Genomic DNA, 210,337 nt, shown 5'->3' on the forward strand with positions numbered 1-210,337 from the left:
CCGCGACGACATCCACGAGGCCTTCATGACCCTCGCCGCCGCGATCATCTGCTGGCGACGCCTCAACCGCTGATCATTCTGTTAGGACTTCTTAGGGAGAGCAGTCAGAGCCTGTTACCGGCGCGCCCATGAGCGTCACCTGCACCGGATGAGTGTCTAACCGTCCTCCCCGCCGGAAGGCTTGTGGTCGGGCGATTCCTCCCGGGTGCCGTACATCGTGTCGTGCTGGATGCGGGGTGAACACACCGACGCCGAAGGGCACGCGCAGCGCCTTCCGCCGTCGTCCAGGCGCACCGTCACCGTGTCGGCGGGGACGTTGTGCCCGGTGACGACCCCGTCGCCCTGAGGCGTGCTCACCCTGCTGCCCGCGCGAGGCATTCTGTACCGGCTCTCGACGTACAACGGGTGCTCGTACTTCAGGCAGCACATGAGCCGCCCGCAAGCCCCCGCGATGCGCAGCGGGTTGACCGGCAGGTCCTGGTCTTTGGCCATGCGCACGGACACGGGCTCGAAGTCCTTCAGGAACGTGGCGCAGCACAGGTCACGGCCACAGGGGCCGATGCCGCCCTGCAGCCGTGCCTCGTCCCTGGGGCCGATCTGCCGTAGCTCGACCCTGGCCCGCAGGTTACGGGCCAGGTCGCGGACCAAGGCCCGGAAGTCGACCCGGTGAGGGGCCGAGAAGTAGACGGTGTAGACGTTGTCCTGGTCGAGATAGTCGATGCCGACGACCTTCATCGGCAGCGTGTGCCGTTTGATCAGCTTCTTGGACACGCTGCGGGCCTCGGCCCTGCGGCGTTTGTTGGACTCGTCACGCGAGAGGTGTTCCTCGCCCGCCGGCCCCTCGCACACGGGCAGACCGTCGATGTCCTCGCTCGTGTACTGCGGCGCCCACACACACTCCGCCACCTCGGGCCCCGAGTCGGTCGGCACCAGCACCTTGTCGCCGACCTTGAAGGTGTGCCCGCCCGGATCGAGGTAGTAGAGCCTCCCGTAGCGTGTGAAGCTCACGGCCATGATCATTCCCATGGGCTAGAGCTCGCCTCCCTGACGGCCTCGGGGGTTGTTAGGGCCTTCCGTTGCCACACTACGTGTGTCCGCCCGGTGAGCGTGAGGGGCACCGGCCCCGATCTTGATTCAGCCGCCCGTCCGGCAGTCCTGGCCCTTCGGCAGCGAGACCCGGTAGCGGGCCATGGCCAGAGCCGCGTCGACCGCGCAACGGTGGTCGAGGACGGACGCGACACCTCCCTGCCGTCTCAGGGCCTTGAGCAGCGGACCCCAGTCGTCGCGCTCCGATCTCATCTGCAACCGGTACGACTCCGGCATGTCCTCCACCCTGGTGGCCGCGAGCAGTGCCTCGTTGTCCTTGTAGCTGCGTTTGAAGTTCTCGTACGCCGTCGACCGGTCCTCGAAGCGGATGGACTTGACCTGCTTGGACGCCCGCAGGAGTGCGGAGATCTCGTTCTTCTGCCTGGTCGTGGCTCCCTTGCCGTCCTTCATGACCTTGTCGTCGTCCGGTGCGCGTACGGCACCGCAGGCGGGCAGCCCCGAACCGTCCTGGCAGAGGAAGACGCTGACCTGGGTGTCGGACGACGGAAGGGAAGCGGCGGAGGGCACCAGGTCGATGTCCTCGACCCCCGGGAGCGGGCTGAGTGCCTGCTTCACCCGCGCCGGATCCGTGCCGGGCGCAAGCTGCACCCGGAACGAGGCCCGCAGGTCGTCGACCGTCACCGCGTCGAGCAGCCGCTGGTTGTGCGCGAAATCGCGCCGAAAGCTCTCAAAGGCTTCGGCCTGGTCCACATACAGGCCCGAGGTGAAGCCGGGGACCTTCTCCGCCGCCTCCTGGATCGCCTTCTTCTGCTCAATCGTGACGCCCTGCCCCTGACAGGACGGCGCCTTCCCGCTGGCCGACCTCGAACAGAGGAAGATCGTCAACTCCTGCGCATCGGCCTGACCGCCGGTGGGGCCGGCCAGCGTCGCCACGTGCTCGTCACCCCGCACGCCCAGCCAGACGGCGGTCGTCGCCCCCGCGAGCACCACCGCCACGGCCGCGCTCACCAGCCGGAGATCCACCTGGCTCCGGCGCCGCTCGGGCGTGCGCAACGGCTTGAGCGCGCCGGTGTCGACGGTCGCGCCGGCCTCGACGAGCGCGGCACGAAGCCGGTCTTCCATCGGGCTGTTCATGATTCCTCCCCAAGCGCCCGGCCGAGGGCGGCGAGCCCTCGCGCGATCGTGGACCTGGCCGTGCTCGCGTTGACGCCCATGGTCGCGGCGACCTCCTGGTCGGACAGGTCGAAGTAGTAGCGCAGGGTCAGCGCCTCACGCTGCCTGCGCGGCAGCTCCCGCAGGGCGAGCAGCACCTCCCGCCGTTCCTCGCCCAGCAGCGCGGCGCTCTCCGCCGACCAGACCGGCGGCTCGTAGGGCACCGGCCGCCGGAACACCGTCGCCCGCCTGCGCAGGACGGACCGGCACCCGTTGAGCACGGCGGAACGCACATAGGCCAGCGCCTTGTCGGCATCCCGCAGCCGGGCCCGGCCGGCGTGCGTACGTGCGAACGCCTCCTGTACGACGTCTTCGGCGGTGGCCTGATCGCCGACCATGATCAGGGCGAGCCGCACGAGGCCCACATGATGCTCGGCGAAGATCGATGCCACATCGACCCGTTGCCGCGCCAGGGCCTGTTGTTGGGAGAGCAGTTCGACTTCCACGCTACAGAGACGCTTGGCGGGCTCACTTGCTGCTCCGGTCACCCAGCTATCTTTTCGCTCTCCCGACAAGCGAGAAGGCGGAAACCGCAGGTCACCGCAGCCGGACCCCCAAGGAAAGCCACCGCAGGCGAAGCCTCGAACAACCGGCGCAGCCGCCACAGGCGGCGGCCGGGATCAGCTCAGGCCGCCCCGCGCAGCGACAACATCATCGCCTCCACCGCGATCTGCGGATTGACGTTGGCCCCCAGCCGCTCCCGGCACCGCATGATCGCGTCGATCCGCCGCAGCGTCTCCTCCGGCGTGGACGACCTGGCGAGCTGGTCGAGATCGAACCGGATGTCGTCGTTGGCCAGCTCCACCCCCGCCCCGAACTGCATGGCCAGCACGTCGCGGTAGAACGACACCAGCTCCAGCAGCGCGGCGTCGAGAGAGTCCCGTTTGATGCGGGTGGCCCGGGACTTCTGCCGGTCCTCCAGCTCCTTGAGGGCGCCCGCCCCGCCGCGCACCAGCCCCCGGTTGAGCCCCTTGCCCGTGGAGCCCTCGCCGTAGATCTTGCGCAGCTCGGCCGTCTCGTTCTCGTTGAGCGCCGCCGTGGCCGCCGCGGCCTCTTCCTCGGCCGTCTTGACCAGGCGTTCGGCGGCGGATACGCACTCACCCACCCCGGTCAGCGAGCGCGGGATGCCGAGCACGGCCTCCCGCCGGTGGCGGGCGCCCTCGTCGAGGGCCAGTGACCGCGCCCTGCTGATGTGCCCCTGCGCGGCCCGCGCGGCGAACGCGGCGGTCTCCCACGGCACGCTGTCGCGGGTGGCCAGCACGTGCGCGACGGCCTCGGTGGACGGCGTGGTCAGCGTGACCTGGCGGCAGCGCGACCTGATAGTGATCATGAGGTCGTCGGGAGCGGGCGCGCACAGCAGCCAGACCGTGCGCGGCGGCGGCTCCTCGATGGCCTTGAGCAGGGCGTTGGCCGCCGACTCCGTGGCGCGGTCGGCGTCCTCGAACAGGATGACCCGCCAGCGGCCCTGGGTGGGGGCGCCCGCGGCCCGCAGGATGAGCTCGCGGGTCTGCTTGACGCTGTAGGACAGGCCCTCAGGACGTACGGACTCCAGGTCGGGGTGGGAGCCGATGAGCACCTGGTGGCACTGGTCGCAGTGGCCGCAACCGGCGTCGGGGCACAGCAGCGCGGCGGCGAAGGCCCGCGCGGCCTCCTCCCGGCCCGAGCCGGGCGGGCCGGTGAACAGCCAGGCGTGCGTCATGCCGGCGCCGCGACCACCCTTGACGGCCTCGCCGGCCGCCGCAGCGGCCCGCGACAGCACGGAGATCGCCTGGTCCTGCCCGACGAGGTCATCGAAAACTGTCACGGCGTAAGGCTAGTCGCGGATCGCAGGCATCGTGCCCGTGGCGTCTTCGGACTCCCGGGGCACCGGGTCGGGCAGGATCTCGCGGATGCGGTCCTGGATCTGGCGGGTCAGCACCTCGGGCGGCATCGTGCCGTCGACCACGAGGTAGCGGCCGGGGTCGGCGGCGGCCAGCGCGCGGAACTCCTTGCGCACCCGCTGGTGGAACTCCAGAGGCTCGGACTCGATACGGTCGGCCGCCCCGCCCAGCCGGGTCAGCCCCACCTCGGGCGGCGTGTCGATGAGCACGGTCAGATGCGGTACGAGCCCGCCCGTCGCCCACGCGTTGACCCTGGACACGTCTTCGGGGTCGAGCGCCCGGCCGGCGCCCTGGTAGGCCAGGGACGAGTCGACGTAGCGGTCACTGATCACCAGCGAGCCCCGGTGGAGCGCCGGGCGGATCACCTTCTCGACGTGCTCGGCCCGGTCGGCCGCGTAGAGCAGGGCCTCGGACCGGGCCGACAGACCTCGCTCGGCCGCGTCGAGCAGGATGGCCCGCAACCGCATGCCGATCTTGGTGGAGCCGGGCTCCCGCGTCTGGACCACGTCGTAGCCCTGGTCGCGCAGCCAGATGGCGATCAGCCGCGACTGGGTGGTCTTGCCCGAGCCCTCGCCGCCCTCGAACGCGATGAACAGCCCCGGCACGTGCTCGGCCGGCTCGGCGGGGTAACGCTCGCCGCGCACCGCCGCGAGCAGGTCGGCCGACAGCGAGACGCCCTGCCTGTCGTCCATGTGGCGCAGCGCCAGGATCCCGACGGCCATCGCGAGCCCGCCGCCGATGACCAGCACCAGGTTGGTGCCGTCGAAGCGGTAGGCGACGGCGCCGAGGCCGAACTCGTGAGCGCCGAAGAGCGCCGCCAGCGGGTTGGCCACCGCCACCACGAGCAGCAGGGTGACCCGCGCCGTGGACTGCAGGAACGAGAACGTGCGCCCGCGCAGCGCGTCTTCGACCTCCAGCCCGATCAGGGTGTAGCCGATGATCCACGCGATGCCCGCGCACGCCCCGAGCAGGACGGTCAGCATGACGACGATCGGCAGGTTGTGGATCAGCGCGATGGCCACGAGCACCACCCCGGCCACGGTGATGGCCAGGCCGAACAGCCGCCGCCGCGACAGCCCGCGCAGCAGCCTGAGGCCGGCGAACATGCCCAGCGCCATGCCGACGAAGACCGCGCCGAACACGACGCCGTAGGCCGCGTCGCCGCCGCCGAGGGCCACCACGTAGATCTTCGCCACGCCCACCACGGCGCCGCCCGCGGCGAACGCGCCGAGCATGCCGATGATCAGGCCGCGCACGAGCCGGTTGCTGCCCACGAAGCGCCAGCCCTCGACGACCTGCTTGAGCACCGAGGGCGTCGAGATCGCGCCGTCGCGCTTGGGGATGCCGCGCAACGTGAAGATCAGGAAGGCCGACACCAGGTAGGCCAGGGCGTTGACGATCAGCGCAGGAGCGGTCGGGTCCATGCCGTTCAGCAGGGGCAGGACGCTGCGTCCCATGTCGCCGGCGAGGGACAGCGCGGCGAACAGCAGGGCCGCGATCGGCGCGCTGCCGTAGGTGACCAGCAGGTTGAGCCGGTTGGCGGATTCGAGCTGGTCCTTGGGCACCAGGTTGGGCACCGTGGCGTCCTTGGCCGGGACCCAGAACAGGTTGACGCACTCGACCAGGACGGTCGCGACGATCACCCACTGGTAGGTGCCGATGACCGGGATCGACAACACGACCGCGAACCTGGCCAGGTCCGCGGTGAACATGGTCAGCCGCCGGTCGAACCGGTCGGCGAACACCCCGGCCAGCGGCCCGAGCAGCACGGCGGGCAACATCTTGGCGATGAACACGCCGCCCACCGCCAGCGACTGCATGCGGTAGTCGCCCTGGTTGAGGTTTCCGGCGAGGGCGGTCAGGGCCAGGATGTTGAGCCAGTCGCCCAGACTGCACACCGACATGGCCGTCCAGAGCCGGCGGAACGGCGCATGGGCCAGCACATGTGCGGCGCGCCTAGGGGCAGTCATGATTTCAGCGTATCCAGGTGTCGGCCGGACAAGGGAAGGCAGGAGACAACGCGGAATTACCCGCTTGTCCGTGGCTGAGGGTATTACGTTCGCGGGTCGGCGTGCAGGTTACCCGGATGGAACAGGCCGTCGAAAACATCGTCAATTCATTACTCCGGCCTCTTGCCTGTTCTCCTCCACCAGAGGCGACCAGGCGGCGCGAACTGCGGCCGGCAGGGCCAGCTCGCCCCAGAGCTCGACGAGCAGCGCGCCGTCGACGTGGTCGAGCAGGTCGGCGGGGCCGCCCTCGCTCAGCAGCGCCGAGTAGGCCGCCCGGCGCTGGTCGCGATCGGCCAGGTCGTAGACCCGGCCGCCGAACCGCAGGACGCCGAGGGCCGCGGCCACCGGCAGCCGCCGCAGGCGGCTCGGGACGTGGAAGCTGCGCCCGCCCGCCGACCTCACGGCGAACTCGACCTTGGGCTCAAGAGCCAGCCGGAACCCGGCCGCGTCGAGGATGCGCCCGGCCGTCTCCAGCGTGGGCGACTTCCTGCCGTGCTCGTAGGCCGACAGCGTGGTGCGCGAGGTGCCGCTCCTGCTGGCCAGCGCCTTCTGGTTCATGCTCGCCGCGTGGCGCGCCTGCCTGAACAGCAGCCCGCCGCGCCGGGCCCAGAAGGCGACGTCGGGCGCGAGCGAAGCCGCCTGGCGCAGCGCCCCTTCGGCCGGGGAGGAAACCATGCTCACCTCCTGCGAGTATCCGCTCGGATACTACGCCAAGATGACGCCACGTGGCGACCGCGTCGCGCAAAGTCAGGAGCGCAGCTCCAGCATAGTGATCTCCGGCGGCGCGCCGACCCGCACCGGCGGCCCCCAGAACCCGGCGCCCCTGGTGACGTACACCTGCACGCCGTCGACCGTGGCCAGCCCCGACACGACGGGCTGCTGCAGGCCCACCACCAGGTTGAACGGCGCGATCTGGCCGCCGTGCGTGTGCCCCGACAGCTGCAGGTCGACGCCGTAGCCGGCCGCCTGGTCCACCTGGACGGGCTGGTGCGCGAGCAGCACGGTGGAGCGCCCGGGCGTCCGTCCGCCGAGCGCCTTGGCGAAGTCGGGCCCGTCGCCGACGGCCGCGCCGTTGAGGTCGTTGACCCCGGCCAGGTCGAGCACGGCGCCCTGGTGGCTGATCTCCACGCGCTCGTTACGCAGCGAGCGAACGCCGAGCTGGTCGAGCTCCTCGATCCATTCCTGGGGGCCGTTCTGGGTGTAGTACTCGTGGTTACCGGTCACGAAATATGCCCCGTAGCGGGACTCAAGGCTTTTGAGCGGCTTGGCGAGGGCGCCCAACTGGGCCACGGACCCGTCCACCAGGTCGCCGACGATGGCCACCACGTCGGGACGCAGGCCGTTGATCATCCTGACGATGCGCTCGGTGTGGCCGACGCCCGTGAGCGGGCCCAGGTGGATGTCGCTCACCACGGCGAAGCGCAGGCCGTTCAGCCTCGGGTCGAGCTTGGGCAACCGGACCCGCACCGGTTCCAGCACCGGGTCGCCCAGGGCGCTGGTCATGCCGTAACCGACCGTGCCGAGCGCGCCGGCCCCGGCCACCACCGCGGTGGTGCGCCCCAAAAAGAGCCGCCTGCTCATGGGCGGCGCGGTCGCGGGAGCGGGCTCAGCGGGGGGCTCAGCGGTCACCTCGGACGGCGAGGCGGCGGACGGCACCGCCGCGACCGGGACCGGCTCCTTGACCGCCACCGACCCGCGCTCGCCCCTGCGGATGATCATCGACGCGACGGCCCGCGGCACCTCCAGCACGAGCAGGAACACCACGAGGTAGAACATCAGCGCCACCCAGAGGTAGCCCGGCCAGGCCAGCCAGTTGCCCAGCTCCATCCGCGTGCCGGCGAACGCGGCCACCACGAGCAGGACCAGCCCGACCAGCCCCCAGGTCAGCGCCTTGCGGACGCGCCCGGGGCGGGTCGCGGAGCGCACCATCCGATGCCACAGATAAAGGTGCGCCACCACGACGAGAGCGACGAAGACCAGCACGATCACACGTCGATGCTACTTACGATTTGGCCGCCGGCTTCTTCGCGGTCGTCTTCTTCGCCGGGGCCTTCCGGGTGGTCTTCTTCGGCGCGGGCGCCCGCTCGCGGCGCTCGGCCAGCAGCTCGGCGGCCCGTTCGATGGTGATGTCCTCGACCGTGTCGCCCTTGCGCAGCGACGCGTTCGTCTCGCCGTCGGTCACGTAAGGGCCGAAACGCCCTTCCTTGACCACGACCGGCTTCTTCGACGCCGGATCGTCGCCCAGCTCCCGCAGCGGCGCCGCCGCCGCGGCCCGCCGGCCGCGCTGCTTGGGCTGCGCGAACAGCTCCTTGGCCTGCTCGATCGTGACCGTCAGCAGGTCCTCTTCCGAGGTGAGCGAGCGGGAGTCGGTGCCCTTCTTGATGTACGGCCCGAACTTCCCGTTGTGCGCCACGACCTCCTCGCCGTCGAGCTCGCCCACCACCCGGGGGATGGCCAGCAGCTTGAGCGCGTCGTCGAGGGTGATCGTGTCCAGCGACATCGTCTTGAACAGGGAGCTGGTGCGGGGCTTGGGGGCGTCTGCCTTCTTCGTCCGCTTCTTCGGCGTCTCGTCCTCGGCCGGCTCGGGCAGGATCTCCGTCACGTACGGCCCGTAACGCCCGTCCTTGGCCACGACCATGTGCCCGCTCACGGGGTCGCGCCCCAGCTCGCGGTCGCCGGTCGGCCGCGAGAACAGCTCCTCGGCCTTCTCCGCCGTCAGCTCGTCGGGCGTGGTGTCCTCGGGCACGTTGACCCGAGCGCCGTCTCTGTCCAGGTACGGCCCGTAACGCCCGACCCGCAGGACGATGTCCGTCCCCCTGATCGGGAACGAGCTGATCTCCTTGGCGTCGATGTCACCGAGGTCGGTGACCATCTCCTTCAGGCCCTCGTCGCCGTCGCCCGCGCCGTAGTAGAACCGCTGCAGCTCCGGCACCCGCTCGGCGCGGTCGTTGGCGATGTCGTCGAGCACCTTCTCCATCTCGGCCGTGAAGTCGTAGTCGACCAGGTTGCCGAAATGCTGCTCAAGCAGGTTGACCACGGCGAAGGCCAGGAAGGACGGCACCAGCGCGGTGCCCTTCTTGAACACGTAACCGCGGTCGAGGATCGTGCCGATGATCGACGCGTACGTCGAGGGCCGCCCGATCTCGCGGTCCTCCAGCTCCTTGACCAGCGAGGCCTCGGTGTAGCGGGCCGGCGGCTTGGTGGAGTGGGCGGCCACGTCGAGCCGCGACACGGTCAGCGCGTCGCCCTCGGCCAGGTTGGGCAGCCGCTTCTCGGAGTCGTCGCGGTCGGTCGAGGGGTCGTCGGCCCCCTCCACGTACGCCTTGAGGAAGCCGTAGAAGGTGATCGTCCGGCCCGAGGCGCTGAACTCGACGTCTTCACCGGAAGCCGAACGGCCGCCGACCTTGACGCTGATCGACTCGCCGACCGCGTCCTTCATCTGCGAGGAGACGGTGCGCTGCCAGATCAGCTCGTAGAGGCGGAACATGTCGCCGGACAGCCCGGTCTCGCCCGGCGTGCGGAACTCCTCGCCGGAGGGCCGGATCGCCTCGTGGGCCTCCTGCGCGCTCTTGACCTTGCTGGTGTAGACGCGCGGCTTGTCGGGCACGTACGCGGCGCCGTAGAGCTTGATGGCCTGCGAGCGGGCGGCGGCGATCGCGGTCTCCGACAGCGTGATGCTGTCGGTACGCATGTAGGTGATGAAACCCTGCTCGTACAGCCGCTGGGCGACCTGCATCGTGTACTTGGCGGAGAAGCCCAGCTTCCGGCTGGCCTCCTGCTGCAATGTGGTCGTCCGGAACGGCGCGTACGGCTTGCGCGTGTACGGCTTGCGCTCGACGGACCTGACCGCGAACGACGTGCCCTGGAGCCGGCCGGCCAGCTCACCGGCGGCGGCCTCGGACAGGTGCAGCACGTCGGCCGTCTTGAGCTGCCCGGTGCTGGCGAAGTCGCGCCCCTGGGCCACCCTCCTGCCGTCGACCGAGGTCAGCGTCGCGGTGAAGTCACGCGGCCGCTCCTCGGGCTTGCCCGAGTCGAACAGCGCCTGCAGGTCCCAGTAGTGGGCGGAGGTGAACGCCATGCGCTCCCGCTCGCGCTCCACCACCAGCCGCGTCGCCACCGACTGCACCCGGCCGGCCGACAGCCGCGGCTTGACCTTCTTCCACAGGACCGGGCTGACCTCGTAGCCGTAGAGCCGGTCGAGGATGCGGCGGGTCTCCTGGGCGTCGACCAGGCGGAGGTTGAGGTCGCGCGGGTTCGCGACGGCGTCGCGGATGGCCTGCGGCGTGATCTCGTGGAACACCATGCGGTGGACGGGCACGGTCGGCTTGAGCACCTCGCGCAGGTGCCAGGCGATCGCCTCGCCCTCCCGGTCCTCGTCAGTGGCCAGGTAGAGTTCGTCAGCACCCTTCAACAGCTGACGCAGCTTGCTGACCTGCGCCTTCTTGTCGGGGTTGACGACGTACAGCGGCTCGAACTCGTGCTCGACGTTCACGCCAAGGCGTGCCCACGACTCCTTCTTGAAGGCCTCGGGGATGTCATCGGCCCGCTCCGGCAGGTCACGGATGTGGCCGATGCTGGACTCGACCGTGTAGCCGGCGCCGAGGTATTTCTCGATCGTCTTCGCCTTGGCGGGCGACTCGACGATCACCAGGCGTGTTCCGCCGGAGCTGCCGTTCTTGGCTGGCACGCTGCTTCCTACCTCACTGTTCGCTTGCAATCCCCCTGCCGGGAGTCGGCATAGATCTGAAAGGTAACCCGACTCGCGGAAATTTCCTTCCCCCGGGCTACCCACTAGCTTCCGGGTCCACCCACAAGCACGCAGAATAAGCCCCATCGAGCGGCATGGCGCCCTGACTCACCCTGGAGACTAATCGTTGTGCTCGACTACTCCTACATGGATATCTTCATTCCGCGCGACCTCACTCGCGAAGCCGCACGTCAACTGCTGACCGAACACGCAGAGTACGGCCAGTGGGAGCTCGCGCGGGTGCGGGTGCACCCCGACGGGAGCCGGCACGTACGGCTGCGACGCAAGGTCATCCGTGTGCGCAGCACCCTCTGAGCCTGGACATGGCTTTGCCCGCTCCGGGCCGCGCCCCCGGAACGGGCAAAGCATCTATCGCCTACCGCTCCCAGGCGGTGGAGCGGTAGCGGTATCTGTGGTTACCGATCTAGGCCGTATATCTACTTACGGCCGAACCGGAACCGGCGGGCGGTCGCGAACAGCGTGGCCGATGCGGCGAACATCGAGCCGAGCAGCAGCGCGAGCAGCGAGCTGGAGTTCATCCCGGTGAGACCGGCGGGCTGGGCGGCGCTCATCAGGCCCAGGTTGCCGACCGGCAGGCCGCCGGTGGCGGAGGTCACGGCGCCGCCGACCGGGGTGGAGGAGAGCAGGTCGGTGGCCGGGGCGAGCGGCGACGAGGGACGGGCCGGCGCCCGGCGCCCGTGGTCGGTCCTGTCGGCCATGTGACGCTTGCCGGGCCGGACGGGCACCCGCTTCTCCCAGGACTTGGCCGGCATGTCCACCGCGCCGGGCCTGGCCTGCGCCGGACCCTGCACCGGAGCCTGCGCCTGGCCGGGGAGGCCGGGCAGCTCGGGGAGGGCGGGCAGGCCGAGGGTCTTGGACGCGTCGTCCACGAGCGGCAGCGAGGACAGGCCGCCGCCGACCGGCAGGCCCGAACCCTGGAGCTGCTGCGTCACGTTGCCCGGAACCGGCAGGCCCGAGCCCTGGAGCTGCTGCGTCACGTTGCCGGGGACCGGCAGGCCGCCCGCCTTCGACAGGCCGCCGACGTCGGGCAGCCCGGGAACGCCGCCGGTGCCGTTGACGCCGTTGAGCGCCGGGACGGCGGGCACCGCGGGCAGCAGCCCGCTCTTGGCCGCGGCCTGGTGGCCGGTGGAGCGCAGGAACTGGCTGTAGCCGCCGCCCGGGTAGCCCGGCTTGCCGACGTGCGCGCCGCCCAGGCAGCCCGCCGCGGCGTCGCCCAGCACGGCCACGGCGTTGCCGCAGACGTTGACCGGGGCCGTGATCGGCGCGATCACCTGGTTGCCGCTCAGCACGCCCGAACGCCCGGAGGTCGTGTTGCCGCCGCCGCCCACACCGTTGTGCGGCCAGACGGCCGCGCCGCCCTTGCAGTGGGCGGTGGAGGCGCCGAGCACCGCGGCCGCGTTGCCGCAGACGTTGAGCGGCGCGGTGATCGGAGCCACGGCCTGGTTGCCCGCCCCGACGCCCGACTGCCCGGAGGTGTGGTTGCCGCCGGCGCCCCGGCCGCCGTTCTTGACCGAGACGACGCCCCGGCACCCGGCGAACGCCTTGCCGAACGCGGCCACCGCGTTGCCGCAGACGTTGAGCGGAGCCGTGATCGGCGCGATCACCTGGTTGCCGCTCAGCACGCCCGAACGGCCGGAGGTCGTGTTGCCGCCCGCCCCCGAGCCGGCGCGGGTGTTCAGCACCGTCGCGCCGCCCCGGCAGTTGGCCACCGCGTTGCCGACGGCGTTGCCGCAGGCCGTGATGGGCAGGTTGGCGGGGGCGATCACCTGGTTGCCGCTGCCCGCGCCGTAACGCCCGTCGGTGTCGTTGCCCGTGGAGCCCGGCGCGGCCATGTGGTGCAGCCAGCCGCCGCCGCCCGAGTTGGTGACGCTGGCGCCGCCCTGGCAGCCCGCGAACGCCCGCCCGAACACCGCCACCGCGTTCCCGCAGATGTTGATCGGCCCGTTGACCGGCGCGATCACCTGATTGCCGCCCAGCGCGGACGAGCGCCCGGACGTACGGTTGCCGCCCGCGTTGCCGACGCCGCTGTTGTGCACGGAGGCGCCGCCCTTGCAGCCCGCGGTCGCGTCGCCGAAGATGGCCAGCGCGTTGCCGCAGGCGTTGATCGGAGCCGTGATCGGCGCCGTGAGCTGGTTCCCGCCGATGAGGCTGGAGTCGCCCGAGGTCTGGTTGCCCCCGGCGCCGCCCTTGCCCTTGTTGTGGACGGTCGCGCCGCCCCGGCAGCCCGCGTCGGACTTGCCGAACAGGGAGACCGCGTTGCCGCAGGCGTTCAGCGGCGCGGTGATCGGCGCGTTGACCTGGTTGCCGCCCAGCACGCTGGAGTTTCCTGAGGTGCGGTTGGGGATGTCGCTCGGGCCGGCGTTCTCGACCGAGGCGCCGCCCTGGGACCCGGCGGACGACTGGCCGGCCGCGCCGACGGCGTTGCCGCTGATGTCGATGGGCAGGTTGATCGGCAGGTTGACCTGGTTGCCCCCGCCGACGGAGGAGTTGCCCGAGGTGTCGGCGAAGGCGGCGCCGCTGCCGAACGACATGACCGCGACCGCCAGAAGGGCCGCAGGAGTAGATGCTCTAGCCCACGTACGCATGGTGAATGCTCCTAGTGGTTCTTGGGGGGATACCTGAAACGGTTCGCGGGCAGCCGAGGCCGTGCGAGGTCGCACACAACGGTGGCCTCGGATTCGCGAACAGGTTGACTGACGTCTCACCCGCCGGCGGAGGGGATCAGACCACGCTCCGCCGTCGCTCTCCGGACGGGACGTCCGGGGCGTGTCGAATGGCGGGATCAGTCAGGTGAGAAGGAAGGGTCGTCCGCCGCTGTGCGGACGACGGGGGGCAGCACACGCGCCATGACGGCGGACTGGTACTGCAGCCGCGGGTCGACACCGGACCTCGCGACATCCCCCATACCGGGCCCGAACGGGCCGCTGCCACCACCGTTGGGCACCAGTCCATCGGTGTCCAAGATCTTTCCGGCGGAGGATGGTGGTGGCAGACCAGGATCCTGCTGGCTGTTGAGACCGTCCACGGTGCGGCCCGCCATCGCCTCGGCGTTGTCCGACGCCGAGAGGTAGCCGGGGGCCGAAAGGGGAGCGGGGGCCGCGTCGGCGGCTCCTGTGGTGGCCGCGGTGGCATCCGCGGCCGCCGGAGCGGCGGACATGGCTCCGAACACGACGGCGAGCAGCCATCCGGCCGCCACGAGGGCGCCCATCGTGACTGCCCGCACGACAACCCTGCGGGCACCGGCCGCGAACCGCGCCATCCGGTCGGCCCGCTCGGCGGTCGTGTCCTGCTCCGGGAGCGTCGTGGGCACGCGGCGCGCAGCGAGGGACGACGCCCTCGACTGCCCGACCTTCGTGCGTGCCACGTGACCTCCCAGCTTCCGGAACCGGCCTCACGTCGTGAGACCGGCCCGTGGACTCACCCCTCAACGATCCGTAACCGTAGCAGCACCCAAAGTTGCCGCAAGGGCTTTTCAGCAGAGACCCCGAAAAAGGCCAAGGACACGCTGGTCCGCTTCACGTAAGACACCTGGGAGGGTCATCGGGACGGTCCGGCGGGACCGCCGGGGGGCCGTCCTGGAGGCGGCGCCTCTCCCCTGTGCCGATACTTGGTATGACTCACCCCCCAGAGTTTGCTAACCTTACGGAGCCGACGCGAGATGACGGTCCCGCGTGCAGGCACCAAGTCCGGGTGGCGGAATAGGCAGACGCGCTAGCTTGAGGTGCTAGTGCCCAGTGATGGGCATGGGGGTTCAAGTCCCCCCTCGGACACCGCACACATGTGGAGGCACCGGTTCAACCGGGCCTCCACATTCTGCTTTCTGGGGGCAGTACGTAACCCAGCCCAGGTTGCGGGGACTCCAAGCCCGCAGACTCCCCTCTCCATGACGGTGATGCGCTGCGCCGTCGTGAGCGCGTTCAGCTTCCGCCACGGATGGGCCGCGCGCGCGAGCTCGGCGGCAACGCGAAGGAGGGTGCGGTCTTCGGGGGTACGGCGATGAGTTTCGTCGGTGGGGGTGGTCAGTATGGGGGTGACGAGGACTGCTGACGAGACCCACAACCGCAAGGCCGGCCGTGACGAGGTCAGGCCCGAGACCGATAGAGGTACCGTGTCCAGCCCACAGCTCGAATCATCCGCCAAGGGCGTGTCCGCCGGTGCGGGCCGTACGCCCGCCGTGATCCGGTTGCTGGTGCTGGCGACGTTCGTGGTCGTGCTCAACGAGACGATCATGATCAACGCGATCCCCCGGCTGATGGACGCCATGCACATCACCGAGCAGACCGCCCAGTGGCTCTCCACGGCGTTCATGCTGACCATGGCCGGGGTCATCCCGATCACCGGCTGGTTCCTGCAGCGGGTCACCACCCGCACGGCGTACACCACCGCCATGGGGCTGTTCCTGCTGGGCACGGCGCTGGCCGCGGTCGCGCCGGTGTTCGGGGTGCTGCTGGGGGCCCGGATCGTCCAGGCGTCGGGCACGGCCGTGATGATGCCGCTGCTGATGACCACGCTCATGCAGGTCGTGCCGGAGAAGGACCGGGGGCGGGTGATGGGCAACGTGACGCTGGCGATCTCCGTCGCCCCGGCCATGGGTCCGGCGATCTCCGGGGTGATCCTGCACTTCGGGTCGTGGCGGCTGCTGTTCGCGGTGGTGCTGCCGATCGCCGGGCTGATCACGTGGAGCGGCCTGCGGCAGCTCAGGAACACCGGCGAGCCCGAGGTCAGCACCATCGACTGGTTCAGCGTGGTGACGGCGGCGGCCGGGTTCGGCGGGCTGGTCTACGGGCTGAGCCGGTTCGAGGGCGGCGACGTGCGCGTCGCCGCCGCGATCACGGCGGCCGGGCTGGTCACCATCGCCGTCTTCGTGGTGCGCCAGCTCGTGCTGCAGAGGCGCGGCGCGCCGCTGATGGACCTGCGCACGTTGCGCCACCGCACGTACACGGTGGCGCTGGTGCTGATGTCGGTGGCCTTCATGGCGATGCTCGGGTCGATGATCCTGCTGCCTCTCTACCTGCAGAACGTCCGGGCGCTCAGTCCGCTGGAGACGGGGCTGCTGGTGATGCCGGGCGGGCTGGCGATGGGGCTGCTCGGCCCGGCCGTCGGGCGCGTGTTCGACAACCACGGCGGCCGGGTGCTGGTCATCCCCGGCGCGATCGGGATCATGCTCGCGCTGGCCGGGTTCACCCAGGTCACGATGACGATGCCGTACTGGCAGCTGCTCGGCCTGCACGCGCTGCTCATGGTGAGCCTGGCCGCGACCTTCACCCCGGTCTTCACGCTCGGACTCGGGGCGGTCCCGCCGCACCTGTACCCGCACGGCAGCTCGATCCTGAGCACGCTCCAGCAGGTCGCGGCGGCGATCGGCACCGCGCTGGTGGTCACCGTGATGAGCGCGCGGGCCGACACCCTGCGGGCCGAGGGCCTCACGCAGGCCCTGGCGACCCTCGGCGGCATGCGGCTGGCGTTCGTGGTGGGCGCGGTCCTGTCGGTGGCGGTGGTGGTGACCGCGCTGCTGCTGCCGGCCAGGGCGGAGCGCGCCGTCGAGCACTAGGGGGCGGTGGCGCCCAGGTAGGTGAGGACGGCGCGCACCCGGCGGTTGGTGTCGTCGTCGGCGGCGAGGCCGAGCTTGGCGAAGATCGTGGTCGTGTACTTGCTGATGGCGCCCTCGCTGAGGAACAGCCGGGCCGCGATCGCCGCGTTCGACAGGCCCTCGGCCATGAGTTCGAGCACCGAGCGTTCGCGTTCGGTGAGGGTGGCGAGGGGGTCGGCGTGGGCGGGGCGGCCGAGCAGCTTGGCGACCACCGTCGGGTCGAGGGCCGTGCCGCCGTCGGCGACGCGGGCGAGGGCGTCCATGAACTGGCCGGCGTCGAGCACGCGGTCCTTGAGCTGGTAGCCGACGCCGCCCTGGCCGTCGGCCAGCAGTTCGCGGGCGTAGAGCTGCTCCACGTGCTGGGAGAGGATCAGCACCGGCAGGCCCGGCACCTCGCGGCGGGCGGCGAGCGCGGCCTGGAGCCCCTCGTCGGAGAAGGTCGGCGGCAGCCGCACGTCCACGATGGCCACGTCGGGACGGTGGCCGACCAGCGCTTCGAGCGCCGCGGGCCCGGAGTCGACGGCCGCGACGACGGTGTGCCCGTACGCCTGGACGAGCCGGACGAGCCCGTCGCGGAGCAGGAAGAGATCCTCGGCTATGACAATTCGCACGGCACCGCCACTGAGACGCGGGTGGGACCCCCGAGGGGGCTGTCGATGTCCAGACGTCCGCCGAAGGCGGCCATCCGGCGTCTGACGCCGTCGAGCCCGGAGCCGGCGGACGCGCTCGCCCCGCCGGCGCCGTCGTCGGCGACGGTCGCGGTGAGGGTCCGCGCCTGCGGCTCGTAGTCGAGCTCGACGGTCGCCCGGGTGGCGCGGGCGTGTTTGGCCACGTTCGCCAGCAGTTCGGCGACGGCGAAGTAGACCGCGGACTCGACCGGGCGCTCGGGCCGCGCGGGCACGGAACTGCGTACGGCGACCTCGACGGGCGCGTCGAGCGCCAGGGCCCGGACGGCGTCGACCAGGCCGCGCTCGGTGAGCACCGGCGGGTTGATGCCGCGGACCAGCGAGCGCAGCTCGGCCAGCGCCGCGATCGACGAGGCGCGGGCGTCGGCCAGGATGGCGCGGGCGGCGGCGGGGTCGGTCTCCAGGAGGTGTTCGGCGGCCTGCATCGACATGCCCATGCCGACCAGCCGCGCCTGGGCCCCGTCGTGCAGGCCGCGCTCGATGCGTTCGAGCTCGGCGGCCTGGGTCTGGGTGAGGTCGGCGCGCACGGCCTCCAGCTCCGCCACCCGCCGGCCGAGCCGCGAGTCCGGGATCGGGCCGAGGAAGCGGCGGGCCAGGGGGCCGAGGACGCGCCAGGCGAACGGCGCGGCGGCCAGCCCGGCGACGATCAGGGCGAGTCCGAGGCCGCGGAAGCCCGGGACGAGCGTCAGGTAGCCGCCGCCGGCCATGCCGACCAGCGGCAGGGCCGCGACCGGCAGCACGGTCAGCCCGGCGAGCAGGCACCACAGCCCGTCCCAGTGCAGTTGGGGGTCGTGGAAGCGGGCGTTCATCCGGGCGCGGCGGCGGGCCTCCCGTTCGGACTTGTGGTACTCCTCGCCGTCCCACCAGTGGCCGGTGGCCATGCGGGTGACCGGGGAGGGGGTGCGGTAGGCGACCTCGATGCGCAGGCCGAGCCAGCGCGCGGCGAGCCGGCGGGCGGCCTGGCTGAAGGTGCGGCTGGTCAGCGGGTGCACGACCCACAGGGCCACGGCGATCCACACGATCACCACCAGCGTCTCGCCCAGCAGCGCCAGGGCCACGACGAACGGGGGCGCGGTCAGGTTCGCCGACCAGGAGTAGGCCAGCTCGGCGCCGAAACGGCCGACGACGACGCCGACGATCGGCATCAGGCAGGTCAGCAGGACCAGGACGGCCGAGCGGCAGAGTCCGAGCACGATCTCGGCGCCCCAGCGCAGGGGCCCGCCCCTCGCGGGCGGTCTCACCTGCCAGCGTCCTTCGGCACGGCGCCAATTGTGCCAGGCTGCCCTTTTCGGCGATGTCCGGGCACCCCTCTGATCGTCCCGAGTGGGCGGGCTGTCACGTCTGTCGTCTCCGGTTCCCGGGCGCTCCCGCCCGACCTGGGAGAACATACGGCCGAAGCCCCCTCCCCCGGTATCCCGCTACGCCCCCGTACGAAGTGGGCCCAGACCCACCGCGACGGCGACGGCGGCGCGGACGAACGCGGCCACGGCCGGCGAGCGCGACCCCTGCGGCCACCCCACGGCCAGCTCGGACGGCGTCAGGTCGGCGACCTCCCGGTAGGCGATGCCCGGCCGGGGGTGCCGCCGCGCCACCGAGACGGGGACGAACCAGACGGCGCTGCCCAGTTCCACCAGGTTGCAGACCTGGGCCAGGTCCAGGCCGGTGCGGCGCGGCCGGTGGCCGGGGAGGGGTTCGGCGCCGTCCCGCTCGGCGGGGGTGCCGTCGGGCAGCGGCCGGCCGGCCAGGTCGGCCATGGTCAGGACGGGCCGGGCGGCCAGCGGGTCGGCGGCCGACAGCGCGACCAGGCGGGGCTCGCTCAGCAGCGGCTCGGTGTCGAGGTCGCGGTGGTCGAAGGGGGTGGCCAGCAGCGCGACGTCGGCCCGGCCGTCGCGCAGGGCGGGGGCCTGCTCGTTGCGCCCGCCCAGCAGCAGCTCGACCGGGAGCGCGCCCTCCTCGTCGCGGTAGGCGGCGAGGATCCGCGGCAGCAGCCCGGCGTCGTAGTCGGCCTTGAGCGCCACCCGGAGCTCCGGCTCGGGACGGGCCGCGTGCCGGACCCGGCGGGCCGCCGCGGCGACCGCGTCGAGGGCGGCCCTGGCGTCGCGCAGGAAGACCTCGCCCGGCGGGGTGAGCGTGACCTGCCGCGTGGTGCGCTCCAGCAGGCGCACGCCCAGCCGGCGTTCCAGCTCGCGGATCGCCCGGGACAGCGGGGGCTGCGCCATGCCCAGCCGCTCGGCGGCCCGCCCGAAGTGCAGTTCCTCGGCCACGGCCACGAAGTAGCGGAGCTCGCGCACCTCCAGGTCATTCATATCCGCAGGGTATCAATGGTGATCGGATCGGTCCTTCAGGTTCGCCGCCGCGCTCGGTTGACTGGCCGTGCCCCCCAGACCGACATTCCCGATTCCCCTTGGAGTTCTCCTTGATCGTCATCACCACGCCCACCGGCCGGATCGGCCGGCGGGTTCTCGACCTCGTCCTGGCCGCGGGCGAGCCGGTCCGCGTCGTCGTCCGGGACCCGGACCGCCTGCCTGCGTCCGTGCGGGAGCGGGTGGAGGTCGTGCCGGGTTCGCACGGCGACGCCCGCGTCGTCGAGGAGGCGTTCGCGGGCGCCGACGCCGTGTTCTGGGTCGTGCCGCCGAATCCGCGGGCCGCCGGCCTCGACGCCGCCTACCTGGACTTCAGCCGCCCGGCCTGCGAGGCGTTCGTGCGGAGCGGGGTGGGCCGGGTGGTCGGGGTCTCGGCCCTGGGCCGCGGCCTGCCGCTGAACGCCGGTCTCGTGACGGCCTCGCTGGCCATGGATGACCTGATCGCCGCCACGGGCGTGCACTACCGGGCCCTGACGCTGCCCTCGTTCATGGACAACCTGCTCGACCAGGCGGCGGTGATCAGGGACCAGGGCGTGTTCTTCTCGCCGATCCACGGCGACCTGAAGGCCCCCGCCTGCGCCACCCGCGACATCGCGGCGGCGGCCGCCGGGCTGCTGCTCGACCGCGGCTGGACCGGGCGGGCCGACGTCCCGGTGCTCGGCCCGGAGGACCTGTCGGGCGAGGACATGGCCCGGATCATGGCCGAGGTGCTGGGACGGCCGGTCGGCCTGCGGCACGTGCCGATGGCGGCGTTCCGGGCCAGGCTGGCCGAGCAGGGCTGGTCGGAGGCGATGGCCCAGGGGATGGCCGACATGATGGAGGCCAAGAACCAGGGGCTGGACAACGCCGAGCCGCGCACCCCGCAGGCCACCACGCCCACCGGTTTCCGCCAGTGGTGCGAGGAGGAACTGCGGCCGGCCGTCCTGGGCTGAGCGGTCCCTTGTGCGGGGCTCCGGCGCGGCGTAGCGTGACTGATGACCAGATTTCATATCTAGTCACGAGGGGTGGCCCATGACGGAGAGGGCGGACCGGATCCTCGACGCCGCGGGCGAGCTGCTCCTGCGTCACGGCTACCGCAGGGTCACCGTCGACGACATCGCGGGCCGCGCCGGGGTCGGCAAGGGCACCGTCTACCTGCACTGGCGGACCAAGAACGAGCTGTTCGAGGCGCTGCTGCTGCGGGAGTCCATCGAGGTCGTGGAGGAGTTCGCGGCGCTGTTGCGGCACGACCCCGCCCAGGTGCTGCCGCATCGGTTCTCGCGGGCGGCCTTCGTCTCCATGAGCCGCAGGCCGCTGCTGCGGGCGCTGTTCACCACCGACATCGAGCTGCTGGGCAAACTGGCCAAACACCCACTGCGCAGCCACGACCTGCTCGCGGCCGAGCGGTTCCAGCGGGTGGCCGACCGGTACGGCCTGCTCAGGCCCGACATGCCACACCCCCGGTACACGCTGAGCGCCGCGTCCACGGGTTTCTACCTGCTCGGCGGCATCGACACCGTCGGGACGGAGCTGAGCGTCGAGGAGCAGGCGGACGCGCTCGCCTTCACCGTGCGTCACGCCTTCGAGCCTGCCGTGGAGCCGTCCGCCGAGGTGCTGGCGGCGGCCGCGGCGGAGTACGTCGCAATTCTCGAGGAACTGATCCCGCCCTACCGAAAGTGGATCTACGACTAAGGAGAGGCGATGTCCGACATCGTCGAACGGTACAACATCTCCAAACAGCACTTCTGGCTGCACGGGCCGCGATCGGGCCCGTCCGTCGAGTACGACGCCGCCGCCGGGATGTACAACGTTCACGGCTACCAGGAAGTGCACGACGTGCTCGCCGACCCCGGCACGTTCTCCTCCGACACCATGCGGCTGGTCCCCAAGGGGCTGCTGCCGGAGGGCGAGGACTTCTCGATGAAGGGGTTCATCACCCAGATCGACCCGCCGGACCACGGCAAGCTGCGCAAGCTGGTCAGCAGCGCGTTCACCCGCAAGGTCGTCGCGGACCTCGAACCGCGGATCGCCGAGCTCACCCACGAGCTGCTCGACGCGGCCGACGGCCGCGACCGCCTGGAGCTGGTGTCCGACCTGGCCTACCCGCTCCCCGTCATCGTCATCGCCGAGCTGCTGGGCGTGCCGAGCAGCGACCGGGCCCTGTTCAGGAAGTGGGCCGACGGGCTGTTCCAGCGCGACGCCAAGGTCTCGCTCGCCGAGCCGGCGGAGGACCAGAGCGCGAGCGTGGCGAACACCCTCAAACCATGGCGGGAGATGACGCGGTACCTCGCCGGGCACGCCGCCGAGCGCCGCGCGCGGCCCCGCGCCGACCTGCTCACCAAGCTGGTCGAGGCCGAGGTGGACGGCGAGCGCCTGCCCGACGACCAGGTCGTCAACTTCGCGATCCTGCTGCTGCTGGCCGGGCACATCACCACGACGATGCTGCTCGGCAACACGGTGGTGTGCCTGGACGCCTTCCCCGGCGAGCAGGACAAGGTACGGGCCGACCGCTCCACCGTCCCGGCCGTGATCGAGGAGTCGTTGCGGCTGTTCACCCCGTTCGCCGCGCTGGGCCGGTCGACCACCCGCGAGGTCGAGCTGGGCGGGGTGACGATCCCGGCCGACAAGGTGGTCATGCTCTGGCTCGGCTCGGCCAACCGGGACCCGGCGCAGTTCCCCCACCCCGACGTCTTCGACGCCGGCCGCGACCCCAACCCGCATCTCGCCTTCGGCCGGGGCATCCACTTCTGCCTGGGCGCCCCGCTGGCCCGGCTGGAGGGGCGGGTGGCGCTGAACATCCTGCTCGACCGGGTCGGCGTCCTGCGCACCGATCCCGGTGACCCGGTCGTCTTCATGCCCACGCCGACCATGACGGGGGTGAACCGGCTGCCGCTCGTGCGGTGAGCCGCCGCTGCGCGGGGGCCGGTTCCCGCCCTCGTCAAGCGCGGGTCCAGGACGCGGCAAAGTGCCGCGCGTCGCCGTGGGCGGCCCGTCCTGTGGGGGCCAAGGTGGCTTGTTCACCTTCGTCGCACCACAAGAGGGGACGATCCTGGCTATGAGCGGCAAGCAGCGGAGACTGGAGCTGAGCGTGCCGCAGATCGTGGGAAGCGCCCTGGCCGCGGTCACCGCCGCGGTCGCGGCCTCCTACCTCGGGACGGCGGGGACGGTGATCGGCGCCGCGATGATGAGCGTGGCCAGCACCGTCATCGCCGACGTCTACACGCATTACCTCAAGCGCACCGGCGACAGGGTGAAGCGGCGCACGGCCGTCGCCCTGCGCGGGCGGAGGCCGCGGTGGGCCAGGGTGGGCGGGGCCGCGGCCCTGGTGTTCACCGTCAGCATGGGCAGCATCGTGATCTACGAGGTCATCGCCGACCGCACGGTGGCCGACCAGGTCGCCGGACGGGCCCCGGGCGAGGCCGGCAGAGCCCCCGGCCGCAAGGACCGCCGGGACGGGCGGGCCGCCGGGGAGCCGCGGCACGAACGTCCCGCGACCCGGCCGCCGAGCCCGACGCCGTCACCCGGGCCGTCCACCGGCCCGTCCGCGACGCCGACGCCGTCCGTGCCGGTCACGGTCACGCCGACGCCCACGCCGGGCGGGACGGGCTCGGCCGGGCCGTCCCCCACGGCCACGCCGGACGCCACCCCCTCGGACCCCGTCCCCACCGCCCTGCCCTCGCCGACCGAGAGGGACCCGGGCGAGCCGGCCGACCCCAACTTCGGCGACCTCCTCTTCCGCTGACCCGACTGCCGTGAGGGCCCTACGTCGAGCAGTGGATCCCAAGTGGCCTCCAAGTAGGCGTTCCTAGGCTGGCCGCACTTGAGCTGAGAGGCGGGTGAGCCATGGGGGTGGCGGGTGACGGTTCCAGGCGGGGGGCGCCGGCCGTGAAGGATCCGTACGGCACGCCGCGCCCGGCCCCGCGCCACGCGGCGCCCGGGACGCCGGACCGGCGGGAAGGGCAGGGCATCTACCGGGAGGAGGCGCTGCGGCACCGGGCGATGTCGCGGGTCACCCGGATGCCGCCGGTGATCAGCACCCCGTCGTTCCTCGCGCTGTGGCTGCTGGTGGCCGCGCTCCTCGCCACCGGCCTCCTGCTGACCATGGCCGCGGTCGAGGCGGTCGCCTGATGTTGCGCCGCATGCCCGTCCTGCTCCAGAACACCGACACCGAGTGCGGCGCGGCCTGCCTGGCCATGGTGCTGTGCCACCACGGGCACCGCACCACGCTCCAGCAGGTCGCCGAGCGCCTCCAGGTCGGCAGGGACGGCCTGAGCGCCAAGGCCGTCGTGGACGGCGCCCGCGACCACGGCCTGAAGGCCCGCGCCTTCTCCCTGGCCCCCGAGGACCTGGCCCGCGTGCCGCTGCCCGCCGTCGCGCACTGGGAGTTCAACCACTTCATCGTGGTCGAGCGCTGGTCCCCCGACCGCGTGGACGTCGTCGACCCCGGGCACGGCCGCCGCAGGCTGACGCCGGAGGAGTTCGGGGCCGGGTTCACCGGCGTGCTGCTGGTGTTCGAGCCGGGCGAGGGGTTCCGGCGCGGCACGACGTCGGCGGCGGGCGCCTGGCGCAGGGAGTTCGTCCGGACGCTGTTCCGGCGGCGCAGGGGGCTGCTCGCGCAGCTCATCGCGGCCTCGCTGCTGCTGCAGGTGCTCGGGCTCGCGTTGCCGATGTTCTCCCAGCTCCTCCTGGACTCCATCATGCCCAGGCGGGCGGTGGACGTGCTGCCCCTGCTGGGCGTCTGCGTGCTGCTCGCGGGGGCGGCCCAGCTGGTGATCGGGTACCTGCGGGCGGCCCTGCTGGTCGCCGTACGGGCCCGGGCCGACCAGGAGCTCACCGAGAGCCTGGTCGGCCATCTGGTGGCGCTGCCGTACCGGTACTTCCAGCAGCGCGGAAAGGGCGACCTGGTGACCAGGGCGGGCAGCGTCTCGACGCTCGGCGACATCCTCACCGGGCAGGTCGTGGCGGCGCTGCTGGACGGCCCGCTGGCCGTGGGCTACCTGGTGCTGGTCTACCTCTGGGACCCGGTGTTCGGGCTGGCGCTGACCGGGCTGGCCGTGCTGCAGACGGTCCTGCTGCTGGCCACCACCAGCCGGATCGCCACGCTCACCCGGCAGGAGCTGACGGCGCTGTCGGCGTCCCAGACCAGCCTGATCCAGACGATCACCGGCATCGAGACGCTGAAGGCGTCGGGCGCCGAGAAGCGGGCCGTGGACCAGTGGTCGTCCCACTTCGCCAGGCAGCTCGACGCGGACGTGCGGGCCGGGCTGACCAGGGGGCTGCTGGAGTCGGCGCTGGCCGCCATCCGGGTGACGGCGCCGCTCGGGCTGCTGTGGCTGGGCGCCTGGCGGGTGCTCGACGGGCAGCTCACGGTGGGCGCGCTGGTGGCGCTGAACGCCATCGCGCTCGGCGCGCTGACCCCGCTCGGCTCGCTGATGACCGGGCTGCAGAGCCTCCAGCAGGCGGGCGCGCACTTCGACCGGCTGTCCGACATCCTGGCCTCGGAGCCGGAGCCGAGCAACGGCATCGAGGTGCTGCGGCTGCGCGGCGCGGTCGAGCTGCGCGGGGTGAGCTTCCGCCACGAGCCGCGCGCCCCCTGGACCGTGCGCGACGTCTCCGTCTCCATCCGCCCCGGCCAGAAGGTCGCCCTGGTGGGCGCGTCCGGGTCGGGCAAGAGCACGCTGGCCCGGCTGCTGCTGGCGCTGCACACGCCGGTGCACGGCGAGATCCGTTACGACGGCGTCCCGGCCGCCGAGCTGAACCTGCGCACGCTGCGCCGCCAGTTCGGCGTGGTCACCCAGGACCCGTCCCTGTTCAGCGGCTCGATCAGGGAGAACATCGCGCTGAACGAGCCGGGCGCGTCGCTGGAGCGGGTGGTCGCCGCGGCCCGGCTGGCGGCGCTGCACGACGAGATCATGGACATGCCCATGGGGTACGAGACGATGCTCACCGACGGCGGCGGCCTGTCGGGCGGGCAGCGGCAGCGGCTCGCCCTGGCCCGCGCCGTCCTGTCGCGCCCGAAGGTGCTGCTGCTGGACGAGGCCACCAGCAACCTCGACAGCGCCACGGAGGCGGCCATCGAGGCGAACCTGAGCCGGCTCGTCCAGACCAGGATCGTGATCGCCCACCGGCTCAGCACGGTCAGGGACGCCGACCTGATCCTGGTGATCGACGCGGGCCGGGTGGTGCAGCGCGGCACCCACGACGAGCTGACGGCCATGGGCGGCAAGTACGCCGAGCTGGTCGCCGCCCAGGCCGTGCTGTCCTGACCCGTCACGCCAGCCGGACGGTCACCGTCACCGAAGCGCCCTCCAGCGCGGCCGTCGGCCCGAAGGCGAGCCTCAGCCGGTCGCCGGTCGCCGCCCCGGCGAGCAGCGGGTCGCCGCGCAGCACGCCGGCGACCGGCCGGTCCCAGGTCACGGTCAGCCCGTCCAGGTCGCGCCGGGGGTCGGCCACGGTCACGGTGGCCGTGCCCGCGGCGTGCTCCCTGACCAGCACGGCGCAGGGACCGGAGGCGGCCAGCGGACCGGCGGCGCCCTCGGTCCAGAAGGCGGCCGCGGTGACGCCCAGCGCGTCCACCCGGACGGCCTGCCGCCGCGCGGTGTTGGCGAGCACGCGGGCCCACCCGGGATCGGCGGCCCTGGCGGCCGTGCCCGCGCGGCTCGCGCCCGGCAGGAGCAGGTAGACGTAGCCGGCCCGGTCCGGGTCGACGCCGTGGTCGAGCCAGAGCGTGACGTAGTCGCGGTCGCCGCGCCGTTCGCGCAGGGTGCGCAGGCCGTCCGGCACCACGTAGCCGCCGTGGCCGTCCAGGTGCGCCCACCCCGCCCGGAGATCGGCGGTCAGGGGGGCGGCGGTCCTGCGGTTGTCCACGATCGTCTCGACCGGCACGCCGTCCGCGCCGCTGATCCCCGCGCCGAGGCAGACCACCGCGTCGTCGAGGAAGAACCACGACTTGAACGCCTCCATCGTGCTGTCGAGACCGTTCAGGTGCTGGCCGACGACGGCGTACGTGCCGTCCGTGGCGCCGCCGACCCAGCGGCCGGGCGGGCAGGTGTCGCCCCAGGCCGGGCCCGCGCCGTCGGGCAGCCGCCGGGTGGAGACGGTCGTGCCGGGCAGCCGGTAGGGGTCGACGGTCGTCCAGAACGAGTCGGCGTACTGGTCGGCGTGGCCGTCGGCCCACCAGTAGAGCATGCCGGAGCCGGTGTGCCAGCCCCGCAGGTTCTCGCCGTTGCCGTGCTCGTAGTGGCCGATCGTGGCGGAGGCCATGCTGAGCGCGGCGCACCAGCCCGGCCTTCGGTGCACGGCCCGCGCGCTCATCGGGAACAGCCGGTGGCCGGCGGGCTCCGGCGCGGCGGGCACGGCGTCGTCGGCCAGGACGGCGGTCAGGCGGGCGAGGAAGGCGGGGTCGGCCTCGTCCGGCATGGGCCGGCACGTCTGGCGTACCGCCCAGCCCTTGACCATCGCCTGCCAGCGGGCCCGGTCGGCGGCCGGGGCCACCTCGCCGAGCAGCAGGATCGCCGCGGCCAGCTCGCGGCCCCTGTCGTGGTCGCCGAACGGCTTCCTGCCGATCCCCCTGCCGCGCACCAGGTCCATGCAGAACCCGTCGTGCACGAACGGCGCGAACGACCGCTCCACCATGGCGAACACGGTCGGGTCCACGATCTCCCACGGCGTGCCGCGCAGCGCCGCGAACAAGGTCGCGAGCCCGGTGAGCAGCGTCACCCCGTAGGCGCCCTGGTAGGGCACGGTCGAGTGCTGGACGAACGACCCGTCCCGGTAGAAACCGTCGCCCTCGGCGACCAGGCGGAACACCGGGGCGAGCGCCGAGACGGCCAGCGCCGCCTTGCCGGGGTCGGCCCTGAGCATGGCACGCAGCAACATCACCACGCACAGGTCCACCCGGTTGGCGGCGGTGCTGGTGCCGCTGTAGTCGCCGAGACGGCTCTCGGGGACGAAGTGGTCGACCGCGTCCCGCAGCGCGGCGCTGCGCCGCTCGCCCAGGTGCGGCCCGACCAGCACGGCCGCGTCGAGCAGCGCCCTCGGCACGCCGATCTCCCAGTGCCACCAGTTGCCCACCGGGTCGGCGCCGGCGGCGTACACGTGGCGGCGGTAGTGGTCGATCCCGGCGGCGACGGCGGCGGCCAGGGTCGCGTCGCCGGTCAGCCCCGTCCCCGGCAGCGCGTACGCGCGGGCCATCGCCAGCAGCCGTCCCGGCGTCGCGGCGAACGACGGGAACGGCTGGTCGGCCCAGAGCGACGTGCCCGTGAACGCCATGGCCGCGCGGTGCCGGGCCGCCCGCCGCCCCGTCTCGGCCAGCCGCGTCCGGTACGGCTCCGCGCCCGCGTCGAACCCCGACCCCGCCGTCACCTCGCGCCACTGGCGGCGCAGCCTGACGAAGGAGTCGTCCGGCGTGTGGGCGGGCTCGGGCCGGGCCAGCGCCCCCGCCACGGCGGCCACGGCGACCGCGCCCGCCTGGAGGAGGAGTCGCCTGGACGGCCGGTGCACGCCTCGATTATGACCCGGCGCCCCGGCGGGCGGTCAGACCTCCAGCAGGGTCTTGCCGGTCACCGCGCGGGCCTCGATCGCCGCGTGCGCCTCGGCCGCCCGCTCCAGCGGGAAGGTGCGCCCGACGACCGCCCTGAGCCGCCCGGCCGCCGCCTCGGCGAGCGCGTGGACGGTCCGCTCGTTCCCGTCCTGGCCCAGGGCGGCCAGTTGCTCCAGGCCGATCACGGTGACGCCCCGGCGCTCGGCCTCCGCCGGATCGACGGTCGTGACGCCGCCGCTGGACGCGCCGTGCACGGAGAACCGCCCGCCGCGCGCGGTCACCTCGAACGCCTGGCGGCCGAGCTCGCCGCCCACGCCGTCGAAGACCACGTCGGGGCCATGCCCGCCGGTCGCGTCGAGGACCTCCTTGGTCCAGCCGGGACGCGAGTAGTCGACGGCGGCCTCCGCGCCGAGCCCGGCGACCACCGCCAGCTTGGCCGCGCCGCCCGCCGCCCCGACCACCCGCGCACCGGCCCCGCGCGCGAGCTGCACGAGCAGGCTGCCGAGCCCGCCGGCGGCGGCCTGGACGAGCACCCGTTCGCCGGGCCGGATCGCGGCGTTCGCGAACAGGCCCACGGCCGTGTTGCCGTCGATGAGCAGCGCCGTGGCGTCGGCCAGCGCGAGCCCGTCCGGCACCTCGATCAGGTCGGCGGCCCTGGCCACGACCAGTTCGGCGTTCCCGCCGCCGAAGCCCGGCGTACGGGTCACCACCCGCCGCCCCACCAGCCCGGCATCGACGTCATCACCCACGGACAGCACGAGCCCGCCGACGCCCCCGCCCGGCACGTACGGCGGCTCCGGCAGCGGCGGCCCCGGCGTGAACCCCCGCCTGAGCTGCGTCTCGATGAAATTGATCTCGGCGAAGCGGACCTTCACCACGACCTCGCCCGGCCCGGCCACCGGGTCCGGGACGGTCCGCGTCTCCAGCACCTCGGGCCCGCCGAACCGCGTCACCTGCACCACTCTCATGACCACTCCTCATCCGGGACGACTTCCACCGCCAGCGTGCAACCTCAAGACGACTTGAGGTCAACTCGTCAGCCCGGCGCCCGCCCGCTTGATGGTCCTGATGATCGGCGCGGTCTCGATGTGCCGGATGGCGGGCAGCGCGCCCAGGCTGTCGGTGAGGTAGCGGTAGAAGGCGGCGTCGTCGCGGCACACCACGCTGGCCGCCAGGTTCGTCGGGCCCGTGGTCGCCCCGGCGAAGGCGATCTCCGGGTGCTCGGCCAGCGCCCGGCCGGTCGCGTCGAGGTCGGCGGGCGGCACCGACATCCACAGCTGGGCCTCGACCCGGTAGTCGAGGAGCCGGGGCAGCACGTCCATGTCGAAGAACAGGGCGCCGGTCGCGCAGAGCTGTTCCATCCGCCGCCTGACCGTGGACTCCGACCAGCCGGTCGCCGCCGCCAGGTCGGCGTGGCTGGTGCGGCCGTCGCGGGACAGCTCGGCCAGCAGCGCGTCGTCGCCGGGGCCGAGCGTCACGTCCTCGCCGGTGTGGCGGGGACCGTACGGGCGGCCGGCCCGGAGATGGGCGACCTGGTCGGGGGAGAGCGCGGCGAGCCCGGCCCAGCCGATGCGGCCGCCGACGAACATGTGCAGGGTCCGGTGCGCCGACACCGCGAGCACCCGGTTGGTCCTGGCCAGCTTGGTCAGCAGCAGCGGTTCGCGTTCCCGGTCGAGGCGCTGGATGGCGCCGCAGGAGATCTCGGTGCCGCCGGACAGCAGGTGCACCCAGAACGTGTCGGGCCGCCGGCCGAGCGCCTCGGCGATCGAGGCGCCGGCATCGGGCGTGCAGCGCAGCCGGATCGCCCACGACTGGTGGCCGAGCCGCTGCCGGTCCACCACGCCGACGACCCGGACCGCGCCGCTGGAGCGCAGCCGCCGGTAGCGGCGGGCCACCCGCTGGTCGGACACCCCCAGCACCTCGGCGATCCGGCTGAACGAGGCCCGCCCGTCCACCTGCAACGCGTGCAGGAGCCCGCGGTCGACCTCGTCGAGCGTGACGTTTTCCACCAGATAAGGCTATCGAGCGAGGAAAACCGGCAGAACGGCCTCGGCGGCTGGGGTCATCCCCCGTCCGGGCCGGATTCTTGCCGCCATGACCACGACATTGACCCGTACGAGCTGGTGGCCGCTGGCCGCCGCCTGCCTGGGCGCCTTCATGCTCCTGGTGGACGTGACCATCGTCATGGTGGCCCTGCCCGGCATCACCGCCGACCTGAGGATGTCCTTCACCGACGCCCAATGGCTCCTGGACGGCTACGCCCTGGCCCTGGCCGCGCTGCTGCTGGCGGCCGGCTCGGTGGCCGACCACGCCGGGCGGCGCAAGGTGTACCTGATCGCACTCGGCGTGTTCGCGCTCGCCTCCCTGGCCTGCGGCCTCGCGCCCACCGGGGGCCTGCTGCTGGCCGCCCGCGTGCTCCAGGGGGCGGGCGGCGCCGCCATGATGGCCACGACGCTGGCCCTGATCAGCGCCACCTACCACGGCCGGGAGCGCGGCATCGCGTTCGGCGTGTGGGGCGGCGTGAACGGCGCCGCCGCGGCGCTCGCCCCCGTGCTCGGCGGGCTGCTCACCGAGCACCTGCACTGGCGGGCCGTCTTCCTGGTGAACCTGCCCATCAGCCTGGCCGCCGCCTGGATGACCTGGCGCACGGTCGGCGAGTCCCGCCTGCCGGGCGGCGGCCGGCTGGACCTGGCCGGGATGGGCACGTTCACCCTGGCGGCGGGCGCGCTCACGTACGGGCTGATCGAGGCCGGGCCGTACGGCTGGACGTCGGCGCGCACGCTGGCGCCGCTCGCCGTGGCGGTGGTCGCGTTCGCCGCGTTCGTGCTGGTGGAGTCGCGCGGCGCGCATCCCATGGTGGACCTGCGGCTGTTCGCGAACAGGGCGTTCAGCGGGATCATGGCGGGGGCCGGGCTGCTCATGCCGGCCGCGTTCGCCTGCCTGGCCTTCACCTCGCTGTGGTTGCAGCAGGCCGGCGGGCTGGGGCTCGGGCCGGTCCAGGCGGGGCTGGCGCTGACGCCGATGGCCGGCACCTCGCTGGTCGTCTCAGTCGCCGCCGCCCGCCTGCTCCCCCGGCTGACGGCGCGCGCCGCGCTCGGCGGCGGCCTGCTGCTGATCGCCGCGGGCGCGCTCCTGCAGGGCATGCTCGACGAGCACTCCACGTGGACGGCGCTCGCGCCGGGCCTGGTGGTGACCGGGATCGGCGTCGGCCTGGCCATCCCGGCCCTCAGCTCGGCGGCCATGGCGCACGTCCCGCCGCACCGGGCCGGGATGGCGGCGGGCGCGGTCAACACCGTCAGGCAGCTCGGGTACGCCCTCGGCGTCGCCGGGTTCGGCATCCTGTTCCAGGACGGCATGACCGGGCCGGGCGCGTTCCCCTCGGCGCTGAACGCCGTCTACCTGGCCGCCGCGGTCACCGGGCTGTTCGCCGGGCTGCTGGTGCTGGCCGCCGTCCGGCCCGCGCGGCCGGCGTGAGCGGGGCGGCCGGCGCGGTCGGCGTGAGCGGGGGCGGCCGGCGCGGTCGGCGTGAGCGGGGGCGGCCGGCGCGGTCAGTGTGAGCGGGGCGGCGGCTCGCGGGCCAGCCAGGTGAGGGCGGTCAGCAGGTGCACCCGCCACCAGTAGCCGTCGTGGCCGCCGACCCACGCCGCGCACCGGTGGGCCACGCCCGCCCCGGCCAGGCGCGCGGCCAGCGAGCGCGCGCAGTCGAGCGAGGCCGGTTCGAGCGTGCCCGCCGCGAGGTAGCGCGGCGCCCGTACGGAGGTGTCGAGGAGCTGCGGCAGCAGGTCGGGGCTGAGGGCGACGGCCGCGGCGATCCTGCCGGGGCACCGGTCGGCGGCGGTCAGCGCGAAGGCGGCGCCGTCGGAGAACCCGGCGCTGATGACGTGGCTCGCCTCGGGGAAGCCGGGCAGGACCTCGCCGACGACGAAGGCCAGGTGCGCCGCGAAGCGCCGCGGGTCGGCGTAGGGCAGGTACTCCCTGGCCCGCCCGTCCGGGTACGGCCCCGGCGCGTCGGCGGCGTGCGGACCGGCCAGGATGAGCGGCGGCAGCGCCCCGGCCAGGATCGCCGGCTCCAGCACCCGGGCGTGCGACTCGGCGGCCCGCCCGTCGGCCAGCAGGCACAGGGGCATCCGCCGGATCGGGCCGGGCGGCCGGTAGACGGTGATCGCGCGGCGCTCGCCCAGGTGGACGCTGCTGATCTCGCGGGTGACGAGCGTGCCGGCGAGCCGGGCGGCCGTCGCGGGGGCGGGGGCGGCGCGGGAGCCGCGCCAGATCCGCTCCACCGGCCGGCCGCCGGGAGGGATCGCGGTGACGCCGATCACGGCCCGGTCCAGGTGCCGTACGCGCAGGGACAGCTCCCACAGGTCGGCCGCCCCCTTGACCGGCCACATCGGGAACCGCACGCCCCCGACGAGCTGGGCGTTGGGCCCCTGCCAGAGCACGTGCAGCACGTCGTCGTCCTCGCCCCAGACGGCCAGCGGCCCGCCGGTCAGCATGGGCCGCAGCTCGGCCAGGGCACGCCGCCGCCACACGCGGGCGAAGTGCACGCCGTCGGGCAGCTCGTGGGCGTAGCGGCGCCTGGCCCGGCGGCGGTTGCCCCGCAGCAGCGCCTGGTTGCGCTGGGCGAGCGTCTCGCGCCCGGCGGCGGCGCGTTCCTCGTCCGTCACGCCGGCCTCGCCGAAGGCGACCTTGTCACCGTGGAACTCGATGGTCTGCACGGCGAGCCGATCACCTGGGGGCATACCTGTACCAAAGCCTGCCGGCCCGCCCGGCGCAAGAATCCCAGGTCAGTGGACGCGGCTCCGGATCAGCCGGTCGAGCAGGGCGTGCACCTGGGCGGGCGACAGGGCGGCGCCCTCGCGCAGGCACTCGGCCAGCTCGGCGGCGGGCAGCGCGTGCCGGATCAGCCGCTCCCGCTCGGCGCCGTCGGCCGGGTCCAGCTCCGGCGGCGAGAAGCCGACCCGGGCCCCGACCGCCTCGACCGCGCCGAGCAGGCGGGCGCCGTCCCGCGGCAGCCCGCCCGCGGTGAGCACCCCGGCCAGCGTGTGCGCCATGACCAGCCAGGACGTGACGTCCTTGTCCTCGTCGAGCATGCGCAGGATCGGCAGCCCGGACGCCAGCGGCCGGTCGGTACGGCCGCCCAGCAGGTCGATCTTCATCAGCAGCCAGGTCGAGGAGGCGGTGACGAAGCGGTGTCCGGTCCTGGTGGCCACCTCGATCGACCGGGTCAGCCAGCCGGCCGCCTCGCCCGTCTCCCGGGCGAAGACCAGCAGCATGCCGAGCACCATCAGCGCCTCGGCGTGCAGCCACGCCATGCCGGCCACCTCGGCCAGGTCGAGCGCGGCGCGGGCGTCGGCCAGGGCGTTCGGCGCCCCGCACAGGCCGCCGAACAGCGCGCGGTAGGTCAGGGCGCGCCCCTCGGCGACCAGGTCGTCGGCCAGCCGGGCCATCTCGGCGGCCTCCCTGGCCCGCCGGCTCGCGGCGACGAAGTCGCCGGCCAGGTAGTGCAGGCCGGCCATGCCGATCAGCGCCTGGGAGCGCACGCCGGGCTCGGCGTCGGGGTAGAGCTCCATGGCCGCCGACAGGCTGGCCAGCCCCTCGGCGACGTGGCCCCTGCGGTACCAGAACCACGACAGCAGGCCGGTGAGCCGCAGCGCGTACCCGCCGTCGCCGGCCAGCATCGCCGAGGTGAACGCGGCCCGGTGCTCGGCCTGGTCGGCGAGGAGCACCTCCATCGCGGCGGCGGCCCCCTCGCCGCGGATCCTGGCGTCGGCGGCCTCGGCGCGGGCCAGCACCCAGGCGCGGTGCGCGGCCTGGGCCTCGGCCAGCTCGGCCGGGTCCTGCCGGGCGCGGGCGAACTCCTTGATCGTCTCCAGCAGCCGGTAGCGGCGAGGGGAGGTGCCGGGTTCGACGGCGACCAGCGACTTGCGCACCAGCGCGCCCAGGCCGCCCAGGACCGGCCGCCCGCACACCGCGGCCGCGGCGTCCAGGTCGAAGCCGGAGGCGAACGCGCCGAGCCGGTGGAACAGCTCGCGCTCGGCGGGTTCCAGCAGGTCGTAGCTCCACTCCACGGTACGGGCGAGCGTGCGGTGCCGCCGGGGGCCGGCGCCGTCGGTGAGCACGCTGAACCGGTCGTCCATCGAGGTGAGGATCTGCTCGACCGACAACATGCGGCACTGCCCGGCGGCCAGCTCGACCGCCAGGGGCAGCCCGTCGAGCCCCAGGCAGAGGCGTTCGGCGTTGGCCAGTTCGGCGGGCGTCGGCTCCCAGCCGGGGGCGGCGGCCCTGGCCCGGCTCAGGAACAGGTCGCGGGCGTCCGCCGTGGACAGCGGCGGCACGTCGTACAGGGCCTCGCCCGGCACGCCGAGCGTCTCCCGGCTGGTGGCCAGCACGCGTACGCCGCCCGCCCCGGCCAGCAGCTCCGACACCGTGTCGCGGACGGCCGCCACGAGGTGCTCGCAGTTGTCGATCACCAGCAGCGGGCTCCGGCCGCGCAGCGCGTACGCCAGGCGTTGCCCGGTGACCGGCCCGGTGAGCCCGAGCACCTGGGCGATGGCCCCGGCCACCAGCGAAGGGTCGGCCAGCCCGGCCAGCTCGACCAGCCACGGCCCGTCGGCGTCGTCCCTGGCCCGCGCGGTCTCCAGCGCCAGCCGGGTCTTGCCGATGCCGCCCGGCCCGCTGAGGGTGACCAGCCGGTGCTCGGCGAGCAGCGCGGCCACCTGCTCGACCTCGGCCGCCCGGCCGACCAGCGCGGTCACGGGGAAGGGCAGGTTGCCGCCGCGTTCGGGCAGCGGCGCGGCGACGCCGGGACGCAGCGCGTCGTCCTGGGCCAGCACCGCCGCCTCCAGCTCGCGCAGCCCCGGCCCCGGATCGATGCCCAGCTCCTCGGCCAGCACGCGGCGGGCTGAGCGCAGCGCGGCCAGCGCGTCGCCCTGGCGGCCCGACCGGTACAGGGCCAGCACCAGCAGCTCCCAGCCGCGCTCGCTCATGGGCTGCTCGGCGGTGAGCTTCTCCAGCTCCGGCACCACGGCCGCGTGCCGGCCGAGCGCGAGCTGCGCGGCGTACAGGCTCTCCCGCGCCGACAGGAACAACCCTTGGAGCCGCGCGATCTCCGGCACGGCGAAGGCGGCGCCCGCGAACTCCCCGTACGGCTGCCCGCCCCACAGCTCCACGGCTTCGCTCAGCACGGCCAGCGCCGAGCCGTGGTCGCCCGACTCCAGCAGGAGCTGCCCTTCGGCGACCTTGCGGGCGAACCGCTCGGCGTCCACGGCGTCGGGCTTGACGCGCAGCGTGTAGCCGTTGCCGACGCGGGCCAGCACGCTCCCCGGCGACCGGCTGGTCCGGCCGGGTTCGAGGGCCTTGCGCAGCCTGGTGATGTAGGAGTGCAGGGTCGGCATCGAGGCGGGCTCGCCCTCGTCCCAGGCGGCGTCGAGCACGCGTTCGGCAGAGACCACCTGCCCGCGCGCCGCGACCAGCACGGCCAGCACTGCGCGCTGTCTCGGGCCGCCGAGCGCGACCTCCACCCCGTCGATCTCGGCCACGATGGGCCCCAGCACCTTGACGCGCAGCGCCACTTTCCACCTCGGTTCCGCGGCCCGGGCCGCCCCGGGTCAAGGAAGCTTAAATGAGGTTCAGCACTGATCGCTGCTTTGTTACGACTTGACTTATTCGTCATCTTCCCAGTTCGGAGCCAGGTTCCGGGCGATCCGGATGTCGTCGTTGCTCGTGCCGGCGGGCACCATGGGCCACACCATCGCGTCCCGGTGCACGACGAAGTCCACCACCACCGGCCGGTCGTCGATCGCCATGGCCTTCTCGACGACCGCGTCCACCTCCTCGGGGCGTTCGCAGCGCAGGCCGTGGCAGCCGTACGCCTCGGCCAGCGCGACGAAGTCGGGGATGCGGCGGGCGGCGCGCAGGTCGGTGTTGGAGTGGCGGCCGTCGTACATGAGGGTCTGCCACTGGCGGACCATGCCGAGGCTGCCGTTGTTGATCACGGCCACCTTGATCGGCACGCCCTCCAGCGCGCACACGGCCAGCTCCTGGTTGGTCATCTGGAAGCAGCCGTCGCCGTCGATCGCCCACACCGTGCGCCCGGGGCAGCCGATCTTGGCCCCCATCGCGGCGGGGATCGCGAAGCCCATCGTGCCCGCGCCGCCGGAGTTGATGAACGAGCCCGGCCGCTCGTGGGCGATGAATTGGGCGGCCCACATCTGGTGCTGGCCCACGCCGGAGGTGTAGACGGCCTCCGGCCCGGCCAGGGCGCTCAGCCGCTGCATGACGTACTGCGGGGCGAGTGTGCCCTCGACCGTCTCGTAGCCCAGCGGGTACGTGCGCCGGTAGCCCTCCAGCGTGCCCGTGCGGGACGTCCGGGGGGCGTGGCGCGGCCACCAGCGCCGGGGTGTCGTCCATCGGCGCGAGCGAGCCGGCCTGGCGCAGGATGTCCGACTCCAGCGACCGCCGCTCGACCGCGACCAGGCGCAGCTCGCGCAGGCGGCTCACCTCGATGATCGCCCACGGCTCGTCCCGGAACTCCTCGTACGGCGAGCCGCGCCACAGCCCGAGCGCCTCCTCCAGGCAGGCCAGCGCCTCCTCGGCCGACCGGAACTCGGCCCGGTTCACCAGCTCGGCGAACCGGAGCGCGTCCACGTCGGCGGCGGCCAGCAGGTAGCCGGGCGGGCGGGCGATCAGCGTCCTGGGGCGGGCGCGCGGCCCGCGGTCCGGCTCGATCGCGCGGCGCAGGTTGGAGACGTAGGAGTGCAGGGTGGGCAGGGCGCTGGGCGGGGCGGCGTCGCCGTACAGGTCGTCGATCAGCGTCTCGGCGGGGACCACGGCTCCCTGCGCGACCAGCAGCCGGGCCAGCACGGCCCGCGGACGGGGGCCGCCGAGACCGACCGCGTTGCCGTCGGCGTCGCGGACCTCCAGCGGCCCCAGAACTCGGAATTCCACGTTGTCCCACTCATCGGCTTCGTCCAGATCGATCACAGTATGGTCGGGCCGACTTGCAGGAGACTGGAACCCCTTACGTGCCCGCCCTGATCGGCACGACGTTGCCCGGCCCGCCGCGGCGTGGCAGCGCGAACCAGGTGGCCTTGCCGACCAGGTCGGGGTGGGTCAGGTAACGCTGGGGATGGCAGCCGTAGAAGCCGTCGGAGAGCCGGGCGACGATGCGCAGCCCCCGTCCGTGCTCGGCGGACGGGTCGGGGACCGAAGGGGCGGGCAGGGGCGGGCCGGCGTCCACGACGACGCACATGACCTCCTTGGCGTCCACGTGGAGGAGCAGCTCGTAGGGGCCCTCGCCGTACATGAACGCGTTGGTGACCAGCTCGCTCACCATGAGGACGGCGTCGTCCACGACGTCGTCGTGGAGGTCGAGCCCGGACAGCTCCTCGCGGATGATCGACCGGGCGTGGCCGACGGTCCGGGCGTCCGGGCGCAACGGCCATACGTACTGCATCCGGCTCCGCCGGGCCGACCGCAGCCTGGACATGGCCTCTCCATCCTGGGAAGGGCGGCGACGAATGCTCGTTTCAGTCAACACGAGACCTGCCTCCGAATTTGTCGGACATGCGGCTGTCCAAACCTGTACGCACGGAAGGGCCGTCCGGGTCGAACGTTTTCCGAGAAATCCTGACTTTCTTCGCAGCCCGACATGTCTTCCCAGGTCAGCGGGTACGGACAGGGCCATGAGCAGTCCTGACGAGAACACCCCCGCGACCGGCGCCGAACCGCTCCCCGACGCGGCCGGGCGTCCGGCGGAACCACCGGGTGAGCGGCCGGGCGCGGCGCGGAAGATGCCGGCGGGACACAAGCCCGCCGGGCAGGCGGCGCTGGAGCAGGCCCTGTCGCAGTCGGGCAAGCACCTGGAGGACCTGACCGGCGAGCCGCCCGACCGGCCGCGCGGCTAGCACGGGACGAACCCGCGGCCCCGCAACCGGCCGGGCCCGCGGCTACGGCCGGCCGATGCCGGCGCCCACCTCCTCGATGAGGTCGTCGACCCGCCTGGCCAGCTCCACGTCGAGGGCCGTCACCGCGCCCACGGAGGCCGTCCTGACCACGATGGCCAGGCCGTCGGCGGTGTCCTGGAGCTGGGGCTGCCGGCCGAAGGTGGCCTTGAGCCGGTCGAGCGCGCGGCGGACGGCACGCAGGTTCTCCCGCGGCAGGGAGATCTCCCGGCGCAGCGACGAGCGGTCGCCGGTCCACAGCGGCAGGGCGGCCAGGGCCGCGGCGATCTCGTCGGCGGTGAGCGGGGCGGTGTGCCCCTTGGGGCCGGTGATGCCGCCGCCGCTGTCCGGCGGGTCGAACAGGGGGCGTACCTGCTCGGGGATGTGCAGCCGGGCGATCAGCTCGGGATCCTGCTCGGCGACGGCGGCCAGCACGGCCTGGGCCCTGATCCTGGCCTGCTCGGGCGGACGGCGGCCGAGCAGCGCCGCCTGCCGGACGAAACCCTCCTCGGTGCCGTCGTTGCGCGGATGGTCCATGGGGAAGTCGTCGGTCAGCTCGGGCGGCAGGGCGTCGATGAGCTCGCGCCGGTCGTCGTCGTCGAGCGTGCGGGCGAGCGTGGTCAGCGTGGCCTCCGCCGCCGCTCTGGCCGGGCCGGCGCCCAGGCCCGTCATGCGGCCGATGGACGCCAAGAGTGCACGATATTCCATGATTCGTCCCCCGATCCGAACCTTCAGGCTCCTCGTGCCCAGGTCAGGGCCGCCGACACCTCCACACGACCTGGGGGGTGAGGGGCACGTCGGTGACGCGTCCGGCCAGCTCGGGCATGGCGGCGGCGACCGCGTTGCCGATGGCGGCGGGCGGGCCGATCGTGCCCGCCTCGCCCGCCCCCTTCATGCCGCCCGGGGTGAGCGGTGAGGGGGTCTCCAGCAGCACGACCTCGATGTCGGGCACCTCGCGGGTGGTCGGCAGCAGGTACTCGGCCAGCGGCTGCCCCTCCTCGGTGTGGACGATCTCCTCGGTCAGCGCCATGCCGATGCTCTGCGCGACCCCGCCGCGGATCTGGCCCTCGACCACGGACGGGTTGACCAGCGTCCCGGCGTCGTTGACCACCCAGTAGCGCTCCACCTCGACCGCGCCGGTCTCGGGGTCCACCGCGACGGCGGCGGCGTGCGCGCCGTAGGCGAAGGTGTAGGCGGCCGGGTCGTAGCTGACCCGCTCCTCCAGACCCGGCGTGACGCCTTCCGGCAGGTCCCAGGCCCGCCATGCGGACGTGGCCAGCTCCCGCAGCGGCACCGACGCCCGCGGGTCGCCCTTGACGCGCACGCACTCCTCGGCGATCTCCAGGTCGCCGGGCGCCGCCTCCAGCCGGTGGGCGGCGATGGCCAGCAGCTTGTCCCGCAGCCGGGCGGCGGCCTGGACGAGCGCCCCGCCGCCGACCGCGAGCGACCGGCTGGCGATCGACCCGATCGACGAGTACGGCGTCGCCGCCGTGTCCCCCAGCACCACCCGCACCCGCTCGATCGGCACCCCCATCCGGTCGGCCGCGACCTGGGCCAGCGCCGTCTCGATGCCCTGCCCGATCGAGACCACCCCGGACGACACCACCACCGACGCGTCCGGCTCCATCCGCAGCACCGCCGTCTCGTAGCCGCCCGCCTGGATGCCCGACGCCTTCATCTCCATCGACGGGCCCAGGCCGGTGGTCTCGACGTGGCAGGAGTAGCCGATGCCGCGCCGTCGGCCGTCGTCCACGCCGGTGACCGGGGTGACCAGGTCGCGCAGGGTGCGCAGGGCCCGGGGGTAGTCGCCGGAGTCGTACTGCTGGTAAACCCGGCTCGTGCACGGCAGCTCGTCCGGCGTCAGCATGTTGCGCAGCCGCAGCTCGACCGGGTCGAGGCCGAGCCGCCGGGCCGCCTCGTCGATCAGGCGCTCCCTGGTCCAGGTGCACTCGGGCTGCCCGAAGCCGCGGTAGGAGCCGGTCGGGGTGGTGTTGGTGACCACCCCGCGCACCCGTACGCCGACCCGCTCGAACCGGTACGGCCCCGGCAGCAGGGTGGCCGAGACCGCGAAGGGCGAGATGCCCACGTTCGAGGGATGGGCGCCGAGGTCGCCGAGGATGTCGGCGTGCAGGGCGACGAACCGGCCCTGGCCGTCGAGCGCCAGCCTGGCCCGGTGGACGGCGGCCCGCGCGGGCAGGGTCGCCGTCAGCCGGTCGCCGGGCGACTCGGTCCAGCTCACCGGGCGGCCCGTCCGCATCGCGGCCAGGCAGACGAGCGCCTCGTCGGGGTAGACGTGCTCCTTGCCGCCGAACCCGCCGCCGACGTCCCGGCTGATCACGCGTACCCGGTCGTGGGCGAGCCCGAACGCGTCGGCCAGGTGCTCGCGGACGTGGTGCGGGGCCTGGGACGAGAGGTGCACGGTCAGCTCGTCGTCGGCGTAGGAGGCCACGACGCCGCGCGGCTCGACGGGATGCGGCGAGATCCGGCCCATCCTGAACGTCATCTCGACGACGTGCTCGGCGGACTCGGCGAACTCCGCGCAGTCGGCGTCGCCGAGCAGGAAGTCGGTGACCAGGTTCGTGCCCCACTCGGGGTAGAGCAGCGGCGCGTCCTCGTCGAGTGCGCGTTCCGCGCCGACGGCCGCGGGCGACTGGTCGAGCTCCAGGTCCAGCAGGTCCGCGGCGTCGCGGGCGGCGGCGGGGGTGCCTGCCACGACGACGGCGAGCGGCTGGCCGGCGTACCTGATCGTGTCGTCGAGCACCCGGTAGGAGGTGAGCCGCTGGCCGGGGGCCAGGGTGACGCAGGGCAGCAGCAGCCCCGCGGCGTCGGCGGGGGTGATGACGTCGAGCACGCCCTCGACCGTCCAGGCCGCCTTGGCGTCGCAGCCGAGGAGCCGTCCGTGCGCGACGGGGCTGCGCACCACCACCGCGTACGCCATGCCAGGCAGGCGTACGTTGCCGACGTATCTCCCCTTTCCGGTCAGCAGTCTGGCGTCTTCCCTGCGAGGCGTCCGCGCGCCGACATAGCCCATGGGCCGATTGTGCGCGCCGCGAGGCGTGCGGTCCATATACGATCTCGCCGGGCGGCAGGCGAGAAAGACCAGGTCAGCGGGGGTATCGATGCAGACATTTCTTCCGTATCCGGATTTCGCGGCCAGTGCCGGGGTCCTGGATGCGCTGCGGCTGGGCAAGCAGCGCGTGGAGGCCCTGCAGGTGCTGCGCGCCCTGATCGTCCCCGGCTACGGCTGGCGCCACCACCCCGCCGTCAAGATGTGGGCCGGCTACGAGGAGGCCCTGGTCCGCTACGGGCTCGACGTCTGCGACCGCTGGTGCTCGACCGGCCGGGCCGACACCTGCGCGGCCACGATGTCCGTCGAGCTGGGCCGCGCCTGCGGCACCCCCGTCATCCGCACCCAGCACGAGCTGGCGGCGGCCGGCGAGCTGCCGCCCTGGCTCGGCGACGACGCCTTCCACCTCAGCCACCGCTCCGCCCTCCTGCGCAAGAACCCCGACCACTACCGCCCCCTCTTCGGCGACGAGCCCGACGACCTCGCATACGTCTGGCCCACCTCGGGCCGCCCGCCCACCTGCCTACCGGCCTGACCTCCCACCGGCGCCCACGCCTGCCTACCCGCCTGAACCCCCTTCGGCGCCCACGCCTGCCCCGGTGAGGACGCCCTCCACGTGCCGCGTCGCCGTGGCGGCGCCGAAGGCGACGAGCCGCACCAGATCCTCGTCCGTCGTCGCGGCGCCGCGCCAGGCGGTGACGTCCGCGTCGGTGACCCGGTAGGGCGCGAGGGCGGCGAGCAGCGCGAGCCTGGCTGCCGGCCGTTCTTCGCCGGGCACGCCCGTCAGCGGGCCCGACAGCCGGTCGCCCATCGGCGGGTGCTCGCCGTCCCAGGCCGCGACCGCCTCGGTGACGGCCGTCCGCGCCGCCTCGCCGAGCAGCTCACCACCCGCCCCCGCGACGGCCATGAGGGTGGCGTACGCCGTGCCGACCGGCGTCCCGGCCGCCCAGGCGGGCTCGGGGGACGTGGGCAGGCCGGCCAGCACGTCCAGGCCCGCGCCGGGCGGCAGCTCCCTGCGTACCGTCCGGGACATGGCCCGGCCGCCCACGCTGCGCACCAGGCGCGACTTCTGCAGGTTGCCCGGCAGCAGGTTCTCCGTGAGCAGGGACGAGGCGATCCGGTTGACGAAGTGGAAGGTCAGCGCGGTGCCGACGTACGCGGGCGCCTCGTCCGCGGGGAAGGGCGCGGGCACGCGCCGGTCCTTGGCCCACCGCAGCAGCGCGGCGTGCCCGGGATCCGCCGGCACGCCCCCGGCCGCGACGGTCTCGGCCAGCCTGTGGTCGCCGGTGGCGTGCAGCAGCGTGGTGTGCGCGGCCACGCAGAACGGGCACCGGTTGGCCAGCGACACTCCCAGCGCCACCACCTCCCTGCCGGTCCTGGAGCCCGGCCCGGCCAGCAGCGACTCCCGCAGCAGCGCCCACGTCCCGGCCAGTACGGCGGGAGCGGGCGACAAGGTCAGGAAGACCGCCATGCGGGCCATGCCGAAGTCGTCGGCGAGGCGCGCGTAGACCTGGGCCACCCGGCCGGTGGCGTCCTGCGGCCGGACGGGCGTGACGTAGCGGAACTGGCCCGCGGGCGTCGGCGTCGTGTTCATGGCCGCCATGGTGGGGCCCGGGACGGGCCGGAGTCGTCCTGCCCGGGATGACTTCCGCGGCTACGGCGCGGGGCGCAGAGGCGGGCGGCGTACGACGGCGGGAGTAGTGTCCCATTCCGCCCAGGTGAGGACGATTATCGACACATCAGGCTCTACTGTGCTTGGCATGAGCTTGCGATGGCACCCCGCCGTCATGGACGCGGCGCTCGCGGCGGTGGTGGCCGCGCTGCTGACGGCGACCGTGGTGGCCACGCCGGAGGCGGGGCCCGCGGACTACGCCGCCGTGCTGGCCGGGTCGCTCGCGCTCGTCGCCTGGCGGCGGGCGCCGGTCCCGGCGCTGCTGGTCACCACGCTGTGCATGCTGGTCTACTCCGCGCACGCGCAGCCCGGCCCGCCGGCCGCCTTCCCCGTGATGGTGACCGTGTTCGCCACGGTCAGGGCGGGCCACCGGGCGCTCGCGGCGGCGGCCGGCGCGGTGTTCCTGGGCGGGACCCTGGCGGTCAATCTGGCCGCCCCCGGCGGGCAGACCGCGCAGGAGATCGTGCAGAAGACGACGCTGCTGCTCGGCTGGTTCCTGGCGGCCGGGGTGACCGCGACCGTGACCCGGCACCGGCAGGCCTACCTCGCGCAGGTCGAACAGCGGGCCGCCGAGGCCGAGCGGACCCGCGAGGAGGCGGCGCTGCGCCGGGCGGGCGAGGAGCGGCTGCGCATCGCCAGGGAGCTGCACGACTCGCTCACCCACACCATCTCGGTCATCAAGGTGCAGGCGGGCGTGGCCGTGCACCTCGCGCGCAAGCGCGGCGAGGAGGTGCCGGCGGCGCTGCTGGCCATCCAGGAGGCCAGCGGCGAGGCCATGCGCGAGCTGCGCGCCACGCTGGAGGTGCTGCGCGAGGACGACGACGCCCCTGCGGCCAGCGGCCTCGACCGGCTCACCCACCTGGTCGAACGGGCCCGCTCGACCGGCGTCCCGGCCACGGTGACGGTCACCGGCGACCGCCGCGACCTGCCGGCCGAGGTCGACCGGGCGGCCTACCGGATCGTCCAGGAGGCGCTGACCAACGTCTCCAAGCACGCCGGGCCCGCCACCGCCTCGGTACGCGTCGACTACGGCAAGGAGGAGCTGATCGTGCAGGTGGACGACGACGGCCGCGCGAACGGCGGCCCCTGCGACCCCGGCGTGGGCCTGCTGGGCATGCGCGAGCGCGTCACGGCGCTCGGCGGGCGGCTGGCGACCGGGCCGCGTCCCGAGGGCGGGTTCACCGTACGCGCCGAGCTGCCGCTGCAGGAGGCCCGGTGATCCGCGTGCTCCTGGTGGACGACCAGGCCCTCATCCGCGGCGGCTTCCGCGCCCTGCTGGAGGCCGAGGACGACATCGAGGTCGTCGCCGAGGCCGCCAACGGGGAGCAGGCGGTCGCCCTCGCCCTGGAACACCGCCCCGACGTGGCGCTCGTGGACGTGCAGATGCCCGTCATGGACGGCATCGAGGCCACCAGGCGGATCGCCGCCGACGACCGCCTGACCGGGGTCCACGTGGTGATCCTGACCAACTACGGCCTGGACGAGTACGTCTTCCAGGCCCTGCGCGCCGGCGCGAGCGGCTTCCTGGTCAAGGACACCGAGCCCGCGGACCTGCTCCAGGGCGTCAGGGTGGCCGCCCGCGGCGACGCCCTGCTCTCCCCCGCCATCACCCGCCGCCTGATCGGCGAGTACGTCGCCCGCCGCCCCGAACCCGAGCCCCAGGGCCTGGACGTGCTCACCAACCGCGAACGCGAGGTGACCGCCCTGGTCGCCCGCGGCATGTCCAACGACGAGATCGCCGCCCAGATGGTGATCAGCCCGACCACCGCCAAGACGCACGTCAGCCGGGCGATGACCAAGCTGCACGCCCGCGACCGCGCCCAGCTCGTGGTCTTCGCCTACGAGTCCGGCCTGGTGACCCCGCGCGAGCGTTGAGGCTTGACGGTCAAGGATCGCGGTCGCTCCGCACACCCGTCCCCGCCCGGAGTACACTCGGGCACGTTCAACGGCCGAGACTTGTACGGCGAGGCTCTTGGCCCGGGGCGGTGGCCCCTCGGCCCCCGTCCCTCTGGAGTCACGTGAGCAGCGGGCTTGTCGATGCTCCGCCCTCCAGCGACCCCGGCGCCCCCAAGAGGCGCCGCCGGCGCTGGCTACGCTGGGTGATCGCGATCGCGGTCGCCGTCGTCCTCCTGGTCGCCGGCGTGGCCGTCGGCGTCACCGCCAAGCTCAGCGGCAACATCAAGCGCTCGGCGGTCACCAAGGAGGACCTCGGCGAGACGCGGCCCCCCAAGGTCGCCACCTCGGCGATGAACGTGCTGATCGTGGGCTCCGACCAGCGCGACGGCAAGAACGCCAGGTACGGCCGCCGCATCGCGGGCGAGCGCACCGACACGATCATGCTGGCGCACGTGTCGTCCAAGCGGGACAACGCCATGGTGATCAGCTTCCCGCGCGACTCGCTGGTCCAGCTCCCCGCCTGCCGGGCCACGGGCGGCCTGCCCGGCCAGCAGCCGCACCTCGGCATGATCAACGAGTCGTTCAACTCCGGGGGCATCGCCTGCACCTGGAAGACGATCGAGTCGCTCACCCGCATCCACATCGACCACTTCGTGAAGGTCGACTTCACCGGCTTCAAGAGCATGGTCAACGCCGTGGGCGGCGTCGAGGTCTGCCTGCCCTCGCCGGTGAACGACAAGAAGGCCCTGCTCCACCTGCCCGCCGGGCGGCAGACGCTCAACGGCGAGCAGGCGCTCGGCTACGTCCGCGCCCGCTACAGCCTCGGCGACGGCTCCGACATCGGGCGCATCCAGCGGCAGCAGATGTTCATCGCCTCGATGCTCAAGAAGGTGATGAGCGGCGACACGCTCACCGACCCGTCCAAGCTGTTCGGCTTCCTCAACGCCGGCACCCGGTCGGTGACCGTCGACGACGACCTGTCGCTGGGCGTCATGCGGGACCTGGCCACCAGCCTCCAGGGCCTCAACGCCGGGCAGATCCGGTTCATCACCACCCCCTGGCACTACTCGCTGACCCAGCCGGGCCGGGTCGAGTGGGTGCAGCCGCAGGCCGGCCGGCTGTTCCAGATCGTCGCCAGGGACCAGAGCGTCCAGGGCGTCAAGGGCGGCCAGGCCAAGGTGGGGCGGTCGAAGATCCAGATCGAGCTGCGCAACGGCACCTACCGCGGCGGCCTCGGCACGCAGGTGGCCGCCTTCCTGGAACAGCGCGGCTACCACATCAGCAAGATCGGCGACACGGCCAGGAAGCCCCAGGCGAAGACCACGCTGCTCTACGGCCCCAACGCCGAGACCCGGGTGCCCACGCTCACCAACGACCTGCTCGCCGCCACGCCCAAGCTGGTCGCCGGCGCCCGCACGAACCACCTGGTGCTGGTGATCGGCGACGACTGGAAGGGGCTCAAGCCGCTACGCGCCGACGACACCGAGGCGATCAAGGGCTTCGACGCCACCCACGACACCTGCGCGGCCTGACCCGGCGCGGCTCGGCCCGGCGCGGCTCGGCCCGGCGCGGCTCGGCCCGGCGCGGCCCGGCGCGGCTCGGCTCGGCCCGGCGCGCGGCTCGGTCCGGCTCACAGGGCGTCGGCCAGGCCGCCCCCGTCGATGGCGGTGAACCCGGCGTCCTCGATGAGCGGCACCACGGCCTTCTTGGCGGCCTCGTCGTCGCCCCAGTAGGGCATGTCGGCCCGCGGGCCGCCCCGCTGCCCGGCCGTGCCCAGGTCCAGCAGCTCGTTGGGGTACTTGGTGTTGAACGTGCGCACCAGCCGCACCTCGCGGCCGAGCACGTGCTGCTGGTACTGCGGGCTGGTGAGCCCGTCCGGCACGGCCACCACCGCCTCGGCGCCGTCGCGCCGGGTGATCGGGTTGCTGGGGTCGATGACGATCTTGCCGCCCAGCGCCGCGCCCAGCTCCTCGACCACGGTCGGGAACGCCTCCCACCACACCGCCATGACGACGACCTCGCCGAAGTGCGCCGCCTCGATCGGCGAGCCGACGCCCGACTGCCCCTCGGCGGCGGCCGCGGCCTCCTCGGCGAGGGCCGGCCGGGCGTCGCTGAAGAGCACGTCGTGACCGGCCGCCGCGAACAGCCGGCCGAGCGGCGCGCCGAGCCGGCCCGAACCCACGATTCCTACGCGCATGTCTGGATCTCCTTGTCGGCCGATCGGCACCTGCCCATCGGCCTTCCCCGCATGCCCGGCTTTGCGCCTGCGCCGCGAGATCTTTGCCCGCCGGTGATCCCTACACTCGTCGTCCATGAACGATCCCGACGTCCACGAGCTGCGCAGGGGCAGCGCCGAGCGGGCCCACCTGCGTGCGCGGGGGCCCGAGCTGCCGCAGGTGAGCGATCTGACCGGGCCGCGCGGGCTGCCGCTGCGGCACTACCGGCCCGCGCTGGAGCGACGGCCTCTGGTGGTGTACGTGCACGGCGGCGCGTGGGTGTTCGGCGACCTGGACACCCACGACCGGATCTGCCGCCTGCTGGCCCGCGAGTGCGAGGTGGAGGTGCTGGCCGTGGACTATCGGCCGGCCCCCGAGCACCCGTACCCGGCGGCCGTGGAGGACGTCGTGGACGTGCTGCGCGAGGCCCGTCCGGTCGCGGTGGCCGGGGACAGCGCGGGCGGTTACCTGGCCACGATGGCCTGCCTGGAGCTGCGGGACGCGGGCGGCCCCTTGCCCGCCGCCCAGATCCTGGTCTGCCCCAACACCGACCTCACGCTCTCCTGCCCCAGCGTGCGGGAGAAGGGCACCGGTCACGGCCTCGACGAGAGCTTCCTCGCCTGGGCCGTGCGGCAGTGGGCGCCCGACGCGGCGCGGCGCGCCGACCCGAGGCTGAGCCCGCTGCTGGTGCCCGACCTGAGCGGGATGCCCGCCACGCTGGTGGTCACCGCCGAGCACGACGCCCTCAGGGACGAGGGCGAGGCGTACGCCCGCCGGCTGGCCGAGGCCGGCGTGCCGGTCACGTGCCGCAGGGAGCCCGGCCTCACGCACGGATTCCAGCAGAACACCGACCCGGTGTCGCAGGCCGCCACCGGCCGCCTGCTCGCCGACGCGCGCCGCCTGATCGAAGCGGCGACGAGCTAGCAGCCGCTCGAAGCGGCGACGGGCTAGCGGCCCGCTCGAAGCGGCGACGGGCCGGCGGCCCGCCGGACCGCCGCGGCCCGGCCCGCGCCCTGCGGCACGCCGCCGGGCGGGCACGGGAACACCGCCTGGAACTCGCGGCGACCGGTCAGGCGCCGGAGGCCAGGCGGCCCGAGAACGTCGCGGACGCCCCCGCGAAGCCGGCGCGCGTCATTGCGCGCGCTCGGACTCCTGCTCGGACGCCGTAGACGTGTACATCTCCTCGCGCGGCGTGTCCGCGCCCAGCTCCTCGCGCAGCCGGTCGTAGTCGATGTTGTGGTTGGCGTACTTCAGCTGGCGAGCGACCTTCGTCTGCTTCGCCTTGGCTCTTCCTCGGCCCATGGCTACTCCCTAGTCCCCGCTGTCATGCTATCCAACAACGTTACGACTTGAAGAATTATGCAACTGCGCTCGATTAGTCTTGCAATATGCACGTGGAGGTCCACCAGGCCAAGGCCGACTTCTTCAGGACGCTCGGCCACCCCGCTCGCATCAGAGTGTTGGAGCTACTCCAGGAAGGTCCACTGCCCGTCAGGGACCTGCTGGCCCAGATCGACATCGAGGCGTCGAGCCTCTCACAGCAGCTGGCGGTCCTGCGCAGGGCCGGGATCGTGAGCGCAATCCGCGAAGGCAGCACGGTGGTCTACACCCTGGCCACTCCCGAGCTGGCAGACCTGCTCGGGGCCGCCCGCCGCATCCTCACCGACATGCTGGCCGACCAGGGGGAGCTCCTGGCCGAGCTGCGGGCGGAGGTCACTTAGCGGCGGCCTCGGCGCGGCGCCTGACCACCTTCGGGTACCGGGCGGTGAAGACGGCGGGGACGACGAACGAGAGCACCTTGATCGCGATAACGACCGTGGTGGCGTGGGGGGCCGCGGCCAGCACGAACGTCAGCGAGACGGCGGCGAGCGTGAACGCCACCGCCCACACCGTCGTGATCACCACGTTGACGCGGCGGAACGCCGGGGTCTCCCAGATCTCCTTCGGCGCCATCGTGCGCGCGATGCCCAGCGTGAACGGCTTGCCGATGGCCATCGAGCCCCAGGCGGTGCCGGCCAGCCAGACGTTGACCAGCGCGGGCCCGTACGGCGTGAGCGGCGAGTGCGGGGCCGCCAGGGAGAGCACCGTGAGCAGGGCGAAGAAGGCGGCGGCGCTCGTCTCGATCACGATCTCGTCCCAGGCCCGGCCGGACCGGCGGTCGATGACCACGAGGGCGAGGGCGATCACGAGGCCGGTGATGGCGCCCCAGCGCCACTCGTCGCCGGTGGCGATGACCGCGTAGACGACCCAGGGGAGGAAACCGAGCAGACCGCGCATCGCGCAACTCCTTTGACATTCCTAAGTAGACATGTCGAATGTAGAACCTCCTGCCGAGATATGTCAATATAGGAATATGAGCTTGAGACACGCCGTGCTTGGTCTGCTCGCCGAGGGGCCGGCCAGCGGCTACGACCTGCTGAAGACCTTCGACGTCTCATTGTCCAACGTCTGGCCGGCGACGCAGAGCCAGCTCTACTCGGAGCTCGGCAAGCTGGCCGACGCCGGTCTCGTGAGCGTCGCGGCCGAGGGCCCCCGTGGGCGCAAGGAGTACGCGATCACCGAGGAGGGCCGGGCCGAGCTGCGCCGCTGGATCACCGAGGTCGAGCCGGTCCGGGTCGGGCGCAGCGACATGCTGCTGCGGGTGTTCTTCCTCGGCCAGGTCGACCCCGAGCAGGCCCGCGCCTACCTGCGCCGCCAGGCCGAGGTGGTGGGCAAGCACCTGGAGCACATGGAGGCCATCAAGGGGTTCGTCGAGAGCGGCCAGGACAACCTGTCGGTCTACGGCCGGCTCGCCCTGGAGTACGGCCTGCGGCTCGGCGCCGTCCAGAAGGCGTGGGCCGAGTGGGCCGAGGAGCAGATCCGTTAGGCTCGCACCCATGGTCTCCGAGCTGTTCGATCCGAAGATGTGGCAGGCAGTCGAGGGCTTCGACTTCACCGACATCACCTACCACCGGGCCCTCGACCAGGGCACGGTGCGGGTCGCGTTCAACCGGCCCGAGGTGCGCAACGCCTTCAGGCCCCAGACGGTCGACGAGCTCTACCGGGCGCTCGACCACGCCAGGCAGGCCACCGACGTCGGCTGCGTGCTGCTCACGGGCAACGGCCCCTCGCCCAAGGACGGCGGGTGGGCCTTCTGCTCCGGCGGCGACCAGCGCATCAGGGGCAAAGACGGCTACCAGTACGCCGACGGCACCCCCGCCACCGGGCGGCTGCACATCCTGGAGGTGCAGCGCCTGATCCGCTTCATGCCCAAGATCGTGATCTGCGTGGTGCCCGGCTGGGCCGCGGGCGGCGGGCACAGCCTGCACGTCGTGGCCGACCTCACCCTGGCCAGCGCCGAGCACGCCCGCTTCAAGCAGACCGACGCCGACGTGGCCAGCTTCGACGGCGGCTTCGGCTCGGCCTACCTGGCGCGGCAGGTCGGGCAGAAGTTCGCCCGCGAGATCTTCTTCCTGGGCGACACCTACAGCGCGGCCGACGCCCATCGCATGGGCATGGTCAACGCCGTCGTCCCGCACGCGGAGCTGGAGGCCACGGCGCTGGAGTGGGCGCGCAAGGTCAACGGCAAGTCGCCCACCGCCCAGCGCATGCTGAAGTTCGCCTTCAACATGATCGACGACGGGCTCGTCGGGCAGCAGGTGTTCGCGGGCGAGGCGACGCGGCTGGCGTACATGACGGACGAGGCGGCCGAGGGGCGCGACTCCTTCCTGGAGAAGCGGGCGCCCGACTGGTCGCCCTTCCCCTGGCACTTCTAGCCGCGGGCGTCCCGGCCGGAGGCAGACTGGGGCGATGAGAATCATGGTCCCCGGGGCGTTGACCGCGTCACATGTGAAGATCGACGGCGAGCGGGGGCGGGCCTGGTCGGCCGGCCTGCCCGCGCTCGCCGAGCGTTACCTGGAGGAGTGGGAGCTGCGGCTGGACGAGGGCCGCCCCATGCACGGCGTGGTCTCCCTCGTGCTGCCCGTCGTACGGCAGGACGGCTCCAAGGCGGCGCTCAAGCTCCAGCCCGTCACCGACGAGAACGCCACCGAGGCGCCCGGCCTGCGCACGTGGGCCGGGAACGGCTCGGTCCTGCTGCTCGACGACGACCCCGAGACCGGCACCCTGCTGCTGGAACGCCTCGACTCCGGCCGCCCGCTGTCGGCCGTCCCGGACGACACCGAGGCGCTGACGATCCTGACCGGGTTGCTGGGCCGGTTGACCGCCTTCCCCGCCCCGCCGGGGCTGCGCCGGCTGGGCGACATCGCCGCGCAGATGCTGGCCGACGTCGACCGCGCGACGGCCGCGCTGCCTCGCGAGCAGGACAGGTTCTGGCTGCGCCGGTGCGCCGACGCGGTCGCCGAGCTGGTCGCCGAGCCGGGCGACCGGCTGCTGCACTGGGACCTGCACTACGACAACGTGCTGGCCGCCGAGCGGGAGCCGTGGCTCGCCATCGACCCCAAGCCGCTGGCCGGCGACCCCGGCTTCGACCTGTGGCCGGCCCTGGACAACCGCTGGGACGCCGTCGTCGCCACCGGCGACCCGCTCAAGGCCGTGCTGCGGCGCTTCGACCTCATGGTGGACGGGCTGGGCCTCGACCCGGCCAGGGCGGCCGGCTGGACCCTCGGCCGGATCCTGCAGAACGCCCTCTGGGACGTCGAGGACGGCGAGCACGAGATCAACGAGACCGCCCTGGTGATCGCCGAGGCCATGCGCCACCGGCAGTGACGGTCACCGCCAGTAGGCGGGGTATTCGTGGCCCGGCAGCGCCTTTCCGAGCGCCACCCCGGCGGCGATCACCACGACGCCGGCGACCAGGACCGGATTGAGCAGGTACACCGGGTCGGGGGCGGTGAGCCCGATCAGCGCCGCCGTGGCCCCGGCCGGCGGGTGAGGGGCCCGCAGCAGCAGCATGGGGGCCGTGGACAGCGCCGCCGCGGCGACCGCCGTCCACACCGACGGGCCGGTGAGGGCGGTGAGCGCCAGGGCGAGCGCGGCGGCGCTCAGGTGGCCGAGCAGGATGCTGCGCGGCTGGGCGAACGGCGCGGCGGGCGCCAGGGCCACGATCCCGGCGGTCGCGGCGAACGGCAGCGCGAACAGCTCCATGCCGGTGAGGCCGGCCAGCAGGGCCAGTAAGGACAGCCCGGCCAGCGCCGCCGCGGTGGCCAGGGCCACCGCCCTGCCGGACGGGCGGGCGGGCGCCCCCGACGTCCCGGCCCACCCCCGCCTCCGGGAGGGCGGCGGCCCGGCCGCCGGGCCCGCCGCGGGCCCGTGGGGGGCGGGCGCGCGGCGGGGGCTCAGGGATCGGTGGGCGTGGACGGCCGCCGCGGCGGACAGGCCGGTGCGGGCCGTGGCGTTCCCGCGGCGCTGGGGCTGGACCATCGGAAGCTCCCGTCAGTCGGAGAGGCGGCCCCTCGGGGGCCGTAAGGCGGAGAAACTGGGCTCTTGGGTGGCCGTAAGGCGGAGAGCCGAGCTCTTGGGGCCTGTCAGTCGGAGAGGCGGCGGAGGAAGTCGCGGACCAGTGCGGCGATCTGCCGGCCGCGGGTCTCCAGGGCGAAGTGGCCCGCGTCGAGGAGCTGGATCTCGGCGCGCTCGGCGTCCCGGGCGAAGGCGAGCGCGCCGTCGGGGCCGAAGATCTCGTCGTGCCGCCCCCACACGGCCAGCACCGGCGGCTGGTGCGTGCGCAGGTACTCCTGCCACTGCGGGTAGAGGCCCGGGTTGCGGCCGTAGTCCACGAAGAGGGCGAGCTGGACGGCGTGGTTGCCGGGCCGGTCGAGGCGGGCCTGGTCGAGGGCCGCCTTGTCGGGGTTGACCAGGGCGGCGTCGGGGACGCCGTGCGTGTACTGCCAGTGGGTGGCCTCGGGGGTGAGCAGGCCGAGCAGCGCGGAGGTGTTCTCCTCGGAGGGGTCGGCCCACGCCTTGCGCAGCGGCTCCCAGAACGGCGTCAGGCCCTCCTCGTACGCGTTGCCGTTCTGGGAGACGATGCCGGTGATGCGCTCCGGGCGCCGGACGGCGAGGCGGAAGCCGACGGGGGCGCCGTAGTCGTGCACGTAGAGCGCGTACTTGGTGACGCCCAGGGTGTCGAGGAGGCTGTCCACCACGTCGGCCAGGTGGTCGAAGCTGTACTCCCATTCGTCGGCCGCGGGGGCCGAGCTGTGGCCGAAGCCCGGGTAGTCGGGCGCGATCAGGTGGAACTCGTCCGCCAGGTCGGCGATCAGCTCCTGGTAGGCCACCGACGAGGTCGGGAACCCGTGCAGCAGCACCAGCGTGGGCGCCGACGGGTCACCGGCCTCCCGGTAGAACACGTCGAGGCCGTCCACCACAGCGGTGCGGTACCGAACAGTCATGTCATCCTCCGATTAACCGCCTAAATCCGTTTTGCCGGTTAAGTGATAGCATGGCAGCAGATAACCAGTCAAATCGCTTTTAGGGGTTAGAGGCAGTGAGGATACGGCCGCTTCGCGACGAGCCCATGGCGCTCGACCTGGTCGACACCGTCTGGGTGGACCAGGGCGCCCTGCTCGACCAGTTCGACGACCTGGAAGGCGTGCGCTCCTGGCTCGGCGACCACGGCCTGCCGGGCAAGGACGACCTCGAACGGGTGCGCGACCGGCTCGTCCGGACGCGGGACGCGCTGCGCGGCTCGCTCGAAGGCCGGGGGCACGACGCGCTCAACGCGGTGCTGGCCGAGGGCTCGACCAGGCCGCGGGTGGACGCCGACGGGCCGCGCGAGACCGTCGTGGTGAGCGACCCGGCCTGGGCGGCGGCCTGGACGGCGGCCGCCGACTTCGTCCGGCTCCTGCGCGAACGTCCCGAACGGCTGCGCAAGTGCGCGAACCCGGCCTGCGTCCTGTGGTTCCTCGACGTGAGCAAGAACGGCAGCCGCAGGTGGTGCTCGATGGAGGTGTGCGGCAACCGCGCGAAGGCGGGCCGGTTCAACCAGCGCCACAAGAACGCCGTCTGAACCGGCCCGCCCGGTAATGCGAGGGGCTGGGGGCCTCAGTCGGTCACCAGGACGACCTTCCCCCGGCCGTGGCCGGTCTCGATCTCGCGGTGGGCGTCGGCGGCCTCCTCCAGCCGGTACGTCCGCCGCACCGGGAAGGCGAAGCGGCCCTCGGCGTACAGGGCGGCGTACCGGCCGAGCCGTTCGGCCGTGCGCTCGCCCTGGACGACCTTGACCCCCAGCTCGGCCGCCTTGCCGTGCTCGACCAGCGTGACGATGCGCCCATGGTCGGCGACCAGGTCGAGCGAGACCTCCAGGGCGTGGCCGCCGGCGCCGTCGAGGGCCGCGTGCACGCCGCCGGGGGCGAGCGCCCGGACCCGGTCCGCGAGCCCGTCACCGTAGGCGACCGGGATCGCGCCGAGGTCGCGCAGGTGGTCGTGGTTGGCCTCGCGGGCGGTGCCGATCACCGTGGCGCCGCGCATGCGGGCGATCTGCACGGCCGCCGTGCCCACGGACCCGGCCGCGCCGTGCACGAGCAGCGTCTCGCCGGCGCCGATCGCCAGGGCGTCGAGGGCCAGCTCGGCCGTCTGCACGCCGGAGGTCAGCCCGCCGGCCACCTCCCAGGGCGTCCCGGCGGGCTTGGGGGCCACGTCGGCCGCGGGGACCACGATGTACTCGGCGTAGGCGAACAGGCGCGAGAACCCCAGCACCTCGTCCCCGGCCGACACCCCGGCGACCCCGTCGCCCACCTGGTCGACCACGCCGGCGAACTCGTTGCCCGGGATGCGCGGCCAGGGCACGTCCCCCATGTACGGCGGCAGCCACCCCGCCCGTACGGCCGCGTCGAACGGCTGCACGCCGGCCGCCCGCACGCGGACGCGCACCTGTCCCGGGCCCGCCTGCGGCGCGGGCACCTCCATCACCTTCAGCACCTCGGGGCCGCCCGGCTCGGCGAACGCCGCCGCCCTCATCACGTCAGTCATGTCGTCGAGCGTGCTACCTCAACCGCTCTTGAGGTCAAGTCGGCTAACTTTCGATATGAAGTCGGGAACTTTGCGCTTTAGTCGCGCTTTATATGTATATAGTCCGTCAGGACACACCGGGGGATGGGGCAAACCGAGGGTTGATGACCGAGTTCTTCCACGCCGCTCTGGGCTTTCCGACCGTCATTTTCACTTTCCTTCTCGCGGCGGTCCTGGCTTATTGGCTGGCCGTCATCGCGGGCCTGCTGGACCTCGACCACGACGCGCCATGGCTGGGATTCGGGGGCGTCCCCGCCGGGATCGTCATCTCCCTGCTGGTCGCGGTCGCGTGGCTGCTGAGTCTGGTCGGCAGCCAGGTGCTGCCGGACGCCGCGCTGGCCGCCGTGCCCTTCGCCGCGGCGTCGGGCGGCTGGCTCGCCACGCGCGCCCTGATCCGGCCGCTGCGCAGGGCGTTCCAGGACGGCGGGCAGCACTCGCGCGGCGACCTCGTGGGCCGCCCGTGCGTCATCCGCACCGGCGCCGCCACCGCCGGCTTCGGCCAGGCCGAGGTCACCGCCGAGGACGGCTCGACGGCCGTCGTCCAGGTCCGGACGACCGGGCGGGACCGTCTGGGCCGCGGCGACAAAGCACTCATCTTCGAATACGACAAAGACGGCGAATTCTTCTGGGTCATGCCCTACGAAAGCGAGATCTGATGGACGTCATCTCCACGGGCTTCGGCGTATTTCTCGCCGTCGTCCTGGTCATCGTGATTGGCCTGCTGGTCATCATCGGCCGCCTTTTCCGCAAGGTGGAACAGGGCAAGGCGCTGATCGTGTCGAAGGTCAACAAGGTGGACGTGACGTTCACCGGCGCCATCGTGCTGCCGGTCGTCCACAAGGCCGAGACCATGGACATCTCGGTGAAGACCATCGAGATCACGCGTACCGGCCGTGAGGGCCTGATCTGCCGGGACAACATCAGGGCCGACATCAAGATCACGTTCTTCGTCCGGGTGAACAAGACCGCCGAGGACGTCATCAAGGTCGCCCAGGCCATCGGCACCGCGCGGGCCAGCGACGAGAACACCCTCCAGGAGCTGTTCAGCGCCAAGTTCTCCGAGGCGCTGAAGACGGCCGGCAAGCAGCTCGACTTCGTCGACCTCTACACCAAGCGGGACGAGTTCCGCGACGAGATCATCCGGCTCATCGGCACCGACCTGAACGGTTACAGCCTCGAAGACGCCGCCATCGACTACCTGGAGCAGACCGCGCTCACCCAGCTCGACTCCAGCAACATCCTGGACGCGCAGGGCATCAGGAAGATCACCGAACTGACCGCCCTGGAGCACGTACGGACCAACGAGTTCCAGCGGGCCGAGGAGAAGGAGATCACCCGCCAGAACGTGGACGCCCGCGAGGCCATCCTGGAGCTCCAGCGCCGCCAGGCCGACGCCGAGCTCAAGCAGCGCCGCGAGATCGAGACCGTCAAGGCCCGCGAGGAGGCGGAGATCGCCCGCGTGCAGGCCGAGGAGCGGCTGCGCGCGCAGACGGCGGGCATCAAGACCGACGAGCAGATCGGCGTGCAGCGCGAGAACCAGGCCCGCGAGGTGGCGGTCGCCGAGAAGAACCGCGAGCGCGTGATCGCGATCGAGAGCGAGCGCATCGAGAAGGACCGCCTGCTGGAGGTCATCGCCCGCGAGCGGGAGACCGAGCTGTCGCGCATCGCCAAGGACAAGGAGGTCGAGACCGAGAAGCGGTCGATCGCCGAGGTCATCCGGGAGCGCATCGCGGTCGACAAGACGGTGGCCGAGCAGGAGGAGAGCATCAAGCGGCTGCGCGTGGTCGAGGAGGCCGAGCGCACCCGCCAGCAGGTGATCATCGCGGCCGAGGCCGAGGCGCAGGAGAACCTGGTCAAGGACATCAAGGCGGCCGAGGCCGCGGAGGCGGCCTCGAAGTTCAGGGCCCGCGAGGAGCTGGTGCTGGCCGAGGCCCGGCAGCAGGCCGCCGAGCTGGAGGCTCGGGCCAAGATCCGGCTCGCGGAGGGCGTGCAGGCCGAGTCCGCCGCGGCCGGGCTGGCGCAGGTGCAGGTCAAGGAGCGTGACGCGGACGCCATCGAGAAGGTCGGCCGCGCGGAGGCCCTGTCCCTGGGCGAGAGGCTGCGGGCCGAGGCCGAGGGCGCGCGGGCCATGGCGCTGATCGAGGGCGACCGGCTCAAGGCGCAGGCCGAGGGCGAGCAGGCCATGGCGCTGGCCGGCGCCACCGCGATCGGCGAGAAGCTGAAGGCCGAGGCCGAGGGCCTGACCCAGAAAGCCGCCGCGATGGCCGCCCTGGACGAGGCCAGCCGGGGCCACGAGGAGTACCGCCTGCGCCTGGAGGCCGACAAGGAGATCAGGCTCAAGCACATCGACGTCACCCGCCAGGTGGCCGAGTCGCAGGCCAGCGTGCTGGCGGCGGGCCTGGCCAAGGCCAACATCGACATCGTCGGCGGCGACACGATGTTCTTCGACAAGGTGGTCGGCTCGATCACCACGGGCAAGGCGGTGGACGGCTTCGTCGGCCACTCGACCGTGGCCGGGGCCCTGGCGGCGCCGTACCTCAACGGGACGGCCAGCCTGGCGGCGGACATCGCGAGCGTGGTCGGCGGGGTGCGCACCGAGGACATCAAGAACCTGACCGTCTCGGCCCTGCTCATGCGGCTCATCCAGGACGGCGGCCCGCAGTCGTCGGCGCTCGGCGAGCTGCTGGAGACCGCGCGCCGGCTGGGCGTGGCCGACTCCCCCGTGGCCGCGCTGGCGGCGGCGAAGGGCTGACGTGAGCACCACCGAGCTGGAGGCCGGGACCTACGACGTTCTCCGGAACCGTCTCCAGGCGCAGGCCAAGGCCCTCGCCGTGGCGGCGGAGGAGGTCAACGGGCAGCGGCTGCGCGTCTTCGGCGGCGCGGAGCTGCGCCTGCTCGGCACCGAGCGGATCAGGACCGAGAACAACTGCGTCCCGAGGGACATCGTCTCGCTGGGCGAGGTGATGTTGTTCGGCTACAACGTCTTCATCGGGCTCAAGCCCGAGACGACCGTGGCCGACGTGTTCGCCGTGCACCGCTTCACCAGGGACGGGGACGCGTTCACCTTCGAGACCGGGAAGCTGGAGACGCTGGAGGAGCCGGCGTTCAGGAAGGACTTCGCCGAGCTGTACCGGTACTACAAGGAGACCAGGCTCCAGCAGCTCAGACGGGTCGAGGGCAAGCTGCTGGCGGTCTTCAGGACGGGCCCGGCGGACACGCGGGTGCTCAGGTGGGCGGTCAGCAACGGAGGTGTCCCGAAATATCTGGATAACAGGGGGGAGCGGGACCACGTCTTCCCCCCGTCCCACGACTTCGAGTGGACGCCGACCACCCGCGACGACCACGTGCTCGGCCGCCACCCGCACATCTCCGTCGAGGGCGAGGTCTTCGTCGAGACGATCGGCGGCGACCTCACCATCAAGGTCGAGAACAACACCGAGACCGGCGCGGGCGTCTACTCCGAGCCGGTCACCGAACGCCTCCAGTCGCTGGCCGACGCCGACGTCGAGTACGCAAGGGTCGGGCCGCTCGTCCTCATGCGGATCAGGCCGTACAAGGAGCCGGACTGGCGGCATCTGGTGTTCAACACCCGTACCAAGGCGGTGACCAGGCTCGACGGCATCGGCCAGTCCTGCCAGCGGCTGCCCGAGGACCAGGGGCTGATCTTCCCGGGCGGCTACTACCTGGCGACCGGGATCAGCAAGACCTTCGACACGGACGTCACGGACCTGGAGTTCGAGCGGGTCGTGCGCTCGCCCAACGGCGAGGACGTCCTGTACGTCTTCCACGCCCGCGGCGACGGCCGCTCGTTGCTGCTGCCGTACAACGTGATCAGGAAGGAGGTGGCCAACCCCATCGTCTGCCACGGGTACTCCCTGTTCGACGACGGCACGATGGTGGTCTTCCGCGCCCTGTCCGAAGAGCCGACCCGGGTCCACCCGATGCAGGTGTGGCAGACGCCGTACGTGTCCGACACCTACGCCGCCGCCCAGCCCGCCGGGACCGGGCCCCTGGAGCGCATCGGCAACGCCGAGCTGGTGCGCGGCATCTCCGACTGCCTGTCCGTGGCCCGCATGGTCGAGGAGATGGCGGCGTCGGAGGCCACGTTCGAGGCCCTGATCGCCGCCTGCACCCGCGCCGCCGACTCCTACCACTGGCTCGGCGAGCACGGGCTCGCCGAGCCGCTCGCCGACGTGCGGGCCACCGCCGAGCAGGTGCTCGACGAGTACGAGAACGTCGAGCAGCTCACCCGCCAGGCCGCCGACACCCTGGCGGCGGCCGCCGAGGAGACCGCCCACCTGGTACGCCAGGCCGCCGCCGACACCCCCGCCACCGCCGACGCCTGGGTCACCACGCTGGCCGGGCTGCGCAGGCAGCAGGGCCGCCTGGTGACCCTGCGCGACGTCCGCTACCTGGACCTCGCCCGCCTGGACGAGCTGTCCGCCGCCGTGACCGCGGAGCTGGCCGCGACCGGCAGGCGCGCGGTCGCCTTCCTGGAGGGCGCGCAGGCGTTCACCGCCTACCACGCGGCGGTCGACCGGCTGGCCGCCGACGCCGCGGCGATCGCGACCGTGGCCGAGGCCGCGCCCGTCGCCGACCGGCTGGCCGAGCAGGCGGAGGGCCTGGAGGTGGTGACGGAGGTCGTCGGCTCGCTGGAGATCGCCGACGCCACGGTCCGCACGTCGATCCTGGGCCGGATCGCCGAGGTGCTGGCCGGGGTGAACCGGGCGCGGGCCGTCCTCGACGGGCGGCGGCGCGAGCTGCTGGGCTCCGAGGGCCGCGCGGCCTTCGCCGCCGAGTTCGCCCTGTTCGGGCAGGCCGTCTCGGGCGCGCTGGCGATGGCCGACACGCCGGGCAAGTGCGACGAGCAGCTCGGCCGCCTGATGCTCCAGGTGGAGAACCTGGAGGCGCGGTTCGGCGAGTTCGACGACTTCGCCGCCCAGCTCGCGGGCAAGCGGGACGAGGTCTACGAGGCGTTCTCGGCCAGGAAGCAGACCCAGCTCGACGGCCTGGCCCGGCGGGCCGACCGGGTCTTCGCCTCGGCCGGGCGCATCCTGGGCAGCGTGACCAGGCGGCTGGCGTCGCTGGGCTCGATGGACGAGGTCAACACGTACTTCGCCACCGATCCGATGGTCGGCAGGGTCCGTACGGCGGCGGCCGAGCTGCGCTCCCTGGGCGACGCCGTCCGGGCCGAGGAGCTGGACGGCCGGGTCAAGGCGGCCCAGCAGGAGGCCGGCCGCGCCCTGCGGGACCGGCTGGACCTGTTCACCGACGGCGGCGAGACGCTGCGCCTCGGCCGTCACCTGTTCGCCGTCAACACCCAGCCGATCGACCTGACGCTGGTCCCGCACGACGGCGAGATGCACTTCGCGATCACGGGCACCGACTACCGCGCGCCCGTGCCGGCGTCGTTCGCCGACACGCGGCCGTTCTGGGAGCAGCTGCTGGTGTCGGAGACGCCGGAGATGTACCGGGCCGAGCACCTGGCCGCCTCGCTCCTGGACGCCGCGGAGCCCGGCGCTCCCCTGGCCGACCTGGTACGCCAGGCCGCCGAGCAGCGCTACGACGAGGGCTATGAGCGCGGCGTGCACGACCATGACGCGATCCTCGTCCTGGAGAGCCTGGTCCGCCTGCGCGAGGGCGCCGGCCTGCTGCGCTACCCGCCCGAGGCCCGCGCGGCGGCGCAGCTCTTCTGGGCCTTCGGCACGGACGAGGTTTCACGTAAAACATTGGCCACCAGGGCCGCCTCCCTGGTCCGCGCCCGCGCGGTCTTCGGCCCGACGCCCGCCCTGGAGGCGCTGGCCGCCGAGCTCGGCGACCGGATCGCCGTCTTCTCCCCCGGCCGGCACATCGAGCGGGGCACGGCCGCGCTGGCCGGCGAGTACCTGGTCGAGGAGCTGGGCGCGACGCCGTCCGGCTTCGTGACCGGCAAGGCGGCGCGGGACCTCCTCGACGGCTTCAGGCAGGCGCTCGGCCCGGCCAGGACGCGCGAGTTCGAGGAGGAGCTGGCCGCGCTCCCCCTGCCCGAGCGGCTGCAGCTCGCCCACGCCTGGATCGGCGCCTACCGGCAGGGCCCCGAGGTGGCCGAGGCCGTCGCCGTGCTCCTGTGCGACCTGCCGCGGCACGATTCCAGCGCCGCCGTCGAGGAGACCGTCGAGGGGCTGCTCGGCGCGCATCCGCGCGTGCGGGACCGCAGGCTGCGGGTCAGGCTCGACGAGCTGCTGACCAGGGCGCGCGCCTTCAGGCAGGACCGGGTCCCGGCCTACCGGGCCTACCAGCGCCGCCGCAACGAGCTGATCGAGCAGGAACGCCGCCGGTTGCGCCTGGAGGAGTACCGGCCCAAGGTGATGAGCGCGTTCGTCCGCAACCGGCTGCTGGACGAGGTCTACCTGCCGCTGATCGGCGACAACCTGGCCAAGCAGCTCGGCGCGGCGGGCGCGGGCAAGCGCACCGACCAGATGGGCCTGCTGCTGCTCATCTCACCGCCCGGCTACGGCAAGACCACGCTGATGGAGTACGTCGCCAGCCGCCTCGGCCTGGTCTTCGTCAAGGTGAACGGCCCGGCGCTCGGCCACGGCGTCACCTCGCTCGACCCGGCCGACGCGCCCGACGCCACGGCCAGGCAGGAGGTCGAGAAGATCTCCTTCGCGCTGGAGAGCGGCAACAACACCCTGCTCTACCTGGACGACATCCAGCACACCTCGCCGGAGCTGCTGCAGAAGTTCATCTCCCTGTGCGACGCCCAGCGCTGCATCGAGGGCGTCTGGAACGGCCGGACCCGCACGTACGACCTGCGCGGGAAGCGCTTCGCGGTGTGCATGGCGGGCAACCCGTACACCGAGTCCGGGCAGCGCTTCCGCATCCCGGACATGCTGGCCAACCGGGCCGACGTGTGGAACCTGGGCGACGTGCTCTCCGGCAGGGACGAGCTGTTCGCCCTGAGCTACGTGGACAACGCGCTGACCTCCAACCCGGTGCTGGCCCCCCTCTCGGGCCGCGACCGGGCCGACGTCGAGCTCCTGGTACGCCTGGCCAAGGGCGACCCGGCCGTCCGCCCCGACCAGCTCCGGCACCCGTACGGCAAGGCCGAGCTGGAGCAGGTGCTCGGCGTTCTGGGCAAGCTGGTGCGGGCGCAGGAGGTGGTGCTGGCCAACAACGCGGCCTACATCGCGTCGGCGTCCCAGGCGGAGGCGTCCAGGACCGAGCCGCCGTACCGGTTGCAGGGGTCGTACCGGAACATGAACAAGCTGGCCGAGCGCATCGTGCCGGCCATGAACGACGAGGAGCTGGAGGCGGTGATCGACGACCACTACCTGGGCGAGGCGCAGACCCTCACTCAGGACGCCGAGGCCAACCTGCTCAAGCTGGCCGAGCTGCGCGGCCGCCTGACCCCCGCCCAGGCGGCGCGGTGGGCGGAGATCAAGGCGGCCTTCCTCAGGGCCAGGGCGCTCGGCGGGTCCGGCGACGACCCGATGACCAGGGCCGTGGGCGCCCTGGGCCTCCTCGCCGACCGGGTGAGCGAGGTGGGCACGGCCATCAGGGAGTCGGACCGCTGAACCCGGCGGTCAACGGCCCGCTCCCTGAGCGGAGCGGGCCCGGCCGTCAGGGGGCTTGCCTGCTGGGTGTGGCGGGGGCGAGCTCCAGGTGGGTGCCGGTGAAGGCGGCGCGCAGGCGGCGGTCGTGGGTGACGACCACCAGCGCGCCCCGGTAGTGGGCCAGCGCCTCCTCAAGCTGCTCCACCAGCATCGGCGACAGGTGGTTGGTCGGCTCGTCGAGCAGCAGCAGGTCCACCGGCTCGGTGACCAGGCGGGCCAGCTCGACCCGGCGGCGCTGCCCGTAGGAGAGGTCGGCCAGCCGCCGCCGCAGGTCGTCCGGCCGGAACAGGCCCAGGCCGAGCAGCCGGTCGGCGTGCTCGTCGGGGCTGCCCGTCCGTCCCTCGGCGAAGGCCGCGAGGACGGTGCGGTCCAGCCGGGCCGCCCGTTCCTCCTGGCGCAGCAGACCGGCCCGTCCGGTCCGGCGCACGGTCCCCTTGTCGGGACGCAGCTCGCCGGCCAGCACCCGCATGAGCGTCGTCTTGCCCGCGCCGTTCGGCCCGGTGACCAGCAGCCGCTCCCCCCGCCGTACGGCGAGCCCGTCGATCCGCAGCCGCCCGGCCACCCGCACCCCGTCGAGCACGGCTGCCATGGACCGCCCCGCGCCCTGCGGGTGATCCGGCGGGAGCACGTCGGCGGGTGGCGGTGCGGTGATGGCGGCGGTGAAGCGGAGCGGCACGGGGGGCGGCGGCACCGGGTGCTCTTCGAGCCAGCGCAGCCGCGCGTGCGCCTGCCGGACGCGCCCGGCGGCCCCGTGCGTGCGCGACCGCGCCCGCCACGCGCCGGTGCCCATCCCGGCCTGCACCATCCCGCGCGGGATGGCCGCCAACCGCCCCGCGTTGGCCGCCACCAGCCCGGCGTGCCGGGCCAGCTCCGACCGCCACTCCTCGTGGGCCCGCACGTGCGCGGCCCGTTCGGCGGCCTTGGCCGCGAGGTAGCCCGAGTAGCCGTCGCCGTAGCGGCGCACCCGCCCGTCGGAGACCTCCAGGATCACCGTGGTGACCCGGTCGAGGAACGCGCGGTCGTGGCTGATCGCGACGACCGTGCCGCGGTGCTCGCGCAGGTGCTGTTCGAGCCAGGCGACGGCCTGGTCGTCCAGGTCGTTGGTCGGCTCGTCGAGCAGCAGCAGCTCGGGCTGGGCGGCCAGCGTCGCGGCCAGGGCGAGCCTGGACCGCTCGCCGCCCGACATCGTCGCGATCAGGCGGTCCCGGTCCAGGCCGGGCAGGCCCAGGGCGTGCAGCGCGACGTCCACCCGGGTGTCGGCCTCGTAGCCGCCGCGCGCCTCGAACTCGGCGACGGCGGCGGCGTAGGCGTCCAGGTCGGCGCCGGCCAGCGCGCGCATGCGCGCCTCGATCTCGCGCAGCTCGGCCAGGGCCAGATCGACGACGTCGGCCACGGTGGCGTGCGGCGGCAGCTCCAGCGACTGCGGCAGGTGCCCCACGCCGCCGGGCGCGACCACGGTCAGCTCGCCGTTGTCCGGACGCTCGACGCCCGCCATGAGCCTGAGCAGCGTGGACTTGCCCGATCCGTTGTCGCCGATCACCCCGGCCTTCTCGCCGGGCCGGACGGTGAGCGACACCCGGTCCAGGACGATCCGGGTGTCGTAACGCTTGGTGATCTCGTTCAGTGCCAATTGGGCAGCGGTACGCATAGAGGCTCCACCTCCTGGTCTCAACGCGGATATGACCGGTACGAGGCGCGGCGGAGCGGTCGGCTCAACGCGTGCGCGCCTCGGGCGTGAGAATCACAGGAAGCAGTAACCCATATCGGCGGACACCGTAGCCCATAAGCGGGATTGTGTACAGCCCCTTATTCGGTGCGCAGCGACGTGGTGGCCTCCCGCTGCAGGGCCGTGGACCGCCGGAGGAAGTCGGCGATCACCGCCAGCTCGTCGTCGGTGTACCGGTCGTACAGGCCGGACATGGCGGCCACGAACGGCTCGAACAGCTCGCCGAAGCCGGCCAGCCGCTCCCAGTTGATCTCGACGATGACCCGGCGCCGGTCTTTGGTGTCGCGCACCCTGCGGACCAGCCATTTGGCCTCCAGCCGGTCGATCAGCCCGCTGACGGAGGCGGGGGCGAGGCCCGTGTGCCGGGACAGCTCTCCGGCGGTCAGCGGCCCGAGGCGCTGGAGCAGGTCGAGCGTCTTCTCCTCGGTCATCCCCAGGCCCAGCCGCTCGCCCATGGCGCTGTGGTACATGACCGCGGCGTTGCTGCTCTCCCGGCCTGCCTCGACCAGTTCGTCCAACAATTTCTTTCGATGCTCCGAAATATCCCTGGACATCCCGTTCACCCGTGCTCATATATTTCGTTCGGCCGAACGAAACGATACCAGCATGAAGGCGATGATCACCGGCCGCGGGATGGCCGGGCACCGGCGGGTTCGGCGGTGAGCCGGGCGTCTACGACATGGTCTTCGGCAAGCGGTCCTTCTTCGGCTGCACGGTGACCGACTCGGGCGACACGTGGTGGTTCGCGAACCTGCCCAGGCGGCTCGGCGACGTGCCCGCCGACTGGCGGCCCGTCCTGGCGGCGGCCTTCGAGGACGACGCGAACCCCTCGGCCCACCTCGTCCGCCGCGGGCCCGCTCGCCCGGGTCTTCCGCGACCTGATGCTGCCGGTGTTCCTGAAGCGGAGCGCGAGCCAGGAGTCACTGGCCTGGATGTACCGCCACCAGGTCGGCCTGTGACACCGCGGCGGCGGAGGCGGGCAGCAGCGGCAGCCGCACGTCCGGCGTCGGGATCAGGCCCCTGGCGTGCAGGACGCCCTTGATCACGGTCGGGTTGGGCTCGGCGAAGAGCGCGCGGGAGACCTGGGCCAGCCGGTGCCCGAGCGGGCGCGCGGTGGCCGCGTCGCCGGCCAGCCAGGCGTCGGCCAGCTCGACGAAGCTCCTGGTCAGCACGTGCGCCGAGGCCAGGATGCCGCCGGTGGCGCCGAGCGCGAGCAGCGGCGAGACGAACGCGTCGTCGCCGCCCAGCACCTCGAAGCCGTCGGGCAGGTCCGCCATCAGGTCCACCGTGTCCTGGTCGATGCCGCCGACGGCGTACTTGACGCCCGCGATGTTCGGGTGCTCCCCGATGGCCCGCAGCGCCGCGGCGCCCATGGCCTGCCCGGTCCGGTAGGGGATGTGGTAGATCACCAGCGGCACGGGTGACGCCTCGGCCAGCGCCTCGAAGTGCGCGATCACGCCGCGCTCGCCGGGCCGCAGGAAGTACGGCACGGTCACCAGGGCGGCGTCCACCCCGGCGGGCAGCTCGCGCAGCGCCGCGGCGGTCGTGCGGGTGTCGTTCCCGGTCACGCCGACGGTCAGCAGCGCCCGGCGTTCCGCGCACACGCGTACGCAGGTCTCGACCACCAGGGCCCGCTCGCCCGGGTCGAGGGCGGCCACCTCGGCCGTCGTCCCCAGCGCCACCAGACCGGCCGCGCCCTCGTCGAGCATCTGCCGGGCGAGCTTGTCGACCGCGTCGGCGGCCACCTCCCCCGACGACGTGAACGGCGTGATTAGCGGTACGTGGATTCCTCTCAGCATGCTCCGAGCCTGCCGCCCGCAGACCTGTTAGGTCCAGTTCGGATTTCTTCGTTCCAGCTTAAGATGGGCTTATGCTCGACCCACGCAAGCTCCACCTGCTCCGCGAGCTGGCCAGGCGCGGCACGATCACCGCCGTGGCCGAGGCGGTCACGTTCACCCCCTCGGCGGTCTCGCAGCAGCTCAGCGCGCTCGAACGGGAGGCGGGCGTGCCGCTGCTGGAACGCACCGGGCGCACGGTCACGCTCACCCCGGCCGGGCTGCTGCTGGTCGAGCACGCGCAGGCCGTCCTGGAACAGCTCGAACGCGCCTCGGCCGCGCTCGCCGCCGCCCGGGGCGGGCCGTCGGGGCCCCTGCGGATCGGCGCGTACCCGACGGCCACCCGCGTGCTCCTGCCGCCCGCGCTCGCCCGGCTGGCCGCGGACTGTCCCGGGCTGGAGCCGATGGTGGCCGAGATCGACCCCGCCGACGTCTCGGCGGCGCTGCGGGCGGGCGAGCTCGACGTCGCCCTCGTGCACGAGTACGACTTCGTGCCCCCGGTCACCGACGCCTCCATCGAGACCGAGCCGCTGTTCACCGAGCCGATGTACCTGACCGACCGCGCCCGCGTCCTCGACGCCCGCGACGACCCGTGGATCATGGCCAAGCCGGGCACGCTCTGCCACACCATGGCGATCAGGGCCTGCCAGGCGGCCGGGTTCGAGCCCCGCGTCCGGCACCACATCGACGACTTCGACACCGTGCTCGCCTTCGCCGCCGCGGGTCAGGGCGTCGCGCTCGTGCCCAGGCTGGCGGCGCTCACCCCGCCGGACGGCGTCCCGCTGACCCGCCTGCCCCTGAGCCGCCGCACGCGGGCCGCCTTCCGCCGCGGCTACGGCGACCACCCGGCGGTCCGCGCGGCCGTCGCCGCCTTCCACACCGCCGCCACCACCCTTCCCCTCTGACGGCCCCTCCGGCGCCCGCCGGTCCTGAGGTCTAAGGGGCGGACCGGCCGAGCAGGCCCTCGGCGAGGGCGGCGAAGCTGCGGGCGAGCCGGGCGCTGTCCCCCGCCCGCAACCGGCTCGCGATCGGCTCCATGTGCAGGCAGCCGAGCAGCAGGTGCGCGATCTCGTCCGCGTCCACGTCGGGGCGGCCCTCGCTGATCAGCGCGGTGACGTGCCGGTGCCAGCCGGTGTAGATCGGGTTGGTCTCGCGGGGCTCGGACCTGCTGGTCGCGACCGCGTGCTCGTGCGCCGCCACCAGGTTGCCGTTGCGCGCCGCCAGCTCGGCCACCGCGCCCAGGAAGGCGACCAGCCGCTCGACGGGCGGCGCTCCGGGGCCGAGCGGCGGCGGGCCCTCGGCCACCGCCTTGTCCAGCTCGCGGGCCCGTTCGCTCATCAGCTCCCGCATCAGCCCCGTACGGCTGCCGAACCGGTGGAACACCGTCCCCTTGCCCACGCCGGCGGCCACCGCCACCCGCTCGACGGAGACCTGCTCGGGCGGGTGGCGGCGGAGCAGCTCCTCCGCCGCCCGCAGGATCGCCCGCCTGTTGCGCGCGGCGTCGGCCCGCTCTTGACGTTCCATCCGGTCATTGTTGCCCATGGACAAACTTGACCAGCGGTCCATATATTAACTGGACCAATGGTTCAGATACAGACGGGAACAACCATGCGCGCCATCCAGCTCGACGCCACCGGCGGCCCCGGGACCCTGCGGCCGGTGGACGTGCCCCGCCCGCGCCCCGAGGCGGGCCAGGTCCTCATCCGCGCGCAGGCGATCGGCGTCGGCTACGCCGAGACGCAGATCCGCTCGGGCGCGCTGCCGTTCCCGCTGCCGCTGCCCGTCGTGCCCGGCGCGGAGGCGGTCGGCGAGGTCGTCGAGACCGGCGAGGGCGTGGACGCCGCCCTGCTCGGCACCGTACGCGTGGGGGTGACCGGCGGCCTCGGCGCCTACGCCGAGTACGTGGCCATGCCCGCCGCCCTGACCTGCCCCGTCCCCGAGGACGTGACGCCCCTGGAGGCGCTGGCCGGGGCCGCGCCCGGCGCGATCGCCCTCGCCCTGCTGCACCGGGCGCGGCTCGGCGGCGGGGAGACCGTGCTGGTCGAGGCGGGCGCCGGCGCGGTCGGCGGCTACGTGGTCGCGCACGCCAAGGAGTTCGGGGCGGCCCGGGTGATCGCCACCGCGGGCTCGCCGGCCAGGCGGCAGCGGGCCCTCGACCTGGGTGCCGACCAGGCCCTGGACCACGGCGACCCCGCCTGGCCGGACGCGCTGCCGGACATCGACGTGGCCTTCGAGTCGATCGGCGGCGCGTCGGCCCGGCGGGTGCTCGACCGGCTCGTGCCCGGCGCCGGGCGGATGCTGTTCTACGGCATGCTGAGCGGCGAGCCCGCCGCCGTCACGGCCGCCGACCTGATGGAACGCGGCGTGACCGTCGTCGGTTGCAGCGGCCCCGGCTGGGCCGGCCAGGTGTTCGGCACGCACTATCCCGAGATGCTGGCCCGGCTCGGCTCAGGACGCAGCCGGGCCGTCGCCCACGAGACCCTGCCGCTGACCGAGGCGGCCGAGGCCCACCGCCTCCTGGAGTCGCGCGCGGTCACGGGCCGCGTCCTGCTGGTCCCGTGAGCGCTCAGCGGCCGTCCTGCCGAGCTTGTGAGCGGCTCAGCGGTCGAGGACGGCGTTCAGCACGGCCGTGGCGCTGACCTGCTCGGCGTTGTAGTCGCCGGCCGTCACCGCGACGACCAGCTCCTCACCGGGCACTACGAGCAGCCGCTGACCGCCGTTCCCGATGGCCTCGGTCCACGGCCGGTCGCCGGTGCTCACGTACCACTGGTAGCCGTAGCGGAAGTCGCCGTCGATGACGACGCGGGGCCGCGTCATCTCGCGCACCCACTGCTCGGGGATGATGCCCAGCCCGCCGCCGAGCACCAGCCGGCCGAGCGCGGCCAGGTCGAGGGGCCGCAGCCGCAGCCCGGCCGCGGCCATCGCCACGCCGTCCATCCCCTTGACCCACTCGGTCCTGGTGATCCCGAGCGGCTCGAACAGCGCCTTGGCGGCATACTCCTCAAGCGGCTCGCCCGCCCCCCGCGCGATGAGCCCGCCGAGCAGGGCCGCGGTGCCACCGCAGTACAGCCACCGCTTCCCGGCCTCCTCGACCACCGGACGTTCCAGGACGAACCGGTACCGGTCAGGAGCGAGCTCCATCGCGATCTCGCTGTTGGCCGGGCTCGTGTACGGCAGGTCCTCGTTCCAGTCGATCCCGAGCGTCATGGTGAGCGCGTGCGCGACGGTGAGGTGGGCCCGGCTCGGATCGGCCACCAGGTCCGGATATTCGGGGAACTGCTCCACCAGCCTGGCGTCCGGCGGCGGCACCAGCCCGTCGCGCAGGGCCACGCCGTACAGCAGCGCGACCACGCTCTTGGTGACCGACCGCACGTCGTGCAGCGTGTCGCGGTCGAAGACGGCGTGCCGGGGGTCCTCGCCGATCCGCTCGTCGACGCCCGCGCCGTAGTGCTCGACGACGACCTCGCCGCCCCGCATGACCACGACCCCGTGCAGATTGGGCGCCGTGCCGGCCTTCAGGACCGCCTCGACCCGCTCCGCCATTCCCATGATGTCCTCCTAAGCCCGGGGGACATCCTGTCGTACCCGCTCCCACGATGTCAGGGTCAAGGGCTGAGAGCGTCCTCAGCGTCTCTCAGGAGGGGCACAGCGGCGCGGGAGCAGGCTTGGTCCCATGGAGCAACTCGTGAACAGCCCCGCCGTCAGCCAGGGTCTGCGCAGGGTCGAGGCCAGGATCAGACGGCTCAGCGGCTCGTCCGCGCTGCCGGGGATCAACGCGGGCGCCGGGCGGATCGTCAGCGCCGGAGGCAAGCGGTTGCGTCCGGCCCTGACGCTGGCGACCTCGCTCGCCCTCGGCAAGGCCCCCGACCGCCGGGTGATCACGGCCGCCGCGTGCGTCGAGCTGATCCACGCCGGCTCGCTCGTGCACGACGACCTCATGGACCGGGCGACCGAGCGGCGCGGCACCCGTACGCTCAACGCCGAGCTGGGCGAGGGCAAGGCCCTGGTGATCGGCGACTTCATGCTGGCCAGGGCGGGTCTGGCGGCCATCACCGCGGTGTCCAGGCCGGTCGCCGAGGTGCTCGCGGCCACCGTGGTGGAGCTGGCCGAGGGCCAGTACCTGGAGACGAGCGACCTGTTCAACCCCGCCAGGACCAGGGAGAGCGCGCTGCGTTCGATCACCGGCAAGACCGCCGCGCTGTTCCGGGCCGGCTGCCTGGTGGCGGCCGTCTGCGCGCGGGCTTCGACCGAGGACCGGGCACGCGTGGCGGCGTACGGCGAGAAGTTCGGGCTGATCTTCCAGGTGCTGGACGACCTGCTCGACCTGACCGCCTCCAGCGCCCAGCTCGGCAAGCCGGTCGGCAACGACCTGCGGCAGGGCGTCTACAGCCTGCCGCTGCTGCTGTCGGGCACCGATCTCGGCGACCTGCTCGGCCGCGACATGAGCGACGCGCAGGTGGAGGAGGCGCTGCGCCGGCTGCGCGCGGGCGACCTGGTGGCCAACACGCTGGAGTTCTGCCGGGGCCTGGCCGCGGACGCGCTGGCCGCCCTCCCGGTGATCCACGACAGGGAGATCGCGGCCCTGCTGTACGGCCTCCCGACGGCCTACATCGACCACGTCGCGGGGGTGTCGTCGCAGTTGACGGGCGTCAGTTGAGATTTGTTGGAACAATTGGTAGAAATCGCCTCCACAACCCGGCGAATCGCGCTAATACTGGAGTCACGCACTACAGGAGCGCACATGCGAAAGATCCCCCATCGCATGATGATCCGGGACGACGGGCTTGAGTCCAGTCACTTCCTCCAGCTCGCCGCCGTGGACTTCACCGGCATCTACGCGGTCCACCTGGCCGCGAAGGAAGAACGGCTGAAGATGACCAGGCTCGCCATGAGCCTGTTGTCGGGGCCGTTCCTGGCGGCCATCGCCCTGACCAGCGCCAAGGTGGTGGACCCGCAGAGCCTCACGGAGTGGCAGCGCGTGCCGTGGTACCTGTTCGCCCTGGTCACGGCGTTCGGGCTGCTCAGCGTGCTGCCGTTCCTGCGGCTGATCGAGGCGGTCCGCGCGCACGCCAGGACGGCCCGCGCGATCAACAACTTCCGCCTGCTGTACGCCTCCAGGCTCAAGGACCGGCTCGGCTGGAGCCCGAACCTGCCGATCGACCCCCGCTTCCCGGAGACGTACGCGCCGCTGGCCTGGCCCGGGATCAACGTGACGACGCTGGCGCTGGCGAACTCCACCTACCTGACGGTGGGCCTCACCGGCCTGTGCGGGCAGGCGCCCAACCTGCTCCTGCTCACCTTCGGCATCCTCCTCGTCACGCTGGTCCACTACGCCGTCTACTACGTGCGCTGCAACGTGTCCAGGCGGCGCCGGCCCCCGCGCGACCCCTACGAGTTCCCGGATCAGGAGACCTGAATGCCCGGCCCTGCGTTATGGGCGTCATGTGGGGAGGCGTGGATGTGGATGATGCGACATGTCTGGACGGCGGGCACACTCGCCGACGACGACCGCGGCCCCGTGATCGAGGCCCCGTCCGTGCTGTTCGAGATCGCCGAGGTGAGGGGCGACGACCCGATCATCGCACGGTACGGCGACGCGGACCGGCTGGCCCTCTACAGCAGGAAGTTCAGCGAGGACGTGGTCGTGCCGCCGTTCAAGTACAGCTACGGCGCCCGGATCAGGGGGCAGCTCGCCTGGGCGGCCGACCTGCTGCGGGTCAAGCCGTACAGCAAGAGCGCGTGGATCTCGCTGACCATCCCCGGCGAGCCGTACGACGCGGTGCCCTGCCTGATCGGCGTGGCGTTCCGGATCCGGGACGGCGCGCTCGCCATGACCGCGACCTTCCGCTCCCAGAACGCCTTCACCAGCTACCTCAACTACCTGCCGCTCGCCGACGTGCACGCGACCATGGCCCGCGACCTGGAGCTGGACCGCGGGCCGATGCGGGTGTTCGTGGACGTGCCGCACCTGTACCTGGCCGACAGCACCCAGGTGCTGCGGGTCATGCGGCCCGCGCGGCGGTGAGCGGCGCGGCGATCTCCTCCAGGCCCTTGCGCTCGGCCTTGACCCCGAAGGCCAGCTCGACCAGACCCGCGACGATCATCACGATCGCGCCGATCGAGAACGCCAGCGCCGTGTCGCCCGGCGCGCCGCTCTCGACCAGCGAGGCGAACACGAGCGGGCCGGCGATGCCGCCGGCGGCCGTGCCGATGGCGAAGAAGAACGCGATGGCCATCGCCCTGGTCTCCATGGGGAAGATCTCGCTCACCGTCAGGTACGCCGCGCTGGCCCCCGCCGAGGCCACGAAGAGCACCACCGACCAGCAGAGGGTCAGCGTCATCGCGGTCAGCGCGCCCTGGTTGAACAGCCAGGCGGTGCCGAGCAGCAGCACCCCGGAGCCGATGTAGGTCGCCGAGATCATGGGGACCCGGCCGACGGTGTCGAACAGCCTGCCGAGCAGCAGCGGGCCGAGGAAGTTGCCGACCGCGATGATCGCGAAGTAGTAGCCCGTGTGCGAGTCGATCTTGAAGAACGTGGTCAGGATCTGGGCGTACCCGAAGGTGATCGCGTTGTAGAGGAACGCCTGGCCGATGAAGAGCGACAACCCGAGTACCGTGCGCTTGGGGTAGAGCGCGACCATCGTGTGCGCGATCTTCAGGAAGCCGATCGACCTGCGCTGGTGGATGGTCATCGACTCCTGCGGCTCGGGCAGGTCGCCGCCGATCCGGCGCTCGATGTCGTCCACGATCTGCTCGGCCTCGCGGTCGCGGCCGTGGATGAACAGCCAGCGCGGGCTCTCCGGGACGTTCTTGCGCACCAGCAGGATGGCCAGGCCGAGCACCACGCCCAGCCCGAACGCCACCCGCCAGCCGATGTTGACCGGCAGGTCGTTCAGCAGCGGCACGGTCAGCAGGGCGCCGCCCGCCGCGCCGAGCCAGTAGCTGCCGTTGATGATGATGTCGATGCGTCCCCGGTGGTGGCTCGGGATCAGCTCGTCGATGGCCGAGTTGATGGCCGCGTACTCGCCGCCGATGCCGAAGCCGGTCATGAAGCGGAACAGGAAGAACCACCAGGCGTCGAAGGACAGGGCGGTCATCAGCGTCGCCGCGAGGTAGACCACGAGTGTCAGCAGGAACAGCTTCTTCCTGCCGAACTTGTCGGTCAGCCAGCCGAAGAACAGCGCCCCCGCGCAGGCCCCGGCCACGTAGAGGGCCGCGGCGAGGCCGGCGACCTGCGCCTGGGTGATGTCCAGGCCGCTGCCGGGCTTGGCGAGCTGCCCGGACAGGTTGCCGACGATGGTGACCTCCAACCCGTCGAGCACCCATACGGTGCCGAGACCGATGACGATCATCCAGTGCCAGCGGGACCACGGCAGCCGGTCCAGCCGTGCGGGCACCTTGGTGGTTACGGTGCCGGTATCCACGTCGCTCATAAGGGCATCTGGGTACCCGGTAAACGGACGGCAAACGTTCCCTACAAGGCAGGTTTTCTGGCCTCGACCAGGGTGGTGCCGAACCAGGGGCCGCCGTACCACAGGCGGGCGCCCAGGTCGCGCCGGCGGATGTCGATCACGCCCAGGCCGCGCAGGGCGTCCTCGTAGTCGGGCGCGTGCCGGAAGTCGGCGATCAGCATGAGCCCGCCGGGCCGCAGCACCCGATGGGCCTCCCTGACCGCCTGCTCGCGGCCTTGCGCGGAGGGGATGTTGTGGATCGCCAGGCTCGACACGATGACGTCGAACGCGCCGTCCTCGAACGGCAGGGCACGCATGTCGCCCGTGACCAGGGCGATCCGGTCGGCGACGCCTTCGGCCGCGGCGTTGGCCAGGGTGACGGCCGCGGCGTTGCCCGACTGGTCCTTAGAGCTCCACAGGTCGACGCCGGCGGCCCGGCCGGAGGTGAGCCGGGCGGCGGCGGCCAGCAGCACAGCGCCGCGTCCGCAGCCGAGGTCGAGCACCCGCTCACCGCCTTCGAGCGGCGCCAGCAGCTCGGCCCAGACGGCGAACTTGCCCCGGCGCGTGGTGTAGAGGTAGCTGGCCGCGCTGGCCAGCGTGTAGAGCCCGCCGAAGGCGAAGGCGATCCCGGCGGCGGGGATGTCCAGCACGAAGGAGAGCGCCGCGAGAGCCAGCAGGACGACCGCCCCGAAGAGCAGTCCGCCGAGGGCCCACGGCGCGTCGAATCCGTAGCTACCGTGTCGAGTGCTCACACTCACGTTATATCTCAAGATGGTCTTGACCGGGAATTGAGCAAACACTTCCCCTTCACCCTCAATTGGCCCGCAACGCAATAACTATGGTGACTTGGATGGGCTGGCATTGGGGGTTTGACCAGGCATGACAGGGAAAAAACGCGAATTCGGCCTAGGAGCGAGCATCGCGCTGACGGTGGCGTCGGCCGCGCTCTGGGGGGTGGCGCACCTGGCCACCCACCGTCACCGGACGGGCATCGCCCTCATGGCGGCCTACGTGCTGATGCTGGCCGGCGTCCTGACGGTGTTCACGGCGTTCAGCACCCGCCTGCTGTCGCTGGCGGTCCAGCCCGGCTGGCTCACGGTGCTCACCGTGGCGCTGGTCGGGATCGCGCTCGCCTGGACCGCCGTGATCATCCGGTCGTTCCTGCTGGTCCGTCCGGAGTCCTCCGACACGGCCGGGCGTTTCCTGACCACCACGCTCGCCGCCGCCCTCTGCGCGCTCGTCCTGGCCCCCACCGCGTACGCCACCCGCATGGCCTACCTGTCCCGCGACGTCGTCAGCCACGTCTTCGCCACCACCACCAGCAGCGCCCCCGTCGTCGCCCAGGACCCGTGGAACGGCGCGGAGCGCGTCAACTTCCTGCTGATCGGCGCGGACGCCGCCCCCGGCCGGCCCGGCGTGCGCACCGACAGCATGACCGTGGCCAGCGTGGACACCGAGACCGGCGCCACCACCCTGTTCGGCCTGCCGCGCAACCTGCAGCGGGTCCAGCTCCCGCACGGCCCGGCCAGGAGCCGCTTCCCCTTCGGCTTCACCGGCGACGGCCCCAGCACCCCCGGCCTGCTCAACGAGATCTTCCAGTACGCCGAGGACCACCCGGAGATGGTCCCCGGCGTGGGCAGGGGCAAGCGCGGCCCGTCGCTGCTCAAGCGCACGGTCAGCGACATTCTCGGCATCCCGGTCAGCTACTACGCCATGGTCGACATGAAGGGCTTCGCCGAGATCATCGACGCGATGGGCGGCGTCCGGGTCACCGTCAAGGACCCCATCGTGTACGGCAGGTACCGCGAGGGCCTGCTGCCCGCGGGCACCCGCAAACTGTCCGGCGAGGAAGCCCTCTGGTACGGCCGCTCCCGCACCGACAGCGACGACTACGTCCGCATGGGCCGCCAGAAGTGCCTGCTCAACGCGGTCGCCAAGCAGGCCGATCCGATGACCGTGCTCAAGAGCTTCGAGAAGCTGGCCGCGGCCACCAAGCGGGCCATCTCCAGCGACGTGCCCCAGGACCTGCTGCCCGCCCTGATCGAGCTGTCGGACAAGGTGAAGGACACCAGGATCCGGAGCCTCAGCTTCGTCCCGCCGCTGATCAGCACGGTCACGCCCGACTGGTACCTGATCAGGCGCAAGGTCTCCGAGGCCCTGGACGAGCGCCCGGCCAACCGGTCGGCCAGCGCGCACCACTCCGCCGCCCCGACCCAGAACCCGGAGAACCCGGTCAGCCTGGACGCCGCCTGCGGCTGACCCTCACCTTTCCGACAGCCATCACTCCAGTACGGAGTGTGGCATGATGGTGCGCGGGCCCAACGGAAACGATTTTCATCGTCATTTCAGGAGCGCACGTGAGAGTGGCATTCGTCGGCAAGGGCGGCAGCGGGAAGACGACGATCTCGGCGCTGTTCGCGCGGCACGTGGCGGCCCAGGGCGACCCGGTGGTCGTCATGGACGCCGACATCAACCAGCACCTGGCCCTGGTGCTCGGCCTCGACGCCCAGCCCGAGCCGCTCGGGGCCCACCTCACCGAGATCAAAGACCTGCTGCGCGGCGACAACCCGCGCATCGCCTCGGCCGAGACCATGGTCAAGACCACCCCGCCGGGCCGCGGCTCGCGCCTGCTGAGCTTCGACGACCTGGCCGCACTCGACTACGCCGTGACCACCCCCCACGGCCTGCGCCTGCTGGCCACCGGCCCGTTCAACGACGACGACCTCGGCGTGGCCTGCTACCACTCGAAGGTCGGCGCGGTGGAGCTGCTGCTCAACCACCTGGTCGACGGCCAGGGCGAATACGTCGTGGTCGACATGACCGCCGGCTCCGACTCCTTCGCCTCCGGGCTGTTCACCCGGTTCGACCTGACCTTCCTCGTCGCCGAGCCCACCAGGCAGGGCGTGAGCGTCTACCAGCAGTACCGCGACCACGCCGCCAAGTACGACGTCGCGCTCGCCGTGGTCGGCAACAAGGTCCACGGCCCGTCCGACGTGGAGTTCCTGCGCGCGCACGTGGGCGACGACCTGCTGACCTGGATGGAGCACTCCTCGGCGGTGCGCGCCATGGAGCAGGGCCGCCACTTCACGCTCGACGACCTGGAGCCGGCCAACACCGACGCGCTGGCCGTCCTGCGCAAGACCCTCGACGCGCAGGAGAAGGACTGGCCGCGCTTCGGCCGCCAGACCGCGGAGTTCCACCTGCGCAACGCCCGCGCGTGGGCCAACGCCCGCACGGGAGCCGACCTGGCCGAGCAGATCGATCCTGACTTCGTCTACGGCCCCTAAAACGCACCTCCAGGGCTCTGGAGCTGCCCCCTTCTCCCACATAACGTCAGATTCGATCCCCTTCGAGAGGAGACAGCATGTCGCTGACCGTCCCGAACGATCTGCTGGACCAGGCCCGAGCCGGAGACGTGGACGACGCCGCGTTCGTCGCCTGCGTCCGCGACTCACTCCCCTACGCGTGGTCGCTGATCAGCGAGCTGGTCGCCGAGCGCGCGCAGAGCGGAGCCGAGTTCACCGACAACCAGGTGCCACCGCCGTCCGAGGAGGCACGCGGCCAGCTCCTGCGGTGTCTGGCGAGCGACGCGATGCGCGGCGCGCTCGAACGCCACTTCGGCGTACGGCTGGCCTTCCAGAACTGCCACCGGGTCGCCGTCTTCGACCCGGCGGCCACCAAGGCCCTCGACGAGTTCGTCACCCCGCGGGCCCAGATCCTCAACCAGAAACCGGAGCTGGTCGACTGCTGAACCCACGGGCGAGCCGGGGCCTCCCGGCTCGCCCGTCAGTCGTCCAACAGGGGCAGGACCTCGGCGCCGAGGCGGCGCACGTCCTCCAGGGCCCGCCGGTGGTCGCCGATGCCCTCCACGGTCAGGATCACGTGCTCGATCCCGGTGCTCTCGGCCGTGCGCAGCAGCACCTCGGCGCAGTGGGCGGGCGAGCCGACCGGATGGATGCGCGTCAGCAGGTCGACGTAGGCGGCGACGTCCCGCGAGGGGCGCGGCCGGCCGTCCACCGGAACGTAACCGGCCAGCCCGGGGCCCAGCCACGCGGGCATCGACTCCCTCAGCTCGCGGACGGCCGCCTCGGTCGAGTCGGCCACGTGCGCCACCCCGGCCGCCAGGTGCCCCGCCGGGCTCCCGCCGCGAGCGACGTGCTCGGCGACCAGCAGGGCCTTATCGTGGTCGCCGATGTGCATGCCGAGCAGCATCGGCAGCCCGCGCTCGGCCGCCAGCGCCACCGTCGAGCCCGACGTGCACGCCACTACGGGCCGCAGCCGGGCCCGCGGCACCAGGGCGACCTCCCTGAACCGGAAGAACTCCCCCTCGGCCGCCACCGACCCCGCCGACAGGGCCTCGACCAGCAGGTCGAGCGACTCGGCGAAGCCCCGCTCGAACCGGTCGAGCCCGGTGCCGAACACCTCCAGGTCGACCCACGGGCCGCCCCTGCCGACGCCCGGCGTGAACCGCCCGCCCGACAGGTGGTGGAGCATGGCCGCCTGCTCGGCCAGCGCCACGGGATGGTGCGAGGACAGCACGCTCACCGCCGTGCCGAGCCCGATCCGGCTGGTACGCCCCGCCGCCACGGCGGCCAGCGTGACCGCCGACGGGCACACGCCGTAGGACATGAAGTGGTGCTCGGCGATCCAGGCGTCGTGGAACCCGGCCGCCTCGGCGGCCTCGATGAGCTCAACCGAGTTCCGCAGGACCTGCCCTGGATCCTGGCCGGGAAAGCAGGCCGCGATGACGAAGATCCCGATCCGCACTCCCCCGATCCTACGGCTCAGCCGAACAGCGCCGCCTGCCCTTCGCCCACGAGCGGATCCCTGGCCTGCTTCAGATGCCGCCATTGCGGCAGGTCGTCCAGGTAGGACCAGGAGAGCCGGTGGTGCGGCGTGGGGCCGAGGCGGGCCAGGGCGTCCTGGTGCGCGGGCGAGGGGTATCCGGCGTTGTCCGCGAAGCCGTACTCGTCGTGCCCGATCGTCCCCATGTAGGCGTCGCGGCGTACCTTGGCCAGGACCGAGGCCGCCGCGACCGAGACGCTGGCCGCGTCGCCCCTGATCTCCAGGCGGACCGGCCAGGGGGCGCCGATGTAGTCGTGCTTGCCGTCGAGGATCACGGCGTCGGGGCGCACCGGCAGGGCTTCGAGCGCCCGGCGGGCGGCCCTGCGCAGCGCCTCGGTCATGCCGAGCGCGTCGATCTCGGCGTGGCTCGCCTCGCCGAACCCGATGCCGGCCGCCCACGCGGTCAGCTCGTCGGCGAGCGGGCCGCGCTTGGCGGCCGAGACCTGCTTGGAGTCGGTCAGGCCGGGCGGCGGCTCGGACAGATCGGTCACGACGGCGCAGACCGTCACCGGCCCCGCCCACGCGCCCCTGCCCACCTCGTCGACGCCCGCGACCGTGCGGGTGCTCGGCATGGACAGCAGGAGCTGCTCGATCTCGTACGTCGGCGCCATGCGCAGACGCTACCGCTCGGCCGGGGTCACCGGCTCCAGGTCGCCGGCGATGTACCGGGCGGCCACGTGGATCGCCCGCAACGTCACCGACACCGACGGCCGGTGCACGCTGGACCTGCGGGCCACCGCGTGCACGTCGCGGCCGACCGGGTTGCCGGGGAACTCCCTGACCGCCAGCCCGCGCACCCCGGCGGCCAGCGCGAGCGCGGGCACCGCGGCGATGCCGATGCCCTTGGCGACGAGGGAGAGGATCGTCCCTAGCCCCTCGAACTCCCAGGGCGTCGGCCGGGTGCCGCCGACGTCCACGAACAGCCGGTCCACGGCCAGGCGCGAGGGCTCGCCGTCGGGGGTGGCCATCCACGGCTCGTCGCGCAGCTCGCGCAGGTCGAGCGGCACTCCGGGGTCGGCCAGCCGGTGCCTGCGCGGCACGACCAGCACGATGGGGTCGCGCAGCAGGGGGAAGACCCGCAGGCTCTCGCTCTCGCGGACCGACCCGTACCAGTCGTCGACGAGGGCGATGTCCACCTCGCCCGACTGGACCTCCCGCATGCCCCGTCCCGACCTGCTCTGGCCCAGGCGGAGCGTCAGCTCGGTGTGGCGGCGCAGCGAACGCGCGAGCGCCGGCGCGAATGCCACGGCCGCTGTGGGGAAGGCGGTGACGACGACGCGCCCCGAGGGGGTGCCCGCATGGGCGGAGAGGTCGGACTCGGCCTCCTCGACCATTGACAGGATGCGTTCGGCGTGCCGGACGAGCCGGCGTCCGGCGTCGGTCAGCTCCGCGCTGCGCGCGGTTCTGTCGATCAGCGCCGTGCCGGTCTCCCGTTCGAGCGCCGCGAGCTGCTGGGAGACGGCCGACGGGCTGTAGCCCAGCGACTCGGCGGCGGCCGCGATGCTGCCCCGGCGAGCGAACTCACAGATCAGCGCCAAACGCCGGAATTCGAGCATCAGACTTCCTTACACCTACCCACAAAAAGCCTCGCTTGTACTGATGCCTTCATACAACCACCCTGGGAACGTGACAAACATGACCGTGACCTTGTCCGCCACCTTGGCGGCGAACGAAGACATCGAACGAAGACGGCGCGCCGGGGAGCGCGTGCTGCACCTGGCCTTCGGCGAGGCCGGTCTGCCCGTCCACCCGGCGCTGCGCGACAAGCTGGCCGCCGCTTCCGAGCGCAACGGCTACGGGCCGGTCGCGGGCGCGTCCGGGCTCCGGGCCGCGGCAGCGGGCTACTGGACACGACGGGGGCTCCTGACCGACCCCGAGCTGGTCGTCTGCGGACCTGGCAGCAAGTCGCTGCTGTACGGCCTGCTCCTGGCGATCGGCGGCGACATCGTCCTGCCCATGCCCAGCTGGGTCAGCTACGCCGCGCAGGCCGATCTGGTGGGCTCCCGTCCCATCCTGGTGCCCGCACCGCCAGGAGAGGGCGGGGTGCCGGACCCCGACCTGGTCGTCGCGGCGGTCCGGAGGGCCCGGTCGGAGGGCAGGACGGTCAGCTCCCTGCTGGTCACGCTGCCCGACAACCCGACCGGCCGGCTGGCCAGGCCGGAGACCGTCGCCCGGCTGGCGGCCGTGGCGCGCGAGCTGGACCTGATCGTGATCTCCGACGAGATCTACCGCGACCTCGTCCACGACGAGTCGGCCCGCTACACCTCGCCGGCCGACCTCGCGCCCGAGCGCACGATCATCACCACCGGGCTGAGCAAAAGCCTGGCGCTCGGCGGGTGGCGGATCGGCGTGGCCCGGCTGCCCGAGGGCGCGCACGGGCTGCGTACCCGGCTGCTGGCGGTGGCCAGCGAGATCTGGTCGGCGCCGGCCGCGCCCGTCCAGGAGGCCGCGTCCTACGCCTTCGACGAGCCGCGCGAGCTGACCGACCGGGTCGCCGGCAGCCGGAGGTTGCACGGCATCGTGGCGCGGGCCGTCCACGAGCGGTTCACGGAGATCGGCGCCTCGGTGCCGCGTCCTCAGGGAGGCTTCTACCTCTATCCCGACCTGAGCCACCTCAGGCTCGGCGGCTCCGCCGAGATCACCCGCATCCTGCTGGACGAGCACGGCATCGGCGTCCTTCCCGGACACGCCTTCGGCGACGACCCGTCGGCCGCCCGGGTACGCGTGGCGGTGAGCCTGCTCTACGGCGACTCGCCCGAAGAACGACTGACCGCGCTGAACAGCACAGATCCCCTGCAATTGCCGTGGATCGCAGCGAATCTGAACCATCTGTCCATGGGCCTGAAGGAGCTCGCTCTGGTCCGTCACGGCGTCGTGGGTGAACGTCACCCGGCGCTGGTGCCGGCGCCATGTCACGGTTAGGCGAATCTTTCCCCAAGAGCTGGTTTACCATCCACCAAATCAGCCCTCTGACCTGCGGAAACACCGCACATTCAGAAACCCGGGAAAGATGGGTTCGAGAGCCTGGTTACGCGCGCGCCGCGCGAGCCTCATCATGTGCTCATGCCCGCTCTTGTCACCTTGTCCGGGCGCTCCGTGCGCCTGGAACCTCTCAGCCACGCGGTGATCGACGATCTCGTCGCCGCGGCGAGTGAAGACCGCTCCACTTACGCCTTCACTCGCGTCCCGGACGGCCGGGACGAGATGGTCTCCTATGTGGAGGCCGCCATGGCTGAGCAGGCGGAGGGCCGCACGCTGCCCTTCGCCATCCGGTGGCTGAACACCGACCGCGTGGTCGGTGCCACCCGTCTCATGCACCTGGAGTATTGGCAGGGCCCCATGCCCTGGCCTCCGGGTACACGGGGTGCGGTGGGCGACATCCCGTCCGTGGCGGACATCGGTTACACCTGGCTGGGCGCCTGCGCCCAGGGCACCGGCGTCAACCGGGAGAGCAAGTTCCTCATGCTCTCACTCGCCTTCGAGACCTGGAACGTCCACCGCATCACACTCAAGGCAGATGTCAGGAACGTCCGATCCCGGGCCGCCATCGAGGCCCTCGGCGCACACTTCGACGGGGTGCGGCGAGCGGATAGCCGAGGCGCCGACAACACGGTCCGAGATACGGCCTTCTACTCGATCCTGAACTCCGAATGGCCGCTCGTCCGAGAACGGCTGGCCATGCGGCTCGGACTGGTAGAGGCAGCGTAGGAACATCGGCAACGGCCCCGCCCATACTTTTCCGGGCGGGGCCTGTATTTTTCTGCGTCCCCATCGGCTCTACATGACACGCCCCCGTGTCGGTGCGCCATGTACGGCCTGCCATCAGCATGCGGAGGCACGGTCAACACCGGATCAAAGGCGGATCAACGGTTCGTTCCGGCGATCAGCCCAGTTCTAGGTGGTAAGCGGTACTGGATCTATCATTTGGACACAAATCGTTCCATTGCCCGGGAGACAGACGGCATGGCTGGTCAGAGCGTTGAGAGCGGGCTGCGGTTCGCCGTGCTCGGTCCCGTCCGCGCGTGGCGCGAGGGGCAGGAACTCGACCTGGGCACCCCGCTGCAACGCTCGATCCTCGGCATGCTGCTCCTGAGGGAGGGCCGCGCGGTCACCCCCGCCGAGATGATCGACGCCGTGTGGGGCGAGGACGCGCCGCCCCGCGCCCTGGGCGCGCTACGCACGTACGTCTCCCGCCTGCGCACGGTGCTCGAACCCGACAGGCCCGCCCGCTCCCGTCCCGAGCTGCTGACCTCCATCGGCCGGGGCTACGCCCTCCGCCTGCCCGACGACGCGCTCGACCTGACCCGCTTCGAACGCGGCATCGCCGAGGCCGAGACCGCCCGCAAGGCCGGCCGGCTCTCCGCCGCCGCCGAGGGCATGCGGTCCGCGCTGACCCTGTTCGAGGGCGAGCCGCTGGCCGGCGCCGTCGGCCCGTACGCCGAGCACCAGCGCGACCGCCTGGCCGAACGCCGCGTCAGCGTCATCGAGACGCTCATGGACCTCGACCTGGAGCTGGGCGGGCACGCCGCCGTCGTGTCCGAGCTGATCGCGCTCACCGCCGAGCACCCCCTGCGCGAACGGCTGCGCGCCCAGCTCATGCTGGCCTACTACCGGTGCGGACGGCAGGGCGACGCCCTCAACGTGTTCACCGAGACCCGCGAGGCGCTCATCGACGAGCTGGGCATCGAGCCCGGCAGCGAGCTGACCGCGCTCCACCAGCGCATCCTGGCCGCCGACCCGGCGCTCACCCTCGTGCCGCCGCCCGCCGACCCGGCCGAGCAGGCCGCCGGCGAGCCCGCGGCCGAGGAGGAGCCGCCCGCGCTCGAACTGCCCCGCCCGGCGCAGCTCCCGGCCGCGGTCAACGACTTCACCGGGCGCAAGGAGGTGGCCGTCCGCGTCCACACCCTGCTGTCCGCGCAGTCGTCGGCCGAGGGCGTGCCGGTGGTGGCGTTGTGCGGCATCGGCGGCGTCGGCAAGACCACGCTGGCCGTCCACGTGGCGCACGCGGCCGACGACCTGTTCCCCGACGGCCAGCTCTACGCCGACCTGCGCGGCCACAGCGACGAGGTGACCGCTCCGGAGTCGGCGCTCGGCGGCTTCCTGCGCGCGCTCGGCATCCCGCCGGACGTCATCCCCGACGGCCTGGCCGAACGATCGGCGCTCTACCGCTCGCTGCTGTCCGACCGGCGCATCCTCGTGCTGCTGGACAACGCCCGCGACGCCGACCAGGTCAGCCCGCTGCTGCCGGGCTCGCCGGGCTGCGCCACGATCGTCACCAGCCGGGCCAAGCTGGCCGACCTGCCCGCGGCCCGGCTGATCGACCTCGACGTCATGGAGCCGGACGAGGCGCTTTCGCTGTTCTCCTCCGTCGCCGGACCCGAGCGGGTGGCCGCCGAGCACGGCGCCGCCATGGACGTGGTCGCCGCCTGCGGTTTCCTGCCGCTGGCCGTCCGGATCGTGGCCGCCCGCCTGGCCGCCCGCCCCTCCTGGACGGTCGCCTCGCTGGTGCCCAGGCTGGCCGACGAGCAGCGCCGCCTCGACGAGCTGCGCGTGGGCAGCCTGGGCGTCGAGGCCACCTTCGCGCTCGGCTACGGCCAGCTCGAACCCGCCCAGGCCCGCGCCTTCCGCCTGCTGTCCCTGCCGAAGGGCCCCGACATCTCGATCGGGGCCGCCGCGGCCGTCCTGGCGATGAACATGTACGAGGCCGAGGAGCTGCTGGAGTCGCTGGTCGACATGAGCCTCCTGGAGGCCACCGCGCCCGGCCGCTACCGCTTCCACGACCTGCTGCGGCTGTTCGCCAGGCGCGTCCTGGACAAGACCGAGCGTCCCGAGGACAAGACGCTGGCGCTGCGCCGGCTGCTCGGCTTCTACCTGGCCTCGTCCCGGTCCGCCCACCAGCTGGCCTACGAGGGCAGCATGATCCCCGACAACCTGGCGGTGGTCGGCAGCGGGCTCACCTTCACCACCGTCGACGAGGCCGTGGCCTGGCTGATCTCCGAGGGCGACTCGCTGTTCGCGGCCATCAACCAGGCCGCGACCACCTCCACCGCCGGCGAGCAGCTGCTGCCCGCCGCCGACATGCTGGTGGCCATGGAGCCGCTGCTGGAGGCCGGCAGCCACACCCGCGAGTTCGACCAGGGCACCCGTGCCGTGCTCGCCGCCGCCCTGAGCCTCGGCGACGAGGCGAGCGAGCTGCGCTCCCGGTACGTACTGGGCCGGGTGCTGTTCGCCGGCAACCAGCTCTCCGAGTCCGAGACCCACTTCCGCCGCGTGCACGAGCTCTCCGACGCCCGCGGCGAGAAGATCGTCACCGGCGAGGTGCTCAACGCGCTGGCCGTCGTCGTCGGCCGGCAGCGCCGCCACACCGAGGCCCTCACCCTGTTCGACGCCGCCTCCCGCTACTACCGCGAGAACGGCGTCCCCGCCGGCGAGGCCCTGGTGCTCAGCTACTCGGCCCGCGACCACCTGGGCCTCGGCCACCCCGACGACGCCATCGCCGCGGCGGAGAAGGGCCTGGCCATCTTCACCGAGATCGGCAGCGGCGCCGGCACCGCCCGCGCCCGCTACCACCTGGGCATCGTGCTCAGCCGGGTCGGCCGGCTCACCGAGGCGGTGCACCACCACGCCGAGTGCCTGGCCTTCTTCCGCTCCAGCAAGCAGCGGGTCTGGGAGCAGCGCGTGTGCTCCCGGCTGGCCGAGACGTTCATCGCCGCCGGGCGCTACCCCGACGCCGTACGCCACGCCGAGCAGGCGCTCGTGGTCTCGCGCGAGATCGGCCACCCCTACGGCGAGGCGCTCTCGCTCACCGTGCTCGGCCGGGCGCTACGCGGACTGGGCAGCGCCGCGCGGAGCCTCGACTGCCTCAGGCAGGCCCACGACGTCTTCACCAGGCTCGGCGCCCCCGAGGCCGGCGACCTGAAGCTCCTGCTGGACGGCTTCGCCGTCGAACGGTCCGTCGTCGAGTCCTGAGTACAGCTCGTCGTCCAGACGTGTCATCCACACATGGTTGATCAAGGCTGTCCTTAGTCAATGCCGATGGCAGCCCGGCCGGTCATCCTGACCGCCACGCGTCGCCAGGGGGCCCGGTCATCCGGATGCTTCGCGTGACGGCTAGCCGCCTCACACAGACGACCGGCCGGACTCGACGCGGGCCTTCGAACCCCCCAGGCCCGCGTCTCGGTCAGAAGCCTCCACCGGCGCGGTCAACGTCGGATCAACGGTGAATCAAAGCAGGAAATAACCCTCGGCGATGAGCGGCCGGACCGCGTCGGCGTTGGGGATCTCGCCGTCGCCGACCAGCTCGGCGATCACGTTGAGCAGCGGCCCGAGCGCCAGCTCGCCGTCGCACACGCCGGCCAGGGCGGCCTCGACGGTGCCGACCTCCCTGCTGCGCCGCAGCCCCTGCGTCTGGCGCAGCACGATGCGGATCGGGTCCTCGGCGCCGGGCAGGCCGACGCGTTCGTCCAGCACCCCTTCTGCCGTGCGCAGCAGCGCCGCGTCGAGGTCGGCGGCGCGGTGGGCGGCGGCGATGGAGTCGAGCACGTCGTCGATGTAGTCGCCGACCGGCAGGGCCACCTGGTGGGGCAGGTGCTCCACGCGCACGACCGGGTCGAGCGTGCCCGAGTTGCGCATGGTGATCCAGCCGAAGCCGATGCCCTCGACCTTGCGCTCGTCGAACCAGGCCAGCCACCGGTCGTAGTGGTCGGTGTAGCCCTTGGTGCCCTGCTCGGCCGCGTCCTTGAGCCACAGCTCGACGTATTCGGCCGGGTCCTGCACGTCACGCTGGACGACCCAGGCGTCGCAGCCGGTCTCGCGCAGCCAGCCGCCGACCCGGTCGTGCCAGTCCTCGCCCTCGACGTGCAGCCAGTTGGCCAGGAAGTGGGCCTGGCCGCCGGGCGCGAGGTGGCGCGGGGTGCGCCGGACCAGGTCGCGGCAGAAGTCGTCGGCCTCGCCGCCGGACTCGCGGTAGGTCAGCGTGCGCTCGGCCCCGGGGGCGATGACGAACGGCGGGTTGCTGACGACCAGGTCGAACAGCTCGCCCTCGACCGGCTCGAACATCGACCCCACCCGCGCGTCGACCCCCGTCACGCCGGACAGCTCCCAGCTCAGCCGGGCCAGCTCCACGGCGCGCGGGTTAAGGTCGGTGGCCACCACCTGCTCGGCCCGCCCGTCGAGGTGGAGCACCTGGACGCCGCAGCCCGTGCCGAGGTCGAGCGCGCGCGTGACGGGCCGGCGGCTGGCGAGCTGGGCCAGGTTGGCCGAGGCGCCCCCGGCCCCCACGACGTGGTCGGCCCGCAGCGCCGGGTCGCCGGGCCGGACCTTGCGGTCGGAGACCACGTAGCCGCCGGTCTCCCACGGCTGGAGGTGCACGGTCGCCCTGATCAGGTCGCCGTCGGCCGACACCAGCCCCGACTCCAGGACGGCGGCCGGCACGGACCTGGCCGGCACCGGCACGCCGAGCCACCAGAGCCTGATCAGGGTGCCCAGCGGGTCGCCGTCGGCGGTCGCCCGCAGGGCCGGTACGAGCTCCTCCCGCGCCAGGGCCGAGGCCGCCATGGCGCCGAGCCGGTCGCGGACGCCGTCGATCGTGTAGCCGGTTTCGAGGAGGTGATGGCGCAGTCGTTCCACGGACACCATCCTTTCACCAGCCACCGACAGTGCTCATACTGTTACTTACACACCCAAGCGTTCTGCAAGCCATGGACAAGTGGGTGGCGGTATCTCTAGGGGTGCAAGACGCCGTACCGAGGAGCGCGCCCCCATGCTGATCCCCTGCTTGGCCTGCGAGTCGCGATTCGGGCCCGACGAGTACTTCAACGCCTGCTCCGACTACAACCGGGGCCTGGACCTGGTCTCGTGGACCTGCCCGCGCTGCGGCAACCGCGACGACCTGCGCGTGCTGCCCGGCGAGCTGGGGTTCGGCTACCCCTCGCGCGGCAGGTTCGACGTGCACGACCGGCTGCGCGTGCCCGGCCTGCGCAGGCAGCGCGGCGACCTGCGGCTGGACATCTCCCTCGACCGCTCCCGCTGGCAGGTCAGGACGCGGATCCGGCAACCGGCCTGACCGGCGCGCACGCGTACGCGGGCGGCTCGCCCCGCAGCAGCCGCGCGATGTCCTCCACCAGCGCCTCCGCCAGCTCCTCCAGGCTCTCCCCGGTGGCCTCGCCGAGCCTGGGCGTGAGCACCACGTTCGGCAGCCTGGTCAGCGGGTGGGCCGGATCGAGCCATTCGCCCTCGAAGTGGTCGAGCCCGGCGCCGCCCACCCGGCCCTGGCGCAGCGCGTCCACCAGGGCGGTCAGGTCGTGCAGGGCGCCGCGCGAGGTGTTGAGGTAGATCGCGCCCTGGCGCATCGCGCCGAACTCGCTGTAGCCGAACAGGCCCCTCGTGTCCGGGGTCAGCGGCACGTGCAGCGACACCACGTCGGCCTCGGCCAGCAGCGCGGGCAGGCTGTGCGTGGCCTCGGGGACGAACGGGTCGCAGGTGACCACCCGCATGCCCAGCCCCTGGCAGCGCCAGCGCATGGCCCGGCCCACCCGGCCCAGGCCGACGATGCCGAACGTGCGTCCGGTGAGCCGCCTGCCGCGGTGGCGCTGGGCGGGGGGCACCCTGCCGCGGTGGGCGCGGCCTCTGCGCACCTCGCGGTCGGCGGTGACGATGTTCCTGCTGACCGCGAACAGCAGCGCGAGCGTCAGCTCGGCGACCGCCTCGGGGTCGCGGTCCGGGGCGTGCAGGACGGTGACCCCGCGCTCGGCGGCCAGGCGCAGGTCGACCCCCGTGGGGGCGCCCAGGCTGGCCACGATGTCGATGTGGAGTCCGAGCACCGAGGTGCGAACCTGGTCGCCGTCGGTGATGAGCACGTTCGCGCCGGTCTCGATGACCAGGTCGGCGAGCTGCTCGTCGGTGAAGCCGACGCTCGGCCGGGGAGGAGCCTCGGCCACGTCGGCGACCTCGCCCAAGCGGGCGAGCGCGCTCTCCGGCAGGTCGGGCAGCACGAGCGCCCGAGGTCTTCTCACATTTGGACAATAACACCACAGACGGTACTCAGATCATTGCTCCCCGCGCTGGCGGAGACTCTGCCAGGCCGCCTCGCCCAGGCCCTTGATCTCTTCCTCGGTCGGGGTGTGCGCCCCGGCGAACCACAGGCGGCACATCTCCTGCGCCGGCCCGAGCCACAGGACGTAGCACATGGTGGCGTGGACGGGCTGGAGCTGCCCGTTCTTCATGTGCGGCTTCCACCAGTCGGAGACCTGGCGGAAGAACGCGCGCCTGGCCTCGGCCACCTCGGCGCCGCCCGGCTCGTTCTTGCGCGGCGGTCGCTCGCTGACCAGGATCCTGGCCCGCTCGGGGTGTTCGCCGGCCCAGCGCATGTGGAAGGCGACCACGGCCTCGATGCCGGCGCGGGCGTCGTCGTGCCGGACCAGCTCGGCGAGGAACTCCTGCTGGTAGGCGTCGAGGATCTCGGCGTACAGGACGCCGTAGACGTGCTCTTTGCTGGCGAAGTGGTGGTAGAAGCTGCCGACGCTTACACCGCTCTCCTCGCGCAGACTGGCCAGCGTGGTGGCCGAGACACCGTCCTGGCTGAAGCGGCGGAGGGCGCCCTCGATGATGCGGGTGCGGCCGTCGCGTCCGTTCTTGACACTCTTCACACTGTCAATGGTGTGCTACCAGAACCTTGTTCCGCAAATACTCCGGCCAGATCGATCATAGCGGTCACTTCGACCGTCCCCGACGCGACCTTCATCCGGGCGTCCGGCCACAGCCTGCGGACGAGCCTGAGCACCCGCCGGTTCTCGCCCAGCACGTCCATCCCGACCGTGCGCGCCCCCCGCACGGCGGCCCTGAGCAGCAGGGTGTCGACGAGCCGCGGGCCGAGCCCGTTCCCCTGCCAGCGGTCGGCCACGACGACGGCCACCTCGACGTCGGCGCAGCCGCCCCGGTAGCTCATGGCGTGCCCGACGATCTCGTCCCCGGCGGTGACGACGAGCGCGTCGCGGCGCTCGTCCAGGGTCAGCAGGGTGCGTACGAGGTGGGCGGCCGGGACGGTCACGCCGGTGAAGAACCGCAGGGTCTGGGTGTGCAGCGACAACCCCGCCAGGAAGCGTCGGATCCGGTCCTCGTCGTCCGGGCGGACCGGGCGGATCTGGGTTCCGTGCATAGACCCAGCCTGCCCCGCAGAGCTGAGTCTGTCAATCGAACTCAGATATAATGCCGAGATGAACGTGCCGTTCCGATTGGGCTTCCGGGTGGACAACTGCTCGATCGAGCGCACCCTGGACATCGTCGGGGAGAAGTGGACCTTCCTGGTGCTGCGCGAGGCGTTCAGCGGCGTGCGCAGGTTCGCCGACATGCAGGCGGTCACCGGCGCCCCCCGCCAGGTGCTCAGCGCGCGCCTGGCCCGGCTGGTCGACGAGGGCCTGCTGCGCAAGGAGCCCTACCGCGAGCCCGGCCAGCGCCAGCGCGACGAATACCGGCTGACCGACAAGGGCCGCGACCTCTATCCGCTGCTCGTCGCGCTCATGCATTGGGGTGACAAATACCTGGCCGACGAGGAGGGCCCGCCGGTGCTGCTCACCCACCGCGACTGCGGCGCCCCCATCGAGCTGCGCTTCCGCTGCGCCGAGGGCCACGAGGTGGCCGGGCCGCGCGAGGTCACGCCGGTGCCCGGCCCGGGCCCGGGGGCGCGCGACGTCTAGCGGGCGAGCCGCGTGAGGGAGCACCCGCCCCGGTGCCTAACCTTGAAGGCGTGTACCGGTTCCTGCTGACGCCCCGGTGGCTGGCGCTCCACGTCGTGGTGCTGCTGGTCATCCCCGCCTTCGTGTTCCTGGGCAGGTGGCAGTTCGGGCGTTTCGAGGAGCGGTCCGACAACAAGGACAGGGTGACGGCCAACATCGAGGCCGCCGCCGTCCCGCTCGACCGGCTCGCGGCTCCCGGCCGGCAGGTCGGCGAGGGCGACCGTTACCGCACGGTCGTCGCGTCCGGCACGTACGACGCCGCCCACGGCCTGCTCGTACGCCGCCGTCCGCAGGAGGGCCGCAACGGCTTCTACGTCCTGACCCCGCTCGTCACCGGCCAGGGCGCCGCCGTGATCGTCAACCGTGGCTGGATCCCGGCCGCGGCCAGCGCCGACGCGGCTCCCCAGGTCCCCGCCCCGCCCACCGGACAGGTAACTGTCACCGGGCGGCTACGTCAGAGCGAGACCGAAGACTCCACCGGCATCCGCGAGCGGTCCGGGCTGCCGGACGGCCAGGTGCTGCTGATCGACGCGGCCAAGATCGGGCAGCGGATGCCGTACCGGCTGGTGGGCGGCTATGTCGAGCTCACCGGGCAGCAGCCGCAGGCCGCCGCCGCGCCCGCTCTGGTGCCCGCCCCCGACGTCGGCTCCGGCGGCGGCCTCAACCTGGCCTACGGGGTCCAGTGGTGGCTGTTCATCGGCATCGCGATCGGCGGCTGGATCCTGCTGATCCGGCGCGAGGTGGCCGAGCGGAAGTCGGGGAAGCCCGCCGGTGAGTCCGTGGCGGCCCAGGAGGCGGAAACCGCCGCCAATTAAGGTGTGAAGGGTGATCCGCCACATTGAGTTCGCCAATCTCCGCAATTTTCGTGACGTAGGTGGATATGCCACCGAGGACGGGCGCACCGTCCGGTGGCAGCGGCTCTACCGGGCCGACTCCCTGGGCTGGCTGGCCGGCGACGACCTGCGGGCCTTCCACGCGCTGCGCGTGCGCACCGTGATCGACCTGCGGCATCCCGCCGAGGTCGAGCGGGCCGGCCGGGTGCCGGAGACCGAGGGGCTGCGCTACCGCAACCTGCCGATCGAGGGCCGCCCCTGGGACATCGCCCGGTTCACCGAGGAGATCGGCGTCGAGCGCTACCTCGCCGACCGGTACCTGGAGGTGACCGAGGACGGCGTGGAGAACCTGCGCGCCGCCGTGGAGACGGTCGCCGTCGCGGAAAACGCGCCGGTCGTCATCCACTGCGCGGTGGGCAAGGACCGCACCGGCCTGCTCACCGCGCTGATCCTCTCGCTCGTCGGCGTCGCCGAGGACGACATCGTCGCCGACTACGCCCTGACCGGCCTGGCGACCGAGCGCTTCATCGCCGACCAGCGCACGAGGCACCCGGACACCCCGCTGTGGCCGGGGTTCGGCCGCGCCCCCGCCCGGGCCATGCGCCTGTTCCTGGACGACCTGATCGACCGGCACGGCTCCGTCGAGGGCTACGTCACCGGCGTGCTCCAGGTCGACCGGGCCACCATCGCCGAACTTCGCGAAAATCTCCTGACTGATTCGATCTCCCGCGGGTAGAAGCCGCCGGGGTCCGCAAGGGGCAGCATCCTCAAGGACCCCACAAGCCCGGGATCGCCCCCATCCCCCTCCAGGCGGTCCCGGGTTCGAATGCATGGATACCCAACGGATACGTCGCAGCTTGTTCGACGTTATGCCGCCGTCGTACGGTTACCTGCGTGACTACGCCGCTGCTCCCCGACCCTGACCCCCGGCGGCGCGACTATGTGATCATCTCTGCCGACGATCACCTGATCGAGCCTCCTGACCTCTTCGAGGACAGGCTCCCGGAGAAATACGCCGACGTCGCGCCCAAGGTCGTGGAGACGGACGCCGGCCACCAGGTCTGGCGCTACGGCGGGGCCACGTACCCGTGCGCGGGCATCGACGTGGGCGCCGGGCTGCCGCGCGAGCAGTGGACCCTGGATCCGGTCAGGTTCGAGCAGATGCGTCCCGGCTGCCACGACATCGAGGCCCGCGTCCAGGACATGGACGTCGCCGGCATCTGGGCCGCGCTGTGCTTCCCCGGCATGCTGGCCGGCCAGGCGGGCATGCCGTTCGCCCGCACCCGCGACCAGGAGCTCGGCCTCGCCCTGGTCAAGGCGTGGAACGACTGGCACATCGACGTCTGGGCGGGCACCTACCCCGAGCGGATCATCGGCCTGCAACTGCCGTGGCTGCCCGATCCCGACATCGCCGCCAAGGAGATCAGGGCCAACGCCGCCCGCGGCTTCAAGGCCGTGGTCTTCCCCGAGTTCCCGACCAGGCTCAGGCTGCCGTCGATCCACACCGGCCACTGGGATCCGTTCTTCGCCGCCTGCGAGGAGACCGGCACGGTCGTGGCCCTGCACACCGGCGACTCCTCCTGGTCGCCCGTGCCCTCGCCCGACACGCCCATCGAGGCGATCACCACGCTGATGCCCACCAGCGCCATGTTCGCCTGCGCCGACTGGCTCTGGTCGGGCCTGCCGCTGCGCTTCCCCGGGCTGCGCATCCTCATCGTCGAGGGCGGGGTCGGCTGGCTGCCGATGCTGGCCGAGCGCGCCGACTACGCGCTCGACCACCCGGTCGCGGGCGAGGCCGCCTGGGACGGCGGCCTCAAGCCCAGCGAGGTGCTGCGCCGCAACTTCTTCTTCGGCACGCTCGACGACCACGCGCTGTCCGGCGTGCGGCTGGCGGTCGGCCTCGACCATGTGCTCCAGGAGAGCGGTTACCCGCACTCCGACTCGACCTGGCCCGACACCCAGAAGGCCGTGGCCGCCAACCTCGGCGCGCTGCCGCCCGCCGACATCGCCAGGGTCGCCTACGGCAACGCCGCCCGCCTGTTCGGGCACCCGCTGCCCTCGCGTGCCTGGCTGCGGATGGAGGAGATCTAACCCTCCTCCGCCAGCCTGCCCTGGATGATCCTGCGCTCGTGCTCGACGTAGCGACCGCTCTCGCCGAGCAGCGAGGCGATCAGCCACAGGAACACGCCGAAGTCGTCGGCCACCCCGATGAGCACCAGGAAGTCGGGGATCACGTCGACCGGCGACAGGATGTAGACCACGCCGAGCGCCATCAGGGCGAGTTTGCCCTTGCCCATGCCGTCGTAGCGGCCGCGGGTGACCGCGCCGATCATGCGCGGGATCGCCCGCACCCTGGTCAACATCCCCGGCGTGCCAGGCTTGGTCACCTCGCGGTACGTCCGCCACGCCGCCGCTGCCCGTGCTGCCTTCGCCATCATGAGGATCCTCCTACCCCCGGCTTCTCACGACATAACGCGTCAGCCGGGTGAGGGGTTCCTGACGTCACCGCATGGCGGCGTGCTCGAACGGCCTGACCTGCTCGATCTGCGCGGCCACCCGGATCAGCAGATCCTCCCGTCCGGCCGCCGCGACGAGCTGCACGCCGACCGGCATGCCCGCCGCGTCCCTGTGCAGCGGCAGCGAGACGGCGGGCTGTCCGGTCGCGTTGATCGGCGAGGTGTAGGCCACCACCTGCGCGGTCCTGCCGAACGCGGTGCTGAGGTCGGTGGGCGGGATCCAGCCGAGCCGGAACGGCGCCGCCCCTGACGACGGCATCAGCAGCAGGTCGTTGCCCTCGGCCCACCAGGAGGCCATGCGGCGGCGGAAGCCGTCCACCCACTGGGTGGCCAGGATGTGGTCGGCCGCGCTGTTGGCGCGGGCGGCGGTGACCATGGCCGCGTTGCGTGGTTCGAGCTCGTGCAGCTCCACCGGCCTGCCGCGGGCCGCGCCCAGGCTCACGACGTGCGCGGCGAGGTTGTCGGCGACGATCGCGGCGAAGTGCCGGGCGAACTCCGGCTCGGCGAGCGCCGGCGGGCCGCCGGGCGTCACGTCGTGACCGAGGCTCTCCAGCAGCGCCGCCGCCCGGGTGACGGCCTCGGCCAGGTCGGGATCGGCGGGCACGCCCGGCCTCGGGTGGGCGGTCAGGAAGCCGATGCGCAGCCGTCCCGGGTCGGCGTGCAGCTCGGCGGTCAGGGGGCCGGGCAGCGCGGGGGCGTCGTAGGGGTCGCCCGGCTCGTAGCCGGAGACCGCGTCGAGCGCGGCGGCCGTGTCGCGTACGGTCCTGCTCACGAAGCCGGGGCAGGAGAAGCCGCTCCAGCCCTCGCCCGCGGACGGGCCCATGCTCAGCCGGCCGCGCGTCGGCTTGAGCCCCACCAGGCCGCACAGCGAGGCCGGGACGCGGATCGAGCCGCCGCCGTCGCTCGCCGTGGCCAGCGCGACCATGCCCGCGGCCACCGCCGCCGCCGAGCCGCCGCTCGACCCGCCCGCCGAGTACGCCGGGTCGTAGGGGTTGCGGGTGGGGCCGTACGCCAGCGGCTCGGTCGTGACCGTGCTGCCGAACTCGGGGGTGTTCGTCCGGCCCAGCAGCACGAAACCGGCCCGGCGCAGGCGGACCACGCCGTGGCCGTCCTGGGCGGCGTCCTGGTCGTCGAGCACCCGCGAGCCCGCGGCGTACGGCTCGCCGGCCTGCCGCCAGCCCAGGTCCTTCAGCAGGATCGGCACGCCGCGGAAGGGCGCGTCCGCCGGGAGGCCGTCGATCTCGGCCAGCGCCCGCTCGAACCGCCGGTGGACGACGGCGTTGAGCTCGCCGTCGTGGGCCTCGACGGCGGCGATGGCGGCCTCGGCCAGCTCGCGGGCCGACACCTGCCCGTCCCTGACCGCCTGGGCCTGGCCGACGGCGTCGAGCCGCAGCACGTCGTCCATCAGCCCTCCTGGACCGGGGCCAGGTCGCGCACGGCCTGCTCGATCGGCACCTCGCCGCCGGGGATGGGGGCGAGCACCGGCGTGTCGAGCCCGTTGTCGACGTACTGGCGGATCCTGGCCCGGCAGGTGGCGGCGTCGCCGTGCACGACGAGGGCGTCGACCACCTCGTCGGGGATGGCCTTGAGCGCGGCCTGGCGGTCGCCCGCGGCCCACGCCTCGTGCATGGGACGCAGCACCTCGCCCCGGCCGAGCCAGTCGTGGAAGGCGGCGTAGGCGGGCACGGTCAGGTAGCTCGCCAGCATCCACCTGGCCATCTCGCGCACCTTGCCGGCGTCCTCGCTCACGCAGACGAACAGGCGGGCGATCAGCTCGGTGTCCGGGCCGATCTCGGCGCGCACCTTGGGCACGTCCTCGGGGGCGAGCCAGTTGGTGATCGCGCCGTCGGCCTCCTCGGCGGCCAGGCGCAGCATCCGGGGCCGCAGGGCGGCCAGCACGATCTTGGGTGCGGTCTTCGGCGCCCGTTCCAGCTTGAAGCCCTTGATCTCGAACGTCTCGTACCGCTCGGAGACCTTCTCCCCCGCCAGCGCCCTCCGCAGGAAGCGCAGCGTGTCGCGGGTACGGGCGTACGGCTTGGCGAACTCCACGGCGTTCCACCGCTCGACGATCGCCGGCGAGGAGGAGCCGATGCCGAGCACGAACCGGCCGGGGGCCAGGTCGGCCAGGGTGGCCGCGGACATGGCCAGCAGCCCCGGCCCCCGCGTGGAGACCGGGACGATCGCGCTCCCGAGCCGCAGATCCGGAGCCCACTGGGTGGCCATCGCCAGCGGGACGAACCCGTCGTTCCCGTTGACCTCGGCCGACCAGGCGTCGGTGTAGCCGAGGCCCGGCAGCTCCGCGATCAGCTCCTGCGACCTGGCCAGGGAACGGTCGTAGAAGGGGATGGTCATGCCCCAGTTCGGCGTCATTCATGGCCTCCGGTTCGGCGACGGTGAGCCGACCATACCAAGCGGTATGTCGCCAGAAGGAGCCCCCTAGGCCCGCAATTCGTGCACCGCGGCGATGAAGTCCTTCGTTATCCCCTGCAATCCGGGCAGATGCGACAACCCGACCAGCCGGTCCACCAGCGGCACCGTGACCTCGATCAGCCGGTACGTCCGCACGCACCCCGGCGAGGTGTCGTGCACCCAGAACAGCACCATGCCCATCGACAGCAGCCACAGCAGCTCGGGCAGCTCGGCCCGCAGCTCGGCGTTCATCCGGTCCTTCGACCCCTCGACCACCTCGCGGTAGATCCCGATGGACGCCTCCCGCGCCGGCGACGACTGCGCGCTGAACGGGCTCAGCGGGTTCGTCGGCTCGGCCGCGTGCTTGAAGAACTTCACCGCGAACTCGTGGTACGGCTCCGACACGCGCACCCACTCGCGCAGCACCCCGCTCAGCCGCGCGGCGAACGACCTCTCCGTGGCCAGGAACTCCCGGCAGGCCTGCTCGTGCTCGGCCTGCGCACGGTCGTAGTAGGCCTGGATCAGCGCCTCCTTGCTCTCGAAGTAGTAGTAGGCGTTGCCCACTGACACCCCTGCCTCGGCGGCGATGGCGCGCATGGTCGTCGCGTCGAAGCCACGCTCACGGAACAGTCGCAAGGCCGTCTCGACGATGACCTCTCGGGTGCTCTCCGATCCTCTGTTTCGGGCTTCGGACACGTTCGTCACTTTACGTCTTGAAAGCGCGGTGGGTCATGGAGTGGCACGGTGATCGCCGCCACAGGGCAAAGATGACTATGAGACATGAGTTATCTCCTGGGAATGGTGGGATTGTCGTTTCAGGCGGAAGGGCTCTTTTCCGCGAAAAGGCATCGACATGTGGATACGTGGAACAGCGCGCACCTTCGCGGTGGCGCTCCTCGGCATTCAGATCACCATAATCGCGCTGGCGTCGGCCGCTTCCGCCGCCTCCCACCCATCAGGTGGAGAGCGGGTTCAGGCGCCAACACCGTTCAACCGTCCTGACGAGACCGGGGGGATGCTCGACCTGTCCCTGTGGTTCCCGGAGGGGATCGACGGGCCGTGGACGAACATCCGGCAGGCCGCCCTAGAGGCGGCCCTGGCGGAGACATACCAGGTCGAGCAGCACCAGGCGGACCCCGCGGCCGCCAAGTCCCAGCTGTCGAAGGAGGACTCCGAGGAGACGGAGGACGCCTGGGCCGAGGCCGAGGACGCGTTCGTCGCGCAGCCGGACGCGCAGGATCGCGCCGAGCGCTCAGAAGCCGTCACGAGGCCCGCGAGCGTCGAGGAGGCGATGACGCCCCGGAGCCGGCCGCAGAGGTCGCAGCAGCGATCTCAGCTTGATCTGGCGCGGGTGCTGCCCAGGCAGGCCGCCATGCACATGACCCACGCGCTGGCCGCCCGCTGGCTCAAGAGCTCGGGCCTGCGCACGAAGTCGTCGGGCCACTGTACGAGCCGCCACATGCACCACTGCACCTCGCTCGACTCCGTCAGGGCCGGCACGATCGCCCGGATCATCGACCTCAAGCATGACAGCGGCTGCCCGGTCATGGTGACCGGCGGCACCGAGGCGGGCCACGCGCCCGGCCAGTACAGCCACGGAAACGGCTACAAGCTCGACATCACGCACAACGCGTGCATCGACCGCTACATCACCAAGCACCACCGCAAGACGGGCGTCCGCGGCGACGGCGCCGCGCTCTACCGCTCCGCCACCGGAACCGTCTTCGCCAACGAGAGCAGCCACTGGGACATCCTCTTCCGGTGACAGGCCCCGCCCGCGCGAGAACGTGACTCGCCGGGCAACCACGAACCGCCGGGAAACGCGACTCTTCGGAGAAGGCGACAGATCTCGCCAGGAAAACGCGAAGGACGCCGCACACTGGCACGGCGTCCCCACGGAGTCGGCCGGGCTACAGCTCGGAGGCCACCAGCTCGGCGATCTCAGCCGCGTTGAGCGCGGCGCCCTTGCGCAGGTTGTCGCCGCAGACGAACAGGTCGAGCGTGTTCGGGAAGTCGATCGCCTGGCGGACGCGGCCCACGTAGGTCGGGTCGTTGCCGACCACGTCGAGCGGCGTCGGGAAGACGCCGTTGGCCGGGTCGTCCATCAGCACCACCGTCGGCGCCGCCGAGAGCACGCGGTGGGCGTCCTCGACCGTGATCTCACGCTCGAAGCGGGCGTGCACGGCCAGCGAGTGGGTGGTGATCACCGGCACGCGGACGCAGGTCGCCGAGACCTTCAGGTCGGGGATGCCGAGGATCTTGCGCGACTCGTTGCGCAGCTTGAGCTCCTCGGACGCCCAGCCGCCGTCCTTGTACGAGCCCGCCCACGGCACCACGTTGAACGCGATCGGCGCCGGGAACGGCGACTCCCCGGCCAGCTTGTCGGCCAGGACGTTGCGCACGTCGCCGGCCGTCTGGCCGATCGAACGGTCGCCGGCCAGGGCCTCGACCTCGTCGTAGAGCCGGGCCGAGCCGGCCACGCCCGCGCCCGACACCGCCTGGTAGGAGGCGACGACGAGCTCCTTGAGCACGTACTCGGCGTGCAGCGCGCCCATGGCCGCCATCATCGACAGCGTGGTGCAGTTGGGGGTCGAGATGATGTTCCTGGGCCGCTCGCGCGCGTCGAGCGGGTTGACCTCGGGCACCACCAGCGGCACGTCGGGCTCCATGCGGAAGGTGCCGGACTTGTCGATCGCGATCGCGCCGCGCTCGGCCGCGATCGGCACCCACACGGCCGACACCTCGTCGGGCACGTCGAAGATGGCGATGTCGATGCCGTCGAAGACCTCGGGCGCGAGCGCCTGGACCACGACGTCCTCGCCGCGCACGCTCAGCACCTTGCCCGCCGAGCGCGGGGAGGCCACGAGGCGGATCTCGCCCCAGATGTCCTCCCGGGTGGACACGATGTCCCGCATGACGGTGCCCACGGCGCCGGTGGCGCCGATCAGGGCGAGATTGGGCCTGCTCATCGTCCGCTACCTCCGTACACCACTGCTTCGACCTGGTCGGCGTCGAGATCGAAGGCACGGTGGGCGGCCGCCACGGCCGCGTCGACACCGTCCTGCTCGACGATCACCGAGATGCGGATCTCCGAGGTGGAGATCATCTCGATGTTGACCCCCGCGTCGGCGAGGGCCGCGAAGAACGTCGCCGTGACGCCGGGGTGCGAGCGCATGCCCGCGCCGATCAGCGACACCTTCCCGATCTGGTCGTCGAAGAGCAGCGACTCGTAGCCGATGCGGCCCTGGATCTTCTTCAGCGCGGTCAGCGCCACCTGGCTGTCGGCCGTGGGCAGCGTGAAGGAGATGTCCGTGCGGCCCGTGGCCGCGGCCGACACGTTCTGGACGATCATGTCAATGTTGATCTCGGCGTCGGCCAGCGTTTTGAAGATCGAGGCAGCCTCGCCGACCTTGTCGGGGACCCCGACAACAGTGATCTTGGCCTCGCTCCGGTCGTGCGCGACGCCGGAGATGATCGGCTGCTCCATCTCGGTTCCTTCGGTGTAAGGGTCGGAGACGACCCACGTGCCTTCCGTGGTGCTGAACGAGCTGCGTACGTGGATCGGCAGGTCGAACCGCCGAGCGTACTCGACGCAGCGCAGATGCAGGATCTTCGCGCCGCAGGCCGCCATCTCCATCATCTCGTCGTACGAGATCTTGGGGATCTTGCGGGCGACGGGCACGATGCGGGGGTCGGCCGTGAAGATGCCGTCGACGTCGGTGTAGATCTCGCAGACGTCGGCCTCCAGGGCCGCCGCCAGCGCGACCGCGGTGGTGTCGGAGCCGCCGCGGCCCAGCGTGGTGATGTCCTTGGTGTCCTGCGAGACGCCCTGGAAACCGGCCACGATCGCGATGTGACCCTGGTCGAGCGCCTCACGGATGCGGCCCGGCGTCACGTCGATGATGCGCGCCTTGCCGTGGGTGGAGTCGGTGATCACGCCGGCCTGCGAGCCGGTGAACGAGCGCGCCTCGTGGCCGAGGTTGGCGATCGCCATGGCCAGCAGGGCCATCGAGATGCGCTCTCCGGAGGTCAGCAACATGTCGAGCTCGCGGCCCGGAGGCAGCGGCGACACCTGCTCGGCCAGGTCGAGCAGCTCATCCGTCGTGTCGCCCATCGCGGAGACGATCACGACCACGTCGTTGCCGGTTTTTTTCGTCGCGACGATCCGCTGCGCGACCCGCTTGATGCAGGACGCGTCGGCGACGGACGAACCACCGTACTTTTGCACAACGAGCGCCACGAGAGTCTCCCGGTCTGGACTGTGAACTGCCAGTCTACTGGGGGCCTCTCATGGGCCTGATGGCTCATACCACTATGTGGATGATCATCACACGGTGGTGGCTTCCTCCGCCACGTCGAGCCGCGAGTGCGCGGCGAGGGCCTGCAGCGCGCGCATCGCCGCGCCCGCGTGGTTGCCCCAGGTGTTGAAGTAGGAGTACTGCCACCACCACAGCGCCTCGTGCGGACGGCCCGCGTGGAAGTGACGCAGCCCGTGGATGAGGTCGGCGGCCACCGCGGTCAGGTCGTCCGACAGCCGGTACGGCGTGACCGACGTGTCCTTGTACGGGTCGAACACCTCGGCGTAGTCGTCGACCGCCTCCAGCCGCTCGGCCAGCGCCGTGCGCACGCCGTCGATGTCGGGGTCCTCGCTCATCGGCGGTTCGTAGTTGCCCGACAGGATCACGTCGCGGTTGGCGCCGAGCTTGGCGCCGGCCAGGCTCACCTGCGCGACCTCCACCAGGAGCAGCGACCAGATCGCGTCGCCGCCCTCACCGCCGGCGACCCTGGTCAGGCCGTCGACGTAGTTCTGCGCGTGCGCGGCGATCTCTTCGGCGAGCACATCCCACATATCAGACATCCAGGAGCCTCCGTCCTTCGAAAGCACGGCCCAGGGTCACCTCGTCGGCGTACTCGAGGTCACCGCCCACCGGCAGGCCGCTGGCGAGTCGTGTCACTTTGATGCCCATCGGCTTGACCAGCCGGGCGAGGTAGGTAGCGGTCGCCTCGCCTTCGAGGTTGGGGTCGGTGGCGAGGATGAGCTCGGTGACCCGCCCGTCGGCCAGGCGCGTCATGAGCTCGCGGATGCGCAGGTCGTCGGGGCCGATGCCGTCGATCGGGCTGATCGCGCCGCCGAGCACGTGGTACGTGCCGCGGTACTCGCGCGTCTTCTCGATCGCCACGACGTCCTTCGACTCCTCGACCACGCAGATGACGTGCGTGTCGCGCCGCGGGTCACGGCAGATGCGGCACTCCTCCTCGGAGGCCACGTTGCCGCACACCCGGCAGAAGCGCACCTTGTCCTTGACTTCGAGCAGCGCGTGCGCCAGCCGCCTGACGTCGGCCGGATCGGCCGCCAGCAGGTGGAACGCGATGCGCTGCGCGCTCTTCGGACCGACGCCGGGCAGCATGCCGAGCTCGTCGATCAGGTTCTGGACGACCCCTTCGTACATGCCTAGAACCCTGGCAGCTGTCCGAGTCCGCCGCCGCCCAGACCTTGGGCGAGCGGGCCGAGCTTCTCCTGCTGCAGGTCGGCGGCGGCGCGCACCGCGTCGCGGACGGCCGCGATCACCAGGTCGGCGATCGTGTCGGCGGTGTCCTGCGGGTCGGCCGCGTCGATCACGCTCGGGTCGATCTTGAGTTCGAGCAGCTCACCTGAGCCGTTGACGACGGCAGTGACCATGCCGCCGCCCGACGAGCCCTCGATCTGCGCGTCGTTGAGCTCCTGCTGGGCGCTCACAAGCTGCTGCTGCATGAGCTGAGCCTGCTCCAGCAGCTGCTGCAGGTTGACATCCCCTGGGTTCACCGTCGTGCGCTCCTCGTGGCTCCGGTTCTTGACTGCCACGAGCCTACGGTGTTTGGGCGGCGTCATGTACTGGGAGGGCTCCCCATGTTTCCCTCCAGGCATTCGTCACGGACCTTTGTCATGGCCGGATCTCGGCCCCCCTCCAGTGTCCGAGACCCGGCCATCACGTCGGACGGAGCGGCCGCACCACGCCGACGCGTGTTTCGGAACGCTAGTGCGCCCAACGTTGCACACACGTTGCGTTCATTCAATCACCCTACGCAATCCCCCTGAACGGCTTGCGCATATCGCCGCCAGGACGGATGCTCGTTGTTGACTACTTGGAGTGACCGATGAGTTACGGCCATCTCGATGCGTACTCCCGTCTTCTACGCGGAGCACACGAAGCGGCGGCTACCGGGCAGAGCTCGCCCGATTCGCCCCGCACCCTGATCACGGCCTCGTGGCGGCGCTCGCTCGCGGCGGGGATCGACCCGGATGGCCGCAGCGCCCCTTTGGTCTGCGAGTCCGCCGACGTCGTCGAGATCCGCGAGGCTCATCCGCTGCGGCCGCTGCTGCCCCTGCTCGCCCAGACGCTCTCCGGCCTGGCAGACGAGGCCGAGCATGTCATGATCGTCACGGACCGTGACGGACGAGTGCTCTGGCGTGAGGGCAAAGGCGGCATCCTGCGCGATGCGGACCAGGTGGGCCTGGCTGACGGCCATCACTGGGGCGAGCGCATGGCCGGCACCAACGGCATCGGCACCGCGCTGGCCACCGGCCGGCCGGTGCACGTCTACTCCGAGGAACACCTGATGCGGGTGCTGCACGTCTGGTCGTGCAGCGCGGCGCCGATCAGCGATCCGGAGTCGGGCAACGTCATCGGCTGCGTCGACGTCAGCGGCATCGCGCGGTCCCTGCATCCGGCGACCGTCGCCCTGGTCAGCGCGACCGCCAAGCTCGCCGAGTCGCAGCTCGCCGTACGGATGCACGAGCGCGACGAACGCCTGCGCCGCCGCTACGAGTCGCTGCGCAACCGGGGCGGCATCCTGCTCTCGCCCACGGGCCGGGTCATCTCGGGCGATCCCATGGGCCGGCTCGGCGCCCGCCTCCCCCTGTCCGGCCAGCGCATGATCCTTCGTGACGGGAGCGTCGCCTTCCTCGAACCCTTCTGCGACGGCTACCTCCTGCGCGACACGCCGTCCGCGACGCCGCCCACCCTGCGGCTGACCTGTCTCGGCGAGGGCACCCCGACGGCCGACCTGGGCGAGCGCCCGCGTCCGCTCTCGCTGCGCCACGCCGAGATCCTGGCCCTGCTCGCGCTGCATCCCCAGGGCCTGTCGGCCGACCAGCTCTCGTTCCACCTCTACGGCGACGACGGAAACCCCGTGACCATCCGGGCCGAGATCCACCGGCTGCGCGGTCAGCTCGGGGAGGTGCTGGCGGCGAAGCCGTACCGGCTGGTCTGCCCGGTCGAGGCGGACTTCCTCGGCGTTCGCCGGCTTCTCGACTCGGGCGACACCGCCGCGCTGGCCCGCGCCTATCCCGGGCCGCTCCTGCCGCGCTCGGAGTCGCCGGACATCCGGCGCGAACGCGAGGAGCTCGAAGCCCAGGTACGCGCGTGCCTTTTGCGCCACGGCTCGCCCGACGACCTGTGGACCTACGCCCAGACGCCCAACGGCCGCGACGACTACCAGATCCTGGAACGCCTGTCGGCCCTGCCGCCGACGGACCCCCGCTCGGCCGCCGCCCGCGCCCGACTCTTCCCCTGACAACCGTCTAGCCGCCGCCCGCGCCCGGCTCTTCCCCTGACCTCAGCCCGGCCTCGGCCGGAGGGGGGCTTCGGTCAGGTGTGGTCGATCTCGCCGATGACCTGGGCGCCGAGCTCGCGTTGCAGCAGGGCCATGCCGGAGACGGCGTCGACGTCGGCGTCCGCGTCGTTCAGCGGGTCGACGTCGTCGGCGTCGGCGGCCTTGTCGCGGCCCGGGATCGCGCTCGGCCACGCCGCCGTGCCCCCCGCGCGCGACGCCGGGGTGCGCGGACCCGCCTGGGCTGCCGCCTTGGCGGCCGACCGCGCGGCGGCCAGCCCCGCCCCGACCGGCGCGGCGGCGGGCTGCCGGGCGGTCACGGTCTGGGTGGGGTCGGGGCTCGGCGGGGAACCGGGGCTGAGGTCGTCGGGCGCGTCGGGCCACGACTCGTCGGTGGTCGGGCGCGCGGACGCGGCGGCCGGAGGTTGGCCCGGGTCCTGGGAGCCCTGGTCGTCCTGGGAGCCGCCGTGCGAGCCGGACCGCCCCTGGGAGGTCGCCTGGACGCCCGCCCCGCCCTGCGGGCTGGTCGTCGCCTGGCTCGCGACCGGGGCCGCCTGAGGGACGGGGGCGCCGTGGCCGCCCGACGGCGGCTGCTGGCGCGCGGGGCCGCGGGTGGCCTGGGGCGCCGGAGAGCCGCCGACCACCGCCTCGACCCGCCAGGTGCCGCCGAGCACGTCGCCGAGCGCGGTCGCCACGACGGCGTCCTTGCCGCCGCCCGTGAAGTTCTTCATCGCGCCGACCTGGCTGAACCCGAGCGTGACCAGGTTGCCTTCGACGCCCACGACCTGGGCGTTCGTACTGACGTTGGCCCAGACCACGATGCTGCGCTGCTTGAGCGCGGCCAGCACGGCGGGCCACTGCTGCTGCATGCCGCCCGCCCCGCCCGCGACCGGGCCTGTTGCCGCGGGCGCCTGAGCGGCGGGCGCCTGGGCGACGGGTGCGGGCGCGTCGGAGGCCGTAGCCGCGGCCGAGCCGGGACGTACGGGCTCGGGCCAGTCGTCGGCCCCTCCGCCCGCGGGCCCCTGAGCGGCGGCGGAACCGTTGCTCCCGGCGGGCGTCGCAGGCTCAGGAACCGCCGCGTCGCCGCCGACCGGCGCCGCCGTACCGACGGAGACGGCCGGGGACGCGACGGGAACGTGCACGTCGTGACCGCCGCCCGGGGCAGCCGGACGCGGGATCGTCACCGCGCCCGCCCTGGAGGCCATCTGCGCGACCGTGCCGCCGCGCTCCAGACGTTCGAGCCGGGCGAGCAGGGACGCCTCGCCCTGCGAGGCGCCCGGCAGCAGCACGCGCGCGCACATGAGTTCGAGCAGCAGCCGCGGCGAGGTGGCGCCGCGCATCTCGGTGAGCCCCGCGTTGAAGATCTCGGCCGCACGGGTGAGCTCGGCCGGCCCCATCGAGGACGCCTGCCCCACCAGCCGCTCCAGCTCGTCGGCGGGACGGTCGAGCAGCCCGCTGGACGCCGCCTCGGGCACGTTGGCCAGGATCACCAGGTCGCGGAAGCGCTCCAGCAGGTCGGAGGCGAAGCGGCGCGGGTCGTGGCCGCCCTCGATCACCCGATTGACCGCCTGGAACACCTGGCCGCCGTCGCGCGCGGCGAACGCGTTGACGACCTCGTCGAGCAGGTCGCCGTCGGTGTAGCCGAGCAGGGATACGGCCTTGGCGTAGGTGATGCCGTCGTCCTCGGCCCCGGCGAGGAGCTGGTCGAGGATGGAGAGCGAGTCACGGGCCGACCCGGCGCCCGCGCGGACGACCAGCGGCAGGGCGGGCGGCTCGAAGGGCACGCTCTCGGAGGTGAGGATCTCCTCCATCAGCGCCTTGAGCGTCGCCGGCGGCATCAGCCTGAACGGGTAGTGGTGCGTACGCGACTTGATGGTGCCGATGACCTTTTCCGGCTCGGTCGTCGCGAAGATGAACTTCAGGTGCGGCGGAGGCTCCTCGACGAGCTTGAGCAGCGCGTTGAAACCCTCGCGGGTCACCATGTGCGCCTCGTCGATGATGTAGATCTTGTAGCGCGCCGACACGGGCGCGAAGAAGGCACGTTCGCGCAGGTCACGGGCGTCGTCGACGCCACCGTGGGAAGCCGCGTCGATCTCGATGACGTCGAGGTGGCCGGGGCCGGTCGGGGCGAGCGCCACACACGACTCGCAGGTGCCGCAGGGGTCGGGCGTCGGGCCCTGCTCGCAGTTGAGGGAGCGGGCGAGAATGCGCGCGCTGGAGGTCTTGCCACACCCGCGGGGGCCGCTGAACAGGTACGCGTGGTTGATGCGGCCCGTACGCAACGCCTGTCGCAGCGGATCTGTGACGTGTTCCTGACCCTTGACCTCGGCGAAGGTCCCGGGTCGGTACTTGCGGTAAAGCGCAAGGCTCATGCGACCATCCCGCCTGCGAGGGGGCTCTCAACGAAGAGACCCCCCGCACACCCGCCAGAGCCCGCTTATCCTTGCTGCCTTCCGGCCCTGGGGAGGTTCACAGGATGACGCCGCGCGAGGGGTCCCTGGACAGTCTAACCGGCCTCAGCAGTGCTCGCTCCACGGTTCGGGGTTGAGCATGTCCTGGAAAAATCGCGGTCACCGCAGTGCCGGAAGTCCGGTAAGCTCGTCGGCGGAGGATTCGCCTAGTGGCCGAGGGCGCACGCTTGGAAAGCGTGTATAGGGCAACCTATCAGGGGTTCAAATCCCCTATCCTCCGCCAGTTCTGAAGGGTCATGCCAGGTCAACGGCATGGCCCTTCTGGCTTTGTGTCGCCTTATGGCGCCTCGACCGGCAGGTCTACGGTCCGGGTCGTAAAGGACCGCCGCCCGTTCGTTCCACGGCACCGGCGAGCCCCACCGCGACGTGCTCGCCGCCTCGCCTTTCAGCAGCCTGGAGTCCCGGGTGTTCAGCCGGCGGCTGACATGGGACGTGGACGGACTGATCGGGCTCCAGCTCTCCTACTCCTCCAGCTCCCCCGCCAGGCTCGGCGACCGTCTGCCCGCCTTCGTCGAAGCGCTGCGTCAGGCGCCCTTCCAGATGCCAGGAGATCCCGAAAGAGTGGCGGGGACTGGAATCGTCAGGATATCTTGACGGTTATGACCTTGAGCACTGCCGATCTTCCGGGGCACGAGGGTTTCGTCGCTCCCGTTCTGCCCGACGGGGAGCCGGCCTCGTCGTCCAGCGCCTTCACCAGGACGTTCGTGGGGTATCTGGCCGCCTGTTCGTGCGGCTGGACCGATCGGCGGCGGTACCCGGCGACGCCGGAGGGGGCCAAGGAGGCGGAGTACCGGTGGTGGAGCAGGCACACGCCGCCGCTGCTCGCCGCCGCCCCGCCCGGCTGGCTGGTGACCAGGTCGAACCTGCTGTGCGAGCAGGTCGTCAAGCTCGCGGCCGATCGGCCGCTGGCCGCGCTCACCCTGCTGTCCCAGGTGGAGAGCTGGCAGCGGACGCTGCTCGACCAGGCCGTCGCCGGGGCGCGGGACAACGGCGCCTCCTGGGCGGAGATCGGCGAGGCCATGGGGATCTCCAAGCAGGCGGCCCACGAGCGCTTCAGGGCCCAGGTGAGCCAGTAGAGCCCGTTCAGGCCGGTACGAGCGCCTTGGAACGGTCGGCGACCATCCGTACGGCGAAGATGCCGAGCACGGTGCCCATCGCGTACCGCTGCACCCGCAGCCACACCGGACGGCGGGCGAGGAAGGCGGCCAGGCCGCCGGCCGAGATCGCGATCAGCGCGTTGACCAGCGTGCCGATCGCGATCTGCACCGAGCCGAGCGCGAGGCTCTGGAGCAGCACGTGTCCCATGGCGGGGTCGATGAACTGCGGCAGCAGCGACAGGTACAGGATCGCGATCTTGGGGTTCAGCAGGCAGGTGAGCAGCCCCATGGCGAACAGTTTCCGCGGCCTCTCGACCGCCAGCTCGCGCGGCTGGAAGACCGAGGCGCCGCCCGGCCTGACCGCGTTCCAGGCCATCCAGAGCAGGTACGCGGCCCCGGCCAGCTTGAGCGCCGTGTAGGCCACCGGCACGTACGCGAAGACGGCCGTCAGCCCGAGGCACGTCGCCGTCAGGTACGCCATGAACCCCAGCGCGACGCCGACCAGCGAGATCAGCCCGGCACGACGCCCCTGGCTGATCGAGCGGGAGACCAGATAGATCATGTTCGGTCCCGGCGTCAGAACCATGCCCAGGGACACCAGCGCGATCCCCACCAAGCCACCCGTCATAGCGGCAGATTAGCTGACAAATCGCAGAAAATCACAGGTCCGTATATTGCCTTGCGTAATCACCCGACTACGGGGGATGACACAGGACATGCAGTTCGACGACGACGCGCCACTCGACCCCTCACAGGTCGAGGACGTCCGGGCTTCCGGCTCCCAGCCCGGCCGGGGCGGCGGCGGCTGGGGCGGGATGCCGGGCGGCGGCTGCATGTTGCCCATCGGCGGCCGGGGCGGCGGCTGCCTGCTGCTGGTCCTCGCGGTGGCCGGTCTGTTCCTGTTCAAGCTCGCCCCCACGCCGTTCAGCGGCGACGAGGGCGGCGAGCAGGGCGGCGGACGCTACCCGAGCGCCCCCGGCCAGCTCTCCCCCAGCGGCAACCTGGCCGAGCGCTGCCGTACGGGCGCCGACGCCGACCAGTCGGAGGACTGCCGGATCGTCGGCACGGTGAACAGCATCCAGTCCTACTGGCGGCAGGAGTTCAAGGAACGCGACCAGCAGTACACCCCGGCCAAGACCGTGCTGTTCTCCCGGGCCGTGAACACCGGCTGCGGCCCCGCCGACTCGGCCGTGGGCCCGTTCTACTGCCCGCGCGACCGCAAGGTCTACCTGGACCTGGCCTTCTTCGACACGCTCCAGCGCGACTTCGGCGCCGAGGGCGGCCCGTTCGCCCAGGCGTACGTGGTCGCCCACGAGTACGGCCACCACGTCCAGAACCTGCTCGGCACCATGGACAAGGTCGGCAACAACAGCAGGCCGGGCGCCGGCAGCGCGTCCGTGCGCCTGGAGCTGCAGGCCGACTGCTATGCCGGCGTCTGGGCGCACAACGCGGTCAAGACGGGCTTCTACCGCGAGCCGTTCTCGCAGGCCGACATCAACCAGGCACTCGACGCCGCCGCGGCGGTCGGCGACGACAGCATCCAGCGCCGCTCGCAGGGCCGCGTCACGCCCGACGCGTTCACCCACGGCACCTCGCAGCAACGCGAGAAGTGGTTCAGCGTCGGGTACGACAGCGGCCTCCCGGACAGATGTGACACCTTCTCGGGTGGCATCTAGGCGCCCTCCTGGGGAAGCTCTCTAGCGGGCAGCACCCAGAAGGGACGTCAGATATGGATTTCAAGGACGACGTCAACCTCGACTCGTCGCAGGTCGAGGACGTCGGCGGTCGCGGTGGCGGCGGGTTCTCGGGCGGCGGATTCCCCGGCGGCATGGTCCTCGGGGGCGGCGGCATCGTCGGCCTGATCGCCTTAGTGCTGGTGTTCGTGTTCAACAACCTGGGCGGCGGAGGCGGCGACGCCGAGCCGGCCCAGAAGCAGCCCCCGGCCAAACTCGCCGAGGAGTGCAAGACGGGCAAGGACGCCGACCAGTCGGAGAAGTGCCGCGTCGTCGGCGTGGTCAACAGCATCCAGGACTACTGGAAGCAGGAGATCCCCGACTACCGGACGTCGAAGACGATCCTGTACTCGGGCAGCCTCCGTACCGGCTGCGGCGCGGCCAGCTCCGCCGTCGGGCCGTTCTACTGCCCGAGCGACCAGCGCGTCTACCTCGACCTGAGCTTCTTCGACCAGCTCCACAGCCAGTTCGGCGCCAAGGGCGGCCCCTTCGCCCAGGCGTACGTGATCGCCCACGAGTACGGCCATCACGTCCAGGACCTGCGTGGGGCACTCCAGTCGGACACCGGCAGCTCGGTCCCCGTCGAGCTCCAGGCCGACTGCTACGCGGGCGTCTGGGCGCACAACGCCGTCCGCACCGGCTTCTACGAAAAGCCCTTCACCCAGACGGAAATCGCCGAGGCCCTCGACGCCGCGGCCGCCGTGGGCGACGACAGAATCCAGCAACGCACGAGCGGCAGAATCGACCCCGAATCGTTTACGCACGGCTCGTCCGAGCAACGCGTCAACGCCTTCCAGCGCGGCTACCAAAACGGCCGGCCGGGCGACTGTGAACAGTCTGAGCTGGGCCGATAGCTCTCGACAACGCAGCAGGTCGAATTCTCTCCTAAAATGAGGTGGGTGATCTTCAAGCTCGTCGGCGACGGACGCCCTTATCCCGAACACGGTCTGACGAACCGAGAGTGGGCGCAGATCCCTCCCAGGCAGGTCCGGCTCGACTCGTTGATCACCACGAAGGCCATGCTGGACCTGCACTCGCTGCTCGCCGCGGACTCCACTTTCTACGGCGACCTGTTCCCGCACGTGGTTCAGTGGCAGGGCGAGCTCTATCTGGAGGACGGCCTCCACCGGGCCCTGCGCGCGGCCCTGCACCAACGGTCGATCCTGCACGCCAGGGTCCTGGATCTGCCCAACTGAAACGCGCCGGAAAAGGGAGCCGCCATTCGCGGCTCCCTTTTTCATGTGCCAACCTGATCGACGTGCCGTGTGTCACGTCCGCGTCTTTCAACATCATTCGGAGAATGCCGTGTCGTATCCACCGCCACACGGGTCGTGGCCGCCACCCGGATACGGCCCGCCGTCCTACTACTCGCAGCCGTCCCACTACGCGCAGCCGCCGGCGCAGGAGTACTTCGAGGAGCCGGGGCCGCTCGACAATCGCAACCTGATCGTGCTGCTGGCCATCGGGCTGCCGCTGCTGCTCCTGAGCGCCTGCGGGGCGCTGTTCTTCGTCCTGACCGACGACGGCCGTCCGGAGACCCGCGGCGGGGAGACGGTCCAGACGCAGGTCGTCGAGGACAGCCCGCCGGACGTCCAGCTCAACCTGAACCCGCCGGCCGACGGGCCCACCCAGCAGCCCTGAGGCAAAAGAAAAGGGCCTCCGAGGTCATCGGAGGCCCGCTGGCGGTGGTGGTGGGATTTGAACCCACGGATGAGTTGCCCCATCACACGCTTTCGAGGCGTGCGCCCTCGGCCACTAGGCGACACCACCGCGGACGAGCTTACCGGATTCTCCGAGTAGCGAAGAACGTCTTGAGGACGGCGGAGCATTCTTCGGCCAGAACGCCCATGACGACCTCGGGCCGATGGTTGAGCCTGCGGTCGCGGACGACGTCCCAGAGTGAGCCCACGGCGCCGGCCTTCGCGTCGACGGCGCCGTACACGATCCGGTCGACCCGGGCGAGCACGGACGCGCCCGCGCACATCGTGCACGGCTCCAGCGTGACCACCAGCGTGCAGCCGCTCAGCCGCCACTGCCCGCGCAGCGCGGCGGCCCGCCTGAGCGCCAGCACCTCGGCGTGCGCGGTGGGATCGGCGGCGGACTCGCGGTCGTTGCCGGCCGCGGCCAGCACCTCGCCCAGCGGGCCGAGCACGACGGCGCCGACGGGGATCTCGCCCCTGCCGCCGGCCGCGACGGCCTCGGCCAGGGCCAGGCGCATCGCTTCCTCGTGGGTCAACGCAACCGGTCGAGCTCGTCGGCGAACGACAGCCGTTCGGCGATCACCGAGAGGATGTCGGCGGGCAGCAGGCCCTCCTCCATGCTCAGCTCCAGCAGCTCCTCCGAGCTCACGCCGAGGTCGCTGAGCAGCTCGAAGTCACCGGCGGGACGCACGCCGAGCCCGTTGCCCTCCTTGTCGGGGGCCACTCCGGCGAACTCGGCGAACAGCTCGCCCATGCTGTTGGAGGTGATCGCGTGCACGTCCGACAGGAACACCCGGGGCTCGTCCTCGCCCCGGTAGCGGGCGATGGCGAACCATTCGTCCTCGACCTCGACGCAGAGCAGGGCCAGCTCGTCGCCCGTCAGGCCCAGCGTCTCGATGACGGCGTCACCGAAGTCGTCGACGATCTCCGCGTCGCGCAGATCGACCTCTGCGCCGGTCCAGCCGTCGGAAGTCCTGACAAAAGCCGCAGAGAAGGTGTTGGACGCCATGCCCGCACTCCAGGGGGGTTCAGCCGAAGACCGATTCGATGGCACGCTCGAACGGCTCGGAGAAGCCGAGCCGCGCGGCGATGCTGGACAGCACATCTTCGGGGAGGAGATCGATGTCGCCGGAGAGGATGCCCAGCTCCATCTCGTCCAATCCGAGATCGGCGAAGATCGACAGATCTCCCGCCGGCAGCACGGTCTCCTCGTCCTGGAGGATCTCGTCGAGCTCCTCCTCGTCGGGGACCGGCACGTCGAGATAGTGCAGCACCTCGCGGGCGAGCGGGAAGTCCCAGGAGGCGGCGATGTCGGACAGGAAGACGTCGACGCGGTCGCCGAGCACCCGCAGCGCCACGAAGAACTCGTCGCCCACCGCGACCAGGCCGATGGTGCCGCTCTCGCTCGGCTGCTGCCTGAGGGCCTGGATCAGGCCCTGGAGGTCGGACGTGAGCGTGACGGGCAGCAGCTCAGCGTGCCACCGCTCGTCCTCGCGGTAAATCACTATGGCGAAGTCGAGCGCATCTTCGTCTGTCATCGCCATCCCCACCCGAGCCTCTGACACGACAGGTTCGCACCAGACCCCAATCGTTCCAGAACAGGCCACGCGGCGTGTGCTTCTCCGACCAAATTGTGATCAAAACCAAAGGCCCGGGATGCCACCACTCCGTCCACCGGATACCGTTGGGCCCTATGGAAACCCTCGTCGTCGACCATCCGCTCGTGGCCCACAAGCTCACCACGCTGCGCGATGTCCGCACCGACTCCCCGACCTTCCGCAGGCTCGCGGACGAGTTGGTGACGCTGCTGGCGTACGAGGCGACGCGCGACGTCCGGGTCACCGACGTCACCGTCCAGACCCCGGTCTCCCCCGCCCACGGCGTGCGCCTGGCCAAGCCCCAGCCGCTGGTCGTGCCCATCCTGCGGGCCGGGCTCGGCATGCTCGACGGCATGACCCGGCTGCTGCCCACCGCCGAGGTCGGCTTCCTCGGCATGATCCGCAACGAGTCCACCCTCCAGGCCGAGACGTACGCCACCCGCCTGCCCGACGACCTGTCCGGGCGTCAGTGCTTCGTCGTCGACCCGATGCTCGCCACCGGCGGCACGCTCGCCGCCGCCGTGCAGTTCCTGTTCGACCGGGGCGCGGTCGACGTCACGGCCATCTGCCTGCTGGCCGCCCCCGAGGGCCTGGCGTACATGGACAAGGTGTTCGCCAACTCCGGCAAGCCCATCCGCGTTGTCACCGCCGCCCTCGACGAGCGGCTCAACGAGAGCGGCTACATCGTCCCCGGCCTCGGCGACGCCGGCGACCGCCTCTACGGCGTGGTCTGACCCTTCCATCGGCTCCCCTTCTCCTTACGCTGGGTCGTCACTTCGTTACATACTGTGGTTGGGTGGGTACGAAGAGACAGGAAGGGAACTTCCGCATGCGCGTGGGGGAAGCACGATGAGCGACATGCCCGGAGCCGAGGAGTCCTCGTGAACGAGCGAGCGACCGGCAACAGCGGCGCCCCGTCTCATGCGACCAGCACAGGAGGGCGCATGAGCGAGCACACCGAGGCCGACCCGACCCCGTACGCGGAGGTCGAGGCCGCGCTGCGCGACGAGTTCGCCGGCGTGCATTCCTCCACCACCGTAACGCGCTGTGTGGAAGCAGCGCACTACGGCGCGCTGGAGGTCACCGGCTATGCGCATCCGAGCCTTGTGGAGCGCATCGCCCGGAAGCACCTTCACGTCCTGGCGCTGGTCGCCAGCGAACGTGGCTGAGCAAGCTAAGCAAGATCAAAACTAACCCGCCAAGTTACCTTTACCCCGGCTACCGGGTGGGTAATGTATACGGCGGGTGGAGTGGGTTAGTGGCACGGAGGCGACAGTGCAGGTCAAAAAAGTCCTCACATACGGTGGTATCGCATTTGTGGCGTACTACCTGTTCGCACGACCAGCTGATGCCGCAGACGCGGTGAAGGGGGCGTTCGACACGGTGTTCAACGCGGCCGACTCTCTGGCCCAATTTGTGAACAACCTCGCATGAGACTGGTGACCCACGGGGACTCTGCTCCGTCGTCGGTCAACCGCTACCTCCTCCCCAACGAACAACAGGTCATCATGGTGCGGCGTCATCCCGCCGTGCTGCTGCGCCCGGTCGCCGAGGTCTTCGGCGGCCTGGTCATCGCCGGGCTCCTCAGCAAGTTCTTCGGTGGAGGGGAGTCCGGCGGCACGGCGCTCGTCGTGGTGTGGTGGCTGTGGCTGCTGCTCCTCGTGCGCTTCGTGTGGAAAGTCGCGGAGTGGTCGGTCGATTACTTTGTGGTGACGTCCAAGCGGATGCTGCTCACCACCGGGTTGATCACGCGCAAGGTCGCGATGATGCCGCTCGGCAAGGTCACCGACATGAGCTTCCAGCGATCTCTCCTGGGCCGCATGCTCGGTTACGGCGAGTTCATCCTCGAGTCCGCTGGTCAGGACCAGGCTCTGTCAACGGTCGAGTACATTCCGTATCCGGAGACCCTCTACCTGGAGGTCTGCCAGATGCTTTTCCCCAGCAAGGACGAGAGCGACGATTAATCTCAGCGTGGCAAATTCTTCACGCGGGGATACCAGATTCGGCTACTTCATGCAATCATTGCGTGTTGTTGACCCTTCCCCGCCTTGAGAGATGAGATGCCGAGTCAGGGAACCATCGGTGACCGCGTCCGTGGACTGCGGCTGAACAGGCGGATGTCCCAGGCCCAGTTGGCCGGACCCGACCTGTCTGACAGTTATGTCTCGCTCATCGAGTCGGGCAAGCGCACGCCGACTCCTGTCGTGGCCCGCCTCCTCGCCGAGCGGCTGGGATGCACCACCGAGTTCCTCCTGCACGGCATCGAGCCGCGGCAGCGCATCGACACCGAGCTGGGTCTTCGCCATGCCGAGCTGGAGCTTCAGCACGGCGACCCCGCGGTGGCGGCCGACCGCTTCACGGAGATCGTGAAGGCGGCCGACGAGGAGAACGCCATGCTCACCGCGCACGCCCGCTTCGGCCGGGCCCGTGCGCTGGAGGTCCAGGGGCGTCTCGGCCAGGCCGTCGAGGCGTTCGAACGGCTGCGCAGGGAGGCCGCCGCGCATCCCGAGCGCCTGGCCGACCTGCCGCTCACGATCGCGCTGAGCCGCTGCTACCAGCGGGCCGGCGACCGGCTGAGGGCCCGTGACCTGGCCGCGGCCGCCTTGGAGCAGGCCGAGCGGCTGTCCATCTCGCAGGGCGAGATCGCGGTCGACCTGGCCACCGCTCTGGTCGAGGCGCGCAGCGAGCGTCAGGGCGACTCCCCCGAGCTCGAGTACGTCAAGCGGGTGCTGGACAACAGCGGCGTTCCTGAAGTTATGGACCGTTCCGAGGAGATCCACGCCCTGTGGCAGGCGAGCTCCGCCGCCGCCGCCGGCGAGGACTCCGCGCTGGCCGTGCGCCTGGCCGACGACGCCATCATGGCCGGTCGTCAGGCCCGGCTCGCGCTGCAGCTCGCGCGGGCGGCCATGCACTGGTCCAGGCTGGTCACCGCGCCGCTCGACGAGGCCGAGCGGCTGGCCGCGGCCGCGTCGCGGGCCTTCGCGTCCTCCCCCGGCAGTGTCCGCGAGCACGGCGAGAGCCTGGTCGCGCACGCTCGGGTGCGGCTGCGGGCGGGCGACCAGACGGGGGCCGCCGAGCTGGCCACCACGGCGCTGGGGCTGGCCCACGACGGTTCTGGCACCACGCCGGCCGAGGCGAACCTGGTGCTCGCCACCGTCGCGCTCGACCTCGACGGCAGTGCCACGACGCAGCTCCGTACGGCGCACGAGCTGCTCGACTCGCTCGACCGTCCGGTGTTCGGGTCCGACAGGCAGGCCGCCCGCTGCTGGCGCGAGCTGGGTGACCTCTATGGCAGGGCCGGGGCAAGAGCACAGCAGACGGCCGCATATCGTAAAGCCCTTGAAGCTGCCGGAGTTCGCTCCGCATTGGCAGGGGTGACGGTCGAAGCCACGGTCGCGCACTGAACCTCCGGGAGCTCCAGATTTGGACTTTTGAGTCTGGAATAATTAGGGTCGACCAGTCATTGACTCATAGGATGATTGGTTTCCCCGGAGGAGGCGGACTGTGAGTCTGCGTACGGCGCAGCGGGCTTCGCTCGTCGACCAGGTGATCGATCAGCTCAAGGAGCAGATCACCTCAGGGTCGTGGCAGATGAACGGCAAGATCCCCACCGAGACCGTGCTCGCCGAGCAGCTCGGAGTGGGACGCAACACCGTTCGCGAGGCCGTGCGCGCGTTGACGCACGCCGGGCTGCTGGAGTGCCGTCAGGGGGACGGCACTTACGTCCGGGCGACCAGTGAGCTGTCTGGGGCGATGCTGCGCCGGCTGCGCCAGGCCGAGCAGCTGGAGATCCTTGAGGTGCGGCGCGCGCTGGAGGTCGAGTCCGCCCGGCTGGCCGCGACCCGCCGTACCGACGAGGACATCCGCCGCATCGAGGCCGCGCTGGCCGAACGCGACCGCGCCTGGGAGCTGGACGACCCCGACTTCTTCGTCGAGGCCGACCTCGCCTTCCACATGGCGGTCGCGCACGCCACCCACAATCTCGTGCTCATCGACCTCTACGAGGACTTCTCGGCGGCTCTGCGGGCCAGCATCACGGCCGCGGGCACGTCGTTCAACAAGAGCTACATCCCGCACGACGCCATCGCCCGCGCCATCGCCGCCGGCGACGCCACCGCGGCCGAGCGGGCCGGGCACGCGTGCATGGAGCACATCCTCATCGCCCTCACCGACTCCTGACCGGGCCTCAGGCGGCGGGGCGCAGCTCGGCCGCATGGTCCTTGGCGAACTCGGTGAAGCTGCGGCCCGGACGCCCGGTCACGTCGGTGAAGGCGGTCGTCGTACGGTCGCCCCAGCCCGCCGAGTACGCCGTGAGGTACTCCCTGGTGACGGCCGCGTCCCATTCGCGCATGCCGGCGTCGAGCATCGAGCGGTAGGCGTCGTCGGGGGCGACGGGGTGGTAGGCGATCGGCGTGCCGTAGACCTCGGTCAGGGCGGTGGCCGCCTCCCCCAGCGAGATGCTGGCCGGGCCCGTGAGCGTGTAGGTGCGGCCCTTGTGCGGCGCCGGGTCGCGCAGCACCGCGGCGGCGAAGTCGCCGATGTCGCGGACGTCGATCAGCCCGATCCGGCCCTCGCCCGTGCCGCCGTAGAGGGTGTCGCCGGCGACCGAGCCGAGCAGGTTCTGCATGAAGAAGGCCGGGCGGATGACCGTCCAGTCGAGGCCCGAGGCGGCCAGCTCGACGTCGGAGAGGGCGTGCAGGCGGCCGTTGCGCGTGGGGGCGTCGTGGGCGGCTCCGATGGCCGACATGCGCACGACGTGCCGCACCCCCGCCTTCCGGGCCGCCCAGAGGGCGTTCATGCTCGCATGGGGCGCCTGGGGGCCCATGGCGGTCAGCAGCCACAGGGTGTCGACCCCCTCGAAGGCGGCGTCGAGCGTGGCGGGCCGGTCGAGGTCGCCGACGGCCACCTCGACGCCCTCGGGGGCCTTGGCCGCGTCGCGCACCAGGACGCGCACGTCGCTCAGGTCGCCCAGCGACTTCAGCACGGCCCCGGAGACGGTGCCGGTGGCACCGGTGATCAGGATGGTCATCGCAATATCCCCTTTTCTGCGGAGATCAACTCGTCGATCAGGTCGAAGAACTTCTGGATGCCGGGCAGGTTCGCGCCCTTGGCACGGGAGGCGGCGAAGTCGTCGCCCGAGCGCCAGTCGACGATGTCCAGCCACTCGTCGTCGGACAGGCGGACCAGCCGGGCGCCGAGGAAGCCGGCGCGGTCGGCCGCGAAGTCGGCGAGCATGCCCGGGCGGGCCGCCAGCAACTGGCCGGCGCGTTCCGGGGACACTCTGAATCTGGTGAGTTCCACCGTCGTGGTCATGGCACGACAATATAGTAAGAATCAGTGACAGTCAAAATCAGTGACTAATTGGAGGGCCACTCGTGCGCAGGAGTCATCGCAAGCAGGACGAACCGGACCTCGGCGTGCTGGCGGGGCGCACGCTCTTCGCCCTGCAGCGCGACCTGTTCGCCAAGCTGGCCGAGCAGGGGCACCCGGGGCTGCGGCCGCGGCACGGCGCCGTGCTGGCCTACCTGGACGAGGAGGGCAGCAGGGCGACCGACCTGGCCGCGCAGTCGGGGCAGCACAAGCAGGTGATCGGCACGCTGGTGGACGAGCTGGTCGCGCTCGGCTACGTGGAGCGGCAGCCCGACCCGGCCGACCGGCGGGCCAAGCTGATCGTGCCGACGGACAAGGCGCTGGACCACATGACGAAGTCGGACGCGATCATCGCCGAGATGGAGGCCGCGCACGCGCGGGCCGTGGGCGAGCAGGCGTACGCGGAGTTCAAGAGGGTCTTCAAGCTGGTCGCCGAGCGGCAGACGGGCACGGCGGGATGACGGCTCGGGCCGGGCGACCTCAGCTCAAGCTCGCTCAGCTCAAGCTCGCTCAGGTCAGGCTCGCTCAGGTCAGGCGCAGTGACATGACCAGGTAGCGGAAGGCGGGCTGGGCGTCGCCCGGCACGTCCTGGACGAGGGCGGGCCTGGTCGGCGACTCCATGTTGAGCCTGGCCAGCTCGGTCTCGATGCCGGTCAGGCCGTCGAGCAGGAACTGCGACTGGAAGGCGATCTGGATGTCGTCGCCGCGCAGCTCACAGGGGACGACCTCGGTGCCGCGCCCGATGTCGCCGCCGCCCGCCTGGATCAGCACCTGGCCCTGGGAGAACGACAGCCGGATCGCGGTGTTGCGCTCTGCCACCAGGGCCACCCGCTTGATCGCGTTGACGAACGGGGTCACCGCGACGTCGGCCCTGATCGACCAGTCGGAGGTGAGCCTGGCCCGGTAGTCGATGAACTGCTCGTCGAGCAGGCGCACGGTGGTGCTGCGGCCGACGCTCTCGAACCCGGCCACGCCGTCGCCCATCGCGACCGACACCTCGCCGCCGCGCAGCGACTTGGCCACCTCGACCAGCACCTTCGCCGGCACCATGGCCGAGACGGCGACGTCGGGCGCGGCCGGACGCCAGGTGAAGTCGCGGGCGGCGATGCGGTAGCGGTCGGTGGAGGCCATCGCCACGGACTCGCCCTCGATGTCGACCCGGATGCCGGTGAGCATCGGCAGCGTGTCGTCGCGGCTGGCGGCGGGCGCGACCTGGCTCACCGCGGAGGCGAACACGCCGCCGCCGATCGCGCCGATGCTCGGGGGCATCGCCGGCAGGGCCGGGAAGTCCTCGACCGGCATCGTGATCAGCCCGAACTCGGCGCTTCCGCAGGTCAGCACGGCCTCGGCGCCTTCGGTGACGATCTCGACGTCTTCGGCCGGCAGGCTGCGGCTGATCTCGGCGAGCAGGCGGCCCGGGATGAGCACGCTCCCGGGCTCGACCACGTCGGCGTCGACTAGGGCGCGCGCGGAGACGTCGTAGTCGAAGGCGGACAGGCTCAGCTCGTCGCCCGCCTCCAGCAGCAGCCCGGAGAGCACGGGCACCACCGGGCGGCTGGGCAGGACTCTGGCGGCCCATGCCACCGCATCTGCCAGTACATCGCGGTTAACCCGGATCTTCACGAGGATCCACCCTTTCGTCGCGCCGTGCCTCTATGAAAATAGCCGCTCCCACCGACAACTCCGGCTGTGTCCGGGCACGGCTGGGCGTCCTGTGCACGATGGGTCTGGTGGGGCCTGGTGGGGCGGGAAGGGGCCGTCAGGCGCGGCTGTTGAGGTAGGCGAGCACGGCCAGGACGCGGCGGTTGTCGTCGTCGGAGGGGGCCAGGCCGAGCTTGGCGAAGATGCCGGCGGTGTGCTTGGCGACGGCGCTCTCGCTGAGGAAGAGCCGCTGGGAGATCGCGGCGTTGGAGCGGCCCTCCGCCATGGCCTCCAGCACCTCGCGCTCGCGGGGCGTGAGCGCGGCCAGCGGCTCGTTCCTGGCGTTGCTGGCCAGCAGCTTGGCGATCACCTCGGGGTCCATCGCGGTGCCGCCGTCCGCCACCCTGCGCACGGCGTCGACGAACTGCTCAGCGTTGAACACCCGGTCCTTCAGCAGGTAGCCGATGCCGCCCGAGCCGTCGGCCAGCAGCTCGCGGGCGTAGAGCTGCTCGACGTGCTGCGACAGCACGAGGACGGGCAGCCCCGGGATCTGCGCGCGGGCGGCCAGCGCGGCCTGCAGGCCCTCGTCGGTGTGCGTGGGCGGCAGCCGTACGTCGACGACCGAGACGTCGGGACGCAGCTCCAGCAGGCCCTTCAGCAGCTCCGGCCCGCTCTCGACGGCGGCCACGACCGTGAAGCCGTGCGCCTGGAGCAGGTGGACCAGGCCGTCTCTGAGCAGGTAGAGGTCTTCGGCGACGAGCACCCTCTTCATCAGCAGGGCCCCAGACCGCCGACGCTGCCGAGTACGAGGCTTCTGTTGTGGAGGAGCCGGATGCGCATGGCCGCAATGTACATGAGCGTGCCGAGGGCGATGTTGGTCACGATCAGCGGCCACTGCAGCGGTTCGGGCAGGTAGAGGGCCAGGAACCAGCTCCGCTCGTCGATGTGGAACGCCTTGAAGACGGCCGTGACGAGACCCTGGGGGAACAGCGGGCACCAGCCCGTGCCGTACAGGACGGCGATCGCGGCGGCCTTCTTGGGCGGCAGCTTCGCCTGGCCGGCCTGGTCGGGCAGGACGTGCGGGATGTCCAGGGTGACGGTGGTGGGGCCGCCCGGGGGGCTGTGCAGGGCCAGCACGCCGTCGAAGGCGGCCAGGCGGCGTTCGATGCCGGTCAGGCCGCTGCCCTTGGCCGGGTCGGCGCCGCCCATGCCGTCGTCGCTGACGGTGACGCGCAGGGCCGCGCCGTTGACGCTGATGTCGATGGCCGCCGACTCGGCGCCGCTGTGCCGGGCGGCGTTGGCGAGCAGTTCGCTGATCGCGAAGTAGGCCGCCGCCTCCACCGGGGGTTCCAGGCGGTGGGGCAGCTCGACGTCCACCTTGACGCGCAGCGGGCTGTCCATGGCCAGAGCGCGTACGGCGTCGGCCAGGCCGCGTTCGGCCAGCACCGGCGGGTGGATGCCGCGGATGACGGTGCGCAGCTCGGTCAGGGTCTCGGCGGAGGCGTCCCTGGTCTTGGCCAGCAGGGCCTTGGCGGCGGCCGGGTTGTCGTCGATGAGCTGCTCGACCGCGCCCAGCGTCATGCCGATGGCCACCAGGCGGGCCTGGGTGCCGTCGTGCAGGTCGCGTTCGATCCTGCGCATCTCGGCGGCCTGGGAGTCGACGGCGAGGTTGCGCACCTGCTTGAGATGGGTGATCTGGACGGCCAGGCGGCTTGCGGAGGTGGCGCCGAGCAGGAGGCGGACGGTGAGGGCGTACAGACGCAGGCCGCGCGCGGGGAGCAGGACGAACAGCGGCAGCAGGCCGATCTTGACGATCGGGTCGAGCGTCAGCCAGAGCGTGTCGCGCCAGGTCGCCGGGTCGGTGAGCAGCCACTTGAACCGGTCGTTCCAGGCCGGCATGCGCGGCGACTTGTACAGCGTGCGGTCGACGCGGTAGAGGCCGTCGGCCATGGGGACGGGCGGCGGCGGCTCGGGCAGGTAGGGCGCCTCGATCTCGACGCCGGTCCAGGCGCGCAGCAGGCGCCGGTGCTGCTCGGCCGCCCGCCTGACCAGCCTGGCCTGCCACGGGAAGAAGAAGACCATCCCCAGCGCGAACGACAGCATGATCATGGCGCCGGCCAAGGGGATCAGCGCCACCTCGACCAGCAGCAGCGCGAACAAGACCGCGACCTGCCCGAACCGTTGAAGCATGCTCCCAGTCTGCGCCAACATCCCCGCTGGGGACATTGCACCTAGATACACCCTTGCTCGGCATCTACCGAGATTCCCGGGAAAACCCGCAGCTCCTAGCGTCGATGCCATGAAGGTGATCGAAGTGAGGAACCTGCGCAAGCAGTATCCGAACCACCTCGCGGTGGACGACGTGTCTTTCGAGGTCGCCGAGGGCGAGATCTTCGGCATCCTCGGCCCCAACGGCGCCGGCAAGACCACGACCGTGGAGTGCGTGGCGGGCATGCGCCCGGCGGACGGCGGCACCGTGCGCGTGGCGGGCCTGGACCCGCGGCGCGACCGCGACGAGCTGCGCCAGGTGCTCGGCATGCAGCTGCAGAGCGCCGCGCTGCCGGAGAAGATCAAGGTGTGGGAGGCCCTGGACCTGTACGCCTCCTTCTACCCCGACCCGGCCGACTGGCGGGAACTGCTCGAACACGTCGGCCTGGCGCACAAGCGGGACGCCGCCTTCAAGAGCCTCTCCGGCGGCCAGCGGCAGCGGCTGTCGGTCGCGCTGGCGCTGGTGGGCCGGCCGCGGGTGGCGGTGCTCGACGAGCTGACCACCGGCCTCGACCCGCAGGCCCGCCGGGACACCTGGGAGCTGATCGAGCAGGTGCGCGACTCGGGCGTGACGATCGTGCTGGTCACCCACTTCATGGAGGAGGCCGAGCGGCTGTGCGACCGGCTCGCGCTCATCGACGCGGGCAAGGTGGTGGCCACCGACACGCCCATGGGGCTGATCGCCCAGGTGGGGGCCGAGCAGCACGTACGGTTCCGCCCCTCCGGCCCGCTGGACGACGCCGTGCTGCTGGCGCTGCCGGAGGTGCGCGAGGTCGTCCGGCACGGCGGGCAGGTCTCGGTGTCCGGCACCGGCAACCTCGCCCACGTGGTCACGCTGGCCCTGGCCCAGCACCAGATCATCCCCGCCGACCTGCGCATCGAGCAGGCGACCCTGGACGACGCGTTCCTCGCGCTCACCGGAAGGAAGTTGTCATGACGAAGATCCTGCTCGTGGAGGCCAAGCTGCACCTGCGGGACTGGCCGTTCATGATCTTCACCATCGGGCTGCCGGTCGGTCTGCTGCTGATGCTGGGGCTCAGCGTGCCGGACATGACCAAGCCCGACGCCTCCGGGCTGCGCTCGGTGGACGCGCACATGCCGGCCATGATGACCCTGCTCGCGCTGCTGACGCTGGCCTGCAGCGTGCTGCCCACCGTGCTGGCCGGTTACCGGGAGCAGGGCGTGCTCAGGCGCATGTCCACCACGCCGGTGCATCCCGGACGGCTGCTGACCGTCCAGCTGCTGATCAACCTGACCGTCGGTGCCGTGTCCACGGTCGTGCTGATCGTGGCCGGGATGGCGGCGTTCGGGACGTCGGCGCCCAGGCAGTGGCTCGGGTTCGTGCTGGTCTTCCTGCTCGGCACCGCCGCGCTGATGGCCATCGGCCTGGTGATCGCGGCGCTGGCGCCCAATGGGAAGGCGGCCTCGGGGATCGGGTCGGCGGTGATGTTCCCGCTCATGTTCGTCGGCGGCATGTGGCTGCCGCGCGAGATGATGCCGGACGCCCTGCGCAAGGTCAGCGACTTCTCCGTGGCCGGGCCGTTCGCCCAGGCGCTCAAGGACACCTGGGCGGGGCAGAGCCCCCAGCTCCTGCACCTGGTGGTGATGGCCGCGGGGCTGGCGGTGTTCGGGGGCCTGGCCGTGCGGCTGTTCCGGTGGGAGTAGGCCGGTCGGAGCAGGCCGGGTCGGGAGTAGGCAGGTGGGAGCAGCGGCGTCAGCGGCGGGCCCAGACCGGGCGGGCGCCGGTGACGTTGGTCATCAGCGAGTAGAGCGAAGAGGAGGAGGCGATGAACAGCCGGTTCCTCTTCAGCCCGCCGAACACCAGGTTCGCGGTGAACTCCGGCAGCCTGAGCCGGCCGATCAGGGTGCCGTCGGGGTCGTGGCAGAGCAGCGCCTTGCCCGCCGCGGCCCAGACCCGGCCCCGGTCGTCGAGGCGCATGCCGTCGAAGTTGTCGGCCTCGGTGCCCTCGGCGAAGACCCGGCCGCCCGACAGCGTGCCGTCCTCGCGCACCTCGAAGACGCGCAGGTGCCTGGCCCTGGTGTCGGCGACGTACAGGAGCTTCTCGTCGAGGGAGAAGGCCAGGCCGTTGGGACGGACGAAGTCGTCGGCCACCACACGCACCTCGCCGGTCACCGGGTCGGCGCGGTAGACGTGGCAGCCGTCGATCTCCTGCTCGGCCACGACGCCCTCGTAGTTGCTGGTGATGCCGTACGGGGGGTCGGTGAACCAGACGGAGCCGTCGGAGCGCACGACCGCGTCGTTGGGGCTGTTGAGGCGCTTGCCCTGCCAGCGGTCGGCGATGACGGTGATCGAGCCGTCGGGCTCGGTGCGGGTGACGCGGCGGTTGCCCTGCTCGCACGAGATCAACCGGCCCTCGCGGTCGAGGGTGTTGCCGTTGGTGTAGCCGGACGGCTGCCGGAACGGGCCGACGGCGCCGGTCATCTCGTCCCAGCGCAGCATGCGCTCGTTGGGGATGTCGCTCCAGACCAGGAAGCGGCCGGCCGGGAAGTAGACCGGGCCCTCGGCCCAGCGGGTGCCCGTGTGGAGACGTTCGATCCGGTCGTCGCCGCCGATCGTGGCGAAGCGCTCGTCCAGAACCTCGAACTCGGTGGGGATCGTGTCCATGGCGGCCACCATACGGCATTCGACCAACTGTGCATTTCACCGGATAGCATTCGGTTGTGGATGAGATCGACAGGACATTGATCGGCCTGCTGCTGGAGGACGCGACGCAGTCGTACGCCGCGCTCGGCAAGGCGGTGGGGCTGTCCAGCGGGGCCGCGCACGAACGCGTACGCAAGCTGCGCGAGCGCGGCGTGATCAGGCGCACCACGATCGAGGTGGACCAGGACGCCCTCGGCCGCACGGTGACCGCCTACGTGCTGGTGGACGGCGCGAGCTGGATGGGCGACAGCGCCGGCCTGCTGGCGGAGATCCCCGCCGTCGAGGAGGCCCACGTCATCGCCGGGCCCGCGTCGCTGCTGCTGAAGGTGCGCACGTCCAGCACCAAGGAGCTCCAGGACGTCCTGCGCCAGATCTTCGAGGTGGACGGCGTGACCGGCACCCAGACGGTCGTCGTGCTGGAGACGTTCTTCGAACGGACCCTCAAGTAAGCTTCAGGTATGGTCGCCTGGAACAGCAAAGAACTGACGGTCGGGCAGCTCGCCGAGCGCAGCGGCGTGGCCGTCTCCGCGCTGCACTTCTACGAGACCAAGGGGCTCATCGCCAGCCGCCGCACGGCCGGCAACCAGCGCCGCTACCACCGCGACACGCTGCGCAGGGTCGCCTTCATCCGGCTCTCGCAACGCCTCGGCATCCCCCTCGCGACCATCAAGGACGCGCTGTCCGAGCTGCCCGACGGCCGCACCCCCAACCGGGAGGACTGGGCCAGGCTGTCGGCCGCCTGGCGCGGCGAGCTCGACGACCGCATCGAACAGCTTCAGCGGCTGCGCGACGACCTGACCGACTGCATCGGCTGCGGCTGCCTGTCACTCGACCGGTGCCCGGTGGCCAACCCCCACGACCGGCTCGGCGAGGAAGGGCCGGGCGCCCGTCGCATGGACACCCGGCTGTCCCCGCCCAAGGTCTGCTGCGTCAGCCCTTCGGCTGCGCAACCGGCGGAACGATGAGCGTCGGCCGGCGGGCGTGGTGCAGCACATGGTTGGACACGCTGCCGAGCAGCACCGACCTGACCCCCGCCAGGCCCCGCGAACCGGTCACGATGAGCGAGGCGTCCAGCTCGTCGGCCACGTCGACGATCGTCTTCCAGATCGACTCGTTGTCGGCGACCGCGCGACAGGTCACCTCGGGCAGACCGGCGGCGGTGGCCAGCTCGGCGCCTTCCTTGGCGTAGTACTCGGCCTGGGCCTGCCCCTCGGTCTCGGTCTCGGGGGAGATCGCCCCCGCCGCCAGCGGGTGCTTCCTGAGCTGCACGAGCAGCGGCTCCCACACGGTGACGACGACGGCCGGCTGGGCGGCCAGGTGCTTGGCGGCGAACTCGATGGCGCTGCGCGAGTCGGCCGAGCCGTCGTAGGCGATCAGGATGGTCATGGCGTTCTCCCCTTTGCTTCAGTCATCGGGTAAAGCGCCCCGATGATCGATCGCCATCCCTTCCGTGCTGTCTGGTTTGTCACACCTTGATCGGGGTTTTCCTGGTTCAGTGCTGGGCCATGTCCACGAACCGGCTGTAGTGACCCTGGAAGGCCACGGTCACCGTGGCGGTGGGGCCGTTACGGTGCTTGGCCACGATCAGGTCGGCCTCACCGGCCCGGGGCGACTCCCGCTCGTAGGCGTCCTCACGATGCAACAGGATGACCATGTCGGCGTCCTGTTCGATGGATCCCGATTCGCGAAGGTCGCTGACCGCCGGGCGCTTGTCCGTGCGCTGCTCCGGACCTCGGTTGAGCTGGGAGATGGCGATGACCGGCACCTCCAGCTCCTTGGCCAGCAGCTTGATCGCACGGGAGATCTCCGAGACCTCGTTCTGGCGGCTCTCGGTCTTCTTCGGCGAGCTCATGAGCTGGAGGTAGTCGATGACCACGAACCGCAGGTCGTTGCGCTGTTTGAGGCGCCGGCACTTGGCCCGGATCTCCATCATCGACATGTTGGGCGAGTCGTCGATGAACAGCGGCGCCTCGGCCACCTCGCTCATCCGGCGCGCCAGGCGGGTCCAGTCGTCGTCGCCCATCATGCCCGAGCGCATGGCGTGCAGGGCCACCCTGGCCTCCGCGGACAGCAGACGCATGGTGATCTCGTTGCGGGACATCTCCAGCGAGAAGATGACAGTGGTCATTCCATGCTTGATCGCCGCAGAACGGGCGAAGTCGAGGCCCAACGTGCTGTTGTGGGTGGGAATGCAGGCCCGGCCGGCCAGGTACATGTGATCCGCGTTGTCGACCTCGACGCAGCGCACCGGACGGCTGTCGATCTTCCGCACATCGACGATGTAGCGGACCAGAGTCTTGGGATGGGTGGCGTCCACCTGCCTGGCCGCCTTCCTCGGCAGCCGGAAGAGCTTGTCGGAGGTCGTGAAATTGATCATGTAGCAGGTCGAGCTCTCCTCGGACCTGCCTCTGACCGGCTTGGTACGCATGGTCGCCTTGTAGCCGAGGCTCAGCACCAGCTCGTGCACGTCGGCGGCGAGACTCTTACTGGTGACGGCGAACTGGATCTGCCCCGCGGCGCTGACGTAACCGTCAGAGTCGAGCAGTCCGGCCAGCAGGGCTCGTCGCTGCCCCTCGGAGGCCCGCAGGTAGCTCGCGGGGATGTGCTTGTCCCCGAGAACGCCCAGAGTACGAAGGATGCCCTGGACGGTGCCGTGTTCGAAATGGCAGGCCTGACACCGCCGCAGCCCGCTTGAACGGCCGCCGCAGTCGGGACACGTGGGCTCGGCCACCGGCTCGGAGAGCGAACGGGCCCTCGCTCCGCAGCTCCTGCCACAGGTGCGGACCTGCGAGGTCTTGGGCACGAACCCGGCCCCGCACACCACGCATGTCCGCCAGGACGGCGGCGGCTCCGGAAGGGTCAGCTGGTAGGAGATCGAGGAGCCCACGCGGGTGACCCGGACGCCCTCGGCTTCGATGTTCTCGATGATCTCCGGGTCCATGGTCGAGAACCGCGCGGCCGCGCTGTGGCCGTCGCCCAGCCACACGCCGAGCACGTACGGGGACAGCGGAAGCTCCCGCTCCTCCAGCGCGAACGGCGCGGCCACCGCCACCGCGTGGTTGGGCCGCCGGTCGGCGGTTGCGCAGCGGAGGGTGGCGGCGATCTCCTCCGTCGTCACGACCTGCTGGTGCTCCGCGGTGGTGGCGGCGTTCTTCGGCGTGGTGATCCGCGTGTGCAGAGCGCTGTAGAGCTCGCCCGCCCGATAGGCGGGGGCGTGCCAGGAGTAGCTCCTGATCGGGCCGCCCACAGCGGTGAGAACCTTCTCCATGGGGCCCACCTGACGCTGGACGGTGTGGAGGACATTGCGGAACTCCTCCCCCACGGTCTCAAGGGCCTCGCGATGCGTCACCAGCCTGTCCGGATGCCCGGACGCCGCGTCGCGGGCCTCTTCGACCCGCCGGACCGCCTCCGCCGTCCAGTGGAGGGACGGCAGCGTGCCGGCCGCCTTCCTGGCGGCGCGCGTGGACGTACGCCACTGGTGCTGGGCGTCCGCGACGATCACCGTGCCGTCGCTGAACTCCACCTCGTAACACGGCCTGCCGTGCATCACGTCGGTCGCCGCGACCACCCTGGTCGGCCTGCCGTCGGCTCCGATCAGCTCGTCGCCGACCTCGACCTCGCCCATCGTCGTCCAGCCGGTCGGCGTGGGCAGCGGGGTGTCCAGGGCCAGCGCCTTGCCGATGGCCGGGCGGGCGGCCACGACGATCATCTGGCCCGGGTGGAGGCCGTTGGTGAGCTGGTCGAGGTCCTGGAAGCCGGTCGGGACGCCGACCATCTGGCCGCCGCGGCTGCCGATGGCCTCCAGCTCGTCGAGGGCGCCCGGCATGATGTCGGCCAGCGGCGCGTAGTCCTCCGACGTGCGGCGCTCGGTGACCTTGTAGATCTCCGCCTGGGCGCGGTCGACGAGGTCGTCGACCTCCTCGTTCTGGCCGCCGTAGCCGAAGGAGACGATGCGGGTGCCGGCCTCGATGAGACGGCGCAGGATCGCCTGCTCGCGCACGATCTTGGCGTAGTAGCCGGCGTTGGCGGCCGTGGGGACGACCGCCGTGAGCGTGTGGAGGTAGGCGGCGCCGCCCACCCGGGCCATCTCGCCGCGTTTCTGCAGCTCGTCGAAGACCGTGACGGCGTCGGCGGGCTCGCCGCGGCCGTAGAGGTCGGTGATGACGTCGTAGACCATCTGGTGGGCGGGACGGTAGAAGTCGTCGGATCGCAGGATCTCGACGACGTCGGCGATGGCGTCCTTGGACAGCAGCATGCCGCCGAGCACCGACTGCTCGGCCTCGATGTTGTGCGGCGGGGTGCGCTCGAAACCGGGGCCTCCGCCGCCCTCTTCGTCAATGCTCACCGCGCCCCCTCGAACAACCTCGCAGGCGGTCGCACCACCCCCACTTGTAGCCGACCGGTGTGACAGTTTCGCTCGTTCGGCGCGTGAGGGCAACGCGGCCTGTGGACAACGCTGTGGGTGAGCTGTGCACTATCGCGCTCAGGGTGTGAAAGCTCTGTGGACGAGCCTGGGGATAACTCTTTCGGATATGCACCGATCAACGTCTGACCTGGGCAAACAGTGTCCACCGATTGTGGAGGAAAGAAAGTTGGCCCGACACGCCGTGTAATGGCCATAATGGACAAATGCCCATTACACCCCGGGACCGGGAGATTCTGCGGCTCGCGCTGCCGGCGTTCGGCGCGCTGGTCGCCGAGCCGCTCTTCCTGCTCGCCGACTACGCCATCGTCGGCCACGGCCTCGGCACCACGGCCGTGGGCGCGCTGGGCGTGGCGGGGGCCGTCCTGGCGACGCTGGTGAACCTCTGCGTCTTCCTGGCGTACGGCACGACGGCGTCCGTGGCGCGGCAGAGCGGCGCCGGCAACCACGCGCGGGCCATGCGCAACGGCGTGGACGGCATCTGGCTCGCCCTGGCGATCGGCGCCGTGCTCATCGCCCTGGGCTGGCCGCTCGCGCCGGCCATGGTGGACCTGTTCGGAGCCGGTCCCGACCAGGCGGCGCTGGCCGTGACGTACCTGCGGATCAGCCTGCTCGGCGCGCCCGGCATGCTGGTCGTGCTGGCGGGCACCGGGGTGCTGCGCGGCCTTCAGGACACCGTCACGCCGCTGGTGGTGGCCGTGGGCTCGTTCGCGCTGAACGCGGCGCTGAACGCCTGGTTCGTGCTCGGGCTGCATTGGGGCATCGCCGGGTCCGCGTGGGGCACCACGCTGGCCCAGACGCTCGGTGCGGCCGTCTACCTGGTCGTGGTGGTCCGGGGCGCGCGACGGCTCGGCACGCCGCTCATGCCCGACCTGGCGGGCGTCCGGCAGGCCGGCACGGCCGGTCTGGCCCTGCTCATCCGTACGGTGTGCCTGCGGATCGTGCTCATCGTGGGCACGGTGGTCGCCACCAGGATGGGCCAGGCCGAACTGGCCGCGTACGCCATCGCCGGCCAGGTGTGGAACCTGATGGCCTTCGCCCTGGACGCCATCGCGATCGCCGGCCAGGCCATCACCGGACGCTCGCTGGGCGCCGGGGACACGGTCGCCACCAGGGCCGCGACCAGGCGGATGATGCAGTGGGGCCTGTGGTCGGGCCTGGCGCTCGGCGTGGTGGTCGTGGCGGCCAGGCCGCTGCTGCCCGGCCTGTTCGGCGCCGACCCGGCCGTGACCGCCCAGCTGCTGGCCGTGTTGTGGCCGGTCGCGCTGTTCCAGCCGATCTGCGGGGTGGTGTTCGTGCTCGACGGCGTGCTGATCGGCGCGGGCGACCAGCGCTACCTGGCCTGGGCCGGGGTGTGGACGACGCTGGCGTACCTGCCGGCGGCGTTCCTGGCCGCCGGGTTCGGCGTGGTCGCGCTCTGGTGCGCGCTCGGGGTGTGGATGATCGCCCGGTTGATCACCCTCGGGCGGCGCGCGGCCGGCACGGCGTGGCTGGTGACCGGCGCGTAGCCGATCCGACCAGTCGCGTTACCGCGCCGGCCGCCCGGACGCCGGTTCACCGTAATCGTCCTGTGCTTGCCGTTGTCCAAGTGGTGAGACAGAGTGGGCGAGTTCCCTGAGCGGGGTGTTCCGTGTCCACGATTCTTCGACGACTGCCACCGTCAGAGGCGACCGGGTTACGCACCGGCGCCCGGCACAGCCTGTCCGAGGTCTACCGCCCGGCCGACCTCGTCGTTCTCGGTCTCGGTGTGATCATCGGCGCCGGCATCTTCAGCATCGCCGGCGAGCAGGCCCACACCATGGCCGGTCCCGGCGTGATCCTCTCGTTCATGATCGCCGGTATCGCGTGCCTGCTGGCCTGCCTGTGCTACGCCGAGCTGTCGTCCACGATGCCGACGTCGGGCAGCGCCTACACCTTCACGTACGTCATCTTCGGCGAGGTCTGGGCCTGGATCATCGGCTGGGCGCTGATCCTGGAGCTGCAGTTCGCCGCCGCGGTGGTGGCCAGGGCGTGGGCGTCCATCGCGGTCAAGGCGGTCGACGACTTCGGCGTGCGGGTGCCGCAGGGCGTGGACGACGTGCTCGTCCTGGTCATCCTGGTGCTGCTCACGGGCATCGTGGCGCTCGGCGCGCGGGTGGGGCTCCGGGCGCTGTGGGTCATGGTGTCGGCCAAGCTGCTGGCCATCGGGGCGGTCATCGTCGTGGGCGTGACCCACATCGACGTGGCCAACTACGGCGACTTCTACGTCGAGCCCAAGGCCCTGCCGGTCCGCCCGCAGACCGTCATCGAGCTCTTCGCCGGGCACGGCATGGCCTTCGGCTGGTTCGGCGTCTTCGCCGCGGCCTCGGCGATCGCGTTCGCCTACATCGGCTTCGACATCGTCGCGACCTCCGCCGAGGAGAGCGTCAACGCGCCGAAGTCCGTGCCCAAGGGCATGATCCGGAGCCTGGTGATCGCCACGGTCATCTATCTGGCGGTCGCGCTGGTCATGGTGGGCATGGTGTCGTACACGAAGATCAGCGGGGACGCGCCGCTGTCCAGCGCGTTCCGTGCCGCGGGCGTGGACTGGATGGTGCACGTCATCGACGCGGGGGCGGTGCTCGGGCTGACCACCGTGATCCTGGTGCTGATCGTGGGTCAGACGCGGGTGCTGTTCTCGATGGCCCGCGACGGGCTGATCCCGCGCGGCCTGGCCACGGTCAGCCGCAAGTACCACACCCCGTCGCGGGTTACGCTGGTGATCGGGTTCGTCGCGATCGTGCTGGCCGAGTTCGTCCCGGTGCTCACCATGCAGGAACTGGTCGTCATCGGGACGCTGTTCGCGTTCCTGTTCGTGGCGGCGGGCGTGATCGTGATGCGGCGGCGCATGCCGCACCTGGAACGCGGCTTCCGCGTGCCGCTCTCGCCGCTGCTGCCCGCGCTGTCGCTGGTCGCCACGCTGTGGCTGATGCTCAACCTGCGCCTGCTCACCTGGGCGTGGTTCGTCCTGTGGATGGCCTTCGGGCTGCTGGTCTACCTGCTGTACGGCCGCCGCAACAGCCTGCTCGCCGGCCCGCGGGAGGCCCCGGCCGAAGCCGCCCGGGGCCGCCACCGCCGCTAGAGGCGTCCGGATTCGAGCACGCTGCGCAGGAACTCCCTGGTCCGCGGCTGCTCCGGCGAGGCGAAGATCTTCTCCGGCGGCCCCTTCTCCACCAGCACCCCGCCGTCGAGGAAGCACACGGTGTCGGAGATGTCGCGGCAGAAGCCCATCTCGTGGGTCGTCAGGATCATCGTCATCCCCGACTCCTTGAGCTCCCTGACGATCCCCAGCACCTCCACCACCAGTTGCGGGTCGAGCGCCGAGGTGACCTCGTCCAGCAGCATCAGCCTGGGCTGCATGGCCAGCGCCCGGATGACCGCCACCCGCTGCTGCTGCCCGCCCGAGAGCTGGTCGGGGTACGCGCCGGCCTTGGCCGCCAGCCCGAACCTGGTCAGCAGCTCGTGCGCCTGTTCCTCGGCCTGTTCCCTGGACGTCCTGAGCACCCGCCTGGGCGCGAGCGTGATGTTGTCCAGCACGCTCATGTGCGGGAACAGGTTGAACGCCTGGAAGACGATGCCGAGCCGCTTGCGCACGTCGTCGACGTCCACGCGGGGGTCGGTGATCTCCTGGCCGTCGAGGTGGATGGCGCCGTCGTCGACGGTCTCCAGCAGGTTCACGCAGCGCAGGAGCGTGGACTTGCCCGACCCGGACGCGCCGATCAGGCTGACGACCTCGTGCGGCTGCACCTCAAGGTCGATCCCGCGCAGCACGCTGTGGCCGTGGAAGTTCTTCCACACCCCTTCGATGGTCAGCAGGCTCATGCGCCACGCCTCCTGCGCGTACGGGCGGCCAGATGGTCGGTGAACCTGGCCATCGGGATCGTGAGCAGGATGAACACCAGCGAGGCGACCAGGTAGGGGGTGTAGTTGAACTTGCTGAGGGCGATGATCTGGGCCTGCCTGAGCGCCTCCAGCGGCCCGATGGTGGCCACCAGCGCGGTGTCCTTCTGCAGCGAGACGAAGTCGTTGAGCAGCGGCGGCACGACCCGGCGGGTGGCCTGCGGAAGAACCACGAACCGCATGGTCTTGACGTGGCTCAGCCCCAGCGAGCGGGCCGCGGCGATCTGGCTCGGATGCACCGACTCGATGCCGGAGCGGAACACCTCGGCCACGTACGCGCCGTACGACAGCGTCAGCGCGATCACGCCCAGCGTCGCCAGGTCGGTCGGGATGCCCTGCAACCGCAGCGCGGGCAGCCCGAACCCGACGAGGAAGATGACCAGGAGCGTCGGCACGCCGCGGAAGACGTCGGTGTAGAGCGTGGCCAGGGCCCTGATCGGGAAGAACGCGGGCGCGGTGATGCCCCTGGCCAGCGCCACCAGCAGCCCGACGATCAGGATCAGCGGCTCGGCGATCAGAAATATCTTGATGTTGAGCAGGAACCCTTCGAGCACCTTGGGCAACGCGGCGACGAACCACTCGGGCGAGAAGAACGACTCCCGAACCCGGGGCCAGCCGGGCGAGTTCGTGGCCAGGACGGCGACCAGGACGATGAACACGATCGTCGAGGCCGTCGCGATCGAGGCCGAGCGGCGCGCCCGCGACCTGCGGACGCGCTCGCGCTCAAGCTGCCGTTGCGAGGGGACGTGCTCGCTCACGGGCTTACCGGTCGGGCTCACGACAGTTCGGGCGCGCCCGCCGCCGAGCCCAGCCACTCCTGCTCGATCTTGGCCAGCTCACCCTTCGACTTCAGTGAGTCGACGGCCTTGTCGACGCAGGGCTTGAGCGCGCTGCCCTTCTCCATGACCAGGCCGAACTCCTCCGGCGTGCCGCCGGTCGAGCTGAACTGGCCGACGATCTTGGAGTTCTCCACCTGGGCGGCCGTCACGTAGAACGCGGTGGGCAGGTCGACGACGATCGCGTCCACCTGCTTGTTCTTCAGCGCGTTCACGGCGTCGACCTGGTCGTTGTAGACGTTGGGCTCGGCGGACGGCTTGACGACGTCGTTGACGCCGGCCAGCGACGTCGTGCCCACCTGGACGCCGAACTTGGCGTCCTTGAGCTCGGCCACGGTCTTGGCCTCGGCGTACTTGCTGCCCTTGATCGCCACGACGGCCTGCTTGACCGTGTAGTAGCCCTTGCTGAAGTCGACCGCCTTGGCGCGGTCGGGGTTGATCGAGACCTGGTTGACGTCGAAGTCGAACTGCTTGGCCCCGGGCGCGAACGCCGAGTCGAACTTGACCGTGCTCCACTCCACCTCGGTCCGGTCGAAGCCGAGCTCACCGGCCACCGCGAACGCCACCGCGCTCTCGAACCCCTGGCCGTTGCTCGGGTCGTCGTCCTTGAACCACGGCTCGTAGGCCGGCTTGTCGGTGCCGACGGTCAGCTTGCCGCCGTTGACGAGCTTGAGCTGGTCCTTGGCGCAGGCGTCGGCCGCCGCTGAGCCGGTCGCCGCGGAACCGGTCGTCGTGGCGGCCGGTTGGTCTGCCGGGGCACATGCGACGGCCCCTACCGCGAGCACACCGATCGCGAGCAGCATCGTGGAACGGGCCATGGCAGAGCCTCCAGGGGGAAACACACACAAAGAACGCAGGCATTCTACGCGTCCTCAATGGGAAATAAGTGCGCAGGTCACCAGGCCGGCCGGTCCCACGGGGGAACGCGCCACCGTGGCGGCCGGTCCCGGACCGGCGCACGTCGCGGCGGCACGACCGGTGCAGGCCCACCAGCCGTTCACCCCGCCCGCTAACCCCGCCCGTTCACACCGCCCGTTCACACCGCCCGTTCACCCTGGCCGTTCACCCTGGCCCCGGAACGTGAAAAAGCCCCCCTCCTGGCGGAGAGGGGCTTGATCAGCGTTCGTCAGCCGGCCACGACGTCGACGTCGACGGACGCCGACACCTCGGGGTGGAGCTTGACGGTGATCTTGTGCGACCCGACGCTCTTGATCGGGTTGCGGATCTCGATGCGACGGCGGTCGAGGATCGGGCCGCCGGCCGCCTTGACGGCGTCGGCGATGTCGCCCGTGGTGATCGAGCCGAACAGCCGGCCCGACTCGCCCGCGCGGGTGGACAGCCGCACGCGCAGGGCGCCGAGCTGGCCGGCGACCTCCTTGGCGGTGCCGAGGTCGCGGATCTCGCGAGCGTCGCGAGCCTTCTTGATGGTCTCGATCTGGCGCTCGGCGCCACGCGTCCAGCGCATGGCGTAGCCGCGCGGGATGAGGTAGTTACGGCCGTAGCCGTCCTTGACCTCGACGACGTCGCCAGGGGCGCCGAGGCCGGAGACCTCGTTGGTGAGGATGAGCTTCATGTCGACAGACCTCCTTAGCGCGCGGTGCTCGTGTAAGGCAGCAGAGCCACCTCACGGGCGTTCTTGATCGCGGTCGCCACGTCGCGCTGGTGCTGGGTGCAGTTGCCCGTCACCCGGCGCGCACGGATCTTGCCGCGGTCGGAGATGAACTTCCGCAGCAGCGCCGTGTCCTTGTAGTCGACGTATGAGATCTTGTCGTGGCAGAACAGGCAAACCTTCTTCTTGGGCTTGCGCAGTGCCGGCTTAGCCATCGTGGTGCTCCTCTCAGAGCCCCGCTTTTCGGGCGGGAATGGACTCGGGCTTGTGGACAGATGTTAGAAAGGCGGTTCGTCGCTGAAGTCGTTGCCGCCGCCGAAGCCGCCGCCCTGGTTGCCGCCACCGCCGCCGCCGAAGCCGCCGCCACCGCCCTGGTAGCCGCCGCCCTGGGGCGGGGCGGGCGAGGCAGAGGCCCACGGGTCGTCGGCGGGACCGCCGCCGAAGCCGCCGCCACCGCCGCCACCCTGGCGGGTGGTGCGGTTGACCTTGGCCGTGGCGTTGCGCAGGGACGGGCCGACCTCGTCGACCTCGACCTCATAGACCGTGCGCTTCTCGCCTTCCTTGGTCTCGTAAGACCGTTGCTTGAGCCGCCCCTGCACGATGACCCGCATGCCGCGCTGGAGGCTCTCGGCGGCGTTCTCCGCCGCCTGCCGCCACACGTTGCAGGTCAGGAAGAGGCTTTCGCCATCCTTCCACTCGTTGGTCTGGCGATCCATGAACCGCGGAGTGGACGCGATGCGGAATCGAGCCACCGCTTGACCCGTCGGGGTGAAGCGCAGCTCCGGGTCGTCGACAAGGTTGCCGACGATGGTGATTACGGTGTCGCCTGCTGCCATGGCTAGCGCTCGCCTTCCTGCACGCCTTCGCTTGGGTTACGGCTCAGAGTACGGGTGCTCTCCGACAAAAAGCCGGTGGTCGTCAACAAGAAACCCGCTCGTTGAGCCGCCTCCCGGAGGGACGGCCCGCTTCGCGGCTTTCCTGATGGCTAGTGCACGTCCGGGCGCAGGACCTTGGTGCGCAGGATGCCCTCGTTGAGGTTCATCTGGCGGTCGAGCTCCTTGACCGTCGCGGGCTCCGCGGACAGGTCGATGACGGCGTAGATGCCTTCCGACTTCTTGTCGATGTCGTAGGCGAGACGGCGACGGCCCCAGACGTCGACCTTCTCCACGGTGCCGCCGTCGTTGCGGACCACGGTGAGGAACTGGTCGAGGGACGGCGCGACAGTGCGCTCATCGAGCGAAGGGTCCAGAATGACCATTACTTCGTAACGACGCATGCGGGACTCCAACCTCCTCTGGACTTTTGCGGTCACGACACTCTGCCGTGACAGGAGGACGCTGACGTCAGGCCGCGGCGCCCCATTTCGGCGCCCCGGGGCGATGGGTCACCCATCACAACGCAGCGCTGCCCAGGTTACCAGCCACGAGTAGGTGGGAAGGCCTGTAGGAAACCAAGGGGGTGGCGGCTGTGCCACATGTGCTTCATCCCTCGGAGAGGGAGCGGTTCAGGCTCACGCTCAACACCGACGGACGCTCTCACCCGGTGGAGAACGGCCTGGCGATCGGGACACTGGTGTGCGGGCTCGTGGCGTTCGTCGCCGCGTTCTTCCCCGCCGCCCACGTGATCTCGTCCTGGATCGGCACGCTCGGTTTCGGGACCGGGCTCTACTCGCAGTACATCTCGGTGACCACGCCGCAGCGTTCGGTCAACATCGTCGGCCTGGTGGCCTCGTTCGTGGGGGCCGTGCTCGGCATCGCCCACGGCGGCTTCCTGCCGCATCCTTGACGGGCCTTGCGCCCGGCCGACGGCCCCGGTGACGCCGGGGCCGTCGGGGATATGTGACTCACCTGCCGATGTGCAGGTCGATGCCGAGCAGCACCAGGAACCAGAGGAACACCGCGAGCAGCGCCTCGGCGACGTCCCGGAGGAGACCCGGGGTGATGTAGTCGTAGATCCAGGCGACGTAGATCCCGACGATCACGTAGACCAATAAGATCAGCGCCCGCAGCCGCCAGCGTGTCATGTGCGCTCTCCTCGGGGTAGGGGGTGCCGGGCGTCTTCCCGGAGGCGGTTCCGCCAAACGGATAAGCTCCTTGACATGGTGCGTATCGGAGCTCACGTCGACCAGGACGATCCCGCCGCTCACGCCGAACGGATCGGGGCGGAGGTCGTGCAGTTCTTCCTCGGCGACCCGCAGGGCTACGCCAAGCCGGTGCTGCCGGACAAGCCGGTCGAGGGCGTCGACGTCTACATCCACGCCCCCTACCTGATCAACGTCGCCACGACGAACAACCGCATCAGGATCCCCAGCCGCAAGCTGCTCGAACAGCACCTCAAAGCGGCCGCGGGGCTCGGCGCCAAGGGCCTGGTCGTGCACGGCGGCCACGTCAACAAGAGCGACGACCCGCAGGTGGGCTTCGACAACTGGCGCAAGGTGTTCGAGCGCATGGAGTGCCCGATCCCCGTGCTCATCGAGAACACCGCGGGCGGCGGCAACGCCATGGCCCGCAAGCTGGAGCGCATCGCCCGTCTGTGGGACGCGCTCGACGGCTTCGACGTGGGCTTCTGCCTCGACACCTGTCACGCGCACGCGGGCGGCGAGGAACTGGTCGACCTGGTCGAGCGGGTCAAGGCGATCACCGGCCGCATCGACCTCGTCCACTGCAACGACTCGCGCGACGACTTCGACTCCGGCGCCGACCGGCACGCCAACCTGGGCCAGGGGAAGATCGACCCGGAGCTGATCCTGGCGGTCTGCCGCGCGGCGGGAGCCCCGGTCGTGGTGGAGACGCCGGGCGAGGGCCAGGCCGACGACATCGCGTTCCTGCGCAAGAACCTCTGAACGTCTCCCGACCGAAAACACACAGCCTGTGGATAACTTCCCTGGATTACCGAGGCGAAGAAACGGGTAGAGATCTGAGCCCGTCCAATCGCCCGTAACGGGGTAGGGACCTCAGCCGGCCCAGGCGCCCGTGAGGAAGCGGGCCGCGTTCAGGTACATGAGCGGCCCGCAGATCATCGCGTACAGCACGATCACCCACGGCCTCCTGGTCGCGACCTTGGCGACCAGGACCCACAGCGGGAACCACAGCAGCAGCGAGCGCGGGATCGACAGGTAGTACGCCGAGGTCATCAGCGCCGCCGCCTGCAACCCGCAGTAGACGGCCTCGCTCCACCTGCGCAGCGCCAGCAGCCACACCAGCACGCCCACCGCCAGCACGGCCCCGGCGATCTCCATGCGGAAGGCCACCGCGAAGTCGTCGGCGCCCATGGCCGAGTTCCACGTCGTGCGCCACGCCTCCCAGGGCCAGACGAAGTCGCGTCCCCAGCCGGCCTCCTGCGCGTGCTTCCACGCCAGCCAGTCGCCCGACCGCCGGTAGTGGTAGAAGGAGTACGCCGCCAGCGGAAGGAACGGCACCGCCAGCCAGCCGGCCCGCCGCCACGACTCCCTGCTCCTGACGAACTCCGCCGCCAGCGCGACCGCCAGGAACAGACCGGTGATCCGCACGCACGACGCCCCCGCCGCCAGCAGCACGGCCTGCGGCCAGCGTCCGAGCCGGGCGGCCAGCCACGCGGGGATCGCGAAGGCCAGGAACAGCGACTCGCTGTAGCCCGCCGCCAGGAACACGGCCATCGGGAACAGCAGCAGCGCCAGGACCGCCATCCAGCCGGTCGCGCCCTCGACCTCGGCCAGCCGGGCCAGCGCGACCATGGCCACCGCCCCGGCGACCAGCGAGATCAGCAGCCCGCAGATCGCCCAGTCGGGCACCACGAGATGCAGCGCCCGCAGCATGACCGGCAGGCCGGGGAAGAACGCCGGCAGGCCGTCGTCGCGCGGTTTGCCCGGCTCGCCGTCGTACCCGTACTGGGCGATGGTGACGAACAGGCCGGCGTCCCATTGGCGCCACTTGCCGGCGTACTCGGCCAGGGTCAGGCCGAGCAGCGTCGACAGCAGGAGCCCGGCCCGCGATCCGAGCCACAGCAGCAGCGCGTCCCGAGCGGCCGAGCGGGTGATCATCTCGTCTTCAGCACGAACCGGTCGGGGGCGTCGTCGAACACCCCGCCCGCCTGGTCGTCGATGCCGTCCTGGCGCACCACGTCCCGTTCCGGACGCAGGATGTCACGGACGACGAACGCCATCATGATCCCGATGGTGATGACCCGTCCCCAGACGGCGGTGAAGTACGTGTTGTCCCCGATGCCCAGGTCGTCCCTGCTGAGCGGGGCCTGGGCGAGCAGGTAGAGCCAGATCGCCGCGAAGTACCAGACCTCGGCGAACTGCCACAACGCCAGCGGCTTCCACCGGGGCCTGGCCAGCACCGCGAACGGCACCAGCCACAGCACGAACTGCGGCGACCACACCTTGTTCGTCATCATGAACGCGGCCAGGGCGAGGAAGCAGAGCTGCGCCAGCCGGGGCCGGCGCGGCGCGGTGAGCGCGAGCACGGCGATGCCCAGGCAGAGCGCGGCCAGCGTCACCATGCCGAGCGTGCTGACGTCGGCCTCGCCCAGGATCCCCCAGCCCTTGCGCTGGAAGAACAGCCACGGCGAGCCCCAGTCGATCCCGCGTTCCTGGGAGAAGACGTAGAACCGGCGCCAGCCGTCCCAGGCGAAGACCATGAAGGGCACGTTGACCACGAGCCAGGCCCCCGCGGCCGACCCCAGCGTCACCAGGAACGGCCGCCAGCGCGCGGTCCGCAGCGTGAGCAGGAACAGCGCGCCGAGGAACATCAGCGGGTAGAACTTGGTCGCGATGGCCAGCCCGAGCAGCACGCCCGCGAGCACCTGCCGCCTGCGCGCCCAGGCCAGCAGCATGCCCATCGACAACGCGCCGGCGACCAGGTCCCAGTTGATGTACGCGGCCAGGATCACGGCGGGCGAGATCGCGTACCACAGCGCGTCCCACCGGCGGGTGGGCCCGGCCACCGCCGCCATCAGCAGGACGCCGGCCACCAGGCAGATGCCCAGCAGCAGGACCGTGAGGTCGTAGAACCTGACGGCCTGCGCGACCTGGTCGAGCTCCAGCTTCCGCGAGATCCAGGCGATGGCCTGCATCACCTCGCCCAGCACCACGGGGTACTCGACCTGCTTTTCGAACGGCACGTCGGCGAAGTACGGGTTCTGGGTCGCGAGCTGCCGGTCGAAGTACAGCGGGTAGATGTCGGTGTAACAGAAGTTCGTGTACGTCTGGACCTGGTCGTTCCATCCGCCGGTCCGGCACGGCAGCCGCACGACGTAGCCGAGGACGGCCCCCAGGGCGGCGATCAGCCCCAGGGGCAGGTACGGCACGGCACGCGCCGCCAGAGGGACGCGTGCCTCGGTCGTCGTCACCACTCCTCGTGCCGGGCGCTCATCTGCGAGGTTCCCGTCGGCCGGGAGTCGGGCGCCTTGCCGCCTCCGCCGCCGCTCAGGATGCCGTGGTCGTCGGCCTCGGGGATGCCGGTGTCCTGCGAGTCGTCGGTGACGTCGCCGCTGTCGTCGTTGCACGGCGCGACCAGGCAGTTCTGGTCGCTGCCGTCGTCGAAGGGGTTGTCACCGCCGTCGTCGAACGGGTTCGTGGCGGTGGGCGTCGGCGTCGGCACCGGGCGCTCCACGATGTTCTCCGGCAGGCCGATGTCGGCCTTCTGCGGGAACTGCTCGATCGGCTTGCCCTCGTGGGCGGCGAGCATGAACCGCCGCCAGGTCGCGGTGGGCGGGCCGGCGCCCTCGAAGCCGAGCGGGGCCTCCACGGCCCTGGTGTACGGGTTGTTCGGGCCGTACTTCTTGCTCGGCTTCTTCTCGTTGGGGACGACGGGACAGTTCGAGTGCCGGGGCTGAACGGTCTTGCCCGTCTTGGTCACGCACTGCTCGCGGTAGAACCCCACAGCAGCGGAGATCTGCGGCGTGTAACCGACGAACCAGGCTTCCTTCTCGTTGTTGTTGGTGCCGGTCTTGCCGGCCGCGGGCCGGTTGCCGAGGCCCTGGCCGGCGGCGGTGCCGCTCCTCAGCACCTCCTGCATGGCCGTCGTCGCGTCGGCGGCCACCTCCGCGTCGATGACCCTGGTCGAGGTCCGCTGCTCGGGGTAGACGACCTGGCCGTTCAGCTTGACGTCCTGGACCACGTGGTACTTGGTGTACTTGCCGCCGTTGGCGAAGATCGAGTACCCGGCGGCCTGCTCGACCGGCGTCACCAGGGCGCTGCCGATGGCGAACTGGAACTGGTGGTCCTTGACGTCCTGGTCCATGCGCCCCTTGTCGAACCCGGCGTTCTCCACGAGCTCCTTGACGTCGTCGAGCTTCCTGGGCAGCTTGTACGCCATCGACACGTACGCGGTGTTGACGGACTGAGCTGTGGCCTTGACCACGTCGACGGCCTGGCCGACGTTGTGGCTGTTGCGGAAGCCGCCGTCCTGCTGGCCGGGGATGACCTTCGGCACGGTCTGGTTGCCCGGCACGTAGCTCTTGAGCGAGTAACCGGCCTGCAGCCAGGCGGCCAGCACGTACGGCTTGAACGCCGACGCGGCCTGCTTCTCGGCGTCGAAGGGCTCGTTGAACGGGTCGGTGATGAAGTTCGAGCCGCCGTAGAAGGCCAGGACCCGGCCGTTCCTCGGGTCGACGGCGGCCAGACCGGCGTGGAACTCCTTCGACATGTTCGCCGTCGTGGCCTCGACGGCCGTCTTGGCGGCCTTCATGAGGTTCTCGTCGAAGGTGGAGGTGATCTGGTAGCCGCCGCTCCTGACCATGTCGGGGGTGAGCTTGCGCTGCTTCAGCTCCTCCAGCACCTGCGTGATCATGTAGCCGCGCAGGCCCGCGTACACCTCCTTGATCTCACCCTTGTAGACCTTGGGGAACTTCGCCTTCGCCGGCAGGTCGCCGTACTTCTGGGGCCACTGCTCGGCCATGTACTTGATGGTCGTGTTCCACCGGTCGCGCAGCCCGGGGTCGTCGGGGCCCCAGCTCGGGCGCTGGATGCGCGCGGCCAGGTAGGCGCCCTGCTCGGGGGTCAGGTCCTTGGCGTGCACGTTCTTGCCGAAGTACGCCTGCGAGGCGGCCTCGACGCCGTAGGCCAGGCCGAAGTTCACGGTGTTGAGGTAGCGGGCGAGGATGTCTTCCTTGCTCAGCGTCTGGTTGAGCTTGACCGCGACGAAGATCTCCTTGAGCTTGCGCTTGACGGAGACCTCCTGGCTGAGGCCGTCGTAGTAGCCGCGGGCCATCTGCTGGGTGATGGTCGAGGCGCCCTGGAGCTGCTGGCCGGTCGCGGTCATCCACACCGAACGGGCCATGCCCGAGATGGAGACGCCGGAGTCCTCGTAGAACGTCTTGTTCTCGATGGCGACCGTGGCGTCCTTGACGGTGTCGGCCATCTTGTCGATGGTGACGGTCTGCCGGGGCACGCCGAGCTTGGCGAGGACCTTGCCGTTGCGGTAGTAGAGCGTGCTCTGCTGCGCGACCGCCGACGCCTGGGTGGCCTCGGGCACCGGCGTGAGGTTGTACGCGACCATGATCATGCCGAAGATGCCGGCCGCCAGCACGACCACGCTGGCCACGACGATCTTCCAACTGGGCACGAACCGGCGCCAGCCGCCGCGCTTCCTGTCCTGCGGGCCGGGCGGGCCGGGCGGCTCGGGCGGCTCGCCCTGCCCGCTCGCCCGGCGCGAGCGCCTGGGCGGCGCGTCGCTGACCATCGTCTCCTGGTTGCTCATCGAACGCGTGTCCTGCCGCGCCCGGGAGCGGGCGCGCGGCGGCAGTTCCTCACGCCCCTGGGGCGCCCCGCGCTGGGGCTGCGGCCCGGAGGCTGGGTCGCTGTACGGCTGCGCGGACATCGCGCCGGTCTGCTCATAAGCGGCTTCAGGACGACGCGGCGACTGCGCCGCACCCCAATCGGATTCGCCGGTTTGGGGAGGAGAACCTGGGGGCACAGAACGGGATGAGTTGGAGCGACGGCGCCTTCCCGGGCGGGCCGTCCCCTCATTCATGCTGTTACTCACACGTCCTCGCATCGTCGTCGGATAAAAACGGCGTATGGGCGTGAGGTGACTCGCCGCCCTCGGTGTTCACGGTTGGCCGACGAGGTCTGGCGGTCCGTTGCCGAGGACGAACGAGACCGTCAGGTGGTTCCAGGAACAACCTTGGCAGACCTCGACGACGTACACCCGGAACTCATCGTAATCATGGGCCATTTCGACAAGCTCTGACGTGGCCTTTGCCTGACCGGCATGCCGTCCCAGCGAATCGCCGAAGACATAGGTCACGTTGGTGACGTTCTCCCTCTCGCACACCGGGCAGAGACGTTCGGTCGGCTCGCCGAACACGCGGGCCGCGCGAAGGAGGTACGGCTGTGCGTCACAGAGGTCTCCGCGCGAGGCACGGCCCACCTCCAGGGAACGGACCGCTGCCCGCTTGGCGAGGCCGTAGTCCACCACCCTCCGCTGTGACCACATGAGCGCCAGACTACGGCGTTTTACCGAATCATCCCAACGGCTTGGCAAATCCTTTGATTGCGGCCTTATAGCGAATCGACGTATCCTCTGGATGTATCGACTCGATACATCGGCGCGAGAGGGGGCGGTTCCAGTGGCCAGCGGACAAGGCAGAGTTCTGGAGCTAGCCGTGCTCGGGTCGCTGCACGAACAGCCGCTACACGGCTATGAGCTGCGCAAACGGCTCAACGCCCTGTTGGGCATGTTCCGTGCGTTCTCCTATGGATCGCTGTACCCCTGTCTGCGATCACTACTGGCCCAGGGCCTCATCGTGGAGGAGCAGCCCGCTCCCGCCACGATCGTCGGCGGCCGGTCGAAGATCGTCTACAAGCTCACCGCGGAGGGCAAGGAACGCCTCCAGGAGCTGCTGACCCAGGCCGGCCCGTCAGCCTGGGAGGACGAGAGCTTCGGTGTGCACTTCGCCTTCTTCAGGCACACGGAGGCCGAGGTGCGCCTGCGCATCCTCGAAGGCCGCCGCAGCCGTCTGGAGGAGCGCCTCGACAGCGTGCGCACGGCGCTGGCCCGTACCAGGGAGCGGCTCGACAGCTACACGCTGGAGCTGCAGCGCCATGGGCTCGAGTCGGTCGAACGCGAGGTGCGTTGGCTGAACGAGCTGATCGCCACGGAGCGGCGGGCCTCGGAAGGGCCCGAGAGAGATACCACGTCAACTGATGAGTAAGGGAGCGAGTGCGATGGGTTCGGTTCGCGTGGCCATTGTCGGTGTCGGCAACTGCGCGTCTTCGCTGGTCCAGGGTGTCCACTTCTACAAGGACGCGGACCCGGCCGCACGAGTGCCGGGCCTGATGCACGTGAAGTTCGGTGATTACCACGTAGGCGACGTCGAGTTCGTGGCCGCCTTCGACGTGGACGCCAAGAAGGTCGGCCGCGACCTGTCCGAGGCGATCGTCGCCAGCGAGAACAACACCATCAAGATCACCGATGTGCCCCCGACGGGCGTGACCGTGATGCGCGGTCACACCTTCGACGGTCTGGGCGAGTTCTACAGCGAGATCATCGAGGAGTCCGACGAGGCCCCCGTCGACGTGGTCAAGGTGCTGCGCGAGAACCAGGTCGACGTGCTGGTGTCGTACCTGCCGGTGGGCTCGGAGGAGGCCGACCGCTTCTACGCGCAGTGCGCCATCGACGCCAAGGTGGCGTTCGTCAACGCGCTGCCGGTCTTCATCGCCTCCGACCCCGAGTGGGCCGAGAAGTTCACCGAGGCCGGCGTGCCGATCGTGGGCGACGACATCAAGTCGCAGGTCGGCGCCACCATCACGCACCGCGTGCTGGCCAAGCTGTTCGAGGACCGCGGTGTCGAGCTGCTGCGCACGTACCAGCTCAACTTCGGCGGCAACATGGACTTTATGAACATGCTGGAGCGCAGCCGCCTCCAGTCGAAGAAGATCTCCAAGACGCAGTCGGTCACCTCGCAGATCCCGCACGAGATGGGCAAGGCCGACGTGCACATCGGCCCGTCGGACCACGTGCCGTGGCTCGACGACCGCAAGTGGGCGTACGTGCGCCTGGAGGGCCGCTCGTTCGGCGACACCCCGCTGAACCTGGAGTACAAGCTGGAGGTCTGGGACTCCCCCAACTCGGCCGGCATCATCATCGACGCCGTGCGCGCGGCCAAGATCGCTCTTGACCGGGGCATCGGCGGCCCGATCCTGTCGGCGTCGTCGTACTTCATGAAGTCGCCGCCGGAGCAGTACTCCGACGACGAGGCCCGCGAGTACGTCGAGAAGTTCATCAGGGGCGAGGTCGAGCGCTGACCTGTGGGCCCCTCGCGGCCGCGGCTTCAGCCGCGCGCGGCGGGGGGCAGTTCGTCGTCGGAGGCGGGAGACCAGGTCAGCGGGTCGGCGCCCAGCTCGCTGAGCAGCGGCACCTGTTCCCTGCACCACGGTGAGATCGCCAGCAGGCCGCTGCGCACGCCTTCGGCGAACTCCTTCCACGGCATCCAGCGCACCTCGCCCACCTCGTCGGGGTTGGGCGCCACGGGGGCGTCGACCGTGACGCGGTAGACCGGGCACAGCTCGTGCTCGACGATGCCGTTGCCCATGACGGCGCGGTAGGAGAAGCCGGGCAGCATGAGATCGGCGCCGCCGGCGTGCAGGCCCAGCTCGTAGGAGAGCCTGCGGATGACCGCCCGGCCGAGCGCCTCGCCCGGCAGCGGGTGGCCGCAGCAGCTGTTGGTCCAGACGCCGGGCCAGGTGAGCTTGTGGCCGGCCCGCCTGGTGAGCAGCACGCGGCCTTCGGGGTCGAAGACGTAGCTGGAGAAGGCTAGATGGAGCGGGGTCTCCCGGCCGTGCACCGACGTCTTGGGCGCGGTGCCGAGCGCGTGCCCCTCGCGGTCGACCAGCACAACGTGTTCCTCAGTGGTCACGCTTTGAAGCGTACGAGATCGTCATGCGCGTTCGTAACCCGCCCGGCCGCCTCCGGCGCATCCTATGCCGCGGTGCGCCGGGCTAGGCTGACGGGGTGTCATTCGTCGCCGATCTCCGCGTCGTCCTCCAAGGCCGTGACTTCCGACGGCTGTTCGGCACGCGGCTGGTCTCCCAGTTCTCCGACGGGATCTTCCAGTTCGGCGTCACGAACTTCGCCTTCTTCAGCCCCGAGAAGCAGACCACGGCCCTGGCGGTGGCCGCCGGCCTGGCCGTGCTGTTCCTGCCGTACAGCGTGCTCGGGCCGTTCGTCGGGGTGTTCATCGACCGGTGGTCGCGGCGGCAGATCCTGGTCATAGCGCCGTTCGTGCGCGGTGGGCTGCTGCTGGTCGCGGCGGCGCTGGTCGCCTCCGACGCGCCCGACCCCGTCTTCTACGCGGCCGCGCTCGGCGTGCTCGGGGTCAACCGGTTCTTCCTGGCCGCGCTCGGCGCCTCGCTGCCGCACGTGGTGCCGTCCGACCGGCTGATGGCGGCCAACGCGGTGACGCCGACCTGCGGCACCGTGGTCACGTTCGTCGGCGCGGGCGTCGGGTTCCTGCTGCGCGAGGTGTTCGGCGACAGCGACCGGGGAATCGGGCTGCTGCTGGTCGTGTCCGGCGTGATGTTCGGGCTGAGCGCCCTGGTCGCCCGCACGATGGACCGCGCGCTGCTCGGCCCGTCCTTCGACCCCGACCAGCCCCAGGCCCGCGAGGCCCTGCGCAACGTGGTCGTGGGCCTGGTCGACGGCGCCCGGCACCTGGCCCGCCACCGCGAGGCGGCGGCGACCATGGGCGCGATGGCCGCCCACCGCTTCCTGTACGGCATGGCCACCGCCCTCGGCATCATCCTCTACCGCTACTACTTCACCGACGGCGACCCCGACGCCGCCCTGCGCGGGATCGGCCTGGTGGTGGCCGCCTCCGGCTTCGGCTACTTCCTCGCGGTGATCATCACCCCGTACGCGACCGAGCGGTTCGGCGTCGGCCCCTGGGTGGTCATCGCGCTGTCCTGCGCCGGCGTGCTGGCGGGCGCGCTCGTCCTGCCGTTCCAGACGTGGGGGCTGCCGGTGGCCGGCTTCGTGCTGGGCGTGGCCGGGCAGAGCGTCAAGATCTGCGCCGACACGACCGTCCAGCGCGACGTCGAGGACGCCTATCTCGGCCGCGCCTTCTCCCTCTACGACATGCTCTTCAACGGCATGTACGTGCTGGCCGCCGCGCTGTCGGCCGCGATCCTGCCGCCCAACGGCAAGTCGTACCCGGCCGTCGTGATCATCACGGTCGGCTACCCCCTCGCGGCGCTGGCCTACCGGATGGTCACGACGTCGTCGTCACGCTCCCAGGCCGTTTGACCTAGCCCAGTCGAGCAGCGCCTGGGTGGCCGCCTCCTTGCCGAGCACGCCCTTGTCCAGCCTGAGGTCGAGCAGGAACTTGTACGCCCGCCCCACCACGGGCCCGGGGCCCACGCCGAGCACGGCCTGGATCTCGTTGCCGTCGAGCTCGGGCCGGATCTTGGCCAGCTCCTCCTCCTCGGCGAGCCGGGCGATGCGCTCTTCGAGCTGGTCGTAGGTGCGCGACAGCGCCGCCGCCTTGCGCTTGTTGCGGGTGGTGCAGTCGGCCCTGGTCAGCTTGTGCAGGCGGCTGAGCAGGTGGCCGGCGTCGCGCACGTAGCGGCGCACGGCGCTGTCGGTCCACTCCCCCGTGCCGTAGCCGTGGAAGCGCAGGTGGAGCTCGACCAGGTGGGAGACGTCGGCCACGACGTCCTTGGGGAACCTCAGCTCGGCCATGCGCTTCTTGGTCATCTGCGCGCCGACGACCTCGTGGTGGTGGAACGACACCCGCCCGCCGGCCTCGTGGCGCCGGGTCTTGGGCTTGCCGATGTCGTGCATGATCGAGGCCCAGCGCAGGATCCGGTCGGGCTTGCCGTCCTCCTCCTGGGCGATGGCCTGGTCGAGGACGGTCAGCGTGTGCTCGTAGACGTCTTTGTGCCGGTGGTGCTCGTCGATCTCCAGGCGCAGCTTGGGCAGCTCGGGCAGCACGTGCGCGGCCAGGCCCGTCTCCACCAGCAGGCGCAGGCCCTCGCGCGGGTTGGCGCCGCAGATCAGCTTGTCGAGCTCGTCGCGGATGCGCTCGGCCGAGACGATCTCGATGCGCTCGGCCATCGCGGTCATCGCCGCCAGGGCGGCCCGGTCGACGCCGAAGCCGAGCTGGGAGGCGAAGCGGGCGGCCCTGAGCATGCGCAGCGGGTCGTCGGCGAACGAGCGCTCGGGGGTGCCGGGCGTGCGCAGCCGCTTGGCGCGCAGGTCGTCGAGGCCGCCGTAGGGGTCGACGAACTCGTGGCCGGGCAGGCGCACCGCCATCGCGTTGACCGCGAAGTCGCGCCGCTCCAGGTCGGCCTCCAGCGTCTCGCCGTAGGCGACCTCGGGCTTGCGCGACTTGGGGTCGTAGGACTCGCTCCGGTACGTGGTGATCTCGATCAGCCAGTTGCCCTTGCGCAGGCCGACGGTGCCGAAGTCGATGCCGATCGTCCACACGGAGTCGGCCCAGTCCCTGACGACGTCGAGCACCCTGTGCGGGTTGGCGTCGGTGGTCAGGTCGAGGTCGTTGCCGACGCGGCCCAGCAGGATGTCGCGCACGGGGCCGCCGACGAGGGCCAGTTCGTGGCCGTGGTCGGCGAACAGGCGGCCGAGCTCGTCGGCCACCGGTGCGATCTTGCGGAACAGGTCGTGCATCGCCCGCTGCTGGCTTTCGGTCATTGTTGAGTCGGACAAACCCTGTCGGTCCTTCGATTCCGGAACATATCCCCCGAGCCACATCAGGTCCGGGTTACCTTCGGTCTGGGGACCGTCGGGGGCCATGGAACAGGGCGAGACGGAGGAGGACTTCATGAAGGACGCCCTCGCGATCCACCGCTGGCTCCTCGCACACCAGGTCCATCATGAGATCGTACGCCTTCCGCGCCCCATGACTTGCGCGGAGGAACTGCCGGAGACGGTCTCCGCGGAGCCCGGGCGGTGCGTCGTGGTCACCGTGTTCGACGTCGCCACCCGGATCGGCAGCGAGGTCGTCGTCGCCGTCGTCGCCACCGCGGCGAACCCGCCCCAGCCCGGCGTCGTCGGGGGCCTGCTGGGCGCCCGCCAGGTGCGGCCGGCGCCGGCCTTCCTGGTCAACTCGGCCACCGACTACACCGACGGGCTCGTCTGCCCGCTGCTGCTGCCGGAGACGCTGCCGGTGCTCATCGACGACCGGCTCGTCGCCGACGACCTGGCGGTCTTCACCGCCACCGGCGAACGGCACACCGCGCTCTGTCTTCGTGCGCTCGACCTGCTGAATCTCCTCACCGGCAAGACGGTCGACCTGCGTACGCCCCGACCACGGGGAACACGCGAGGCGGTCGCGCCGCGGCACTGAACCCGTACCATTGCGGGCGTGCGCCGTCGTACCCCAGCTCTGGCATGCGTGTGATCCGTAAGGTCGCGCTGCTCGCCGTGATGTCCGTCGCGTCGCTCGCCCCCATGGTGGCGGCGGCGCCGAACTCTGCTGCCACGGTGGAGGCGGCGCGGGAGACGCTCGCGGTCTCCATCACGTCGATCACGCCACAGGTGACGAGCAGCCCGACCGACGAGATCAAGTTCACCGGCACGGTCCGCAACGACACCGGGACCGCGCTCGGCCCGCTCCGCGTACGCCTGCGCTACACGAGCGAGCGCTTCTACGACCGCGCCTCCATGGCGGCGTACCAGAGCGACCAGAACAACGCCACGCTGCCCGGAAACGTCTCGCGCACCTCGGCCATGGACATCCCGGCCCTGGCCGTCGGCGGCCAGGCCACCTGGACGTTCACGGCGACCCCGATCCAGCTCGGCTACCAGGCGTTCGGCGTCTACCGGATCGCCGTCGACGTCTCCCAGAACGAAGTGCCGATCACGGCGCAGCGCACGTTCCTCACCTATGCCCCGCCCACCACGCCGAAGCTGCCGCGCAACAAGCTGGCCGTCGCCCTGCCCGTCATCGACCAGCCCCACCGGGGCTCCGACGAGACGCTGTTCGTCGACGACAAGCTGAGCCAGTCGCTCAGCGGCAAGGGCCGCCTGGCCGACCTGGCCCGCATCGCGCAGACGGCGCCGAAGAGCGTCACCTGGTTCGTCGAGCCGTCGCTGCTCGACGACCTGAAGGCGATGACCAAGGGCTACCACGTCAAGACCAAGAACGGCACAGAAGGCAAACCGGCCAACGACACCGCCGGCACCTGGCTGTCCACCATGAGCACGGCGCTGGCCTCCTCCCCCGTCGTCGCCACCCCCTACGGCGACCCCGACGTGACGGCCCTGGCCCATCAGGGGCTCGACGCGCAGCCGGGCCGGGCGATCGAGCTCGGCGGCCAGACCGCCAGGGCGCTGCTCAACCGCAACGCGCAGACCTCGATCAACTGGCCGCCCGCGGGCGTGCTCGACGCCGACGCGCTCGACCTGCTCTCGGTCAGCCCCGGCAAGGTCACCACCGTCCTGCTCAACTCCACCAACCTGCCGCCGCAGCCGCCCGTCGCCCACACGCCCGACGCCGTCGCCACCCTCGACAGCGTCGCCGGCCCGGTCAAGGCGCTGGTCGCCGACGCCGAGCTGAGCCGGCTGTTCGAGCCGACCGCGCCCACGACGGTCCTGCTCAGCACGCAGCGCTTCATCGCCGAGACCGCGATGATCGCCGCCGAGGCCGGGCAGGTCGAGCCGCGGTCGCTGGTCGTCGCGCCGTCGCGCCGCTGGGATCCCAACCCCGCGCTGGTCACCAGCCTGCTGCAGACCGCGAACAAGCTGCCATGGCTGTCGATGACCAAGCTCGAATCGATCAAGCCGAGCAAGGCGGCCACGCCGCGGGCCGGGCTCACCTACACCGATCAGGACCGCAAGGAGGAGCTGAGCGCCAAGTACCTGGCCCCCGTCAAGGAGGTCGCCACGCAGGCGCAGCTCACCGCCTCGGTCACCGGGACAAAGGCGCCCTCGGCCTTCGACGCCGCGGTGCTCAGGCTGACCTCGTCGGCCTGGCGCAACAACACCCGCGCCGGCCGGGTGGTGACCAAGCTCGTCGGCGCGGCCGTGGACGAGCGCATCGACAAGATCCAGATCACCGACGCGCCGCGCACGCTGGCCGGCAGCAACGGCGTGGTCCCCATCAGCGTGAAGAACTCGCTGGACAAGCCCGTCACCCTGTACATCGACGTCAAGTCCAACGACCTGAAGCGGCTGCAGATCATCTCTCCGCCACCGCCGATCGAGCCGCTGCTGATCGGCGGCAACCAGAGCGGCACGCTGCAGGTGACGATGAACGCCAGCACCAGCGGCGACGCCACCGTCACCGTGCAGCTGCGCACCATCGACGGCCTGCCCTACGGCAAGCCGGAGCGACTGACCATCCGCACCACCGGCTACACCGGCATCGCCCTGGTCATCGTGGGCGCCGCGCTGACGGTGATGCTCGCCGCCGTCGTGACGCGGATCCTGCGCCGCCGGTCCGAGCGACGGCTCGCGCGAGCGGGCAAATCCCGGGAGAGTGAGACCGTATGAGCCGCATGCTGCGGGCCAGCGCCATCATGGCGGCGGGCACGATGGTGTCCAGGGTCACCGGGTTCGCCCGCACGATGGTGCTGGCCTACGCCATCGGCACCGCGGCGCTGGGCGACTCCTACAACGCGGCCTACGCGATCCCGTACAGCATCCTCGACCTGCTGCTGCTGGGCGTGCTGAGCAGCGTGGTGGTGCCGATGATCGTCCGGGCGCAGCAGCACGACGCCGACGGCGGCCGGGCCTACGAGCAGCGCCTGCTGACGCTGGCCACCGCCGTGCTGGTCGTGGTGGCCGTGCTCGCCGTGCTGGGCGCGCCGCTGCTCATCGACCTCTACACCGACTGGGACCGCGGCAGCATCAAGTTCGAGACCGGGGTCATGCTGGCCCGGTTCATCCTGCCGCAGCTCGCCTTCTTCGGCATCGGCGCGGTCGCGGGCGCCATCCTGAACACCCGCGACCGCTACGGCGCCCCCATGTGGGCCCCCGTGCTCAACAACCTGGTCGTCATCTGCGTGTTCGTGGCCTACGCCGTGGTCGGCAGCGGGTCCGACATCGAGGCGGTCACCACCGGCGACCTCGCGCTGCTCGGCCTCGGCACCACGGCGGGCATCGTCGCCCAGGCGGTGGTGCTGATCGTCGCGCTCAAGCGGGTGGGGTTCTCGTTCGTGCCGCGCTTCGACGTGCGCAACGCCCGGCTGGGCGAGATGGGCCGGGCCGGGGTCTGGACCATCGGCTACGTGGTGGTCACCCAGCTCGGGTTCATGCTGACGACCAACCTGGCCAGCTCGGCGGGCAACGAGGTGGCCGGCCACGGCATCAGCCCGTACACGCTGGCGTTCCAGCTCTTCCAGCTTCCGTACGGGATCATCGGCGTGTCGGTGATCACGGCGATGCTGCCCCGGATGAGCCGGGCGGTGGGCGAGGGCCGGCTCGACGACGTGCGCAGCGAGTTCGGGTCGAGCGTGCGGCTCATCTGCTCGCTCATGGTGCCGGTCTCGCTGCTGCTGATGGTGCTCGGCCCGGCGGTCACCGTGCCGATCTACGGCCACGGCGCCAACAGCGTCGCCGACGCCGTCTACATCGGGAACGTGTTGCAGGTCTACGGCCTGGCGCTGGTGCCGTTCGCGGTGTTCCAGCTCCTGCTGCGGGTGTTCTACAGCTTCGGCGACACCCGTACGCCGGTGTTCGTGGGGGCCGGCACGACCGCGGTCAACGCGCTGCTCATGGTGATCTTCTTCGTGCTGCTGCCGGCCCGCTACGCGGTGATGGGCCTGGCGCTGGCCTACGCCGTCGCGTACGGGCTGGGCGCGGTCCTGGCCTGGACGCTGGCCAGCCGCCGGGTCCAGGGCCTGGGCGGCTGGACCATCGGCACGGCGCTGACCAGGATGTACCTGGCGTCGCTGCCCACCGCCGTGCTGGGGCTGCTGACGGTCTGGGTGGTCACTCAGCTGTTCGGTGGTCTGGGTTTCGTCAACTCGCTGATAGTCCTGGCCGTGGGTGGTGGGCTGGGACTGTTGCTCTATCTCGCCGTCGCCCACAGGATGCGCATAGCGGAGGTCAACTCACTCGTTGGTATGGTCGCCAGACGCGTAGGTCGGTAGTAATTGGGAAATCCGGCATATGGACGGACTTGACCACGACGGCTGACGAGTTTCCCGTTGGCAAAGAACGCGGGCGGAATCGACTCGGCACTACCATGGTGCCCGACACGCGCGAATGGAAGCAGGAGGGGCGTGGGCGGATCCACCCGGCATAGCGTGCCTACGTGGGACACCACCACGCAGGTGAGTCGAGTCATGAGCACGCCCGATCGGCCTAGCGGAGAGAGCCTGTGAGCACGTCGGCCGTGGAACCCGGCACCCGACTGGCCGAGCGCTTCCGGCTGGAGGACCGCGTCAGCGAGTCCGACGGCGCGACCCTGTGGAAGGCGATCGACGAGATCCTCGCCCGCCCGGTGGCGGTGCACACGTTCGGCCCCGACTTCCCGCGCGTGCACGAGGTCGTCACCGCCGCCCGTGCCGCGAGCCGGCTCACCGACCCGCGCCTGACGCAGGTGTTCGACGCCGCCGAGGACGACAAGCACTCCTACGTGGTCAGCGAGTGGGTCACCGGCGAGTCGCTGACCGACCTGCTCGCCGCCGGCCCGCTGGAGCCCGAGCGCGCGGCCGGTCTGGTGGCCGAGGCCGCCGAGGCGCTGGCGCACGCCCACGAGGCCAAGCTCTACCACCTGTGCCTGCGCCCGTCCCACCTGATCTGGACGACGGGCAACACGGTCAAGGTGCTCGGCGTGGCCGTCGACGCCGCGCTGTCCGGGCTGACCACCGACCAGCCCGCCCTCGACGACGCCGAGGGCCTGGGCAGGCTGCTGTACGCCGGCCTGACCGGCCACTGGCCCGGCGACGAGGAGGAGGGCGGCCTGCCCGCCGCTCCCATGATCGACGGGCACTTCTGCTCGCCGCGGCAGGTCACCGCCGGCGTCCCGAACTACCTGGACACCGTCACCGTCCGCGCCTGCCTTCCCGAGTCGCGCAAGGGCCAGGGCGCGCTGGCGAGCCCGTCCGAGGTCGCCGAGGCGCTGGCCGACGTGGCCCGGCCCATGCCGATCGCCATCTCCTACCCCTCGACGCCGGCGGTCGCCTCCGCCTCGCACACCGAGGGCCTCGACATCGCCCACCGGCAGCAGCGCACCATGCCGCCGCCGCCTCCCGTGCCGCGCCGGCCGCCCAATCAGGGCGGCGGCAGCGTGCTCAACCGGGTGCTGATGACGCTGGTGGTGCTGCTGGTCATCGCCGCCGTGGGCGTCGGCGCCTGGACGATCGGCCGCAGCCTCGGCAGCCCCGCCACCCCGGAGGCGTCGGTCAGCCCGACCACCGGCAAGTCCTCCGCCTCGGCCTCGGCCCAGGCCGTCAAGCCCGACAAGGCCAAGGGCTTCGACCCGCTCGGCGACGACGGCGACGAGAAGTCCGACATCGCCGAGCTGGCCATCGACGGCAAGCCCGGCACGGCCTGGACGACCCAGAGCTACGGCAGCGCCGAGCTGGGCAACCTCAAGAAGGGCGTCGGCCTGCTGCTCGACATGGGCAAGTCCATGCAGATCAGCGACGTGGTGGCCACGCTGGCCAAGGCCGACGGCGCGAGCGTCGAGCTGAAGGTCGGCGACTCCCCCGACCTCGGCTCGCTCAAGACCGTGGCGACCCAGAAGAGCGCCTCGGGCAAGACCACCCTGACTCCCGGGGACCCGGCAAGCGGTCGGTACGTTTTGATCTGGTTTACGCGCGTTCCGGCGGATGCAGGCCAGTTTCGTGGCACCATCTATGAAGTAGTGGTGCATTCTCCCGGATCGGCATAAATCAGGAATCTCTCTTGTGAACTCCCCACCCGAGACACCCTCACCAGCGGAGCGGCCGGCGATCACAGACGCCGAGCTGCTCACCGCGCACATCAACGGGGATCCACACGCGTTCAGCGAGATCGTCAAAAGGCACCGTGACCGCATGTGGGCGGTGGCGCTGCGTACTCTCGGTGACCCTGACGAGGCGGCGGACGCCGTTCAGGACGCGTTCGTCTCCGCATATCGCAAGGCCTCCTCGTTCCGAGGCGAGGCGGCCGTCACCACCTGGCTCCACCGCATCGTCGTCAACGCCTGCCTCGACCGGATGCGGCGCAAGTCCGTCCGTCCGGTGGCCGACGACGAACTGATCGAGGCCGCCGAGCGGGACAGCCCGCTCCCCGACCAGACCGTCGAGCGCGAGGTCTCGATGGAGGTTTCGGCCGCTCTGAAACTGCTGCCCGCCGACCAGCGGGCGGCTCTCGTGCTCGTGGACATGATGGGCTATTCGGTCGAAGACGCAGCTCAGGTGCTACAGGTGCCGAGCGGCACCGTGAAGAGCAGATGCGCACGGGGGCGCGCGAAACTTGCCCCAATTCTTTCGCATCTGCGGAACCGTTCGGACCTCAACCGCGTCTCATCCGCGAAGGGAGCAGAACTTCGTGACGGGTGATACGCACTACGATCTTGAGGTCCTCGCCGAGCTGGCAGAGGATCTCTTGGACGCCGCGACGGCACGCCGGGTCCGCGAGCATCTCGCGGTCTGCGACCCCTGTGGGGAGCTGCTGGCAGACCTGGCGGCGGTTCGCGAGGTGCTCGCGGCGACCCCAACACCGGCCATGCCGATGGGCGTCGCAATGCGCATCGACAAGGCGCTGGCCGCCGAGGCGGAGTCCCGCCGCGGGGGTGTCGGCCTCGTGGAGGCACCGGACTGGGACAGGCTCATGCGGGACTCCCCGTGGGAGCAGCCGGCGGCGGAGACGCCCGAGCCGGTACGTCTCGGGGTGGTCTCCGACGACGGCACGATCGTCCCGGCCCGGACCCGGTCCGCACGGCGGCGCAGGTGGGCGATGCCCGCCGTGGCGGCGTCGGCGGCGGCCGCGGTGGTGGTCGGCACGCTGGCGGTCTCGGGCGGGTTGCTGGCCGGCGGGAGCGGACCGGGCGGTTCGTCCGGGCCCACGGTGGCGCAGCCGGTGACGCCGTCCAAGCCCCACCAGCGGGCCAAGGCCTACGCGCTGACCGACAGCAACTACAACTACAGCGACCGGGAGCTGCGCCAGCCGCTGCTCGGGTACTTCGGCGCCGCTCCGGCCCTCGAAGGCCCCACGGACACCGCCAGGGTCGACCGATGCGTCGGCAAGGTGGCCGCCCGTTCGAAGCTGAAGACGTTCGCGGTCGACCAGGGCCAGTACAACGGTCAGGAGGCGCTGATCGTGGCCTCCTGGAAGGACCAGGCCGCCAAGAAGCTGCGCATCGACATCGTCGACCCGTTCAACTGCAAGAACCTGCGCAAGCCCACATTGGGCCGCTGGTAATCGAAAGCCCACGTCAGAGCCCGCTTCGGCGGGCTCTTTCGTTTCGCGGGCAAGGCCGGGAATCAGCGCGGCCTAGGATCTGTTGAGCCCGAAGCAAACAGCAGACGAGGAAGGCGTGGGAGCGTTGAGCGACGTTCGTAACGTGATCATCATTGGGTCGGGCCCTGCGGGCTACACCGCGGCCGTCTACTCCGCGCGCGCCGAACTCAAGCCGCTGGTCTTCGAGGGCTCCGTGACGGCGGGCGGTGCGCTCATGAACACCACCGACGTGGAGAACTTCCCCGGGTTCCCCGACGGCATCATGGGCCCCGACCTGATGGACAACCTGCGCAAGCAGGCCGAGCGCTTCGGCGCCGAGCTGGTGGCCGACGACGTGGTCGAGGTCGACCTGGAGGCCAACCCCAAGGTCGTCAAGACCCACACCGACACCTACTACGCCAAGTCGGTGATCCTGACCATGGGCTCGGGCTACCGCGAGCTCGGCCTGGAGAACGAGAAGCGCCTGTCCGGCCACGGCGTGTCCTGGTGCGCCACCTGCGACGGCTTCTTCTTCCGCAACAAGGACATCGTGGTCGTGGGCGGCGGCGACACCGCCATGGAGGAGGCGACGTTCCTGACCCGGTTCGGGCGGATGGTGACGGTCGTCCACCGCCGTGGTGAGCTGCGCGCCAGCAAGATCATGCAGGAGCGCGCGTTCGCCAACGAGAAGATCCGGTTCGTCTGGGACTCCGAGGTCGTCGACGTGCTCGGCGACACCAAGGTCGAGGCCGTCAAGCTGCGCAACGTCAAGACCGGCGAGGAGTGCGAGCTGGCCACCGACGCGCTGTTCCTGGCCATCGGTCACGACCCGCGCACCGACCTGGTCAAGGGCCAGGTCGAGCTCGATGAGAACGGGTACATCAAGGTCGCCTCGCCGTCGACCGCCACCAACATCGACGGCGTGTTCGCGGCCGGCGACGTCGTCGACCACACCTACCGCCAGGCCATCACCGCGGCCGGCACCGGCTGTGCCGCCTCGCTCGACTCCGAGCGCTGGCTGGCCAACAACGAGAAGTAAGGAGCGCACCGTGAAGGCAGTTACCGACGCCACGTTCGAGACAGAGGTCCTCAAGAGCGACAAGCCTGTGCTGGTCGACTTCTGGGCCGAGTGGTGCGGCCCGTGCCGTCAGGTCGCGCCCATCCTCCAGGAGATCGCGAACGAGCACGGCGACAAGCTGGAGATCGTCAAGCTGAACATCGACGAGAACCCCGAGGTTCCCCGCCAGTACGGCGTGCTCCAGATCCCCACGCTGAACGTCTACAAGGGGGGCGAGGTCGTGAAGCAGATCATCGGCGCCAAGCCGAAGGCCATGCTGCTGCGCGAGCTCGACGGCATCATCTAGTCGCCCTCATGTGAGAGCCCCCTGCGGCGGTGCCCGCGGGGGGCTTTCGTTTGCCCTTCTTCGGCCCCCAAGAGCCGTCAGACGGGACGAAGGGCGCGCTCCGGGCTCATGGACCCCAGAAGGCGTTCGAGGGCCACCTCGACGTCCTCACGCCACGAGATGGCGCTCTTCAGCTCCAAACGCAAGCGCGGAAACCGCAAATGCGGTCGAACCGTCTTAAAACCCACAGAAAGCAAGTATTCCGCAGGAACTACACAACTAGGCTCTTCCCACTTCAGGTCGCCGAACGCCTCGATGGCTTTCACCCCGCGCCGGGTCAGGTCCTTCGCGACGCCCTGGATCAGCATGCGGCCCAGCCCGCCGCCCGAGAACTCGGGGATGATGTGGGCCGTCATCAGCAGCACCGCGTCGGCGCTCACCGGCGAGGTGGGGAAGGCCAGCGACCGCGGGCTGTAGAGCGGCGGGCTGTAGAGCACGAACCCCGCTGGAACCCCGTCGACGTAGGCGATTTTCCCGCAGCTTCCCCACTCCAGCAGCGTGCCGGAGATCCAGGCCTCCTTCTCCAGGCCGGAGTCGCCGGAGTGGATGGCACGCTCGCCGCTGACGGGATCGAGCTCCCAGAACACGCATCGCCGGCAGCGGCGTGGCAGATCTTCGAGATTGTCCAGGGTTATGTTGACCAGCCGGCGCGACAACTACGGCCCCTATCGTCGACCCAGAAAAGCGCGCGAAAACCGCGTCCGTTGGTGGCATGGTAGCTCAGTGAAGATGCAGCCAGCGGATACCACGACGGTCGAGCCCGGTCACGAAGGACATGTCCGACTGGCGTAATCTGGTATTTCGGTCCGATATGACACCTAGGAGGTGGGCCGTGACGGAAGAGCTTGATCACGGTCAGACACCCGCGACCCAAGGGTCGCGCATCGACGCCTACGTCGACCGGTATGCCGCGCGAGCTACCGGGATGGTCGCCTCCGAGATCCGAGCTCTCTTCGCCGTCGCGTCGAGACCCGAGGTGGTCTCGCTCGCCGGCGGCATGCCGTACGTCACGGCGCTCCCCCTCGACATGGTCGGCGAGCTGGTCTCCGACCTGGTCACCACGCGCGGCACGGTCGCGCTGCAGTACGGTTCCGGCCAGGGTGACCCGCACCTGCGCGAGCAGATCTGCGAGGTCATGCGGCTGGAGGGGATCGAGGCCGGGGCGAACGACGTCGTCGTCACCGTCGGTTCGCAGCAGGCGCTCGACCTGATCACCCGGATCTTCATCGACCCGGGCGACGTCGTGCTCGCCGAAGGCCCCTCGTACGTCGGGGCCCTGGGGACGTTCTCCGCCTACCAGGCCAAAGTGGTCCACATCGCCATGGACGATCAGGGCATCGTGCCCGAATCGCTGGCCCAGACCATCTACGCGCTGGAGACCGCCGGAGCTCCCGTCAAGTTCCTCTACACGATCCCGACCTTCCAGAACCCGGCCGGCGTCACGCTCAACCTGGCCAGGCGGCAGCAGGTGCTCGACATCTGCCAGCGGGCCGGCATCCTCATCATCGAGGACAACCCGTACGGGCTGCTCGGCTTCGACGGCGAGCCCATGCGCGCGCTGCGCGCCGACAACCCCGACGGCGTGGTCTACCTGGGGTCGTTCTCCAAGACGCTCGCCCCCGGCTTCCGCGTCGGCTGGGCGCTCGCGCCGCACGCCATCCGCGACAAGCTGATCCTGGCCATGGAGTCGGCCGTGCTGTCGCACTCGGTGTTCACGCAGCTCGCCGTGGGCCAGTTCCTGGCCACGCAGCCGTGGCGGGAGCAGATCAAGTCCTTCAAGGAGCTCTACCGCGAGCGGCGCGACTCCATGCTGGACTCCCTGGAGGCCCTGATGCCGCCCGAGGTCACCTGGACCCGGCCGGCCGGGGGCTTCTTCGTCTGGGCGACCCTGCCCGAAGGGCTCGACTCCAAGGCGATCCTGCCGCGGGCCGTGGCCGAGCGGGTGGCGTTCGTGCCCGGCACCGGGTTCTTCTCCGACGGCAGCGGCGCCCGGCACATGCGACTGTCCTACTGCTTCCCCGAGCCCGACCGCATCCGCGAGGGCGTCCGGCGCCTGTCCGGGGTGATCGAGCAGGAGATGCAGCTCCGGGACATGTTCGGCACCGGCTCCGGTCCCGAGCGGGCCGGCGTTGACACGCCGGGGCCCGAACTGGCCTAGCTTCCTCGGTACGGCCGGCGCTCCCCGGGGACGGGGACGCCGGCCGTACTCGTGTGCGGGCCTCACCTACACCATTCGCCGCCAGCCGCCGGTACGGTTGGACGCGTACGATCAGCGGAGGAGATGTGATGAGCGATCTGGGCCACGTGCTCGTGCTGGCCGGGGGCCTCTCCTATGAGCGGGAGGTGTCCCTGCGCTCCGGCCGCCGGGTGAGCGAGGTGCTGCGCGCCACGGGCATCGACGTGGAGGCCCGCGACACCGACGCCTCCCTCGTGCCCGCCATCCTCGCCGACCCGCCCGAGGCGGTGTTCGTCACCCTCCACGGCGGCGCGGGCGAAGACGGCGCGATCCGGTCCGTGCTCGAACTCCTCGACGTGCCCTACGTCGGCGCCGGCCCCGACGCCTGCCGCGTGGCCTTCGACAAGCCCACCGCCAAGGCCGTCGTACGCTCGGTCGGCCTGCGCACCCCCGAGTCCGTCACCCTCCCCAGGGAGACCTTCCACGATCTCGGCGCCACCGTCGTGCTCGGCCGCATCATCGACCGGCTCGGCCTCCCCCTGTTCGTCAAGCCCGCCCGCGGCGGCTCGGCGCTCGGCGCATCCATCGTCCGTACGGCCGAAGACCTGCCCGCCGCCATGGTCGGCTGCTTCGCCTACGGCGACACCGCTCTCATCGAGCGGTACGTCGAGGGCGTCGAGGTGTCGGTCTCGGTCGTCGACCTCGGCGAGGGGCCCGTGGCGCTGCCGGCCGTGGAGATCGTCCCCGACGCCGGCGTCTACGACTACGCCGCCCGCTACACCGCCGGGCACACCGAGTTCTTCGCCCCCGCCCGCCTCTCCGCGGCCGCCGCCGAAGCGTGCGCCCGGATGGCCGTGACGGCGCACACGGCGTTGGGGCTGCGGGACATCTCCCGTACCGACCTGATCGTGGACGCGGCCGACGACCCGCACTTCCTTGAGGTGAACGTGGCGCCGGGGATGACGGAGACGTCGCTGCTGCCTATGGCTGTGGAGGCGGCGGGGCGCGACCTCGGCGACCTCTGCCGCACCCTCCTCCAAACCGCCGCCCACCGCCCCCGCCCCTGACCCACTCCCTCTAGCAACAACCTCTTTTTCTCCGCCGCGCCGCGACTGTTTCCTTCGCGGCGCGGCGACTGTTCTCCTTCACGGGCAACTGTTCCTCTTCGCCAGGCGACGCCCCCTTCCCTTCGCCGCGTGGCGGCTGGTCTTCTTCGCGGCGTGGCGGCTAGTGTTCGTCGCCGCGCAGCGGCGGGTCTTCTTCGCCGCGCGGCGGCTAGTGTTCGTCGCCGCGCAGCGGCGGGTTTTCTTCGCCGCGCGGCGGCTAGTGTTCGTCGCCGTGCAGCGGCGGGTCTTCTTTGCCGCGCGGCTACTGCCTTGTTGTCGGGCTGCGGGCGCCGCCTGTTGTCCCGGCGCGACCAGCCCCATGGTCAGTCAGGCGATGATCGCTCTCGTCCCGCGCACGGCGCTGCTTGCTCGCCCTTTGTGCGGCGCCTCCTGTTGCCCGCCGCCCGACAGCTCCCTCTGGCCTCGGGGCACTCACCGCTCGCATCCCGCCGCGCGATGCATCCCGTAAGCCACCGCACGACAGCTCTTTTCGTCCGCCAGGCAACCACCGCTCCTCTCGCCCAAGCGGCTGCGGGCCCTCTCTTCCGCCGGGCGGCGCGTCCCCGTAACCTGCCGCACGACAGCTCTTCGTCCGCCGGACGACCACCGCTCCCCTCCCCCAAGCGGCTGCTGCTCTCTCGTCCCTCGTGCTGCGCCTCCCGTGGTCCGCCGCACGACAGCTCCCCCTGGCCGCCAGGCAACCACCACTCCTGTCCCCCAAGCGGCTGCGGCCCTCTCGTCCGCCGGGCGGCGTATCCCGTAAGCCACCGCACGACAGCTCTTTTCGTCCGCCTAGGGCGGCCGCCACCCCCGTCTCCCAACCGGCAGTTGCTGTCTTGTCCGCCGGGCGGCGCATCCCATAAGCGCCACGCGACAGCTCCCTTGGCTGCCGGACAATCACCGCTCGCATCCCGCCACGCGGCTGCTACCCGCTCGCTTCTCGTGCTCCCCGTCCCGCCGCGCGGCTACTGCTCCCTCGCCCCTTGTACGGCGTCTCCCTCGTCCGCCAGGCAACCGCCACTCTCGTCTCCCACGCGGCTGCTGCTCTCGTCCGCCGAGCGGCGCATCCCGTAATGTGGCCGCACGACAGCTCTCTTAGTCCGCCAGGCAACCACTTCCGGGTGCTTCGCGTGATGCTGCTCCGGTCCCCCGCTCGGCGCCTCACCTTGCCCGCCGCACGGCAGTCCTCTTGGCCCGCCTGGCAACAATCGCTCTCGGCCCTGTACGGCGGCTGCTGCCACTGTCCCTCGTGCGGTGCATCCCCTAACACCACCACCAACGACCCGCGAGGCACCCGCGAGAACTACTCCGGCGCCCCGCCCCTTACTGCCTCCGCCCAGGCGCCTTGCATAGCCTTACGGTGTGCCGATCAATCCCGCCCACCCGAAGAGCTTCGCCAGCGACAACCACGCAGGCGTGCACCCCGACATCCTCAACGCCATGACCGCCGCCAACCCGGGAGACGCCCCCGCCTACGGTGACGACACCTGGACCTCAACCTTCGAGCACAAGATCAAGGAAACGTTCGGCCCCGGAGCGGAAGGCTTCGCCGTACTCAACGGAGCCGGCGCCAACATGGTCGGCCTGGCCCTCATGCTCGGCCGCTACGACGCCATCCTCTGCGCCGACACCGCCCACATCGCCACCCACGAAACGGGCGCCACGGAACGCCTCCTGGGCGTGAAGCTCCGAACCATCCCCACCCCTCAGGGCAAGCTCCACCCGGACGACATCAAGGCCCACCTCCACCTCATCGGCCAGCACCACGAGCCGCAACCGACGGTCGTCTCCATCTCCCAGGTGACCGAGTTGGGCACCTGCTACTCCCCCGCCGAGATCGCCGTCCTGGCCGAAACGGCCCACGCCTCCGGCCTACGCCTTCACGTGGACGGCGCCCGCCTCGCCAACGCCGCCGCCCACCTGGACTGCTCCCTGAAAGCCATCACCACGGACGTAGGCGTCGACGTCTTCAGCTTCGGCGGCACCAAGAACGGCGCCATGGCTGCCGAAGCGGTGGTCGTCCTGGACTCGTCCCTGACAGATGCAGTCCCTTACCTCCGCCGCCAATCGCTGCAGCTCGCCTCCAAGATGCGCTTCGTCTCAGCCCAGCTCTCCGCTCTCCTGACCGACGACCTGTGGCACCGCAACGCCTCCCACGCCAACCAGATGGCACTCCGCCTGGCGAACGGTCTTGCGGACGTCCCCGGCGTCACCCTCGCCCATCCCGTGGAATCCAACGCCGTCTTCGCCACCCTCCCCCACGCCATCTCCGAATCGCTCCTGCAGGACTACCTCTTCCACTACTGGGACGAGCCCGCAGGCACGGTCCGCTGGATGACCGCCTTCGACACCACCGAAGAACACGTGGACGACTTCCTGGCCGCCCTCCACAAGGCAGCCACCTCCTGACCTCCTCCCGCACCGTTTCACGTGAAACACCGCCTCCCGCCACGCCTCTTCAGCCGGAGTCCCGCAGGGGTTTCACGTGAAACACGTGCCCTCGCCCATCCAGGAGCGGATGCGTGGGCGTGGAACAGCGGGGAGCCGACCTATCCGAGGCTCATCCCGAAAGAGGCCGAGGCTAACCAGAGATCACCAGGCGCGACCACAGCCACGCCGCTTCGAAGCGAAGGAAGCCACCGAGCACTCACCACCTGGCACCGAGCGACCTAGGCAAGAGCCGGAAAGTCGGGCGAGCGAAAGCGCTCGGAGAACGGAGAGCGCTCGGAGAGCGGAGAGCGCTCGGAGAGCGGAGAGCGCTCGGAGAAGGCCCCAAGGCTCTAGCCCAATAAGCAATCACGCTCGCCCGGCATGCCACACCCACGACGCAGCCCTGCCACCGCTTCTCACAAGACGCAGCAAGACCGGATACAGGCGAACCAAGAAGAGAAAGGAACCGAAGTGGAGAGGAGAAGAGAAGACGGGAAAGGAGAGGAGTCCCGAGGAATGGGGTTTCACGTGAAACAGCGAGTGGTTTCACGTGAAACAGGCGAGGTCAGTCCTCGCGCTCTCGCATCGCCCGTGCCGCCTCAGGCGCCATCGTCCCGATGATGCGCTCAAGGTCGTCGATCGTCGCGAACTCCACGACGATCCGCCCCTTACGCCGCCCCAAGTCGACCTTGACCTTCGTCTCGAAGTGGTCGGAGAGCCGGTCCGCCAGATGGGTCAGGCCAGGAGCCGTAGGCTTGGGCGCCTGCCGCTCACGCGGCGCCTTCTGAGCGGCCTTCGCGCTGCCCATGGCGACGATCTCCTCCACCGCCCGCACGGACAGCAGCTCCGCCACGATGCGCTTGGCCAACTCGACCTGCTCCTCCGCACTGCTCAGCCCGAGCAGGGCGCGAGCGTGCCCGGCGCTGATGATGCCGGCGGCCACGCGGGACTGAACCTCCGGCGGGAGGTTCAGCAGCCGGAGCGTGTTGGTGATGTGGGACCGAGAGCGCCCGACCTTGGTGGCCAGCTGCTCGTGGGTCGCCTGGAAGTCGTCCAGCAACTGCTGGTAGGCCGCAGCCTCTTCCAGCGCGTTCAGCTGCTCGCGCTGGAGGTTCTCGATGAGCGCGTCCCGGAGGAGGTCGGTGTCCTGGGTGTTCCGGACGATCGCCGGCACCGGGTCGAGACCGACCTGCTGGCACGCCCGCCAGCGCCGCTCCCCCATGATCAGTTCGTACTGGCCGCCACCCACGGAACGCACCACGATGGGCTGCAGAAGGCCGACCTCGCGAATGGAGTCGGCAAGCTCCTTGAGACGCTCGTCGTCGAACACATCACGCGGCTGACGAGGGTTGGGCACGATCGCGCTCAGCGCGACCTCTTTGAAGTACGCACCGGCGATCGGCATCGGGCCTGCCTCGACCGTGGAACCGTTCGAGGGAGCGGGCGCCGTACCCGGGCCGTCAACGATGGGTCCGGTCGGGATGAGCGCCCCGAGTCCCTTGCCCAATCCCCGCCGCTGCTGACTCAACTGCGTCTCCTCATCCAGCCGGTCGATTCCGGTCACTCCAGGAGAGGTTACCGGTGCGGGCCCAGCGGGGTGCCCCCACGCCACACACAGTCCTGTGGGATTTACGCCGACACGGTTACAAATCTGCCCCAACTCACGACCCACGCCGGACGAGACCACCCACCGCCGACGTCCACCGCACCAACCCGGCGCAGACACACCGGGGCACGGGCATGGCAGCTACGCCCTCAAGCCGTACCCACGAAAGACCAGCGAGCGACCGGAGGTCAGGCCACGGTGGCGCGGTGGGCGATCTCCCGGGCCGCGTCCATGTACGCCATCGCCCCGCTCGACCCCGGATCGTACGTCATGACCGACTGCCCATAGCTGGGCGCCTCCGAGAGCCGGACACTACGCGGGATGACCGTCTTCAGCACCGTCTCCCCGAAGTGCGACCGCACCTCGTCGGCGACCTGCGAAGCCAGCCGGGTACGCCCGTCGTACATCGTGAGGACGATCGTGGAGAGCCGCAGAGCCGGGTTCAGGTGCGCCTTGATGAGGTCGACGTTCCTGAGGAGCTGTCCCAGCCCCTCCAGCGCGTAGTACTCGCACTGAATCGGGATCATGACCTCCTCCGCCGCGACCAGGGCATTGACCGTCAGCAGGCCGAGGGACGGCGGGCAGTCGATGACGATGTAGTCGAACTCCGCCTCGTACGCCGCCAGCGCCCGCCGGAGCCGGGCCTCCCGCGCCACCAGCGAGACGAGCTCGATCTCGGCGCCGGCCAGGTCGATCGTGGCGGGCGCGCAGTAGAGGTTCGGCATCTCGGGGACCTGCTTGACGATCTCCACCATGGGCAGATCGTCGACGAGCACCTGGTAGACATCCGGTACGTCACCGCGATGCTCGGTGGCCAGGGCCGTCGAGGCGTTGCCCTGCGGGTCGAGGTCCACCACGAGGACGCGCTGGCCGTGCATCGACAGGGCCGCGGCGATGTTCACCGACGTGGTGGTCTTGCCGACGCCGCCCTTCTGGTTGGCCACCGCGATCACTCTGCACTTCGCCGGCCGAGGCCAGGAGTTGTCGCCGTCACCACCGGTGCCACCCCGCTGGGTGGCGGCCGGCTGCTCGGCGGCTGGCTGGGTGGCGGCCGGTTGGGTGGTGGCAGGTGTTTCACGTGAAACCACTGAACTGAGCGCCTCTCGTACCAACGGCGAATCACCGGGGTTCAGGGGGGTCTGGGTCACGTTGGCCATCCTTTCAACCAGTGGTGTGCCGGTGCCGGGAATTTGCTGTTGCGACACGCCCATTTCGGGCCATCCAACCCCGGTTGGGCTCTCGGACAGATGGCTGTCCGGCCAGCCAAGACCGCAAGACGCGACTGGCACAACCGTCACCTCCTTCGTCGCCGCCTGGCTCTCTCCGGCGCGCGACCCGCTACCACCCGAACCAATGTTGCAGGCGGCTCGACCTTACCGTGCCCGACGGTCACAAGCTCGGCCGTTCGGGCCCCGCAGGCCCGCAATTGGGACTCGGCCTCGGCCAGCTCGCCGGCGGCGCGCTCGCCCTTCATGGCTATCAGCTCGCCGCCCTCATGCAGAAGAGGCATGGCCCATTTCAGCAGCCGGTCGAGCGGTGCGACCGCCCGAGCGCTGGCGACGTCGAACTCCCGCTCCCCCGCCAGATCCTCGGCCCGCCCGCGCAGCACCTCGACGTTGTCCAGTTTGAGCGCCTCGACGCACTCCTCCAGGAACACCGTACGGCGAAGCAACGGCTCCAGCAGCGTGACCTCGATGTCCTGGCGGACGATGGCCAGCACCAGCCCCGGCAGCCCCGCCCCCGAGCCGATGTCCACCAGCCGCACGTCCTGCGGCACGGCCTCGGCGACCACGGCGCAGTTGAGCAGGTGGCGATCCCAGATCCGCGGCACCTCACGCGGCCCCAGCAGTCCCCGGACGACGCCCGGGCCCGCCAGCATCGCGGCGAACGCGTTCGCGCGGTCCCATGCCTCCCCGGCGAAGACGTCCCGCGCTATGTCCGGCGGCGCCGGAAGCTCTTCGCTCACTGGATGCTGGCCCTTTCTCGGTCTCAGGTGGTGTTCGTACTCAGGTTGCCTGCTCGGCGGTGATGCCGGTGGGCGTTCGACGGTGGGTGTCTCGACGTTCTAGGGGCGGTGTCCACCCAAGGCTAGATGTGAGATCACACTGGAAGACTAGCGGGCTGGCATGTGGGTGACGGTCGAGCACGCCGCCGCGTACCTCTCCCGATCCACCCTCGACACCAGATCCCCTACAAACGACATGAAGCGCATATAACCCGAAAGAAGCACTTAGGGACACTTTTCGGGAGGAACACCAAGGCAAGCGCACAAACCCGCTCACTCCCCCACCAACAGCGTCAAGCCAGAACGCCAGCGCACGAAAGCCCCGAACAACTCCCCCACAACAAGAACAGGGATCGATCCGCACAAACACGGAGGCAAGCCAGCAATCCCGCTAGAAGGCCACACAACCCCCGCATCCCGTACGTACAGCTATAGACACGGAAACGGCCGCCCATCAGCGCACCCAAGCGCCGACAGACGGCCGAACCGGCTCACCATGCACGTTTCAGGCGGGAAGGACCACCACGTACCGCTGCGGCTCCTCACCCTCGGACTCGCTGCGCAGCCCGGCGGCCGCCACCGCGTCGTGGACGATCTTCCGCTCGAACGGAGTCATCGGGTGCAGCGCCTTCGGCTCACCCTTCTCCTTGACCTGGTTGGCGATCTCGGTGCCGAGCTTGCTCAGCTCGGCCCGGCGCCGCTCGCGGTAGCCGGCGACGTCGAGCATGAGCCGCGACCGCTCCCCGGTCTGCCGGTGGACGGCCAGCCGGGTCAGCTCCTGCAGCGCCTCCAGGACCTCGCCCGCGGGGCCCACCAGCTCGTTGCCCTTGAGCCCCACGACGGAGACCATGGCACGGTCGCCCTCGACGTCCATGTCGATGTCGCCGTCGATGTCGGCGATGTCGAGAAGGCCCTCGACGTAGTCGGCAGCGATCTCGCCTTCCTGCTCAAGCGCGTTGAGATCAGGAGCCTTCTCCTGCTCGGCCTCGGTCATGGCCGGCCTCTCCTTCGTGTTCAAGACTTCTTGCTGCCGGTGCGCTTGCTGCGGGACTGGCGGCTGGGCTGCTGCCTAATGATCTTAGGCTCCGGAGCGGCGGGAGGGGCTTCCTCTGCCGGGGTGGTCTTGCGCATCTTGGCCACAAGGCCGGGCTTGGGCGTCACGGGGATGGCGTTGCCCTTGGCGTCAAACTGCGGCATCGGGTGCCGGCTGTAGAACCAGTGCTGCTGGCCCAGCGTCCACAGGTTGGTGGTGACCCAGTAGAGGATCAGGCCCAGCGGGAAGTTGAGGCTGAAGAAGGCGAACAGCGGCGAGATGTACATCAGGATCTTCTGCTGCTGCGCCATGGGGTTGTCCGGCATCTGCGCCATCGAGCGGGTCACGCTCTGCCGGACGGTGAGGAACGTGGTCAGCGAGCTGATCGCCACGAAGAAGCCGATGACGACCTTCTGGGCGATGTCCGGCGCCTCGAAGAACGTGGCGGGCAGGGGGGCGTTGATGATCAGCGCGTGCTTGGCGCTGTCGACCAGCTCCTGCGACATGCCGAACTTGGCCTGGTCGGCGGCGATGGCCCGCAGCACGGTGAACATCGAGATGAAGATCGGGAACTGCGCCACGACGGGGAGGCAGCCACCGAGGGGGTTGGCGCCCGCGCCCTGGTACAGCGCCATGACCTCTTGGTTCATGCGCTGCTTGTCGTTCTTGTAGCGCTTGCGGAGCTCCTGGACCTTCGGTGCCAGCTCCTGCATCTTCCGCGACGACCGCATCTGCTTGAGGAACAGCGGGAAGATGAGGATCCGCATGCAGACGGTCAGCGTGACGATGGTCAGCGCCCAGGTCAACCCGCTGTTGGGGTCGAGGAAAGTGCTGTAGACCTGGTGGATCCAGGTGATGACTTGGGCGACGGCCGTGTACAGCCAATTGAGCCAGGACAGCTCCACCGAGCTAGCTCCCTTGCGTTTCGTGGGACCGGACCGGGCGTGGGGGCACCGGGTCTATACCTCCGGGATGGAATGGGTGGCACCGCCCGATGCGCCGGACAGTCAGCCATGTGCCGCGCAATGCCCCATGTACGGCAATCGCCTCGAGCCCATACGCGCTGCACGACGGGTAGAACCGGCAGCGTGGACCGAGCATCGGGCTGATGAAGGCCCGGTAGAACCGAATGGGGATGATCAGCGCCCGGGCGGCGAGGCCCGGCATCCCTTGCGGCTGCTCCGTCATCTGTGTCCACCCGTCGAGGACTCGCGCCGCCTCAGCAAACGATCCAGCGCGGCGTCGAGATCGGCGGCCAGTTGCTCGACGCACGCGGACGCGGCCGGTGGATTGGCGCGTACCACCAGCAGGCTACCTCGCGGCAGCCGGTCGAGACGGTCGCGCATCAGGTGTCGGAGCCGTCGTTTGACCTTGTTCCGGGTCACCGCGCCACCAACGGCCTTGCTCACCACGAAACCAACCAGAGGTGTCTCTTCCCCAGAAAGGTTGAGATGCACCACCAAAGTGGGGCGTCCGGCGCGCTTGCCGCGCCGGACCGCCGCTTCGAATTCGTCCCCGCGCCGCATGCGGGATTGACGGGACAGCACCGTATACGCCTAACGCCCGTCGGCGAGGTACACCGACGGGCCAGACTTCGGGCGCGGGTCGATCAGGCCGACAGCTTCTCGCGGCCCTTACGGCGACGGGCGGCGAGGATGGCGCGACCGGCCCGGGTGCGCATCCGCAGCCGGAAGCCGTGGGTCTTCGCGCGGCGACGGTTGTTCGGCTGGAAAGTACGCTTGCTCACGGGTGGGCTCCAGGCTTGAAGGTGCGCCCAGGGGCGCTTATACACACATGGCTGGCCTGCCGTGGGAGCGAGGGCACGCGAAATAGCCGTCGCGTGGCAAGCCGACCGTCGTACGTTACGGGCCAACGGCGTCTCAGGTCAAACCGAACGGGTTATCCACTGATCCACAGGCGACTTTTCCACCGCCGGGCCCACGTCCACAGTTTGTGCATCCAGGTGCCACTACGCTGTGGACAACGTCTTGAACACAGCTGTGCACATGGATACTGTCGGCCCTTCTGGACCACCGGAAACACCGTGCACAGCCTGTGGATCTCCTGTGGAGGACCTGGGTACGAAGCCCTGCCGCCACGCTGTGGACGAAGGGGTCGCCGACCGCTCGGGGCGACCACGGTCATGTGGATAAACGATCGCGGGGGGCCGCGAGAGGAAGGAGGGGAGCCGCACCATGAGTGGTGTCGACCTCGGCACGGTATGGGCGAGGGCCCTGGGCAACTTCCTCAACGAGAACGTGCCCATCCAGCAGCGCACCTGGCTGTCGATGGTCCGTCCGATCGCCCTCGCGGACGACACGATCGTGCTCGGCGTCCCCAACGACTTCCTCAAGGACCTCATCGAGGGCAAGTTGCGCCCGCTGGTGGCCCACGCGCTGTCCCAGGAACTGGGGATGACGATGCGGCTGGCCGTGATGATCGACACCACGGCTCCAGAACAGCCTTTGCCAGACACCCATCAACAGCCTGTGAATGTGCCTTATCCCCAGAGTGTGGATAGCCAGCCGCGTTACACACAGCCGGTGCAACCCCAGCACTACCAGGCATCCGAGCCTCCGCAGTTCTATTCTCCACAGCCCGAGCAGCCTCCGGCGTCCACCGAATATCCACAGCCTTCGTTCTCTTTTGAACAGGTGCAGCCGTACACACCGCCTGTGGAGAAAGCGCCGGAGCCGGCGCCGAATCGCTGGGAAGCGAAGAGCAACAAGCCCAGCGAGCCGGCCCGGCTCAACCAGAAGTACACATTTGAGACATTCGTCATCGGCGCCAGCAACCGGTTCGCGCACGCCGCGGCCGTGGCGGTGGCCGAATCCCCCGCGAAGGCGTACAACCCGCTCTTCATTTACGGCGACTCCGGCCTGGGGAAGACCCACCTGCTGCACGCGATCGGGCATTACGCGCAGAGCCTGTACGACGGCGCCCGGGTGAGGTACGTGAGCTCGGAGGAGTTCACCAACGACTTCATCAACAGCATCCGCGACCACAAGGCCGACGGCTTCCGCGGCCGCTACCGGGCGATCGACATCCTGCTTGTGGACGACATCCAGTTCCTGGAGGGCAAGGAGCAGACGCAGGAGGAGTTCTTCCACACCTTCAACACCCTGCACAACGCCAACAAGCAGATCGTCATCTCCAGCGACCGCGCGCCCAAGCAGCTCATCACGCTGGAGGACCGGCTGCGCAACCGGTTCGAGTGGGGCCTGATCACCGACGTCCAGCCGCCCGAGCTGGAGACCCGCATCGCGATCCTGCGGAAGAAGGCCATCCAGGAGGGCCTGGCCGCGCCGCCCGAGGTGCTGGAGTACATCGCGAGCCGGATCTCCACCAACATCCGCGAGCTGGAGGGCGCCCTGATCAGGGTGACCGCGTTCGCCAGCCTCAACAGGCAGGGTGTGGACCTGCAGCTCGCCGAGGTCGTGCTGAAGGACCTGATCACCTCGGAGTCCGACACCGAGATCACGATCGCGGCCATCATGACCGAGACCGCCAACTACTTCGGCATCAGCATCGAAGACCTGTGCGGCACCTCGCGCAGCCGCGCGCTCGTCAACGCCCGGCAGATCGCCATGTACCTGGCGCGCGAGCTGACCGAGCTGTCGCTGCCGAAGATCGGCCAGCAGTTCGGCGGCCGCGACCACACCACCGTGATGCACGCCGAGCGCAAGATCCGGTCGCTCATCGCCGAGCGCAGGTCGATGTACAACCAGGTCAACGAGCTGACAATGCGTATCAAACAGAGCAAGCGTGGATCTTGATGCTCGTACACAGCCTGTGGAAAACACTGTGGACCAGCGGAAACGCAAAATCGGCGCGTCGGTACGACCACCAATGCCGGGAAAAATCCACCCACAAGGGCTGGGGACGAATCTGGGGACATCCTGAGGAGAACCTGGGGATGACTCGTGGATAACGTGTGGACGGCCTGTGAACAGTCGATCTGGGACTCCAGAAGGCCCCCTCTTACCCCGTGGACAACCTGTGGAAACCTCGTGGATAACCGGTGGATGAACACCCCATGATCTGGGGACGGCCTGTGGGCAACGAAACTTCATCCCCAGGCGGCGAAGTTTCCCCCAGGCGTCACCCACACCCTCGGTGGATGAAAACAGGGGCGCTGAGCTGCGAGGACATCAGTTGTCCACAGTTCCCACAGCCCCTAGTGTGATGACCTCTTATCTCTCTTACTAAGAAAATCAAAGACCCATAGAGGGGTTCTCCCCGAACCGCGGTGCGGGAGAGTGAACACTTGAATCAACGACGAACCCAGGAGGCTGATCACCGTGATGTTCCGAATCGAGCGAGACGTCCTCGCTGAGGCGGTGGCATGGACGGCACGCAGTCTCCCGGCGCGCCCGTCGGTGCCCGTGCTCGCCGGCATGCGCCTGGAGGTGACCGAGGGCCAGCAGCTCAAGCTGTCGGGGTTCGACTACGAGGTCTCCGCCGAGGTCACGCTCGAACTCCACACCGGTGAGGCGGGCGTCGTCCTGGTCTCGGGCAAGCTGCTCGCCGAGATCACGCGCGCGCTTCCCGCACAGCCTGTGGACTTCGTGGTGGAAGGCGCCAAGGCCGTCGTCACGTGCGGCAGCGCGCGGTTCACCCTGCTGACCATGCCTGTGGAGGACTACCCGTCGCTGCCGGCCATGCCGCCGGCCGCCGGACGGGTGGGCAGCGACGTGTTCGCCTCCGCCGTCAGCCAGGTCGCCGTCGCGGCGGGCCGGGACGACACGCTGCCGATGCTCACGGGCGTGCGCATGGAGATCGAGGGCGACACCGTCACCCTGGCCGCCACCGACCGCTACAGGCTCGCCGTGCGCGAGCTCAAGTGGCAGCCCGGCCAGCCCGACTTCGCCGCGATCGCGATGATCCCCGGCAAGACGCTCGCCGACACCGCCAAGGCCCTCGGCACCACCGGCGCCGAGGTGGAGATCGCGCTCAGCTCGGCCGGAGGCACCGGCGAGGGCATGATCGGCTTCTCCAGCGCGGGCCGGCGCACCACGACGCGGCTGCTCGACCCCGAGTTCCCCAAGTACCGCTCGCTGCTGCCCACGGAGTTCTCCGCGCGCGCCGACCTGTCCACAGGCCCGTTCGTCGAGGCGGTCAAGCGCGTGGCCCTGGTCGCCGAGCGCAACACCCCCGTCCGCCTGGCGTTCAGGAGCGGCGAGGTCGTGCTGGAGGCCGGCAGCGGCGACGAGGCGCAGGCCGTCGAGGCACTGCCTGTGGATTACGAGGGCGAGGAGATGAACATCGCCTTCAACCACCAGTTCCTGCTGGAGGGGCTCGGCGCGATCGACTCCGACGTGGCGCGCCTGCAGATGACGACCTCGACCAAACCCGCCATCCTCACAGGGGGCAAGCCTGTGGACGAAGGCGCAGGTACGGACTACCGTTACCTGATCATGCCCATCCGCCTGTCGGGCTGATCCCGTCATCGGGGATGATGGAAGCCTGACAAGGGGGTAGAGGAGCGTCATGCAGATCGGCATGGTGGGACTGGGCAAGATGGGCGGCAACATGGCCGAGCGGCTGCGCCGCGGCGGCCATGAGGTGGTCGGTTACGACCGCGACCCCGGCATCAGCGACGTGGCCAGCTTGAAGGAGCTGGTCGGACGGCTGTCCGCGCCGCGCGCGGTGTGGGTCATGGTTCCCGCGGGCAAGCCCACCCAGCAGACGATCGACGAGCTCGGCGAGCTGCTCGACGAGGGCGACATCGTCGTCGACGGCGGCAATTCACACTATGTGGACGACCAGAAGCACGCCGCCGAGCTGCGCGAGAAGGGCATCGGCTTCGTCGACTGCGGCGTGAGCGGCGGCGTGTGGGGGCTCCAGAACGGCTACGCCCTCATGTGCGGCGGCGAGCAGGCCGACGTCGAGCGGCTCATGCCGATCTTCGAGACGCTCAAGCCCGAGGGCGAGGACGGCTTCGTCCACGCCGGTGACGTCGGTGCCGGCCACTTCGCGAAGATGGTCCACAACGGCATCGAGTACGGCATGATGCAGGCGTTCGCGGAGGGCTGGGAGCTTCTGGAGGCGTCCGACGTCGTCAAGGACGTCAGGGGCTCCTTCAGCAGCTGGCGCACCGGCACCGTCATCCGCTCCTGGCTGCTCGACCTGATGGTCCGGGCGCTCGACGACGACGAGCACCTCGACCAGCTCCGCGGTTACGCCCAGGACTCCGGTGAGGGCCGCTGGACGGTCCAGGCGGCCGTCGACCACGCCGTGCCGCTGCCGGTGATCACCGCCGCCCTCTACGCGCGGTTCGCCTCGCGCCAGGACGACTCCCCCGCGATGAAGGTCGTCGCCGCGCTGCGCAACCAGTTCGGCGGCCACGCGATCACCTCGACCGAGGGCAGCACCGGCAAGGGCGCCGACTCGCCCGGCGCCGACGTGACCCCGCCGCGCGAAGCCGAATAGCCCGGCCCAGCCGGCTCGGTCCGGCCGCGTGGTCCACAGGCCGTCCGGGGAAGCCCGGGGTTTTCCACAGGACGGCACGCCGGTGACACGGGCGGCCCCCGCGGCGGACTAACCTTCGTGGGGTGCATGTCGCCCACCTCTCGCTGACCGACTTCAGGTCCTACGCGTCCGTGGAGCTCGGTCTGGAACCGGGCGTCACGGCTCTCGTCGGGCCCAACGGCCAGGGCAAGACCAACCTGGTCGAGGCCCTCGGCTACGTCGCGACGCACTCCAGCCACCGCGTGGCCAACGACGCGCCGCTGGTGCGGCAGGGGGCCGCGCGGGCCATCGTGCGCTGCGCCGTCCACAGGGACGACCGGCGGGCGCTGGTGGAGCTGGAGATCAACCCGGGGAAGGCCAACCGGGCGCGGCTCAACCGCTCCCCCGTGTCCAGGCCGCGCGACGTCATCGGGCTGCTGCGCACGGTGCTGTTCGCGCCGGAGGACCTGGCGCTGTCCAAGGGCGACCCGTCGGAGCGCCGCCGATTCCTCGACGACCTGCTCGTGGCCAGGGCCCCGAGGTTCGCCGGGGTCCGAGCCGACTACGACCGGGTGCTGAAGCAGCGCGGCGCCCTGCTGCGCACGGCCGCGCAGGCCCGCAGGGGCAGCAGGAGCGCCCGGCGGGCCGAGAGTGACACCGCGTTCGCCGCCGCGGGCGCCGGCGACGTCCTGAGCACGCTGGAGGTGTGGGACGCCCACCTCGCCAGGCACGGCGCGGAGCTGTTGCGGGCGCGGCTGGAGCTCATCGAGGCGCTGCGTCCGCTGGTGGCCGGGGCCTACGCCGCGCTGGCCCCCACGAGCGCCCCCGCGACGCTGGCCTACCGCAGCACGTTGTCCACAGGTGGGGACGGCGCGGAGGACGAAGTCGCCGGTGAGCGGGGATCTCCCGAGGCGCAGACGTTATCCACAGACTTGGGGAAAACCCTTGAACAGCAGCTCCGTGACCGGCTGTCGGAGGTCCGCCAGGCCGAGCTGGAACGGGGCGTCACCCTCGTCGGCCCACACCGCGACGACCTGATCCTGGGCCTCGGCGACCTGCCCGCCCGCGGCTACGCCAGCCACGGCGAGTCGTGGTCGTTCGCGCTGGCGCTGCGGCTGGCCGCCTACGACCTGCTGCGGGCCGACGGCGGCGACCCGGTGCTGATCCTCGACGACGTGTTCGCCGAGCTCGACAGCCAGCGCCGGCGCAGGCTGGCCGAGATCGTCGCGCCGGCCGAACAGGTGCTGATCACCGCCGCCGTGCCAGACGACGTGCCGAAGGAGCTGGCGGGGGCCCGTTTCGACGTCGCTGAGGGGAGCGTGACCCGTGTCCGATGAGCAGCACAACGCGGCGGCCAGGGGGGCCGCCATGGCGAGGGAGAAGCTCGCGCAGGCCAAGGCCGACGCGGCCAAGCGCGGCCAGCTCCCGCGCCGCGAGCCCAGGCGCAAGGCCGGCCCGCGCAGGGAGGCCGGCGATCCCCAGCTCTTCGGCCGGGCCATCGCCGACCTGCTGGCCGACCGCGGCTGGGAGCGCTCGGCGGCCGTCGGCGCGGTGTTCGGCCGGTGGAAGGAGATCGTCGGCCCCGACCTGGCCGCCCACACCCGGCCGGAGTCCTTCGACGACGGCGAGGTGCTCATCGCGGCCGATTCCACGGCCTGGGCGACGCAGGTCAGGCTGCTCGCGCGCACCCTCATCCGCAGGCTCAACGAGGAGCTGGGTGACGGTTCCGTGACAAAGGTCAAGGTCAGGGGGCCGCAGAACGCGCCCCGCCCCACAGGGGGTTTGCGGGTGACCGGAAGCAGGGGGCCCGGCGACACCTATGGTTAGGCGCCGGGGGCGATCAGACCGCCGCAGACGCGATAAGCCCCCTTTCCGAAGGGGGGATGCTTGAGTGGGGGGCAAATCGAGCTAGGGCGCATCACAGGCGCGTGTATTGCCACCACGGGCTCCGGGAAGCGGTAGAATGAAAAAGGATTCCGGACACGTCCGCTTGCGTGTCACCCCGGCAGCAAGCCGACTCCCCCGGGTGACCGCGCATCGGGGCACTCACGACGGTGACGGGCACGGTAGGGGCAGCATGAAGTTGACGGCCTCCCCCGCCGCGTGTCCGCGGCAGGAGGATTTCGCAGTTGTCCTACGACGCTAGCTCAATCACCGTACTCGAAGGACTTGAGGCGGTTCGCAAACGCCCGGGTATGTATATCGGCTCCACCGGTGAGCGCGGCCTGCACCACCTCGTCTACGAGATCGTGGACAACGCGGTGGACGAGGCGCTGGCCGGTTTCGCCACCAGGATCGACATCACGCTGCTGGCCGACGGCGGCGTGCGCGTGGTCGACAACGGCCGCGGCATCCCCACGGGCATCCACCCTGTGGAGAAGCGCTCGGCCGTCGAGGTCGTGCTGACCACGCTCCACGCGGGCGGCAAGTTCGACAGCCAGTCCTACGCGGTCTCCGGCGGCCTGCACGGCGTCGGCTCGGCCGTCGTCAACGCGCTGTCCACCGCCATGGACGTCGAGGTCAAGCAGAACGGCCACTACTGGCGGCTGAACCTCGTCAACTCCAAGGCGCTGGCCCCGCTGGCCAGGGGCGAGGAGACCGACGAGACCGGCACCACGATCACGTTCTGGCCCGATCCCGAGATCTTCGAGACCACCACCTGGAACTACGAGACGCTCTCGCGCCGCTTCCAGGAGATGGCCTTCCTCAACAAGGGCCTGACGATCACGCTCGCCGACGAGCGTCCCGACCACGTCAACGGCGAGCCCCGCACGGTCGAATACCACTACGAGGGCGGTCTGGCCGACTTCGTCAAGCACCTCAACGCCAAGAAGGAGCCGGCGCACGCGTCGATCGTCGCCTTCGAGGAGGAGGGCGACGGCATCGCGGTGGAGATCGCGATGCAGTGGAACAACTCCTACGCGGAGTCGGTGTACACCTTCGCCAACACGATCAACACCGCCGAGGGCGGCACCCACGAGGAGGGCTTCCGTGCGGCGCTGACGACCATCGTCAACCGCTACGCGCGCGAGCAGAAGTTCCTCAAGGAGGGCAAGGACGACAACCTCTCCGGCGAGGACGTCCGCGAGGGGCTGACCGCGATCATCTCGGTCAAGCTGTCCGACCCGCAGTTCGAGGGCCAGACCAAGACCAAGCTGGGCAACACCGAGGCCAAGTCGTTCGTGCAGAAGGCCTGCAACGACCACCTGCGCGACTGGTTCGAGCGCAACCCCGGCGAGGCCAAGGACATCATCAACAAGTCGCTGCAGGCCAGCCGCGCCCGCATAGCGGCCCGCCAGGCCCGCGACCTGACCCGGCGCAAGTCGCTCCTGGAGTCCGGCAGCGGCCTTCCCGGCAAGCTGGCCGACTGCCAGTGGAACGACCCGGAGAAGTGCGAGCTGTTCATCGTCGAGGGCGACTCGGCCGGCGGCTCGGCCAAGGGCGGCCGCGACTCGCGCTTCCAGGCGATCCTGCCCATCCGCGGCAAGATCCTCAACGTCGAGAAGGCGCGGATCGACAAGGTCCTGAAGAACAACGAGGTCCAGGCGCTCATCACCGCCCTGGGCACGGGCGTGCACGACGAGTTCGACATCGCCAAGCTGCGTTACCACAAGGTGATCCTGATGGCCGACGCCGACGTCGACGGCCAGCACATCAACACCCTGCTGCTGACGCTGCTGTTCAGGTTCATGCGGCCGCTGATCGAGGCCGGGCATGTCTACCTGTCCTGCCCGCCGCTCTACAAGATCAAGTGGGACCGGAAGGGCGAGGACGCCTCCTACGCCTACTCCGACGCCGAGCGCGACGCGGTCATCAACGACGGCATCGCGCAGGGCAAGGCAGACCCGCGCCCGCGGGACAACGTCCAGCGGTTCAAGGGCCTCGGCGAGATGAACGCCGGCCAGCTCTGGGAGACCACCATGAACCCGGCGACGCGACTGCTGCGCCTGGTCACGCTCGACGACGCGGCCCAGGCCGACGACCTGTTCAGCGTGCTCATGGGCGAGGACGTCGAGGCGCGGCGCGACTTCATCATCCGCAACGCGCGCGACGTTCGCTTCCTCGACGTTTAAGAAGGACCTAAACCTGTGACGGACGTGAACACCACTCCCCCGGCTGACCGCATCGAACCGGTGGACATCCAGTCCGAGATGCAGCGCAGTTACATGGACTACGCGATGTCCGTCATCGTGTCCAGGGCGCTGCCCGACGTGCGCGACGGTCTCAAGCCGGTGCACCGGCGGGTGCTCTACGCGATGTACGACGGTGGCTACCGTCCCGACCGCGGCTACTTCAAGTGCGCCCGCGTCGTCGGCGACGTGATGGGCACCTACCACCCCCACGGCGACACCTCGATCTACGACGCGCTGGTCCGTCTGGCCCAGCCGTGGTCGCTGCGCTATCCCCTGGTCGACGGGCAGGGCAACTTCGGCTCGCCGGGCAACGACCCGGCGGCCGCGATGCGGTACACCGAGTGCAAGCTCGCGCCCATCGCCATGGAGATGCTGCGCGACATCGACAAGGACACCGTCGACTTCCGCCCGAACTACGACGGCAAGTCGCAGGAGCCCGACGTCCTGCCGGCACGCTTCCCGCAGCTGCTGGTCAACGGCTCGGGCGGCATCGCGGTCGGCATGGCCACCAACATCCCGCCGCACAACCTGCGCGAGGTCTCGGCCGCCGTCCGGTGGTACCTGGAGAACCCCGAGGCCGACGACGAGGAGCTGCTCGAAGCCTCGATCAGGCTGGTCAAGGGGCCCGACTTCCCGACCAAGGCGCTGATCGTCGGACGCCGGGGCATCGAGGACGCGTACCGCACCGGGCGCGGCTCGATCACCATGCGCGCCGTGGTCGAGGTCGAGGAGGACAAGGGCCGGCAGGCGCTCGTCGTCACCGAGCTGCCGTACCAGGTCAACCCGGACAACCTGGCGCTGAAGATCGCCGAGCTGGTCCGCGAGGGCAAGCTCACGGGCATCGCCGACGTACGCGACGAGAGCTCCTCGCGGGTCGGGCAGCGCCTGGTGATCGTGCTCAAGCGCGACGCGGTCGCCAAGGTCGTGCTCAACAACCTGTACAAGCACACCCAGCTCCAGGACACCTTCGGCGCCAACATGCTGGCACTGGTCGACGGCGTGCCGCGCACGCTGCGGCTCGACCAGTTCATCCGGCACTACGTGGCCCACCAGGTCGAGGTAATCGTCCGCCGGACGCGTTACCTGCTGCGCAAGGCCGAGGAGCGCGCGCACATCCTGCGCGGGCTGCTGAGGGCCCTTGAGCGGCTCGACGACGTCATCGCCCTCATCCGGGCCTCGGAGTCGGCCTCGCACGCCCAGCAGGGCCTCATGGGGCTCCTGGAGATCGACGAGGTCCAGGCGCAGGCCATCCTGGACATGCAGCTGCGCAAGCTGGCCGCCCTGGAGCGGCAGGCCATCCAGGACGAGTACGACGCCCTGATGACCCAGATCGCCGAGTACAACTCGATCCTGGCCAGCGAGGCCCGCCAGCGCGAGATCATCGGCGACGAGCTGGCCGAGGTCGTCAACCGCTACGGCGACGAGCGCAAGACCGAGATCATCGCCTACGACGGCGACATGTCGATCGAGGACCTCATCGCCGAGGAGGAGATCGTCGTCACGATCACCCGCGGCGGTTATGCCAAGCGCACCCGTACCGACCTCTACCGGGCGCAGAAGCGGGGCGGCAAGGGCGTCCGCGGCGCCCAGCTGCGCCAGGACGACATCGTCGACCACTTCTTCGTCACCACGACGCACCACTGGCTGCTGTTCTTCACGAACAAGGGCCGGGTGTACCGGGTCAAGGCGTACGAGCTGCCTGATGCCGGACGTGACGCCCGTGGCATGCATCTCGCGAACCTTTTGGCCATGCAGCCCGACGAAACAGTCATGGAAGTTCTCGACCTCCGCGACTACGACGTCGCCCCCTACCTGGTGCTCGCCACGCGCAGCGGCCTGGTCAAGAAGACGCGCCTGTCCGAGTACGACTCCCCCAGGTCCGGCGGTCTGATCGCGATCAACCTGCGCGAGGACGACGAGGTCATCGGCGCCCGCCTGGTCTCCGAGACCGACGATCTGCTGCTCGTCTCCAAGGGCGCGCAGTCGATCAGGTTCACCGCCTCCGACGAGGCGCTGCGGCCCATGGGCCGCGCGACCAGCGGTGTCATCGGCATGAGGTTCCTCGAAGGAGACGAACTTCTCGCCATGAATCGGATCGCCGACGGTCAAGATGTGCTTATCGCCACGAAGGCTGGGTACGCAAAACGGACGCCAGTGGAGCAGTATCCAGTTCAAGGACGTGGCGGTAGGGGCGTGCTGACTGCGAAAATCGTGAGTTCCCGTGGCAAGCTGGTCGGAGCCGTCATGGTCAACCCAGAGGACGAGGTCTTCGCGATCACGTCTGCCGGCGGGGTGATCCGGACGAGTGCCGGCGAGATCAAGCAGTCCGGCCGCCAGACCATGGGAGTGCGATTGATGAACCTCGCCGAAGGCGACAGCGTGGTTGCCCTCGCCCGGAACGCGGAGTCGATGGAGACTCCGGTGGAGAATGAGGAAGACGGGGGAGGAGAGTAAATCATGAGCGCCCAGGGTGGCACCGCCAGAGCCCAGGCGGCGTCGGGTAACGGACAGCAGCCGAAGAAGTCCACTGAGCCGGAAATCTTCCATTCGGTCGACGGCGAGCAGGACAGGACGCCCGCGAAGGGCGCCGCCGCTCAGCCCCGCTCCAAGGACGAGCCGCAGGCGGAGGGCAACGAGACGGTGCGCATCCGTCCGTCGCTCACCAGCGAGGCGCCTCCGCCCGTCGAGATGCCCAAGAAGAAGTCGTCGAACAACGCGGGGTCCAGGCTGCCCCGCAAGGCACACCTGGTGCTGCGCCGCATCGAGCCGTGGTCGGCCATGAAGTTCAGCTTCGTGGTGTCCCTGGTCTGCTTCGTGGTGCTCTTCGTGGCAGTGGCCGTCCTGTACGGCGTGCTGTCGGCCTTGGGGGTGTTCGACTCACTCGTCGACCTGGTCAACCAGCTCGGCAAGGGTGAGCAGGGACAGAGCTCGATCCCGATCAACATCGCCTCGTGGTTCGAGCCGGTGCGCATCCTCGGGTACACCGCGCTGATCGGCGCCGTGAACGTGGTGCTGATCACCGCTCTGTCCACGCTGGGCGCGGTCATCTACAACATCGCTTCCGACCTGGTCGGGGGCGTTGAGGTGACGTTCAGCGAGGCCGAATAACAGGTTCGGGCGGGGGCTCGTGCCGTACCGGGGTGGCTGGTACGGCACGAGCAGCCCGTCGGACACGGTAAGCTTTTCTCGTCCGAACAACTGGTTCGCCTCCCAGAGGCGAATGCGATACCGTTCGGTGTGCGCGGGGCTATAGCTCAGACGGTTAGAGCGCTTCCCTGATAAGGAAGAGGTCCCAGGTTCAAGTCCTGGTAGCCCCACAGTTTCTCTCAATGCAGAGGCCGTTTCCCGGAGATCGGGAGACGGCCTTTTGAGCGTTTGGCGCAGAATTCGCATCGACACCAGCTGGGGGCGCGGCGGCGCTCGGCGTGGGGATTTCGGGTGAGGTCCAAGGACGGTGGGTCGGACGATCCGCCGGCCGGCCCATCACCCGATCCCCGGTCGTCTACCACCGCACCCGGCTGAGGGCCTGCTCGTCTCGGGCGGAACGGCGGAAGCGCGAATCCGCTTCCTACTTGCGGTATTTCGTGAGTGTCACGTCCAGGCGGGCGGCGTTCTTGTACATGCCGGCGTCGATCGGGATGGCCTCGTTGACGAGATCGGTGTAGGCGCCGGAAAGCACGCCGTCGGGGTGAGCCGCCACGATGGTCCTGCCCGGCGCGTAGTACCTGGCCTCGCCGATCGCCGCGGCCAGGTCGGAGTCAGAGCTCACCACCAGTGCCGCCTCGCACGCCTTGGTGCACAGGTCGCCGACCAGGTGAGCCGCCAGTCGAACGTCGACCTGCTTCTCCTTGAAGCTGCCGGTCTTGTCGTCGTACTTGGTCTTCCCCATGAACGGCTGGAACTGCTTGCCGTAGACGCGGATGGTGTCCTGTTCGAACTGCTTCTGATCCACCCCGGCCCTGCCGCTCAGCGCGGTGGTGAAGTACTTCACCTTGGCCAGCTTGCCGTTGTACGCCTTCAGTAGCTGGTCGCACATTCTGACGACGTCCACCCGCCAGTAGGCGGCGCCCGCACTTTCGCAGATCCCGTAGTACAGATTGGCCGCGTCGACGTAGGCGATCCATCTGCTGTCGCTGTTCAGGACGGTCTCGGCCGCTCCATATGAGGTCGCCATGGTCGCTTGCCCCTCGTTCCGGTGATTGAGATGTACGGCACCCGGCCCAGGGCCCCCGCGGGCGGCCGGTTCAACCGCGTACGCATTACAACCGTCCGTGATAGCAATACGTTGGATGCCTAATTACCGCCCAGCGGGCTACGAAGCGGGTCCGGATTATCGCCGCATTACAGCAAGGCCGAATTTCACCAGGCCAAGCGTGATGTTGCGGCGTGCCGTCCGCATGCACGGAACCTGAGCTCCAGGGAGACGGCGGCCGAGCCCGGGTGGACGTCCCCACCGCCTACGAGGGCCGGTCGGATCGTCTTGCTTTCGAGAAGCGCCAAGGGCAAGGTGTTGCTTCATCATGTCGAAGGGGACGGGCAGACGCACCGCTGGACCACGAAACTCAGCATGGGGAAATCGTTTCGTCTGGAGGTCGACTGCTTGGGGGCGAGCGGGACGATGATCGTCCGCGTAGACGGATCGCAGCTTCCTCATCAGTGCAATGCCGAGCCTGGGGGTGTGCGCGTCAGCGTGGTCCCCGACCCCGTGGCCGTCCGTAGCGTCAAGGTCGAGGCGCCCAAGGGGGCCAGATGGGCCATTCTTCTTTGGCAGCCGCCGGAAAGTTAGCAGCGACGGCTGTGGACAATGCCAGGGTGCGTGCTGGTCCCTCCGGTGAAGGGGGTGATTCGCGAAGCGTTCGTAGGATCTGGCCCATGGGGATGTACGTCTCGGTCAGAGGGTGGATTGAGTTGGGGTTCGCTCAGAAGCCGGAGGCCGAGCGCATCGTCGCGGACGACGACCCCTACTCCGGCGGGTGGGCGTGGCCGGGGAAGCCCTTCAACTGGACGCTCTACCTGTTCTACGGTGGCGACGTCAGAGAGGGCGCGCTGCACGAGATCCGGGCCAAGGTCGAACGGCTGGCCGCCCTGCCGCCGGTGGACGAGGACGGAGACCGTCCGCGGGGAGTGTTCGTGGTCACCGACGAGCGCGGCCAGGCGCGATGCTGGCACATCCGTGAAGGGACGGTCCTCGACGTCCCGGCGCCGGACCTCGGTTGGCTGGCGACCTAGCGCCGAACCGGCCCCGATCCGAACCGGCCCCGATCCGAACCGGCCCCGATCCGAACCGGCCCCGATCCGAACCGGCCCCGATCCGAACCGGCCCCGATCCGAACCGGCCCAAACCGGGCCGGCCACGTCGAACGGGGTGGCAGAATGTCGCGGATGTTGGGAGCGGGGTCGTTGTGGCGGCATCGGGATTTCGTGCTTCTGTGGAGCAGCCAGACCACCAGTTCCCTCGGGAACGAGATCTCCTATCTGGCGTTACCCCTGGTCGCGGGGCTCATGTTGAACGCCTCGCCGATGGAGCTCGGACTGCTGACGGCGGCGCGCCGGTTGCCGGTGTTGTTCGCGTCGTTGCCTGCGGGGGCCCTGAGCGATCGGTGGCGCAAGAGGCCGGTGATGATCGTCATGTTCCTGGTGTCCGGGTGTGCGATGGGGACGGTCCCCTTGGCGGCCGTGGCCGGAGGGCTCACGCTCGGCCAGCTCTACGCCGTGGCGCTGGTGGTCGCGACGTGCGAGGTGTTCTTCACGCCCGCCTACCAGACGTACCCGCTGACGTTGCTCGGGCCTGAGCGGTTGATGGCGGGGAACGCCAAGCTCACCAGCACGGTCACGGTCGCGGGGATGGCGGGGCAGCCGGTCGGCGGGCTGTTGATCTCGCTGTTCGGGCCGGCCAAGGCGGTGCTCGCCGACGCGCTGTCCTACCTGGGAGGCGCGCTGGCGCTCGCGCTGATCCGGTCGCCGGAGGCCAGGCCGGAGCGGAAGGAGCGGGCCCCTCGGCTGCGCGAGCAGATCGGAGAGGGGCTGCGGTACGTCGTCCGCCATCGGGTGATCGGGCCGTTGGTGCTCTACATGGCCACGGTCAGCTTCTGCATCGCCGGGCTGAGCGCGCTGGAGGTCAACTACGTCGTGCGGGAGCTCGGCTGGTCGGGGCTGGCGACCGGCCTGGTGTTCGGGGTGAGCATGGCCGGCGGGCTGGCGGCAGGGGCGGTCGCGGGGCCGCTCACCGACCGGTACGGCATGCCGCGCGTGCTGCTCGGGGCCGCCTTCGCGTACCCGTTGTGCAGCGGGTCGATCGGGCTGGTGGGTCCTGGACTGGCCGGGCAGCTCGTGGTGGGCGTCTCGTGGACGTTGATGATCATCGTCACGCTCGTCTTCCAGAGCACCCAGCGCAGTCTGCGGCAGCTCCTGACGCCCAAGGAGATGCAGGGGCGGCTGGCGGCCACGTCCCGCTGGCTCACCTGGGCCGCCACGCCGGTCGGCGCGGTGCTGGCCGGGGCGCTGGCCGGCGGGATCGGCATGCGCGCCACGCTTGTGGTGTTCTCGGCCGGGATGCTGGCCGGCCCGGTGGTCATGTGGTTCTCGCCGCTGCGCACGTCCCGGCGGGAGATCGAGCGGGACGTACGGACGGCGACGGCGGGGTAGCTCCGGGATCGCCGGGTCACACGGCGAAGAGCAGGGCGGCGTTGACCAGGAGGGCGACGGCGGTCGCGAAGTGCACGCCGAAGGCGACCGCCTTGGTGCCGCCGTTGCGCAGCACGATCAGGGTGTCGCCCAGCGGGAGCAGCGCGACGATCAGCATGAACCAGGCTTCGGCCTGGGCGCCGACGAAGGCCAGCAGGGCCAGGCCGAGCAGCCCGTACGTGCCGTCGCGCAGCCCCTTGATGGTCAGGTAGGCCCGGTCGCCGTCCTGCTTGGCGGGGACGCCGTAACCGGTGGCCGCGGCGATCGGGACGAACAGGAAGCGCGCGCCGATGAGCACGACCATCAGGTTGAGGGCGATGGCCAGGCCGTAGGCAATGGTGGTGAGCATGTCCGTCTCCAAGAGCTAGCGTTGCTAGGAACGAGGACGACGCTAGCAGAACAATGACAGAAGCGCTAGCGATGCTAGAATCGGGAGCATGTCGATACAGGCGCGCCGGGAGCGCGAGCGTGCGGAACGCGAGAAGCTGATCATCACGGCCGCCTGCGAGCTGGCCGAGGCCGAGGGCTGGGAGGCGGTGACGACGCGGCGGCTGGCCGAGCGCATCGAGTACAGCCAGCCGGTGCTCTACAGCCACTTCAAGGGCAAGGGCGCGATCATGGCGGCCGTGGCCCTGGAGGGGTGCGCGATCCTCGCCGACGAGCTGCGCGCGGCCCGTACCGCGGCTCCGGACGCCGGCAGCGCGCTCGCGGCCGTCGGCGCGGCCTACACGGCGTTCGCCGAGCGGCGTCCGGCGCTCTACGACGTCATCTTCAGCCAGAACGTCGATCTGCCGTTCGCCACGCCGGAGGCTCCCGCGGCCCTGCACGCGGCGTTCGGCGAGCTGGTCGAGGGGCTGCGCCCGCATGCCGGCGAGGGGGAGGACCTGCCCCTGCTCACCGAGACCTACTGGGCCGCCCTGCACGGCCTGGTCACGCTCATGCGCGGCAAGCGGCTGCCGGCCGAGCAGCACGAACGCAGGCTGGAGCTGCTGCTGAAGCGGTTCGCGGCCTGACGGTTTGACCCTGTCACCGGCGTCAGCGTTTACCCTCGTTGCCCGCACATCGACGAGAACGGACGACGCCCGTGAGCACCCACCGCACCACCCTGGTCGAGCTGGACCAGAGCTTCTTCGACGCCCTGGTGGCCGACGACCACGACCGGCTGAGGGACCTGCTGGCGGACGACTTCGTCCTGGTGGGCGTCGAGGACGGCGCGGTCGCCGGCAAGGACGTCCTGCTCGACCTGGTGACGTCGGGAAGCCTGCAGTTCCCGAAGATCGACTCGTTCCCCGACGAGGCCATCGTGCGGGTGATCGGGGACGTCGGGATCGTCGTGGGGCGTACCGGGATGAACTTCACGAACCCTGACGGCAGCACGTTCAGCGCCGGCAGCCGGTACACGCACGTGTACGCCGTCGGCCACGACGGGAACTGGCGGCTGGTCTCGGCGCAGGGCACGGCCATCAAGGCGTGACCTGCTCCCTGGCGGAAAGCCGGGTCAGCCGCCCTCCGGCTTCCGCCATTCCGCGGTGACCTTGAAGTGGGCCTCCCCCGTCGATTCGGCGACGACCACTCCGGCCTTGGCGGTCAGCTTCATCCCGAACTCGACCGCGACCACGTCGGGCGGCTCCGGGCAGGACCGCATCCGGCGCAGGACGTCGGTGGCGAAGGTCTGGACGCGCTGGAGGCCCGCGCCCAGCGCCTCCGGCATGCGTTCGACGGCTGCGCGGGCCCGTCCGGCGGGGAGGGGCTCGTCGCCGGGCCGCTCGTTGACCTCCACGAGCACGGTGCCGCCGTCGTCGAGGGGTACCTCAAGGAAGTAGCGCATGATCGGCCTCCTGTCCTGGGACAGGTGCAAGCATGGTGGACGGGCCCGCCCGGCGGAGGCTGTTTCGCCGTTGGGGCTCCGGGCCGCTGCGGAAACGGCGCAAAGTTATCCACAGGTTGGGGACAGTTGTCCACAGTCGTGGACAAGTCTGAAATCATTGACACGATGTCTGGATTGTTTTACCTTCCCTGCTTGTGATGTCGTACGAGGAAAAGGGCGCCTGGGTCTATCTCGTGGCGACGGCCGGCGCCTACGTGGCCTACGTCATCGTCATCCTGGGCCGGGCCGGCGACGGCCCGATCAGCGCCGTCCCCTATGTCGCGCCGATGGCGTGGGCGATCGGGATCAGCGTCGTGCTGTCCATCGCGGGCCGTATCGTGGTCGAGATCGTGAAGCCCAGCGAGAGTCACAAGAGCGACGTGCGAGACAGGGAAATCAACCGTTCCGCCCAACATGTCGGAGGTGTCGTCCTGGCCGCCTCCATGGTGGTCCCCCTTGGCCTGACCATGGCGGAAGCCGACCATTTCTGGATCGCCAACGCCATCTACGCCGCGCTCGTCCTGTCCACTCTGGTGGCCACCCCGCTGCGGCTGCTCGCCTACCGGAGGGGCCTGTAGGCATGGGCAAACCGACCAAGGTCACCAACTCCATCAGGGCCCTGCGGTTCGCGCACGGGGAGATGACGCAGGCCGAGCTGGCCCAGCGGGTCGGCGTCACGCGGCAGACCGTCATCGCCATCGAGCAGGGCCGGTATTCACCCTCTCTTGAGGTGGCCTTTCAGATCGCCCGGGTGTTCCGGGTGCCTCTGGACGACGTCTTCCAGTACCCGGACGCCGAAGGCTAGTTATCCACAGGCTCGTCGGTTTTCCACAGGCTGTCGAGAGCGGTCGCGACGGCCGCGACGGCGTCGTGCGCGGAGCGGATGCGGGCGGTCTGGGACTCGTACGTCCAGCCGAGGCGCAGGCCCTCCTCGGCCAGCGCGTCGAAGGCCGTGAACGCGGCCAGTTTCTGGCGCAGGACCTTCGGCCAGGCGTCGTCCTCGATCCGGTAGTAGACGTTGCGCTCCCCCGGCCTGCGCAGCTTGTGGACGACCCGGATCGACGTCAGGAGCTGCATGGTCGTCGTCAGGGACGCGCGGCTCGCGCCGATGGCGTCGGCGAGGTCGGAGGCCGTCTGCGCGGGCGGGTCGCAGACCATGAGCCAGCCCAGGACGCGGCCGGTGATCGGAGCCAGCCCCCACTCCTCGGAGACGAAGTCCGCCACCCGCTCGACCCAGTCGAGCAGCTGCTCCCGGCCCGGACCGTCCGGCGACTGCATGTGGGACCCTCTCCATCGACATCGCTCTGTGTGAGTCGTCACATACTAGGAGCAACGAGGGGTGCACTGCTGAGGCCGGAGCCATGATCGTCGGGGGTGTTCGCGCGAGCAGTTCATGCCGTCCTGGAGAGAGGCGGAGCGCCTACCGGGAGAAACGGGCCCTCGTTCCGCATGTCGCGCACCTGCTTCAGCGCTCGGCCATCCGCCTGAGCTGCTGCTCCCTGGCTCCGGCGTCGCCCGGCAGGCCGCGCTCGGCCAGCAGCCCGGCGACGCGCTCGCGGACCTCGACGGGTTGGCGGCCGTCGTACTTGAACTTGGCGCGCGCCTCCACCACCGTCAGCCGCAGCCCGCGCAGGCCGGGCAGCTGCCGGCGGTACGGGCCCTCGCCGGCCGCCACGACGCCGTGCGCGCCGTCGGGCTGGAAGTGGGCGAGCTGGCGGCGCAGGATCTCGGCCTTGACCTCGGGGTCGTCCACCACCTCGGCCCGGCAGGCGAGCTGGACGGAGGCGTAATAGCTGGTGGGCACGCCGGTCTCGGGGTCGCCCGTGCGCCAGCTGCCGGGGATGTAGGCGTAGTCGTCGTGCACGCTCAGCAGGACCGCCGGATCGCGCTCGATCGCCGCCCACACCGGGTTCGGCCTGGCCAGGTGGAGCAGCACCTCCCCGGCGGCGGCGTCGAAGAGGAAGTGGGTGGGGACGACGACGGGCGGGCCGCCGCCGGGGCCGTTGGCGGCCAGCTGGCCGAAGTCGCGGGTGGCCAGCCAGGCGCGCCACTCGTCGTCGTCGCGTGCCGCGTCCCAGGGGTGAATGAGCACGTGAAACCCTCCCGCCGAGCTTTGTATTAGTACAGTATGTACTTTGTGTCAGAAACATACAGGATCGTCGGTGGGACGGCCAGCGAGATCGCGGCGGGCGTCGAGGCCGCCGTGTCCGCGGGCCTGCTGCCGCCCGGGGCGCACCTGCCGCCCGTGCGCGAGGTGGCCGCCACGGCCGAGGTCAGCCCGAACACCGCCGCGGCCGCCTACCGGCTGCTGCGCGAGCGCGGGATCGTCGAGACGGCGGGTCGGCGCGGCACGCGGGTCCGGCCGCGCCCGGCCACCACGACCCGCGAGGAGATCCGCATCGAGGTGCCGCCGGGCGTGCGCGACCTGTCGCACGGCAACCCCGACCCGGCCCTGCTGCCGCCGCTGCACGAGGCGCTCGCCGCCGCCGCCAGGGCGCACGAGCAGCGTCCGGCCATGTACGGCACGGGTGACGACGAGGAGCTGCTCTCGCTGGCCGCCGCCCGGCTGCGTGCGGATGGCGTGCCCGCCGCGCCGCTGGCGATCACCTCCGGCACCCTCGACGCGGTGGAACGCGTCCTGAACGCCCACCTTCGTCCCGGTGACGCGATCGGCGTCGAGGACCCCGGCTGGACGGCCCTGCTCGACCTGGTCGCTGCCCTGGGGCTGCGGCCGGTCCCGATGCGGCTGGACGACGAGGGCCCGCTGCCGGACGAGCTCGACCGGGCGTTGCGGGCGGGCGTACGAGCGGTGGTGATCACCGCCCGCGCCCAGAACCCCACCGGAGCGGCCGTCACCGCCCGGCGGGCAGCGGACCTGCGCGCCCTGCTCGCCACCCGCCCCGACGTGGTGCTGATCGAGGACGACCACGGCGCGAGCCTGGTGGACCTGCCCCTCCATCCGCTGGCCGGCGTGACCACCCGCTGGCTGCTCACCCGCTCGACGGCCAAGGCGTTCGGCCCCGACCTGCGGCTGGCGCTGGTCACCGGCGATCCCGTCACGCTCGACCGGCTGCGCGGGCGGCAGCGGCTGGCCGCCGGCTGGGTCAGTCATCTGCTCCAGCGCGCGGTCGCCCACCTGTGGCGTGCACAGGCTGTGGACACCGCCGCCGTGGCCGCCGCGTACGCCGGTCGGCGGGACGGCCTGATCGACGCGCTGGCCGCGCGGGGCCTGCGGGCGCACGGCCGCAGCGGGCTCAACGTCTGGGTCCCGGTCGCCGACGAGACCACCGCCGTCACCCGGCTGCTGGCCCTCGGCTGGGCGGCCGCGCCGGGCGCGCGCAACCGCGTCCGCACGCCGCCCGCGCTGCGGCTGACGGTCTCCACGCTGCGGCCCGGCGAGCTGCCGCGCCTGGCCGACGACCTGGCCGCCGCCCTGCGCCCGCCCACGTCCGGCCGGTACGGCTGACGTCCCGGGCGGGCCCCGCGATCAGCGGTTCGGCTCCAGGGACATCGCCGGGCACGGCTCGGGGCGGCGGGGGCGCCGCGGGCGGCGTACCGAGTGGGCCAGGACGCCCAGCGCGCCCACGATGAGCACGAGCAGGGCCGCACTGGTGGCCGCGGGCCAGCCGGCGTCCAGGGAGCCGAAGAACACCGCGCCGGTGATCGTCCCGCCGAGCACGCCGCCGGTCTCCTGCACGGTCCCCAGCACCCCGGCCGCCGCGCCCGCCCGCTCCCGGCGTACGGACGCGAGGACCGACGACAGCAGCGGCGACATGACCAGCCCCATCCCCGCGCCCGCCACCAGCAGCGCGCCCGCCACCAGGTACGGCGACTCCCCCGCCTGGAGGAGAAGACCGAGTCCGAGCAGCAGCGCCAGCGGGCCGGCCGGGCGCGGGACCCGGGCCGCGCGCGGCGAGGCCAGGAAGAAGCCCACGTTCAGCGCGGTGCACACCGCCCCGGCGGCCAGGGGACCGAGGCCGAGGCCGTCCTGGAGGTGGAGGGCCAGCACGAACGACAGGCCCGCGGAGGTGCCGAACAGCAGCGCGACCGCCGCCAGCCCGGCCGTGAACCCCTTCTCGCCGAACACCGCCAGGTCCAGCAGCGGTTCCCGGCCGGTCGCCGCCAGCCGCCGCTGCCGCCGGACGAACGCCGCCAGCATGAGCGCCGCGCCGCCCAGGCACGCCCACGTCCACTGCGGCCAGCCCTCCTCGCGGCCCTGGACCAGCGGCAGCACGACGCCTGCCAGCCCCGCCGCGACCAGCGCCGCCCCCGGCAGGTCCAGCCCCGCACGCGACCCGGCCCCGGCGACCCGGGGGACCAGCCGCCCGGTCAGCGCCAGCGCCGCCAGGCCGATCGGCACGTTGACCAGGAAGCACGCCCGCCAGCCGAGCCCGAGGGGATCGGCCGCCACCACCAGCCCGCCCACGACCTGGCCGCTCATCCCGGCCAGGCCCACCACCGTGCCGTACCAGCCGAACGCCCTGGCCCGGCCCGCGCCCGGGAACAGCGTCCCGATCAGCGTCAGGACCTGCGGCGCGAGCAGCGACGCCGCGACGCCCTGCGCCACCCGGGCGAGCACGAGCGCGGCGGCGTCCGGCGCGCCGCCGCAGGCCGCCGAGGCGAGCGTGAACAGGGCCAGGCCGGCGGCGAAGAGGCGGCGCGGCCCGTACAGGTCGCCGAGCCGTCCCGAGACGATCAGGCCCGCCGCGTACGCCAGCCCGTAACCGGCGACCACGAACTGGCTCGCCGCGTCGCCCGCTCCCAGGTCGGCGCGGATCGAGGGCACAGCCACGTTCGCGACGAAGAAGTCGAGCGTGGTCATGAACACCGCGACCAGCACCACGGGCAGGGCCGCCCAGCGAGGACCGAGGGACATCAGGGACTCCAGGGGAGGGAGGAACCGGGCGGTGGAAGAACACCGGCGGACGCCGGACGGTTGACCCCGGTCGCCAGTGCCCAGGTCACGTCCCTCACCCTGGAGCCAGGCGATTACGGTTTCCTGCTGATGGGCTACGGATTCAGCGCCATAATGACGCTCAATGCCGAAATTTCAGGGGTTGGGGGAGTTTGCCGCGGCGATCGCCCCCGTCATCGACGCGGCCCACGTCGACGTGCACGCCGCCGCCGGCAGAGCCGTCCTGGACCTGGCCGAGCGCACCGGCCTGACCTGCGGCCTCCTCAACGACCTGCGCTTCGTGCTCCCGCTGCGCCCGGTGACCGCGGCCGCGCTCGCCGCCGTCCACCGGTACGGCGACGTCACCGAAGCCGTCGGCGTCCACCTGCGGGAGGGCACGCTCGAACGGGACGCCGGAGGCGCGTTGCGGCTCACCTCCGAGGGACGGGCGTTCGTGGACGGCCTGTACGCCGCGCACGCCGAGGCGGCCGGCCGCGTCTGGGCGGGCCATGACGTGGCCGGTCTCGCCGCGTCGGTCGGCGGGGTGCTCGACCGGGCCGTACGCGTGCCGGGCGGCGCCCTGGAGGTGATGGCGCCGCCGTACGAACCGGACGCCGCCCCCGCCGGCCTGCTGCTGTTCAACCGGCTCGCCGCGCTGCGCTACCACCGGGCCGACGCGCACGCCGAGTCCTGGCGCGCGGCCGGGCTGACCGCGGACGGGATCGTCGCGCTGAAGGACGGTCCCGTCCGGGCCGCGATCGAGGCCGAGACGAACCGGCGGGCCGCCGACCCGTACCGGGCCATGACGGACGACGACCGCCAGGCCCTGTACGACGGCCTCCGCGGGCTCGTCTGAAGCACCGCGAGGAGCCACTACGACAGCGCCACGAGGAGCCCCTTCGGGAGGAGCCTCTTCGGCAGGGCTGTGGACGGCCCGGCCTAGAGTGCCGCCAGCAGGCGGCCCACCTGCGTGCGGTCGTTGACCCCCAGCTTCTCGTAGGCCGCCTGCAGGTGATTGGCCGCCGTGCGGGTGGACAGCGTCAGCCGGTCGGCGATCTGCCGGTTCGTCAGCCCGGCCGCCGCCAGCTTGACGATCTCCCGCTGGCGCGGCGTGAGCTCCGGCGTGGCCAGCTCGACCAGCGCGGGCGTCGAGACCCCCGGGCACCGCCTGGCCAGCGCCCACGCCCTGGTCTGCGCCCCTCTGGCCAGCGTGCCCCGGCCGTCCTGGCGGTGGGCCGCCGACTCCTGGGCGAGGGCCTCGGCGGCGTACAGGATCAGGCCGAGCCGTTCGAACTCGGCGGCGACGTCCCGCAGCTCGGCGGGGTCGCCCGCCGCCCGCGCGTGCCGCGCGAACAGCCCGGCCAGCGGCCCGTCCACCCGTTCGGCGAGCGCGGCCAGCCGCCGGGCCGCCAGGGCCGGCGCGCCCAGCCGCACCAGGTCGTGCAGCGCGAACATCAGGTGCCCGGACTGCTCGTGCCGCTCGGCCAGCCCGGCGGCCGTCAGGCACAGGCTCACCGCCTGGTCCAGGTCGCCCGCCGAGGCCGTCACCCAGACCGCGGCCTGCAACGCCGGCTGCCGGGTGAACGCCCACCGCGCGGCCGGCCCCTCGGCCTCGGCCAGCGCGGCCCGCGCCGCCGCCGTCTCCCCCAGCAGCGCCCGCGCGTGGGCCAGCTCGGCCAGGCACCGCCCCCGGTACGGCGTCCCGGGGGGCAGCCGGGCCGCGTCGTCCCTGGCCCAGCGGGCCGCGCCGGCCGCGTCGCCGCGCAGCCTGCCGACCATCGCCCGGTACGCCCCGAACCCCGACACCGGCAGCTCGGCCGCCGCCGGCTCCATGCCCTCCGCGGCCGTCCGCTCCGCCGCGTCCAGGCGGCCGGCGAACACCTGGGCGGCGCAGCGCGCGTCCAGCAGCGCCGGGAGCGCGTACGGGGCGTCGTCGTCCCAGTCGTCCCGGTTCGCGAGGGCCCGCCCGGCCACGGCGAGCGCGCTCTCCGAACGGCCGGCGTAGGCGTCGGTCCAGGACTCCAGCGCGGCCGCGTGCGCCGCGCCGCGCACGGTCGTCGGCTCGCACGCGCGCGCCCGCGCCAGCGCTTCCGCGGCCCCGGCCAGCCGGCCGGCGAAGAAGTCGGCGACGCCCCGGTAGACGTGCGCCTCCTGCCGCCAGGCCGGATCGGTCAGGGACCCGGCGGCCAGGTCGAGCACCCGGCACGCCTCGGCGTCGGCGCCCGCCCAGGCGAGGTTCATGCCCAGGCTGAAGGCGTGCTGGGCGCGCTCGCCCTCGGTGACGGCGTTCCTGGCCGCCTGCCGCAGCGCCGTCAGCGCCGTGTCCTGGTCGCCCAGCACCATCAGCACCTGGCCGAGCAGCGCGACCGCCGCCACGCCCCCGCCCGCCTCGATCGCGGCCCTGGCCAGCCGGGCGGCCAGCCGCGGGTCACGCCTGGCCCAGGCCAGGCCCGCGGCCGACAACAGCATCTCCGGCGCGGCGGCCGACCCGCTGTCCAGCCGCCAGACGGCCGCGCGCAGCTCGTCCTCGCGCCGCCGCAGGCCGCTGGCCTCCAGGGCCTCGGCCAGCGTCCGCAGCCGCCGCCTGGCCCGCAGGGTGCCGCAGTCGCCGCGGATCACCTCGCCGTACAGGGGGTGGCCGAGGCGTACCTGCTCGCGCCTGCCCTCGCCGGTGACCGTGACCAGGCCGCGGGCCTCGACCCGCTCGACCGCGCGCGGCGAGGTCAGCGCCACCAGCAGCTCGGCGCCCACCGGCGCGCCGTACGCCACCAGCTCAAGCACCTCCCGCTCGTCCTGGTCCAGGTGGCCGATCCGGGCGCCGACCAGCTCGCGCAGCCGGGTCGTCATCGACAGCTCGCCCCGCCAGCGCCACTCGCCGCCGCTCTCGGCCAGGCAGCCGGACGTGCGCCCGGCATGGACGACCTCGCGCAGGTAGAGCACGTTCCCGCCGGTGACGGCCGCCAGACGCCGTACGGTCCCCTCCGCCACCTCGCCGCCGAGCGCGCCCGCCAGCACCTGGCCGACCTCGTCGGGGCCGAACGGCGGCAGCTCGACCCTGGTCAGCAGCTCGTCCTTCCACAGCGCGGCCACCGGCGCGGGCAGCGGATCGCCCGTACGCACCGTGACCAGCACCCTGGCCTCCCCACCGGCGGCCAGGTAGTGCACCAGCGCCGCCGACGCCGCGTCCAGCCGGTGGGCGTCGTCCACGCTCACCAGCAGCTCTCCCTCTCCCCTGCGCAGGTGCCGGGCGGCCCAGCGCAGCAGGTTCTCGCCGCCCCGCGGCGGCCCCGTCAACACATGGGCGAACGCCCCGAACGGGATCGTCGACGCGGTCTCCGTGCCCAGCACGCGCACGACCTCGTACCCGTCGAGGCCGGCCAGCGCCTGCGCGGCCAGCCTGCTCTTGCCGACGCCCGCCTCACCGGCGATCATCGCGCCCGCTCCCGACCGCAGCGCCGCGCGCACGGTCGCGATCGATCCCCCTCGCCCGACGAACGGCCATCCACTCCCCAGTTGCTCGCTCATCGTGCCTCCTCTCACCACAGATGGTGGCGAGCCGAGGTTCGCGCGAGGTTCAGGCGGGATCGCGGTTCAGGCCGGCCGCGTTCAGCAACAGGGTGATCACGGCGTCGGCGCCGCTGAACGGCACCGGCTCGCCCCCCACCTCTTCGAGCAGCCCGCGGAGCTGGCCGCCGGATTGCTCGGGCTCGACCAGCCGTACGATGACCGTCCTCATCGGATCACCATCACCCCGGACGGTTCAGGTCTGGTTCAGGTGGGGTAGGGCGCGGGCTCGACCTCCAGCTCCCGCATGCGCTCGGCGTAGAGGTGGTAGCGCCTGCGGGCGTCGCCGCGCCGGCCCGCCAGGTCGAGCACGCGCACCAGGCCCAGGTGGGCGCGCTCGTCGTAGCCGTCGCGCTCCAGCAGGCGCAGCCAGTAGCGGGCGGCCTCGTCGTAGCGCCGCTCGCGGGTGCGCGCCGCGGCCAGCCGGGCGGCCGCCTGCACGTAGGCCAGCCGCGCCTGTTCGCGCAGGCCCACCGCCCAGTCGGCGTAGGGGTCCTCCTCGCAGAACTCGCCGCCGTAGGCGCTCTCGGCCGCCGTCCACCGCTCCAGCGCCTCGGCGGCGCGGCCGGCCTGCTCCAGCCGTACGGCGCCGGCGGTCAGGTCGAGGAAGCGCTCCACGTCGACGTCGGCGTGCGCCAGGTCCAGGCGCAGCGCGCCCTCCTCGGAGACCACGACGTCGTCGGCGGGCCGTTCGCGGGCCGGGTCGAGCACCGCGCGCAGCGTGGAGACCATGACGTTGAGCCGCCGCAGCCCGACCGCGTCGTCGCGCTGCTCGGGCCACAGGATCTCCACCAGCCGTTCCCTGCTGATCGCGCCGCCCCGGCGGCTGACCAGGATCTTCAGCAGGTCGCGGGCCTTGCGCGACTGCCAGGCCGTACGCGGGACCGGCACCGCGCCGCGCAGCACCCGGAACGTTCCCATGGTCTCGATCACCACCGCCGCCCCCGGCACGGGCGCCGCGCGGGCGATCAGCTCGTCGATCCGGTCGTCGAGCGCCCGGCAGCCGATCGCGTGCAGCCGCTCGCGCACCCGTACGGCCACCTCACCCCCGCTCACCGGATCGGACAGGGCCGCCCGCACCAGCTCGGCCCTGGCCCGCCCGATCGGGTCGCCGAGCGCCGCCCACCTGCGCACCGCCTCGTCGGCCTGCGCGGGATCGCCGTCGAGCCGGGCGCGCAGCTCGCACAGCACGGCCTGGGCCGCGTGGTCCCTGCGCTCCACGGCGATCGGCTCGGTCTCGCCGACCAGCCGGGCGGCCTCGTCGCGACGGCCGGCGGCCAGGGCCACGTGCGCCGCGGCCACCCGCGCGGAGACCCCGGCGATGCCGCCGGCGTACGCGAGCGCCTGCCCGGCCACCTGGGCCGCCTCCTCGGGATCGTCCTCGGCCAGCAGCTCGGCCAGCGCGTTGAGCGCGTTGGAGCGGGTCTGCACCTCGCCCAGCGGCCCGGTCTCGGCGATCACCCGGCGGTAGACGGCGGCCGCCTGCCCGCGGTCGCCGCGCAGCGCGTGGATCTCGCCCAGCCGGACCAGCCCGACGCTGACCAGCCGCGACCCCATCGCCTCCCACCTGGCCACCGCGTCGGCGGCGTCGATCGCCGACTCCTCCAGCCGGCCGAGCCCGACCAGCGCCTTGGCCCGGTTGGCCACGTTGAGCGCGGCGTACGGCGCGAACGACACCAGGTCGCACAGCCTGCTCGCGGCCTCCGTCTCGGCCAGCGCCTCGGCGTAGGCGCCCTCGTCCAGATGGCGGGAGGCCCGGTTGGCCCGGATCCTGATGAGCTGGACGACGTCGCCGGCGCGTTCGGCGTACTCCAGGGCGCGTAGGTAGTAGGCGTCGTTGGCGCGGCGGTCGCCGTCGAGCGCGGCGAGCATGGCCAGCACCGTGTTGGCCATCGCCAGCGCGCCGGGGTCGCCGAGGCCGCCGGCCTGCTCCAGCGCCCGGTCGGCCAGCTCGGCGCAGCCCGCCCGGTCGCCCTTCAGCCAGAGCACCGAGGCCATGGAGGCGGCGCACATGGCGGCGTCGGCGGGCGGCGAGCCGTAGGCGTGGCCCTTGGCGTACATCGCCATGGCGGCGTCGAGGTCGCCGCGGAGGTGGTCGATGAAGCCGAGCCGCCTGGCCACGAACGCGTCGAAGGCGGGGCCGTCGGCGACGCGGGCCAGCAGGTCGTGGGCGCGGGTCCAGTGGCCGCGGTTCTGCTCGGCGATGCCGGCCAGCCTGAGCATCGGCGGCGAGCCTCTGGCCTGCTCGGGCAGCAGGTCGAGGGCGGCGATCACGTCGCCGCGTTCGGCCAGGCGGGGGCCGTGGGAGTTGAGCAGCGACGCGGCGAGGTCGGGGTGTGCGGTCGCGACGGCGGCACGCAGGGCCAGCTCGGGCTGGTCGTGCTCGACGTACCAGCGGGCGGCGACGGCGGCCACGTCGTGGGCCTCGTGCCGGTCGAGCGGGGCGTGCCTGGCCAGGACGTGCCTGCTGGTCGAGGTCAGCCGGTGGCCGTCCTGGTCGGCCTCGATGAACAGGCCGCGGCTGGTCAGCGCCGCGAGCGTGTCGGGCGGCGCGCCGAGCGTGGCGGCCAGGCCGGACGTCAGCACCGGCAGGACGGTCGCCGCGCGCAGCAGCTCCCGCATGCCCGCCGGCAGGTCCTTGAACGCGGCGAGCGTCAGGTGTTCGAGCGTGGCCGAGTTGGCGGCCAGGCTCGCCGCGGTACGCGGCCAGCTCGCCGGCTCCTCGCGGGCCAGCGCGTCGAGCGCGGCCTGGACGGCGGCCGGCCAGCCCGCGCACGCCTCGTGCAGCCGGGCGGCGATGCCCGCCCCCTGCTCGCCCAGCCGCTCCCTGGCCCAGGCGGCGCTCTCGGACGGGGTGAGCGCGAGGTCGGTGGCGTCGAGATCGAGCACCTCGTGGTCCTGGCGCAGCCGGGCCGTCGGGAACGGCAGCGGCGCCCGCGAGGCGGTGACCAGGTGCAGGTGCCGGGGCGCGGCGCGGACCAGCGTCTCGACGTAACGCACCGAGCCGGGCGCGCCGATGATCGCGTCGACGCCGTCGAAGACCAGCGCCAGCCCCCTGGTCAGCCGCCGGGCCAGCGCCTCGGCCAGCGCGCCCGCCAGCGCGGCGGCCCTGGACAGCTCGTCGGCGCCGGGGCCGAGCGGCGCCCCGGCCGCGGCCAGCAGGTCGGCGGGCAGCTCCGGGACGGCCTCGGCCAGCGCCGACGCCACCGAGCCCGCCAGCGTCGGCAGGTCGCGGTCGGCGGGCCCGAGCAGGTGCAGGACGCCGCCCACGGCGTGGCTCCAACCGGCGAGCGCGATCGACTTCCCGTAGCCTGTAGAGGCCACGAGCGTGGTGAGCCTGTGCGTAAGCGCCCCGTCGAGCCGCCGGTCGAGGGCGGGACGGGGTTGCACCCACCCTCGTTCCACCCCCGCATGCTACGCCCGGGCTCGCGGGGGACTCCAGAGTTCGCAAAGTGCCACCTCCCGGTAACTCGCCGGTTGGCGCACTATGGTCGTACTTCATTTCCAGGAGGCACCGTGGAACAGGATCTGCCTGGCGGTGTGAGGCTGATCGTGGGGGTGGACGAGTCCCCGGCCTCGCGTTGGGCACTCGCCTGGGCCATCGGCGCGGCCAGGCTGCACCGGATGGCTCTGGTGGCCGTTCACGTCAGTCGTGCGCCCGTCCATCCCTTCCCCGAGGCGCTGCCCGTGCAGCACGCGATCCGGCAGGGCGAGGAGTCGCGCTGCGCGGAGGTGATCGCGGGCGTGTTCGAGGACGTCGCCGGGGGCGTCCCCGACGACCTGCGCGTGGCGACGCTCAGCAAGGTCGGCGACCCCGGCTACCACCTCGTCGACCTGGCCCGCGAGGGCGACCTGCTGGTGCTCGGCCGGGGCCGGCGGCGGCTGCTGAGCAGGATCCTGCTGCCCTCCACCAGCATGTACTGCGCCCGGCACGCCAAGACGACCGTCGTCATCGTGCAGCAGCCCTCGCCGCCGGACGATCCGGAGCTGTCGGGGGAGCGGGCGCGGCGGTTCTGGAGCCGGCGCGACTACTGACCAGGCGTCGTCCTCAGGTTGCCGGTGAGCAGGCGCAGGCCCGGGCCGATGTCGCGCGGCCCGATCGCGCCGTAACCGAGGACCAGGCCCGGCTGCGCCGGGCTCTCGCCGCAGTAGGCGTCGAGCTGCTCGACGGCCAGGTCCGGCACGGCTCCCAGCGACACGCCGGGGGCCAGGCGGGCGCACACGTGCAGGCCCGCGGCGGACGGGATCAGCCGCAGCCGCTCGTCCCCCGCCAGCGCCGCGGTGACGAGTTCGTGCCGGGCGGCGTACTCGCGGGTCGCCTTCCTGATGTGCCTGGCCAGCAGGCCCTCGTCGATGAAACGGGCCAGGGCGGCCTGCGTGGGCATGTCGCCGTGCCAGTCGGAGAGCTGTCGCGCGGCGCACAGGGCCGGGCCCAGCGAGGCGGGGGCGACGAGGAAGCCGAGCCTGAGCATGGGCAGCAGGGTCTTCGAGAACGAGCCCACGTAGATCACCCGGCCCGACCGGTCGAGGCTCTGCAGGGGTTCGAGCGGGCGTTCGCCGAAGCGGAACTCGCTGTCGTAGTCGTCCTCGATCACCACGGCGGCGCGGCGTTCGGCCCAGGCGAGCAGGGCGGCGCGGCGGGCCAGCGACATGGGCGTGCCCAGCGGGAACTGGTGCGAGGGCGTGACGTAGACGAGGCCGGCCGAGCGGGGGATGGCCGCCACGTCCAGGCCCTCGGCGTCCACGGGCACGCCGATCACGCGGGCGCCGAGCGAGCTGAACAGCCGGCGGGCGGGCGGGTAGCCGGGCTCCTCGACGGCGACGGTCGTGCCGGGCTCGATCAGGACGCGTCCGATGAGGTCGAGGGCCTGCTGCGCGCCGTTGGTGATCAGGACGTCGTCGGGCCCCGCATGAACCGACCGGCTGATCCCGATATGACGCGAAATAGCCTCACGTAGAGGCTGATAGCCGGACGACCGCTCGTACGTCGCCAGCCCCACCCGCAGCTCCCTGGCCACCAGCCTGCGCCAGGTCTCCATCGGGAACAGCCGCGCGTCCGGCACGCCGACGCGGAAGTCGTACCGGGCGGGCGGCGTCTCGACGGCCTGCCCGAGCTCCCGCCAGAACGCCCGCGGCCTGACCACCCCCTTGGGCGCGGCCCGGCCGCGCACCGGCTCGGCCGACACGAACGTGCCCGCCCCCGCCCGGCCGACCAGGAAGCCGTCGGCCACCAGCCGGTCGTAGGCCACCGCCACCGTGTTCCTTGAGATTTCCAGCCGGCCGGCCAGCTCCCTGGTCGGCGGCAGCCGCTCGCCCGAGCGCAGGCGTCCGTCGAGTATGGCGTCGAGAAGCTGCCGGTAGACCTGTGCGGCCAGGTCACCGCGCCCTTGAAGGCTGATGTGAACGTCCAACTTGGCCCAATCAACTTGGCGGAAATTGGAGCTTATGTCGGGACAAGAGTACGGCCATGATGGCCATATGACCGAACGCATGGAACTCGGGAAGTTCGCCGGCGAGGCGTACAAGGCGATGGCCGGCCTGGACCGGTTCGTGGCACAGAGCACCCTCCCCAAGCCCCTCCTCGAACTCGTACGGCTGCGCGCCAGCCAGATCAACGGCTGCGTCTACTGCGTGGACATGCACAGCTCCGACGCCAAGCAGGCGGGGGAGAGCGACGCCAGGCTGCACGCCGTGGCCGCCTGGCGCGAGGCCCCCTTCTTCACCCCGCAGGAACGCGCCGCCCTGGCCTTCACCGAGGCCGCCACCCGCCTGTCCACCGACGACGTCACCGACGAGGTCTGGGCGCAGGCCGCCGCGCACTTCGACGAGCAGCAGCTGGCCGCGCTGACCGTGGCCGTGGCCACCATCAACGCCTGGAACAGGATGGGCGTCGCCACCCGGATGACCCCGGAGTCATACAAGTCATGAAAACCCAGCGCGTGCTCGCCGCCGCGCAGCTCGCCAACTCCATCGGCGACGGCGCGTACCTGGTCACCTCGGCGCTCTACTTCGCCGACGTCGTCGGGCTGTCGGCCACCGAGATCGGCCTCGGCCTCACGCTGGGCTGGGCGGTCGGCTCGGTGGCGGGGGTGCCGCTCGGGCACCTGGCCGACCGGCGGGGGCCGCGTGGTGTGGCGGTGCTGCTCGCGCTCACGACCGCGGTGGCGGCCGGCTCGTTCGTGTTCGTCCGCTCGTTCGCGCCGTTCCTGCTGGTCGCCTGCCTCTACGGCACCGCGCAGACCGGCCTGTCGGCGGCCCGGCAGGCCTTGCTGGCCGGGCTGGTCGAGCCGGCCCGCCGCACGGTCGTGCGGGCGGTGCTCCAGTCCACGCTGAACGGCGGCATGGCCGTCGGGGCCGCGCTGGGCGGCGTCGCGCTGGCCGTCGGCACCCGGGCCGGATACCTCGCGGTGTTCACGCTCGACGCCCTGAGCTTCCTGGTGGCCGCGCTGGTCCTGCTCAGGCTGCCCGCCGTACGGCCCGCGCCGGCCGCGCCGGGGCCGCGGCTGGCCGTGCTCAGAGACCGGCCGTACGCGCTGGTCACGGTGATCAACGCGGTGATGCTGTTCTACATGCCGCTGCTCAGCCTCGTGGTGCCGCTGTGGATCGCGCAGCGCACGTCCGGGCCCGCCTGGATGGTCTCGGTGCTGCTCGTGCTCAACACCGGCAGCGTGCTGCTCTTCCAGGTACGCGTGGCCCGCCGGGTCCGCGACCTGCGGGACGCCTCCACGGCCGTCCGGCGGGCGGGCGTCGTGCTGTTCGCCGCGTGCGCGGTGTTCGCCCTCAGCCCGCACGGGTGGGTCTTCCTGATCGCGGCGGGCTGCCTGCAGGTCGCGGGGGAGATGCTCCTGGCCGCGGGGGCCTGGGAGATCGGCTTCGGTCTGGCCCCCGACGACCGGCAGGGCCAGTACCAGGGGTTCTTCGGCACCGGCACGGCGGTGGCCAGGATGCTCGGCCCGGCCGTGCTCACCACGCTCGTGCTCGACGGCGGGACCGTGAGCTGGCTGCTGCTGGGGCTGGCGTTCATGACGGCCGGCGCCGCGATGGCACCGGCCGTCAGATGGGCTCAGCGCAGGGCCCTGGCGGTCACCTGAAGCGGCGTAGCCGCAGGCTGTTGCTGACCACGAACACGCTGGAGAAGGCCATCGCGGCCCCCGCGATCATCGGGTTGAGCAGGCCGAGCGCGGCCAGCGGCAGGGCTGCCACGTTGTAGGCGAACGCCCAGAACAGGTTGCCCTTGATCGTGCCGAGCGTCCGGCGGGAGAGCCTGATCGCGTCGGCGGCCACCAGCAGGTCGCCCCTGACCAGGGTCAGGTCCGACGCCTCGATGGCGGCGTCCGTGCCGGTGCCCATGGCCAGGCCCAGGTCGGCCTGGGCGAGCGCGGCCGCGTCGTTGACGCCGTCGCCGGCCATCGCCACGACCTTGCCCTCCGACTGCAGCCGCTTGACCACGTCCACCTTGTCGGCGGGCAGCACCTCGGCGATCACCTCGTCGATGCCGACCTCGTCCGCGACCTGCCGGGCGACGGCCTCGTTGTCGCCGGTCAGCAGCACCGGGGTGAGGCCCAGCGCGCGCAGCCTGGCGATGGCCTCCGCGCTGGTCTCCTTGACCACGTCGGACACCACCAGCAGCGCTCTGGCCTTGCCGTCCCAGCCGGCCGCGACCACCGTGCGGCCCTTGGCCTGCTCCTCCTCAAGGGTGGCCGCCAGGCCGGCGGGCAGGTGCTGCGACCACTCGGCCAGCAGCCTCGGCCGGCCGACCAGGACCGCGTGCCCGTCCACGATGCCCTGCACGCCGAGCCCCTCGACATTGGCGAAGTCCTCGACGGTCGCGTCGGAGTTCGCCTCTCTGGCGATGGCCTGCGCGATCGGGTGCTCGGAGGCGTGCTCGATGGCGCCGGCCAGCCGCAGCACCTCCTCGCGGCTCTCGCCGTCGGCCAGGTGCACGTCGACCAGCGTCATCCTGCCCTCGGTGACCGTGCCGGTCTTGTCCAGGACGATGGTGTCGATGCGGCGGGTGGACTCCAGCACCTCCGGCCCCTTGATCAGGATGCCGAGCTGTGCGCCCCGGCCGGTGCCGACCAGCAACGCCGTGGGCGTGGCCAGGCCGAGCGCGCACGGGCAGGCGATGATCAGCACGGCCACCGCCGCGGTGAACGCCGCTCCCGCGCCGTTGCCGGTGCCGAGCCAGAAGCCCAGCGTGCCCACCGCCAGCGCGATCACGATCGGGACGAAGATGCCCGACACGCGGTCGGCCAGCCGCTGCACCTCGGCCTTGCCCGTCTGGGCGTCCTCGACCAGCTTGGCCATCTGGGCGAGCTGCGTGTCCGCGCCGACCCGGGTGGCCCGCACCACCAGCCGCCCGCCCGCGTTCACGGTCGCGCCGGTGACGGCGTCGCCCGGACGCACCTCGACGGGCACGGACTCACCCGTCAGCATCGAGGCGTCGACCGCGGAGGCCCCCTCCTCGATCACGCCGTCGGTCGCGATCTTCTCACCCGGCCGCACGACGAACGTGTCGCCCGCCTTGAGCTGCTCGACCGGCACCCGCCGCCCGTCGGCCAGCTCGACGTCCTTGGCGCCCAACTCCATCAGGGCGCGCAGCGCGGCCCCCGCCCGCCGCTTGGAACGCGACTCGAAGTAGCGTCCGGCCAGGATGAACGCGGTCACCCCCGCCGCGGCCTCCAGGTAGATGTTGCCCGAACCGTCGGTGCGCTCGATGGTCAGCTCGAACGGGTGCGTCATGCCCGGCGTGCCCGCCGTGCCGAAGAACAGCGCCCACAGCGACCAGCCGAGCGCGGCCAGCGTGCCGATGGAGATCAGCGTGTCCATGGTCGCGGCGCCGTGGCGCAGGTTCGTCCAGGCGGCCTTGTGGAACGGCCAGCCCGCGTAGACGACGACCGGCGCGGCCAGCACCAGCGACAACCACTGCCAGTTCGTGAACTGCAGCGCCGGGACCATCGCCATCGCGATCACCGGCACGCTCAGCGTGACGGCGGCGATCAGCCGGTCGCGCAGCGGACGCAGCTCGTCGGCGGGCTCGGCCTGCTCCTCCCGCTTCTGGACGACCGGGAGCGCGGCGGTGTACCCGGCCTTCTCCACCTCGCTGATCAGCGCCTGGGGGTCGAGCCCGTCCGGAAAGGTGACCTTCGCCTTCTCCGTCGCGTAGTTGACCGTCGCGGTCACGCCCTCAAGCTTGTTCAGCTTGCGCTCGATGCGGTTGGCGCAGGACGCGCACGTCATTCCGCCGATCGTGAGCTCGACGGCCTTTTCCTCGGTGAGGGAAGACATCACCTCTCCTTTCTCAGCGTCTCAGTGCTTTTGGGTGGCCTTGGGGGACGGCGGTTCCGCGTCGCCCTGCGTGGCGCGCACCGTGAAGTCCGCGGTACGGACCTCGTCCCCGTGCTTGAAGTCGAGGAACAGCCGGTAGTCGCCGATGCTCGGCACCTCGGCGTAGAAGGTGATCTGCGGACCGGCCTTCTCGCTCTGCTCGGGGTGCACGTGCAGGTAGGCCAGGTCACCGGCGCGGAGGGCGACCAGGTGGCCGTACGCGCCCAGGTAGGGCTGCAGGTCGGTGACCGGCTCGCCGTCTTTGCTCACCGAGAGGGTGAGCTTGCTCGCCCGCCCGGGGACCAGGTCTCCGTCGAGGCTCACAGTGTAGTCGCCGGCCTTCGAGGAGCGGCTCGCCTCGGGCAGCGGCTTCGGACGGTAGTCGCCGGCCGCCTGCAGGTCGGCGCCGAGCGTCAGCTTCTCACCGCCGGTCGGGACGAAGTCGGCGAAGGCCCGGTACGCGCCCGCCTCCGGCAGCGTCAGCCCTACCGACCAGATGCCGTCGGGGGTCATCTCCGGATGAAGGTGGAGGAAGGTGGTCAGGTCGCGGGAGACGACGATGAAGTGCAGCTTCTTGTCGTGTTCCACCTGGTAGGCGGTTACCGGGCGGCCGTCCGGGCCGGATACCGCGAAGCGGAAGTCGGTGGCCTTGCCGGTCTCGATCGGGGTCAGGGGGTTGAGGGTGTATCCGTCCTGCGACACTTGCAGCCCTCCGGGGGTGTCGCCGGACGTCTGCTCCTGGCCCTTCTCGCCTTCGCTCTTCTCGCCTTCGTGGCCCTGTTGGCTTTCATGGCCCTCTTGGCCCTTGAGGGCGTCTTGGCCTTCGTGCCCCTCTTGGTTCTCTTGAGCCTCCTGGCTCTCTTGGCCCTCCTGGCCATCTCGGCCCTCCTGGCCCTTCGCCATGGCGGTGTGGCTCTGTGTCGGCGGGTCCTGGGCCACTGGGCCGACCGCCCGGCCCACGCCCAGGGCCCCGCCGAAGACGACGGCGAGCCCCAGGGCGTAGGAGCCGAGCTTGGCGGCGGTGTTCATGACTGCCCGACCAGCTCGTATCCGGCTTCCTCGACCGCGGAGGCGATCTGGGACTCCTCGACCTGGCTCTCGCTGGTCACGGTGAGCCGGCCGCTGGCCAGGTCGACCTCGACGCCGGTGACGCCGGCCACGCCGCTGACCTCCTCCTTCACCGAGCTCACGCAGTGGCCGCAGGTCATGCCCTTGACGGTGTAGGTGGCGGTGCTCATTACGGTCTCCTTCAACGCGTTTCCGGTTCCTGCCGAATACTCTAACACTGTACCCCCCTAGGGTATTTCAGAGGGTATGAGATCCAGCTCACGGTTTTTCGCGCACGGACGTCCCGCGCCTCCGGTCCCCATGGCGGCCCCCACCGCGTTGCCCGGAAAGGCATCCTGAAACCGCCGGAGAACCGCCGGAGAACCGTCGGAGAACCGCCGGAGAACCAGCCCCCTCCGGACGCGCCTTCCCGGTCATGGCGGACGTCCTCGTGGGGACGCAGTCCGGCGACCCGCCGACCTCCCGGCCCAGCGAAGTACGAGCTCGCCCAGCACCCCCTCGGCAACGCGACGCCGATGTCGAACGCGTCCCGCGATCACCATGAACTGGACGGCGGGGGGATGTAACATACCTGCGGGGGTATACCGCGCGCGCAGGACGTCCGGATATTTGGCATGATCGGGATGTTGTCCGAAGTGATTGGCAGGTTTGCCCAGGACGGGATGGAGACAGGCCGGGGTCGAAGAGGGTGATCCAGGCCGAGCTGAAGGCTCGTTCTACGCACAAGCCGCACATCAGGTTCGTGCGCAACACAAGGAGCGCAGCCATCCCTTGCTAGGCTGCATGTCAACCGTTGGGTCTCACCCCGGCAGGTGAGACCGTCGAAGAAGTGGGGTCACACCGTGAAGAAGCTGCTCGTTCTGGCGCTGATCGCCCTTGGGGGATTGCTGATCTGGCGTAAGGTGCAGGCCGACCGCGCCGAGCTCGATCTCTGGACCGAGGCGACCGGCAGCGAGAACTAACCGACCGGCGAGGCGATGAGTGACGTCGTCCCCATCGAGCTGGCGTGCCTGGACCTGGCAGGCACCACAGTCGGTGACATCGCCATGGTCGAGCGCGCCTTCGCCGAGGCGATCGCCACCCAGGGCATAGTGCCCGGGACCGGAGCGTACGCGCGTGCCATGGTTCACGTGCACCGGTCCCGGGGCTGTCCCAAGATCGATGTCTTCCGGGGCATCTTCCCCGGCAACGAGGCCCAGGCCCAGGCGGCGAACCTGACGTTCGAGCGCTCCTACGAGGGTGCGCTGGAACGTGCCGGACTGGAGCCCATGCCCGGGGTCCTGGAGATGCTCGACAAACTCCGCGGCACCGGGGTCAAGCTCGCCCTGATCACCGGTTTCAGCCGTACGACGCTCAGCCGCGTGCTCGGCGTCCTCGGCTGGCACGACAAGGTCGACCTGGCCATCTCCCCGGAGGACGCGGGCGGCCGCGGCCGTCCCTGGCCGGACATGGTCCTGCACGCCGTGCTGCGACTCGGCGTGGCAGACGTACGGCACGTGGCGGTCGTCGGCGACTCGGAGAGCGACATGCTCTGCGGGCGCCGGGCCGGAGCCTCCGTGGTGGCGGGGGTGATGACCGGCGTGCACAGCAGAGAACGGTTGCTCAAGGGCGGCGCCACGCACATCCTGGACTCCATCGCGGACTTCCCAGGCCTGGTGCTGAGCGACGACCTCGGGACGACGCGGGTGGCTTCCCCGGCCCGGTAAGCTATCTTCGTCGAAGGGGCCTTAGCTCAGTTGGCAGAGCGCCTGCTTTGCAAGCAGGATGTCAGGAGTTCGAATCTCCTAGGCTCCACCAGCCCAAACGCCGCTTCTCTGATCATGGGAAGCGGCGTTCGTGCCATTAACGTGCCATTAGCCTTTGGCGATCTTCTTTTGTTCGGCTTCTACGCGGGCGCTCAGCGCGTTGGCGATTCTCTGGTCCGCGTCGCGGGTGGCGTGCTGATAGATCAGCGCCGCTCGGTCACTGTCGTGTCCCATGCGCGCCTTCAGGTCGGCCAGGCATGGCCTCTCCGCTTAATTCGCTTGTACGGTCACCGCTGCTCGCGGCGCGTGAAAGATCAAGCGCAGTATGAAGGTGTCCAGGGTGAACATGTCGGTGCCATCCCAGTCGAACTGCCCGACCTGGCCCGGCGGGGCATCAGGGAAGGCGGCCACACAGTCGTGGCCTTCCTGGTCCTCGATCCATTCGACGAGGCGGACGTCTTCGAACCGGAAGACCACGACAGGTGTCTTCGACAGTTCGGGTGGAGTCCACTGTGGGGCGTAGATGAACTCCAGTTCCAACATCGGCGGCCTGCCGGGCTTGTAGGTCAGGCGCCTGAAGTCGGTGTCGTGAAGGTAGACGTGGGCACCCTCCTCGGTCCAGAACTCGTACAGCCCTCCCGGGGAAGTGACGCCACGATGCTTGTCCTTGGTCACACCGGCGAACTCGGTCACTGACATGAGGACATAGTCCTACGGCCCGGGACGATCTCGCAGGTCCCGGCGCAGTGGTGACAGCAGTGCTGACAGCAACTCCACACACACGAAAGCCCAGGTCGTTGGCCTGGGCTTTCGTGTAGCTGCTGCTCGGCTGGACTCGCTTCACTCCGTCGGAAGTCGGTCTGTCCATTCGGCGTCGATTGTCACGCCGCCGCTTTGGGTGAAAGCGACTCCTCCAGTGAGGGGAACCCAGACGGGGGTGTTGCGAACCCTTGCGGTGTCCGGATCCACGACCACTGTGCCCTCACCGGGAGCCAGCGGGATCTTGAGGCGTCGCCCCCCGTCAGCCTCACCGAGGTCCACGACCCCAGGTTGTGAGGCGAGCGCTCGGTAGGCGGCGGCGCGGACTTGAGGTGAGACCGGCGCCTCACTGATCAGCGAGATCAACGCTTGTATGGCGAAGCCGTCCTGCTCGGCGGTGCTTGGCGATCCTGCGCCGGTGCGGATATCGCTTTGGGTGACAGCCGACAGTAGCTGGGAGTACAGGGCGCTCTCGTCGGTAGGCAGTCGCCGCAGCTCCTGGAAGCTCATGCGCAACGGCCCCACCGCGAACGGCTGGGGCTTTCCAGGGAACTTGAAGAGTTTGCCCTCACCCTTCAGCCCATTGCTTTTGAGCCCCATCCCTTCGCCTTTGAGCCAGAATTGACCGTCGCGCCGGTACCAATACTCCGCTTTCGGAGATCCCTCATGGGTGACGGTGATGTGCCAGTACGTGCCGGAGCCTTCAGGGGTGTGCTCTGCTGTGCTGGCGGCCACGAGCAGGATGTCCCTTGCGCTTCTGATCGACGGTTGGGAGTCGTCGAAACGGCTGGGCACGATCACGAGTGCGGCGGTGATGGTCACGGCAGCGGCTGGGATCAAAAGCCACCGTGCTCGTCGCTGAGGGGCGCGGCGGTACATGCTGGAACGGAGCTGTTGGCGTCGCCGGGCGATCACATCGGGAGATGGGTCGGGCTTGGCGAGCAAGGGACGGATCTCGCGCAGGTCATCCATGGTTGTCCTCCTTGGCCATCGCCTGGTGAATCTTCTTGCGAGCACGGTTGAGTCGGGAGCCGACGGTTCCATAGGAGATGCCGAGGGCATCGGCCACCTCCTGGTGCGTGAGCTCCGCCAGGTAGATCAGCGTCAGCACGTCGCGTTCGCCCCCGTTGAGTGTGGTTAGGGCCTTGGCCAGGCGGGTTCCCATACGTTGTGCCGCAACGGAGTCGACCACACGGTCCTCATGGCTGTCGGCGGGAGGCTCGGCGCCCGTACGGGCCAGCGCCCGGTAGTGGCGCGCTTCCTTGCGTCGGTGGCGGGCGATGAGGTTCGTGGCGATGCCGAACAGCCACGGTCGTATCCCTCCGCGGGGGGGGTCGAAGCGTTCCCGGTCACGAAAGGCCAGGCAGAACGTCTCGGCCGCGATGTCCTCTCCGGCCTGGACATCGAGGCGGCCGGCCACGTATAGGTACACCTCCCGGAAGTAACGGTCGTAGACGGCCGTGAACTCCTCCGCATCCAGCCGGAATCGGGCGACGAGTTCGTCGTCATCCACTTGCTCGCACGTCTCGCTCGTCACGCTCTCACCCTCTTGCGAACGGTTGTTGCTCTCCCTTCGCCGCAACCCCTGTCAACTTTCCCGCAGCGCTAGCAGGGGCGGGGGGAGGCTGGTGCATGTGTGGTTGCCTCGGTCTCCGCGTAGATGGCGGTCGTGATCGCCGTGCCATTGGCGTGCCATTAAGGGGGTCAGTAGTGGTCAGTCACGGTCGCTCAGGGAGCCGGCGGTGCAGGTCGAGGCTGTTGTGCTTGAAGATCAGATCGTTTTTGCAGGCAGGATGTCAGGAGTTCGAATCTCCTAGGCTGCACTTTGTAGGTGGGCCGGATACCACCCACCCGGTCTTGGTTGGGTGGTATGGCTGGCTCGTGCTCGCCCCAATGGTCTTCGCCATTGGGGCGCTTTGCGCTCTACGCCTCAGGCGATTCCTAATCGGGCGCCTGGCGGCGCACCCCGCGCCTTCGGTGACTGGTCGCTGGGTGGGCCTGCTACGAACTCCTAACAAAATGATCTAGGAATACTGGTGATCGCCTTCGAGTTGATCACGGTGTGAGGAAGGGCGAGCAGCCCCCGTGGATCGTGCCGGA

At 71.1% G+C, this 210,337-nt stretch carries 199 protein-coding genes, 5 tRNA genes, 1 other RNA gene and 2 pseudogenes; 99 read left to right on the forward strand and 108 right to left on the reverse strand.

What is annotated here, in order from left to right:
- Nucleotides 1–156 precede the first annotated feature (156 nt).
- The 8 genes from ACIBST_RS39395 to topA all read right to left on the reverse strand — a co-directional run bounded on the left by ACIBST_RS39395 (nt 157) and on the right by topA (nt 10,835).
- The gene (locus ACIBST_RS39395; RefSeq protein WP_397178651.1) at nt 157–1,014 is read right to left on the reverse strand and encodes a stage 0 sporulation family protein; all 858 of its coding nucleotides are present in this window, start codon (nt 1,012–1,014) and stop codon (nt 157–159) included.
- A gap of 120 nt (nt 1,015–1,134) precedes the next feature.
- Nucleotides 1,135–2,181, reverse strand: a complete 1,047-nt coding sequence (locus ACIBST_RS39400) for a permease-like cell division protein FtsX (protein WP_397178652.1) — start codon at nt 2,179–2,181, stop codon at nt 1,135–1,137.
- Nucleotides 2,178–2,651, reverse strand: a complete 474-nt coding sequence (locus tag ACIBST_RS39405; protein ID WP_397178653.1) for a SigE family RNA polymerase sigma factor — start codon at nt 2,649–2,651, stop codon at nt 2,178–2,180. Before ACIBST_RS39405 ends, ACIBST_RS39400 begins: the two co-directional genes overlap by 4 nt.
- 233 nt (nt 2,652–2,884) lie before the next feature.
- On the reverse strand, nt 2,885–4,063 hold the full coding sequence (locus ACIBST_RS39410) for a DNA polymerase III subunit delta' (RefSeq protein ID WP_397178654.1): 1,179 nt from the start codon (nt 4,061–4,063) through the stop codon (nt 2,885–2,887).
- Nucleotides 4,064–4,072: 9 nt separating this feature from the next.
- Entirely contained in the window at nt 4,073–6,109 is a 2,037-nt protein-coding gene (tmk, locus tag ACIBST_RS39415; RefSeq protein ID WP_397178655.1) for a dTMP kinase, read from the reverse strand.
- 141 nt (nt 6,110–6,250) lie between these two features.
- A complete protein-coding gene (locus tag ACIBST_RS39420; RefSeq protein ID WP_397178656.1) occupies nt 6,251–6,823 on the reverse strand; it encodes a helix-turn-helix transcriptional regulator in 573 nt (190 codons plus the stop codon).
- A 72-nt stretch (nt 6,824–6,895) separates the two neighbouring features.
- The gene (locus ACIBST_RS39425; protein ID WP_397178657.1) at nt 6,896–8,137 is read right to left on the reverse strand and encodes a metallophosphoesterase; all 1,242 of its coding nucleotides are present in this window, start codon (nt 8,135–8,137) and stop codon (nt 6,896–6,898) included.
- 13 nt (nt 8,138–8,150) lie between these two features.
- A complete protein-coding gene (gene topA, locus ACIBST_RS39430) occupies nt 8,151–10,835 on the reverse strand; it encodes a type I DNA topoisomerase (protein WP_397178658.1) in 2,685 nt (894 codons plus the stop codon).
- A gap of 207 nt (nt 10,836–11,042) precedes the next feature.
- Here topA and ACIBST_RS39435 point away from each other — a divergent pair, with 207 nt between their 5' ends.
- Nucleotides 11,043–11,210 carry a DUF5703 family protein gene (locus tag ACIBST_RS39435; RefSeq protein ID WP_379478577.1) on the forward strand — a complete coding sequence of 56 codons (168 nt, stop codon included), beginning with the start codon at nt 11,043–11,045 and terminating at the stop codon, nt 11,208–11,210.
- 122 nt (nt 11,211–11,332) lie between these two features.
- On the opposite strand, the gene ACIBST_RS39440 is transcribed toward ACIBST_RS39435, so the two are convergent.
- On the reverse strand, nt 11,333–13,501 hold the full coding sequence (locus ACIBST_RS39440) for a chaplin family protein (RefSeq protein WP_397178659.1): 2,169 nt from the start codon (nt 13,499–13,501) through the stop codon (nt 11,333–11,335).
- 197 nt (nt 13,502–13,698) lie between these two features.
- Nucleotides 13,699–14,280: a hypothetical protein gene (locus ACIBST_RS39445; RefSeq protein WP_397178660.1), complete on the reverse strand. Its 582-nt coding sequence runs from the start codon at nt 14,278–14,280 to the stop codon at nt 13,699–13,701.
- A gap of 320 nt (nt 14,281–14,600) precedes the next feature.
- Here ACIBST_RS39445 and ACIBST_RS39450 point away from each other — a divergent pair.
- Nucleotides 14,601–14,686: transfer RNA gene (locus ACIBST_RS39450), tRNA-Leu, on the forward strand.
- Nucleotides 14,687–15,024: 338 nt separating this feature from the next.
- Nucleotides 15,025–16,467 (forward strand): MDR family MFS transporter, encoded by a 1,443-nt coding sequence (locus tag ACIBST_RS39455; protein WP_397178661.1) that lies wholly within the window; start codon nt 15,025–15,027, stop codon nt 16,465–16,467.
- Here the strand turns inward: ACIBST_RS39455 and ACIBST_RS39460 are convergent.
- From ACIBST_RS39460 to ACIBST_RS39470, 3 genes are all read right to left on the reverse strand, one after another.
- Nucleotides 16,464–17,117, reverse strand: a complete 654-nt coding sequence (locus ACIBST_RS39460) for a LuxR C-terminal-related transcriptional regulator (protein WP_397178662.1) — start codon at nt 17,115–17,117, stop codon at nt 16,464–16,466. The two genes, ACIBST_RS39455 and ACIBST_RS39460, sit on opposite strands and share 4 nt — an antisense overlap.
- Entirely contained in the window at nt 17,102–18,433 is a 1,332-nt protein-coding gene (locus ACIBST_RS39465) for a sensor histidine kinase (RefSeq protein ID WP_397178663.1), read from the reverse strand. Before ACIBST_RS39465 ends, ACIBST_RS39460 begins: the two co-directional genes overlap by 16 nt.
- Before the next feature lie 177 nt (nt 18,434–18,610).
- Nucleotides 18,611–19,498, reverse strand: a complete 888-nt coding sequence (locus tag ACIBST_RS39470; RefSeq protein WP_397178664.1) for a LysR family transcriptional regulator — start codon at nt 19,496–19,498, stop codon at nt 18,611–18,613.
- 110 nt (nt 19,499–19,608) lie between these two features.
- Between ACIBST_RS39470 and ACIBST_RS39475 the strand changes: the two genes are divergently transcribed.
- From ACIBST_RS39475 to ACIBST_RS39500, 6 genes are all read left to right on the forward strand, one after another.
- Nucleotides 19,609–20,487 carry an NAD(P)H-binding protein gene (locus tag ACIBST_RS39475; protein WP_397178665.1) on the forward strand — a complete coding sequence of 293 codons (879 nt, stop codon included), beginning with the start codon at nt 19,609–19,611 and terminating at the stop codon, nt 20,485–20,487.
- 79 nt (nt 20,488–20,566) lie between these two features.
- Nucleotides 20,567–21,226, forward strand: coding sequence for a TetR/AcrR family transcriptional regulator (locus ACIBST_RS39480; protein WP_397178666.1), 660 nt, complete (start codon nt 20,567–20,569; stop codon nt 21,224–21,226).
- Nucleotides 21,227–21,235: 9 nt separating this feature from the next.
- Nucleotides 21,236–22,438: a cytochrome P450 gene (locus tag ACIBST_RS39485; RefSeq protein WP_397178667.1), complete on the forward strand. Its 1,203-nt coding sequence runs from the start codon at nt 21,236–21,238 to the stop codon at nt 22,436–22,438.
- A gap of 151 nt (nt 22,439–22,589) precedes the next feature.
- Entirely contained in the window at nt 22,590–23,276 is a 687-nt protein-coding gene (locus ACIBST_RS39490; RefSeq protein ID WP_397178668.1) for a hypothetical protein, read from the forward strand.
- Nucleotides 23,277–23,419: 143 nt separating this feature from the next.
- Nucleotides 23,420–23,662, forward strand: coding sequence for a hypothetical protein (locus ACIBST_RS39495; protein WP_397178669.1), 243 nt, complete (start codon nt 23,420–23,422; stop codon nt 23,660–23,662).
- Between the two features lie 11 nt (nt 23,663–23,673).
- Nucleotides 23,674–25,800 (forward strand): peptidase domain-containing ABC transporter, encoded by a 2,127-nt coding sequence (locus ACIBST_RS39500; protein ID WP_397178670.1) that lies wholly within the window; start codon nt 23,674–23,676, stop codon nt 25,798–25,800.
- 4 nt (nt 25,801–25,804) lie between these two features.
- Here the strand turns inward: ACIBST_RS39500 and ACIBST_RS39505 are convergent, their stop codons facing one another.
- The 3 genes from ACIBST_RS39505 to ACIBST_RS39515 are packed head-to-tail and all read right to left on the reverse strand — an operon-like array spanning nt 25,805 to nt 30,085.
- Nucleotides 25,805–28,036, reverse strand: a complete 2,232-nt coding sequence (locus tag ACIBST_RS39505) for a polysaccharide lyase 8 family protein (protein ID WP_397178671.1) — start codon at nt 28,034–28,036, stop codon at nt 25,805–25,807.
- 33 nt (nt 28,037–28,069) lie between these two features.
- Nucleotides 28,070–29,044 carry a zinc-binding dehydrogenase gene (locus tag ACIBST_RS39510; RefSeq protein ID WP_397178672.1) on the reverse strand — a complete coding sequence of 325 codons (975 nt, stop codon included), beginning with the start codon at nt 29,042–29,044 and terminating at the stop codon, nt 28,070–28,072.
- Nucleotides 29,045–29,104: 60 nt separating this feature from the next.
- Nucleotides 29,105–30,085, reverse strand: coding sequence for an Lrp/AsnC family transcriptional regulator (locus tag ACIBST_RS39515; protein ID WP_397178673.1), 981 nt, complete (start codon nt 30,083–30,085; stop codon nt 29,105–29,107).
- Between the two features lie 85 nt (nt 30,086–30,170).
- Here ACIBST_RS39515 and ACIBST_RS39520 point away from each other — a divergent pair, with 85 nt between their 5' ends.
- On the forward strand, nt 30,171–31,550 hold the full coding sequence (locus ACIBST_RS39520) for an MFS transporter (protein ID WP_397178674.1): 1,380 nt from the start codon (nt 30,171–30,173) through the stop codon (nt 31,548–31,550).
- Nucleotides 31,551–31,624: 74 nt separating this feature from the next.
- Here ACIBST_RS39520 and ACIBST_RS39525 read toward each other — a convergent pair whose 3' ends face one another.
- From ACIBST_RS39525 to ACIBST_RS39545, 5 genes and pseudogenes are all read right to left on the reverse strand, one after another.
- Nucleotides 31,625–32,815, reverse strand: a complete 1,191-nt coding sequence (locus ACIBST_RS39525; protein ID WP_397178675.1) for an alpha/beta hydrolase — start codon at nt 32,813–32,815, stop codon at nt 31,625–31,627.
- 45 nt (nt 32,816–32,860) lie between these two features.
- Nucleotides 32,861–35,647, reverse strand: a complete 2,787-nt coding sequence (locus tag ACIBST_RS39530; RefSeq protein ID WP_397178676.1) for a BTAD domain-containing putative transcriptional regulator — start codon at nt 35,645–35,647, stop codon at nt 32,861–32,863.
- Between the two features lie 90 nt (nt 35,648–35,737).
- Nucleotides 35,738–36,424: pseudogene (locus tag ACIBST_RS39535) on the reverse strand (thiamine pyrophosphate-dependent enzyme); the annotation flags it as partial.
- Nucleotides 36,425–36,590: 166 nt separating this feature from the next.
- A pseudogene (locus ACIBST_RS39540) lies at nt 36,591–37,058 on the reverse strand (winged helix-turn-helix domain-containing protein); the annotation flags it as partial.
- A 37-nt stretch (nt 37,059–37,095) separates the two neighbouring features.
- Nucleotides 37,096–37,563: an ATP-binding protein gene (locus ACIBST_RS39545; protein WP_352318303.1), complete on the reverse strand. Its 468-nt coding sequence runs from the start codon at nt 37,561–37,563 to the stop codon at nt 37,096–37,098.
- 196 nt (nt 37,564–37,759) lie between these two features.
- On the opposite strand from ACIBST_RS39545, the gene ACIBST_RS39550 reads away from it, so the two are divergent.
- Nucleotides 37,760–37,981, forward strand: a complete 222-nt coding sequence (locus ACIBST_RS39550) for a hypothetical protein (protein WP_397178677.1) — start codon at nt 37,760–37,762, stop codon at nt 37,979–37,981.
- A gap of 42 nt (nt 37,982–38,023) precedes the next feature.
- Here ACIBST_RS39550 and ACIBST_RS39555 read toward each other — a convergent pair whose 3' ends face one another.
- Entirely contained in the window at nt 38,024–38,707 is a 684-nt protein-coding gene (locus ACIBST_RS39555) for a DUF2267 domain-containing protein (protein WP_397178678.1), read from the reverse strand.
- A 61-nt stretch (nt 38,708–38,768) separates the two neighbouring features.
- Nucleotides 38,769–41,048, reverse strand: coding sequence for a xanthine dehydrogenase family protein molybdopterin-binding subunit (locus tag ACIBST_RS39560; RefSeq protein ID WP_397178679.1), 2,280 nt, complete (start codon nt 41,046–41,048; stop codon nt 38,769–38,771).
- A gap of 88 nt (nt 41,049–41,136) precedes the next feature.
- Here ACIBST_RS39560 and ACIBST_RS39565 point away from each other — a divergent pair, with 88 nt between their 5' ends.
- A complete protein-coding gene (locus ACIBST_RS39565) occupies nt 41,137–41,619 on the forward strand; it encodes an MSMEG_6728 family protein (protein ID WP_397178680.1) in 483 nt (160 codons plus the stop codon).
- Nucleotides 41,620–41,643: 24 nt separating this feature from the next.
- Here the strand turns inward: ACIBST_RS39565 and ACIBST_RS39570 are convergent, their stop codons facing one another.
- Nucleotides 41,644–42,678, reverse strand: coding sequence for a carboxymuconolactone decarboxylase family protein (locus tag ACIBST_RS39570; protein ID WP_397178681.1), 1,035 nt, complete (start codon nt 42,676–42,678; stop codon nt 41,644–41,646).
- Nucleotides 42,679–42,844: 166 nt separating this feature from the next.
- Here ACIBST_RS39570 and ACIBST_RS39575 point away from each other — a divergent pair, with 166 nt between their 5' ends.
- The 3 genes from ACIBST_RS39575 (at nt 42,845) to ACIBST_RS39585 (ending at nt 46,184) form a co-directional block, all read left to right on the forward strand.
- On the forward strand, nt 42,845–43,975 hold the full coding sequence (locus ACIBST_RS39575; RefSeq protein WP_397178682.1) for a sensor histidine kinase: 1,131 nt from the start codon (nt 42,845–42,847) through the stop codon (nt 43,973–43,975).
- On the forward strand, nt 43,972–44,631 hold the full coding sequence (locus ACIBST_RS39580; RefSeq protein ID WP_397178683.1) for a response regulator: 660 nt from the start codon (nt 43,972–43,974) through the stop codon (nt 44,629–44,631). The genes ACIBST_RS39575 and ACIBST_RS39580 overlap by 4 nt, the downstream gene beginning before the upstream one ends.
- A gap of 143 nt (nt 44,632–44,774) precedes the next feature.
- Nucleotides 44,775–46,184: an LCP family protein gene (locus tag ACIBST_RS39585; protein ID WP_397178684.1), complete on the forward strand. Its 1,410-nt coding sequence runs from the start codon at nt 44,775–44,777 to the stop codon at nt 46,182–46,184.
- A 98-nt stretch (nt 46,185–46,282) separates the two neighbouring features.
- Here ACIBST_RS39585 and ACIBST_RS39590 read toward each other — a convergent pair whose 3' ends face one another.
- Nucleotides 46,283–46,849: an NADPH-dependent F420 reductase gene (locus ACIBST_RS39590; protein WP_397178685.1), complete on the reverse strand. Its 567-nt coding sequence runs from the start codon at nt 46,847–46,849 to the stop codon at nt 46,283–46,285.
- A gap of 115 nt (nt 46,850–46,964) precedes the next feature.
- Between ACIBST_RS39590 and ACIBST_RS39595 the strand changes: the two genes are divergently transcribed.
- Nucleotides 46,965–47,792, forward strand: coding sequence for an alpha/beta hydrolase (locus ACIBST_RS39595; RefSeq protein WP_397178686.1), 828 nt, complete (start codon nt 46,965–46,967; stop codon nt 47,790–47,792).
- 207 nt (nt 47,793–47,999) lie between these two features.
- Here the strand turns inward: ACIBST_RS39595 and ACIBST_RS39600 are convergent, their stop codons facing one another.
- On the reverse strand, nt 48,000–48,170 hold the full coding sequence (locus ACIBST_RS39600; RefSeq protein WP_358291422.1) for a DUF3073 domain-containing protein: 171 nt from the start codon (nt 48,168–48,170) through the stop codon (nt 48,000–48,002).
- 86 nt (nt 48,171–48,256) lie between these two features.
- Between ACIBST_RS39600 and ACIBST_RS39605 the strand changes: the two genes are divergently transcribed.
- Nucleotides 48,257–48,589, forward strand: a complete 333-nt coding sequence (locus tag ACIBST_RS39605; RefSeq protein WP_090938046.1) for a helix-turn-helix transcriptional regulator — start codon at nt 48,257–48,259, stop codon at nt 48,587–48,589.
- Here the strand turns inward: ACIBST_RS39605 and ACIBST_RS39610 are convergent.
- Nucleotides 48,582–49,145: a hypothetical protein gene (locus tag ACIBST_RS39610; protein WP_397178687.1), complete on the reverse strand. Its 564-nt coding sequence runs from the start codon at nt 49,143–49,145 to the stop codon at nt 48,582–48,584. The genes ACIBST_RS39605 and ACIBST_RS39610 overlap by 8 nt on opposite strands.
- 76 nt (nt 49,146–49,221) lie before the next feature.
- On the opposite strand from ACIBST_RS39610, the gene ACIBST_RS39615 reads away from it, so the two are divergent.
- Genes ACIBST_RS39615 through ACIBST_RS39625 form a run of 3 tightly spaced genes read left to right on the forward strand, consistent with a single transcriptional unit; the run spans nt 49,222 to nt 51,575 of the window.
- Nucleotides 49,222–49,734 carry a PadR family transcriptional regulator gene (locus ACIBST_RS39615; RefSeq protein ID WP_397178688.1) on the forward strand — a complete coding sequence of 171 codons (513 nt, stop codon included), beginning with the start codon at nt 49,222–49,224 and terminating at the stop codon, nt 49,732–49,734.
- Nucleotides 49,735–49,744: 10 nt separating this feature from the next.
- A complete protein-coding gene (locus ACIBST_RS39620) occupies nt 49,745–50,623 on the forward strand; it encodes a 1,4-dihydroxy-2-naphthoyl-CoA synthase (RefSeq protein WP_352318330.1) in 879 nt (292 codons plus the stop codon).
- Between the two features lie 34 nt (nt 50,624–50,657).
- The gene (locus ACIBST_RS39625) at nt 50,658–51,575 is read left to right on the forward strand and encodes an aminoglycoside phosphotransferase family protein (protein WP_397178689.1); all 918 of its coding nucleotides are present in this window, start codon (nt 50,658–50,660) and stop codon (nt 51,573–51,575) included.
- A gap of 3 nt (nt 51,576–51,578) precedes the next feature.
- Here the strand turns inward: ACIBST_RS39625 and ACIBST_RS39630 are convergent, their stop codons facing one another.
- Together ACIBST_RS39630 and ACIBST_RS39635 are read right to left on the reverse strand one after the other, a co-directional pair.
- On the reverse strand, nt 51,579–52,229 hold the full coding sequence (locus tag ACIBST_RS39630) for an HPP family protein (protein WP_397178690.1): 651 nt from the start codon (nt 52,227–52,229) through the stop codon (nt 51,579–51,581).
- A gap of 104 nt (nt 52,230–52,333) precedes the next feature.
- Nucleotides 52,334–53,194, reverse strand: coding sequence for an alpha/beta fold hydrolase (locus tag ACIBST_RS39635; RefSeq protein ID WP_397178691.1), 861 nt, complete (start codon nt 53,192–53,194; stop codon nt 52,334–52,336).
- Nucleotides 53,195–53,289: 95 nt separating this feature from the next.
- Here ACIBST_RS39635 and ACIBST_RS39640 point away from each other — a divergent pair, with 95 nt between their 5' ends.
- Nucleotides 53,290–53,811: a CGNR zinc finger domain-containing protein gene (locus ACIBST_RS39640; RefSeq protein WP_397178692.1), complete on the forward strand. Its 522-nt coding sequence runs from the start codon at nt 53,290–53,292 to the stop codon at nt 53,809–53,811.
- 35 nt (nt 53,812–53,846) lie between these two features.
- Here ACIBST_RS39640 and ACIBST_RS39645 read toward each other — a convergent pair whose 3' ends face one another.
- The gene (locus tag ACIBST_RS39645; RefSeq protein WP_397178810.1) at nt 53,847–54,761 is read right to left on the reverse strand and encodes an NADP-dependent oxidoreductase; all 915 of its coding nucleotides are present in this window, start codon (nt 54,759–54,761) and stop codon (nt 53,847–53,849) included.
- 155 nt (nt 54,762–54,916) lie between these two features.
- Here ACIBST_RS39645 and ACIBST_RS39650 point away from each other — a divergent pair, with 155 nt between their 5' ends.
- From ACIBST_RS39650 to ACIBST_RS39660, 3 genes are read left to right on the forward strand one after another with little or no spacing between them, the layout of a single operon-like run.
- Nucleotides 54,917–55,468, forward strand: a complete 552-nt coding sequence (locus ACIBST_RS39650; RefSeq protein WP_397178693.1) for a hypothetical protein — start codon at nt 54,917–54,919, stop codon at nt 55,466–55,468.
- Nucleotides 55,468–57,564, forward strand: coding sequence for a flotillin family protein (locus tag ACIBST_RS39655; protein ID WP_397178694.1), 2,097 nt, complete (start codon nt 55,468–55,470; stop codon nt 57,562–57,564). Before ACIBST_RS39650 ends, ACIBST_RS39655 begins: the two co-directional genes overlap by 1 nt.
- A 1-nt stretch (nt 57,565) precedes the next feature.
- Nucleotides 57,566–62,368, forward strand: coding sequence for a DNA repair ATPase (locus ACIBST_RS39660; protein ID WP_397178695.1), 4,803 nt, complete (start codon nt 57,566–57,568; stop codon nt 62,366–62,368).
- Nucleotides 62,369–62,414: 46 nt separating this feature from the next.
- On the opposite strand, the gene abc-f is transcribed toward ACIBST_RS39660, so the two are convergent.
- The 3 genes from abc-f to ACIBST_RS39675 all read right to left on the reverse strand — a co-directional run bounded on the left by abc-f (nt 62,415) and on the right by ACIBST_RS39675 (nt 65,932).
- A complete protein-coding gene (abc-f, locus tag ACIBST_RS39665; RefSeq protein ID WP_397178696.1) occupies nt 62,415–64,055 on the reverse strand; it encodes a ribosomal protection-like ABC-F family protein in 1,641 nt (546 codons plus the stop codon).
- Between the two features lie 158 nt (nt 64,056–64,213).
- Nucleotides 64,214–64,654 (reverse strand): MarR family winged helix-turn-helix transcriptional regulator, encoded by a 441-nt coding sequence (locus ACIBST_RS39670; protein ID WP_397178697.1) that lies wholly within the window; start codon nt 64,652–64,654, stop codon nt 64,214–64,216.
- Between the two features lie 399 nt (nt 64,655–65,053).
- A complete protein-coding gene (locus tag ACIBST_RS39675; RefSeq protein ID WP_397178698.1) occupies nt 65,054–65,932 on the reverse strand; it encodes a 4-hydroxy-tetrahydrodipicolinate synthase family protein in 879 nt (292 codons plus the stop codon).
- A gap of 71 nt (nt 65,933–66,003) precedes the next feature.
- Here ACIBST_RS39675 and ACIBST_RS39680 point away from each other — a divergent pair, with 71 nt between their 5' ends.
- Nucleotides 66,004–66,873: a LysR family transcriptional regulator gene (locus ACIBST_RS39680; protein WP_397178699.1), complete on the forward strand. Its 870-nt coding sequence runs from the start codon at nt 66,004–66,006 to the stop codon at nt 66,871–66,873.
- A 31-nt stretch (nt 66,874–66,904) separates the two neighbouring features.
- Here ACIBST_RS39680 and ACIBST_RS39685 read toward each other — a convergent pair whose 3' ends face one another.
- On the reverse strand, nt 66,905–67,492 hold the full coding sequence (locus ACIBST_RS39685; protein WP_397178700.1) for a TetR/AcrR family transcriptional regulator: 588 nt from the start codon (nt 67,490–67,492) through the stop codon (nt 66,905–66,907).
- 84 nt (nt 67,493–67,576) lie between these two features.
- On the opposite strand from ACIBST_RS39685, the gene ACIBST_RS39690 reads away from it, so the two are divergent.
- Nucleotides 67,577–68,530 carry a zinc-binding alcohol dehydrogenase family protein gene (locus ACIBST_RS39690; RefSeq protein ID WP_397178701.1) on the forward strand — a complete coding sequence of 318 codons (954 nt, stop codon included), beginning with the start codon at nt 67,577–67,579 and terminating at the stop codon, nt 68,528–68,530.
- 36 nt (nt 68,531–68,566) lie between these two features.
- On the opposite strand, the gene ACIBST_RS39695 is transcribed toward ACIBST_RS39690, so the two are convergent.
- The gene (locus ACIBST_RS39695) at nt 68,567–69,517 is read right to left on the reverse strand and encodes a serine hydrolase domain-containing protein (RefSeq protein WP_397178702.1); all 951 of its coding nucleotides are present in this window, start codon (nt 69,515–69,517) and stop codon (nt 68,567–68,569) included.
- Nucleotides 69,518–69,641: 124 nt separating this feature from the next.
- Here ACIBST_RS39695 and ACIBST_RS39700 point away from each other — a divergent pair, with 124 nt between their 5' ends.
- The 3 genes from ACIBST_RS39700 to ACIBST_RS39710 all read left to right on the forward strand — a co-directional run bounded on the left by ACIBST_RS39700 (nt 69,642) and on the right by ACIBST_RS39710 (nt 71,993).
- Nucleotides 69,642–70,625 (forward strand): polyprenyl synthetase family protein, encoded by a 984-nt coding sequence (locus ACIBST_RS39700; protein ID WP_397178703.1) that lies wholly within the window; start codon nt 69,642–69,644, stop codon nt 70,623–70,625.
- An 84-nt stretch (nt 70,626–70,709) separates the two neighbouring features.
- On the forward strand, nt 70,710–71,384 hold the full coding sequence (locus tag ACIBST_RS39705) for a hypothetical protein (RefSeq protein WP_397178704.1): 675 nt from the start codon (nt 70,710–70,712) through the stop codon (nt 71,382–71,384).
- A 48-nt stretch (nt 71,385–71,432) separates the two neighbouring features.
- Nucleotides 71,433–71,993, forward strand: a complete 561-nt coding sequence (locus ACIBST_RS39710; RefSeq protein ID WP_397178705.1) for a hypothetical protein — start codon at nt 71,433–71,435, stop codon at nt 71,991–71,993.
- On the opposite strand, the gene ACIBST_RS39715 is transcribed toward ACIBST_RS39710, so the two are convergent.
- A complete protein-coding gene (locus tag ACIBST_RS39715) occupies nt 71,971–73,401 on the reverse strand; it encodes an MFS transporter (protein WP_397178706.1) in 1,431 nt (476 codons plus the stop codon). The genes ACIBST_RS39710 and ACIBST_RS39715 overlap by 23 nt on opposite strands.
- Nucleotides 73,402–73,442: 41 nt before the next feature.
- Nucleotides 73,443–74,171, reverse strand: a complete 729-nt coding sequence (locus ACIBST_RS39720; protein WP_397178707.1) for a class I SAM-dependent methyltransferase — start codon at nt 74,169–74,171, stop codon at nt 73,443–73,445.
- 127 nt (nt 74,172–74,298) lie between these two features.
- Between ACIBST_RS39720 and ACIBST_RS39725 the strand changes: the two genes are divergently transcribed.
- The 3 genes from ACIBST_RS39725 to ACIBST_RS39735 all read left to right on the forward strand — a co-directional run bounded on the left by ACIBST_RS39725 (nt 74,299) and on the right by ACIBST_RS39735 (nt 77,170).
- Nucleotides 74,299–75,678, forward strand: a complete 1,380-nt coding sequence (locus ACIBST_RS39725) for an LCP family protein (RefSeq protein ID WP_397178708.1) — start codon at nt 74,299–74,301, stop codon at nt 75,676–75,678.
- A 98-nt stretch (nt 75,679–75,776) separates the two neighbouring features.
- Nucleotides 75,777–76,706, forward strand: a complete 930-nt coding sequence (locus tag ACIBST_RS39730; protein WP_397178709.1) for an ATP-binding protein — start codon at nt 75,777–75,779, stop codon at nt 76,704–76,706.
- Between the two features lie 77 nt (nt 76,707–76,783).
- Nucleotides 76,784–77,170, forward strand: coding sequence for an SCO5389 family protein (locus ACIBST_RS39735; RefSeq protein WP_397178710.1), 387 nt, complete (start codon nt 76,784–76,786; stop codon nt 77,168–77,170).
- Between the two features lie 35 nt (nt 77,171–77,205).
- Here the strand turns inward: ACIBST_RS39735 and ACIBST_RS39740 are convergent, their stop codons facing one another.
- Genes ACIBST_RS39740 through ACIBST_RS39750 form a run of 3 tightly spaced genes read right to left on the reverse strand, consistent with a single transcriptional unit; the run spans nt 77,206 to nt 79,820 of the window.
- On the reverse strand, nt 77,206–78,186 hold the full coding sequence (locus ACIBST_RS39740) for an LLM class flavin-dependent oxidoreductase (protein WP_397178711.1): 981 nt from the start codon (nt 78,184–78,186) through the stop codon (nt 77,206–77,208).
- Nucleotides 78,187–78,203: 17 nt separating this feature from the next.
- Entirely contained in the window at nt 78,204–78,875 is a 672-nt protein-coding gene (locus ACIBST_RS39745; protein ID WP_397178712.1) for a ribonuclease HII, read from the reverse strand.
- A 9-nt stretch (nt 78,876–78,884) separates the two neighbouring features.
- The gene (locus ACIBST_RS39750; RefSeq protein ID WP_397178713.1) at nt 78,885–79,820 is read right to left on the reverse strand and encodes a LysR family transcriptional regulator; all 936 of its coding nucleotides are present in this window, start codon (nt 79,818–79,820) and stop codon (nt 78,885–78,887) included.
- Nucleotides 79,821–79,899: 79 nt separating this feature from the next.
- Here ACIBST_RS39750 and ACIBST_RS39755 point away from each other — a divergent pair, with 79 nt between their 5' ends.
- The 3 genes from ACIBST_RS39755 to ACIBST_RS39765 all read left to right on the forward strand — a co-directional run bounded on the left by ACIBST_RS39755 (nt 79,900) and on the right by ACIBST_RS39765 (nt 85,233).
- Nucleotides 79,900–81,186: a pyridoxal phosphate-dependent aminotransferase gene (locus ACIBST_RS39755; RefSeq protein WP_397178714.1), complete on the forward strand. Its 1,287-nt coding sequence runs from the start codon at nt 79,900–79,902 to the stop codon at nt 81,184–81,186.
- A 141-nt stretch (nt 81,187–81,327) separates the two neighbouring features.
- A complete protein-coding gene (locus ACIBST_RS39760) occupies nt 81,328–81,972 on the forward strand; it encodes a GNAT family protein (protein ID WP_352318377.1) in 645 nt (214 codons plus the stop codon).
- A gap of 255 nt (nt 81,973–82,227) precedes the next feature.
- Nucleotides 82,228–85,233, forward strand: coding sequence for an AfsR/SARP family transcriptional regulator (locus ACIBST_RS39765; RefSeq protein WP_397178715.1), 3,006 nt, complete (start codon nt 82,228–82,230; stop codon nt 85,231–85,233).
- A gap of 255 nt (nt 85,234–85,488) precedes the next feature.
- Here ACIBST_RS39765 and ACIBST_RS39770 read toward each other — a convergent pair whose 3' ends face one another.
- The gene (locus ACIBST_RS39770) at nt 85,489–86,901 is read right to left on the reverse strand and encodes a methyltransferase (protein ID WP_397178716.1); all 1,413 of its coding nucleotides are present in this window, start codon (nt 86,899–86,901) and stop codon (nt 85,489–85,491) included.
- A gap of 124 nt (nt 86,902–87,025) precedes the next feature.
- Between ACIBST_RS39770 and ACIBST_RS39775 the strand changes: the two genes are divergently transcribed.
- Nucleotides 87,026–87,328 carry a hypothetical protein gene (locus tag ACIBST_RS39775; RefSeq protein ID WP_352318383.1) on the forward strand — a complete coding sequence of 101 codons (303 nt, stop codon included), beginning with the start codon at nt 87,026–87,028 and terminating at the stop codon, nt 87,326–87,328.
- On the opposite strand, the gene ACIBST_RS39780 is transcribed toward ACIBST_RS39775, so the two are convergent.
- Genes ACIBST_RS39780 through ACIBST_RS39790 form a run of 3 tightly spaced genes read right to left on the reverse strand, consistent with a single transcriptional unit; the run spans nt 87,300 to nt 89,419 of the window.
- Nucleotides 87,300–88,277 carry an NAD(P)-dependent oxidoreductase gene (locus ACIBST_RS39780; RefSeq protein WP_397178717.1) on the reverse strand — a complete coding sequence of 326 codons (978 nt, stop codon included), beginning with the start codon at nt 88,275–88,277 and terminating at the stop codon, nt 87,300–87,302. The two genes, ACIBST_RS39775 and ACIBST_RS39780, sit on opposite strands and share 29 nt — an antisense overlap.
- Before the next feature lie 33 nt (nt 88,278–88,310).
- A complete protein-coding gene (locus ACIBST_RS39785) occupies nt 88,311–88,910 on the reverse strand; it encodes a TetR/AcrR family transcriptional regulator (RefSeq protein ID WP_397178718.1) in 600 nt (199 codons plus the stop codon).
- On the reverse strand, nt 88,907–89,419 hold the full coding sequence (locus ACIBST_RS39790; protein ID WP_397178719.1) for a GNAT family N-acetyltransferase: 513 nt from the start codon (nt 89,417–89,419) through the stop codon (nt 88,907–88,909). Before ACIBST_RS39790 ends, ACIBST_RS39785 begins: the two co-directional genes overlap by 4 nt.
- Nucleotides 89,420–89,477: 58 nt before the next feature.
- Between ACIBST_RS39790 and ACIBST_RS39795 the strand changes: the two genes are divergently transcribed.
- The 4 genes from ACIBST_RS39795 to ACIBST_RS39810 all read left to right on the forward strand — a co-directional run bounded on the left by ACIBST_RS39795 (nt 89,478) and on the right by ACIBST_RS39810 (nt 92,920).
- Nucleotides 89,478–89,957 carry a winged helix-turn-helix transcriptional regulator gene (locus ACIBST_RS39795; RefSeq protein WP_397178720.1) on the forward strand — a complete coding sequence of 160 codons (480 nt, stop codon included), beginning with the start codon at nt 89,478–89,480 and terminating at the stop codon, nt 89,955–89,957.
- 32 nt (nt 89,958–89,989) lie between these two features.
- Nucleotides 89,990–90,811, forward strand: a complete 822-nt coding sequence (locus ACIBST_RS39800) for an SURF1 family protein (RefSeq protein ID WP_397178721.1) — start codon at nt 89,990–89,992, stop codon at nt 90,809–90,811.
- A gap of 10 nt (nt 90,812–90,821) precedes the next feature.
- Entirely contained in the window at nt 90,822–91,565 is a 744-nt protein-coding gene (locus tag ACIBST_RS39805; protein WP_352318395.1) for a tyrosine-protein phosphatase, read from the forward strand.
- A 158-nt stretch (nt 91,566–91,723) separates the two neighbouring features.
- Nucleotides 91,724–92,920 carry an amidohydrolase family protein gene (locus ACIBST_RS39810; protein ID WP_352362172.1) on the forward strand — a complete coding sequence of 399 codons (1,197 nt, stop codon included), beginning with the start codon at nt 91,724–91,726 and terminating at the stop codon, nt 92,918–92,920.
- Here the strand turns inward: ACIBST_RS39810 and ACIBST_RS39815 are convergent.
- The 4 genes from ACIBST_RS39815 to ACIBST_RS39830 all read right to left on the reverse strand — a co-directional run bounded on the left by ACIBST_RS39815 (nt 92,917) and on the right by ACIBST_RS39830 (nt 96,450).
- On the reverse strand, nt 92,917–93,267 hold the full coding sequence (locus ACIBST_RS39815) for a YkvA family protein (RefSeq protein ID WP_397178722.1): 351 nt from the start codon (nt 93,265–93,267) through the stop codon (nt 92,917–92,919). The two genes, ACIBST_RS39810 and ACIBST_RS39815, sit on opposite strands and share 4 nt — an antisense overlap.
- A 64-nt stretch (nt 93,268–93,331) precedes the next feature.
- Nucleotides 93,332–94,750 (reverse strand): amidase, encoded by a 1,419-nt coding sequence (locus tag ACIBST_RS39820; RefSeq protein ID WP_397178723.1) that lies wholly within the window; start codon nt 94,748–94,750, stop codon nt 93,332–93,334.
- Nucleotides 94,750–95,715 carry an LLM class F420-dependent oxidoreductase gene (locus ACIBST_RS39825; RefSeq protein ID WP_397178724.1) on the reverse strand — a complete coding sequence of 322 codons (966 nt, stop codon included), beginning with the start codon at nt 95,713–95,715 and terminating at the stop codon, nt 94,750–94,752. The genes ACIBST_RS39820 and ACIBST_RS39825 overlap by 1 nt, the downstream gene beginning before the upstream one ends.
- A gap of 66 nt (nt 95,716–95,781) precedes the next feature.
- A complete protein-coding gene (locus tag ACIBST_RS39830; protein ID WP_352318405.1) occupies nt 95,782–96,450 on the reverse strand; it encodes a TetR family transcriptional regulator in 669 nt (222 codons plus the stop codon).
- A gap of 319 nt (nt 96,451–96,769) precedes the next feature.
- Here ACIBST_RS39830 and ACIBST_RS39835 point away from each other — a divergent pair, with 319 nt between their 5' ends.
- A complete protein-coding gene (locus ACIBST_RS39835; RefSeq protein ID WP_397178725.1) occupies nt 96,770–97,519 on the forward strand; it encodes a hypothetical protein in 750 nt (249 codons plus the stop codon).
- A gap of 145 nt (nt 97,520–97,664) precedes the next feature.
- On the opposite strand, the gene ACIBST_RS39840 is transcribed toward ACIBST_RS39835, so the two are convergent.
- The 5 genes from ACIBST_RS39840 to ACIBST_RS39860 all read right to left on the reverse strand — a co-directional run bounded on the left by ACIBST_RS39840 (nt 97,665) and on the right by ACIBST_RS39860 (nt 101,557).
- The gene (locus ACIBST_RS39840; protein WP_397178726.1) at nt 97,665–98,723 is read right to left on the reverse strand and encodes an aspartate-semialdehyde dehydrogenase; all 1,059 of its coding nucleotides are present in this window, start codon (nt 98,721–98,723) and stop codon (nt 97,665–97,667) included.
- Nucleotides 98,720–99,994 carry an aspartate kinase gene (locus tag ACIBST_RS39845; protein WP_352318411.1) on the reverse strand — a complete coding sequence of 425 codons (1,275 nt, stop codon included), beginning with the start codon at nt 99,992–99,994 and terminating at the stop codon, nt 98,720–98,722. The genes ACIBST_RS39840 and ACIBST_RS39845 overlap by 4 nt, the downstream gene beginning before the upstream one ends.
- An 87-nt stretch (nt 99,995–100,081) precedes the next feature.
- Nucleotides 100,082–100,612, reverse strand: coding sequence for a DUF5063 domain-containing protein (locus tag ACIBST_RS39850; protein WP_352362187.1), 531 nt, complete (start codon nt 100,610–100,612; stop codon nt 100,082–100,084).
- A complete protein-coding gene (gene recR, locus ACIBST_RS39855; protein WP_352318415.1) occupies nt 100,605–101,204 on the reverse strand; it encodes a recombination mediator RecR in 600 nt (199 codons plus the stop codon). The genes ACIBST_RS39850 and recR overlap by 8 nt, the downstream gene beginning before the upstream one ends.
- Before the next feature lie 2 nt (nt 101,205–101,206).
- Entirely contained in the window at nt 101,207–101,557 is a 351-nt protein-coding gene (locus ACIBST_RS39860; RefSeq protein ID WP_125640519.1) for a YbaB/EbfC family nucleoid-associated protein, read from the reverse strand.
- Nucleotides 101,558–102,051: 494 nt separating this feature from the next.
- Between ACIBST_RS39860 and ACIBST_RS39865 the strand changes: the two genes are divergently transcribed.
- Nucleotides 102,052–103,308: a GAF domain-containing protein gene (locus ACIBST_RS39865; RefSeq protein WP_397178727.1), complete on the forward strand. Its 1,257-nt coding sequence runs from the start codon at nt 102,052–102,054 to the stop codon at nt 103,306–103,308.
- Between the two features lie 74 nt (nt 103,309–103,382).
- Here the strand turns inward: ACIBST_RS39865 and ACIBST_RS39870 are convergent, their stop codons facing one another.
- Both ACIBST_RS39870 and ffs read right to left on the reverse strand, forming a co-directional pair.
- On the reverse strand, nt 103,383–105,716 hold the full coding sequence (locus ACIBST_RS39870; RefSeq protein WP_397178728.1) for a DNA polymerase III subunit gamma and tau: 2,334 nt from the start codon (nt 105,714–105,716) through the stop codon (nt 103,383–103,385).
- Between the two features lie 31 nt (nt 105,717–105,747).
- Nucleotides 105,748–105,843, reverse strand: an RNA gene (gene ffs / locus ACIBST_RS39875) — signal recognition particle sRNA small type.
- Between the two features lie 107 nt (nt 105,844–105,950).
- Between ffs and ACIBST_RS39880 the strand changes: the two genes are divergently transcribed.
- Both ACIBST_RS39880 and ACIBST_RS39885 read left to right on the forward strand, forming a co-directional pair.
- A tRNA-Ser gene (locus ACIBST_RS39880) sits at nt 105,951–106,038 on the forward strand.
- A 376-nt stretch (nt 106,039–106,414) separates the two neighbouring features.
- Complete coding sequence (locus ACIBST_RS39885) at nt 106,415–106,891, forward strand: hypothetical protein (RefSeq protein WP_397178729.1); 477 nt, start codon at nt 106,415–106,417, stop codon at nt 106,889–106,891.
- A gap of 7 nt (nt 106,892–106,898) precedes the next feature.
- On the opposite strand, the gene ACIBST_RS39890 is transcribed toward ACIBST_RS39885, so the two are convergent.
- Complete coding sequence (locus ACIBST_RS39890; protein WP_397178730.1) at nt 106,899–107,540, reverse strand: LysE family translocator; 642 nt, start codon at nt 107,538–107,540, stop codon at nt 106,899–106,901.
- An 88-nt stretch (nt 107,541–107,628) separates the two neighbouring features.
- Here ACIBST_RS39890 and ACIBST_RS39895 point away from each other — a divergent pair, with 88 nt between their 5' ends.
- From ACIBST_RS39895 to ACIBST_RS39910, 4 genes are all read left to right on the forward strand, one after another.
- Entirely contained in the window at nt 107,629–108,588 is a 960-nt protein-coding gene (locus ACIBST_RS39895) for a neutral zinc metallopeptidase (protein ID WP_397178731.1), read from the forward strand.
- Nucleotides 108,589–108,641: 53 nt separating this feature from the next.
- A complete protein-coding gene (locus ACIBST_RS39900; RefSeq protein WP_397178732.1) occupies nt 108,642–109,499 on the forward strand; it encodes a neutral zinc metallopeptidase in 858 nt (285 codons plus the stop codon).
- A 45-nt stretch (nt 109,500–109,544) separates the two neighbouring features.
- Complete coding sequence (locus ACIBST_RS39905; RefSeq protein WP_352318431.1) at nt 109,545–109,841, forward strand: type II toxin-antitoxin system VapB family antitoxin; 297 nt, start codon at nt 109,545–109,547, stop codon at nt 109,839–109,841.
- A gap of 109 nt (nt 109,842–109,950) precedes the next feature.
- On the forward strand, nt 109,951–110,286 hold the full coding sequence (locus ACIBST_RS39910) for a hypothetical protein (protein WP_397178733.1): 336 nt from the start codon (nt 109,951–109,953) through the stop codon (nt 110,284–110,286).
- A gap of 39 nt (nt 110,287–110,325) precedes the next feature.
- Here ACIBST_RS39910 and ACIBST_RS39915 read toward each other — a convergent pair.
- The 4 genes from ACIBST_RS39915 to ACIBST_RS39930 all read right to left on the reverse strand — a co-directional run bounded on the left by ACIBST_RS39915 (nt 110,326) and on the right by ACIBST_RS39930 (nt 111,889).
- A tRNA-Ser gene (locus ACIBST_RS39915) sits at nt 110,326–110,415 on the reverse strand.
- Between the two features lie 10 nt (nt 110,416–110,425).
- On the reverse strand, nt 110,426–110,863 hold the full coding sequence (gene tadA / locus ACIBST_RS39920; protein WP_397178811.1) for a tRNA adenosine(34) deaminase TadA: 438 nt from the start codon (nt 110,861–110,863) through the stop codon (nt 110,426–110,428).
- A gap of 14 nt (nt 110,864–110,877) precedes the next feature.
- The gene (locus ACIBST_RS39925) at nt 110,878–111,354 is read right to left on the reverse strand and encodes a tRNA adenosine deaminase-associated protein (RefSeq protein ID WP_397178734.1); all 477 of its coding nucleotides are present in this window, start codon (nt 111,352–111,354) and stop codon (nt 110,878–110,880) included.
- A gap of 19 nt (nt 111,355–111,373) precedes the next feature.
- A complete protein-coding gene (locus ACIBST_RS39930; RefSeq protein ID WP_397178735.1) occupies nt 111,374–111,889 on the reverse strand; it encodes a tRNA adenosine deaminase-associated protein in 516 nt (171 codons plus the stop codon).
- Nucleotides 111,890–112,038: 149 nt separating this feature from the next.
- Here ACIBST_RS39930 and upp point away from each other — a divergent pair, with 149 nt between their 5' ends.
- The 5 genes from upp to ACIBST_RS39955 all read left to right on the forward strand — a co-directional run bounded on the left by upp (nt 112,039) and on the right by ACIBST_RS39955 (nt 116,122).
- The gene (gene upp / locus ACIBST_RS39935; RefSeq protein WP_357973920.1) at nt 112,039–112,677 is read left to right on the forward strand and encodes a uracil phosphoribosyltransferase; all 639 of its coding nucleotides are present in this window, start codon (nt 112,039–112,041) and stop codon (nt 112,675–112,677) included.
- 210 nt (nt 112,678–112,887) lie between these two features.
- Complete coding sequence (locus tag ACIBST_RS39940) at nt 112,888–113,112, forward strand: hypothetical protein (RefSeq protein WP_352318442.1); 225 nt, start codon at nt 112,888–112,890, stop codon at nt 113,110–113,112.
- A gap of 261 nt (nt 113,113–113,373) precedes the next feature.
- Nucleotides 113,374–113,907: a PH domain-containing protein gene (locus ACIBST_RS39945; RefSeq protein WP_189647299.1), complete on the forward strand. Its 534-nt coding sequence runs from the start codon at nt 113,374–113,376 to the stop codon at nt 113,905–113,907.
- Between the two features lie 96 nt (nt 113,908–114,003).
- Complete coding sequence (locus tag ACIBST_RS39950; protein ID WP_397178736.1) at nt 114,004–115,347, forward strand: helix-turn-helix domain-containing protein; 1,344 nt, start codon at nt 114,004–114,006, stop codon at nt 115,345–115,347.
- A gap of 100 nt (nt 115,348–115,447) precedes the next feature.
- The gene (locus ACIBST_RS39955; RefSeq protein ID WP_352318450.1) at nt 115,448–116,122 is read left to right on the forward strand and encodes a FadR/GntR family transcriptional regulator; all 675 of its coding nucleotides are present in this window, start codon (nt 115,448–115,450) and stop codon (nt 116,120–116,122) included.
- 7 nt (nt 116,123–116,129) lie between these two features.
- Here the strand turns inward: ACIBST_RS39955 and ACIBST_RS39960 are convergent, their stop codons facing one another.
- Both ACIBST_RS39960 and ACIBST_RS39965 read right to left on the reverse strand, forming a co-directional pair.
- Nucleotides 116,130–116,972 (reverse strand): SDR family oxidoreductase, encoded by an 843-nt coding sequence (locus ACIBST_RS39960; RefSeq protein ID WP_397178737.1) that lies wholly within the window; start codon nt 116,970–116,972, stop codon nt 116,130–116,132.
- Nucleotides 116,969–117,256 (reverse strand): antibiotic biosynthesis monooxygenase, encoded by a 288-nt coding sequence (locus ACIBST_RS39965; protein ID WP_397178738.1) that lies wholly within the window; start codon nt 117,254–117,256, stop codon nt 116,969–116,971. Before ACIBST_RS39965 ends, ACIBST_RS39960 begins: the two co-directional genes overlap by 4 nt.
- 62 nt (nt 117,257–117,318) lie before the next feature.
- Between ACIBST_RS39965 and ACIBST_RS39970 the strand changes: the two genes are divergently transcribed.
- On the forward strand, nt 117,319–117,774 hold the full coding sequence (locus ACIBST_RS39970) for a MarR family winged helix-turn-helix transcriptional regulator (RefSeq protein ID WP_397178739.1): 456 nt from the start codon (nt 117,319–117,321) through the stop codon (nt 117,772–117,774).
- Between the two features lie 64 nt (nt 117,775–117,838).
- Here ACIBST_RS39970 and dnaN (ACIBST_RS39975) read toward each other — a convergent pair whose 3' ends face one another.
- The 3 genes from dnaN (ACIBST_RS39975) to ACIBST_RS39985 all read right to left on the reverse strand — a co-directional run bounded on the left by dnaN (ACIBST_RS39975) (nt 117,839) and on the right by ACIBST_RS39985 (nt 121,144).
- Nucleotides 117,839–118,936, reverse strand: coding sequence for a DNA polymerase III subunit beta (gene dnaN / locus ACIBST_RS39975; RefSeq protein ID WP_397178740.1), 1,098 nt, complete (start codon nt 118,934–118,936; stop codon nt 117,839–117,841).
- 136 nt (nt 118,937–119,072) lie between these two features.
- The gene (locus tag ACIBST_RS39980) at nt 119,073–119,726 is read right to left on the reverse strand and encodes a LuxR C-terminal-related transcriptional regulator (protein WP_397178741.1); all 654 of its coding nucleotides are present in this window, start codon (nt 119,724–119,726) and stop codon (nt 119,073–119,075) included.
- Complete coding sequence (locus ACIBST_RS39985; protein WP_397178742.1) at nt 119,726–121,144, reverse strand: sensor histidine kinase; 1,419 nt, start codon at nt 121,142–121,144, stop codon at nt 119,726–119,728. Before ACIBST_RS39985 ends, ACIBST_RS39980 begins: the two co-directional genes overlap by 1 nt.
- 109 nt (nt 121,145–121,253) lie before the next feature.
- Between ACIBST_RS39985 and ACIBST_RS39990 the strand changes: the two genes are divergently transcribed.
- Both ACIBST_RS39990 and ACIBST_RS39995 read left to right on the forward strand, forming a co-directional pair.
- Nucleotides 121,254–122,159: an ABC transporter ATP-binding protein gene (locus ACIBST_RS39990; RefSeq protein ID WP_397178743.1), complete on the forward strand. Its 906-nt coding sequence runs from the start codon at nt 121,254–121,256 to the stop codon at nt 122,157–122,159.
- Nucleotides 122,156–122,887 (forward strand): ABC transporter permease, encoded by a 732-nt coding sequence (locus tag ACIBST_RS39995; protein WP_397178744.1) that lies wholly within the window; start codon nt 122,156–122,158, stop codon nt 122,885–122,887. The genes ACIBST_RS39990 and ACIBST_RS39995 overlap by 4 nt, the downstream gene beginning before the upstream one ends.
- A gap of 49 nt (nt 122,888–122,936) precedes the next feature.
- On the opposite strand, the gene ACIBST_RS40000 is transcribed toward ACIBST_RS39995, so the two are convergent.
- Nucleotides 122,937–123,848 (reverse strand): SMP-30/gluconolactonase/LRE family protein, encoded by a 912-nt coding sequence (locus tag ACIBST_RS40000; protein WP_397178745.1) that lies wholly within the window; start codon nt 123,846–123,848, stop codon nt 122,937–122,939.
- Between the two features lie 56 nt (nt 123,849–123,904).
- Between ACIBST_RS40000 and ACIBST_RS40005 the strand changes: the two genes are divergently transcribed.
- Nucleotides 123,905–124,336, forward strand: a complete 432-nt coding sequence (locus tag ACIBST_RS40005) for an Lrp/AsnC family transcriptional regulator (RefSeq protein WP_397178746.1) — start codon at nt 123,905–123,907, stop codon at nt 124,334–124,336.
- Between the two features lie 9 nt (nt 124,337–124,345).
- Nucleotides 124,346–124,852: a redox-sensitive transcriptional activator SoxR gene (gene soxR / locus ACIBST_RS40010; protein ID WP_397178747.1), complete on the forward strand. Its 507-nt coding sequence runs from the start codon at nt 124,346–124,348 to the stop codon at nt 124,850–124,852.
- On the opposite strand, the gene ACIBST_RS40015 is transcribed toward soxR, so the two are convergent.
- Both ACIBST_RS40015 and dnaB read right to left on the reverse strand, forming a co-directional pair.
- Entirely contained in the window at nt 124,818–125,273 is a 456-nt protein-coding gene (locus ACIBST_RS40015) for a universal stress protein (RefSeq protein ID WP_397178748.1), read from the reverse strand. The genes soxR and ACIBST_RS40015 overlap by 35 nt on opposite strands.
- Before the next feature lie 106 nt (nt 125,274–125,379).
- Complete coding sequence (gene dnaB, locus ACIBST_RS40020; protein WP_397178749.1) at nt 125,380–128,232, reverse strand: replicative DNA helicase; 2,853 nt, start codon at nt 128,230–128,232, stop codon at nt 125,380–125,382.
- 284 nt (nt 128,233–128,516) lie between these two features.
- Between dnaB and ACIBST_RS40025 the strand changes: the two genes are divergently transcribed.
- Together ACIBST_RS40025 and ACIBST_RS40030 are read left to right on the forward strand one after the other, a co-directional pair.
- Entirely contained in the window at nt 128,517–129,818 is a 1,302-nt protein-coding gene (locus ACIBST_RS40025) for an MATE family efflux transporter (RefSeq protein WP_397178750.1), read from the forward strand.
- A 122-nt stretch (nt 129,819–129,940) separates the two neighbouring features.
- The gene (locus ACIBST_RS40030) at nt 129,941–131,410 is read left to right on the forward strand and encodes an APC family permease (RefSeq protein ID WP_397178751.1); all 1,470 of its coding nucleotides are present in this window, start codon (nt 129,941–129,943) and stop codon (nt 131,408–131,410) included.
- Here the strand turns inward: ACIBST_RS40030 and ACIBST_RS40035 are convergent.
- The 7 genes from ACIBST_RS40035 to rpsF form a co-directional block, all read right to left on the reverse strand.
- Nucleotides 131,407–132,150: an amino acid ABC transporter ATP-binding protein gene (locus ACIBST_RS40035; RefSeq protein WP_397178752.1), complete on the reverse strand. Its 744-nt coding sequence runs from the start codon at nt 132,148–132,150 to the stop codon at nt 131,407–131,409. The genes ACIBST_RS40030 and ACIBST_RS40035 overlap by 4 nt on opposite strands.
- Entirely contained in the window at nt 132,147–132,986 is an 840-nt protein-coding gene (locus ACIBST_RS40040) for an amino acid ABC transporter permease (protein ID WP_397178753.1), read from the reverse strand. The genes ACIBST_RS40035 and ACIBST_RS40040 overlap by 4 nt, the downstream gene beginning before the upstream one ends.
- A gap of 17 nt (nt 132,987–133,003) precedes the next feature.
- Nucleotides 133,004–133,882, reverse strand: coding sequence for an ABC transporter substrate-binding protein (locus ACIBST_RS40045; protein ID WP_397178754.1), 879 nt, complete (start codon nt 133,880–133,882; stop codon nt 133,004–133,006).
- 308 nt (nt 133,883–134,190) lie between these two features.
- The gene (rplI, locus tag ACIBST_RS40050; protein ID WP_352322940.1) at nt 134,191–134,637 is read right to left on the reverse strand and encodes a 50S ribosomal protein L9; all 447 of its coding nucleotides are present in this window, start codon (nt 134,635–134,637) and stop codon (nt 134,191–134,193) included.
- Between the two features lie 14 nt (nt 134,638–134,651).
- Nucleotides 134,652–134,888: a 30S ribosomal protein S18 gene (gene rpsR / locus ACIBST_RS40055; RefSeq protein WP_020543048.1), complete on the reverse strand. Its 237-nt coding sequence runs from the start codon at nt 134,886–134,888 to the stop codon at nt 134,652–134,654.
- Between the two features lie 63 nt (nt 134,889–134,951).
- Nucleotides 134,952–135,509, reverse strand: a complete 558-nt coding sequence (locus ACIBST_RS40060; RefSeq protein WP_352322941.1) for a single-stranded DNA-binding protein — start codon at nt 135,507–135,509, stop codon at nt 134,952–134,954.
- 149 nt (nt 135,510–135,658) lie between these two features.
- Nucleotides 135,659–135,949, reverse strand: a complete 291-nt coding sequence (gene rpsF, locus ACIBST_RS40065; RefSeq protein ID WP_026214314.1) for a 30S ribosomal protein S6 — start codon at nt 135,947–135,949, stop codon at nt 135,659–135,661.
- A 191-nt stretch (nt 135,950–136,140) separates the two neighbouring features.
- Between rpsF and ACIBST_RS40070 the strand changes: the two genes are divergently transcribed.
- Nucleotides 136,141–136,458, forward strand: coding sequence for a hypothetical protein (locus ACIBST_RS40070; RefSeq protein WP_397178755.1), 318 nt, complete (start codon nt 136,141–136,143; stop codon nt 136,456–136,458).
- Between the two features lie 58 nt (nt 136,459–136,516).
- Here ACIBST_RS40070 and ACIBST_RS40075 read toward each other — a convergent pair whose 3' ends face one another.
- Complete coding sequence (locus ACIBST_RS40075) at nt 136,517–136,696, reverse strand: hypothetical protein (protein WP_357973985.1); 180 nt, start codon at nt 136,694–136,696, stop codon at nt 136,517–136,519.
- Nucleotides 136,697–136,771: 75 nt separating this feature from the next.
- Between ACIBST_RS40075 and ACIBST_RS40080 the strand changes: the two genes are divergently transcribed.
- Nucleotides 136,772–137,515 carry a deoxyribonuclease IV gene (locus tag ACIBST_RS40080; RefSeq protein ID WP_352362260.1) on the forward strand — a complete coding sequence of 248 codons (744 nt, stop codon included), beginning with the start codon at nt 136,772–136,774 and terminating at the stop codon, nt 137,513–137,515.
- A gap of 111 nt (nt 137,516–137,626) precedes the next feature.
- Here the strand turns inward: ACIBST_RS40080 and ACIBST_RS40085 are convergent, their stop codons facing one another.
- The 4 genes from ACIBST_RS40085 to ACIBST_RS40100 form a co-directional block, all read right to left on the reverse strand.
- Nucleotides 137,627–138,691: a mannosyltransferase family protein gene (locus ACIBST_RS40085; protein ID WP_397178756.1), complete on the reverse strand. Its 1,065-nt coding sequence runs from the start codon at nt 138,689–138,691 to the stop codon at nt 137,627–137,629.
- On the reverse strand, nt 138,688–140,004 hold the full coding sequence (locus tag ACIBST_RS40090; protein WP_397178757.1) for a glycosyltransferase family 87 protein: 1,317 nt from the start codon (nt 140,002–140,004) through the stop codon (nt 138,688–138,690). The genes ACIBST_RS40085 and ACIBST_RS40090 overlap by 4 nt, the downstream gene beginning before the upstream one ends.
- Nucleotides 140,001–142,355 (reverse strand): transglycosylase domain-containing protein, encoded by a 2,355-nt coding sequence (locus ACIBST_RS40095; protein ID WP_397178758.1) that lies wholly within the window; start codon nt 142,353–142,355, stop codon nt 140,001–140,003. The genes ACIBST_RS40090 and ACIBST_RS40095 overlap by 4 nt, the downstream gene beginning before the upstream one ends.
- A 351-nt stretch (nt 142,356–142,706) precedes the next feature.
- Nucleotides 142,707–143,093, reverse strand: coding sequence for a DUF5318 family protein (locus ACIBST_RS40100; RefSeq protein ID WP_352322948.1), 387 nt, complete (start codon nt 143,091–143,093; stop codon nt 142,707–142,709).
- 133 nt (nt 143,094–143,226) lie between these two features.
- Here ACIBST_RS40100 and ACIBST_RS40105 point away from each other — a divergent pair, with 133 nt between their 5' ends.
- Nucleotides 143,227–143,811: a PadR family transcriptional regulator gene (locus tag ACIBST_RS40105; RefSeq protein ID WP_352322949.1), complete on the forward strand. Its 585-nt coding sequence runs from the start codon at nt 143,227–143,229 to the stop codon at nt 143,809–143,811.
- A gap of 13 nt (nt 143,812–143,824) precedes the next feature.
- Nucleotides 143,825–144,904, forward strand: a complete 1,080-nt coding sequence (locus ACIBST_RS40110; protein WP_397178759.1) for an inositol-3-phosphate synthase — start codon at nt 143,825–143,827, stop codon at nt 144,902–144,904.
- Nucleotides 144,905–144,930: 26 nt separating this feature from the next.
- Here ACIBST_RS40110 and idi read toward each other — a convergent pair whose 3' ends face one another.
- Entirely contained in the window at nt 144,931–145,515 is a 585-nt protein-coding gene (idi, locus tag ACIBST_RS40115; RefSeq protein WP_397178760.1) for an isopentenyl-diphosphate Delta-isomerase, read from the reverse strand.
- A 95-nt stretch (nt 145,516–145,610) separates the two neighbouring features.
- Between idi and ACIBST_RS40120 the strand changes: the two genes are divergently transcribed.
- On the forward strand, nt 145,611–146,900 hold the full coding sequence (locus tag ACIBST_RS40120) for an MFS transporter (protein ID WP_397178761.1): 1,290 nt from the start codon (nt 145,611–145,613) through the stop codon (nt 146,898–146,900).
- Here ACIBST_RS40120 and ACIBST_RS40125 read toward each other — a convergent pair.
- Nucleotides 146,880–148,304: a CCA tRNA nucleotidyltransferase gene (locus ACIBST_RS40125; protein ID WP_397178762.1), complete on the reverse strand. Its 1,425-nt coding sequence runs from the start codon at nt 148,302–148,304 to the stop codon at nt 146,880–146,882. The two genes, ACIBST_RS40120 and ACIBST_RS40125, sit on opposite strands and share 21 nt — an antisense overlap.
- A gap of 100 nt (nt 148,305–148,404) precedes the next feature.
- On the opposite strand from ACIBST_RS40125, the gene ACIBST_RS40130 reads away from it, so the two are divergent.
- From ACIBST_RS40130 to trxA, 8 genes are all read left to right on the forward strand, one after another.
- Entirely contained in the window at nt 148,405–148,959 is a 555-nt protein-coding gene (locus ACIBST_RS40130; RefSeq protein ID WP_397178763.1) for a YbaK/EbsC family protein, read from the forward strand.
- Between the two features lie 44 nt (nt 148,960–149,003).
- Nucleotides 149,004–151,106, forward strand: coding sequence for a DUF6049 family protein (locus ACIBST_RS40135; RefSeq protein ID WP_397178764.1), 2,103 nt, complete (start codon nt 149,004–149,006; stop codon nt 151,104–151,106).
- A complete protein-coding gene (gene murJ / locus ACIBST_RS40140) occupies nt 151,103–152,707 on the forward strand; it encodes a murein biosynthesis integral membrane protein MurJ (protein WP_397178765.1) in 1,605 nt (534 codons plus the stop codon). Before ACIBST_RS40135 ends, murJ begins: the two co-directional genes overlap by 4 nt.
- A gap of 230 nt (nt 152,708–152,937) precedes the next feature.
- On the forward strand, nt 152,938–154,455 hold the full coding sequence (locus tag ACIBST_RS40145; RefSeq protein WP_397178766.1) for a protein kinase family protein: 1,518 nt from the start codon (nt 152,938–152,940) through the stop codon (nt 154,453–154,455).
- 16 nt (nt 154,456–154,471) lie between these two features.
- Entirely contained in the window at nt 154,472–155,107 is a 636-nt protein-coding gene (sigM, locus tag ACIBST_RS40150) for an RNA polymerase sigma factor SigM (RefSeq protein WP_397178767.1), read from the forward strand.
- Nucleotides 155,097–155,969 carry an anti-sigma factor family protein gene (locus ACIBST_RS40155; RefSeq protein WP_397178768.1) on the forward strand — a complete coding sequence of 291 codons (873 nt, stop codon included), beginning with the start codon at nt 155,097–155,099 and terminating at the stop codon, nt 155,967–155,969. Before sigM ends, ACIBST_RS40155 begins: the two co-directional genes overlap by 11 nt.
- Nucleotides 155,970–156,093: 124 nt before the next feature.
- A complete protein-coding gene (gene trxB, locus ACIBST_RS40160; protein ID WP_397178769.1) occupies nt 156,094–157,026 on the forward strand; it encodes a thioredoxin-disulfide reductase in 933 nt (310 codons plus the stop codon).
- 10 nt (nt 157,027–157,036) lie between these two features.
- The gene (gene trxA, locus ACIBST_RS40165; RefSeq protein WP_397178770.1) at nt 157,037–157,351 is read left to right on the forward strand and encodes a thioredoxin; all 315 of its coding nucleotides are present in this window, start codon (nt 157,037–157,039) and stop codon (nt 157,349–157,351) included.
- Between the two features lie 77 nt (nt 157,352–157,428).
- Here the strand turns inward: trxA and ACIBST_RS40170 are convergent, their stop codons facing one another.
- Nucleotides 157,429–158,046, reverse strand: coding sequence for a GNAT family N-acetyltransferase (locus ACIBST_RS40170; RefSeq protein ID WP_364333084.1), 618 nt, complete (start codon nt 158,044–158,046; stop codon nt 157,429–157,431).
- 155 nt (nt 158,047–158,201) lie between these two features.
- On the opposite strand from ACIBST_RS40170, the gene ACIBST_RS40175 reads away from it, so the two are divergent.
- The 3 genes from ACIBST_RS40175 (at nt 158,202) to ACIBST_RS40185 (ending at nt 163,081) form a co-directional block, all read left to right on the forward strand.
- Nucleotides 158,202–159,548, forward strand: a complete 1,347-nt coding sequence (locus ACIBST_RS40175; RefSeq protein WP_397178812.1) for a PLP-dependent aminotransferase family protein — start codon at nt 158,202–158,204, stop codon at nt 159,546–159,548.
- Nucleotides 159,549–159,676: 128 nt separating this feature from the next.
- On the forward strand, nt 159,677–160,633 hold the full coding sequence (locus ACIBST_RS40180; RefSeq protein ID WP_397178771.1) for a D-alanine--D-alanine ligase: 957 nt from the start codon (nt 159,677–159,679) through the stop codon (nt 160,631–160,633).
- 1,401 nt (nt 160,634–162,034) lie between these two features.
- Nucleotides 162,035–163,081 (forward strand): threonine aldolase family protein, encoded by a 1,047-nt coding sequence (locus ACIBST_RS40185; protein WP_397178772.1) that lies wholly within the window; start codon nt 162,035–162,037, stop codon nt 163,079–163,081.
- A gap of 586 nt (nt 163,082–163,667) precedes the next feature.
- Here the strand turns inward: ACIBST_RS40185 and ACIBST_RS40190 are convergent.
- The 8 genes from ACIBST_RS40190 to rpmH form a co-directional block, all read right to left on the reverse strand.
- Nucleotides 163,668–164,630: a ParB/RepB/Spo0J family partition protein gene (locus tag ACIBST_RS40190; RefSeq protein ID WP_397178813.1), complete on the reverse strand. Its 963-nt coding sequence runs from the start codon at nt 164,628–164,630 to the stop codon at nt 163,668–163,670.
- Nucleotides 164,631–164,896: 266 nt separating this feature from the next.
- The gene (locus ACIBST_RS40195; RefSeq protein ID WP_397178773.1) at nt 164,897–165,865 is read right to left on the reverse strand and encodes a ParA family protein; all 969 of its coding nucleotides are present in this window, start codon (nt 165,863–165,865) and stop codon (nt 164,897–164,899) included.
- A 137-nt stretch (nt 165,866–166,002) separates the two neighbouring features.
- A complete protein-coding gene (gene rsmG, locus ACIBST_RS40200; protein ID WP_397178774.1) occupies nt 166,003–166,674 on the reverse strand; it encodes a 16S rRNA (guanine(527)-N(7))-methyltransferase RsmG in 672 nt (223 codons plus the stop codon).
- A 544-nt stretch (nt 166,675–167,218) separates the two neighbouring features.
- Nucleotides 167,219–167,707, reverse strand: coding sequence for a protein jag (locus ACIBST_RS40205; RefSeq protein ID WP_397178775.1), 489 nt, complete (start codon nt 167,705–167,707; stop codon nt 167,219–167,221).
- Nucleotides 167,708–167,727: 20 nt separating this feature from the next.
- Nucleotides 167,728–168,651, reverse strand: coding sequence for a membrane protein insertase YidC (yidC, locus tag ACIBST_RS40210; protein WP_397178776.1), 924 nt, complete (start codon nt 168,649–168,651; stop codon nt 167,728–167,730).
- Nucleotides 168,652–168,655: 4 nt separating this feature from the next.
- Nucleotides 168,656–168,913 carry a membrane protein insertion efficiency factor YidD gene (gene yidD, locus ACIBST_RS40215; protein WP_352322972.1) on the reverse strand — a complete coding sequence of 86 codons (258 nt, stop codon included), beginning with the start codon at nt 168,911–168,913 and terminating at the stop codon, nt 168,656–168,658.
- A gap of 17 nt (nt 168,914–168,930) precedes the next feature.
- On the reverse strand, nt 168,931–169,293 hold the full coding sequence (gene rnpA, locus ACIBST_RS40220) for a ribonuclease P protein component (protein ID WP_352362302.1): 363 nt from the start codon (nt 169,291–169,293) through the stop codon (nt 168,931–168,933).
- A 62-nt stretch (nt 169,294–169,355) separates the two neighbouring features.
- Nucleotides 169,356–169,493: a 50S ribosomal protein L34 gene (gene rpmH, locus ACIBST_RS40225; protein ID WP_043614899.1), complete on the reverse strand. Its 138-nt coding sequence runs from the start codon at nt 169,491–169,493 to the stop codon at nt 169,356–169,358.
- Nucleotides 169,494–169,941: 448 nt separating this feature from the next.
- Here rpmH and dnaA point away from each other — a divergent pair, with 448 nt between their 5' ends.
- The 9 genes from dnaA (at nt 169,942) to ACIBST_RS40270 (ending at nt 181,646) form a co-directional block, all read left to right on the forward strand.
- Complete coding sequence (gene dnaA, locus ACIBST_RS40230) at nt 169,942–171,522, forward strand: chromosomal replication initiator protein DnaA (protein WP_397178777.1); 1,581 nt, start codon at nt 169,942–169,944, stop codon at nt 171,520–171,522.
- A 525-nt stretch (nt 171,523–172,047) separates the two neighbouring features.
- Entirely contained in the window at nt 172,048–173,187 is a 1,140-nt protein-coding gene (gene dnaN / locus ACIBST_RS40235; protein ID WP_352324554.1) for a DNA polymerase III subunit beta, read from the forward strand.
- Nucleotides 173,188–173,236: 49 nt separating this feature from the next.
- Nucleotides 173,237–174,178 (forward strand): phosphogluconate dehydrogenase (NAD(+)-dependent, decarboxylating), encoded by a 942-nt coding sequence (gene gnd, locus ACIBST_RS40240; RefSeq protein ID WP_397178778.1) that lies wholly within the window; start codon nt 173,237–173,239, stop codon nt 174,176–174,178.
- Nucleotides 174,179–174,300: 122 nt separating this feature from the next.
- Entirely contained in the window at nt 174,301–175,533 is a 1,233-nt protein-coding gene (gene recF / locus ACIBST_RS40245) for a DNA replication/repair protein RecF (protein ID WP_397178779.1), read from the forward strand.
- Nucleotides 175,523–176,023: a DUF721 domain-containing protein gene (locus ACIBST_RS40250; RefSeq protein ID WP_397178780.1), complete on the forward strand. Its 501-nt coding sequence runs from the start codon at nt 175,523–175,525 to the stop codon at nt 176,021–176,023. Before recF ends, ACIBST_RS40250 begins: the two co-directional genes overlap by 11 nt.
- A gap of 323 nt (nt 176,024–176,346) precedes the next feature.
- Entirely contained in the window at nt 176,347–178,269 is a 1,923-nt protein-coding gene (gene gyrB / locus ACIBST_RS40255; protein WP_397178814.1) for a DNA topoisomerase (ATP-hydrolyzing) subunit B, read from the forward strand.
- 15 nt (nt 178,270–178,284) lie between these two features.
- Nucleotides 178,285–180,783 carry a DNA gyrase subunit A gene (gyrA, locus tag ACIBST_RS40260; protein ID WP_397178781.1) on the forward strand — a complete coding sequence of 833 codons (2,499 nt, stop codon included), beginning with the start codon at nt 178,285–178,287 and terminating at the stop codon, nt 180,781–180,783.
- 3 nt (nt 180,784–180,786) lie between these two features.
- A complete protein-coding gene (locus ACIBST_RS40265) occupies nt 180,787–181,437 on the forward strand; it encodes a DUF3566 domain-containing protein (protein ID WP_397178782.1) in 651 nt (216 codons plus the stop codon).
- Between the two features lie 135 nt (nt 181,438–181,572).
- Nucleotides 181,573–181,646 (forward strand) — tRNA-Ile (locus tag ACIBST_RS40270).
- Between the two features lie 251 nt (nt 181,647–181,897).
- On the opposite strand, the gene ACIBST_RS40275 is transcribed toward ACIBST_RS40270, so the two are convergent.
- On the reverse strand, nt 181,898–182,503 hold the full coding sequence (locus tag ACIBST_RS40275; protein WP_397178783.1) for an NYN domain-containing protein: 606 nt from the start codon (nt 182,501–182,503) through the stop codon (nt 181,898–181,900).
- A gap of 734 nt (nt 182,504–183,237) precedes the next feature.
- On the opposite strand from ACIBST_RS40275, the gene ACIBST_RS40280 reads away from it, so the two are divergent.
- Together ACIBST_RS40280 and ACIBST_RS40285 are read left to right on the forward strand one after the other, a co-directional pair.
- Complete coding sequence (locus ACIBST_RS40280) at nt 183,238–183,558, forward strand: hypothetical protein (protein ID WP_397178784.1); 321 nt, start codon at nt 183,238–183,240, stop codon at nt 183,556–183,558.
- 153 nt (nt 183,559–183,711) lie between these two features.
- Nucleotides 183,712–184,974, forward strand: a complete 1,263-nt coding sequence (locus ACIBST_RS40285) for an MFS transporter (RefSeq protein WP_397178785.1) — start codon at nt 183,712–183,714, stop codon at nt 184,972–184,974.
- A gap of 16 nt (nt 184,975–184,990) precedes the next feature.
- Here ACIBST_RS40285 and ACIBST_RS40290 read toward each other — a convergent pair whose 3' ends face one another.
- Entirely contained in the window at nt 184,991–185,362 is a 372-nt protein-coding gene (locus ACIBST_RS40290) for a DUF4267 domain-containing protein (RefSeq protein WP_397178786.1), read from the reverse strand.
- Nucleotides 185,363–185,450: 88 nt separating this feature from the next.
- On the opposite strand from ACIBST_RS40290, the gene ACIBST_RS40295 reads away from it, so the two are divergent.
- Nucleotides 185,451–186,026 carry a TetR/AcrR family transcriptional regulator gene (locus ACIBST_RS40295; protein ID WP_397178787.1) on the forward strand — a complete coding sequence of 192 codons (576 nt, stop codon included), beginning with the start codon at nt 185,451–185,453 and terminating at the stop codon, nt 186,024–186,026.
- 71 nt (nt 186,027–186,097) lie between these two features.
- Nucleotides 186,098–186,487, forward strand: a complete 390-nt coding sequence (locus tag ACIBST_RS40300) for a YybH family protein (protein ID WP_397178788.1) — start codon at nt 186,098–186,100, stop codon at nt 186,485–186,487.
- Between the two features lie 24 nt (nt 186,488–186,511).
- Here ACIBST_RS40300 and ACIBST_RS40305 read toward each other — a convergent pair whose 3' ends face one another.
- A complete protein-coding gene (locus tag ACIBST_RS40305; RefSeq protein WP_397178789.1) occupies nt 186,512–186,841 on the reverse strand; it encodes a CU044_2847 family protein in 330 nt (109 codons plus the stop codon).
- Nucleotides 186,842–187,038: 197 nt separating this feature from the next.
- Here ACIBST_RS40305 and ACIBST_RS40310 point away from each other — a divergent pair, with 197 nt between their 5' ends.
- Both ACIBST_RS40310 and ACIBST_RS40315 read left to right on the forward strand, forming a co-directional pair.
- Nucleotides 187,039–187,458 (forward strand): hypothetical protein, encoded by a 420-nt coding sequence (locus ACIBST_RS40310; RefSeq protein WP_397178790.1) that lies wholly within the window; start codon nt 187,039–187,041, stop codon nt 187,456–187,458.
- Between the two features lie 2 nt (nt 187,459–187,460).
- Entirely contained in the window at nt 187,461–187,685 is a 225-nt protein-coding gene (locus ACIBST_RS40315; RefSeq protein ID WP_357974147.1) for a helix-turn-helix transcriptional regulator, read from the forward strand.
- On the opposite strand, the gene ACIBST_RS40320 is transcribed toward ACIBST_RS40315, so the two are convergent.
- On the reverse strand, nt 187,682–188,158 hold the full coding sequence (locus ACIBST_RS40320) for a GbsR/MarR family transcriptional regulator (RefSeq protein WP_397178791.1): 477 nt from the start codon (nt 188,156–188,158) through the stop codon (nt 187,682–187,684). The two genes, ACIBST_RS40315 and ACIBST_RS40320, sit on opposite strands and share 4 nt — an antisense overlap.
- Before the next feature lie 187 nt (nt 188,159–188,345).
- Entirely contained in the window at nt 188,346–188,972 is a 627-nt protein-coding gene (locus ACIBST_RS40325) for an FMN-binding negative transcriptional regulator (RefSeq protein WP_397178792.1), read from the reverse strand.
- A gap of 36 nt (nt 188,973–189,008) precedes the next feature.
- On the opposite strand from ACIBST_RS40325, the gene ACIBST_RS40330 reads away from it, so the two are divergent.
- A complete protein-coding gene (locus ACIBST_RS40330; protein WP_397178793.1) occupies nt 189,009–190,346 on the forward strand; it encodes an aminotransferase class I/II-fold pyridoxal phosphate-dependent enzyme in 1,338 nt (445 codons plus the stop codon).
- Between the two features lie 21 nt (nt 190,347–190,367).
- Here ACIBST_RS40330 and ACIBST_RS40335 read toward each other — a convergent pair whose 3' ends face one another.
- Nucleotides 190,368–191,756 (reverse strand): MFS transporter, encoded by a 1,389-nt coding sequence (locus ACIBST_RS40335; RefSeq protein ID WP_397178794.1) that lies wholly within the window; start codon nt 191,754–191,756, stop codon nt 190,368–190,370.
- A gap of 181 nt (nt 191,757–191,937) precedes the next feature.
- Between ACIBST_RS40335 and ACIBST_RS40340 the strand changes: the two genes are divergently transcribed.
- On the forward strand, nt 191,938–192,630 hold the full coding sequence (locus ACIBST_RS40340) for a hypothetical protein (RefSeq protein ID WP_397178795.1): 693 nt from the start codon (nt 191,938–191,940) through the stop codon (nt 192,628–192,630).
- Between the two features lie 83 nt (nt 192,631–192,713).
- On the opposite strand, the gene ACIBST_RS40345 is transcribed toward ACIBST_RS40340, so the two are convergent.
- From ACIBST_RS40345 to ACIBST_RS40355, 3 genes are read right to left on the reverse strand one after another with little or no spacing between them, the layout of a single operon-like run.
- Nucleotides 192,714–195,299, reverse strand: a complete 2,586-nt coding sequence (locus ACIBST_RS40345) for a LuxR C-terminal-related transcriptional regulator (RefSeq protein WP_397178796.1) — start codon at nt 195,297–195,299, stop codon at nt 192,714–192,716.
- A 49-nt stretch (nt 195,300–195,348) separates the two neighbouring features.
- On the reverse strand, nt 195,349–195,510 hold the full coding sequence (locus ACIBST_RS40350; RefSeq protein ID WP_185844989.1) for a hypothetical protein: 162 nt from the start codon (nt 195,508–195,510) through the stop codon (nt 195,349–195,351).
- 35 nt (nt 195,511–195,545) lie between these two features.
- Entirely contained in the window at nt 195,546–198,743 is a 3,198-nt protein-coding gene (locus ACIBST_RS40355; RefSeq protein WP_397178797.1) for a BTAD domain-containing putative transcriptional regulator, read from the reverse strand.
- Nucleotides 198,744–198,878: 135 nt separating this feature from the next.
- On the opposite strand from ACIBST_RS40355, the gene ACIBST_RS40360 reads away from it, so the two are divergent.
- Nucleotides 198,879–199,373 (forward strand): universal stress protein, encoded by a 495-nt coding sequence (locus ACIBST_RS40360; protein WP_397178798.1) that lies wholly within the window; start codon nt 198,879–198,881, stop codon nt 199,371–199,373.
- Here the strand turns inward: ACIBST_RS40360 and ACIBST_RS40365 are convergent.
- Complete coding sequence (locus ACIBST_RS40365; RefSeq protein ID WP_397178799.1) at nt 199,367–200,749, reverse strand: PLP-dependent aminotransferase family protein; 1,383 nt, start codon at nt 200,747–200,749, stop codon at nt 199,367–199,369. The genes ACIBST_RS40360 and ACIBST_RS40365 overlap by 7 nt on opposite strands.
- Before the next feature lie 67 nt (nt 200,750–200,816).
- On the opposite strand from ACIBST_RS40365, the gene ACIBST_RS40370 reads away from it, so the two are divergent.
- Together ACIBST_RS40370 and ACIBST_RS40375 are read left to right on the forward strand one after the other, a co-directional pair.
- Nucleotides 200,817–201,266, forward strand: a complete 450-nt coding sequence (locus ACIBST_RS40370; protein ID WP_397178800.1) for a carboxymuconolactone decarboxylase family protein — start codon at nt 200,817–200,819, stop codon at nt 201,264–201,266.
- Nucleotides 201,263–202,429 carry an MFS transporter gene (locus ACIBST_RS40375; protein ID WP_397178801.1) on the forward strand — a complete coding sequence of 389 codons (1,167 nt, stop codon included), beginning with the start codon at nt 201,263–201,265 and terminating at the stop codon, nt 202,427–202,429. The genes ACIBST_RS40370 and ACIBST_RS40375 overlap by 4 nt, the downstream gene beginning before the upstream one ends.
- Here the strand turns inward: ACIBST_RS40375 and ACIBST_RS40380 are convergent.
- From ACIBST_RS40380 to ACIBST_RS40390, 3 genes are read right to left on the reverse strand one after another with little or no spacing between them, the layout of a single operon-like run.
- Complete coding sequence (locus ACIBST_RS40380; RefSeq protein WP_397178802.1) at nt 202,422–204,626, reverse strand: heavy metal translocating P-type ATPase; 2,205 nt, start codon at nt 204,624–204,626, stop codon at nt 202,422–202,424. The two genes, ACIBST_RS40375 and ACIBST_RS40380, sit on opposite strands and share 8 nt — an antisense overlap.
- 21 nt (nt 204,627–204,647) lie before the next feature.
- Complete coding sequence (locus ACIBST_RS40385) at nt 204,648–205,694, reverse strand: hypothetical protein (protein WP_397178803.1); 1,047 nt, start codon at nt 205,692–205,694, stop codon at nt 204,648–204,650.
- Nucleotides 205,691–205,903, reverse strand: a complete 213-nt coding sequence (locus ACIBST_RS40390; RefSeq protein WP_397178804.1) for a heavy-metal-associated domain-containing protein — start codon at nt 205,901–205,903, stop codon at nt 205,691–205,693. Before ACIBST_RS40390 ends, ACIBST_RS40385 begins: the two co-directional genes overlap by 4 nt.
- A gap of 672 nt (nt 205,904–206,575) precedes the next feature.
- Here ACIBST_RS40390 and ACIBST_RS40395 point away from each other — a divergent pair.
- From ACIBST_RS40395 to ACIBST_RS40405, 3 genes are all read left to right on the forward strand, one after another.
- A complete protein-coding gene (locus tag ACIBST_RS40395; protein WP_020542320.1) occupies nt 206,576–206,695 on the forward strand; it encodes a DLW-39 family protein in 120 nt (39 codons plus the stop codon).
- A gap of 15 nt (nt 206,696–206,710) precedes the next feature.
- On the forward strand, nt 206,711–207,439 hold the full coding sequence (locus ACIBST_RS40400; RefSeq protein WP_397178805.1) for an HAD-IA family hydrolase: 729 nt from the start codon (nt 206,711–206,713) through the stop codon (nt 207,437–207,439).
- 15 nt (nt 207,440–207,454) lie between these two features.
- Nucleotides 207,455–207,530, forward strand: a tRNA-Ala gene (locus tag ACIBST_RS40405).
- A gap of 56 nt (nt 207,531–207,586) precedes the next feature.
- On the opposite strand, the gene ACIBST_RS40410 is transcribed toward ACIBST_RS40405, so the two are convergent.
- From ACIBST_RS40410 to ACIBST_RS40425, 4 genes are all read right to left on the reverse strand, one after another.
- Nucleotides 207,587–207,712 carry a hypothetical protein gene (locus ACIBST_RS40410; RefSeq protein ID WP_397178806.1) on the reverse strand — a complete coding sequence of 42 codons (126 nt, stop codon included), beginning with the start codon at nt 207,710–207,712 and terminating at the stop codon, nt 207,587–207,589.
- 36 nt (nt 207,713–207,748) lie between these two features.
- Nucleotides 207,749–208,177 (reverse strand): hypothetical protein, encoded by a 429-nt coding sequence (locus tag ACIBST_RS40415; RefSeq protein ID WP_397178807.1) that lies wholly within the window; start codon nt 208,175–208,177, stop codon nt 207,749–207,751.
- A gap of 141 nt (nt 208,178–208,318) precedes the next feature.
- Complete coding sequence (locus tag ACIBST_RS40420) at nt 208,319–209,209, reverse strand: CU044_5270 family protein (RefSeq protein ID WP_397178808.1); 891 nt, start codon at nt 209,207–209,209, stop codon at nt 208,319–208,321.
- Nucleotides 209,202–209,774 (reverse strand): RNA polymerase sigma factor, encoded by a 573-nt coding sequence (locus ACIBST_RS40425; RefSeq protein ID WP_397178809.1) that lies wholly within the window; start codon nt 209,772–209,774, stop codon nt 209,202–209,204. Before ACIBST_RS40425 ends, ACIBST_RS40420 begins: the two co-directional genes overlap by 8 nt.
- Nucleotides 209,775–210,337: the final 563 nt, after the last annotated feature.

This window comes from Nonomuraea sp. NPDC049684 (genome assembly GCF_044465345.1).
GTDB lineage: Bacteria > Actinomycetota > Actinomycetes > Streptosporangiales > Streptosporangiaceae > Nonomuraea.

Bases quoted from the DNA above. Each gene is read 5' to 3' on its own strand.
- ACIBST_RS39395 (WP_397178651.1), bottom strand. From the start codon at position 1,014: ATGGCCGTGAGCTTCACACGCTACGGGAGGCTCTACTACCTCGATCCG.
- ACIBST_RS39400 (WP_397178652.1), bottom strand. From the start codon at position 2,181: ATGAACAGCCCGATGGAAGACCGGCTTCGTGCCGCGCTCGTCGAGGCC.
- tmk (WP_397178655.1), bottom strand. From the start codon at position 6,109: ATGACTGCCCCTAGGCGCGCCGCACATGTGCTGGCCCATGCGCCGTTC.
- ACIBST_RS39420 (WP_397178656.1), bottom strand. From the start codon at position 6,823: ATGGTTTCCTCCCCGGCCGAAGGGGCGCTGCGCCAGGCGGCTTCGCTC.
- ACIBST_RS39435 (WP_379478577.1), top strand. From the start codon at position 11,043: ATGGATATCTTCATTCCGCGCGACCTCACTCGCGAAGCCGCACGTCAA.
- ACIBST_RS39440 (WP_397178659.1), bottom strand. From the start codon at position 13,501: ATGCGTACGTGGGCTAGAGCATCTACTCCTGCGGCCCTTCTGGCGGTC.
- ACIBST_RS39470 (WP_397178664.1), bottom strand. From the start codon at position 19,498: ATGAATGACCTGGAGGTGCGCGAGCTCCGCTACTTCGTGGCCGTGGCC.
- ACIBST_RS39480 (WP_397178666.1), top strand. From the start codon at position 20,567: ATGACGGAGAGGGCGGACCGGATCCTCGACGCCGCGGGCGAGCTGCTC.
- ACIBST_RS39485 (WP_397178667.1), top strand. From the start codon at position 21,236: ATGTCCGACATCGTCGAACGGTACAACATCTCCAAACAGCACTTCTGG.
- ACIBST_RS39490 (WP_397178668.1), top strand. From the start codon at position 22,590: ATGAGCGGCAAGCAGCGGAGACTGGAGCTGAGCGTGCCGCAGATCGTG.
- ACIBST_RS39500 (WP_397178670.1), top strand. From the start codon at position 23,674: ATGCCCGTCCTGCTCCAGAACACCGACACCGAGTGCGGCGCGGCCTGC.
- ACIBST_RS39510 (WP_397178672.1), bottom strand. From the start codon at position 29,044: ATGAGAGTGGTGCAGGTGACGCGGTTCGGCGGGCCCGAGGTGCTGGAG.
- ACIBST_RS39520 (WP_397178674.1), top strand. From the start codon at position 30,171: ATGACCACGACATTGACCCGTACGAGCTGGTGGCCGCTGGCCGCCGCC.
- ACIBST_RS39525 (WP_397178675.1), bottom strand. From the start codon at position 32,815: ATGCCCCCAGGTGATCGGCTCGCCGTGCAGACCATCGAGTTCCACGGT.
- ACIBST_RS39545 (WP_352318303.1), bottom strand. From the start codon at position 37,563: ATGTCCAGGCTGCGGTCGGCCCGGCGGAGCCGGATGCAGTACGTATGG.
- ACIBST_RS39550 (WP_397178677.1), top strand. From the start codon at position 37,760: ATGAGCAGTCCTGACGAGAACACCCCCGCGACCGGCGCCGAACCGCTC.
- ACIBST_RS39560 (WP_397178679.1), bottom strand. From the start codon at position 41,048: ATGGGCTATGTCGGCGCGCGGACGCCTCGCAGGGAAGACGCCAGACTG.
- ACIBST_RS39565 (WP_397178680.1), top strand. From the start codon at position 41,137: ATGCAGACATTTCTTCCGTATCCGGATTTCGCGGCCAGTGCCGGGGTC.
- ACIBST_RS39570 (WP_397178681.1), bottom strand. From the start codon at position 42,678: ATGAACACGACGCCGACGCCCGCGGGCCAGTTCCGCTACGTCACGCCC.
- ACIBST_RS39575 (WP_397178682.1), top strand. From the start codon at position 42,845: ATGAGCTTGCGATGGCACCCCGCCGTCATGGACGCGGCGCTCGCGGCG.
- ACIBST_RS39590 (WP_397178685.1), bottom strand. From the start codon at position 46,849: ATGCGCGTAGGAATCGTGGGTTCGGGCCGGCTCGGCGCGCCGCTCGGC.
- ACIBST_RS39595 (WP_397178686.1), top strand. From the start codon at position 46,965: ATGAACGATCCCGACGTCCACGAGCTGCGCAGGGGCAGCGCCGAGCGG.
- ACIBST_RS39600 (WP_358291422.1), bottom strand. From the start codon at position 48,170: ATGGGCCGAGGAAGAGCCAAGGCGAAGCAGACGAAGGTCGCTCGCCAG.
- ACIBST_RS39605 (WP_090938046.1), top strand. From the start codon at position 48,257: ATGCACGTGGAGGTCCACCAGGCCAAGGCCGACTTCTTCAGGACGCTC.
- ACIBST_RS39610 (WP_397178687.1), bottom strand. From the start codon at position 49,145: ATGCGCGGTCTGCTCGGTTTCCTCCCCTGGGTCGTCTACGCGGTCATC.
- ACIBST_RS39615 (WP_397178688.1), top strand. From the start codon at position 49,222: ATGAGCTTGAGACACGCCGTGCTTGGTCTGCTCGCCGAGGGGCCGGCC.
- ACIBST_RS39620 (WP_352318330.1), top strand. From the start codon at position 49,745: ATGGTCTCCGAGCTGTTCGATCCGAAGATGTGGCAGGCAGTCGAGGGC.
- ACIBST_RS39625 (WP_397178689.1), top strand. From the start codon at position 50,658: ATGAGAATCATGGTCCCCGGGGCGTTGACCGCGTCACATGTGAAGATC.
- ACIBST_RS39630 (WP_397178690.1), bottom strand. From the start codon at position 52,229: ATGGTCCAGCCCCAGCGCCGCGGGAACGCCACGGCCCGCACCGGCCTG.
- ACIBST_RS39635 (WP_397178691.1), bottom strand. From the start codon at position 53,194: ATGACTGTTCGGTACCGCACCGCTGTGGTGGACGGCCTCGACGTGTTC.
- ACIBST_RS39645 (WP_397178810.1), bottom strand. From the start codon at position 54,761: ATGAGGGCGGCGGCGTTCGCCGAGCCGGGCGGCCCCGAGGTGCTGAAG.
- ACIBST_RS39650 (WP_397178693.1), top strand. From the start codon at position 54,917: ATGACCGAGTTCTTCCACGCCGCTCTGGGCTTTCCGACCGTCATTTTC.
- ACIBST_RS39655 (WP_397178694.1), top strand. From the start codon at position 55,468: ATGGACGTCATCTCCACGGGCTTCGGCGTATTTCTCGCCGTCGTCCTG.
- abc-f (WP_397178696.1), bottom strand. From the start codon at position 64,055: ATGCGTACCGCTGCCCAATTGGCACTGAACGAGATCACCAAGCGTTAC.
- ACIBST_RS39675 (WP_397178698.1), bottom strand. From the start codon at position 65,932: ATGCTGAGAGGAATCCACGTACCGCTAATCACGCCGTTCACGTCGTCG.
- ACIBST_RS39680 (WP_397178699.1), top strand. From the start codon at position 66,004: ATGCTCGACCCACGCAAGCTCCACCTGCTCCGCGAGCTGGCCAGGCGC.
- ACIBST_RS39685 (WP_397178700.1), bottom strand. From the start codon at position 67,492: ATGGAACGTCAAGAGCGGGCCGACGCCGCGCGCAACAGGCGGGCGATC.
- ACIBST_RS39690 (WP_397178701.1), top strand. From the start codon at position 67,577: ATGCGCGCCATCCAGCTCGACGCCACCGGCGGCCCCGGGACCCTGCGG.
- ACIBST_RS39695 (WP_397178702.1), bottom strand. From the start codon at position 69,517: ATGGGAATGGCGGAGCGGGTCGAGGCGGTCCTGAAGGCCGGCACGGCG.
- ACIBST_RS39700 (WP_397178703.1), top strand. From the start codon at position 69,642: ATGGAGCAACTCGTGAACAGCCCCGCCGTCAGCCAGGGTCTGCGCAGG.
- ACIBST_RS39705 (WP_397178704.1), top strand. From the start codon at position 70,710: ATGCGAAAGATCCCCCATCGCATGATGATCCGGGACGACGGGCTTGAG.
- ACIBST_RS39710 (WP_397178705.1), top strand. From the start codon at position 71,433: ATGATGCGACATGTCTGGACGGCGGGCACACTCGCCGACGACGACCGC.
- ACIBST_RS39715 (WP_397178706.1), bottom strand. From the start codon at position 73,401: ATGAGCGACGTGGATACCGGCACCGTAACCACCAAGGTGCCCGCACGG.
- ACIBST_RS39725 (WP_397178708.1), top strand. From the start codon at position 74,299: ATGACAGGGAAAAAACGCGAATTCGGCCTAGGAGCGAGCATCGCGCTG.
- ACIBST_RS39735 (WP_397178710.1), top strand. From the start codon at position 76,784: ATGTCGCTGACCGTCCCGAACGATCTGCTGGACCAGGCCCGAGCCGGA.
- ACIBST_RS39745 (WP_397178712.1), bottom strand. From the start codon at position 78,875: ATGGCGCCGACGTACGAGATCGAGCAGCTCCTGCTGTCCATGCCGAGC.
- ACIBST_RS39750 (WP_397178713.1), bottom strand. From the start codon at position 79,820: ATGCTCGAATTCCGGCGTTTGGCGCTGATCTGTGAGTTCGCTCGCCGG.
- ACIBST_RS39755 (WP_397178714.1), top strand. From the start codon at position 79,900: ATGACCGTGACCTTGTCCGCCACCTTGGCGGCGAACGAAGACATCGAA.
- ACIBST_RS39760 (WP_352318377.1), top strand. From the start codon at position 81,328: ATGCCCGCTCTTGTCACCTTGTCCGGGCGCTCCGTGCGCCTGGAACCT.
- ACIBST_RS39765 (WP_397178715.1), top strand. From the start codon at position 82,228: ATGGCTGGTCAGAGCGTTGAGAGCGGGCTGCGGTTCGCCGTGCTCGGT.
- ACIBST_RS39770 (WP_397178716.1), bottom strand. From the start codon at position 86,901: ATGGTGTCCGTGGAACGACTGCGCCATCACCTCCTCGAAACCGGCTAC.
- ACIBST_RS39775 (WP_352318383.1), top strand. From the start codon at position 87,026: ATGCTGATCCCCTGCTTGGCCTGCGAGTCGCGATTCGGGCCCGACGAG.
- ACIBST_RS39790 (WP_397178719.1), bottom strand. From the start codon at position 89,419: ATGCACGGAACCCAGATCCGCCCGGTCCGCCCGGACGACGAGGACCGG.
- ACIBST_RS39795 (WP_397178720.1), top strand. From the start codon at position 89,478: ATGAACGTGCCGTTCCGATTGGGCTTCCGGGTGGACAACTGCTCGATC.
- ACIBST_RS39815 (WP_397178722.1), bottom strand. From the start codon at position 93,267: ATGATGGCGAAGGCAGCACGGGCAGCGGCGGCGTGGCGGACGTACCGC.
- ACIBST_RS39820 (WP_397178723.1), bottom strand. From the start codon at position 94,750: ATGGACGACGTGCTGCGGCTCGACGCCGTCGGCCAGGCCCAGGCGGTC.
- ACIBST_RS39825 (WP_397178724.1), bottom strand. From the start codon at position 95,715: ATGACGCCGAACTGGGGCATGACCATCCCCTTCTACGACCGTTCCCTG.
- ACIBST_RS39835 (WP_397178725.1), top strand. From the start codon at position 96,770: ATGCTCGACCTGTCCCTGTGGTTCCCGGAGGGGATCGACGGGCCGTGG.
- ACIBST_RS39840 (WP_397178726.1), bottom strand. From the start codon at position 98,723: ATGAGCAGGCCCAATCTCGCCCTGATCGGCGCCACCGGCGCCGTGGGC.
- ACIBST_RS39850 (WP_352362187.1), bottom strand. From the start codon at position 100,612: ATGTCTGATATGTGGGATGTGCTCGCCGAAGAGATCGCCGCGCACGCG.
- recR (WP_352318415.1), bottom strand. From the start codon at position 101,204: ATGTACGAAGGGGTCGTCCAGAACCTGATCGACGAGCTCGGCATGCTG.
- ACIBST_RS39870 (WP_397178728.1), bottom strand. From the start codon at position 105,716: ATGAGCCTTGCGCTTTACCGCAAGTACCGACCCGGGACCTTCGCCGAG.
- ACIBST_RS39885 (WP_397178729.1), top strand. From the start codon at position 106,415: ATGACCTTGAGCACTGCCGATCTTCCGGGGCACGAGGGTTTCGTCGCT.
- ACIBST_RS39890 (WP_397178730.1), bottom strand. From the start codon at position 107,540: ATGACGGGTGGCTTGGTGGGGATCGCGCTGGTGTCCCTGGGCATGGTT.
- ACIBST_RS39895 (WP_397178731.1), top strand. From the start codon at position 107,629: ATGCAGTTCGACGACGACGCGCCACTCGACCCCTCACAGGTCGAGGAC.
- ACIBST_RS39900 (WP_397178732.1), top strand. From the start codon at position 108,642: ATGGATTTCAAGGACGACGTCAACCTCGACTCGTCGCAGGTCGAGGAC.
- tadA (WP_397178811.1), bottom strand. From the start codon at position 110,863: ATGCGCCTGGCCCTGGCCGAGGCCGTCGCGGCCGGCGGCAGGGGCGAG.
- ACIBST_RS39925 (WP_397178734.1), bottom strand. From the start codon at position 111,354: ATGGCGTCCAACACCTTCTCTGCGGCTTTTGTCAGGACTTCCGACGGC.
- ACIBST_RS39930 (WP_397178735.1), bottom strand. From the start codon at position 111,889: ATGGCGATGACAGACGAAGATGCGCTCGACTTCGCCATAGTGATTTAC.
- upp (WP_357973920.1), top strand. From the start codon at position 112,039: ATGGAAACCCTCGTCGTCGACCATCCGCTCGTGGCCCACAAGCTCACC.
- ACIBST_RS39940 (WP_352318442.1), top strand. From the start codon at position 112,888: ATGAGCGAGCACACCGAGGCCGACCCGACCCCGTACGCGGAGGTCGAG.
- ACIBST_RS39945 (WP_189647299.1), top strand. From the start codon at position 113,374: ATGAGACTGGTGACCCACGGGGACTCTGCTCCGTCGTCGGTCAACCGC.
- ACIBST_RS39950 (WP_397178736.1), top strand. From the start codon at position 114,004: ATGCCGAGTCAGGGAACCATCGGTGACCGCGTCCGTGGACTGCGGCTG.
- ACIBST_RS39960 (WP_397178737.1), bottom strand. From the start codon at position 116,972: ATGACCATCCTGATCACCGGTGCCACCGGCACCGTCTCCGGGGCCGTG.
- ACIBST_RS39965 (WP_397178738.1), bottom strand. From the start codon at position 117,256: ATGACCACGACGGTGGAACTCACCAGATTCAGAGTGTCCCCGGAACGC.
- ACIBST_RS39980 (WP_397178741.1), bottom strand. From the start codon at position 119,726: ATGAAGAGGGTGCTCGTCGCCGAAGACCTCTACCTGCTCAGAGACGGC.
- ACIBST_RS39985 (WP_397178742.1), bottom strand. From the start codon at position 121,144: ATGCTTCAACGGTTCGGGCAGGTCGCGGTCTTGTTCGCGCTGCTGCTG.
- ACIBST_RS39990 (WP_397178743.1), top strand. From the start codon at position 121,254: ATGAAGGTGATCGAAGTGAGGAACCTGCGCAAGCAGTATCCGAACCAC.
- ACIBST_RS39995 (WP_397178744.1), top strand. From the start codon at position 122,156: ATGACGAAGATCCTGCTCGTGGAGGCCAAGCTGCACCTGCGGGACTGG.
- ACIBST_RS40000 (WP_397178745.1), bottom strand. From the start codon at position 123,848: ATGGACACGATCCCCACCGAGTTCGAGGTTCTGGACGAGCGCTTCGCC.
- soxR (WP_397178747.1), top strand. From the start codon at position 124,346: ATGGTCGCCTGGAACAGCAAAGAACTGACGGTCGGGCAGCTCGCCGAG.
- ACIBST_RS40015 (WP_397178748.1), bottom strand. From the start codon at position 125,273: ATGACCATCCTGATCGCCTACGACGGCTCGGCCGACTCGCGCAGCGCC.
- ACIBST_RS40025 (WP_397178750.1), top strand. From the start codon at position 128,517: ATGCCCATTACACCCCGGGACCGGGAGATTCTGCGGCTCGCGCTGCCG.
- ACIBST_RS40035 (WP_397178752.1), bottom strand. From the start codon at position 132,150: ATGAGCCTGCTGACCATCGAAGGGGTGTGGAAGAACTTCCACGGCCAC.
- ACIBST_RS40045 (WP_397178754.1), bottom strand. From the start codon at position 133,882: ATGGCCCGTTCCACGATGCTGCTCGCGATCGGTGTGCTCGCGGTAGGG.
- rplI (WP_352322940.1), bottom strand. From the start codon at position 134,637: ATGAAGCTCATCCTCACCAACGAGGTCTCCGGCCTCGGCGCCCCTGGC.
- rpsR (WP_020543048.1), bottom strand. From the start codon at position 134,888: ATGGCTAAGCCGGCACTGCGCAAGCCCAAGAAGAAGGTTTGCCTGTTC.
- ACIBST_RS40060 (WP_352322941.1), bottom strand. From the start codon at position 135,509: ATGGCAGCAGGCGACACCGTAATCACCATCGTCGGCAACCTTGTCGAC.
- rpsF (WP_026214314.1), bottom strand. From the start codon at position 135,949: ATGCGTCGTTACGAAGTAATGGTCATTCTGGACCCTTCGCTCGATGAG.
- ACIBST_RS40075 (WP_357973985.1), bottom strand. From the start codon at position 136,696: ATGACACGCTGGCGGCTGCGGGCGCTGATCTTATTGGTCTACGTGATC.
- ACIBST_RS40080 (WP_352362260.1), top strand. From the start codon at position 136,772: ATGGTGCGTATCGGAGCTCACGTCGACCAGGACGATCCCGCCGCTCAC.
- ACIBST_RS40085 (WP_397178756.1), bottom strand. From the start codon at position 138,691: ATGATCACCCGCTCGGCCGCTCGGGACGCGCTGCTGCTGTGGCTCGGA.
- ACIBST_RS40095 (WP_397178758.1), bottom strand. From the start codon at position 142,355: ATGAGCAACCAGGAGACGATGGTCAGCGACGCGCCGCCCAGGCGCTCG.
- ACIBST_RS40100 (WP_352322948.1), bottom strand. From the start codon at position 143,093: ATGTGGTCACAGCGGAGGGTGGTGGACTACGGCCTCGCCAAGCGGGCA.
- ACIBST_RS40110 (WP_397178759.1), top strand. From the start codon at position 143,825: ATGGGTTCGGTTCGCGTGGCCATTGTCGGTGTCGGCAACTGCGCGTCT.
- ACIBST_RS40125 (WP_397178762.1), bottom strand. From the start codon at position 148,304: ATGACCGAAAGCCAGCAGCGGGCGATGCACGACCTGTTCCGCAAGATC.
- ACIBST_RS40130 (WP_397178763.1), top strand. From the start codon at position 148,405: ATGGAACAGGGCGAGACGGAGGAGGACTTCATGAAGGACGCCCTCGCG.
- ACIBST_RS40135 (WP_397178764.1), top strand. From the start codon at position 149,004: ATGCGTGTGATCCGTAAGGTCGCGCTGCTCGCCGTGATGTCCGTCGCG.
- murJ (WP_397178765.1), top strand. From the start codon at position 151,103: ATGAGCCGCATGCTGCGGGCCAGCGCCATCATGGCGGCGGGCACGATG.
- ACIBST_RS40175 (WP_397178812.1), top strand. From the start codon at position 158,202: ATGACACCTAGGAGGTGGGCCGTGACGGAAGAGCTTGATCACGGTCAG.
- ACIBST_RS40180 (WP_397178771.1), top strand. From the start codon at position 159,677: ATGAGCGATCTGGGCCACGTGCTCGTGCTGGCCGGGGGCCTCTCCTAT.
- ACIBST_RS40195 (WP_397178773.1), bottom strand. From the start codon at position 165,865: ATGGCCAACGTGACCCAGACCCCCCTGAACCCCGGTGATTCGCCGTTG.
- ACIBST_RS40205 (WP_397178775.1), bottom strand. From the start codon at position 167,707: ATGACCGAGGCCGAGCAGGAGAAGGCTCCTGATCTCAACGCGCTTGAG.
- yidD (WP_352322972.1), bottom strand. From the start codon at position 168,913: ATGCCGGGCCTCGCCGCCCGGGCGCTGATCATCCCCATTCGGTTCTAC.
- dnaA (WP_397178777.1), top strand. From the start codon at position 169,942: ATGAGTGGTGTCGACCTCGGCACGGTATGGGCGAGGGCCCTGGGCAAC.
- gnd (WP_397178778.1), top strand. From the start codon at position 173,237: ATGCAGATCGGCATGGTGGGACTGGGCAAGATGGGCGGCAACATGGCC.
- ACIBST_RS40265 (WP_397178782.1), top strand. From the start codon at position 180,787: ATGAGCGCCCAGGGTGGCACCGCCAGAGCCCAGGCGGCGTCGGGTAAC.
- ACIBST_RS40275 (WP_397178783.1), bottom strand. From the start codon at position 182,503: ATGGCGACCTCATATGGAGCGGCCGAGACCGTCCTGAACAGCGACAGC.
- ACIBST_RS40285 (WP_397178785.1), top strand. From the start codon at position 183,712: ATGTTGGGAGCGGGGTCGTTGTGGCGGCATCGGGATTTCGTGCTTCTG.
- ACIBST_RS40290 (WP_397178786.1), bottom strand. From the start codon at position 185,362: ATGCTCACCACCATTGCCTACGGCCTGGCCATCGCCCTCAACCTGATG.
- ACIBST_RS40295 (WP_397178787.1), top strand. From the start codon at position 185,451: ATGTCGATACAGGCGCGCCGGGAGCGCGAGCGTGCGGAACGCGAGAAG.
- ACIBST_RS40305 (WP_397178789.1), bottom strand. From the start codon at position 186,841: ATGCGCTACTTCCTTGAGGTACCCCTCGACGACGGCGGCACCGTGCTC.
- ACIBST_RS40310 (WP_397178790.1), top strand. From the start codon at position 187,039: ATGTCGTACGAGGAAAAGGGCGCCTGGGTCTATCTCGTGGCGACGGCC.
- ACIBST_RS40315 (WP_357974147.1), top strand. From the start codon at position 187,461: ATGGGCAAACCGACCAAGGTCACCAACTCCATCAGGGCCCTGCGGTTC.
- ACIBST_RS40320 (WP_397178791.1), bottom strand. From the start codon at position 188,158: ATGCAGTCGCCGGACGGTCCGGGCCGGGAGCAGCTGCTCGACTGGGTC.
- ACIBST_RS40330 (WP_397178793.1), top strand. From the start codon at position 189,009: ATGTACTTTGTGTCAGAAACATACAGGATCGTCGGTGGGACGGCCAGC.
- ACIBST_RS40335 (WP_397178794.1), bottom strand. From the start codon at position 191,756: ATGTCCCTCGGTCCTCGCTGGGCGGCCCTGCCCGTGGTGCTGGTCGCG.
- ACIBST_RS40345 (WP_397178796.1), bottom strand. From the start codon at position 195,299: ATGAGCGAGCAACTGGGGAGTGGATGGCCGTTCGTCGGGCGAGGGGGA.
- ACIBST_RS40350 (WP_185844989.1), bottom strand. From the start codon at position 195,510: ATGAGGACGGTCATCGTACGGCTGGTCGAGCCCGAGCAATCCGGCGGC.
- ACIBST_RS40370 (WP_397178800.1), top strand. From the start codon at position 200,817: ATGACCGAACGCATGGAACTCGGGAAGTTCGCCGGCGAGGCGTACAAG.
- ACIBST_RS40375 (WP_397178801.1), top strand. From the start codon at position 201,263: ATGAAAACCCAGCGCGTGCTCGCCGCCGCGCAGCTCGCCAACTCCATC.
- ACIBST_RS40380 (WP_397178802.1), bottom strand. From the start codon at position 204,626: ATGTCTTCCCTCACCGAGGAAAAGGCCGTCGAGCTCACGATCGGCGGA.
- ACIBST_RS40385 (WP_397178803.1), bottom strand. From the start codon at position 205,694: ATGAACACCGCCGCCAAGCTCGGCTCCTACGCCCTGGGGCTCGCCGTC.
- ACIBST_RS40390 (WP_397178804.1), bottom strand. From the start codon at position 205,903: ATGAGCACCGCCACCTACACCGTCAAGGGCATGACCTGCGGCCACTGC.
- ACIBST_RS40400 (WP_397178805.1), top strand. From the start codon at position 206,711: ATGAGTGACGTCGTCCCCATCGAGCTGGCGTGCCTGGACCTGGCAGGC.
- ACIBST_RS40410 (WP_397178806.1), bottom strand. From the start codon at position 207,712: ATGGGACACGACAGTGACCGAGCGGCGCTGATCTATCAGCACGCCACC.
- ACIBST_RS40415 (WP_397178807.1), bottom strand. From the start codon at position 208,177: ATGTCAGTGACCGAGTTCGCCGGTGTGACCAAGGACAAGCATCGTGGC.
- ACIBST_RS40420 (WP_397178808.1), bottom strand. From the start codon at position 209,209: ATGGATGACCTGCGCGAGATCCGTCCCTTGCTCGCCAAGCCCGACCCA.